Source organism: Streptomyces sp. NPDC091279 (assembly GCF_044757465.1).
Classification (GTDB): domain Bacteria; phylum Actinomycetota; class Actinomycetes; order Streptomycetales; family Streptomycetaceae; genus Streptomyces.
The window spans coordinates 650,497-857,807 of sequence record NZ_JBIVVA010000001.1 but is presented as its reverse complement, the minus strand read 5'-3'; the positions used below and the strand labels follow the sequence as shown (position 1 = coordinate 857,807).

The following is a 207,311-nucleotide window of genomic DNA, read 5'->3' as shown; positions in this document are numbered from 1 at the left end:
GGCCCCCCCCCCCCCCGGGCCGGCCCCCCCCCCCCCCCCGGGCGCCCCCCCCCCCCCCCCCCCCCCCCCGGGCCCCCCCCCCCCCGGGGGGGGGGGGGGGGGCGGCCCCCGGCCCCCCCCCCCCCCCCCCCACCACCCCATCTCCGTTGCGTTAAAAGAAAAGTGACGATCCGTCATATCGCCCCGTACATCACACGGTTGGGTGACTGCGCTCCGTGCCCGGCCCGGGACAAGATCACACCCATGACATCTTCCTTGATCCGCCACGCCTGTGCCGCCGCCCTGGTGCTGGCGGCGACCATTCCCCCGGCGGCAGCCCGGTCGGACGACACCGCCGCACGGTCCGGGAACGAGGCACGGCCGGGGATCGGCGCACCGTCCGGGACCGGGGCGCGGGCCCGGCTGCTGGGCGAGAAGAACGTGCCGCACAAGCTCCCCTTCCAGGGCACGACCGTCGGCGGTCTGTCCGGCATCGACCGTGATCCGTGCACGGGTGAGTACGTGATGATCAGCGACGACCGTTCGGTCATCCAGCCCGTCCGCTTCTACACGGCCAAGATCGACGTGGACGCCGCCGGGGTGCACTCCGTCGGCTTCACCGGCACCCACCCCCTCCTCCAGCCGGACGGCTCGGTCCATCCGCCGGCCAGCGCCGGGGACGGCAAGGCCGTGGACCCGGAGGAGATCCGGGTGGACCCGCAAAACTGCCGGTACTGGTGGGCGCAGGAGGGCGACCGGCCCAAGTCGTCGAACGAGCCGGTGATCCAGCCGTCGATCCAGTTCGCGAGCCGCACCGGCGCCTACCGGGGCCAACTGCGCCTGCCTCCCCACTACGTGATCGGCATGGGCGACCGGGGCATCCGGCGGAACAAGGCGATCGAGGCGATCACCTTCGGGGACGACGGCCGGGTGCTCACCAGCGCGCTCGAAGGCCCGCTGCTCCAGGACGGCCCGGAGCCCGACCTGACCCACGGCGCGCTGGTCCGCGTCACACGGCAGAACCGGAACGGGGCGGTGCTCGGGCAGTTCGCCTACCCCCTGGAGAAGATCTTCACGGCGCCCGACCCGTCCAGCCCGTGGCCCCCGGACACCGGTGTCCCCTCGATCCTCGCCTTCCCCGACGACCCCAGCCGCTACCTCGTGCTCGAACGCACCTGGGTGGCGGGCGCGGGCTACACGATCCGCGTCTTCGACGCCACCACCCGTGGCGCGACCGAGGTACAGCACCTGGACGCGCTGGCCGGGCAGCACGTCGTCCCGATGCGCAAGAAGCTGGTCGCGGACCTCGCCGACCTGGGGCTGTCCACGGTCGACAACATCGAGGGCATGACCTGGGGCCCGGACCTCCGCAACGGCGAACGCACCCTCGTCCTGGTCAGCGACGACAACTTCGCCGAGGACGAGGTCACCCAGATCGTCGCCCTCGCCCTGCGCTGAGCGACCGACAGCGCAACGGCGGCTGCGCACCGGACGTCCGACCGTGCTGTCAGCGATCTGTCGGCGGGGTGTCGGTGGGCGCTGCGACGGTGGGTGCCGAGTGGGACCGATCACCGTCGACAGCAAGGAAGTTGCGCGTCATGCCCTTCGCCTCCGCCGAATCCGCCGTCCGCCCCTGGGATGTCCACCGGTTGCCGCCTGCCGAGGGGCGGGTCTTCCTGGTCACCGGCGGCAACGCGGGCATCGGGTACTTCGTCGCGGAGCAGCTCTCCGCCACCGGCGCCACCGTCGTGCTGGGCAGCCGCAGCCCCGCGAAGGCCGAGGCCGCCGGGGACTCGATCCGGGCGCGGGTGCCGGGCGCCCGGGTCCGGTCCGTGCGGCTCGACCTCGCCGACCTCTCCTCGCTGGCGACGGCGGTGCGTTCCCTGGACGTGGAACGCCTCGACGCGGTGGTGCACAACGCGGGCGTGGCGCTCGACGACCCGCCGCGCCAGGAGACCGGCGACGGCCATGAGGTGATGTTCGGCACGAACCACCTCGGGCACTTCGCGCTCACCCACTGGCTGCTGCCGCTGCTGTCGGCGGCACCGGCGGCCCGGGTGGTGACCGTGGGCAGCTTCGCGGCCAAGTCCGAACGGATCGACCTGGACGATCTCCAGTCCCGGCGGGACTACCGGCCGAAGCGCACCTACGGGCGTTCCAAGCTGGCGCAGATGTACTTCGGCCTCACCCTCGACGAGCGGCTGCGCGCCGTCGGCAGCACGGTGTCCAGCGTGGTCGTCCACCCCGGTGGCGCTCTCGACGGGCTGACCCCGGCCCGCCCGCCGGTCCACGTGCGCACCACGGGTGCCCGGCTGCGGGCCGCCCCCGCCGCTCTCCTCGTCCAGGGCAAGGAGGCGGGTGCGTGGTCCGCGGTGCGGGCGGTGCTCGATCCGGGGGTGCGGGGCGGGCAGGTGTGGGGGCCGCGGGTGTTCGGGCTGCGCGGACGGCCCCGGCGGGAAGCGGTGTGGGAGCAGCTGGCCGACCCGGTCACGGCGGACCGGCTGTGGGAGGCGAGCCGGGAACTGACCGGCGTCGATCCCGTCCCGGTCGCGGGATAGCGACGGGCGGCGGGCGACGGGCGGGTCGCGCGGGGTCAACTCCGGTGTCCTGGACGTCCGTTCATGCCGTTCATGTCGCGCATGCCCCCGATCCATCACATCGGGGGCCAAGTCACCCATATGCGCGTACCGTGGATGTAGATGGGCACGGTGAAGGCCTCTATGTGAAGCAGTGACAGCGGCTGGAACCGGAGACCTTGTGATGTCACCAGGCAGCGAAGCAGACGTATGTCCATTCGACTTCAGCGAGGGCCTGGAGTTCGATCCCACGCTCGCGGCCCTCATGGCACGGGACACGGTCACCCGGATTCGGCTGCCGTACGGCGACGCCGATGCCTGGCTGGTCACCGGGTTCGACGCGGTACGGCATGTGACCACCGATCCCCGGTTCAGCCGGGCGGGCATCATGGGCCGCGACTATCCCCGGCTGACACCGGAACCGATCGTCTCCCCCGAGTCGATCAACGTCATCGACCCGCCGGACAGCAGTCGCCTGCGTCATCTGGCGTCGCAGGCCTTCACCAAGGGCCATGTGCAGCGGATGCGGCACCGGATCACCCGGCTCGCGGACACCCTGCTCGACGAGATGGCCGCGCAGGGCCCACCGGCGGATCTGGTGGACCGGTTGTCCAACCGGCTTCCCCAGCAGACCATCTGCGATGTCCTCGGCATCGTCCAGGACGACTGGCCCCGGATGGAGGAGTACGTGCATCAACTCCTGTCCACCGGCCCGGACAGCCGGCAGAGTGCCGCGACCGCCAAGTCCGAACTGCGCGCGTACTTCGGCCGGTTGGTGGAGGAGCGGCGCCGCTCCCCCGGCGGCGACCTGATCAGCGTGCTGGCCGCCGCCAAGGACGGCGACGACGCCCTCGACGACGAGGAACTGGCCGTCATGGCGCTGACGTTGATGCTCAGCGGGCACGACACGGCGACCTGCCAGATCAGCAACATCGCCTATCTCCTGCTGACCCGGCCGGAGTTGGCGGAGCACGTCAGGAGCAGGCCGGAGGAGCTGACGACCCTGCTGAACGAGTTGCTGCGGCACATCCCCTTCCGCAAAGGCGTCGGTATCCCCCGCGTCGCGCTGCGGGACGTGGAGATGGCCGGTGTCCACATCCGGGCCGGTGACTTCGTCCATGTCTCCTACCTCGCGGCCAACCGCGACCCCGCGCGCTATCCCGACCCCGACGCCATCGACGTGGACCGCCCGCCCAAGCCGCACATGACCTTCGGCTGGGGTGGCCACCGGTGCGTCGCCGTGCCGCTGGCCATGGCGGAACTGGAAGTGGCGGTCGGCCGGTTGTGGGAACGGTTCCCCCGGCTGCGGCTGGCGGTGGAGCCGGGCGAGGTCCGCTGGGACACGGAGACGATCCGCCGTTTCCCGCTCGCGCTGCCCGTCGCCTGGTAGGCCTCCGCCCGGTGGCGGGCTGAACGGTTTCCCTCGGCGGTGATCGATCGGGCCGCAGCGCTGCAAGGGAACGGCCGACCGTGAAAGATCACATCGTGGAACGCCATTGCGTCGCGCCCCTGACCGGGCGTTGTCTCACACGGTGACCATCGATGAACCGATACGGACCAAGCGGCGCGGCGACGACGGCAGCGGAGAGCGTTCCGCGCGGCGCGCCGTCACCGTCTTCCCGATCCTCGTCCTCGCGGCCGGTGCGGTGGGCCTCCTGTTCCCGGGAGGCTTCACGGGCTGGGGCGAGACGATCCCCTATCTGCTGGGCGTGGTGATGTTCTGCATGGGCATCACGATGACCCCGCAGGATTTCCACGGTGTCGTCAGACGGCCCTGGGCGGTGGCGCTCGGCCTGGTGGCGCACTACGTCATCATGCCGGGCCTCGGCTGGGCGACCGCCCACCTGCTCCAGCTCCCGCCGCAGCTGGCGGCCGGGCTCATCCTGGTCGGCTGCGCCCCCAGCGGCGCCTCCTCCAACGTGGTGACCTATCTGGCCCGGGGCGATGTCGCGCTGTCCGTCTCCGTGTCCACCGTCTCCACCCTGATGGCCCCGCTGGTCACCGCCCCGCTGACGCTGCTGCTGGCCGGTGAGTATCTGACGGTCGACGCCGGTTCGATGGTCACCGACATCCTCAAGACGGTGCTGCTGCCGGTGCTCGCGGGGCTCGTCGTGCGGCTGGTGGCGAGCCGTCGGGTGGAGCGTGTCCTGCCGGTGCTGCCGTGGCTGTCCGCGCTGGCCGTCGGTGTGATCGTCGCCGTGGTGGTCGCGGGCAGCGCCGCCGCCATCAAGTCGGCCGCGCTGCTGGTGGTCGTCGCCGTCATGCTGCACAACGGCCTCGGGCTGGCCCTCGGTTACGGCGCGGGGCGGCTCGGCAGGCTGGGGGAGGCGGGGAGCCGGTCGATGGCGTTCGAGGTCGGCATGCAGAACGCCGGGCTGGCGGCCTCGCTGGCCACCGCCCACTTCAGTCCGCTGGCCGCGCTGCCCGCCGCGATCGCCTCCGTCTGGCACAACATCTCCGGCGCGCTGGCCGCCGCCTGGCTGTCCCGTCGGCCCCGTTGACGACGCGCGCACGCCGGCCCCCTCCGGTGAGGTGGGCCGGCGTGTGCGGCGAGGGCGCGGAGCGTGCCGTTCGCGCGGGTGCGGTCAGGGGCCGCTCGGGTGTGCGGAGGGCGTCGGGCTGTCGCCGCCCGGGGAGGAGCCCTTGCCGACGTCGCGGTACAGCTCCTTCGACGCGGTGATCAGTTCCTGCTGTTCCTCGCGTGAACCCACCATGGGCTGCGAGCCGTTGAGGGGGACCTGCGCGGTCTCCGGCAGGAACTTCACCGTCACCAGGCCGATCACCCCGGCCAGCATCAGGTAGTAGGCGGGCATCAGGTCGTCGCCGGTGACATTGACCAGCGCCTCGGTGACCAGCGGGGTGGTGCCGCCGAACGCGGCCACGGCGAGGTTGAAGCCGATGCCCATCGCCGCGTACCGGATGGCGGTCGGGAACAGCGCGGGCAGGGTCGCGGCGCTCGGCGCGGCGAAGCAGGCCAGCAGGGTGGAGAGGATCAGGACACCGCACACCGGCGGCCAGGTGCCGTCCTTCTTGATCAGCTGGAACGACGGCACCGCGAGCACGATCAGCGCCGCCGCCGAGACCCCGTAGACCGGGCGCCGTCCGATCCGGTCGCTGAACCGGCCGATGAACGTGATCAGAACGACGATCCAGACCATGCCGATCAGTACCAGCACGTCCGCCGAGCCGCTGGAGCGGTGCAGGGTCTCCGTCTGATAGGTCGGCAGGAAGCCGGTGACCATGTAGTTGGTGACGTTGTACAGCAGCACCAGGCCCATGCAGATGAGCAGCGGACGCCAGTGCCGGGTGACGATGGTCTTGAACTCGCTGCCCGCAGACCCCTGGGCGAGGCTCTTCTCGTGCTCGTCCAACTGCTGCTGGAACGCCGGTGATTCTTCGAGTTTGAGCCGCATGTACAGGCCGATCACGCCCAGCGGACCGGCGATCAGGAACGGCAGGCGCCAGCCCCAGGAGAGCATCTGGTCGTCGGTGAGCGCCATGTTCAGGATCGTGACCAGGGCGGAGCCGAGCGCGTAGCCGAAGAAGGTGCCGAAATCCAGCCAGCTGGAGAGGAATCCGCGCCGTCGGTCCGGTGAGTACTCGGCCACGAACGTGGTGGCGCCGCCGTACTCGCCCCCGGTGGAGAATCCCTGCACCATACGGGCGACCAGCAGCAGGATCGGGGCGGCGATGCCGATGGTGTGGTAGCTCGGGATCAGGCCGATCGCGAACGTTCCCGCCGCCATCATGATCATGGTGGTGGCGAGCACCTTCTGCCGGCCCAGCCGGTCCCCCAGCGGCCCGAAGACGAGCCCGCCCAACGGGCGCACCACGAACGCGGCCGCGAACGTCGCGAACGACGAGAGGACCTGCGCGCCAGGCGAGGCGCCGGGGAAGAACACCTTGCCGATGGTCGCGGCCAGGTAGCTGTAGACGCCGAAGTCGAACCACTCCATGCAGTTGCCGAGCGCCGAGGCGCCGACCGCCCGCTTCAGCAGCGGCCCTTCGACGACCTGGACGTCGTCGCTGCCGTAGGCGCGTTCTCTGCGGCCCAATCGGCGTGACAGTTCCTCACGCACCTGTCGCGGCAGCTCCGCGACCGCCCTGGACGCCTTCACCGGGCCCGAATGACCGGACATCCCCTCGGGCACCACCTGGTCGACACCTCCACCCTCATCCACACGATCGGCTGAAGCGAATACTGCGGCAGACCCGTACACCTCGCACGCCGTCCGCCGCGTACTCGCACAGTCGTCCGCTGCCCACACGCACGCACCCCACACCCCCCTCCCGCACATCGCACCTGGTGGCCGTGTTCGGCAGCCCCGGGCCCTGACTCGGGAACCCGTCCACAGCACAGATCCGGCCAGGTCACGTCAGACCGGGACTTCACCCGACAGGGTGAACGGCGGTCCGGGTCCGCAGAGGGCGCTGCCGGGCGGGCCCCGGTGGCGTTCGGGGTGGGGGCGCTGGTCACCAGGGGGTGGAGAGGCGGTCGGGTGGGGCGTCGATTCCGGTGGCCAGGTCGGCGCACGTCCTGCCGAAGGCCGGGACGAACTTGAACGCCCACCCCGCCGCCTGGACGACGATGCGCTCCCCGTCGGGGATGCGACCGGCCAACGTGCCCAGGTAGAACTCCCGTTCGGGGTCGGCGGGCAGCGCGGCCAGGCAGGTGCCGGGGTGGGTGGGGCGGGGGATCAGGCCGGGCAGGTGGGCGCGTACCCAGCGGGCGGTGCGGTCGAGCTGTTCGGCGGCCCGCAGAGACAGGGCGGTGTCGGCCTCGGCGCCCGGCTCCACCGGCAGTTCGGCGTCCGGGGCGACGCGGACGAGGTCGTTCCCGGTCCACGGGTCGTGTCCGAAACCGTAGAGCGACTCGTTGGCGCCGGTCTCCGCGGACTCCAGGAAGGCGTACCAGGTCGGCAGGTCGACGTCCGGTCAGCGGCGGGCGAAGTGGGCGGAGGCCATCCGGAAGACGCGCAGGCCGAGGCCGCAGCCCAACGGTGCGAGGAGGGCGTCGGTGAAGGCCCCGCAGGCGACGATCACGCTCTCGGCGCGGAAGTCCCCGCGTGCGGTGCGCACGGTGACTCCCGCCCCGTCGGGCTCCAGCGCGTGCACCGCGAGGTGCTCGACGACACGGACGCCGCTGCGCACGCCGAGTGCGGCGAGCGCCTCCAGGGTGGCCCGGACGTCGATGACCCCGCCGTCGGCCTGATGGAACCCCTCGTGGTCACGGGGCAGCGCGGCGAACCCGAAACGCCGCTCGATCTCCAGGGCCGTCAGCCAGTCGTACGGCACCTCAAGCGCGTCCAACACGGCGGCGGCGAGGGCGAGTTCACCCTCACTGGTGGCGACGCCGACCTGGCCGAACCAGAGGCTGCCACGGGCGTGGACGAGGGGCCGTTCGGCCTCCGCCTCCAGCTGACGCCACAACGGCAGGGTCTCCAGGGCGAGTCGGGCCCAGCGTTCCTGGCTGTACTGGATGCGCCACTGCCGCTCCCACCCCGCCGAGCCGCCCCGTTCGTGCCCCAGCGCGAATCGTTCCAGCACGCACACCGAACGGCCTCGGCGGGCGACTTCGCGGGCGGCGGCGAGGCCGATCGCCCCGCCGCCGACGACGAGCACGTCCGCGTGTCTCTCCGGCACCGGCATCCCGCACCCCCGTCAGACGCTCCGGCCCCGCCCGGGCCGGCGCCGTACGACGCCGGCCCACACCGACAACATGGGCCCGACCGGGTCATTCCCCTCCCCCGCGCCACCGGGAACACGCGGGCCCCGGGCGTGCGGACGTACCCGACGCCCACAGCGCGGGACGCTCACGCCGGGCGCGGACGGCAGCCTGTCGGGGAGCGCGGGGCGTGCGCCGTCGTGGTGGCGTCAGTCTCCGGTGGGCCGGGGCTGTGCGGCCGACCTGCCGTCCTCGGTCAGGGCGGCGAAGGTCCACCGGTTGCCGGCGAGGGCGTCGGAGGGTTCCGGCAGCGGGCCTCGGCCCAGGCGCCGGGTGTGGTCGTAGGGGTCGTGGGTCTCGGTGCGCCAGCCGCGCTCGGTGAGGAGAGCGGCGGAATCCGGCCTCGGGTCCCGGTCGAAGAGGGCGACCAGGTCGATGCCGATGCGTTTCAGCGCCGTCGAGTAGAGCGGCGAGGCGCGGGCGGTGGCGGGTTCGATGCCGAGCTTCACCTCGTAGGCGAGGCTGCTGCCCGGGACGCTGAACCGGTCGATGGTGTCGATCATCCGGCTCTCCACCGCCGCCGGGAGATAGAGCAGGAGCCCCTCCACCACCCACGCGGTCGGCCTCTCCGGGTCGAAACCCGCCCCGCAGAGGGCGTCGATCCAGTCCAGGCGGAGGTCGGCGGCGATCGGAACCCGGCGGGCCCGGGGCGTGGGCGGCGGGGTGTCCGAGCGGACCGGCGCGTCGAGGATGCGTTGCTTGAAGGCCAGCACCGGTTGCCGGTCCAGTTCGTAGACCGTGCAGTCGCGCGGCCAGGGCAGCCGGTGGGCCCGGGTGTCGAGTCCGGCGCCCAGCAGGACCACCTGGCGGATTCCCGCCTCGGCCTGCCGCATCAGATGGTCGTCGAACACCCGGGTGCGCAGGCCGAAGTACCGCCCCAGGTGGCCCCACAGCGGATCTTCCAGGCCGTCGGGCACGTCGTCCGGGTGGAGCGGCCAGTCGTCGCAGCCACCGGAGGCGCGGACGAAGTGCCCCGCGTAGGGGTCGTGGGCCAGCGCGTCCGGACGGCCGCTCTCGATCGCCCGCGCGGCGGCCACCATCAGCGCGGTCCGCGCGACACCGGTGACCACACCGCCGCCCGTGGTCGCGGCAACGGCCTTGTGTGCGGGGGCAGTTGCGGGTTCGGGGGTGCTGCTGTCCCCCGTGCGTTCGTCGGCGGTTACCGCCATCAAGCGTTCCCCTCTTCCGGGTTGGGTGTCCTCGCCCTTACGGGCTCCCCTGACAGGGGCCTCCCCTGCCGGGATCTCCCTGACAGGGCTTCCCTGCCGGGGTTTCCCTGCCGGGGTTTCCCTGACAGGGTTCTCAGGTGTCGGCGTGGCGAATCGTTCCGTCGGAACGGCTCTGTCGGGGCCTTGCGGCAAGCCCGCACCGGCGGTGCCGGGAACGGCCACGCGGGGTTCCCGGGTCCGCCGGTGCGGCCGAGGTGCGGGGCGCCGGGTCAGGCCGCGGCGCCGGGGACCAGGTGGTCGCCGGCGATGCCGACCTTGCCGGGGTCGTAGTACTCCTTGATCCCGTCGGCCCAGACCTGCGCGCGGATGCGGTCCTCGGCGTCGGGCTCGAAGGCGTCGAACAGCGCGTCGATGTTCTCCTGCTGGAATCCGACCGCGTTCATGATGGCGCTGAACAGGGGCCGTTCGATGAGCCCGTCGCCGTCCGGGTCGCCGAGGGCGGCGATCGCGTCGGCGAACTCGGCGTTGGTCGCCTCGAACCGCTCGGGCGTCTGGACGCAGGCGAGGTACTCGTCGAGGCTGACCACCCCGTCGCCGTCGGCGTCCAGCGCGGCCACGGCCGTCCAGAACCCCGCGTAGGCCGCCAGCGCCGCTTGCTTGGCCGTGGGGGTGGCCTCGGCCGCGGCGGCGACGACCCGGTCGCCCATCAGGGTGAAGTCGGCGGCTTCCAGGATGCCGTTGCCGTTCGCGTCCAGCAGCCTGAAGATGAGTTCGGCTCGTCGGTTGGCCTCTGCGCTCATGAGTCCGTCACCTTTCCTGAAGCTCTGTCACACGCCTTCTCCTCGACCGGGGCGCCGGGGCATCCGGGTGACTTCCCGAGAAGCTCGCGCGTATGCGGGCAGGGAGCCCGTTTCACCGGATAGGCGGAAAGACCGCTATTTCACTGCGAGTTCGGACCTGGACGTGCCTCGACAGTCCCGGAGAGTGGATCAACTCGGCTCCCGGGTACGGGAGTTGGTAAAGCGTTCGCATGGTCCAGTCCAAACCGGCCTTTGGACTGGACCAATCTATTGACGTGCTCAAGTCACTCTCCTCACTCTGGGACACCTCCCCCACTGGAGGAACCGAGTGAAACGTCTGTCCACCTGCCTCGCCGCGGCCACCGCGATCGCCGCGACGGCCGCCGCCACGACCACCCTGACGACGGCCAACACCTCCTACGCGACAACGGCGTTGAGCAACCGTTGGTACGCCGCCGCGCCCTATCTGATGCCGCTCGACAACAACCCGCCGGACCCGGGCGCCCTCATGGACTCCACCGGCCTCAAGGCGTTCCAGCTGGCGTTCGTCCTCGCGCCCAACGGCGGTGGCTGCACGCCGACTTGGGACGGTACGGCCGACGTCTCCTCGGACACCGCCGTGCGGTCGGTCATCGACACGATCCGGGCCAAGGGCGGTGATGTGTCGGTCTCCATCGGCGGCTACGGCGGCACCAAGCTCGGCCAGGTCTGCGCGGACCCGAGCGCCACGGCGGCCGCCTACCAGCAGGTCATCACCAAGTACGGCCTGCACGCGATCGACTTCGACCTGGAGGAGCCCGAGTACGAGAACACGGCCGCCGTCCACAACGAGATCGGCGCCGCGAAGATCCTCCAGCAGAACAACCCTGGTCTCTACGTCTCCGTCACCACCGCCGGTACGGCGGACGGCACCGGGTGGTTCGGCAAGCAGATGCTGCTGGAGGCCAAGGCGCAGGGGTTCACGCCGACCGACCCGCCGACCTCGACGCCCACGGTCCCGGGCACCGGGTGCGACGCGGCGTGGAGCGGCGCCTCCGTCTACACCGCGGGCGACGAGGTCTCCTACGACTTCCACCACTGGAAAGCCAAGTGGTGGACCCAGAACGAGACGCCCGGCGCGGCGGAGTGGGGCCCCTGGCAGGACGAGGGCGCCTGCTGACGGGGCCGCCGCCCGCCGTCACCTCGGGCTCCGCGCGGCGTGGGGTCCGAGGTCGAGGAGAACGTCGCCGAGCTGGGCGGGGGTGAGGGGCGCGGCCGGGAGGTGGGTGAGGGGCTCGGTCCGCAGGCCGCCCAGGAGCAGGGCGAGCGGGCGCCGCCAGGCCTCGGCGGCGACGGAGGCCAGGGCGGGAACGGTGCGGCCGAGCGCCGCCAGGAGCAGCAGCAGGTCCTCGGTGGTGACGTCGGCGCGCACCGTGCCCTGTGCCTTCGCGCGGTCGAGCAGCAGGCGGATCGTCTCGCCGTTGTGGGTGTGCAACTCCGCGAGGGACGCGGCCCCTTCAATGCCGGTCGTCATCAGGTCGTTGGCGCCCCGGTCGGCGGCGAGACCCGCGAAGACGCCCTCCAGATAGCCGGTCAGCCCGGCCCACGCGTCCTCGGCCTCCCGGGCCCGCTCGCCCCGGCGCCGGGTGTCCGCCAGCAGGTCGGCGAAGACCTCCTCGACCAGCGCCGCCCGGGTCGGGAAGTGCCGGTACAGCGTGGCGTTGCCGACGCCCGCCCGGCGCGCGATCTCGTCCAGCGAGGCGTCGAGGCCCAGTTGGGCGAACGTCTCGCGCGCCGCGGCGACGAGCGCCTCACGGTTGCGCCGCGCATCACGCCGCAGGGGCGCCTGAGCCTGTTTTCCGGCGGTCATCCGCCACACCCACCTCTCACGTCACAGGGAACCGTGGACTGGTCCCCGGTTTGAATGTTAGTCTCGCAGAGCAAACGGGGAGTGATCCCCGTTTCATCGAGGAGAAGGGTTGTCGCGTGATGGACACGGCAGTTGTGCTGGGCGGGGGCGGCCTGACCGCGTACGCGTGGCAGGTCGGCATGCTGGCAGGGCTGGCCGAGACGGGGGTGGACCTCGGCGACGCCGACCTCTTCGGCGGCACGTCGGCGGGCGCGCTTCTCGCGGCCGAACTGGCCTCGGGGGCGCGGCCCGCCGACCTCTACCGGGTGCAGGTGGGCCGGGAGCGGGCGATGCTGGAGGTGACGTTCACCTGGATGATGACCGCCAAATACCTCTGGGCGGTGCTTGGTTCGCGCGATCGGATGAGCGCGCGCAAGCGGCTGGGGAAGCTGGCGTTGAGCGTGCGGGACGTTCCGGAGTCCGCGGTCTTCGACGCCATCGGTCCTCAACTGCCGGTGCGGGACTGGCCGGAGAAGGAGCTGCGGCTGTTCGCGGTGGACGTGCTCACCGGCGAGGCGACCGGGTTCAGTGCCCACAGCGGGATCTCCCTGGTGCGGGCGATGTCGGCGTCCTGTGCGCTGCCTCCGCTGTTTCCGCCGATCACGGTGGGGCGGAGCCGGTGGATGGACGGTGGGGCCCGGTCCACCACCAACGCGGATCTGGTGGAGGGGTGCCGGACGGTGCTCGTGCTGGCGCCGATTCCGAAGGCGCCGGGGACGGTGCCGGGGAGTGAGGAGGTGGCTTCGCTGCGGGGGGCTGGGGTGCGGGCGTCGTTGCTGGTGCCGGATCGGGCTTCTCGGCGGGCGTTCGGGCGGAATCCTCTCGACGCGTCGCGGATTCCTGATGCTGCTCGGGCGGGGTATCGGCAGGGTGGGGAGTGTGCGGGGGGTGTGCGGGCGTTTTGGGAGGGGTGAGGGGCCCTGTGCCGGGTGGGGGGCCGTGGGGTTCGGGGTTCGGTGCGGCGCCGTGGGGGTTCTCGCGCCGTTCCCCGCGCCCCTTTGCGGCGTTGCCGGGGGCGGGGTTGGGGCCGCTTGACCCGTTGGCCGGGTGTTTGGCCCGTTGGGCCGGGTGTGGGGCGGGTGCGGCGCCGTGGGGGCTTGTCGCGCAGTTCCCCGCGCCCCTTGGCGGCGTTGCTGGGGAGCGGGGCTGGAGTGGCTTGGTCCGTTGCCTCGGTTGTGGGGCGGGTGCGGCGCCGTTGTAGCTTGTCGCGCCGTTCCTCGCGCCCCTTTGCGGCGTTGCCGGGGGCGGGGGCGTGGGGGGTGGGCGTGGCGTTTTCTGTGGTCCTTGGTGGGGGTGGGTTAGAGGGGGGTGAGGGTTAGGGTGAAGGATTTAGGGGTGGGGTCTTGGATGTAGGAGGCGAAGTCTGCTACGTCGTCGAAGGCGAAGCCGTAGGCCTTGCCGTCCTCCGTGGCCGCGTGGATGGCCTTGGCGTAGTGGTTGGTCAGGGCGCCCTGGTAGAAGGCGGCCGGGTCGGTGGCGGGCTGGGCGGGGACGCTGAGCAGCGTCGAGCGGTTGAAGCCCGCGCCGAGGACGGCCGCGACGGGGCCGGTGGTGCCGTCGTTGGGGGCGGCGAGGTTGCCGTCGCAGAACAGGACGTCACGGGTGGTCGGCTTGGCGAAGGACACCGAGGCGGGCCCGGAGAAGGTGAACTGGTCGCCGCGCACCCGGCCGGTGAACGTGCCGGCGTTGGTGGTGACGGTGAGGTCCTTGCCGGTGTAGGCGGACCAGACCTCGTCGATGTAGGGGGCGAAGTAGTCCTGGGCGAACAGACCGGCGTCCAGGCCGTGGCCCGGGGCGATGATGCGGGTGTCGTCGACAACCAGCGGCGCGAACTCCGCGACCTGCTTCACCGCTGCGAACGCGGCGGCCCGGCCACCGGGGCGCAGGGTGCCCGTCGTCTGGTCCTTCTCGCCGGTGAGCCGGATGGCCAGCGGCACGCTGAACATGTCGACCATCGTGGTGTTGCAGAACATGCCGGCCGCGTTGTACGTGAACTCCGCGCAGTCGTGCAGCACCCCGTAGTTGGGGTCCGAGGCGACCCACCCGGCGGGGTACTGGAGAGCGGCGGCGCCGTTGCCGTCGGTCACCGCCTTGAACTTGAGCTTCTGGCCGAGGGACACATAGATACGGCCCGACATGTACGGCAGGGACAACTTGGTCTCGCCGCTGCCCACGAGCGGGATCGCGTAGTCGGTGAAGCCGTCGGCGCCGTTGTCGGAGGCCGCGACGGGGACGACGGTGCCCTCGGGGGTGAGGCGGACCTGCCGGCCGTCGACGTTGCCGACGACGTAGAGGTGCACGGAGGCGTTGTCGAAGGAGCCGCTGCTGTTGACGACGGTCACCGGGAGCGGACCGGCGGCCGCCGTGTTCTGGAGGCCGGGCTGGTCGGCGAGCGCGTACGGGGCGACGGCGGCAGCGGCCGGGATCGCGACAGCAGCGCCACCGAGGGCGAACATCATCGTGCGGCGGGTCAGATTGCGCTGGTGACGGGGCGTCATATCGGAACACACCTTGTCTGTGGGGGACGTTGAGGTCCGGCTCCCGACGGCACGGTCCGCGCAGCCGACGGGTGCCCGACGATACGCACGATGATTGCTCCCGCCAACCGGAACGCGAACCCCCAAACGCCCCTGATCTACGCCTACTTGAGGCAGCGACGGCTCAACGGCCAAGCTTTAAGGCCCGTTTAAACCTCGCTTAAGAGCAACCGGCGCGACAGCCCCCGACGGCCGCGCGGCCGTGGTGCGGGAGGCGGCGTCCGGGTCGGGCGCGCTCGGGCGGGTGGGTGTGCCGACGGGAAGATACTCGCGAGTAGGCTCGGGTGCATGGTTGCGCATCGCATGATCGACGTGAACGGAATCCGGCTGCACATCGCCGAGGAGGGCGAAGGCCCGCTGGTGGTGCTCCTGCACGGATTCCCCGAGTCCTGGCACTCCTGGCACCACCAGTTCGGCCCCCTCGCCGCCGCGGGCTTCCGGGTGGTCGCCCCCGACCAGCGCGGTTACGGCCGCAGCGACCACCCCGAGGACGTCGACGCCTACAGCATCCTGAACCTCGTCGGCGATGTCGTCGGCCTGATCCAGGCGTTGGGCGAGCGGCAGGCGTACGTGGTCGGGCACGACTGGGGGGCGCCGGTCGCCTGGCACACCGCGTTGTTCCGGCCCGACATGGTCCTCGGGGTGGCCGGGCTGAGCGTGCCGCCGCCGTTCCGGGGGAGCCATCCGCCGCTGCGCGCCATGGACGAGATGTTCGGCGGCCGCTTCTACTGGAACTACTTCGAGCAACCCGGCGTCGCGGACGCCGAGTTCGCCCGGGACACCCGTACCGCGCTGCGGAAGTTCTTCTACATGGCCTCCGGTGACGCACCGGGCGCGGGCTCGGGCAAGCAGCCGCTGGTCAGGAGCGGGCACGGCTGGCTTGAGGACATGCCCGACCCCGAGGTGCTGCCCGCGTGGTTCACCGAGAACGATCTCGACACGCTCACCGAGAGCTTCTCCGGTGGCTTCACCGGCGCCCTCAACTGGTACCGCAACCTCGACCGCAACTGGGAGCTGACGGCCCCCTGGCACGGCGCCGTCGTCACGCCGCCGTCCCTCTACATCTACGGCGACCGCGATGTCGTTCCGGCGTTCCCGGGGGCGCCGGAGCTGATCGCGCGCCTTCCCGATCTGATGCCCGGCCTGCGGCGGCCGCCCGTGAAGCTGGCCGGGTGCGGGCACTGGACGCAGCAGGAACGCCCCGAGGAGGTCAACGCGGCGCTCGTCGACTTCCTCGGGGAGCTGGCGGGCACGGCCTGAGCCCCTCCCCCGGGACGATTCCGCTTCAGGTGGTCTGGAAGATGCCGCGCCCCGGGACCAGCAGGGCCTTCGGGTCGTACGTCGCCTTCGCGGCGGCCAACTGCGGCCAGGCGGCGCCGTAATGGTGGCGCCAGTCGGCCCGCGTGAAGGGGAGGGAGCCGACCGGGTACTGGGTCCCACCGGCCGCCGCGACGGTGTCGTACGCCTTCCGGTTCGCCGTCAGGAGGCGGTCGACGGCGGCCGTGTCGGTGGCCGGGACCGCCCGCAGGAGGGCCAGCAGATACGGCATCGGGTCGTCGGGCGTGCGCAGCAGCGGCGTGGTCAGCCGGGCGCCGGTGAGCGGGTAGAGCAGGACGAGGCCCGCGCCGAGGTCGGCCTCCGTCAGGTCGGCGAGAACGGCTCCGGCGGTCGCGGCGACCGAGTCGCCCGGGATCAGCAGGTTGAGCCACGGGTGGGCGTACGCCCAGACGCCGGACTCCTTCAACGCCGCCACGGTCGGGGCGAGCCGGTCGAGGAAGTCGCCGTAGGTGACGTCGGAGATCTGCGCGCCGGACGCGGTGTGCCGCAGGCCGTCGAGCAGGGCGGTGTCGTCGGGCGCCGGTCCTGCCGGTGGGCCGTAGGCGGCGGCCTCCAGGACGGCGGTGCTGAACGCCCCGGACGCGTCGGCGGTCACCTGTCCTTCGAGGTAGGCGAATCTGCGGTCCTCGGCGAGCCGCCGCTGGTCGTCGAGGTAGGTCTCCAGGTCGTCGTAGGGCAGCAGATAGTGGCGGACGGTGTCGGGGGCGGGGACCAGGGTCAGGGTGGCGCCGACGATCACGGAGCACTGGCCGAGTCCGGCGAGGGTCGCCTCGAAGAGGTCGGCGTGGCGGGTGGGTGAGCAGGTCAGCGGCTCGCCCGCGCCGGTGACGACCTGGAGCGCGGTGACGTTGTCGACCTGGGCGCCGTGCTGGTGGGTCTGGCCGCCGAGGCCGCCGACGGCGAGGGTGCCGCCGACGGAGAGTTCGAGGTAGTCGGTGAAGACGGGCGGGGTGAGCCCGTGGGCGAGGGTGGCCTTGGCGAGGGCGCTCCACTTCACGCCGGCGCCGACGGTCACCGTGCGGTCGCGCGTGACGGGGCCGATCCCGGCGAGCGTCGGCGTCTCGATGACCAGGCCGCCGTCGACCTGCGCCTGGCCGAAGGTGCCGTGGCCCTGGCCGCGAGGGGCGATCGGCAGGCCGTGCGTGTTGCAGAAGCGGATCATCGCGACGACGTCGGCGACGGAGCCCGGCCGCAGGACGGCGAGGGGGCGGTGGTGGACGTGGTGGCCGTAGTCGTCGGCGGCGGCATCGAGCGAGGGGGCGTCCGTCGCCAGCGTGCCGTCCAACGGCGGTACGTGGGCCAGTGGCCCGTGTGCTCCCGTGGCGTCGGCCGCCGCCCAGCTCCGGGTGAAGGGGTCGAAGCCGATGACCGCGGCGCCCGTGCCCGCGAGCCCACTCAGGACAGTGCGGCGCGAAGGTATCTGAACCATGCCGTTCCCTTCTGAACCCCCCATGAATGATCAAGTGGGCGCCAGGATAGGTGATATGACACCCCATCAGGATCGACCGGCCAGTTCCGGCCAGCTGGCAACCGATAGCAGCCCATACGGCGACACAGGGGTGCAGATACCAAGATACGGAGATTTTGCGCTCTCGCGGGACTCCCGTGAACCGGCTCTCACCTGCACCTTGTCCCTTTTGTGCGGTTCGGTCGGCGATGAGGTCCGGTGAGTTGGGTCGTGTTTCCCGGCGTGGCGCTCTACGCGCGTGGTGTCATTCCCTCGCTCGCCCGCACGACTCCGCCCTGGCGAGCGGCAACTCGACCAGGAGCCCCCCATGTTGTGGAAGATCGCCCGCCGCGCCGGAGCCGTGCTGACCGTCGGCGCCGCCGTGCTCGCCACCGCCGCCTCCGCCCCGTCCGCCACCCCCACGCACGCCACGCCCGCCACGCCCGCCACGCACGTCACGGACGTCGCGGACGTCGCGGTCTCCGTGAACGCCACGTCCTACTCCGCGTTCGCCTTCTCGCAGAGCGGCGGCCAGCCCGCCATCCACGACTTCATCACCTCGGCCACCAAGTCCCTCGACCTGACCATGTACGAACTGGAGGACACCAGCGCCGTCAACGACCTCATCGCCCTCAAGAACAAGGGCGTCAAGGTGCGGGTGATCCTCGACCGGCAGCACAGGACCGCCGACGACACGGCCTACACCAAGCTCCACACCGCGGGCGTGGGCGTGGTGTGGTCGTCCGCCGCGTTCGTCTACACCCACCAGAAGACCATCACGGTGGACGGCGCCAAGTCCCTGATCATGACCGGAAATCTCACCTCCCGGTACTACCCGACCAGCCGCGACTACGGGGTCTTCGACAACGGCCCCCGGGACGTCGCCGCCATCGAGAAGGTCTTCGCCGCCGACTACGCCGCGAAGTCCGTCACCCCGTCCGACGGTGATCATCTGCTCTGGTCCCCCACCGACTCCCGCAACCGCCTGGTCGCCCTGGTCGACGGCGCCACCAAGACGCTCGACGTGGAGGAACTGGAGCTGAGTGACAGCGCGGTGGTCTCCGCCATCGCGGCCCGCGCGAAGGCCGGCGTCCGGGTCCGGGTGGTCCTGGAGACGCCGGGCCACTACGCGAGCGAGGTCTCCCGGATCAAGGCGGCCGGCGGCACGGTCGTCGGGTACGCCGACCCGAACGGCTTCTACATCCACGCCAAGGCGATGGTCGCCGACTACGGCCGGTCCAGCCAGGCCGTGGAGGTCGGCTCGATGAACGTCAGCAGCAACTCCCTGGGGCGCAACCGGGAGTTGGGGATCATCCTCAACGGCACCGGGGCGGCCGACGCGGTGGCGAAGACCGTCGAGTCGACGTTCGCGCGGGACTACGCGGGCGGCACCGCCGCCTGAGCGACGGGCGGAGAGTCGCGTACCCGGCGCGGGGCGTCTTCCCTACCGTGGGAGGCGCAGCCACCGACCGCCTCCGGGAGGCACACGTGACGGACTCTCCGCCCTTCGTCGACGTCCACACGCACTTCGTGACCGAACGGTATGTCTCGGCCGCGCGGGCCGCCGGCATCGAGCATCCCGACGGCATGCCGGGCTGGCCCTCCTGGAGCCCCGAGGGGGCGTTGGCCCTGATGGACGAGGCGGGGATCGGCCTGTCCGTCCTGTCGGTCTCCTCCCCCGGCACCCACTTCGGTGACGATGCCGCAGCCCGCGCGCTGAGCCGCGAGGTCAACGAGTTCGCCGCCGGGCTCCATCGGGAACGGCCCGACCGGTTCGGGCACTTCGCCTCGGTGCCGTTGCCTGATGTCGACGGGGCGCTGGTGGAGGCGGCGTACGCCCTCGACGCGCTCGGTGCGGACGGGATCGCCGTGGAGACCAACTCGCGGGGCGTGTATCTCGGCGACGCGCGATTCGAGCCGTTCTGGGGGGAGTTGGATCGGCGCGAGGCGGTCGTCTTCGTGCATCCGACGTCGCCGCCCGGTTGGGAGGGGGTGGCTCTCGGGCGGCCCCGGCCGATGCTGGAGTTCCTCTTCGACACAGCTCGGGCTGCGAGTGACGTCGTCCTTGCTGGGGTCACCGTCCGGTATCCGGGCATCCGGTGGGTCTTCACGCACGGGGGTGGGGTGCTGCCGTTGCTCGCGGCTCGGATGGAGCTGTTCGAGGCGCTGATGCCGACCTCGGGGGTGGAGGTGCGTGCGGCGCTCGCCGGGCTCTGGTTCGACCTGGCCGGCACGCCGTTTCCCGATCAACTCCCCGCTCTGGAGCGGGCGTTCGGTCTGGAACGGGTGCTGTACGGCAGTGACTCCTGCTGGACGCCTGCGGCGGGCGTGCTGGCGCAGGTTGCCTCGATCGACGCGGCGCGTCAGCCGGGCGGCTCCAGTTGGCGTTCGTTGACAGGACGCAACGCGCGTCGGCTGTTCGGGAGGTGAGGTTGGCTGGCGCCTCGGGGAGGGGGACTGGGGTCTCGTGGGCGGGTGCGGCGCCGTCGTGGCTGGTCGCGCAGTTCCCCGCGCCCCTTTACGGCGTTGATGCTCGGGAGGGTTGAAGGGCTCGCCCCCTGGCAGCGAGCAGGTGCGGGGTCGTCGTGGCTGGTCGCGCAGTTCCTCGCGCCCCTTTTAGGGCGTTGGTGCTCGGGGGGCTTGGAGGGTCTTCGTCGTCGGGAGCGTAGCGGGATCGTTTACTTCTGTTTGGTTGAACAGGCCAGACTGATAAACCTACTGTTAGTACTTATGGAGGCCGATCGGGAAGTGATCCGTGAGGAGGCCGGGCTCGGGGCCGGGCTTCGGTTGGCGGTGGGCCGGGTGACCCGGCGGTTGCGGCAGGCCCATGCGGTGGGGGACGTGTCCCTGTCGGAGGTGTCGGTGCTGGCGCGGCTGTCCGGTGAGGGGCCCGGTTCGCCGTCCGCGCTGGCGGAGTCGGAGCGGGTGCGCCCGCAGGCGATGGCCACCACTCTCGCGGGGCTGGAACGGCGCGGGCTGGTCCGGCGCACCCGGCACGAGGCCGACGGGCGGCGCAGTGTCGTCTCCGTCACCGAGGAGGGACGCACGGTGCTCGCGGAGCGGCGATCGGCGAGCGTGCGGCGCCTGGACGCCGTTCTGGAGGAGTTCTCCGAGCGGGAGCGGGCCGTGCTGGCCGCGGCGGTGCCCCTGCTCGACCGGCTGGCGGAACGGTTGTGAGCGCGCCCGGCGGCGGGTTCTTCGCGCGGGTCGCCGCCCGCGCGGTGCGCCGGCACGACGTGCCCCCGGGGCCGAACTACAAGTGGGTGGCGCTGTCCAACACCACCCTCGGTGTGCTGATCGCGACCATGGACGCGTCGATCGTGATCATCTCGCTGCCGGCGATCTTCCGGGGCATCGGGCTCGACCCGCTCGCGCCCGGCAACATCGGCTATCTGCTGTGGATGATCCTCGGGTATCTGCTGGTGTCGGCGGTGCTGGTGGTGGTCCTGGGGCGGCTCGGCGACATGTTCGGGCGGGTGCGGATCTACAACCTCGGCTTCCTGGTGTTCGCGTGCGCCTCGGTCGCGCTGTCCCTCGATCCGTTCCGGCAGGGCGCGGGGGCGTTGTGGCTGATCGGCTGGCGGCTCGTGCAGGCGTTCGGCGGGTCCATGCTGACGGCGAACTCGGCGGCGATCCTCACCGACGCGTTCCCCGCCCGGCAGCGGGGCACGGCCCTGGGCATCAACCAGATCACGGCGCTGGCCGGGCAGTTCCTCGGGCTGCTCGCGGGCGGGCTGCTGGCCGTCGTCGACTGGCGTGCGGTGTTCTGGGTGAGCGTGCCGATCAGCATCACCGGCACGATCTGGTCGTATCTGAGCCTGCGGGAGACCTCGCCGGGGCGGCCCGGGCGCATCGACTGGCTGGGCAACGCCACGTTCGCGCTCGGCGCCGGCATCCTGCTGGCCGGTATCACCTACGGCATCCAGCCCTACGGCGGTGACCCCACCGGCTGGGGCAACCCGTGGGTGCTCGGTGCCCTCTTCGGGGGCGGGGCCCTGCTCCTGGCGTTCTGCTACGTGGAGACCCAGGTGGCCGAACCGATGTTCAACCTCGCCCTGTTCAAGATCCGGGCGTTCGCGGCGGGCAACCTGGCGGCGCTGCTGACGGCGATCGCGCGGGGCGGCCTCCAGTTCATGCTGATCATCTGGTTGCAGGGGATCTGGCTGCCGTTGCACGGTTACGCGTTCGAGGACACGCCGCTGTGGGCGGGCGTCTTCATGCTGCCGTTGACCGTCGGGTTCCTGATCGCCGGGCCGGTCTCGGGGTATCTGTCCGACCGGTTCGGGGCGCGGTTCTTCTCCACGGCGGGGCTGCTCGTCGTCGCGGGGTCGTTCCTGGGGCTGCTCGTGCTGCCCGTCGACTTCGACTATCCGTCGTTCGCGGGGCTGCTGCTGCTCAACGGGCTGGGGCAGGGCATGTTCTCGGCCCCCAACACCTCGTCCGTGATGGGCAGCGTCCCGCCGGAGTACCGGGGTGTCGCCTCGGGCATGCGTTCGACGTTCCAGAACTCCGGTACCGCCCTGTCCATCGGGGTGTTCTTCTCGCTGATGGTGTCCGGGCTCGCCTCGACGCTGCCCGGGACGCTGCGGGACGGGCTGACCGCGCACGGTGTCCCGCACGCGGCCGCCGCGCACGCGGCCGGACTGCCGCCGGTGAGCACGTTGTTCGCCACCTTCCTCGGCAACAATCCGATCGCGCATCTGCTCAGCTCGGAGGGGGTCCTCCATCAGCTGACGGCGGCGCAGCGGGCGGTCCTGACCGGGCACACGTTCTTCCCGCAACTGGTCGCGGGGCCCTTCCACCACGGTCTGACGATCGTCTTCGGCGTCGCCGCCGGGATGGCGCTGATCTCGGCCGTCGCCTCGGCGCTGCGCGGCACCCCAGCGCCGCGTCCCACCGAACCCGGTCCGGCGGGGGACGGCCCGGCGAAGCCGCCGGACCCGCACGGTTCCACGCCCGTCGGCGAACGGCCGCTGTAGACGCGCCGGTGGCCGCCCGCTCCCCCTGGGGAAACCGGCGGCCACCTCGACGGACGGGCGGGGGCGGTCAGTTGCCCGCGAGGAGCTCCAGGGTGTCGATCACCCGGTTGGAGAAGCCCCACTCGTTGTCGTACCAGGCGACGACCTTGATGTGGCGGCCCTCGACGCGGGTGAGGGCCGAGTCGAAGATGGCCGAGGCGGGGTTGCCGGTGATGTCGGAGGAGACGAGCGGGTCCTCGGAGTATTCGAGGACTCCGGCGAGGGGGCCCTCGGCCGCGGTGCGGTAGGCGGCGAGCACCTCCTCACGGGTCACGTCGCGGGCGACGGTCGTGTTCAGCTCGACGATCGAGCCGACCGGCACCGGGACCCGGATCGAGTCGCCGGACAGCTTGCCGTCGAGGTTGGGCAGCACCAGGCCGATCGCCTTGGCGGCGCCGGTGGTGGTCGGCACGATGTTGACGCCGGCGGCGCGGGCCCTGCGCGGGTCGCGGTGCGGGCCGTCCTGGAGGTTCTGCTCCTGGGTGTAGGCGTGCACGGTCGTCATGAAGCCGTGTTCGATGCCGGCCAGGTCGTCGAGAACGGCGGCCAGCGGAGCCAGCGCGTTGGTCGTGCAGGACGCGTTCGAGACGACGGTGTGCGTGGCCGGGTCGTAGGCGTCGGTGTTGACGCCGTACGCGAGGGTCACGTCGGCGCCGTCCGAGGGGGCGCTGACCAGGACCTTCTTGGCGCCCGCCGTGAGGTGGACGCGGGCGGCGTCGGCGGCGGTGAAGCGGCCGGTGGCCTCCAGGACCAGGTCGACGTCCAGCTTGGCCCACGGCAACTGGGCCGGGTCGCGCTCGGCGAGAACGGTGATGCGGCGGCCGTCGACCACGAGCGTGTCGCCGTCGACGGTCACGGGGCGGCCGAGCCGTCCGGACGTCGAGTCGAAGGCGAGCAGCCGCGCGAGGGCGGTGGGTTCCGTGAGGTCGTTGACGGCGACGATCTCCAGGGTGCTGTCGCGTTCGAGCAGGGCGCGCAGCACGTTGCGGCCGATGCGACCGAAGCCGTTGATGGCGAGGCGAGTCATGAGAAGTGTCCCTTCATTCTCGTTCCCCACCAGGGTCGGGCGGGTCGGGCGGTACGGACAGTGGCATGATCGCCATGGTTCACAAGGATCACGCCAGGGCCTGGCGGGCCCGTCGGCCGAGGGGTGTCATTCGCCCCGGGCGAAGGTGCGGCGGTACTCGGTCGGGGTGGTGCCGAGGATGCGTTGGAAGTGCAGGCGCAGGTTCGAGCCGGTGCCGAGGCCGACGTCGGCGGCGATCTGCTCGACGCCGCGTTCGGAGCGTTCCAGCAGCTCACGGGCGCGGTCGAGGCGGGCCCGCATCACCCACTGCATCGGCGTGTACCCGGTCTCCTCGACGAACCGGCGCGAGAAGGTGCGTGGTGAAACGGCGGCCTGCCGGGCCAGCGTCTCCAGGGTGAGGGGTTCGTCGAGGTGGCGCAGGGTCCACTCACGGGTCGAGGCGAAGCGTTCGCCGAGCGGCTCGGGCACGCTGCGCGGCACGTACTGGGCCTGGCCCCCGCTGCGGTAGGGGGCGGCGACCAGGCGCCGGGCGGCGTGGTGGGAGGCGGCGACGCCGAGGTCGCCGCGCAGGATGTGCAGGCACAGGTCGATGCCGGAGGCGGCGCCGGCCGAGGTGAGGACGGTGCCCTCGTCGACGAACAGGACGTTCTCGTCGACCTGGACGAGCGGGTGTTTCGCGGCGAGGGCCCGGGTGTAGTGCCAGTGGGTGGTGGCGCGGCGGCCGTCGAGGAGACCGGTGGCGGCGAGCGCGAAGGCGCCCGTGGAGATGGCGGCGAGCCGGGCGCCCCGGGTGTGGGCGGCGATCAGGGCGTCGGTGACGGCGGGCGGCGGGTCGTCGCGGTCGGGGAGGCGGTAGCCGGGGATGAACACGATGTCCGCCCAGGCGAGGGCGTCCAGGCCGTGGGCCACGTGGTAGGAGAGGCCGTCGCCGCCGGTCACCAGGCCGGGGGCGGCGCCGCACAGCCGTACCTCGTAGGGCATGCTCGCGCGGGTCGTGAAGACCTGGGCGGGGATGCCGACGTCCAGCGGTTTGGCGCCTTCCAGGACGAGGACGGCGACGCGGCGGAGGCGGGGCGTGGGCACGGGGACAGCGTACGCAGCACCGCAGGACGGGGCCGCCGAACGGGGTCGGGGGAGCCGAACGGGGTCAGGGCCGCCGGTGGGGATCGCGGGCGCCGATCGGGGTCGGGGCGGCCGGTGGGGATCGGGGCGGTCGTGGGGATCGGGGCGGCCGGTGGGGTTTGGCGGGCGGCTGCGGGGAGACCCGCTGCGAACCGGCGCACAGCGTTGCGCCGTTCACCCGCACACCGATGAGGAAGGCACCACCATGACCGACGGCTCCCTGTGGGGTTACGCCCCCAGCGCAGGTCACACCCCGGACGCGGATCTGACCGGGTACAAGGTCGAGGCTCTCGACGGGCACATCGGCAAGGTCGACAAGCACTCCAACGACGTCGGCGCGCAGTACCTGGTGGTGGACACCGGGCCGTGGATCTTCGGCAAGGAGGTGCTGCTGCCGGCCGGCACGGTCGCCGCCGTCGACCACGAGGACGAGGTGGTGCGGGTGGCCCGGACCAAGGAACAGATCAAGGGCGCCCCGGAGTTCGACAAGGACACGCACCTGGGCGACCCCGGTTACCGGGACCAGCTCAGCGGCCACTACGGGACCGACGGCCCCGGTCACTGACCGTCCGGCTCATTCGTCGTCGGCGTTCGGCGTGGTGAGGGCCACGTCGATCACGCCGTCGTCCTGGAACAGCTCCGACAGCAGTTCGGTCGGGTCCCTGCTGCCTTCCAGTTCCAGCAGGACCCGGGCGGCGTCGTCGGTGCGACCGGGCAGGCGTTCCACCTTCACCTGGAGTATCCGCAGGCCGCGCCGGGTGCAGGTCTGCATCAGGCGGGGCAGCAGCGCCGTTCCGGTGCGGTAGGTCAGCCGGATCTCGAAGGCGGTGGCCGCCGAGGCCGGGACCAGGCGGGCGGCCAGCGGCGGGTAGCCGCGCACCACCAGGAAGTGCAGGGCGGCGGCCGCGAACGCGAGCAGCGGCAGCCCGCCGCCGCAGGCCATGCCGACGGCGCAGGTCAGCCAGATCGTGGCGGCGGTGGTCAGGCCGCGGACGGCGTCGCGGCGGACGAAGATGAGGCCGCCGCCGATGAACCCGATCCCGGAGACGATCTGGGCCGCCACCCGGGACGGGTCGAAGGAGACGTTCTCCAGGCCGAGCACGGCGGTGAACCCGTGCTGGGAGACCTGCATCATCAGCGCGCTGGCGACCCCCACCAGGGTGTGGGTGCGCAGTCCCGCGCTCTTCTGTTTGGCCGCCCGCTCCCAGCCGATGAGGCTCGACAGGAGCAACGCGAGCCCCAGTTCCGCGAGTTGCCGAAGTCCTTGTCCGTTCTGCGGGTCCCACAACGCCGCCGCCACCTCGTTCACGGGTGCGATCCTGCCCCGTTTCCCCTCTCGCACTCCCGTGCGGTCCGCGCACGTCCGGGCCGGAAACCGTTCGTCGAGCGGTCCGCCCGGCACCGGAGCGGGCGCGGTGAGTCACCCCGGCCGTCCACCGGCGGGCGACGGCCCCCGCCGGTGGACGGAACCAAGTCAGGAGCCGATGTCTCAACTTCGGCCGCCTTTATTCCCCGCCGCCCACAAGAACCCCAGGTAACTTCGTATTCGCAAAAGATTCACGAAAGCAGCACACTTTCCGTCCCCCTTTTTTCAAGCCATTTCCCTGAACCGGGCAGGCGCATTCCGGCAAAAACTCCCCCTCTCGGATCGAGTGAACCAGAAAGGAAAACCCGTACCGGAACCACACTCTCCGGATAGGGGTTCTTAGGGGACCTAGGGGGTGAGGCTCCGTCTGCCCGTCGCACACTTTCCACGACGCTCCGCCCGACAGCCGGAACGTACGGAGAAGAGGTCCAGACCACGGAGTTCGCTCAGGTCGAGTCCGCGGGATGGGAGTGGACTACGCCACTTCGACGCATTCCCCTACGGGCGCTTCGAAGTCCGGCCGGGCGGATGACGCCGATCAGCTGTCCCGGACCGTGTGTTGTGTACGACGCGGCGACGGAATACCAGAACCCGAAGTCCGCACAAACGACAATCGGCCCTCCGGCGAATACCCCGCCGTTCCGGACGGCCCCCGGTACTGCTGCGCGGCGAGGCGCCGCCCGCCCAGGCGCCGAGCACCCTCGGCCGCACCGGCCGCCCGTCGCACGTCCGCTGACCGCGCACGGCTACGCCGTCTTCGAACGGCTGGTTCAGGCCGTCTCGTTGCGCGGGCAGTGTTCCAGGGACGGACGCGGCGGGCGACACGATCGTCCGGGGCACACCGGTGCTCGACCGGTACGCGCAGCCCGGATCGGCCTTCCGCGAGCACCAGGTGGAGAACGGCGTCGGCTTCCCGCTCGGCGTGGAGGGGCCGACATCGACCCGCAGTGGGCCTTCGGGCTGTCCGAGGGGGATCGCGGCGGCAGTCCGAGGGGGATCGCACCGAGCAGGGTGGGTGACCGTCAGCGGCCTCAAGCGGATCGCGGGCGTGCCGGGCGGGATCTCCGTCCCGGTGCTGAAGATGGCCGACCGGCAGCTCAAGACCAGGCTCGGCCGCGAGGGGGACGAGATCGCCGACTCCGGCGTCCGGCTGCGGGCTGCGGGCTGCGGGCTGCGGGCTGCGGGCTGCGGGCTGCGGGCTGCGGGCTGCGGGCTGCGGGCTGCGGGCTGCGGGCTGCGGGGCATCTTGCCGGGTGAGATGTTCGTGGGCTGGCTCGTCCTGCTGCGCGGATTCGGCGCCCTCGGCGCGAGGGGGCGCACTGTTCGCGCTCGCTGGGCATCCGGGTGTCGGTCGTGGACACCGACGTGTGGGCGTCGATCGACCGCGGCCGGGCGCGGCTACGGGACGTACGCAAGCGCCAACGAGGCGCCCGCGCGCCGTTCCTGGTCATCGGCAGCACTGGTGAACTGGCGCTCGCCGAGGACGAGGTGCCGCTGCTGCCGGATGGCGTGCACCTGGCTGGGTTCGCCACCTTCGTCATCGGGGACTTCAGCCTGCTCAGCGAGGGCAGAAGCTGCCGGCCCAGGTGGTCCCCTCCGTCGGCGTCTGCTGCACGCTGCCGGTGGGGATCAGCGCGACCCTCCTGGGCTAGGGGCGTTCCCTGGAGCCCTTTGCGTGCGAGGGCATCGTCGATCGCGGTTACGACGCCTACCGGGTGGGCGCCCTGATCGCCGCCCGCCAGTTGTGCCGCGAGGCTGCCGAGCTGAGCGTCGGGCCGCACGTGGCGCCGGTCGAGGAGGCGATGTCGGACGCGGAGCTGTTCGGCGCGCGCTTCGAGGAGCGCCTCGCCTCCGGCACCCGTCGCCCCATTGCCCCGGCACCGACTTGCGGGGCCACGTCGCGACGGCGGCACGGTGAGGGCCCGTCCCGCCGGTCCGTGCGTCGCCGTCATCGTCGTCGGGCACGGCGCGGTCGGCGGGCTGCACGAGGGGTTATTCGGCGATCTGGGCTTCGTGCTCAGCTAGACGCGAGCCTGTTTCGCCGCCAACTACAAGGAGCGCCTCCCCTGCGGCACCCGCCGCCCCGGCGCCGACGTGCGGGAACACGCCGCATCGGCGGCACGGTGACGGCCCACCTCACCCGTCCGCACCTCGCCGTCATCGGGCATGGCTCGGCTGGCGGGCCACACGAGAAGCTCCTCGGTGACCTGGGCTTCGCGCCCAGCCAGACACGAGCCTGTTCGCCGCGCGCTACGAGGCGCATCTCGCCTCCGGCACCCGCCGCCCCGGCACCGACTTGCCGGGACACCCCGCGACGGCGGCCCGCTGACGGCCCACCCCACCCGTCCGCACATCTCCGTCATCGGGCATGGCTCGGCTGGCGGGCCACACGAGGAGCTCCTCGGTGACCTGGACTTCTCCCGCCCAGCAAGACGCGAGCCTGTCGGCGCCCACTACAAGAATCACCTCGCCTCCGGCACCCGCCGCCCCCACACCGACCTGCCGGAACACACCGCGACAGCGACCCCGTGACAGCACACCCCATCGATCCGCACCTCGCCGTTATCAGCCACGGCGCGGGCGTCGAGCCGCACGAGAAGCTCCTCGGCAACCTGGGCTTCACGCCCAGCGAGACGCGAGCCTGTTCACCGCCCACCACGAGGCGCACCTCGCCTCCGGCACCCGCCGCCCCGGCACCGACCTGCCGGGACACCCCGCGACGGCGGCCCGCTGACGGCCCACCCCACCCGTCCGCACATCTCCGTCATCGGGCATGACGCGGCCGGCGAGCCGCACGAGAAGCTCCCCGGCGACCTGGACTTCTCCCGCCCAGCAAGACGCGAGCCTGTCGGCGCCCACTACAAGAATCACCTCGCCTCCGGCATCCCTCACCCCCACGCCGACCTGCCGGAACACACCGCGACAGCAACCCTGTAACGGCCCATCCCGCCGACACGCACCTCGGCGTCGTCAGGCACGGCGCGGGCGTCGAGCCGCACAAGAAACTCCTCAGCGACCTGGGCTTCGCGCTCAACGTCGTCGCCCCTGCCCGCCACCACGACCGGCGCCACCCCGGTCTATGAGCGGATCGAGGCGGCCACGAAGGAAGGGCCCGTGGACGTCTGGTCGGTGTGCGCGGCCGCAGCCCACCTGGACGCCGCCGCCAAGGTGCCGACCGTCGGTCCTGCCGCCCGGCTCTTGATGGAGAACCCCCTGTGCAGGACCCGTGACGTCCTCGCGGTCACCCCTCTGCCGACGCCCACCCCAGGGCGCGACTGGTCGTGATGGGCCGGTACCGGCGCTCCACGGCGACGGTTGTGCTGCGGTCGCTGCTGAGCAAGTTGGCGTCCGAGTGCCCAGTCCGCGCGGTCCGGGTCGGGTGCGGCAAGGACCGGCGGGACGACATCACCGCCAGCCGGTTCGTTGACCGTGGCTACGGCGTGTTCGGCCACGAGTGGCTGCAACAAGCCCGGCGTGCTGCGGGGCGCCCTGCCCCAGCCGTCCTGCGACAGCTTCATGAGCGCCCGGCCGCGCGCCGACCTGCTGCGGGTCGCCCTGGACTCCGAGCTGACCAATACCGCCGCGCGCGAACAGGCCGTGGTGCACGGCGTCGACGTCGAGCTGTACTCCACGGTGGCCGGTGCCGACCCTCCTGGCCAGGTGAGGGTGCCCGCCTGGTCCGACCTGCCCGTGGGCGTCGGCGTGAGCCGTTCAGCGGTGCGTCGAGATCCTCGCCGGGCCCTTCCGGGCGGCCTGGCCCTCGATCCGGTGCCCCTCCCGCAGGGCACCCGGCTCCCGTGTGACACGCATCGGCTGGCCGGGCCCGGGACGGCACGGCACGGCACGGCACGGCACGGCACGCGGACACCTCATCCACGACTCCCCGTTGGGCAACGCCCCGCGCTGATCGGTGACGCCGGCGCTCTCCCCCCGTCGGCCCACCCGATCTGGAGCTGCCCGGCATGACCCACATCAGCCCCCTGGCGAAGGCGGCCGACGCCGTCAGCACTCCGCCGGTCCCGGCACGGCACGCGAACACCCATCTCACCCACGCCCCCCTATTGGACAACGCCCCACGCTGGCCGGTGCTGACGGCGCTCTCCCCGTCGGCCCACCCGATCTGAACCTACGCGGCATGACCCGCATCAGCCCCCTGCCGGAGGCGGCCGACGCCGTCAGCGCTCCGCCAGTTCCGGCCCGGCAGCACGCCGGGCTCACCGACGTACGTCTGTGTGGCCGTCGAGCACGGACCACGCCCCTGCGAGCCTGCGAGCAGCCTCGGACTGTACGTCCGCAACGTCCAGCCCCACGCTCAGCTGCCTGGTCACCCCACTGACCATTTCTTACTTCAGTACCGCTCGACTTCACCGCCGCCGTCGGCCGGTTCCTTGCCGAAGGTCACCAGGGTGTCCGCGTGGGACCAGCGTTGCTGGACTCGCCCCGGCCCCCGTGACGCCCGACCTGATCACACTCTCGACGGCCATCGCCGCCGCGCCCATGGCCACCGGCTGGACGGCGGCCCGGTCCGCGCCGACGCCGACCGGGCCCGGCTCCGCTCCCCCGCCGTCCGCGTCATGGCCGTCGGACCGCACGGCGCCCAGTTACCCGGGGCCCGCCCTGCTCGGACTGGCCGTGGACCACGTCTCGGTGGGCGAGGCCGACTCGGCGACCGTGCAGGGCCTCCGAACTCTCGCCGCCGGGGCCACCGCCCCGGTACGCCGCGCCGACCTGCCCGAGCCCGGCGCCATCGGCCTGACCGTCGGCCACGACGGCCACGACGGCCGAAGCCGTACCCGAACCTCGACCTGGACGAGTGGGAGGTCTCGACCTACGACTTGGTGCCGCTGGAGCGGTACATGGCCGAGGCGATGGTCGACAGGCCGCCGCATCCCAGCCTCTGCGGGACGTACTGGCCTCGCGCGGCTGCACCTACTGGTGCACGTTCTGCCCCTGCCGTTCGTCACCCGGATGCGGACGCAGTCGGTCGGCCCGGTGATCGCGGAGATCGACCTCCAGTACGCCGCTGGGCTGACGTCCCAGGTCTTCGTTCTTCCTGGACCAAGTCTCCGGCATCGACAAGGGGTTCTCCTCGCAGATCCGCGGCCGCCTCAAGGGCCGCAACGTCACCTGGGTGGGGCGGACCCGCGTGGAGGTCGTCCTGAAGACCGACGTCCGGCAGTGGGCCGAGGCGGGCTGCCGGGGCGTGTGGCTGGGCGCCGAGTCGTTGTCGGTGGCCGGCATGGGTGTGCACGAACGGGTCACCGAGCAGCAGATCAAGGACGTTCTCCTCAAGGTCAAGGAGGCGGGCAGCACGCCCTTCACGTTTGTGCTGATCGGGCTCTCCGACGGCGCGGCGTGCTGGGAAGGTCGGCTCGTCGACCGGGCGAGCGAGTTGCCCGGCTGATTCGCCGTCAACCAGCTGTTTCCGCGCCCGGCACCCCGCTGTTCGGCCAACTCGCCGCCAACATCAACGGCGTTGCCACGCCCGCCACCTGGGCGGAGGTGCGGGAGCCCACGCGTAGGTAAGGGGAGCGGAATCCGGCCCACCTGGATGGCCAGGAGCGCCATCCGACCTCGCTGCCCGACCAACCGGGCAACGCCTTGGCTGTGGCCTGGTGAGGTGCGCGTGCTGAGGTTCGCGATAGTCGGGGCCGGGTCGAGCGGCTGCTTCCTGGCCCGGCTGCCCACCCGGGACGGCTCGAACCGACCGGGCGGGCGCGGCTGGTCGCGGTCACCGAGACCGAGGTCGCCTACGCGGCCCGGCTGTCGTCGCTGGCCGACGAGACCCCCGAGGCCGTTCCGTCGTCGCCCTCGCAGGGGGCGGGTCGTCGCCAGCCCGGCGAAGGCGCTGACGTCAGCGACGGCGACGGCGGCCGACGTGGGGAGAGGCGACGCGCTCGACGTGCCGGGGCTGCTGACGCGGCCCGACATGGACGGCATCGTGGTGTGCACGCCGAGCGGAAGGTACGCCGAGTCGGCATCGACAGCGCTGCGCGTGGGCGGGCACGTCCTTGTGGAGAAGCCCACCGAGCTGACACCCGAGAGCCGCGGACGAGCTGATCGCCGTGGCCTGGGCGGCGGGCCGGACCCTGGGAGTGGTCTCCCAGCACCAGTTCGACCCGGCCGCCCGGTTCGCCCACAAAGCGGTGGCGGCGGGCCAGCTCACCTCCATGTTGGCCGAACTGGCCCGGTGGCGCGGTCCCGCACACCACGCCTCCGGGACCTGACACGGCACCCGGGCCGTGGACGACGACGGCGCCCTGACGAACCCGGCGAACCACCCCGTGGACCTGGTTCAGTGGCTGACGAGACCGGCGGCGGAGACGCACCGCGTATCCGGCCCCGCCCCGGCATCGAGGTGGAGGAGGCGGCGACCGCGTCCCTGCACTTCGCCAACGGCGCCTGGCACCCTGCCGGCCACCACCACCGCCGCCCATCCGAGGCGCACGCCCCGCCCTGCGGTGCACGGCGACGGCAGCGCGCTCGGCATCGTCGACGAGAGAGCTGGCCTGGCCCATCTGGCCGAGGAGGGCGAACAGGCGGCCCCCTACGGGGCATTCGGGGCTGGCGACCAGTCGGCCGACCATGCCGCAGCCCTGGTCCGCGACACCGCCCGGAACCGGGGTGGCCTGCTCCACCAGCCGCACCACGACCAGCTGGCGGACTTCTGCGGGGCGGTGGGCCAGGGCCGGGCGCCGCTGGCGGCCGGGTGACCGGCGGGACGACGGACGGCGGGCGGCGGTCGGTGGCCGTGGCCGGGACCGCCCACGCGTCAGCGGCCGACGGACGGCCACCAGCCGGCGCCGACCGGGAACAGCAGGGGCGAGAAAAGGGAAACGTGACAGGCGCAACGACCGACGGGCTCGCGGGCGCGAGCAGCATCGGCACCCCCACCCACACCGGCGCCCCGGACGGGAAGCAGGCCCTCACTGGGCTCTTCGCCCAAAGCGCGCCGCACCACGACCGCGTGGGCATGGAGCACATCGCCGACCTCGGGCGCCGACTGCTCGCCCACACCCACCTCGACGCGGTCCAGGGCGTTCTGGACGTGGGCTGCGGCCCCGGCGCTGCCCTGGTGCCAGCCGCCCGGGCGGTGGGCCCCAACGGCCAGGCCACCGGCGTCGACCTGTCGGCCAGCCTGGTGACCCGGGCACGGGAGACGATCGACCGGCACGGCCTGGCACAGGCCCAGATGGTGCGGGGCGACACGGAATCGACCCCCGAGGCCTTGACCGGCGTCGGGCACAGGTCCCCGAACACCGGGATCGCCGGGATCACCGGGATCGCGGCCAGCCTGGCCAACCCGGGCACGGGAGGCAGTCAACCAGCACGACCTGGCACAGGCCCGAATGGTCCAGGACGACACGGAGTCGCCCCCCGAAGCCGCGACCGGCATAACGCACAGGCCCCCGGACCCCGCACTCACCGAGATCGCGACCGGCCTGGTGACCCGGGCACGGAAGGCAATCAACCGACACAACCTCACGCAGACCCGAACAATCCAGGGCGACACAGAATCAGCCCCCGAGACCGCGACCGGTATCGAGGAGAGGCCCCTGGACGCCGTACTCACCGGGATCTGCCCGTACTTGTTCCCCCATCCCCGCCAGGCCTTCCTCCCGCACCCCCCGACAGCCGCCCTCCCCCTACCTGGAACTGCCGCCCCCCGACAGCCGATTGAGGGTGTCCCCGCGAGGTGCGGGCGCCCCAAGCGGAAGCCGCCACCGTCACAGCGAGCGCCCCCTACGGGACGGCCGCGTCCCACCACACGGTCCCGGACGGCAGCCCGTGCCGTTGTTCCGTCGAGGCGCCGCACGCGCTACTCCTGGACGTCGGGGCGCCGATGTCGAGACGGTCGATGAGAAGTGCGTCACCCGTTTCGAGAAACCCGACCGGCGCCGATGGGTGTGGTCGGCGGCGGGGCGGCAGTTCCGGCAGGGCGTGCCCGAGAGGTAGCCGGGTGGACGCCGAGGCGGGGTGGCCGAGGCGGGGTGAACGCCGAACTCACCACGCCGACCACCTCGAACGGAAGCCTCACCAGCACGGAAGCCGCACGGTTCACCCTCGCCCGACGACACGGTTCACCCTCGCCCGACGACACGGTTCACCCTCGCCCGACCGCCCGAGTCACCCCCCGCCCGTCGGCCCGAGTCGCCCCCGCCCCACGGCCCGAGCACCCTCACCCCACGGCCCGAGCCACCCCCGCCCGACCGCCCGGTCCACCTCACCCGACCGCCCCGCCGACCCTCACGGCGGACCGCGTACGCGCCCGGCGAGTTCTTCCAGGATGAGGCAGGTTTCCCACAGGTTTCTGTCAGTAACCCCGAGCGCCGGAATACATGGTGGCCGCAGTCAAGTAATGCCTGCCGGGAGGTGGCACCGACACTGCCGAGCGCCAGCACCGGACGAATCGAGGAATGAAAAGGATCACCATCGAAGGGGCATTGACGGGATCGAAACACGACCCGTTCCACCTTCGGGATACATAGGATACACTTGATCATCGACGCACGGTGACTACCGTGCGTCGATGAATTCAAGAAACAAATGCACTCCGTCAGCATGTGGATAGGACGGCGCGATGAGTGTCCTTTTGGTTCAAGGTGGACCGGGAACTGGAAAAACCCACATCTTATCGGAGCATAAGCGCCGGGCCGCTAATTCGGGCGCCATCTGCGTGGCTGCCACCGGATTCAGGGTCGAGCAACAGATTCGGTTTGCCACACTGTCCCAACTCGCCCACAGCCCTGGAATTCCCGACGACGTACAGTCGTCCCTCCTGCGCTTCATGAACAGCGTGACGACCAGCGGAAAGCTGGACAAGGTGCCCGCCGGGCCGCTGCGGGCGCTCGTCGCCGAGCTGATCTCCGCCGCCGCCCGCGCCCCCCTGTACTTCGCGGTCGACGACGCGCACCACATGGACCCGGCGTCACACGTCTGCCTTCTCTCGCTGGCCCGGCATGCCCGTGGTCACGCCATCACCCTCGCCCTCGCCTACCCGAGGACTTTTCCCGACATCCGCGTGGACCCGCTCGAATTCATGGCGCTGGACGCCGAGTTGATCGAGACCGGAATTCTGCGCCAGGCCGAGGTCGAGGAGACGCTCGCGACGGCGCTCGGCAGGACCGTCGCCGGCCGGGTGACCGACCAGGTGTACCGCCTCAGCGGCGGCAACCCCGCGCTGGTCGACGCGTTGACACGTGACCTGACCCAGGTGGGTCCCGGCGCGGACGGCCTGAGCCTCCCGATGGGCGACGCCTTCCGCAACGCGTACCTCACCACGCTGCTGCGCCACCCGCATCTCGCGGAGTACATCCAGGCTGTGGCGGTGCTCGGGGAGCATGCGACGGTCGCCCGGGTGGCCCGACTGCGGGCCGGTTGCCCGGAGACGACGCGGCTGCACCACGACGACCTGGAGCGCGCCGGTCTGTTGAAGGACAGCCGCTTCCGCTGCCCCGCGACGGCCGACTTCGTGCTCCAGGGCATGGACCCGTTCCTGCTGCAACGGCTGCACGGCCGGGCCGCCGAACTCCTCTTCGCGGAAGGCGCGCCCGCGCCGGTCATCGCCCGCTTCCTGGTCGCCTCCGACACCGCTCCGGACGCGGCACAGGCACGCGTGCTGTTCCACGCCTCGCACCATCTGATCAGCACCGGTCAGGTGGACGAGGCGCTCACGTGTCTGCGCCAGGCGGAGCGCACCGCCCTCGACGTCCGGCACCGCGACAGCGCCACGGTCGAACTGATCCGTGCCCTGTGGGGGGTCAACCCGGCCGCCGCGGAACCCGAGGTGCGCAAGCTGCTCGACGTCCTGGATCTGCGACCGCGCAGCTGCGAGGATCTGCGGCTGCTGGCCGTGTGGTGCCTCTGGTTCAGCTGGGACGGACCGGCCGAGGACATCCTCGCCCGCCTCGCCCAGATCTGCGGCCCCGGCCACTCGCACCCCGAGAAGCCGACGCAGGACTTCCGGAAGCTGGTGGCCATCCTGCGCCCGGCGCTGCTCGACGCCCCGGCCGTGCGGGAGCGATCCCACCCGAAGGACGACGGCGTCGTCGCGCCGGCTCTCGCCGACTCCATGGAGTCGTTGCGGGCCGTCAGCACGGAGCTGAGCACCATCCGGCCCAGCACCGTCGCCCTGCCGTTGGGCAGCCCGGGGTTCGTCCTGCCGCGCACCGACGGCCTGCACGGGCGCCCGTACTGGATGCACGCCGCGCTGTCGGTGCACGTGATGGTGATGCACGGCGACACCCTGCGCTCGGACCAGTACTGCGCCGAACTGCTGGGCCGGCTCCCGCTCGACGGGCTGCACGCCGGACGCGCCTACCTGACCGGGCTGCACGCACACATCCGGTGGTGTCTCGGAGACCTGCGGGGCGCGCTCGAACGTGCCGAGGCGGCGTTGGAGATGCTCCCCGACCACGGCTGGGGCATCGCCATCGGGCTGCCGCTGTCGGTGGCGATCAACGTGTACACGATCCTGGGCGAGCAGGACAAGGCGGTCGCTCTGCTGAAGCGTCCGGTGCCCATGTCGATGCAGGACTCCGTCTTCGGCTCCCTCTACCAGATGGCCTTCGGCCGTTACCTGTTGAGCACCGATCACGCCCACGCGGCGCTGGAGGCGTTCACCTCCGCCGTCCCCACCGGCGCCCCGCTCTACGGCGAGGCGTTCGATCTGCTCGGCTGGCGCAGCTGGGCCGCGGAGGCGTATCTGGCCCTGGACGCGCCGGGCGAGGCACGCCGGATGGCCACCGCGGAACTGGCGGCGCTGGGCGACGGGCCGAGCGAGGCCCGGGGGCGGGCGCTGGCGATCCTCGCCGTGACGGGCGCCCCGGAGGAGCGCCGGGACCTCCTCCAGCAGGCGGAACTGGCGCTGCGTCCCACCGGCAGCCGTCTGACGCTGGCCCACATCCTGGGGCGGCTCAGCCAGGTCGATCTGACGGAGGGGCGTACCGTCGAGGCCCGTGCGCGGCGCAACGAGGCGGTGGATCTGGCCCGGGAGTGCGGTGTGCCGGATCGGTTCCTCCAGGCGCCGTCCGCGTCGTCGCCGTTGCCCGGGCAGTTGCGGCGGGTGGAGAGCGAGCCGGTCTCCCGGCCGACCCGGACGTCTCCGGCGGCCCGGCTGTCGGAGGCGGAGTGGCGGGTGGCGTCGTTGGCCGCGGAGGGCAATTCGAACCGTCAGATCGCGACGGAGCTGTACATCACGGTGAGCACGGTGGAGCAGCATCTGACCCGCGTCTACCGCAAACTCGACGTCCGCCGCCGTTCGGCGCTGGCCGGTCTGCTGAAGTCGTCCCCCCGTGAACAGGAACCTCCGGACGCGTACGTGTCCTGACCCGCGCGAACGGACCCCAGGGGTGAGCGGACGCGGGAGGCGAGGTCCGGCTCTCGCCTGCTCCCCCTCTGGAACGTCCGTGCGGTGCAACGGTGTTGCAACCCCCGGCGCACGAAGGTGGCCTGGGCCCGGGCGGTTCGCGCCGACCGGGGTGACATCGGGTGGCCCGTGCTGTCGGCGGCACGGGCCAGCCGCATGCCCCCACCGCGCGCCGACCGGGCCGAGCCGGTGCGAACTCGGCTTACTGGCAACGACGTTGCCCTCGGCCGGGCGTTCGCCGGGCGGCAGCAGCGCGAGCGGGCCGAGGATGGCGCCGTTCGGGGAACTGGGGATCGAAGCCGTGCGGCGCGGCCCGCTGGGGAAGGCAACGGCCCTTGCCGATAGCCTCATTGAGACCCGACGGCCTCTTGCCTGCCGTCCCGTTCAGCGTTGCGTCGATGGGAGGGAGCCGCGCATGTGCACTCCTCCCCGTAGGGTCCGTCCGACGGCGTGGACGACCACCACCGTCTCCATGTCCTGGAGTCGCGGGGCGGCGACCCGGCGGGCCCGTACCACTTCAGGTCGGCGCTCGTTCCGCCCCACCACACCGCGGACTTCGCCATCGACCCGAGCGTCTTCACCCACGACGGGCACCTGTATCTGGCCTACAGCGGGATCAACTCCTACCAGCACAACGGCCTCAACATCGCCCCGCTGTCGAATCCGTACACCGTGTCCGGGGCCACGGCGACCTTCTCCTTCACCGGGACGCGGATCGCGCTGCTGTCGGTGCGGGACACCGGCAACGGCGTCGCGGCGATCAGCGTCGACGGGGGTGCCGAGCGGCGCGTCGACCTCTACGGCGCGATCCGCACCGGCGAGACCCTCCAGTACGTCAGCCCTCGGCTCCCGTCCGGTCGGCACACGGTGCGGGTGCGGGTGACCGGTGAGCACGACGACCGGCCCCAGGGTTCGTTCGTGAGCATCGACCAGGCCGAGGTGTACACGCACTGACCGAGGCCAGGCCGAACGTCCCTGCCCGGCAGGCCTGTTGAGGTGTCCCGGGCACGGGCGCAGCGGGGTCAGTACGCCCGGCGTCCTGGGCACATGGTCAGTGTGGAGGCCAACTCCTCGGTGGCGCGGACGAGTTCGGTGTCCCGCTCGGCGAGCAGGCGGGGGATGGCGCCGCCGTGGGCGTGGACGGCGTGGTGGGCCGCGGACTCCCAGGCGAGGTGGTCGTCGTGGTGGCGGCGGACCTTGGGGGACGCGGCGGCCACGGTCTCCCATTCGCGGGCGTCCGCGATGCTCCGCAGCAGACGCAGGATCTGCGCGCGACAGGTGACCTGGGGGCGCTGGGCGAGGTCCCAGAGGAAGGGGACGGTGACGGGGGTCGCCTGGCCGACGACGAAGCCGTACTGGCAGATGCGATGGCGCAGCCGGTCGAGGCCGGCCCGCGCGGCGGCGTCGTCGCCCGAGGCGATGGCGGCGAGCAGGAACGGGATCGCGGCGGCGCATCCGGTGGCGTCCCTGATGTCACGCCAGGGCACCTGCCCGACGTCGCAGAACGCTGCCGGGGGCGTCTTGTCCCGCAGGGGGGCACTCATCACACGTCGGACCTTCGTCGTCCCGTCGCTGTCAGTGGTGGGGCCGCGTGGGCAGCAGGGCCCAGACGGTCTTGCCGGTCGGCCGGTCCCTGGTCCAGCCCCAGTGTGCGGCGAGGGCCTCGACGATGTGCAGCCCGCGCCCGGCGCTCTGGAGGGGGCTTGTGAGCTGCGGGTACCTGGGCAGGTCGGCGCCCTGGTCGGTGACGGCGATCAGCAGGTGGGCGGGGCGGCGGGCGAGCCTCAGCCGGATCGCGGCCCCGGTCGCGTCGACGGGGTGGTGCGCGCGCCCGTGCAGGACGGCGTTGGCGGTCAGTTCGGCTGCGACGGCTCGCGCGTCGTCGCTCAGGTGGGCCAACTCCCAGGCGGCCAGCGTGCGTTCGGTGAGGCGGCGGGCCTCGGCGCAGGCGCGGGGCGCGGCGGGCAGGAACAGGGTCGCTGTCCTGGGCGCGTGGTGCGGCGGGAGTGCGGAGGGTATGACGTGCGCTGCCGGGAGCGGGCCTGGCCATGGTGCCGGGTGCGTCAGTAACGCCACGGAGCCTCCCTGAAAGGGTGTCAAAACCGGGCGCCAGTAAGGAGGTTGACGCCTTAGCTAGTATCCACCTCTAGAGCGGACTCCGTGCAATTTCACGGGAAATTGCGTGCGAGGACGGGAACCCGAGCCGCGCGCGGCCGGTCCGACGGAACGGCAACGATCCGTCGGACCGTCCCGCGGGGCGCGATCCACGCGAGGAGAAGGCGATGTCATCAGTTCCGAACGGCGTGCCGGCCAGCTCACTGGACGTCCGCTGGATCAAGAGCCGCCACAGCAACGCCGAGGGCAACTGTGTCGAGGTGGCGGCGCTCCCCGAGGGCGGCGTCGCGGTGCGCAACTCCCGTGATCCGCACGGGCCCGCGCTGGTGTACACGCCGGCCGAGGTGGCCGCGTTCCTCGCCGGGGCGAAGGAGGGCGAGTTCGACCACCTCGTGTGAGACCACCTCGCACGAACCGACGTTGGCTGCGCTGTGGCGGAATCGGCGGCTCCACTCCGGCGGGGCCAGGGGGTTCCGCCGCGGTGGGCCTGTTCGGCCCCGTACGACATCCGGTGGGCCGGTGCGATAATACGTCCTGTCGCCACCTGCCTACCAGGAGCCACGATGTCCTCCGAGTCACCGCGCGTCTCCCGTCTCGAACCGTATCTGCGACGCGCCGAACCCGCCCCGACGTTACTGAAGATGCTGGTCGGGGTGCAGTTGGCGGGTATCCGCGAGGATGCCGGGCTGGCTCAGGAACAGGCGGCCCGTACCGTCGGGTTCAGCCCGGCGAAGCTGTCGCGGATCGAGGCGGGCAAGGGGCGCCGCCCGCCCACGGAGGCCGATGTCCGTTCCCTCCTGACGTGTTACGGCACGGAGGAGTACGAGGTCTCGGTGCTGCTGGAGCTGTTGCGGCGGGCCGGGGAGCCGGGCTGGTGGCAGCGGTACGACAAGCGGCTGCTGCCGGAGTGGTTCGACCGGCTGGTGGGTCTTCAGGAAGCCGCCGTGGCCATCCGTACCTTCGAGATCCAGTACGTTCCCGGCCTGCTCCAGACCCCGGCCTACACGCGTGCGGTGGTGGAGCGCGGGCTGCCGACGGCGACGTCGCGCGAGGTGGAGCGGCGGGTCGAACTGCGGGTCGGGCGAAGCGCGTTGCTGCGGCGCGGGGACGCCCCGCAGATCTGGGCGATCATCGACGAGTCGGTGCTGCTGCGCGTCCTGGGCAGCCGTGAGGTGATGCGTGAGCAGCTCGCGCACCTGGTGACGCTGGCCGGGCTCGCGCATGTCACCGTGCAGATCGTCCCGCTGGACGTGACGAACGCGTCCGCTCCGGCGATTCCGGTCACGTATCTGCGCTTCGGCGGTCTCGATCTGCCGGACATCGTCTATCTGGAGCACATCAGGAGCGCCACGTTCCTGGAGGACCGGGACGAGACGGAGGAGTACCGGGTGACACTCGACCGGCTGGCCGACGAGGCGCTCGACCCGCGTGCCTCGCTGGCCCTGATCCGCGAGACCCTCGCCCGGCGCTACCCGGCGACGTGAGGCGACCCTGCGCTAGCGGAGTCGGGCCACTCCCCCGAACTCGATCCATTCCTGGGTGAGTTGGCGGGGCGCCACCTCGTTGTCGGGGCGCCAGGTGGAGACCTCGACCAGACCGGGAGCCAGCACGTCCAGGCCCTCGAACCACTCGGCGACGTCCTTCTCCTCGCGCACGCGCCCCCAGTTCCCGTGGGTCACCTCGCCCATGAAGCCGGTGACGAAGTCCCGGACCTTCTCGTCGTCGCTGACCAGTTGGCACATGACCAGACAGCTGCCGGGGGCGAGCCGTTCGCGGACCCGGCGGACGACGGCGGGCGGGCCGTCGGTGTCGCTGTCCGGTATGCAGTGGAACACCGAGTTGAAGAGCACGGCCACCGGTCGCGTGAAGTCGATCAGGCGCTCGGTGTCGGGGTGGGTGAAGATGCCCTCGGTGTCGCGCAGGTCGGCCTGGATGACGGCGGTGCGGTCGTTCTGCTCCAGGAGGGCGCGGCCGTGCACCAGAACCATCGGGTCGTTGTCGACGTACACCACGCGCGCGTCCGGGTCGACGGCCTGCGCCAGCTGGTGGACGTTGTTCTGGGTGGGCAGGCCCGATCCATGGTCGACGAACTGCCGGATGCCGTACTCCCCCGCCAGGGTGGCGACGATCCGTTGCAGGAAGCGGCGGTTGTTCAGCGCCAGCGCCCTGGTGCTGGGCACCACCTTGTCCAGTTCCGCGCAGGCCGCCCGGTCGACGGCGTAGTTGTCCTTGCCGTTCAGGTAGTGGTCGTACATGCGCGCGGCTGTCGGCACCGTGGCGTCGATCCTGGTGGACAGCTTCTTCCCGGACTCCATCGTCTCCCCCATGTCCCAGGCCGGGCAGCTCGGTCGAGGGCTCGGCAGGCAGTCATCCTAGGGACGCGGCGGGCGGACCGGCCACCCCTTGATCAGGCTCCGGTTCCGCTGGCCGGAACTCGCCGCCGAAGGGCCCAAGTACCGTTCCGGTAAAGGGCGTTCACCAGCCTGCTGAATGTGACGACCCGTCAACTCCGGGCCCTGCGCAGCAGTTCGGCCGCTTCGGCGGCCACACCTGGCGCCGCCAGCAGCAACGGCTGGTCGTAGACGGGGAGTTCGGGCAAGGCCACCGCGCCCGCCTCGGTGGCGATCAGCAGCGCGGGGAGTCCGTCGACGTGGTGGAACTCGCCGATCGCCGTAGCCACCGCCCGCCCCGCGGCGACCTGGGCCAGCGACAGGGCCGTGGAGCCCATCACCCGTACCGTGCAGTGCCGTGCGGCGAGTTCGGCGAGGAGGGCGTCCATGCCGGGCCAATGGGCGTGCGCCGCCCACTCGGTGAGGAAGACATGGCCGGTGAGGCTAGTGTGCGCGGCGGCCCGCACCGGCCTGCCGTTGAGCCGGGCCCCTCCCCCGCGTACCGCGCTGAACGTCTCCCCGCGCCACGGGTCGGCGACCACGCCCACCAGCGGTGTCCCGTCGGGCGCGGCGAGGCCGAGGGAGAAGGAGCACCAGCCGATGCCGTGGGCGAAGTTGGTGGTGCCGTCGACGGGGTCGACCACCCAGTGCGGGGCGTTCGCGGCGCCCTCGGTGACGCCGTACTCCTCGCCGACGATGCCGTGGGCCGGGAAGGCCTCGCCGAGCACCTCGCGGACGTGCCGCTCGACGAGTTCGTCGGTGTCGGTGACGATGTCCGCGGGCCCGTCCTTCTCCCGCACCTCGTCGACGGGAGCGCTCGCCCCCGCGCGCCGGATCGTCCGCGCCGCCCAGTCCGCCAGCCCGGTCGCGACCTCCAGGGCCCGTTCCAGAGAGATCTCCGGCTCCACGCTCACGCCACCGCCTCCTCGTCCGTCACACTTCGTCGATCCTGTCACCCACGGTCCACGCCCCGCGCGCCGGGCGGTCCCGACGACGGGTGACGGGGGCGAAACATTTCGAAGTGAAAACCGAATGATGCGAGAGGTATTGACGCTCTCTGTGGTCCTCCTATGATCCGAGGCGTCCGAGAGATCGCCGCGCGTTCGATATCTCGGTGGTCAGGTAGGTCAGCAGTCCGGTGCTTCGGCGTCCGCGAGCGCGCCGCGGCCCCCCACCGCTCACCGGGCACCCCGAACGGACCATTCCCCCCGCACCCGACCGGCCAAGGAGAGACATGCACCCACGAGGACGTCCCGGCTTACGCCCCATCTCCGCGCTGGGCCTGCTGGCCGCCGCCGTACTGACGCTGTCCGGCACCGCGACGGCGGCCCCCGGCGCCGTCCAGGCCACCACCCTCGGCGCCCAGGCGGCACAGTCCGGACGCTACTTCGGCACGGCGGTCGCCACCTACAAGCTCGGTGACGGCACCTATGCGGGCATCCTGGACCGCGAGTTCACCATGGTGACGCCCGAGAACGAGATGAAGTGGGACACCACCGAGCCGTCCCGGGGCTCCTTCAACTTCGCGCCCGCCGACCAGATCGTCAGCCATGCCACCGCGCACAGCGCCCGGATGCGGGGCCACACCCTGGTCTGGCACTCCCAACTGCCCAGCTGGGTCGGCTCGATCACCGACGCGACGACCCTGCGCAGCGTGCTGAACAACCACATCACCACGCAGATGGCCCACTACAAGGGCAAGATCTACGCCTGGGACGTGGTCAACGAGGCCTTCAACGACGGCTCCAGCGGCACCCACCGCGCTTCCGTCTTCCAGAACGTGCTGGGCGACGGCTTCATCGAGTCGGCGTTCCGCACCGCCCGCACCGCCGACCCGGCGGCCAAGCTCTGCTACAACGACTACAACATCGAGGACTGGAACGCCGCCAAGACCCAGGCCGTCTACGCGATGGTCCGCGACTTCACGTCCCGTGGCGTGCCCATCGACTGCGTCGGCTTCCAGGCGCACTTCGGCACCGGCGGCCCGCCCGCGTCCTTCCAGACGACCCTGGCCGCCTTCGCCGCCCTCGGTGTAGACGTGCAGATCACCGAGCTGGACATCGCGTAGGCGTCGACGACCGCGTACGCGAACACGGTCAAGGCCTGCCTGAACGTGGCGCGTTGCACCGGCGTCACCGTGTGGGGCATCCGGGACAGCGACTCGTGGCGCAGCGGCGAGAACCCGCTGCTGTTCGACAGCTCGGGGAACAAGAAGGCCGCCTACAACGCAGTGCTGACCACGATGGGCGGCACGACGACGGCGGCCACGAAGGCCGGGGGCGTCGCGGCGGGCGCCGACCGGAGCACGTCCGCCGCCGCGTTGCCGTCGGCCTTCCGGTGGAGTTCCAGCGGTCCGCTGATCGCGCCCAAGCCGGACGCGACGCACGCGATCGCCGGTATCAAGGACCCGTCCGTCGTCCGCTACAACGGCAAGTACCACGTGTTCGCCAGTGTCGCGAGCGCGTCCGGCTACAACCTGGTGTACCTGAGCTTCACCGACTGGTCGCAGGCGGGTTCGGCGACCCACCACTATCTGGACCGCAGCGCCATCGGCACCGGGTACCGGGCGGCACCACAGGTGTTCTCCTACGCGCCGCAACGCCTGTGGTACCTCGTCTACCAGACCGGCAACGCCTCGTACTCGACCAACAGCGACCTCTCCGACCCGAACGGCTGGAGCGCGCCGCGCGGCTTCTACGCGTCGATGCCGGACGTCATCGCGCAGAATATCGGCGGCGGTTACTGGGTCGACATGTGGGTGATCTGCGACCACGCCACCTGCTACCTGTTCTCCTCCGACGACAACGGCCACCTCTACCGTTCACGGACGAGCGTGGCGCAGTTCCCGAACGGGTTCACCGACACGGTGATCGCGCTCCAGGACTCCGACCGGTACGCGCTGTTCGAGGCGAGCAACGTCTACCAGGTGCAGGGCAGCGACCGGTACCTGTTGCTGGTGGAGGCGATCGGGTCGGACGGCCGGCGCTACTTCCGGTCCTGGACGTCGGCCGCTCTGGGCGGTTCGTGGTCGCCGCTGGCGGCCTCCGAGAGCAGCCCGTTCGCCCGCTCGACCAACGTCGCCTTCCCCGCGGGCTCCTGGACCAGGGACGTCAGTCACGGCGAGATGATCCGCGCGGGCTACGACCAGACGCTCACGATCCCCTCGTGCGGGCTCCAGTACCTGTACCAGGGGCTCGACCCCGCCGCGAGCGGTGACTACAACTCCCTGCCGTGGCGCCTCGGGTTGCTCACCCAGACCGGGGCGGCCTGCTGAACACCCGTGCGGGGCGCGGCCGTTGACCGGCCGGGCCCCGCACGCGTCCGCTCAGTCCTCGTCGTCGCCCTCGAAGAAGTCACCGACCTCGTCGACGACTTCGGCGGCGACCATGCCGCCGACGACACCGACGGCGAGCCCGGCCGCGCCCGCCGCGACGACGGTGCCCATGCCGGGGCCCGACCGCCGGGGCTCCTCGTGGTGCGGGCCGTGGTGGCTGTCGTGGCCGTGGTAGCCGTCGTGGCCGTATCCGGCGTGGCCGCCGTACTGGCCGCCGTAGGAGGCGCGGTGTTCGACCAACTGGCTGATCCAGCCGTCGACTTCGGTGTTCCAGTCCCGGACGTCGTGATGGCCGATGGTGTGCAGGCTGAGCGCGTCGTGGCCCGCGGAGCGGAACCCGCCGCGCTTGTCGGCCTCCAGGACGACGTCGACGCCGCCCGGCCCGGCGAGGAAGGTCACCTCGATCTCGTTGACCTGGTGGGCGTACTGGGGTGACGGCGTCAGCTCCAGCTCCTGGTAGAACGGGAGTTGCTGGTGGGTGCCGCCGATGCGGCCGTACTCCAGGTCGGCGGACCTGAAGCCGAAGCCCAGTTGGCCGAGGGCTTCCAGGACCGCTTCCTGGGCGGGCAGCGGGGCCACGGTCAGCTGGTCGAGGTCGCCCTTGTCCTTGGCGCCGGACACGGCCAGTTCGGTGCGGACCCCGAGGATGATGCCCAGGGGCTGGCCGTACAGCTCGGTGATCGGGGTCTCCCAGGGCAGCATCACGCTGAACGGGACGGTGTGGTCCTGGCCCTTCGCGAGCCGGAAGCCGCCGCCGACGGTGAAGCGCTCGAAGGCGACGACGCCCTCGCGCTCCCCGCCGTCGTGCTCGGCCTCGACCCGCGCCACCAGTTCCAGGGTGATGTGGTCGATGTCGAAGTCGGCTTCGCCGCCTTGCAGGTGGACCCGTCCCGACAGATTGCCGCCCGGCCGGGCGGCCCCCGGGTCGAGGACCGTGTCCACCGTGGGCCCGCCCACACCGAGCGAACCGAGCAGCCGTTTGAACACCATCGCGGCGTCCACTCCCTTGCGTACGTGAGATGAGGTCGTGCCCCCTGAGCCCCTGCGAGCTCTACAGGCGCGTAGAAGCATAGGGCGACGGAAGGGGCGGGGGGCCGTGTCCGGGCACGTGGCGCCGGAAAGTCCGAAAACCGCCCTACAACGACCCGGCGCAGAAGCTTGACCAGGAAGCTTTACTCCCGCATTACCGCACCTCGGACGGGTCGGGATCACCTCGCGTGGGCCCGTGGTAACTTCCGTATACAAGGTGTATGCGATCTCAGGGGGTTGCGGTGCTGTCCGGTCGGGAGAAGGCCTACACGTACCTCAAGGAGACGGTCCTGACCGACCCCGCGATGCAGGGGGCGTATCTGTCCGAGCAGGAGATCGCCGACCGGATCGGCGTCTCCCGCACCCCGATCCGCGAGGCGCTGCTGCTGCTCGCCGCCGAGGACCTCGTCGAGCTGGTGCCCAAGCGGGGCGCCCGGGTGACGCCGCTGACCGGCCGTGAGATCACCGAGCTGATGGAGCTGCGCGGCATCGTGGAGCGGCACGCGGCGCAGCAGTTGGTGACGGGTGACCGGGTGCCGACGGCCGAACTGCGCACGCTTCTGGCCCGGCAGGCGGGGCTCACGGGGCCCGACCAGGCGCGGGAGTTCATCGCCGTCGACCACCAGTTCCACGCGACGCTGGTGTCGGCCCTCGGCAACGCGCTGCTGGACCGGCACTACGAGGGGCTGCGCAGCCGTCAGGTCCGTACCGGGGTGGTCGCCCTCTACAACCGGCAGGGCCGTCAGGACGCGGTGCTGCACGAGCACCGCGCGATCCTGGACGCCCTCGCGGCGGGCGACGCCGAGGCGGCCTGCGCGGCGATCGACAGCCACTTGCAGTCGACGCTCAAGGTGCTGCTCGCGGGATAGCGGAACCGGACGCCGGCCGGTCCGGTGCCCGCGTCCGGCGCGTCACCGAGGCGATGCGCCTCACGACGGTGGGCCTGCCGATGGGCGGTCGCCCCGGGTGCCGAAGGCGGCGTCGCCTCGGGCCCCGGGGGCGGTTCACCTCGGGTGTCGGCCGGTCAACTCCACAGCTCCGGGCGCCGGTTCGCGAGGACCGACGTCCGTTCCCTGACCGAGGTGACCTCGTCCGGGTCCAGGTCCGCGAGGAGCAGTTCGGGTCGGGCTCCGGCGCGGTGGCGGACAGTGCCGTCGGGGCCGACGACGAGGCTGTGCCCGATGCCGGTGGGGGCGGTGCCGGTCGCGGCGTCCGGTTCGGCCTGGTCTACGGCGGCGACCCAGATTGTCGCGTCCAGCGCCCGGGCGCGCACCAGCAGCTCCCACTGGTCGAGCTTGCCGGGCCCGGCGCCCCAGGACGCGGCGAGCAGGGTCGCCACCGCACCCGCGTCCGCGTGGGCCCGGAACAGCTCGGGGAACCGGACGTCGTAGCAGGTGGCGAGGGCGAGGCGGACGCCGTCCACGTCGACGGTGACGATCCGCGCACCGGGCTCGACGGACGCGGACTCGCGGTAGCCGAAGGCGTCGTAGAGGTGGATCTTGTCGTAGGACGCCTCGACGCCCGGGCCGGTGGCCAGCAGCGTGTTGGTGACGCGTCCCCCCGGGGCCGGGGTGAACATGCCCGCGACGACGACGGTCCCGGTGGCGTCAGCGATCTTCCGGACGCCGTCGGCCCAGCGGCCGTCGAGGGGCTCGGCGAGCGGGGCCAGCGGTGTGCCGAAGCAGGCCATGGACGCCTCGGGGAAGACGACCACGCGGGCGCCCGCGTCGGCGGCGCGCCGGGTCCACTCGTCGAGGAGCCGGAGGTTCTGGTCGGGTTCGGAGCCGGTGGTGAGCTGGCTCAGGGCGATGCGCACAGGGGATCACTCCTCGGGGGTGGCGGGGTTCAGGGGGTGCGGGCGGGGTCCGGCGCGGTGGCCGCCGCGAGCCGGTCGTCCTCCTCGACGGCGGCGCCCGCGCCCCGGCCCAGCCGGACGCCGGTGAGGGTGACGGCCGCGGTCACGGCGATGTACACGGCCAGCGGCAGCCAGCTGTCGTAGGCGCTGAGCAGGGCCGTGAACAGGAGCGGGGCGATGGCGCCGCCGATCACCCCGGCCAGCGTGTAGGCGAGCGAGGAGCCCGTGTAGCGCAGCCGGGGCGAGAACTGCTCCGCGATGAACGCGGCCTGCGGGCCGTAGAGGAAGGAGTGGATGGCGAGGCCGACGACCACCCCGACGGCCAGCGTCCACCAGCCGCCACCGGCCACCATCGGGAAGAACACGAACGGCCACACCCCGGCGGCGATCGCGCTGCCGCCGTACAGCAGACGGCGGTCGACGCGGTCGGAGACGGCACCGGCCAGCGGGATCAGGACGACCTGGAGGGACGAGCCGATCAGCACGGCGGCCAGCGCGGAGCCCCGGGACATGCCCAGGTGGCCGGTGGCGTAGGTGAGGACGAAGACGGTGAACATGGCGTAGAGGACGTCGGGGCCGACGCGGCTGAGGATCGCGGCGGTCAGGGCGCGGGGCTGGGTGGTGAACACCTCGCGCACGGGCGCCTCGGGCCGGGTCTTCTCGGCCTCCATCGCCTTGAAGACCGGCGTCTCCTCCAACTGGGCCCGAATCCACAGTCCGAAGCCTACGAGCACGCCCGAGAGCAGGAACGCCACCCGCCACCCCCAGGACTCGAACTGGGCCTCGGTGAGCGTCGCGCCGAGGGCGGCCAGGACGCCGTTGGCCAGCAGGTTGCCCGCGGGTGGGCCGACCTGGGCGGCGGAGGCGTAGAAGCCCCGGCGGCGCGGGTCGCCGAACTCGCTGGACAGCAGCACGGCGCCGCCCCACTCGCCGCCGACGCCGACGCCCTGCGCGAAGCGGAGCAGGACCAGGGCGATGGGCGCGGCCGGGCCGAGCGTGGCGTAGCCGGGCAGCAGGCCGATCAGGAAGGTGGCCGCGCCGATCAGGACCAGCGTGGCGATGAGCACCTTCTTGCGGCCGATCACATCGCCGAGGCGCCCGAAGACGAAGCCGCCGAGCGGGCGGGAGACATAGCCGACGGCGTAGGTCGAGAAGGCCAGGAGGGTGCCGGTGAGGGGGTCGTCGGAGGGGAAGAACTGGTCGCCGAAGACCAGGGCCGCGGCGGCCGAGTAGACGGCGAAGTCGTACCACTCCAGGGCCGTGCCGGTGAGGCTCGCGGCGAAGGCGCGGCGGACTCCGGGGCGGGGCCCGTGGGCCGCCGGGAGGTCCTCCGGGGTGTCGTGCATGGTTCCCATCCTTGCGTCGGAGACATCGACCTTCCGGCATACTTCTTGTATACAGGTCGTATGCGCAAGCCCTGCGCCGGAAGTTAACCCAGGGGAAATCCGGTCCTTTCGCCGGAACCCGATCCCAAGGAGCGCTCTGAATGGCCGTGCTGACCTTCGAACTGCCCGACGGCTCGACGCGTGAGGTCGATGTCGTGCAGGTACTGAACGCCGGGTACGCCGGCCGCAGCCAGGCGGATGTCGCCGCGCATGTCGCGGAGTTGGCGGAGCTGGGCGTGCCGGGCCCGTCGGTGACGCCCGCCCTCTACCCCGTCTCCCCCTACCTCGCCCAGCAGACCGGCCGGGTCGCGGTGCAGCACGCGCGGACCTCCGGCGAGGCCGAGTGGGCGCTGGTGGTGGCGGACGGCGGTGAGCTGCTGCTGACGGCCGCGTGCGACCACACCGACCGCGAGCTTGAGGTGCACGGCGTGGCCTGGAGCAAGAACGCGGGCCCCGATGTCCTCGCGCGCCGCGCCTGGCGCCTGGCCGACGTCGAGCCCCGGCTCGACGAGCTGACCCTGCGCGCCTGGGTCGCCCACGGCGGCGAGGAGACCGAGATCCAGCACGGCACGCTCGCCGAGCTGCTCGCCCCGGCGTACTGGGTCGACGTGCTGAGCGCCCGGGGCGATCTGGTGCCGGGCACGGTGCTGATCTCGGGGACGATCCCGATGGCGCCGGGCGTCGACCAGTTCGCCGACGGCTGGCGGGTGGAGCTGGGCGATCCGGCCACCGGGGACACCATCGGCCTCGCCTACGACGTCCGCCCGATGCCGGAGCCGATCGGCTGACGACGACGCCCGCACGCTCGCCCGTGCCGGTGGGCGCGGATCGGTTCGCAGGAGCCGGTTCGCGCCGGGCGATCGGGCCCGGGCCACCCCTGGAGGGCGGAAGTAAACTTAGGCTAACCTTCCTTCATGGCGAAGATCCATCGGCTGATGCCCCAGCACCCCAGGATGTTCCGCGCCGAGGTCGTGCGGACCGAGCGGGTGTCCCCCTCCATGCACCGTGTGACGGTCACGGGTCCCGAACTGTCGGCGTTCGAGTGGCTGGGATACGACCACTGGTTCCGGCTGTTCTTCCCGCTCCCGCACCAGACGACGCTGCGGCTGCCGGAGATCGACGGCACCCGGTGGTGGCAGCCGTATCTGGCCATACCAGAGGAGGAGCGCCCGCACTGCGCGAACTACACGGTGGCCGAGTTCCGCCCGGAGAGCGCGGAGTTGGACATCGACTTCGTCGTGCACATCGGTCCGTCGGGCGAGTTGGAGGGCGGCGCCGCGATCTGGGCCTGTGCCGCCCAGGCCGGTGACATCCTGGCCCTGCTCGACCAGGGCGTCCTGTTCGACTGCCCGCAGGACGCCTCCGAGGTCCTGGTCGTGGCCGACGAGACCGGGCTGCCGGCCGCCACGGGCATCCTGCGTTCGCTGCCGCCCGGCACCCGGGGCCGCCTCATCCAGGAGGTGCCGACCGAGGCCGACCGGCGTCCGCTCACCGCGCCCGCCGGGGTCAGCGTCACCTGGGTCGTCCGCGAGGACCGGGCCCGGGTGCCGGGCGCCGGGGCGCTCGACGAACTGCTGCGGCACCGGCCCGCCGACACCGCCGGGTACGCCTTCGTGGTCGGGGAGTCGACGCTGGCCACCGAGGGGCGCCGGCATCTGCGGCGGGCCGGGCTGCCGAAGGAACGCATCTTCTTCTCCGGCTTCTGGAAGCACGAGGTGCGCCAGGCCGCGTGACACCGGTCCCCGGCCCCCCTGGTCGACGGGGGCCGGGGTCAGGCCTGTTCGACGGTGGCCGTGACCGGGGTGCCGACCTCCACGGTGCGGCTGACCGTGCAGAGCCGGTCGTGGGAGGACTTCACCGCCCGGGGCAGGATCGCCCGGGCCCGCTCGGCGCCCTCGCCGTCCGGGAACGTGACGTGGAAGGTCACCGCGAGTCCGGTGAGCCGGTTGCCCAGCTCGTCGTCGACCTTGGTGGCGTCGACGTCCACGGTGAACGCGGTCGGTTCGGCGTGCCGACCGGTCGCGACGTCGACGTCCACGGCCGTGCAGCCGCCGATCGCGGCGAGCAGGAGTTCGACGGGGGTGAACTCGGCGCTGCCGTCGCCCGCGGTGCCGAAGGCGAGGGTGCCGCCGCGCACGTTCGTGGCGACGAAGCGGCCGGTGCTGGTGCGCTCGACGGTGACGGAGCGCGCAGAGGTGTCGGTCATGTCCAGGACCCTAACTCCGCGCGCCGCCGGGGCCGTCGAGCACCTTGCCGGGGTTGAGCAGGCCGTGCGGGTCGAGGGCGTCCTTGACGGCCCGGTTCAGGGCCAGCGCCTCGGGGCCCAGTTCGGCCCGCAGGCCCGCGCGCTTGAGGAGGCCCACTCCGTGCTCGCCGGTGACGGTGCCGCCCAGCGCGAGGGCCTCGGCGATGATCTCGTGGAACGCGGCCTGCGCCCGTTCCTTCGCCGCCTCGTCGCCGGGCGGGGTGATGAGCAGCGGGTGGAGGTTGCCGTCGCCCGCGTGCGCGATGTTGGCGATGAGGATGTCGTGCCGGGCGGCGAGGGCGTGGATGCGGCCGAGCATCTCGGGGACGGCGGCCTTCGGTACGCAGATGTCCTCGGTGAGCACCGGGCCGAGCCGTTCCAGCGCCGGGTAGGCCAGGCGGCGGGCCTCGAAGAGGGCGTCCGCCTCCTGCTGGTCGGTGGAGCGGGCGGCCCAGGTGGCGCCCGCCGCCTCGAAGCAGCGCAGGATCTCCTCGGCCTCCGCCTCGCCCGCCGCGCCGGGTGCGTCGGTGCGGCCGAGCAGGACCACGTCGGCGTCGGCCGACAGGCCCATGTGCTTCCACGCGTCGACGGCTGCCAGGCAGTGCCGGTCGATGAGTTCGAGGGCGGAGGGGGTCACCCCGGCCGCGGCCACCCCGGCGACCGCGCGGCCCGCGTCCACGACCGACGCGAAGTGTCCGGCGACGGTGTGCTCCGGCGGACGGCTCGGCCGCAGCCGGAGGGTGACCTCGGTGATGACGCCGAGGGTGCCCTCGGACCCGACCAGCAGGCCGGTCAGGTCGTACCCGGCGACGCCCTTGGCGGTACGGCGTCCGACGCGGACCAGGTCACCGGTGCCGGTGCCGAACTGGAGGCCGAGGACGTAGTCGCGGGTGACGCCGTACTTCACGCAGCACAGGCCGCCCGCGTTGGTGGCGACGTTCCCGCCGATGGTGGACCAGCGGGCGCTGGCCGGGTCCGGCGGGTACCAGAGGTCGTGGGCGGCGCAGGCGGTGCGCAGGTCCTCGTTGACGACGCCGGGTTCGACGACGGCGAGGCGTTCCAGCGGGTCGATGCGCACGATCGCCGTCATGGCCTCGGTGGACAGCACCACCGCTCCCTCGACGGCGTTGGCGCCGCCCGACAGGCCGGTGCCGGCGCCGCGCGTGACCAGCGGCGCGCGGTGGTCGAGGCAGGCGCGGACGACGCGTCGGACCTCCTCGGCGGTGCGGGGCCGCACCACCGCCACGGGCAGGGCGTGCGGCGCCCACTCGGCCTCGTCGTGCGCGTAACCGGCCATGACGGCGGGCTCGGTGACGACGCATCCGTCGGGCAGGTCGCGGTGGAGACGTTCGAGCAGGGCGGGGTCCGGGAGCGCGTGCGGCATGACAGCACCGTAGCCCGCACGGGCCGACGACGATCAGGGCACCGGCGTCACCCGGACCGCTCGGCGCGCGGCCAACTCGTCGTCCAGGACATGCGGTTGTCGCGCACCCTGGCCGGGGTGGCGCTGGGGCTCGCCGGTGCCGCCATCCAGGGCTGACCCGCAATCCGCTCGCCGACCCGGGGCTGCTCGGCGTCGACGCGCCGAGGGCCGGCCCGGCGACATCGTCACCGAGGGCCTGGTCCGCGAGGTCTTCGGGCTGCGTTCACGGATCGTCCCCGATCCGGCGTCCGGGACCCCGATGGTCGTGCCGCTCGGCCGCCATCACACCACCGCCCCGCCGGTCTGACCGGCGAGAACAGAAGGAACCGGCATGTCCCCGCACTCCCCCGCCCGCCCTCGCCGCCGCACCTGGCGCGCGCTGACCGGCGCCCTGCTCCTCACCCTGCTGAGCACCGTCACCGCGTGCGACTCCGCCGCCGCGAAGGCCCACCCCGGGTTCCGGGGGAAGACCGTCACCGTCGGCTCCCGCACCTCGGGCGGCTGGGGCGCCTATGTCCAGGCCCTGGGCTTCCGCAGCAACCCGAAGGTCGACGCGCGGGCCGGCGCCGCGTTCTCGGTGCCGGTCTCCGAGGAGAACCTCCAGCTGCGCGGCGCCGGCCTCGTCGTGATGATGCCGATCGGCATCGAGCCGGCCAAGATCTCCGCCGACCCGCTGTTCGCCTCCCTGCCCGCGGTGGTGTTCGCCGGCGGCGGCGAGGTGAGCCTCGCCTTCGGCACTCGCTCCGTGCTCTCCGTGGGGTACGCGGTCGACCACGTCGTCCCTGTTCGCGAAGGCCCTCACGTAGTCCTGGAACGGGGTCAGTCGGCGGCCAGGGCGGCGAGGAGGCCCTCGGCCAGCCGGAGGATCGCGTGCGGCTCGCCGTCCGGTGCCGTCGTGGCGCGGACGACGGCGCGCAGCTGGGCGCCGGGCCAGGTGTCGGCGTAGGCCCGCTGGTCGTCGTGCGCGTAGGCCACCGCCAGCGCGTCGCCGAGGGCCCGTGCGTGGGCGTCGGCGCAGGCGCGGGCGTTGGTGTCGCTGCTCGACTCGGCATAGGCGCGGGCGTACGTGTCGGCCTCGGCCGGGGAGAAGCCGTTGGCCGTGGCGTAGTCGCGGGCGCCCGTGAACCCCTCGGCGTACGCGCCCGCCCGGTCGTAGGCGGCGTCGTGGACGTACCGCAGCACGGGACCGAGCGCCGCCCGCCAGGTGTCCCGGTCGGCGGTCTCGCCCTGTGCCGCCGCCCGGTGCAACGCGCCCAGCACAGCGAGGGGTTCGGGCTCCGGCGCCTGCCGGGCGAGGAGCGGCAGGACCGTGTCCGCGTGCCACCGGTGCACCGGACGCAGCCCTGTCGGGATCGTCGCCGGGTCGGGCAGGCGGGCCGCCCACGCGTCGGCGGCCGTCGGCGGGAGGTGTGCGTGGACGGCGAGGGCGAGGTGCCAGGGCCAGGGCCCGGCCGTCGCCGTGGGTGCGGCGGCCGGGGTGCGCAGCGCGTCGAGGAACGCACGCGTGGTCATGGGGCGTCTCCGCTTCGTTCGCGGTGGCCGGTCAGGCGTGCAGGGCGGTGCCGTCGATGGCGACCCGGCGGCCTTCGCGGGTGTGCGGGTAGTAGTCCCACACGGCGTGGTGCTGGACGCTGCGGTTGTCCCAGAACACCAGGGTGCGTTCCTGCCAGCGGACCCGGCAGTGCAGCAGCGGGGTGCGGGCGATGTGCGCGTACAGCATCTCCAGCAGGGCGTCGCTCTCGGCGCGGGACAGCTGCGGGATGTGGGAGGTGTAGGGGGCGTTGACGAAGAGCAGAGGACGGCCGTTCTCCGGGTGCCGGACGACGACGGGGTGTTCGGTGCGCGGCACGTCGTACTCGGGCGGCGGGGTCTGTCCTGCGGCGGTCCACGGCAGGGCCCCGTCGTGGACGGCGGTCAGCGTCTCCAGGAAGCCGCGCAGCGCGGGTGAGAGCAGGTCGAGGGCGAGGTGCATGTTGGCGAAGAGGGTGTCGCCGCCGCTGCCGCCCTCGGGGATCGTGGTGAGGTACAGCATCGAGCCGAGGGAGGGTTCGGCGTCGGCGGTGCCGTCGGAGTGCCAGCCGTTGCCGGCGACCTGCTTGGACTCCTTGGTCGCCTTGATGTCCAGGATGTGCGGGTCGGACCCCTCGGGCGCGAGGGCGACGGGGTGCAGGGCGCCGAAGACGCCCGCGAACCGCTTGTGCTCCTCGGGGGTGAGGTCCTGGTCGCGGAAGACCAGGACGTGGTAGGCCCGGAAGGCGTGGGTGAGTTCATTCTCCTGCTGGGGCGTCAGCTCCTGGGACAGGTCGAGGCCGGTGATCTCGGCGCCGAGGACCGGGGTGATGGGGGTGAGGGTGAAGGTGTCGTAGGGCTCGGCGGGGCGGGTGGTGAGCTGTTCGACGGCCTTGAGGGCGTAGTCCTCCATGGGGGACCTCCGTGGCTTCCGTTGAGGGGTGGTGGTCGGTCAGAGACCGCGGTCGAGGAGTTCGGCGACGACGAGGCGGCCGAAGGCGAGGTTGCCGTGGATGGTGTCGTCCACCTGGCAGAAGGCGGGGCGCTGGTGTCCGGCGGCGTCGGTGACACGGGCCCGCAGGTCGATCAACTCCACGCCGCGCGCGGTGAGTTCGGCGGCGATGACGTCCTGTGCGGCGTGGAAGACGCGGGGGTCGGACATGCCGGGGACCCGCTGCGGGGGCAGCGGGGCGAGGACGCGCAGGCCGAGGGCGGCGGTGTGGTCGTAGAAGGCGAGGGCGCCCCGGACGGTCGCCCGCACCAGCGCCGCGAACAGGGCGCTGTGCAGAAAGGTGTCCGGGAGGGTGCCGTGCCGGTCGCGGTGGAGGTCCCAGTTCTGCCGGGTGGCGACGGTGTGGGCGCTCAGGCCGAACGTGCACACCAGCGGCACCGGCAGCCCGGCGAGCCCGGCCACCTCCAGCGTGTCGAGGAACCCCCGGTACAGCCGGCCGGCCTCCGGGTCCCGGAAACCGACATCGGTGCCGTCGCCGCCATCGCCGCCGTCGCCGCCGCCGTCAACGTCGAAGAAGGGCGTGAGGAAGTCACGGCCCGACCCGATCGGGCCGCCCACGAAGGGCAGGTCGGCGGCGCGGGCGGCCCGGCCTACGCACCCGGCGTGGGAGTCACCGAGCAGCAGGAAGCGGGCGCGGGTTGTAGTAGTCGAGCACGGCGTCGTCACACCAGTGGTCCTCTCCGCCGGAGCCGGGGTGGGTCGTTGTGGACGCGGGCGGCGTCGGGTCGGTGGGGGCCGCGAGGGCCGGGGTGGTGGGCGGTGTCTGGAGGGCGGTGAAGAAGTGCCGCATCACGAAGGCCACGCCGTCGGGGGTGACGGTGCGCAGGTTGGGTGCGTAGGCCGCCGCCCGGTAGGGGAAGCCGGTGACGATCTCGTAGGACGGGAAGTAGTCGACGTCGTCGCGTTCGTCGGCGAGTTGCCCGGCCGCCGCGCGCAGCACGGACTTGGAGTGGGTGGTGGCGACGAGGGCGTGGCGGCCGGTGGCGGTCGCGGTGAGCGGCACCGGGGAGACCGTGAGGACCGTGCGCAGCCGGGAGTTGACGCCGTGGGCGAGGGCGAGCAGGTCGGTGAGGTCGCGGTGGACGCGGGCCACGGTGTGGTTGCGCAGGACGTGGCGGTCCGGGTCGTAGGTGCCGCGCACGGTGCCGGGGCACATCGGGAGCACGGTGTCGGTGCCGAGGTCGTGCCAGGCCTCGGTGAGGCCGAGGGTGAAGACGAGGACGTCGGCCCGGGTGAGGGCGGTGCGGACGGCGGCGAGGGTGTGGGCGCGGGAGCGCAGCACGTCCTCGGGCGAGGCGAACCCGTCCGGCTCCAGCGCGGGCCGGTAGGGGTCGTGGAAGCGGCCGTTGTCCTCCCACACCTCCTCGGGCGGCTGCTCGGCGCCGAGCGCCCAGGCGGTCCACTGGCGCAGGGCGGCGGCGGTATAGATGTTCCCGGTGCGGAAGGAGAACCGGCGGTAGCCGCGGGCCGCCCGCTCGTCCGGGGTGAGGCCGGGCGGTGGCGGTTCGGCGTCGTACCAGTGCAGGCCCTGGTCGAGGAGGGCGCGGCCGATGTGCGCGGCGAAGCAGGACCCGGCGGTGACGACGGGATCGTCCGGCCCGATCGGGAACTTCGGTGTCCACAGGTCGGTGATGTCGGCGGGGTCGGGTTCGGCGACGGCGGTGCGCCAGAAGGACCGTGTGGGCAGGCTGGTGTAGGGATGCTGCACGGGTGACCTCTCAGGACCGTCCGGCCGGGTGCGGCAGGGCTGCGGGAGGGGCGGCCGCGAGGGCGGCGGCGATCTCCAGGACGTGCGGCGGGGCGACGAGTTGGTAGTGGTCGGCGTCGACGTGGTGGACGCGCGGGTGGGGCAGGTGGTCGTCCCAGGCGCCGGGTGCGGTCGGGTCGGGGGCGAGGAGCCCTTCGGTGACGGGGCGTCCGGCGAGCCAGACGGTGGCCGGGGTGGTCGCGAGGTGCGGCACCCGGTGGTCGGCCATGGCGGCGAGGTTGGCGCGGCAGCAGCGGGCGAGGCGTTCGGCGTAGGCGCGGCCGGAGTCGGTGAGTGCTGCGGTGCCGCTCAGCTCCCGGGCGAAGACGGCGTCGATCTGGTCCTCGTCGTAGGCGCCGAGGCGGCGGCCCGCGTGCGGCGGGGGTGGGTCCAGGAGGTGCAGGGCGGTCGCGGGGCGGCCCTCGGACTCGGCGAGCGCGGCCATGGACAGGGCGGTCCAGGCGCCGAACGACCAGCCCGCGAGCCGCAGTCGGCGGTCCGGTTCGGGGAACTCGGCGCGGACGGCGGCGAGATAGTGTCCGGCGCGGTCGGTGATCGAGCGGGCGGGGAGTTCGGGGTCGCGCAGGGCCGGGTCGGCGATCAGGCAGACGGTGAGGTCGTCGGGCAGGGCCGCCGCCAGGGGGCGGTAGGCCTGGATGTCGCCGCCGACCGGATGGACCAGGCAGAGCACGTCCGGGCCCGGGCCGCGCTGCCACACCTCGACGTCCACCGCGTCCGGCGGGCGGGTGGCGGCGCCGAGGTGGCCGAGGAGTTCGGTGAGGCTGACCCGGTGGCTGAGCCGGGACAGGTCGAGGTCGACGCCGAACCGCCGCTTCACCTCGTCGAGGAGGTCCAGGAGGGTCAGGGAGTCGGCGCCGAGGTCGTAGAGCGGTGTCCCGGGGTCGACAGCGGTGACGCCGAGGAGGGCGCGGAGCAGCTCGGTGAGTTCCTCGGTGGGGTCACCGACGAGGTCCTCGACGGAGTGGCCGCTCGGGTCGGTGGTGGGGGTCGGTTCGTAGAAGGCGGGGGCGGCGGCGAGGTCCGTGGTGTTGACCATGAGGTGGGGAAGTTGCAGGTGCAGGGCGCGTTCGAACACCGTCGCGCCCTCCTCGGGGGTGAGGGCCACCGTCAGGTGTTCCTGGTGACGGGCGTCGGTGTGCAGGGCGTCCTGGGCCATGCCGACGCCTCGCCAGGCGTCCCAGCCGATGCTCATGCGGACCGTGGCGTCGTCGCCGCCGGGGGGTGTGTGGTGGGCGTAGGCGTCCAGGCAGGCGTTGGCCGCCGCGTAGTCGAACTGTCCGACGCCGCCGAAGCGGGCCGCCATCGACGAGCAGGACAGCGCGTAGTCGGGGTCGTGGGCGGCGATGAGGAGTTCGACGAGGAGGGCGCCGCGGAGTTTGGCCGCCGTGGTGCGCCGGGCAGCGGCGGGCGTGCGGCGGGCGAGGAGTCCGCCGGCGGCGGTTCCGGCGGCGTGCACGATCCCGGCGAGGTCGTCGAGGTGCGGGGCGAGCCGGTCGGCGATCGCGGCCGGTTCCTCCGTGGCGAGGTCGGCCGCCACCCGTGTGACACGGTCGGTGAACGGCCTGAGCGCGTCCGGGAGTTCCGTGCTGCGGGCGACCAGGACGACCCGGTTGCCGGGGTGGGCGAGCAGGCGGGCGGCGAGGGTGGCGCCGATGCCGCCGGTGCCGCCGAGCACCAGATGGGTGCCGGGGGCGGCCTCGCGAATCACGGCGGGCGGGGTCTCGGGCACCGGGACGGGGTGCAGGGAGCGGTGCCACCAGTAGCCGTCGCGCAGGGCCGTGGCCGGTGCGGCGAGGGCGTCGTCGAGGAGCAGGTCGGGCAGGTGGGCGGCCCAGTCGGCGAGGCGCGGTCCCGGCAGGTCGGCCCAGCGCGGGGTGACGCCCACCTCCTGCCGGGGGACGTCGAGGGCGGCGGCGAGGAGGCCGGCCTCGGGGCTGCGGACGGCGCCGGTGACGGGCTGCGCCTGCTGGGAGAGCAGCCAGACCCGGGGCCGTGTCCCGTCCGGGAGGTCCGCGACGGCCAGCGCGAGGGCGGCGACCGTGTCGAGGCAGGCCCACTGGGCCGTCTCCAGGGTGGCGGTGTCGAGGCCGCCGTCGAGGGCGAGGGGCAGCGTGTGCAGCCAGTCCACGGGGGCGGGGGCGAGGTCGGGTCCGGTGACGCGGGCCAGCAGGGCGGCGAGGTGGCCGGGGTCTGCGGGGTCGGCTTCGTAGCGGTCGCTGTCGAGGCGCGTGAAGGTGTCACCGGCGCGGACGGTCACGACGCGTGTGTAGTGCCGTTCGAGGAACCGCCAGGCCTCGGTGTCCGTGTCGGGCGGGGTGACGACGACGGCGGTGCGGGGCGTGGTGCGGGTGCCGGTGCGGGCGCGCCGCAGCCGGGTCCAGTGCGGCTGGTGCAGCCACCGGGTGGCGGGCAGCCGGGATATGCGGGTGCCGTCGGGTGCGTCCGGCGCGGTCGTCTCGGGTGCGCGCGGGAAGTCGTAGGGGGCGGTGTCGAAGGCGGGCGGCGGGAAGTCCCAGGGGGCGGGGGCCGGGCCTGTGGGCCAGGTGACGGTGTGTCCGGAGGTCCACAGTGCGGCGAGGGCGTGCGGGTCGAGGGGGGCGGCGGGCAGCGCGGGGCGGGGTGCGGGCGCGGTGACGGGGGTCGGGTCGCGCAGCCAGTCGACGGCGCTGCGGGCGTCGGGGCAGGCCCGGGCGGCGCGGTGGGCGAGGGCGGGACGGCCTACCTGGAGGTGGCGCAGCACCTGCGGGTAGGCGTCGGGGTGGGCCTGGAGGTAGTCGGCGATGCGGCGTCCGTCGGCGCGCAAGGCGGCGGCGGAGGCGCCGGACAGCACCAGGCACGGCACCGTCGGCGCCGTTGCCGGGTCCGGCGTGGGCGGGGCGTTCTCCAGCAGGAGGTGGGCGTTGGTGCCGCCGATGCCGAAGCTGCTGACGGCGGCGATCCGGGGGCCGTCGGTCGGCCAGGGTTCGGCCGTGACGGGGATGCGGAACGGGCCGTCGGCGATCTCCGGGTTGAGCCGGTCGAAGTCGGCGGTGGGCGGGACGATCCCGTGGTGCACGGCGAGCGCGGCCCGTACCAGGCCGACGACTCCGGCGGCCGCGCCGAGGTGCCCGATCTGGCTCTTGACCGAGGACAGCGCCAGCCGTGCGTCGTCCGCGAGCCCGTACGCCTGGCGCAGCGCGGCGGCCTCCACCGGGTCGCCGAGCCGGGTGCCGGTGCCGTGCGCCTCGACGTAGCCGAGGTCCGGGCCGCGACGGCCGCTGCGGGCGAGGGCGGTGCGCAGGGCGGTGCGCTGTCCGGCGAGGGCGGGGGCGCTGTAACTCATCTTGTCGGCGCCGTCGTTGGTGAGGGCGGAGCCGGTGACGACGGCGTACACGGTGTCGCCGTCGCGGCGGGCGGCCGCGAGCGGTTTGAGGACGATCACGCCGGTGCCGCTGCCGCCGACGGTGCCCTCGGCGTCCGCGCTGAAGGGGCGGCAGTGGCCGTCCGGGGAGAAGATGTGCTGCGGCTTGTAGGTGTAGCCGTCGGTCAGTTCGGTGTCGACGAGGACGCCGCCGACGAGCATGATCTCGGCGTCGCCCTGCCGGAGCATCCCGGCGGCGATGTGCACGCCGGCGAGCGAGCTGGAGCAGGCGGACTGGAGGGTGAACGCCGGTCCGGTGAGCCCGAGATGGTAGGCGGCCTTGGTGGCGAGGTAGTCCTTCTCGTGGTGCAGGGAGAGCCGGAAGGCGTCGGGCAGCGCGGCGGGGTCGGCCTCGCGCAGCAGGCGCTGGAAGTAGGTGTTCTCGCCGCAGGACGCGACGAGCCCGACCCGCCCCGCCGCCGGGTCGCCGAGCCCGGCGTGGGCGAGGGCCTCGGCGCAGGTCATCAGCAGCTGGCGTTGCTGGGGGTCCATCACGCGGGCCTCGCCGGGGCTGATGGTGAACCGGCCCGGGTCGAAGTCGAGCGGGCCCGCGAGCTGGCTGCGGGCGCCGACCCGGCCGTCGGCCGCGGTGAAGTGTTCGATGCCCCGGCGTCCGCTGGTGACCAGGTCCCAGAAGGCGGCCAGGTCGGAGGCGCCGGGCAGCCGAACGGCCATGCCGATCACGGCGATCGGTTCATCGGCCCCGCCCGCTCCCGCCGGTGCGGCGGCCGCGTCGGCCGTGGAGGTCCCGTCGGTGAGGAGCCGGGCCAGGGCGCGCAGGGTGACGTGCTCGAACAAGTCCGGTACGGAGAACGGGAGATCGCCCTCGCCCGCGCATCTGAGCTGGAAGCGCATCAGGTCGAGGCTGGTGGCCCCGGCGTCGAAGAACCGCTGGTCCACGGCGACGGCCTTGCCGGTGACGGTCTCGAAGAGGTCCGTCAGCCGTTGTTCGAGCGGCGAGCGGGCGCCGTTGCCGGGGCGGCCGGTGCCGAGGTCGCGGCCGGGCGCGGTGTGGGCGGCCCGGCGGTCCAGCTTGCCGCTCGGTGTGCGGGGCAGGTCCGCCAGCAGCCGGAAGCGGGCGATCCGGACGTAGGCCGGCAGCAGCCCGGCGAGGTGGGCGGCGAGGTCGGCCGGGTCGGGGTCGGCGCCCCGGCACTGGAGGGCGGCGACCAGGCGTCCTTCGTCCACCGTGACGACCGCGTTGGCCACCTCCGGGTGCTGCAACAGGGCGGCCTCGATCTGCCCCAGCTCCAGCCGGAATCCGCCGATTTTGACCTGCGAGTCGGCGCGGCCCGCGTAGTGCAGCAGACCGTCGCTGTCGAAGCGGGCGAGGTCGCCGGTGCGGTAGAGGGTGCCGAGGTCGAGGTCGTCGACGAACCGGTCCTGGTGGGCGGCGCCGTCGCCGAGGTAGCAGCGGCCGGCCATCGGGCCGCCGATGAGCAGGTCGCCGGTGACGCCGGGCGGGACGGGCAGTCCGGCCTCGTCGACCACCCGCAGCACCGCGCCCGCCACCGGGCGGCCGATCGCGGGCCGGGGCGGCCAGGCGGCCGGGTCCCCGTGAAGGCACAGGGCGCTGACGACATGGGTCTCGGTCGGACCGTAGTGGTTGAACAGCCGGGCGCCCGGCAGTCCCGCGAACCAGCGCCTGATGGCGTCGGTGCACACCAACTGCTCGCCCGCGGTGACCACTTCACGCAGCCGGGACGGGAACAGCCCGCTGTGCGCGCCGTGTTCGGCGAGGAGCTGGAGCGCGACGTACGGCAGGAAGATCCGCTCCGCTCCCCCGCGCTCCAACTCCCTGAGCAGGGTGGGGACATCCTGTCGCCAGGCCGGTCGCACCAGGCGCAGTTCGCCGCCGGAGCACAGGGTGGTGAGGATCTCCTGGAAGGAGACGTCGAAGGACAGCATGGAGAACTGCTGGGTGACGGCGGGCCGTTCGAGTCCGCCCTCGACGCGCTGCCAGGTCAGCAGGTTGCACAGGGTCAGGTCGGGGACCTGGACGCCCTTCGGGGTGCCGGTGGAGCCGGATGTGAACAGCGTGTACAGCGGGCGCAGCCCGTGGTGCCGGGGGGAGACCGGGGCGGCGTCGGGCGTGTCGGGGAGGACCAGGACATGGCGGGGCAGGGTGGCCGGGGCGAGGGCGTCGAGGGCGGCGGCGTCCTCGGGGGCGACCAGGACGCACAGCGGGTCGGCCTGGTCGAGGACGTGCCGCAGCAGCGCCGGTGGGTAGGCGGGGTCGAGGGGGACGACGGTCAGGTTGAGGCGGGCCGCCGCCAGGACGGCCACGATGTGCGCGGCGGAGGGCTGGAGGTAGAGGGCGACGGCGGCGGGGGCGGCCGGGTCGGCGGGTGCCAGTTCAGCCAGCGTCGACGCCAACGCGCCTGCCTGGGCGTCGAGTTGGGCGTAGGTGAGGGTCGTGTCGTCGGCGGTGACGGCGGGGGCGTGGGGGGTGCGGGCCACCTGGCGGGCGAAGCCGTCGGCGACGGTCGTGAAGTCGGGCTCCAGCGGGGTGCCGTGGCCCGGTTCGGGCAGGGCGTGGCGGTAGGGGGCGACGAGGTCGCGCAGGGTGCGGGCGGGGTCGGCGGTCAGCTGGTCGAGGGCCTCGCGGAAGAGCCGGGCGGCGGCTTCGGCGCGCTCGGTGCCGAGGTCGTCGCGGTACTCCCACAGGCAGTCGAAGCCGGCCTCGTGCTCGACGACGGACAGGGTGAGGGCGCACTTCGCCCCGAGCGGCTCGGTCCAGTACGGGCGTACTGTGCAGCCGTCCAGGCGCAGCGCCTGGAACTCGGTGTTCTCCAGCACGAACAGGAAGTCGAAGAGCGGGGCCCGTTCACCGAACGCCCGGTCCGCGAGCACATCGGCGAGGGCGACCTCCTGCCCTTCCAGGACGGTGCGTACGGCGTCGGCGTGGGCGGTGAGGTGGGCGCCGAGGGTGGTGTCGGGGCGGGCGTCGAGGCCGAGCAGGACGGTGTTGGCGAACATGCCGACGGCGTCGGCGAATTCGGGGCGCGGCCGGTTGGCCACCGGGGCGGCGACCAGTGGGTGGGTCTGCCCGGTGACGCCGTACAGGGCGGCGGTGAAGGCGGAGACGAGGAACTGGAAGCGGGTCAGGCCGAGTTCGGCGGCGCGCCGGTCCAGGGCGGTGCGGCGGACCAGGTCGAGGGAGGTGCGCAGCAGCCGCGCCCGGGGCCGGTCGGGCACCGGGAGGGCGGGGGACGGTTCGGGGGCGTCGGCGTAGTGGGCGAGCAGGCGGGTGCGGCGGCGGGCGTAGCCGGGGGTGGCGTGCCAACTCCGTTGCCAGCGGGCGAAGTCGAGCGGGGTGGTGGCCGGTGCCGGGCCGGGGGCGCTTTCGGTGTAGGCGGCGCTGAGGTCGTGGAAGAGGAGGTTGAGCGACCAGCCGTCGACGGCGACGTGATGCAGGTGGAGGAGCAACAGGCTTGCTCCGTCCGGGAGTTCGGCCAGGGTGACGCGGAGCATCCGGGGTTCGGCGAGGTCGAAGCGGTGGGTGAAGAAACGGTCGGCGCTCTCCTGCCACCCCTCCCCCGCCCGGCTCTCGAACGGCTGCCAGGGGTCGTAGGGTTCCTCGGTGCGCTGGAACAGGCCGTCGGGGGTGGGCACCAGGCGGGTGCGCAGCGCCGGGTGCCGGGCCACCAGCGTGCGCGCCGCGCGCCGCAGGGCCGCCCCGTCGACGGCGCCGTCGACGCGCAGGGCGAGCGGTACGTCGTAGGAGCGGTCGTCCGGTTCGCGTCGGTGCAGCAGCCAGAGGCGTTCCTGTTCGCTGGTGGCCGGCGCGACGGGCTCGTCCGGGCCCGCCGGGAGTGGGGGATGGTCGCCGGCGTCGGCGTCGGGGGCGTGGACGGCGTCGGCGATGGCGGCGAAGTCGCCGCGCAGCACCAGTTCTTGAGGCAGGTCGACGGCGAACCGGGTGAGGATCTCGAAGCGGAAGCGCAGCGCCTTGAGGGAGTCGCCGCCGCTCACGATCCACCGGTCGTCGGGGCGCAGTCCGTCGACGGCGAGGATCTCCTCGGCGAGGTCGAGGACCGGCCGCTGGGCGGCGGTGATGTGTGCGGCGCCCTCCCGGGTGCCGCGCCAGGGGGTGCCCGCGTCCCGCAGCAGGGCGGCGAGGTCGGCCTTGCCGTTGGCGGTCAGGGGGAGTTCGGCGATCAGGTGGGTGTGGTGCGGGCGCATATAGGCGGGCAGGGCGGTGGCGAGGTGCCGTTCGTAGGCGTCGAAGGTGAGGTCGTCGCCGGGGACGAGGAAGGCCAGCAGTTCGTTGCGGCCCGCCGCGTCGCGCCGGGTGCCCACCCAGACGTGGCGGACGGCGGGCAGGGTGAGGATCTGCCGTTCCACCTCGCCGGGTTCGATGCGGAAGCCGCGCACCTTGACCTGCCGGTCGGCCCGGCCGACATAGGTCACGCGCCCGTCCGGGTCCTGGCGGACGAGGTCGCCGGTGCGGTACCAGCGGACCACGGTGCCGTGCTCGCCGGGGAGTTGGATGAAGGCGCCCGCGGTCTGCTCGGGCAGGTTGCGGTAGCCGTGGGCCAACGCCGGTCCGGACAGCAGGAGTTCGGCGACCTCGCCCGGCTCTGCGGGGTGGCCGTCCTCGGTGCGCAGCAGCAGTCGGGTGCCGGGCATCGCGGTGCCGATGGGGATGTCGTCGCCGTCGAAGTCCCGGGGGATGGGGTGCCAGAGGGCGAAGGTCGTCGCCTCGGTCGGCCCGTAGGCGTTGTGCAGGACGGCGCCGGAGTCGGGGTTGGCGTCGTACCAGCGGCGGATCATCGGGGAGTTGAGGTGTTCGCCGCCGATGAGGACCTGGCGGGCCTCGGCGAAGCAGTCGGGCACCTTCTCGACGACCGTGTTGAAGAGGGCGACCGTGATGAACAGGGTCTCCACGCGCCGCTCGCGCAGTACCGCCGCGAGCCGGTGCGGGCTCTGCACCTGGGTGTCGTCGAGCACGACGCAGACGCCGCCGGTGAGCAGCGGGGCCCACACCTCGAAACTCAGGGCGTCGAACGCCGGGTTGGACAGGCAGCCGTACCGGGCGCCGGGCGGCAGGTCGATCCAGCCGGGCCGGGCCAAGCGCAGCACACCCGCGTCGGTGACCTCGACGCCCTTGGGCCGTCCGGTGCTGCCGGAGGTGTAGAGGAGGAACCCCGTCGCCGCGTCGCCGGGTAGGTCCGGGGCGTCGTCGGTCGCGTCGTGCGGTGCGAGCAGCAGGCCGGCGTCGACGCCCTGGGCGTGCGCGGTGGTGGTGTCGTGGACGACGGTGACGGCGGCGGAGTCGTCGAGGATGTGCCGTTGCCGGTCGGGCGGGCTGAGGCGGTCCAGGGGGACGACGGTGGCGCCGGCCCGGCGGATGCCGAGCATCACGCAGACCAGTTGCCAGGAGCGGGGCAGGCAGACGGCGACGGCCTGCCCGGGCAGCACTCCGCGTTTCCGCAGGCGGGCGGCGACGCGGGCGCTCAGCCGGTCGAGTTCCGCGTAGTCGACGGTCCGTGTGCCGTCCTCGACGGCGACGGCCGAGGGCGTGCGACGGGCCTGCGCGAGAACGGCCTCGGCGAGCACGGAGGCAGGGGCCTCGGCGAGGACGGGGGTACGGGTTTCGGCGGGGGCGGGGTGAGGGGTGTGCATCACGCCTCCCCCACGGACGCGGCGCCGACGGCGGCGCGCGAGGCCGACTGGTGCTCGTGGTGGGCGAGTTCGGCGGCGAGGAGGTCGCCGACCCGGGCGGTCTCGGCGCCCTCCAGGATCTCCCAGTGGTCGCACTTCATCGTCTCGACCCGGAACGCGCCCTGCGCGCGCCCCTGCCAGAAGGCGCGGACCTCGGCGTGGAAGGGGGTGTCGGTGCCGTCCTGCACGGCCTGCGCGAGGACCGTCCGGGCCGGGGAGGCGGCCGGGAGATGCTCCCGCGCGGTGAGCCGGTTGTGGTTGTAGAGGTGGAAGTAGCGGTCCACCTGGGCGTCGTCGATGCCGGGATACATCCCGTTGAACCTCACGAGTTTGTCGCGGAACTCGGCCGCGTCGACGGCGGTGATCGCCTCCCGGGCCGAGGCGTCGTCGGTCGCCTGGGTGTCGAGGAGGACGACGCTGACGTCCTCGCGCCCGGCGCGGTGCGCTTGGCGTCCCATCTCGTGGGCGACGAGGCCGCCGTAGGACAGGCCGGTCAGGACGAGCGGGCCGGGGCCGAGGGGCTCAAGGAGGTGCAGATACTCCTCGGCCATGGCCTCCACGGTGGGCAGCAGCTCCTCGCCGGGGTTCACGCCCGGGGACTGGATGCCGTACAGGCCGGCGTGGTCGGGCAGGAACGCGGCGAGCGGGAGGTAGCAGAAGGCGGTGCCGCCGGCCGGGTGGACGCACACCACCCGGGGTCCGGTGCCCCGGCGGAATTCGATGAGGCTGCCCGGCGCCTGGTCCGTGGCGTCCTCGCGCAGCAGCGCGCCGAGCGCCTCGATCGTCGGGCGCACCATGACCTCGGCGACGGGCAGGTGCCGCCCGAAGGTCTCGCCGACGTCGTGGGCCATCCTGATCGCGGACAGTGAGGTGCCGCCGATGTCGAAGAAGTTGTCGCTCACGCCGATGTCGGGGTGGAGCAGGATGCCCTGCCAGATGCGGTACAGGGCGTGTTCGATGTGGTCGCGCGGGCTGGCGGTGTTGACCTGGTCGGACGTCTGCTCGTGGGCGAGGCGCAGCAGGGCGGCGCGGTCGAGTTTGCCGCTGCGGTTGAGCGGCAGGGACTCCAGGTCGAGGACGAGCGCGGGGATCATGTAGTCGGGCAGGCTGCGGGCGAGCGCGGTGCGCCAGTCTCCGCTGTCGCGGGCCGGTGCGGCGCCCCGGCCGACGCCGGCCACCAGGCGGGGCTGGCCTGCCTGGTCGCGGTCGACGAGGACGACGGCCTCGCGGACGCCGGGCAACCGGGTCAACGCCGCCTCGATCTCGCCGGGTTCGATGCGGAAGCCGCGCAGCTTGACCTGGTCGTCGGCGCGCCCGGCGTAGTGGGCCTGGCCGTCCTGGTCCCAGCGGGCGAGGTCGCCGGTGCGGTAGACGCGGGCGCCGGGCACGAACGGGTCCGGCAGGAAGCGTTCCTCGGTGAGGTCGGGCCGTCCCAGGTAGCCCCGGGCGAGGGACGCGCCGCCGAGGTACACCTCCCCGACGACGCCGGGCGGCACCGGCTGCATGCGGGCGTCCAGCAGATAGAGGCGGGTGCCGGGCAGCGGCCGCCCGATCGGGCAGGGGCGGTCCAGCGGGCCGGGGTCGTAGTAGGCGGTGCTGTAGAGGGTCGCCTCGGTGGGGCCGTAGCCGAAGCAGACGCGCAGGCCCGGGAGGTGACCGGCCATACGGTGCAGCGCGGCCTCGGTCAGCGACTCGACGCCGGTCAGCAGTGTGCGCAACGGCAGGTCGCGCAGCCGTTCGGCGGGGTCCTCGTCGATCCAGCGGACGTAGGCGGGCGGCAGGAACGACTGCGTCACCCGGTGCTCACGCAGCCACGCCAGCAGGGCGGCCGGGTCGCCGCGCACCTCCTCGGGGACGATGTGGAGTTCGCCGCCGGTGGTCAGGGGCAGCAGCAGTTCGTGGAGGGAGGCGTCGAAGCCGATGCTGGACCAGGCCGAGCCGACCTCGCCCGGTGCGGTGCCCATCCGGTCGTGCCAGGTGGTGAACAGGTTGAGGAGGCTGCGGTGTTCGACGCCGACGCCCTTGGGCCGTCCCGTGGACCCGGAGGTGAAGATCACGTAGGCCAGCTGGTCGCGGGCGCGTGCGATCTCGGCGGGCCCATGTTCCCCGGTCGCGCCTTCGGCTTCGACGGCGGTGAGGTCGAGCCAGTCCGCGGGGCGCTCGACGGTGGCGTGGTCGCTGAGGACGACGGGGCAGGCGGCGTCCTCGACCATGGCGGCGAGGCGTTCGCGGGGCTGGCCGGGGTCGAGCGGGAGGTAGGCGGCGCCCGCCTTGAGGATGCCCAGGATGCCGACGGTCAGATCGCGGGTGCGGCGCGCGTGCAGGCCCACGACATCGCCGGGGCGGACGCGGCGGGCGACCAGCGCGTGGGCGAGCCGGTTGGCACGCCGGTCGAGGCTCGCGTAGTCGAGGGCGCCGTCCCGGTCCACGACAGCGGTGCGGAACGGGTGTTGGCGGGCGCGGGCCTCGAAGAGCGCGGTGAGGCTGGTGGCCGCGCGCAGCTCCGTCGCCATCGGGTCGGACGGCTGGGGCGCGTCCCCGGCCCGGCTCGCGTCACCGGCGCTGATGAGCCGCAGGCGCTCCGCCGGTTCCATGAGGTCCAGGGTGCGGATGTCGCGGTCGGGGTGGCGGGCCATGCCGGTGAGCAGGTGGCGCAGGTGTCCGGCCCAGCGTTCGGCGGTGGCCTCGTCGAACAGGGCGGTCGCGTAGTCGAGGTGTCCGGTGACGCGTCCTGCGGCCTCGGTGGCCGACAGGGCGAGGTCGAACTTGGCCGGGGCGTGCGCGATCGGCAGCGGCGCGACCTCGACGCCGGGCAGGTCCGCCAGGTCGTGCCGGTCCAGGACCCACGCCAGCATGGTCTGGAACAGCGGGGTGTGGGAGGCGCTGCGCGGTGGGTTCACCAGCTCGACGATGCGCTCGAACGGCAGGTCCTGGTGGGCGAGGGCCTGGCGGACGACGGCGCGGGTGCGGGCGAGGGCCTCGCTGGTGGTGAGGGGGCCGGAGAGGTCGATGCGCAGGGGGAGGGAGTTGACGAGGAAGCCGATGAGTCCGGCGGCTCCGGGTCCGCGCCGGCCGGAGACCGGGCTTCCGACAACGATGTCTTCCTGGCCCGAGAGGCGGGACAGCAGGATGGCCCAGCCGGTGAGGACGGCGACGAAGAGCGTGCCCCGTTCTTTCCGTGCCAGTGCGCGCAGCGCGTCCGTCACGTCGGCGTCGAGGGCGAACTCCACCCGCCCGCCTTCGTATCGCTGTTCCGGTGGACGCGGACGGGTCGTGGGCAGTTCCAGCACGGGCGCCACATCGGCCAACGCGCCTTTCCAGTACTGCTCCTGTGCGGTGAGAGCGCCGCCGAGAACCGCTTCGTGCTGCACTTCCGCGTGATCGGCGAACTGTATCTCCAGTTCCGGCAACAGCGCCGGGTCACCGGATATGAACTCCCTGTAGAGAACGGAGACTTCCGCCATCATCACGTTCAGCGACACACCGTCGTAAATACTGTGATGGAACGTCAGCAGCAGAACGTGGTGTGCGGCGTCCAGTGCCGCCAGTCGCCCGCGCGCGAGTGGCCCGGCCTCCAGGTCGAACGGCTCTTCCGCGTCCGCCTGCTGGAGTGCGGCCACGCGCGGGTCGGGGTCGGTCGAGCCGGTGAGGTCCTCAAGGGTGAGGGCGAAACCGGCGCCCGGCGGGTCGATGTGCTGGCTGACCGCGCCGCCCTCGGCGACCAGTCGGGTCCGCAGGACCTCATGCCGTCCGGTGACCGCGCCGAAGGCTCTGACCAGGGCGTCTCGGTCGAGGGGGCCGGTGAGGTCGAGGGCGACGACTTCGTTGTACGCGGCGTTCGCGCCGGGGAGTTGGGCCAGGAACCACAGGCGCTGCTGGGCGAAGGAGGCGGGCCGGACCCGGACGGACGGAACTGCGGGGGCGGAGTGAGGGGTGTGCGGCACCGGCGAGGCCTGGCCTTCCTGACGGGGCGGGGGAGACAGGGGGAACAGGAGCGAACAGGGGGGGACAAAGGCGCGTCGAAGAGCGGCGGCACCGCTCGGTGTGCCGTCGACAGGGAATTGCGGTTCGGGGGTGGGGGAAATCAGCGGGGGAATGTAAGCGATTTACATCGTCGAACTGACGGGTCGGCCAGGTGGAGTTCCTCGGGAGACCCCGTGACACAGCTGTGATCCTTGGTCACACCTGAAGACATGTCAATACTTGACTTTCACGCAGAACTTCCCGTAGACGCACCCTCCGGGAACATACGGTCCGGCCGGACGCGCTTACACCCCGGAATCTCATGCCATGACGGTCGGGGTAAAGAGAGTTCCATATCTGACCGCGCCACCGAATGCAATGTTTCAAGAGCCTTACGCCCATTCCGAAAAAACCCACACCCACCCGCCCGACGGCGCGGGCGAGCGCGTTGTGCGCGCAGGGTCACCGCCGCCCGCAGGCCGGTGAGGTCTCGGTTCGGAGAATGCGTGACCTCACACGGAGGCAGCGTGAAGGAAATGTGTTTAACTTGCGATCAAGTCAGCCAAGTGGCTTGAACCTAGCCGCAGTTCGCGTCTCCTGCCGTCGCCCCGGGGACCCTCGTGCGGGCCCCGGCCCGCCCGTCGGGCCGCCCCGGGTGGCGCCGCTGCGTCTGTCGTCCCGCTCCCAGGAGGGCACCCTCGTGAACGCCACCGTCTCCAACTTCTACTACGGCGCCGTGACCCCGGTCGCCGCCTATCTGATGGCCTGTCTCGGAGCCGCCCTGGGACTGAGATGCACGGTCCGTTCCCTGCGCACCTCCCGAAGACGCGGCGGGTGGTTGGCGCTCGGCGCCATCTCGATCGGCTGCGGCATCTGGACCATGCACTTCATCGCGATGATCGGCTTCAGCGTCGAGGGCGCCCTGGTCGGTTATGACGCGGCTCTCACCCTGCTCAGTCTGCTTGTCGCCATCGCCGTCGTCGCCCTCGGTGTCTTCCTCGTCGGCTACCGGGGCACCTCTCCCCTCAACCTGGGCGTGGCCGGCACGATCACCGGCCTCGGTGTGGCCGCCATGCACTACCTCGGCATGTCCGCGATGCGGGCGCACGGGGACGTGCGCTACGACGCGGTGGCCGTGGGCCTGTCCGTCCTGATCGCCGTGGTCGCGGCGACGGCGGCGCTGTGGGCGGCGGTCTCGGTACGCGGCCTGCGCTCAAGCCTCGCGGCGAGCCTGGTGATGGGGATCGCGGTCACCGGCATGCACTACACGGGAATGGCCGGAGTCTCCGTGCACCTCACCGACGGCAACGCCGGGACGCAGTCGTCCACCAGCCTGATGGCGTTCCTGCTGTCGATGCTCGCCGGGCCGCTCGCGGTCCTGCTGGTCGCCGCCGTCATCGTCATGTTCGACCCCGAGATGATGCTCGGCACCGAGAACACCGAACACCCCGACGGCGACGCCACCGCCCAGTGGGACTCCCGGTCCCCGGTCCCGGCCCAGCAGTCCGGGCAGCCCTCACCGTCCTCCACCTCCTGGTGAACGACCTGCGCACCGTCACTCCCGGCGCGCGCCCGTCCCCTTGCTCAGCTCGGCGGTGAACTGTGCACCCGCCAGCAGCGCCAGGTTCGACAGCCACAGCCAGATCAGGAAGACGACGACCCCGGCGAGCGAGCCGTACAACCTGCTGTAGGTGCTCAACGCGGACGCGTACACGGCGAACCCGGCCGAGACCACGAGCCACAACCCTGCCGCCAACGCCCCGCCGGGCAGGCTGCGGCTGCGGCGCCGGGCCGCCGGTGGGCCGGTGTGGAACAGGACCACCACCAGCAGCGCCACCAGACACATCAACACCGGCCAGCGCAAGAGGTTCCAGCCCCAGGTGGCGATCGCGTCGAGCCCGACGAAACGTCCCACGGACTCCGCGATGGGCCCGGTCAGCAGCAGCACCAGCGCGCTGACGAAGAGCAGCCCGAGCAGTGCGACCGCCGTGAGGACGATCCGGTGCGCCTTGCGCAACGGCGAACGCCGGTCGGCCACATGGTGCATCCGGTGCAGGGCCCGCCGGAACACCGCGAGATAGCTGGACGCCGACCACAGCGCGCTCGCCGTGCCGACACACAGCAGGGTCCACGCGGCCGAGTTGTCCCGCAGGGTGCGGGCCAGCACATCGTGCAGTTCGGTGCCCGACTGGCCGGGGGCGTAGGCGCCGACGTGGGTGATGAAGTCTGCGGCCGTCTCGGGGCTGATCAGGCTGAACGCGATGACCGTCACCAGGAGCGCGGGCAGCACCGCCAGGATCGAGTAGTAGGTGAGGGCGGCGGCGCAGTCGGAGAGGTCGTCGCGCCACATCGCCACCGGGGTGCGGCGCAGCGCGGGTCCCCAGGCCGCGGGGCTCCAGGAACCTCCGCGCCCTCGTGTGAAGGAACGGCTGCCGGCGGGGGCCGAGGGCTGGTCAGCGGACATGTGTCCTTCGGTGCGGGACGGTGGAGAAGCGGACTTGGGTACGGACGTCGTAGGGCGTGACGGCTCGCCCGGTCTGCGCGTCGAGCGCGGTGAGGGCGGGGAGAACGGCGCCGGGTGTGACGTCCGGTCGGAGCCAGACACGCATCCTGACCCGCAGGTGCTTGCGTCGGCCGAGGACGCGGGTGCGGCAGCGGGCGACACCGTCGATGGTGACCGCCTGCCGGGTCAGGGCATCCTCCAGGGCCCGCGTCCGCAGGGTGCTGCCCGGCGCGGCCAACGGGACGAACGGCCGGAACCCGCCGTGCAGTTGACGGGCTGACCACAGCGCGAGGAGCACGGTGGCCGCGAGCGAGGCCGCCATGACCGTGGGCGTCCACCAGCCCTCCGTGCGGAGGCCCGCGAGGCCCGCACGATCCAGGAAGACAGCGTGCGGGCCAGGTTCCCACCACCAGCCTGGCAGCCGCGCGGCCAGCGACGTCCGGGGCACGGTCACCCAGAAGGCACCGACCAGACAAGCAAGCCCGGCAAGCCCGAGAACGGCCCGATTGAGCACGGAACGCAGCGATGACATCAGAGGGTTCCTCCTTCCGAGGCCGGGGGGTTCGTCTGCCGGCGGGCGGGCGTGGGGTCGGCGTCGGGGGCGGGATCAGAACCTGGAGTGGAGCGGGGCGCAAGGTCGGGGGCGGTGCCTGGGGTGGGACGGGGCGCGGGGCTGGGGGTGGAGCCCGGGGTGGGACGAGGCGCGGGGTTAGAGGTGAGAGTGGGCGTCGGGCCGGGGGTGGGACCGGCGTCGGGGGCGGTGTCGGGGCCCGGGGCGGGGCGGGGCTTGGGGTCGGGGGTGAGAGTGGGCGTGGGATCGGGGGTGGAGCCCGGGGTGGAAGGGGGCGTCGGGTCGGGGGTGGGACCGGCATCGGTAGCGGTGTCGGGACCCAGGGTGAGGCGGGGCTTGGGATCAGGGGCGGGAGCCCTGCGCTGGGTGAGTTCGGTGGGCTGCTTGGTGAGGTCCGGTTCCTTCTTGTCGGGGGCGGTCGTGGGTGGCTGTCCGCTCGGTGGGGTTCCGTCGTCCCAGACCGGCTCGGGCCGGACCGTGATGCGCAGGCGCGGTGCGCGCCGCAGACCGCATCCTTCCAGCACCCGGAGTGCTGCGTCGTGCACCGCGCGCCGGGCTCGCTGTCGGTCGCCGAACGTCAGTCCGGCCCGAACGGTGACCCGACGCCGGCCGACCCGGACCCGTACCGGGCCGATTCCGGCCGTGTCGCGCACGGCGTCCTCGACGAGAGCGGCAATCGCGGCGCGGTCGACGGCCACCCGGAGTCTCGGTGCCGAGGAGGTGACGGTGAGCAGGCCGCGACGGCCGGGGGTGACGGCCAGGACGATCAGCAGCACGCCGAGGGCGGCGACGGCCACGGCGCCCGCCACGGCCGCCCCGCTCGAAGGGCCGTGCTGGGAGAGCCAGTTCAGGCCGGCCATGCGCCAGGTACCGGCCGGGCGGTGCCCGGTGTGCACGAGGATCAGGTCGAAGGCGAGGGCTCCGCAGCCGACGGCGGCCACCAGGGTGAGCAGGGCCATCGGCACCCGCCTCTGCGACCACCAGCGCAAGGGGGTGCGCCCTGCTGTCGCCGACAGGGTGTCCGTGGACGTGGTGCCCGTGGACGGGGTGCCCTCAAGGGAGGTGTCGGTGAGTGGGGCCCCGGCGAGCGAGGCGCCGCTGGATGGAGACTTGGCTCGCAGCGCGCCGCGTGCGGAGGGCAGCGTGAGCGCCGTGACGCCGACCCGGGGTGTGCTGAGGTCGAGGCCCGTCAACTCCGCGGTACGGCGGGCCACATGGTCCTGGACCCGACGGGCCGTGTCGGACAGGGGCTCGGGGTAGGGCAGGGGCACCTCGACGGCGACCTCGGCCCGACGCCCGCGCACAGTCGCCGCGCCCTTCGTCGCCCTGGCCGCGCCGCCCGGCAGCACCTCGGTCGCCGCGCGCTCGGCGATCTTACGGACGGCCTTGTCGGAGACGGTGGTTGTCCCTCGCTGAGCCGCCGTGGCCGCCGGGCGGTGCTGCTCGGCGGCTGTGGTCGCCGTGCCCCGCCGGGCGGTCGTGGTGGTCGCGGCCTGTTGGGCGGTCACGGTCGCCGCGCCCGGCTCAGCCGCTGTCGTCACCGCGCCGGGCTGGACGGCGGTGGTGGTCGTGCCCTGCTGGGCGGCCGTGGTCATCGACGGCTCCGCTCATAGACGTCCCGCAGGTCCTGGACCCGGCCGCCGCCGTCCAGCCAGTGCCCGGCCGCCCAGCCCAGTCCGCCCAGGGCGGCCACGAGCAGGAACGCACCGAACCCCCCGAAGTAACCGGCGAAGGCCAACGCCATCCCCACGATCATCCCGACCAACGACCTGCTCACTGCGTGCTCCTCATGCCAAGGGCTACCGGTCTGGTGTCAACGGCTACCGATCCGAGCGACGGACGCTCACTCCACGCGGGAGTCCGGGCCGGACGGCTCACCGTCTTCCTCCGGCAGGTGCACGTCGTTCACCGTCACATTGACCTCGACGACCTCCAGGCCGGTGACGCGTTCCACCGCCGAGATCACGTTCTCCCGGACGTCACGGGCGACGTCGGTGATCGGGACGCCGTACTCCACCACCAGGTCGAGGTCGATGGCCGTCTGTCGCTCGCCGACCTCGACCTTCACTCCACGTCCCACGTTCGGACGGCCGCCGGGCACGCGGTCGCGGACCGCTCCGATGGTGCGCGAGAGGCCGCCGCCCATGTCGTACACACCCGGGATCTCCCGGGCCGCGATGCCCGCCACCTTCACCACGACGACGTCGGCGATCGATGTCCGGCCCCGGTTCGCGGCCGGCTGGTCCGATCCCGCGACGCCGGTGGACACGGCCGTGGTGGTCTGTGTGCCCCGTCCCGCCTGCGGGAGGGAGAGGTCCTTGGCCGTGGGCACGGTCTGCGTGGTCATGACGCGTCCTTCTTTCTTTCTGTGCTGCCGGAACTTGCTCTCACAACGTCAGACCCACGCCGCCGGCTTCTGTGACGCACCTACCCGAAAAATCTTCGATCAGTTCTCGCCACCCACGGAATGGAGGAGCCGGTGGGCGGAATCGGCGGAGGTGAGAGGGGAGGGGCGCTGGGGCGCTCGGGGTTGGGCGATGGGGTTCGGGTTCCAACTGGGCGGAGCGGTGAGGCCTTGGCAAGCGGAGCGGTCGTGGGTGCAGCGGCAGCGGCGGTGCTCGGGGTTGGTCGGGCGGAGCGGCTTGGTTGTGGTGGTCGAAGCGGTCGGGCCTCGGCGGGCCGCCGGGCGACAGGGTCGGACTTCGGCGGTTGCAGCGGTCGCGGGTGTCACGGTCCGGTTTGAACTCGTTCTCCATCTGTCCGAGCCGAGTCACCTTTCGCCCGGGCCGAGCCGCCCTTCGCCCCCGAGCTGAGCCACCCGAGGCTGAGTAACCCTCCAGCCGGAGCCACGCCGACCCCGAGCCGAGCCGTCCCCGTCTGCTCAAGCCGGCCCCTTGCCCGCCTGGACTCGGCCCGCCGGAAGTGGTGCGTCACAAGCCCGGCACGGCCGTGTCTAATCTGCTGAGACCGGATGACACCGGATGAAAGGAGCCACCCAGTGGCGGGGGCCCGCAGAGAGAACGCACCACCTGACATGCGGGACGATGCCGTCGACGCCAGCGCCAGCGCCGTCGGCGGCGATGCCGAAGGCGGCGATGTCGATGATTCGCTGCTCGCGGTCCGGGCCGCGGAAGGGGACGAGGACGCGTTCGCCGTGCTCGTGCAGCGCCACGCCCCGGCATTGCTCCGGCTCGCCACCCGGCTGATCGGCGAGCGGTCCGAAGCGGAGGATGCCGTGCAGGACGCGTTCATCAGCGCTTGGCGGCGGCTGCCGGAGTTCCACGGCCGCTCGGCGTTCAGTACCTGGATGTACCGGATCGTGACCAACCGCTGTCTGAACATACTGCGGTCTCGCCGACCCTCCTCTCCCCTGGAGGCCGCCGGAGAGATCCACGCACCCGAATACACCGCCTCACCGGCCCGGATCGCCGAGGCACGGGGCGCGGTCCGCGAGCTGCGCGCGGCACTCGACGACCTGTCGCCGGAGCAGCGCGCCTGCTGGGTGTTGAGAGAATGGGACGGCCAGTCCTACGAATTCATCGCGGACGCGGTCGGCATCAGCCAGGAGGCTGTCCGAGCCCGTGTCTTCCGTGCACGACGCAGCCTGACTCAAGCACTGGGGGCCTGGCGATGACCGCCCACACCGACCCGCCCGACCGCACCCTGGACGACGACGAACAGCTCGCCTGCGGACGGCTGCTCTCTCAGGTCTGGGACTCCTGGGAGCAGCAGACCGACGACCCGCATCTGCGTTCCTGCCTGCACTGTAGGCAGGCCGCAGACGAGCTGGAAGGGCTGGAGTCCGTCGTACGCGGCCTGCCCGAGGAGACCACGGACACGTACACCGACGAGCTGACGTCGTTGACCCGACGGGTCATGGACGTCGTCCGGCTCGAACTGCGCCCCGGCCGTCCGCTGCCCCTGGGCGAGCCCACCGAGGATCTCTGGATCATGGAGGCGGTGGCTGCACGGGCGCTGCGCTCGGCGGCCGAGAGCGTGCCCGGCGTGCGGGCCGGGTCGTGCCGACTCGTCCCCCACACGGTCGAGGACCGCAGCTCCACCGGCTCGGACCCTGCCGCCACCGGCGCGGACCACACCTCCACCGGTGGGGACTTCACCGACATCGGTCCGGTGGATGTGCGCCTCGAAGTCCACGCGCCCTCGGACGCCTACCTCCCGGACCTCGCCGAACAGGTGCGGCTGCGGGTGCTGGAAGCCGCGGGCCACGAGCTGGGCATGGACATAGCTGCCGTGGACATCCGTGTCACCGACCTCGTCGACCCGCCGGCCGACAGCCAGGAAGGCCGTACCCGATGACCCAGTACACCGCACACACGACGCTCACCGAGGAGATCGCCCGGGCCGTGGTGGAGGTACCGGGGGTGGCCTTCCTCAAGCCAGGGCTCAGCGGCCTGGTCCGGGTGCGCTCCGCACTGGCCAAGGGCGACCGGGGTGCGGGTGCCGCGCCCACCGCCGGGGTACGGCTGAGCCGGGCCGAGGGCACCGAGCCGTGGCGCGTCGAGATCCATCTCGTCGCCCTGCGGCACGCGCGGACCGTGGAGGTGGCGCGGGCTGCCCGACGGGCCGTGGAGGCACGGATGGCGGCATTGTTTCCGGCGGAGGCGAGTGGGGCGCGGGTGAGTGTGACGGTGACAGGGCTGGTCTGAGCCGGGAGGTTGAGGGTTGGTCCGCCCCTCGGGGGGGGAGGTTGGTCCACCGTCGGGGGGGGCTCCGCTGCCGGGAGCGAGCGGGACGTTGGTCCGCTCCCGGGGGCCAGGCGGGGCGGCCTGTCTTGGCGGTCCGGGAGCTACGGGGGCTAGGGGCGGGAGCCTGGCCTGTCCTGGCCGGGGGAGGCCAGGAAGTTGGCCTGCCCGGCAGTCCGGAAACTGGGGGTGGAGGGCGGGGGGGGAGGGGGGAGGGGGCGGAGCGTCCAGGGAAACAGGGCCTTGAAGTCCAAGGCTAGGGCCCCAGGCTCCTACCCCCACCGAGCCAGAGCCGCTAAGTACGGGGACACCCACGCCGGACATCCCCCGATCACCCACCCGCCCTCGCCCGCTGCCCCTCCCCCCAGCGCCCCGCCCTACCCACTCCCTCCAGGCATCAGCCAAGCCGCTCAAGTGTCCCGCGCGAAGCGCAGAGCCGCCCTCCACACCCCCGGGCCAGCCCAGTGCTGCCCCGTCACCGCACCCTGCGCTCCCCCTCTCCCACTGCCTCCACTCCCGCCTCCCCCTCCCCACTGCCTCCACTCCCACCTCCCGCCACCGCTAAATCCACCCACACCCCGAACCCACCCCCTGCCTCGGCCGAAACCAGGCCAGCCCAGACCAGGCCTCCCCTCCCTTCCCTTCTCTCCCCTCCCTTCTCTCCCCTGCCCTGCCCCGCCCTCCCTTCCACGAAGATCCAGCCTCGGCCAATCCGTTCCCCCCGTCGGCTTCGGATTACGGGTGAGTCAGGGGGCTGTGGCAGGAGGAGAAAGCGATGTCGGACAGGTCACCAGGTGCGGCGGATAGTCGGCGGCGGACGGCTGTCGTGGGTAGTGGGGTGGCGGGGCTGACGGCGGCGTACGTTCTTGGTCGCAGGCACCGCGTCACCCTGTACGAAGCCGATGACCGGCTCGGGGGTCACGCGCACACGCACACCCTGACGTCCCGCGACGGCACCGTCCACCGTGTCGACTCGGGTTTCATCGTGCACAACCGCCGCACCTACCCCCACCTGCTGCGTCTCTTCGACGAACTCGGCGTCGTGACGCAGGAGTCGGAGATGAGCATGTCGGTGCGGTGCGAAGGGTGTGGCCTGGAGTACGCCGGTGCCCGGGGCCTCGCCGGGTTGTTCGCCCGTCCCCGTGCTGTGGTGCGCGGCGCTTATCTGCGGATGCTCGTCGAGGTGCCCGCGTTCCATCGTGCGGCCCGTCGGGTGCTGGCGCGGGAGGCCGAAGAGGGCGGCACCCTGGGTGAGTTCATGGATCGGGAAGGCTTCTCGGCCTATTTCCGTACCCACTTCATGACCCCGCTGGTGTCCGCGGTCTGGTCCTGCGATGCCGAGACCGCTCAACGTTACCCGGCGGCCTATCTGTTCCGGTTCCTGGATCATCACGGCCTGCTCTCCGTGACCGGGGCGCCGACCTGGCGGACCGTCACCGGCGGTTCGCGCACGTACGTCGACCGGGTGGCCGAACGGCTCGACTCCGTGCGCCTCGGCTCGCCGGTGCGTGCGCTGCGTCGGCATCCGGACGGCGTCGAGATCACCGCGCACGACGGCATCACCCGCGCGTACGACTCGGTGGTCGTCGCCGTCCATCCCGATCAGGCGCTGGCACTGCTGGCCGACGCCACCCCTCGGGAGAAGGAGGTGCTCGGCGCGTTCCGTTACGCGCGGAACACCACGCTGCTGCACACCGACACGGCGCTCCTCCCCCGCGCCCGTGGCGCCCGCGCCTCCTGGAACTATCTGATGCCGTCCTGCGCGACCGGCGCCGATCAGGTGCGGGTCAGCTATGACATGAACCGGCTCCAGCGCATCGAAGCACCGGAGACGTTCGTCGTCACGCTGGGCGGCGCCGACCGGGTCGATCCGACCCGGGTGTTGGCCCGGATGGTGTACGAACACCCCCTCTACACGCCGGAGTCGGTGGCCGCGCAGGCTCGGCTTCCCGAGTTGAACACCGGCGTCACGGCCTACGCGGGGGCCTACCACGGCTGGGGTTTCCACGAGGACGGCTGTCGGTCGGGGGCGGCGGCCGCCGCTGTCCTGGGGGTGCGCTGGTGAACTCCCGCCCCGCTCTCTACCGTTGCGCGATCGGTCATGTACGCACCGCGCCCGTCCGCCACGCGCTGCGCCACCGCACCTACATGTGGCTGATCGACCCCGACCGTCCGCCCCGACTCCCTTGGCCGATACGGCCGTTGGCCCGGTTCGACGCACGTGACCACTTCGACGGGGGTCACCCGACCGTGCGTGCCGGGCTGGACGCCTTCCTCGCCTCGCACGGCGTGGACCTGGCCGGTGGGGAGGTCGTGATGCTCGCCCACGCGCGGGTCTTCGGGTACGTCTTCAATCCGCTGACCCTCTACTGGTGCCACGCCCCCGACGGCACCGTGCGCTGTGTGGTCGCCGAGGTGCACAACACCTATGGCGAGCGGCATTCCTATCTGCTGCGTCCGGACGCGGCGGGCAGGGCGTGCGTGGACAAGGAGTTCTACGTCTCGCCGTTCTTCCCCGTCGACGGCCGCTACCGGATGCGGCTGCCGGAACCCGGTGAACGGCTCGATGTCACCGTGCAGTTGGAGCGGGCCGGTGGCAGGCCGTTCACCGCGACCGTGCGGGGCGTTCGCCGGGAGGCTTCACCGGGTGCGCTGGTGCAGCTGGCCCTGCGTCATCCGTGGTCGACCCTCGCCGTGTCCGTCGCGATCCGGCTGCACGGCATCCGCCTGTTCCTGCGCCGACTGCCCATCCAGCCCCGTCCCACCTCTCGCACCCCTCGCACCCCTCGCACCCCTCGCACCCCGGAGAACGTCTCATGAGGACCGCCGAACCCCGCCCCGTCACCCGGCAGTCGGCCCCGCTCCCCCGCACCTCGCCCGTGGACCCCGGCCGTTGGCCGGATGTGGCGGCGGCACCGACGTCGTCGTTCGCGCGGACCGCCGTCACCGCGTCCGTTCTGCGCCGCACTCTTGAACGGCTGCCCCTGGATGTGCGGTTCGCCGACGGCGGGTCTGCCGGGCTGGGCGGGCCGGTGCTGGACATCCACGATCCCCGGGCGTTCTTCGGGCGGATCGGCGGCCAGGGGCTGGTCGGGTTCGGCGAGTCGTACATGGCCGGTGAGTGGGACGCGCCCGATCTGGTGGGTGTGCTCACGGTGTTCGCCGGGAACGCGGCACGGTTGATCCCCGCTCCGCTCCAACGGCTGCGCGGGCTCTGGGCGTTGCGGAAGCCGGATGCCCAGCTCAACACGCCGGACGGCGCCCGCGACAACGTCAGCAGTCATTACGACCTGTCCAACGAGCTGTTCGCCCTCTTCCTCGATGACACCCTCTCCTACTCCTCCGCCGTCTTCCGTGGTTTTCCGGCCGGTTGGGATCTGCTGGCCGCCGCTCAGCACCGCAAGATCGACCGGCTCCTCGATCTCGCCGAGGTCGGGGAGGGCTCCGAGGTCCTGGAGATAGGGACCGGTTGGGGTGAGTTGGCCGTCCGTGCCGCCGCGCGCGGTGCCCGGGTCACCTCGCTCACGCTCTCCCGTGAGCAGCGGGCGCTGGCCCTGGAGCGGGTCGCGGCGGCGGGTTTCGCCGACCGGGTCGACGTCGAACTGTGCGACTACCGTGATTCCAGGGGACGTTACGACGCCGTCGTGAGCGTGGAGATGGTCGAGGCGGTGGGGCGCGAGTTCTGGCCGGAGTACTTCCGCACGATCGACGCGCGGCTGGTCCCGGGCGGGCGGGCCGTGTTGCAGGCGATCACGATGCCGCACGACCGGATGCTGGCCATGCGGAACACGTACACGTGGATTCAGAAGTACATCTTCCCCGGCGGTCTGCTGCCGTCCGTGGAGGCGGTCGCCGAGACGGTGCGGGACCACACCGGGCTGCGGACGGTTCGGCGGGACGGCTACGGCGGGCATTACGCCGAGACGTTGCGGCTGTGGCGCGAGCGCTTCACGGAGCGGGCCGAGGAGGTCGAGGCCCTCGGTTTCGACGAGACGTTCCGCCGGATGTGGACCCTCTATCTCGCCTATTCGGAGGCCGGGTTCCGGTCCGGTTACCTCGATGTGCAGCAGTATCTGTTCACCAAGGAGGACGCGTGAGCGCGCGACCCGGTGAGCGTCGTCGGGGCGTGTCTCGTGCCCGGCGGGTGCGGTACGTCGTGGGGGTGCGGTCGTGAACGGCTTCGGGTGGGCGGGGTTCGGGGTGAATCTCGGGTGGGCCGCCGTCGCGGCGTTCGCCGTGATGCTGGGGACGTTCGCCGTCGCCGTGCGGCTGGGGGTGCATCGGGTCGTCGACGTCGCGTGGGGGCTGGCGTTCGCGGCGGTCGCGGTGGCGAGTTGTGTGGCGTCGGCCGGTGGCGGGGACCCGGTGCGCCGGTGTCTGGTGGCCGGTCTGACGGTGGTGTGGGGGCTGAGGCTGGCCGTGCACATCGCGCGGCGCGGCGCCGGGCACGGCGAAGACCCGCGCTACGAGCGGATGTTGGCGAGGGCGCGGGGCAGCCGGAATCTGTACGCGCTGCGGGTGGTGTACCTCGTGCAGGGTGCTCTGGTGTGGCTGGTGTCGCTGCCGGTGCAGGCCGCGCCGTACGTGAGCGGACCGGTGACGGCGTCGGCCTGGGCCGGAACGGCGCTGGTGACGGTCGGTGTGGCCTTCGAGGCGGTCGGGGACGCGCAGTTGGCGCGTTTCAAGGCGGACCCGGCCCATCGGGGGCAGGTGATGGACCGCGGGCTGTGGCGCTACACCCGGCACCCGAACTACTTCGGTGACTTCTGCGTCTGGTGGGGGCTCTATCTCCTCGTGTGCGACTCCGGTGCCGCCGCCGCGCTGACGGTGGTGTCGCCGTTGGTGATGAGTGGGCTGCTCATCTGGGGCAGCGGAAAGCGGCTGCTGGAACGGCACTTGGCGGACCGTCCCGGATACGCCGAGTACGCGGCCCGCACCAGCGGCTTCTTCCCCTGGCCACCGAGGTGAGATGACTCCTCGTCATATGGGTGGGGGCGCGGTCCAGTTGGACCGCGCCCCCCTCCACCTATCCCCCAACGCGCCCTTCACGCAGGGAGGTTCATCAAGGCGATCGGTGTGCTGGTCGGCTGCTGAGAGCCACCGGCGGGCTCGACGGTGATGCCCATGGCCGATGCCTTGTCGACGGCGCCCTTCAGCAGAACCGTCTGGTCACCGGAGGCCGGGTTCATCAGGCCGGCCGACCGCATGGCCTTGGCGTCGGCGAACCAGAGTTGGTAGACCTTCCCGGAGGGGGGCCGTCGCATTCCGGAGACGACGAACACCGCCTTGTTCTGCGTGGGCGAGACGACGACGGCGCCGGTGGCCCCGCCCGCCAGCCGGGCGGTCCGGGTTCGGGCGTCCGGTGCGGAGAGCACGGCGGTGATGCGGTCGGCGGCCTGTTCGGCGCGGTGGGCCCGGCCGAGGGCGTCCTCGGCGCGCTGGTGCTGCCACACCGCCGTTCCCCCGAAGCCGGTGGCCGCGGCGAGGCAGGCGGCCAGTGCCCAGCGGGACAGCCGTCGGGTGCGTGCGACCGTGCGGCCGGTGCGGGTGGCGACCGGGCCGCCGGGTGATTCCTGGCGGACGTCGGTGATCCCGGCCAGTACCCGCTCGCGCAGGGCGGGGCGCGGGGTCTCGGTGACGGCGAGGCCCAACCGGGCGGCGGTGGCGGTCAGTTCGGCGGTCTCCTGGGCGCATGGTTCGCAGTCCCCGAGGTGTCGTTCGAACGCGTCGCGCTCCTCGTCGGACAGGGCGTCCAGGGCGTAGGCGCCGGTCAGTCGGTGCAGGTCCGCGGTGATCACGCGGTCACCCCCAGGCAGTCGCGGAGCCGGATGAGGCCGTCGCGCAGGCGTGTCTTGACGGTGCCGAGCGGGAGCGCGAGCGCCTCGGCGACCTGGCTGTAGGTGAGCCCCCGGTAGTAGGCGAGGGTGACGGCCTGGCGCTGGATCTCGGTGAGGGTGCGCAGACAGCGGCGTACCTGTTCGCGTTCGAGGCGGGCCTCCACCTGTTCGATCACCTCGTCGAACTCGGGGGTCCGCGCGAGCAGCGCGGCCTTGTGGTCGCGGGCGGCCGCCGCCTCCACCGAGCGCACCCGGTCGATGGCGCGGCGGTGGGCGAGGGTGAGAATCCAGTTCACGGCGCTTCCGCGGTCGGCCCGGTAGCGCGGGGCGGTGCGCCAGACCTCGACCAGGACCTCCTGGGTGACCTCCTCCGACTGGGCCCGGTCGCGCAGGACGGCGCGGGCGACGCCGAGGACCGGTCCGGCCACGATGTCGTACACCGAGGCGAACGCGCCCTCGTCGCCGAGTGCGACGCGGCCCACCAACTCCTCCAGGTCCGGCTCCGTCGAGGGATTTCTGCCGATATGAACGGCTTCTTTCACGGTTCCTCCGTGGTCAGGACAGTTCCGGACGTAATCCGATCCTGTTCGGTCCTTCGGATTGGTCGGCGGCCGGGTTGATCCCGGGTGACACTCGACGGCAGGCTTCAGCGGCATGGACGCGTACACAGAGGAGCACGTATGACGGGGCACACCGCGCTGGTGACACGCCGGTCGGCGGCACCGGCCCGGGCGGCGGTGCTGTTCCTGCACGGCGGCGCGGAGGTCGACGGCGGCGTCTCGCGTCCGTGGCAGCTGGCCGCCGTGCGGATGCGGCCGTTCGTCCGTTCCGTGGCGACGGCGACGGCGGACGGGGGCGTCTTCCTCGGCGAGGTCCGCTACCGGTTGCGGGGCTGGAACGGCGAGAACGCCGACCCCCTGCGGGACGCGCTGGCCGCGCTCGACGAACTGGCCCGGCTCGCCGGTGACATCCCGGTCGTCCTGGTCGGCCACTCGATGGGAGGGCGGGCGGCGCTGCGGGCCGCGTCCGCGCCCCAGGTCAGCGGGGTGCTGGCGCTCGCGCCCTGGTGTCCGGACGGCGAGCCGGTGGAGCAGTTGCGGGGCAAGGACGTCGTCGTGCTGCACGGCGACCGGGACCGGATCACCGACCCGCGGGCCTCGGCGGCGTTGGTGGAACGGGCTCGAACGGCGGGCGCGCGGGCCGAGATGACGTGGGTGCCGGGCGGCGATCACGCGATGCTCCGCCGGAGTGGGCGGTGGCACCGTGCGGCGGCGTCGGTGGTGGCCGGGCTGCTGTCGTCGAGCCCGGGCGCCGCGTGACCGACCCCGACCCTGCGCGGGGGCCGGTACCGGGTCGAGTCCTCTCTCGACCATCACGCGGGGAAGGTGACGCGCCGTTTCGACGCGGGGAGTTATGTCGTGCTGTCGGAGGCGATGAACGCCCATGACGTGGGCCGGGGCGGTGTCCGGGCCGCGCTGCGCCGGGTGCGGGCGCGGGCGCTGGTGGCCGGGGTGGATTGCGACTGGCTCTATCCGCTGTACCAGCAGGGCGAGTTGGCGGCGCTGATCCCGTCGGCGGACGGGCTGCGGGTGATCGATTCGCCGTACGGGCACGACGGGTTCCTCATCGAGACGGGCCAAGTGGCGCCGTTGGTGAGGGAGTTGCCCGGAGACTGAGGCCGGGTCGGTCCGCGCCCGTGGCGGGGATGCGTTCGAGGACGCCGCCCGCGAAGACGTCGTACAGGGGCAGGGTCTCCAGGTGGACGTAGCCGATGTGGCAGTCGCAGGTGGCCAGGGGGCAGGCGCGCGGGGCGAGGGCGGCGCGGTAGCTGTCGTCGTAGAGGTTGCCGAGCGGGGCGGGGACGAAGTGGCAGCGGCGTACGGTGCCTTCGCCGTCCACGGAGATCACGGACTCGCCGGTGCGGCAGGGCAGTCCGGCGCTGGCGTGCGGGTGGCGGCTGTAGGGGAACAGCGGGTCGAGGTCGGTCCATTGGTCGGCCTCGGCGTCCTGGTAGGTGTGGCCCTCGGCGGCGTTGATCCACAGGTAGACGTGGTCGGGCAGGTCGGCGCGGAGGCGGCGGGCGTGGTCGAGGTGGGCGGGCAGTCCGACGACGCCGACGCTGAAGCGGATACCGCGCTCGCCCAGGTCACGGCATTTGCTGAGGAACCGGTCGTAGGGGGTCTGGCCCGGGTGGTAGGTGCACCACAGCGCGAGGGTGTCGGGGTCGGCGTGGGCCAGCCAGTCGGTGCGGCAGCTGAGGTTGGTCTGGATGGCGACGCGGCGGATGTGCGGGAGGTGGGACAGTTCGGTGAGGGTGCGCCGGTACCAGGAGCGGACCAGGCCCTCACCCCAGGGGGTGAACAGGAGGGACAGGTGGTCGTCGCTCTGGTGGGCGGCCCAGGTCGCGAAGCGTTCCAGGGCGGCGCGGTCGGCGCGGAGTTGGGCGCCGGTGTCGCGTCTTTTCGCGAACGGGCAGTACGGGCAGTCGTAGTCGCAGGAGGCGAGGGGGCCTCGGTAGAGGAGGGTCAGGTCCATGGCGGGCCGGTCACTTCCTCTCGTAGGCGGCCATCGCGGCCCGTACGGCCGGTGAGAACAGGTCGGGGCCGATCGCGTCGGAGTGGGCGAGGCCCTCGGGGGTGAGCCGTAGGACGTGTCCGTCGTCGTCGAGCCAGCCCCGGTCGCCGAACCGGGCGAGTGCGGTCCCGAAGTGTTCGGCGGGGGCGGCGCCGAACCGGGCCCGGTACTCCGCGTGCGGCAGCCCGTCGGCTTGCAGGAGCGACTGGAGGAGATGGCGCCGGCGCGCTTCGTCGACGTCGATCGGGTGGCCGATCCCGGTGTGTGCGAAGTCGGCGGCCGGGCGGGAGACGTAGTCGTCGATGATGCCGCGTATCTCGGGCATGTGCACGGCGTAGTCGAAGGAGTAGTGCAGCCCGGAGGTGTAGGAGCGGGCGCCGCAGCCGAGGCCGATCATGCCGTCGGACTGGCACGCGTAGTCGTCGGCGCCCTGCGGCGGGGCGTCGGCGCGCCGGAACATGCGCATGGACTGCTGGACGTAGCCGTGGGCGAGGAGGTGGTCGCGGCCCGCGCGGTACAGGCGCAGGCGTTGTGCGTCCCAGGCCGGGTCGGGGTCGGTCGGGGTGCGGCGGCCGAGTCCGGTGCCGGGGCGGACGTAGAGGGGGTAGAGGTACAGCTCCTCGGGTCGCCAGGCGAGGGCCGCGTCGAGGGAGTGGCGCCAGGTCCGCTCGGTCTGGCCGTCGATGCCGTAGATGAGGTCGATGTTGAGGACCGGGATGCGCGCGTCCCTGATGCGGGCGAGGGCGTTCTCCACGTCCGCGCGGCGCTGGGGCCGGACGGCGGCTCTGGCCTCGGCGTCGACGAAGCTCTGGATGCCGAGGCTGAGGCGGGTGGTGCCGCGTTCGGCGAGGACGGTGAGGCGGTCGGCGGTGGCGGTGGCCGGGGACGCCTCGACGGAGAGGGGAACGGCGGTGAGGTCGGCGCCCATGCGGTGTTCGGCGAGGTCGCACAGGCGGGTCAGTTCGGCGGCGGTGAGGAAGGTGGGGGTGCCGCCGCCGAAGGCCGCCGTGGCGAACCGGGCGTCGTCCCCGAGCGCGTCGCGCACCGCGTCCGCCTGCCGCTCCAGCGCGTCGAGGTAGGCGGTGGTGAGGCCGTCGGGGGCGCCGATGCGGGTGAAGAGGTTGCAGAAGCCGCAGCGGACCTCGCAGAACGGGATGTGCAGGTAGAGGGAGAGGGCGTCCTTCGGTTCAGTGGCCCACAGGGAACGCAGGGCGCGCCGCTCGGGCAGGGGCCGGTAGGCGGTTTTGTGCGGGTAGGCGTAGACGTAGCTCTGGTAGGGGCTCGTGGTGGTCGGTGGGGCGAGGGTCATCGGGCGGCCTCCGCCGGGTCCAGGAAGAAGTGGGCGTAGGGGACGGTCCATACGGCCGGGTGGCCGAGGCGGTGTCCGGTGTAGCCGTCGTCGCCGTAGGCGGTGCCGTGGTCGGAGCAGACGATCGCGAAACAGGGCCGTCGGCTGCTCATCGTGGTGAAGAGGCGTCCGATGTGCCGGTCGACGTACTCCAGGGCGGCGGCGTGGGTGGCGCGGGTGTCTCCGGCCTCGCGGGTGGCGCCGGGCAGGTGGAACCAGTTCGGCTGGTGCAGGGCGGAGACGTTGACGAAGAGGAACAGGCGCTGTTCGGGCGGGAGTTCACGCACGACGTGTTCGGCGCGGGCCACCTGGTTCTCGAACGAGGTGGGTGAGGTGACGCCGAACTCCGGTGTCCAGTGGGCCTCCTGGAACAGTCCGGGCAGCACCGAGCCCAGCGGGCCCCGCTGGTTGAAGAAGCCGACTCCTCCGATGCAGACGGTGCGGTAGCCGGCCTCGGCCAGGCCGGAGACGAGGTCGGGCGTGTCGTAGACGAAGGTGCCGTCGGCGGTGGTCTCGCTGCCCGCGAAGCGCGCCGCGAACAGCCGGGGGTGCGGTCCCGGGGTGGCCGGGGTCGGCAGGAAGCCCGCGAAGATCGCCTGGTGGGAGGCGTAGGTGAAGCTGCCCGGGGCGTGCCGTTGCTCCCAGCGGCCGCCGGGGAGATGGCGGGTGAGGTGGGGCAGGCGGCCCTCGGCGGCGAGTTCGGCGGCGACGTCGTGGCGGAGGGTGTCCAGGGTGACGAGGAGCAGGTCGTGGCTGCCGACGACCTCGCTCATGTCCGGCTCGGACGTCGGTGCGGGCGGCGGCTCAGTCGTCGGTGCGGGCGGCGGCATGCGGGGTTCCTTCGGTGGGCGGGTGGTGCGGCTGGTGCGGGTGGGGTGCGGGGGCGTGGCGGTGCAGGGCGGCCGCCACTTGGGTGGCGTAGGTGTCGAGGCCTTCCGCGCCGCTGCCGGGGAGGCCGGTGAGGCGGGGGAGGAGGTCTCCGAAGGCGTTCACCTCACCGACGGCGGCGCGGCCCCAGCCGACGGCGGGCAGCAGATCGACGCCGACACAGAGGGTGCGGGGGAAGCAGGCGGCGGCCTGTTCACAGACGCCGAGGAGGTCGGCCCAGCGGGCACCGGCGGCTTCCACGGCGTGCCGGGCGGCGTCGAGGTCGCCCCGCTTCCCGCCGAGGTGGAGGTTGGTGAGGGGGGTGCGGCTGGTGCGGACGACGGCGTGGGTGGCCCGTCCGGCGACCACGACGACCCGCAGATCGGCGGCCCGCCCCTGCTGGGAGGCTTTCGGCAGCCAGCGTTCCAGGTGCAGTCCGTCGGGCGCGAGCGCGTCGACGATCGCCGCGATGTCCGCCTCGCGTTCGTAGCGGCGCACCTTGAGGGAGTTGTGGAGGGCGCCGTCGGCGGTGCGTTCCACGGAGGTGGTCGCCCTGATCAGGCCGCCGCCCGCCGACTCCACGGCCAGTACGCCGGACGCGGACGAGCCGTGCGCGGGCTTGACGAACAGGCGCGGCATCCGGTGCTCCCGCATCAGCGCGCGGACGTCGTCCCAGCCCCGCACCGGGGCCGCCGAAGGGCCCGAGGTGGGTGAGGCGGGCACCGGCACACCGGCCGCGTCGAGCACGGTGTGGCAGCGCCGTTTGTCGAAGAGGACGGCGAGGTCGTCCGGGTCGTCGAGCCGGTGTCCGCCGCGCAGCCCGCCCAGCGCGGCGGTCAGCCCGGCGTACCAGCGGGCCGAGCCCTCGACCCGGGTGGGTTCGCGGTCGCCGCGCAGCCACCGGTCGACCTCGTCGTTCTCGCCCGGTGAGTCGACGCGCACGATCTCCTCGGGCCCGAACTCGGCCCCGCCGCCGCGCAGGACGTCGATCCAGGCGACGACGCGCGGGGCGGGGAGTCCGGCGGCCCGGACCGCGTCCGCGAACAGACCGACCCGCCGGTTCTCGGGGTTGCCGACGACCGCGAAACGCGGCGCCCGTTCACTCACCGACGACGACATGACGTGCCTCGCAGGGGTACGGGCGGCGGCAGTTCGGGGTGCGGCCGACCGCGACGCAGTGCGGTTCCGGATGGCGTCGGAGCAGAGCCGCAGCGGGCGCGGGCCGAGCCCCGGTGCGGCCCTGCTCCGACGGCCCGCCGCACGCGTGCACCGTCAGGCCGTGGAACCGTTCGCGGTGCGCGGGGTGGGAGCGCGCGGGCATCGAGGTCACTCCCCCACGGCCACGTACCGCCAGACCGTGCCGTCGTCCCGCTCGTCCTCGTCGGCGTCGTCACGGTCGAGGTCGACCTCCACGCCGGCGGTCTCCAGGGTCTGGCGGACGCGCTCCTGGAGCGGCTCGCTGAGGTAGTGGTGGTGCAGGTCGAGCTTCTTGAGGTGGGTGAGCGGCTGCCCGGCGAGGAGGGCTGCGGCGCCGTCGTCGGTCAGGACGCCCATGGACAGGTCCAGGACGTCGAGGCGGGCGACGACGGGGGCGGCGGCCACGGCGGCGGCGACCGCGTCCTGCATCTCGCTGTTGCGCAGGGCCAGTTCACGCAGGTTCGGCAGCCGGGCGCCGGAGAGGATGCCCGCCAGGTCGGCCACCTCGCTGTTGCCGTGGTAGTCGGGGGTGCCGAGCCACAGGTCGAGCCGCTCCAGCGCGGGCAGGTCACTGGCGCTCAATCCGCGCACCACCTCGGCGGGCAGCCCGCCGCTCTCCATGGTGAGCCTGCGCAGCGCGGCATGGCTGACGGCGGGGAACCGCAGATCCTTTCCGCCGCGCACGCCGAACTCCTCCAGCCTCGGGAACGCGGCGAGGAGCGGGGTGACGTCGGTCTGGCGAATCCAGGAGATCTCGCACTCCTCCATCACCATGTCCCCGACGAACAGGGCACGCAGCGCCGGAAACCGGTCCTTGGCCGCGATCAACGCCTCGATCACCGCGGACGGATCGGTGTCGTACGCGTCCTGCCAGGCGCCGATGATCAGGGCCCGGACCCGGGTGGTGTCGACGTCCTCGCAGAACCGGGCGAAGGCCGCCACGCAGTCCTCGTTGACGTCGTAGATGTCGCTGGTGATCCGCCAGGCATAGCCGTCGGGGTCGGGAAGGTCGTCCGGGTCCTCCTCCGGGCCCGGGAAGGTGTAGTCGGGCAGCCCGTACAGAGACTGCAAGTGATCACCGATGGTCATGCGGCTGCTCCTGTGGCGAGATCCGACGTGTTCTGTGGTGATCGCAGTTGTACCAACCGGCACTGACAACGCGGTGCCGAGGGTGGACGAACGGCCCGTTGTCAGTGGTGCCTCGTACTGTCGGTGGCATGAGTTCGACGCGAGGTGCGTCGGCGGACGGAGGTGTGCCGTGTACCGGCAGGGAGACGTGCTGATCGTGCCCGTGACGGAGGAAGCGGTGCCGTTCCACGTGGCGGCGGCGCCGAGGGAACCCCGTGACGGGCGGGGGCGGTTGGTGCTGGCGCTGGGCGAGGTGACCGGCCACGCCCACGCCGTCGTCGGCCCGGGCGAACTGGTCCGCGAGCCAGGCCCGTTCGGACCGTTCCTGCTCCATCTCCCGCAGGGCGGCCGGGTGGTCCACGAGGAGCACGCGGCCATCGCCCTGCCGACGGGATGGTTCAGGGTCATACGCCAACGCGAGTACGTCCCGGGATCGATACGGATCGTGGCGGACTGAGGGGGCGGGAGGGGCGCTGGGCGTCTGGGGGTGGGGACGTGAGGGGGCGGCGCGGGTCGCGGGCCGGTGAAGCGCCGGGGGCGGTATGGGGCTTGGGGAGCTGGCCAGTTGGGGGGTGTGCGTGGCGGGGCGGTTGAAGTGGCGTGATCGGCAGGGGGCTTGGCGGGGGGCTTGGCGGGCTGATCGGCCGGGGTCGTGCGTGTTGCGGACCGTTGAGGTGCCGTCATCCGTAAGGGACTTGGCGGGGCTGACCAGCCACGTCGGCATGCGTTGCACGTGATTGAAACGCCGGGAACGGGACGGGTCCTGGCCAGCCGGCCAGTCGGGTTCGTGAGCGTGGCGGGTGCGTGAAACGCCGTGCTTGGTAAGGGGCTTGACGGTCTGTTCGCTCGGGACAGTGCGCGTTGCGGACAACGGCGTTGCAGGTGAACGGAGATCGGACGAGCGGGGTCTGCGGCCAGCAGCCGTGGGTGCCCTGAGCGGGGGCGATGAAGGTGAACGGGAACTCGATGAGCGTGATCGACGGGGTGGACGACATGACGGATGGGCAAACGACGACGGTGGCCGAGCGGTCCGTGGCTGACCAACTCACCTATGCGGCCGGGCCGTCCGAGGCGACAGCCCGCTGGCGTGGGTACGCGGCGACGACGTCACCCGCCGACCGGGTCGCCGCCGAGAACGGAGTCCGGTCGGCCTACCGCCGCGCCGGGCTCACCGAACCGGAACGGGTGGTGTGGGCGGACTCGCCGCGCGAGGCGGTCACGTTGATCCAGGGGATGGCGGACACCGGGCCCAGCGTCCGGGACGCGGTGCGAACGGCGCCGTGGGCGGCGGAACGGGCGCGACTGCATGCCGAGTTGGGGGCGGCGGGCTGGTCGGCGCACTGGGGCGCGACCGGCGGCGCGCTCTGGGAGACCACCCAGGCACTGGTGGACCGCATACGACAGGGGGTCCTGGACGATCTCACCGGACCGGAACCGGGCGCACCGGGCACACCGGGCACACCGGGCGCCGACAATCCCGACACCGCAGACCCCACCGACCGGGTGGCCCGCTCCCGCGCGCGGGCGGAGATCCGGCTGCTCCTCCTGGACGCCGTGCTGGGCCAGCACGACGCGCCGTGGCTCGCCGCCTTCCCCGGCGACCGGGCGCCCCTCGACGGGTTGGGCGCGGTGTGCCGCAACGCCGGCTGGTGGTGGCCGTTCGCGAAAGTCGCGGTGGTGTGCGAACGTCCGGTCGCCCTGCATCGTGACGAGGCGGGGCGGCTCGACAACGGGGGCGGCCCCGCGCTCGCCTATCCGGACGGTTTCGCGTTGTACGCCTGGCGGGGCATGCCGGTCCCAGCGGCGTTCCTCGCCGAGTTGGCGACGTTGACGCCGGAGCGCATCCGGGCCGAGGAGAACGCCGAACTGCGCCGGGTGATGCTGGAGCACTACGGCTACGACCGCTACCTCGCGGACTCCGGCGCCCGCCCGATCGACCACGACGAGACGGGCACCCTGTGGCGGATCGACCTGGTCGGAGACGAGCCGGTGGTCATGGTCGAGGTCCTCAACTCCACACCGGAACCGGACGGCACGGTCCGCACGTACTGGCTCCGCGTCCCGCCACGCACCCGCACCGCCCGAGCGGGCGTCGCCTGGACCTTCGGATTGCCGGAGGAGGCGTACCGACCACTTCGGGAGACGTGAGGCGGCGGGGGCCGGGAGGCCGGGCGGGAGACGTGAGCCGACGGGGCCGAGAGGCCAGGCGGGAGACGTGAGCCGGCGAAGGCCGGGAGGAGGGAGGGGAGATGTGAGTCGGCGGGGGCCGGGAGGGGGACGGGAGATGTGCGGGGCGGCGCCGAGTAGGCGGGAGGGAGAGAGGGGGCGAGGGTCATCGGTTGGGCGCGCGCAGTCGGTCGGGGTGGTCGGAAGCGTCCGGGGGTGGCTCCCACTTGGTCACGGGTGCCCGCCGACCTCATCGGGAACGGCGCCGCGGTGTCCGGCCCCAGAAGCGGAACCGGTGCCGGAACTATGCGGGACGCGGAAACGGCTGCCAGTGCCGACGCCACCGGGACAGGCAGCGGACCACCGGACCACCGGACCACCGGACCACCGGACCACCGGACCACCGGACCACCGGGATGATCGGGCCACCGCGCCACCGCGCCACCGCGCCACCGCGCCACCGCGCCACCGCGCCACCGCGCCACCGCGCCACCAGGATGATCGGCCCAAGTGCCACCCGAGCCGCCGCCTCCCAGTCACTCCGTCTCCACCACAGCCGCCCTCCCAAACACCCCGCCCCCACCACAGCCGCCCCCTCCCAGGCGCCCCTCCCCCACCGCCACAGCCACCCCGCAGTTGCCCGCGCCACAACCCCCCACCCGACTCACGCACCCCTCACCACCCCTCCGTCAAGACGGTCGCCCCGCACTTTCCGACTCGTCCTCCGCCTCTCCCCCGCTGGACCAAGCCGCCCACAGGTTTGCGTACACGCCTCCCGTCGAGCGGAGTTCGTCGCCGTTGCCCCGTTCGACCACGTGGCCTTGGTCCATGACCAGGACGGTGTCCGCGGTGGCCGTCTGGGACAGCCGGTGGGCGACGACGACGGCCGTGCGGCCCTCGGTGACGGTGCGGGCGGCGCGGTCGAGGGTGCGGGCGGCGTCGCTGCCGCCCTCGGCGGTGGCCTCGTCGAGGACGACGACCTCGGGGTCGAGGAGGAGAACGCGGGCGAGGGCGAGTTGCTGGACCTGGCCGACGGTCAGGTCGGTGCCGCCGGTGCCGACGACGGTGTCGGCGCCGTCGGGCAGCGCGGCGATCCAGTCGGCGGCGCCGACGGCGGCGAGCGCGGCGGCGAGGTCCTGCTCGGAGGCGTCCCGGCACGCGAGCCGGAGATTGTCCGTCACGGTTCCCCGGAAGAGGTGGTGTTCCTGCGTCACCAGCACGATCCGACGGCGGCCGTCGGCCGCGGGGTCCGCGAGGTCGGCGGTGGGAACGCCGTCGAGGGTGACGGACCCGGCGTGCGGCGGACGCAGGCCCGCGATCAGCGTGGCCAGCGTCGACTTGCCGGAGCCGGTCGCGCCGACGACGGCGAGGCGGTGTCCGGCGGGGAGTTCGAGGTCGATGCCGTGCAGGACGTCGGGCCCGCCGCGATAACGGTGGTGGACGCCCTTCACGCAGAGCACGGCTGCGGAACGGTCGGCCGGAGTCGTCGCCGTGTCGCCGGGCATGCCGTCGGGCAGGTCGTGAGGGCGTCGCTGCGGGCCCTTCCTGTTGGCGTTGCCCTCGACGCCGCCGCTACCACCGTCGCTGCTGCCACCGCTGCCGTTGCCGTTGCCGTCCGGTGTGTCGAGGGTGGCCACGCCGACGATTCTGGCGAGACCGGCGCCCGCCTGCTGGACGCTGTCGAAGGTGCCGAGCATCGTGTTGACGGGGTCGAAGAGGCCGACGAAGAACAGGGCGGCCGTGGTGGCGGCGCCGATGTCCGCCGTTCCCGAACGCACCAGGACGAACGCCACGAGCAGGATGGCGGCGAGGCCGATGAACTCGGCGACGTTCAGGCGCCCGTAGAAACGGGTGGCCGCTCTGGTCGCCCAGAACTCGTAGGTCATGGCCTGCGTCGACGCCTCCTCCACGCGCGCGTACCGGTTCGCACCGAGGCGCAGGGCCCGCAGGGTCGGCAGGGCGGTGAAGGCGCTGAGCAGGGCCGAGGCACGGCGGCCGTCGGCAGTGCGGCCGTCGGCGTAGAGGGGTCGGGAGGTGCGCAGATACCAGCGCAGGGTGTGGACCTGGATCGGCACGGCGAGGAGTCCGGCGAGGGCGAACCGCCAGTCCAGGGCGGCGAGTCCGACCAGCGTGGCGGCGATGGCGAGGGCGGCGGAGACGAAGTCGCCGAGGGCACCGGAGGCGGCCGTCGTGACCCGGTCCGCGTCGCCGGACACCCGGGAGACGAGGTCACCGGTGCCACCGGCCTCGACGACGTCGACGGGCAGGGCGAGGGCGCAGGCGACGGCGTCCTCGCGCAGCCGTCCGGTCACCGGGAGGACCAGCCGGGCGAGCAGAACGGCCGCCGCCCAACCGGTCAGGGCAGCCGCGACGGCCGCACCGGCCAGCAGCAGCACGGGCCCGATCAGCGCGCTCGGGGAACGGCCGTCGGCGATGGCCTGCGTGATCCGCCCGGTGGCGACGGGCCCGGCGAGGGTCAGCGCGCTGTCCACGACGAACGCCCCGACAACGGCGGCCACCAGCGGCCGACGGCCGTGCAGCACACGTCGGAGATGGGCCCGGGTCTGCCGCCCGGTGGCGACGGGAAGCAGGGCAGGACCGGGAGTGGTGGTCATGGGGTCACCGTCGGGTAGTCGGCAGGGGAGGTCATCAGGTCACCGTGGGCTGGTCGGAGGGAGCAGGGGCAGTAGCGGGGGGGGCAGCCAGTACCGCGGTCGGCAAGCGTGGGCATCGGGCGATCGGTCCGGCGGCGGCCAAGCAGCACCGTCGTGCCACCGAACCGAAGGCGACCGCCCCCGTCGACACGCGACCCGCGCCACCGCACCGCCCACCACGGCCGCCCACCACGGCCCCACCCGGCCACCGGCCCACCCGACCCCGTCACCGTGTCACCGTCCGTCGGTAAGCCGCGCTCGTCGCCAGCAGGGCCGCATGGGTGCCGGTGTCGCAGCGGGCCGAGCCGCCCTCCCCGTGCGCGTGGACGATCTGCGTGCAACGGGCCAGCCAGGCAGGGCTGTTGGTGATGACCAGGGTCGTCAGGTCCGCCCTGGCCCGGCGTACCCGGGCGGCGATGGTGTGTTCCGTGGCCGCGTCGACGGCGGTGGTGGGGTCGTGCAGGACGAGGATCGTCGAGCGGGCGGCGAGGGCGCGGGCCAGGGCGACGCGTTGGCGCTGCCCGCCGGAGAGGGTCTCACCCCGGTCACCGACCGAGGTGTCCGTGCCGTGCGGTGTCGCGTCGACGACCTGGTCGGCGAGGGCGGCACGCGCGCCCTCGGCGGTGGCGTCGGCGCCGTCGGACAGGGCGCCGAGGTTGTCGCCGAGGGTGCCGGGCAGCAGCGCGGGTTCGTGCGGGCAGACCAGGGCGGTCGCCCGCAGCGCGTCCAGCGGGAACGCGGCGAGATCGACGCCGTCGAGCAGCACGCGGCCCTCGGCCGGGTCGAACTCCCGGGCCAGCAACGCCGTCACGGCCTCCGCGGCGGCGGGCCCGTCACACACCAGCCCCGTCATGGACCCACCCGGCACCCGGGCGTCCAGAACAGCCCCGCCGGGCAACGGAACCCCCCGGAACTCCAGCCCGCTCCAGGGCTCGACCCCGATCCCCCCGGCGAGTTCAGCGCCGACCGCCGCAGCCGCCGTTCCCCCGACAACCGCACCGCCCCCGACCACCCTCGCGACTCCCCCGGCGGCCACGTCACCCTCCACCGCACCCGGTGCTCCCCCTCCGGCTCCGGCCGGACCCCCCTCCATCGCGCCCGGTGCTCCCCCAGCCGTCCGGTCCGCCGCTCCCCCGTCCCCCGCAGCCGCCCTCGTCGCCTCGCCCCGCGTCCCGGCATCCGGCACCGCGGGCGGTGTGTTGAGTACCTCGTGGATGCGGGTCGTGGAGGCGATGGCTCGGGCGTGGCCCGCTCGGGCTGCGGCCACCACGCGCATCGGGCCGATCACGAACTGGGCGAGGCCCAGGGCGGCGATGAACTCGCCCAGGTTCAGGTGGCCGTCGAGGGCGAGCCAGCCGCCGGTGAGGGCGACGGCGGTGAGGTAGAGGCCGGTGAAGGCCGTGCCCAGGGAGAGCAGCGCGGCCTCGGCGGAGGCGGCGCGGCGGGCGGCCCGGACGGCGTCCTGGCTGACGCGGGCGTAGTCGGCGGCGACCGCGCGGGCGGCGCCGATGCCCTTCAGGACGCGCAGGCCGCGGACGAGGTCCTCGGCGAGGGCGGCGGCGTCGGCCTGGCGGGCCTGCTCGGTGGTGCTGGTGCGGCGCAGGGTGGCGGAGAGGCGGTGCTGCGCGGCGAGCAACCCGGCCGTGCCCGCCACGACCAGCGCGCCCAGCGGCGGTGAGATCCGCACGAGCAGCAGCGTCGAGGCGAGCAGAACGACCACGGCGGCGACGGTCGAGGCGACCGTGCGGGCGAAGACGCCGACGCGGGCGGCGTCACCGGCGGCGCGGCTGAGCAGTTCGCCGGGCAGCATCCTGACCCCGCCGGTCGGCCGCAGCACCGCCGCTGTCAGCCGGCCCCGGGCGAGGTGCTCGGTGTGCTGGGCGGCGCGTTTGGCGGCGCGGGCACCGAACCGGAACGACAGCGAGAGGAGCAGGAAGTCGGCGGCCAACAGACCGAGCCAGCCCGCGAGTTGGTGTGGAGTGCCGTTCTGGACGGCGTTGCCGACGGCGGCGCCGACGATGACCGGCACCAGTGCCTCGCCGAGCTGGTGGCTGCTGAAGAACAGGGAGGCGAGGGTCAGGTCCCGGCGCCTGGTGCGCAACGCCTCCCACAGCAGCGCGCGGGGCGTCGGGGAGGGTGTCGGCAGGGAGGGGCCGGTCGGGGGGCCGGTCAGCGATGGCGCGGTCACCTCGCCACGTTAGGGTTGGCCCACAAGTGGCGTAAACAGCGTAGTGCGCCACCGTATGTCGCACATCAGCCACGTGTCCGCAGGGGCGGAGCGCGGGGCCAACGAGGCCGGGGCCAGCACGTATGACGCAGGACAACTCCATTGATTTCGCGCGGTTCGAGATGTTCAGGGGGCAGTCCTTCGGTCATCACGTGCACGACGAGCATCAGCTCGCCTGGGCCAGTTCCGGGGTGGTGATGGTCGGCATAGCGGACCGCTGCTGGGTGCTGCCGCCGCATCTGGCGCTGTGGATTCCGGGGGGCCTCGGGCACACCACGGCCGCGTTGCGGGAGACGGTGCTCCAGGGGCTGTATCTCGATCCGGCGGGCTGCCCGTTCACCTGGACGGCGCCGACCGTGCTGGCCGTGCCGCCGCTGGCCCGCCATCTGATCGAGTATCTGGCGAGCGAACCGAGCCCCGCGGCGCGGGTGCACGCGGAGGCCGTCCTGGTGGAGGTGTTGCGCCCGGCGGACGGCGCGGTGTTCGAGTTGCCGTTGCCGGTGGACGCGCGGGCGCGGGAGGTGGCGGGGCTGCTGCTGGACGAACCGGCCGACCCGCGCGGCCTGGACGACTTCGCGCACGCGATCGGTTCCAGTGCGCGGACGCTGCTGCGGCTGTTCCTGGCGGAGACGGGGATGACGTTCAACCGGTGGCGGGTGCACGCGCGGCTCCAGGCGGCGCTGGTGCATCTCGCGGAGGGCGAGCCGGTCGGGCGGGTCGCGGAGCGGGTCGGTTATGCGACGCCGAGCGCGTTCGTGGCCGCGTTCCGGCGGGTCACCGGCCACACCCCGGCCGCCTATTTCGCCGACGCGCGGAATGGCGGGGGCGTGCCGGAGGCGAGGAACGGCACGGGCGGGACCCAGGTGCGGAACGGCCCGGTCCGCACGCCCTGACCTGCAACCCGACAGCCCGCCCCTGACCTGCGGCCCGACAGCCCGCACCCGACCCGCGACCAGACAGCCCGCCCCCGACCCGCCCCCGACCCGCCGCCCGCGCCCCGACAGCCCGCTCTCCGGGCCCGCCTGGCGGTTTGACGACATGACATGGCGATCCAGCGGCTTGCCAGCCCCGCCCACATCTCCCTAATCTACTTAGGCAAGGCTTAGCTTATTGACCGCCGCTTCATCGCTGCCCTACTCCACCGCCGCACTGATCCACCACCGCATCACCCCACCACTGCACCGCTGTATCGCTGTATCGCTGTATCGCTGTATCGCTGCACCAGTTCATCGGTTCCTTGCGTCGATGTCCGCGTCGGTATCCGCGTCGATACCCACGTCGGTATCCACCACGTCGTCCACGTCGTCGAGGAGCACGATGACCACCCCCAGCGTGAGCGCGCCCGAGGTGACGGGCGGGCGCACCGCCCCGCCCCCGCCCGCCCGGCGCGGCGCGACGGCCCTGCGGCTGGCCGGACTGTTCGCCGCCGGTGGGCTGTTGCTGCTGCTCGCCGTCCTGAGCGTGGCCATCGGCGCCAAGCAGATCCCGCCCGCCGACGTCGTCCACGCGCTGCTGCACGGCAGCGATTCCGTCGACGCGTCGGTCGTCCTGGACCTGCGGCTGCCGCGCACCCTGCTCGGCATCGCGGTCGGCGCGGCCCTCTCGGCGGCCGGGGTGCTGATGCAGGCGCTGACCCGCAATCCGCTCGCCGACCCGGGCCTGCTCGGCGTCAACATGGGCGCCTCGACGGCCGTGGTCGTCACCCTCGCCCTGTGGCACGGCGCCGGTACGTCGACGTACGTCTGGTCCGCGCTGCTGGGTGCCGGGGCCGCCGCCGCTGCCGTGCACGTGCTCGGCGCGCGGGGTCGTACGGGACCGCCGCCGGTGCGGATGGCGTTGGCCGGTACCGCGGTCAGTGCCGTGCTGAGCGCGCTGATCTCGGTGGTGACGTTGCTGCGGGCGGATGTGTTCGACCAGTTCCGGTTCTGGGCGGTCGGCTCGCTGGCCGGGGTGCCGCTCACCGTGTTCTGGCAGGTCCTGCCGTTCCTCGCGGCCGGTGCGCTGCTCGCCCTCGGTCTGTCCGGTTCGCTGAACGCCCTCGCGCTCGGCGACGACACCGCCCGCGCCCTCGGTGACCACGTCGCCCGCACCCGGCTGCTCGGCGCCCTCGCCGTGACCCTGCTGTGCGGGGCGGCGACGGCGGCCGTCGGTCCGATCGCCTTCGTCGGTCTGGCCGTTCCGCATCTGGCGCGGGCGGTCACCGGGCCCGATCACCGCTGGCTGCTGCCGTACTCGCTGCTGCTCGGGCCGAGTCTGCTGCTCGGTTCGGATCTCCTCGGGCGGGTCGTGGGCCGGCCGGGGGAGATCCAGGCGGGGATCGTGACCGCGTTCGCCGGAGCCCCCGTCTTCATCGCCCTCGTCCGCCGCCGCAGGATCGCCGAACTGTGAACGTCCCCACCGCCACCCCGCCCGCCACGGTGCCAGGGCGCGTCCTGCGCCTGCGCGGCGAACGTCTGTCCGTGCGCTGGCGGCCGCGCACCCTGACCGTCTGTCTCTTGCTCGCCGCCTGCTGTCTGGCGCTCGGCGCGCTCGCCCTCACCACCGGCGCGTTCCGTCTCCCGTTGCCCCGGGTGCTGGCCACCCTGCTCGGACAGGGCACCGGCGCCGAGGACTTCATCGTCCTTGACCTGCGGCTGCCCCGGCTGCTGTGCGGGGTGCTGGCCGGGGGCGCGCTGGGCATGAGCGGGGCGGTGTTCCAGAGCCTGTCGGGCAATCCGCTGGGCAGCCCGGACATCATCGGCTTCACCAGCGGGGCCGCGACCGGGGCCGTCGTCGAGATCGTCGTCCTGCACGGCGGCGCGTCCGCTGTCGCCGTCGCGGCGCTGGCGGGCGGTCTGGTCACGGCGCTGCTCGTGGGCGCCCTCGCCGCCGGTCGCGGCCGGGCCCTCGGGTACCGCGTCGTGCTGGTCGGGATCGGGGTCAGCGCGATGGTGACGTCCCTCACCGCGTACCTGCTGACCCGGGCGAGTCTCTACGAGGCGCAGGACGCGCAGCTGTGGCTGATCGGCAGCCTCAACTCCGTGACCTGGTCCGTGGTCACGCCGCTCGCGCTGGCCCTGGCCGTCCTCACGCCGGTGACGGTGTGGGCGGCGCGGGCGCTGGGCTGGCTGGAGCTGGGGGAGGACACGGCGCGGGGTCTGGGCGTGCCGGTGGGGCGGACCCGGGTGATCCTGGCGCTGGCCGCGACCGCCCTGGCCGCCGCGTCCACGGCCGCCGTCGGCCCGATCACGTTCGTCGCGCTGGCCGCCCCACAACTGTGCCGTCGGCTGGTCCGCTCCCCCGGCGCGCTGGTGGTGCCCGCCGGTTTCATGGGCGCCCTGCTGCTGTCGGCGAGCGATTTCGCCGCCCAACGGGTGCTGCCGTCCACGGAGTTGCCGGTCGGCGCGATGACGGGCGTCCTCGGCGGCCTGTACCTGTGCCGGTTGCTGGTCGCCCGCCGCAGGTCGGGCACCTCATGACCCCGGCCGGGGTCGCACGGGAACGTCCATCCGCGTCCACCACGCGACTCCCCGGCATCAGAACGCCGTTTCCCCCTGTCTCCTCCCCCTCCCGGGTGAACCTCAAGGACCAACCATGACAAGCCCCACCCTCCTACGCCCCGACTGCCTACGTGCCGCCCTCCCGCACCCGGGCCTTCCGCGTCTCGCGCTCCCCCGCCCCTCCGAAGTGCGGGGCGGGGGAAGGGTTGGACCGTCGCGCTGGCAGCCGAGTCGGCGTGGGCTGCTCGCGGGTGGGGGCGCGCTCGCCGCCACGGCCGGGCTCGCCGCGTGCGGTTCCGGCGGCTCGGCGGCGGCCGGCGGGGCGAGCGGCAGCGGCGCGTGGTCCTTCACCGACGACCGGGGCAAGACCGTCCGGTTGGCGAAGCGGCCCCGGCGGATCGCGGTCCTCACCGACACCGTGGGCGCCGCGCTGTGGGCGGCCGGGCTGCGGCCGGTCGCCGCGACCGACTCGGGGCAGGGCATCGTCACGGCCGTCGGCCTGACGTGGGACGGGGTCGCGAAGATCTACTCGGCGGACCAGGGCGTGGAGTTGGAGGCGCTCGCGCAGGCCCGGCCGGACCTGCTGATCGACGCGCTCCAGCCGGACGGAACCCTCCAGGTCTCCTCCCGGCTCGCCGCGATCGGCAAGATCGCCCCGGTGGTGGGGCTGAGCATGTACCGGCCGATCGAGGAGATCGCGCGGACCGCCGACCGTCTGACCCGTTCCATCGGCACCGACCTCACCGACACCGCCGCGAAGGCGGGTTACGAGCGGGCGAGCGGCGCGCTCAAGAAGGCCGTCGCCGCCAACCCCGACCTGCGGGTCGGTTTCGTCTTCGACATCGACAAGAACACCGTCGGTGTCATGAACGCCAAGACCTGGGGCGTGCTGCGGACCGTGGACGCCCTCGGAATGCGCCTGGTGCAGGTGCCCGGCGGCTCCGCCCACACCTACAGCCAGGCGGTGAGCTGGGAGAACGTCCCGTCCATCCCGGCCGACCTGCTGGTGTGGGCCGTCGCGTCCCCGCTGCCGACCAACCCGCTGTGGAAGCGGACGCCCGCGGTCCGCGCCGGTCAGGTCTGGCAGCCGAAGCTCGCGTCCTGGTACGCCTACAGCTGGGCGAACTTCAGCGTCCTCCTCGACGGCCTCGCCACCCACGTCCACGCCGCGAGGCCGGGCGTGGGTCCCCGCGCCTGATCACACCCCGGAGCCCGTGCTCACCAGGGCACGGGCGTGCCGTCCCAGGAGAAGAAGGCACCGGTCGGCCCGTCGTCCGGCAACAGAGCCAGGCGAACGGCGCCTGCCGCGCCCTCGGCCGGATCGCCCCCGGCCGCGGCCGCCCGTGCGTTGAGGTCGGTGGCCCGCAGGCCGGGGGCGAGGGCGTTCACCTTGAAGCCCTCCTCGGCGAGGGACAGTCCGTAGAACACGGTGAGGGCGTTGAGCGCGGCCTTCGACGACCGGTAGGCGGCGAGTGCGCCGCTGCCCGGCGCGAACTGCGGGTTGGGCCCGGTGCTCCAGGTCAGCGACGCCGTGCCGCTGGAGACGTTGACGACGCGCGGGTGCGGTGAGCGACGCAGGGCGGGCAGGAAGGCGTTGGTCACCTCCAGGACCGCGAAGACGTTCGTCTCGTAGGTGCGGCGGAAGTCGTCGACGTCGGCCTCGGCGGGCGGGGCGACCGACGGGGAGATGCCGGCGTTGTTGACCAGGACGTCGAGGTGGTCCACCTGGGCGGCGGCCCGGGCGACGCTGTCGGGGTCGGTGACGTCGAGGACGAGGAGGCGGGCCCGGTCTCCGAGCTGGGCCACGGCCCGCTCCCCGCGCTCCGGGTCCCGCGCTCCGACGTGGACGGTGAAGCCCTCTGCGGCGAGCAGCCGGGCGATGTGCAGTCCGATGCCCTTGTTGGCACCGGTGACGAGTGCTGTGCGATCGTTGGTCACACCGTCCACGGTCTCCCGGCGCCGCCCGGCCCGCCAGGGACGACCTGTACCAGGCAGGGGTGGTGACGCCGATGGCCCGCACCGAACTGGCCCGTTTCCTGCGGGAGCGCCGCGCGGAGCTACGGCCCCGGCAGTACGGCCTTCCGGAGGACACCCCGCGCCGCACCCCGGGTCTGCGCCGCGAGGAGATCGCGGAGCTGGCGCATCTGTCGGTCGACTCCTACACGCGCCTCGAACAGGCCCGCGGTCCCCGTCCCTCGCCGCGCATCCTGGACGGCCTCGCCCACGCCCGGCGTCTCACCCCGCCCGAGCGCAGCCATCTGTTCCGCCTGGCCTGGACGGACGCGCCGCCCGGCACCGCAGCGGTCCGCCGGGTCCGCCCGCACGTGGCGGCGATGCTGGACCGCCTCCCGGAGACCGCCGCGATCGTCACGGACGCGTCCTACGACGTCGTGGCCCGCACCCCCCTGGCCCGCGCGCTGCTCGGCCACGACGACGGCCCCGCGTCGACCAACCTGGCCCGCCGCCGGTTCCTCGACGGGGGCCGGGCGTACGGGAGTTCGTCGGCCGAGGAGTTCGGGCACCTCGTGGTGGCCCGGCTGCGCCGCTCGGCGCAGCGCTATCCGCACGATCCCCACCTCGCCGCGCTGCTCACCGAACTGCGCTCCGGCAGCGCGGAGTTCCGCCGCATCGGGGAGTCCCACCCGGTCCACGCCCCCGGCCACCGCACCAAGACCCTCGACCACCCCACAGCCGGCCGACTACACCTGAACTGCGACGTCCTCCTCGTCCCCGAGGACGACCACGAGGTCGTCCTGATCACCGCCGCCGCGAACTCCACATCGGCAGAAACACTAAGGAAGTTGGCAACCGAGGCAAGCAAAACCCCGACACCCGCCGACCAATCCCGCCCGCCCAAGGCCAACAGGGCGCCACGATAACGACGTTCGACGCGCCCCTCTGTCCACCGGATACGGGAGCCCCGCTCCACCCGGACACATGCCCGGCGACTTCGGCGCGGACTCAGGGGCGTTCAGGCCAACGCCGCCGAACACCGTTTTAGTGTCAACCGGTTCACCGCCAACACGGGCTCCGCATCGGCACGGACGCCACGCGAGCTGGCGACCGGGGCACGCAAAACCCCGGCACCCACAGGCCGATCCCACCCATGCCCGACCAACAGGGCCCCACCGTAACGACGCCCGACGCACCCATCTGCCCACCGGGCACGGGAACCCCGCTCCACCCAGGCACCTGCACGGCGAACTCGGCCCGGATTCAGGGGCGTTCAGGACCACGCCGCCGAACTCTGCTCCGACGTCGACCTGTTCACCGCCAACGCGGGCTCCGCATCGGCACGGACGCCACGCGAGCTGGCGACCGGGGCACGCGAAACCCCGGCACCCACAGGCCGATCCCGCCCGCGCCCGACCAACAAGGCCCCACCGTAACGACGTTCGACGCGCTCTTCCGTCCGCCGGGTGCGGGAGCCCTGTTCCGCCCCGACGCCTAAACAGCACACCCGGCCGCGGACTCAAGGGCGTTCAGGCCGACGCCCTCGAACTCCGGTCCGGGGTCGGCCTGTTCACGCCGCCAGGGTGGCCCGGCCCCAAGACGCGGGGTCGTGTCGCGTCCGGGCGGGGTGGGGGCCGGCGCGCTCTCGCCGTGCACCCCACCCCGCCGGACGCGTCCGGTACGGCGGGCCCGTTCGCTCAGGCCGTGTGGAGGGTCAGCCCGTAGCGGTTGAGGATCTCGTTGATCGGCTGGAACCAGGTCTCGCCGCCGCTGGCGCAGTTGCCCCAGCCGCCCGAGGTGACGCCCTGGGCCTGGTCGCCGGAGAGGAACGAGCCGCCGGAGTCGCCGGGTTCGGCGCAGACGTTCGTCTTGGTCATCTGGTACACCGCGCCCTGGCTGTAGTTGACGGTCTCGTTCAGGGCGAGGACCGTGCCGCAGTGCCAGTGCGAGGTGGACCCGGAGCGGCAGATCGAGGAGCCGACCGGCGCCACGTTCGAGCCGCGCACGAGCTGGTCGGAGACGGTGCCCCAGCCGAGCACGACCGGCACGGTCCACCAGCCGCTGCCCACGCTCACCCACGCGTAGTCGTCACCGGGGAACGAGGAGCCCTGGAAGGTGCCGATGAAGGAGCCGTCCCAGCCGCTCACCCCGGCGCCCGCCTGCCCGCAGTGCCCGGCCGTGACGAAGCCGCCGTGCACCGAGAAGCCGATGGAACAGCGGACGTTGCCCGTGTAGTAGGGGTCACCGCCGACCGTGCCCGCGGCGAAGGTGCTCGGCGCGGCGGCGACCGTCTCGACGGTGACCGGGCCGGTTGCGCGGGCCTCGGCGAGGAAGCGCCGGACATCGTGGTCGGCCGCCTTCGCCTCGACCACCGTCACGACCACGGTGTTGGCCCGGGGGTCGACGTGCCAGCCGGCCACGGCGGCGGGGGCGTCGAGGCGGTCGATGCGGGTCTTGGCGGCGTCGAGGCTGCGGGCGCTGCGCCGGACCGTGCGCAGGTCGGCGCCGGAGGCCTCGACGGCCGCCCGGGACGTCGCCGACGCGTTCTCGGTGACGGCCACCGTGAGGCGGCCCGTGGACGCGTCGAACCAGGAACCCGCGTAGGCGCTGCCGGCCGCTCGCTGCGCCTTCGGGGCGGTCTTCATCGCCGTCCGCTCGGCTTCGAGGCGCTCGACGGCCTCGGCCTTCGTCAGGCCGAACTGTTTCTGCATCGCGGTCAGGAGGCCGTCGGAGGCGGGTGCGCCGGAGGCGGTGGTGGCATCGGCCGCGCTGGCCGACGCGGGCAGGGTGCCGGCCGCGCCGAAGGTGCCGAGCACCAGGAGGGCGGCCAGGCCGACGTGCTTCAGTCTCATGCGTCTCATGGGGGTGCCCTTCGTCGTTCCAGGGGTGAGGGGGGCGGAACCGGAGCAGGCGGATGGGACAGCCGAGCTGTGAGAGCGCTCTCATGCGGCAGCGGGGCCGAGCCTAGCCAGCCCAGGCCGTCAGGTCCATGCCAATCACGGACATGGTCCGTACCTTCTTCCCGCCCCCTGGCGGAGGAACGCCCGGAGGAACGCGAACGGCCCCGGCCGACCTGTCCGGTCGGCCGGGGCCGGGTCCTGCGTCAGGGCCGGGGCCCCGGAACTACGCGCCGACGACGCCGGAGGCCGCGACCTCGATCTTGGCGGCGGTGGAGCCCGAGCGGGAGCCGAGCGCCTCTATCTTCTTCACCAGCTCCGAGCCCTCGACGACCTCGCCGAAGACGACGTGCTTGCCGTCCAGCCACGAGGTGACGACGGTGGTGATGAAGAACTGCGAGCCGTTGGTGTTCGGGCCGGCGTTGGCCATCGACAGCAGGAACGGGCGGTCGTGGCTCAGCTTGAAGTTCTCGTCGGCGAACTTCTCGCCGTAGATGCTCTTGCCGCCGGTGCCGTTGCCGTTGGTGAAGTCGCCGCCCTGGAGCATGAAGTCGGGGATGACCCGGTGGAAGGGCGAACCGGCGTAGCCGAAGCCGTGCTGGCCGGTGGCCAGCTCGCGGAAGTTCTGCGCCGTCTTGGGCACGACCTCGTCGAAGAGGGTGAAGACGATGCGGCCGGCGGCTTCGCCGTTGATATTGATGTCGAAGTAGACGTTACTCATACGGACCATCCTTACACTTCCGTCCCCCGCGACCGACCGGGAGGGTCCAGAAGTCCGCCCATATACCCCCAAGGGGTATATCCACGGGCCGCGCGCCGAGGCCACCGGATCACCGCCGCCCGGGACCGCCCGGCGCTCCGGGCCGGCCGCCCGAACGGCCTCGCGCATCCGCCCCGGCAGGCCCGTCCCGTGCCCGGAAACCTCTTCCGTATCGCAACTCTCTCCAGCCCCGGCGCACTTGACGTCTCATCATATAGTTGCTCGCACGGCGCGCCCGGACGACCTCCTGCCCGCGCCCGCGCCCGGCCCCACCCGGAAAGGCACGGCCCTGCCCCACGAACCGCTCGAACGACCCGACGGCGTCGCCTCCCCCACCCCCGCGCGCCGCCGCTCGTTGTTCTCCCCGGCCGCCGATGTCATCGGCTCCGAGCTGGACCTGCATCTCACCGGCAGCCATGTCGTGCACGCGCTCTCCCCTTCCTTCTGCGACGCCGCCTCCGTGTACCTCCTGGAGCGCTGGCTGCTGGACGAGAACGCCTACGCCGAAGCCGACCCGCCGCAGGTCGAGGCGCGCCGGCTGGCCCTGCGGGTGGGCGCGCAGGACCTCCAGGACTGGGAACGGCTGCTGCCGCTCGACCGGGTGGAATCCTTCCCCCGCGAGTCCCCGCACGCGCGGGCCCTCGCCGAGCGCCGCACCCAGCGCCTGGACTGCCTGGACCCGCACACCTTCGCGCGGCTGAGCGCGTCGGGGCCGCAGGACCCCCGCATCCAGGAGCTGCTGCGCTCGGCGTCCTTCCTGATCGTGCCGTTGCGCCTGCGGGACGTGGCGGTGGGGTTCGTCGCCTGCACCCGGGGTCCCGAGCGCCCGGTGTTCGGGCCGGGCGACGCCGTCGCGGTCGAGCGGCTGGCGGCGCGGGCCTGCGTGGCGCTGGACAACGCCCGCCGTTACGAGCGGGAACGGCGCACCGCGCGCGCCCTGCGCAACAGCCTGCCGTCCGGAACCGACCGCACCTTCAAGGGCTGCCGGTTCGCACACGGCTACCTGCCGTCGGGCAACGGCAATCTGGTGGGCGGCGACTGGTTCGACGCGCTGGAACGGCCGGACGGGCGCGTCGGTCTGATCGTCGGGGACGCGGTGGGGCACGGGCCCGAGGCGGCCGTCGCCATGATCCAGCTGAGCACCGCCGTGCGCACCCTCGCCCAGCTCGACCTGGCCCCCGTCGATCTGATGCGCCGCCTCGACGCGCTCGCCGCCACCCTCCCCGGCGCGGCCCTGGCCACCTGCATGTACGCGGAGTGGGACCCGGGGCGCCAGGTGTGCACGCTGGTCGGCGCCGGTCATCCGCCGCCGCTGCTGCGCCCGCTCCTCGGGCCCACCGCCCCGGTCGTGCTGACCGGCGCGGGGCTGCCCCTCGGGCTCGGCACCGGCGGCCACGAGGTCACGGTCGTCCAGGTGGAGGAGCCGTTACTGCTCGGGCTCTACACGGACGGGCTCGTCGAGTCCCGGCAGCGCGACATCGAGCAGGGCATCACCCGGCTCGCGCGGGCCCTGGACACGGCCGTCGAGCGGATTCCGCGTACCACCGACGACACCTGGCTGCCGTCCCTGTGCCGGGAGTTGCTCTCCTCGCCGCACGCCCCGGCGGCCGCCGACGACCGGACGCTGCTGCTGGTCGAGCTGACGCCGGGCTGAACGTTCCCTCGCGTGGTCAGGCGGAGGCGCGCAGGGTCGCCCAGACGGCGTTGCCCGGGGTGCGGACCGATCGCTCGACCCCCCACGCACAGGCGAGTTGCTCCACGATGAGCAGGCCCCGGCCGGTCTCGTCGTCGACCCCCGGCAGGGGCCGGTCGCGGCCGACGGTGGCGCAGTCGTGCCGGTAGTCGTAGTCGTGGACCTCGATGCGCAGACAGTTCTCGGTCAGCAGGCGCACCCCGCACAGCATCCGGCCGCTGATCGTGTGCAGCACCGCGTTGGTGACCATCTCGGAGACCAGCAGGACGGCGTCGTCGCACAGCGGGTCCGGCAGCCCCCAGGCGGAGATACGTTCATGCACACCGTGCCGGGCGGCTCTGACGCTGTCGCGGCGGGCCGGGAGTTCGAGCCAGTGGGCACGGGCGGAGCCGTCGGTCACCAGCAGCGAGGACGAGGACGTCGTGTGGGGGGACACGGAGTTCGCCTTCCGGTCGTGGACGGTCGGAGCGGGCGACAGGGGAAAGGGAGGCCGGTCCCGCGCGAGAAGGGGTGTGCGCGCGTCGCACGTACCGCCGAACACCGGTGCTCGCCAACCTCGCACGGTGGGGCTGAGGCTGCCGGGGCGACAGGGGTGGTCGGTCTGATCGCTCACGCAATCCATCATGGTGGTACGGCAGTTCAATCTGCAACCGACTCCCTGATAATTTCACGGAGCTATGTTCGCTCTGGCCACATCATCAAGTCGCTGTCAGACTGGTGGTGGTGACTGTCTCTCAGGAGGTTTTGGCGTGAGCGAGGCTCGTTCGGGCGCCGGCACCGGTGCCCCGACCGTTCTGCGGATGATCCTCGGGCGACGGTTGCAGGAGCGACGACAGCACGCGGGCGCCACGTTGGAAGAGGCCGCGGCGGCCCTGCGGGTGACCACCCTGACCGTCCGCCGTCTGGAGAAGGCGGAGGTCGCCCTCAAACCGCTCTATGTGGAGAAGCTGCTGGCGACCTACGGGGCCGACCAGCAGGAGATCGACGAGTTCGTCGCCCTCGCCGACAAGGCCAACGAACCCGGCTGGTGGTACGACTACCGCGATGTGCTGCCGTCCTGGTTCTCCGCGTACGTCAGCCTGGAGACCAGCGCGAAGACCCTGCGCACCTATGAGCCGCACTATGTGACCGGCCTGCTCCAGACCCCGGGATACGCCCGGGGTGTGCTGCGCGGCGGCTTCCCCAACGAGGACGAGGAGGAGCTGCGCCGCCGGATCGGCCTGCGGCTGCGCCGCCAGAGCCTGTTGGAGCGAGCGGACTGCCCCACGCTGTGGGTGGTGATGGAAGAGGCCGTGCTGCACCGCGTCGTCGGCAGTGCCGAGGTGATGCGGGAGCAGATCGACCGGCTGCTGGAAGTCTCGGAGATGGACCACGTCAGCGTCGACGTCATTCCGTTCTCCGCGGGGGCGCACGTCGGTGCGTGCGCTCCGTTCACCTATTTCCGGTTCGAGGAACCCGAGCTGCCGGACATCGTGTACAGCGAGATCCTGTCCGCCTCCATGTATCTGGACCAGCGTTCCGACGTCGTGTCCCATCTGGAGGCGCACAACCGGATGTCGCTGCTGACCTCGTCCGCGGACAGCAGGGCCCTCCTTGAGCACATGCGTAAGGAGTACTCATGACCAGCATCGACGGCACCCCCGACGCCGTGTACAACGGAATGCCCGCGCTGGACCTGGGCGAGCAGGGCTGGGAGCGGCCCTGGAGCGGCCCCAACGGAGGCCAGTGCGTGGAGACCAAGCGGCTCGCCGACGGCCGGGTCGCCGTCCGCCAGTCCACCCACCCCGCGGGCCCCGCCCTCATCTACACCGTCGAGGAGATGCGGGCGTTCGTCCAGGGCGTCAAGAACGGCATGGCCGACCATCTGACGGTCGGCTGAGCAGCCCCCCCCCCGGCAGAAACACCAGTGAGAGGCACAGGATGAGCACGCCCCACGCAGCTCGGACTCGGGACATCGACACCAGCAAGCCGCACTCCGCGCGCATGTACGACTACTACCTCGGCGGCAAGGACCATTTCGACGTCGACAAGCGGGCGGCGGAGGCGGTCGCGGAGGTCTACCCGGGCATCTTCACCTGCGCCCGCGAGAACCGCGCGTTCATGCACCGCGCGACCCGGGTGCTGGCCAGGGACCACGGCATCCGCCAGTGGCTGGACATCGGCACCGGGATACCCACCGAGCCCAACCTCCACCAGGTCGCCCAGTCGGTCGTGCCGGAGGCCCGGGTGGTCTACGCGGACAACGACCCGCTGGTCCTCAAGTACGCCGAGCGGCTGATGCGCAGCACGCCGCAGGGGCGCACGACGTACATCGAGGCCGACATCAACGACGCCACGGCGCTGGTGGAATCCCCCGAGCTGGCGCGGGTCCTGGACCTGAGCCAACCGGTGGCGCTGTCCCTGAACGCGCTGATGCACTTCGTGACCGACGCGCAGCAGCCGTACGCGATCGTCGCCCGGCTGCTGGAGAAGCTCCCCTCGGGCAGTGCGCTGGCCCTGAGCCACTGCACGCCCGACTTCGATCCGGAGACCTGGCAGAAGGTCACGGACATCTACCACACGGCCGGAACGCCGGTGCAGTTCCGCTCCCACGACGCGGTCGCCCGGTTCTTCGACGGCCTCGATCTGCTGGAGCCGGGGGTGACCGTGGGCCACCGCTGGCGCCCCGACATCACCCCGGAGTTCTCGCACGCCGAGGTCAGCCTGTGGACGGGCGTGGGCATCAAGCCCTGAGTCCGTCGCAGGACGCGGACAGCGCCCAGGGGCCCGACGGTCCGTGGGCGCGTCCCCTTTTACTCTTGCGAGGTGGCGACCGCTCCGGGCGGGAATCGGCCGGTTGGTGACGGGTTGTTGGGCGATGGTTCACCGGTGGGAAACCTGCGGACTCTTGGCCTGGCCGGAAAGATCCGGAATCCTGAACTCCCCACCCCCCAGTGCCGGAGGACGCAGTGACGTCACCGAAGACCACGACCCACCGCAGGAGATGGCTGACCGGACTGGTCGGCGCCGCGACGCTCGTCGTCGCCGTCCCCGGAGTCGCGATGGCAGCGCCGCCCACCGCGCTGCCCGCCAACGCCGAGGCCGCCGAGTTCACTTACCAGCCGGCCTTCGACTACGACACCGACGGCTGCTACTCCTCCGTCGCGATCGGCGCCGACGGCACGGTCAACGGTGGTCTGAACCCGACCGGTGCCCTCAACGGCGACTGCCACGACGCCTCCGACCTCGACAACACCAACACCTACTCGCGCTCCCTGTGCAACAACGGCTGGTGCGCGTACATGTACGGCCTGTACTTCGAGAAGGACCAGGCCGTCGCGGGCAGCAGCCTCGGCGGGCACCGCCACGACTGGGAGCACGTCGTGGTGTGGGTGCAGAACGGCCAGGTCCAGTACGTGTCGACGTCCAACCACGGTTCGTTCACCGTGCACGCGGCGTCCGAGGTCCGTTTCGACGGCACCCACGCGAAGATCGTGTACCACAAGGACGGCATCAGCACCCACTGCTTCCGGCTGGCCAACGCGGGCGACGAGCCGCCGGAGAACGCCAAGGGCACCTGGCAGTACCCGCCGCTGGTCGGCTGGAACGGCTACCCCGCGGGCCTGCGCGACAAGCTCTCCGCGTACGACTTCGGCAGCGCCAACTTCGGTCTGAAGGACGCGAATTTCGCCGCCCACCTCACCAAGGCACTGCCGTCCGGCATACCGTTCGACCCGAACGCCTGACGCCACGGCACATCCTCGTACCGCCCGTCCGCTCCCCGGTGAGCGGGCGGGCGGTGTGCCGTCCGGGCACCGGTGACGGGTGTGCCGGGTGCGATCCTGCTCACGATCGGGACGCAGGGGCCCCTGAACGGACCACCGTGGCCCGGGAAGCCCCCGGGAACGCACTATCGTGTCCGCATGTCCGTGCCCGAACTGATCCGCATCGTCTCCCGCGACTCGCCCATGGCGCTCGCCCAAGTGGAGCGAGTCCGCGCCGAGTTGGCGGTCCTTCACCCCTCGGTACGCACCGAGGTGGTGCCGGTGAAGACCACCGGTGACAAGTGGCTGGGCGACCTGTCCCTGGTGGAGGGCAAGGGGGCGTTCACCAAGGAGGTGGACGCCGCGCTGCTCGCCGGGGCGGCCGACCTCGCCGTGCACTGCGTCAAGGACGTGCCCGCCGACCGTCCGCTGCCCGCCGGGACGACGTTCGCCGCGTTCCTCCGGCGTGACGACATCCGGGACGCGCTGATCCACCCCGGCGGCCTCACCCTCGACGAGCTGCCCGCCGGTACCCGCGTCGGCACCTCGTCGGTGCGCCGGGTCGCCCAACTCGCCGCCAGCCACCCGCATCTGGAGTGCGTGCCGTTCCGGGGCAACGCCAACCGGCGGCTCGCGAAGCTCGCGGCGGGCGAGGCGGACGCGCTGCTGCTCGCGGCGGCCGGTCTGGAACGCATCGGCCGCGAGGACGTCATCACCGAGGTGCTGGAGCCGGAGACGATGATGCCGCCGATCGGCGCGGGCATCCTGGCGCTCCAGTGCCGCGAGGGCGACAGCGACCTGATCGACGCGGTCAGCGGCCTCGGCGACCCGGACACCTACCGGGAGGCCACCGCCGAGCGGATGTTCCTGCACGTCCTGCAAGGCCACTGCAACAGCCCCATCGCCGGGTACGCGCGCGTCGACCACTCCGGCGAACTCTCGCTGCGGGCCTGCGTGTTCACCGCCGACGGCAAGACCCGGCTGAACGCCCACGAGTGGGCGGGACGCCTCGACCCGGCCACGCTCGGCACGTCGGTGGCGGTGGCGCTGCTGCGTCAGGGTGCCCGCGAGCTGATCGACGGCATCCCGCACTGAGGCCGGCGGCCGGGCGGGGCACAGGGGTCAGGCGGTGCCCTCCTCGGCCTGGTCGCGCAGGAAGGTGCTGATCTGGCAGGTGAGTTCGTCCCGGTCGGCGCCCGGGTGGGGGCCCGCCGGGTGCTCCCGCAGACCGATGCCGCCCGCCCACAGCCGCCGTCCGACCCACTCCTCGTCGACGCGGACATGGATCTGCACGGCGATCTGGCCGAGGCTGTCCTCGGGTGCCGCCGCGTAGAGCACGGCCGTCGCGCGGCGCAGCGGATAGACGTCGAAGCCCTCGATGAACTGGGAATTGCGCCAGTCCAGGAACGCGGACTCGCCGTCGGGGCCGACCCGGACGTCGATCTGGCCGTCCTCCAGGTGGATGCCGACGCTCTCCAGGGAGCGGTTCTCGACGGTCACACGGAGGCTGAAGTAGGTCAGCCCGGCCGCCGCGTCGTCCCGGCCGCGCGGCGGCTCGGCGGTCTCCAGGCGGTGCACCCGGACCCGCAGACCGTCCTGCTCGTCGTACTCCTGCCAGTCCCCGACCACGTTCGGCTCGTACACAACGCACCCTCTCGACCCCGGAGAGTGCTTCCTATCCGGGGTCCGCGCGCACTGTCAAATGAGCGGAATGCGCTGTGGCCTGCCGGTTCCGGCCGGTTGATCGGTGATCAAGCCGTGCCCAGCGGGAATCGGCCCATGGGCGCCGGGCGCGGGTGGGCGCGCGTGCCGCACATCACGTCACCGGCCATGATCAGCGGGCCAGTCGGCCCAGCAGCGAGGAGGCGGCGGTGATGCCGACGGCGCCGGCCACCAGCAGGATGCCGAAGTCCAGCGGCAGATGGGAGGGGGTGCCCAGCAGCAGGCCGCGCAGGGCGTCCACTTCGTAGCTGAGCGGGTTGACCTTGCTGACCGCCTGAATCCAGCCGGGCATCACGGAGACCGGGTACAGGGCGTTGGAGGCGAAGAACAGCGGCATGGTGATGGCCTGTCCGAATCCCATCAGCCGGTCGCGGCTCAGGACGATCCCGGCGATGGTCATCGACAGGCAGGAGAAGAAGACCGAGCCGAGGACCACGATCGCGGCGACGCCGAGCAGCCGCAGCGGGTTCCAGGTGAGCGCCACCCCGAGCAGGGCCGCGATGACGATGACGACGACGGCCTGGATCAGCGACTTCACGCCGGCCGCGAAGGACTTGCCGGTGATGAGCGCGGCCCGTGGAGTCGGCGTCACCAGCAGCTTGTTGAGGATGCCGGCGTCGCGCTCCCAGATGATCTGGATGCCGTAGAAGATGGCGATGAACATCGCGGACTGGGCGATGATGCCGGGCGCGAGGTAGTCGATGTAGGGGATGCCGCCGGTGGGGATCGCCTTGATGTGGGTGAACGTCTGACCGAAGATCAGCAGCCAGAGCGCGGGCTGCACCGCGCGGGTGTACAGCTCGGTGCGGTCGTGGCTGAGCTTCTGTAGTTCGACGGCGCACATCGCGATCACGCGGGCGGGGATCAGCCGCCAGCCGGACCGGGGTTGGGGTGGGCGGACGAGCAGGCCGATGCCGCTCGCGGTGGCGCGGTCAGCCGACACGTCCTGCGGTGCGACGGGTGCTTCGGACATCGCGGAACCCTCCTTGCCTGTCGTCGAGACCGTGTCCTGCGATGTCCCGGAAGACGTCCTCCAGCGTGGGCAGCGGGGCCGAGGCCGGGCCGCCTTCGGCGCGGCGGCGTTCCCCGAGCCCCTCCCTGAGCTGGGCCGGGGTGCCGAGGGCGCGGATACGGCCGCGGTGCATGAGGCCCACCCGGTCGCAGTACTGGTCGGCCTCGTCCATGTAGTGGGTGGTGACCAGCACAGTCATGCCGGTGACCTCGCGGACGACGTTGATGTGCTCCCACACGTCGGTGCGGGCGATCGGGTCGAGGCCGATGGTCGGCTCGTCGAGGATCAGCAGCCGGGGCGCGCTGACCAGGGCCTGCGCGAGTTCGAGGCGGCGGATCATGCCGCCGGAGTAGGTACTGGCGAGGCGTTCGGCGGCGTCGGTGAGGCCGACGGCGCTGAGGGCCTGGTCGACGCGGGGGCCGCGTTCGCGGCGGGCGACGTCGAAGACGCGGGCGAACAGGGCGACGTTCTCCCGGCCGGTGAGTCCGGCGTCGGCGGACAGTTGCTGCGGGACGTAGCCGAGCAGGCGGCGTACGGCCATGCGGTCGCGGGCGGCGTCGTGGCCGAAGACCCGGACCATGCCGGTCGGGACCGGCAGGAGGGTGGTGATGCAGCGGATGGCGGTGGTCTTGCCGGCGCCGTTCGGGCCGAGCAGTCCGAAGACCTCGCCCGGTGCGACGGACAGGTCGAGTCCGTCCACCGCCCTGGTGTCGCCGAAGGCGTACACCAGGCCGGTGCAGCTGACGGCCTCGGCCGGGCCGTCGGGGGTGTCCCGTGTCATCAGTCCTCCGTCTCCTCGCGCAGTTGGTCGGCCAGGTGCCGCAGGGCCGGGATGGCCGCGCGCAGCGCCTCCCGGTCGCTCTCGTCGAGCCGGGACACGGTGCCGCGCACCAGTGCGGTGCGGCGCCCGCGCCATTCGGTGAGCCGGGCCTCGGCGGCGGGGGTGGGCAGCAGTCGTGCGGCCCGCCGGTCGGCGGGGTCGGTCTCGCGGCTCAGGTAGCCCTGCCGGGAGAGCTGGTTGACGAGCGTGGAGACCGAGTTGCCCGCCAGGTGCATGTCCTTCGCGGCGTCCGAGATGCCGATGCCGGGCCGGGCCACGACCAGGCGCAGCAATTCGATCTCGGCGCCGCGCAGTCGGGGCGCCACCTGGGGGCGCAGGCGTCGGCGCAGGAGCCGTTGGACACCCATGAGGGCGTCGATCAGCTCGTCCGGGAAGGTTTCAGGTTCCACGTATGTCAGATTAACTCTTTAGCAGAGGTAACGACCCCAAGGTTTGGTCAAGCCGGTCGAGAGCCGTTCCTTTCCGGCGGAAATGCATTGAGCAACAATCGGCAATCGATTCATCACCACCCGTCATCACATTCCGGGAATTGTTTTGTGCCCGCATTTCGAGGGAATTGTTCCTTTAGTGCTTCGGACCGGAGGCACGTCCGTGGGAGCCGATGCGCGGCTCCGGGCGTCGCCCGCCGGTCCGCGCCTCGTCTCCTGCGGTGACCGTCCACCCGGCACCGGCCGAGGGAGGTGCGCGATGCGTACCACCGGCAGAGCGAAACCCCATCCCCACGACGACGCCCCCGACACCGCCGCCGCCTTCGAACGGCTCGCGGCGCTCCCCCAGGGGCCGCAGCGCACCGCCCTGCGCGACGAGCTGGTGCGGGCCTGGCTGCCCATGGCCGAGCGGATCGCGGGCCGGTTCCGGGGCCGGGGCGAGGCGTACGAGGACCTCTGCCAGGTCGCCGCCCTCGGTCTGGTGAAGGCCGTCGACGGCTACGACCCGGTGCGCGGCCACGCCTTCGAGGCGTACGCGGTGCCGACCGTCACCGGCGAGATCAAACGGCACTTCCGCGACCACCTCTGGACCCTGCACGTCCCCCGCCGCGTCCAGGACCTGCGCAACCGGGTCCGCCGGGCCACCAAGGAACTGGCGCAGACGACACCGGGGCGCTCCCCCACCGTCGCCGAGATCGCCGCGTGGGCGCAGCTCACCGAGAGCGAGGTGCGTACCGGCATGGAGGCGCTGGACTGTTTCTCCGCGCTGTCGCTGGACGCGGAGGTGACCGGCTCCGACGGTTTCCGGCTCGGCGACGGCCTCGGCGGCCCCGACCCGGGCTACGACGTCGTCGTCGACCGGGTGACCGTCATGCCGTGTCTGCACCGGCTGCCCGAACGCGAGCAGACCATCCTCTACCTGCGCTTCTTCCACGGCATGACGCAACAGGGCATCGCCGACCGGCTCGGGGTCTCGCAGATGCATGTGTCGCGGCTGCTCACCCGCTGCTGCGCCCAGCTGCGCGAGGAGGTCCTCACCCCCGAGGAGACGGCCACCCGCGAGGAGACGGCCACCCGCGAGGACGTGCTCACCCGGGCCCGCTGAGCGCGTCAGCGTTCGGGGGCGGAACCCGGGATCTGCGGGGGCCCGTGGCGCTCCAGGGCCCTTTCCAGTTCCGCGCCGATCTCCGGGGGCATCGCTCGGCTGCGCCCCCAGACGAGGATCATCTCGGCGACTCTGCGCACTTTGATGTTCGTGTGCTGGGAGATCTCCCGGAGAATGTCCCAGCCCTGTTCGGGCGTGACCCGGCCGAGCGCGACGACCATGCCGATCGCCTGGTCGACCACGGCGTGCGAGGCGACGGCCGCCTGGAGCCGGCCGACCTCCGCCTCCAGCTCGACGATGCGGTCCGCTGCCTCGTCGCTGGGCATGACCATCTCCCCGTGCTCCCCGTGCGGCCGGCCGGGGCGCCGGCGCACGCGTCCATGGTGGCACTCGACGGGCCGCCCGGCGCTTTCGGCCGGACACTGGTGGCAGGCCGGTGGCCACCGGCCGACCAGATCAGGACGGGACTGCCATGAACCACGACACGACCCGCCCCTCGCCCCGGGCCAAGGCGAACGTCGTCTCCACCCGCTCCGTCTTCGGCGCGCCCTGCTGGGTCAGCCTCACCAGCCGCGACCTGGACACCACCCAGGCGTTCTACTCGGCGGTGCTGGGCTGGCGCTGGCAGCCGGTGTCGCTCGGCGAGCGGTTCCAGGTGGCGCTGGTGGACGGCACGCCGGTGGCCGGGGTCGCGGCGGTCGCCGCCATGTGGCAGATGGCGGTGGCGTGGACGCCGTACTTCGCGGTGACGAGCGCGGACCAGTCGGTGGCGCGGGCCCAGGAGCGCGGCGGGACGACGGCGGTCGGGCCGCTCTCCTTCCCGCCCGGGCGGGCGGCGCTGCTCGCCGACCGGGACGGCGCGACGTTCGGGATCTGGGAGGGGGAACTCGTCGGCGGCTGGGAGACCTGGCGCCGCGCGGCCCCCACGTTCATCCGGCTGCACACCCGGGACGCCTTCGCCGCGGCCATCTTCTACGGCGAGGTGCTGGAGTGGGCGTCGGACCGCCCCGGCTCCTGCGAGGTCCACTACGAGGGCGGCGAGGTCGTGCTGCGCAGCGGCGGCGACATCGTGGCCCGCATCGAGTCGGGAGCCCTGGGCGCGGCCCCCGATCCGACCATCCGGCCGCACTGGCAGGTCCACTTCGCCGTCACCGACGTCGCGGCCTGTGTGCGGGACGCGGAGCGCAACGGCGGGAGCGTGCTGTCGAAGGGCGACGCCGAGGCCGTGCTGCGTGACCCCGACGGCGCCCAGTTCACGGTGACCTCACACCGCGCGCACTGAGCCCCCACGGGCGGGCCGGGTCAGCAGGACCAGGCTGCGGGCGTCGACGGTGAGGGTGCCGGCCGCCTTGTGCTCGCTCTCGTCCGGCGCGTTCCGTTCCTCGGCGGTGTCGACGAGGGTGGTCCAGCGCTCCCCGTACCGGGCGTCGGGCAACGTGAACTCCACCGGTTCCCAGTAGCTGTTGAGCAGCAGCAGGAACGAGTCGTCGACGACCGGCCGGCCCTGCGGATCGGGTTCGGCGATGGCGTCGCCGTTGAGGAAGACGCCGACGGAGTGCGCGTCGGGGCGCTCCCAGTCGTCCTCGGTCATCTCGCGGGCGTCCGGCGCCAGCCACACCAGGTCGGGCAGCGGCTGACCGGCGTGGGTGGGGGTCTCCCCGCGGAAGTAACGGCGGCGGCGCAGCACGGGGTGGGCGGCGCGCAGGCCGATCAGGTGGGCGGTGAAGTCGGTGAGGGCGCGGTGGTCACCGGCGGCGGACCAGTCGATCCAGGAGACCTCGTTGTCCTGGCAGTAGGCGTTGTTGTTGCCGCCCTGGGTGCGGCCGAGTTCGTCGCCGTGGCAGAGCATCGGGATGCCCTGGGAGAGCAACAGGGTGGCCAGCAGGTTGCGTTGCTGGCGGCCGCGCAGGGCGAGGATGTCCGGGTCGTCGGTGTCGCCCTCGGTGCCGCAGTTCCAGGAACGGTTGTCGCGCTCGCCGTCCCGGTCGTCCTCGCCGTTGGCCCTGTTGTGCTTGTCGTCGTAGGAGACGAGGTCGCGCAGGGTGAAACCGTCGTGCGCGGTCACGAAGTTGACGCTGGCGCGGGGGCGGCGCCTGCTGCGCTGGTAGAGGTCGGAGGAGCCGGTGAGCCGGGAGGCGAAGTCGCCGAGGGTGTGCTCGGTGGCGCGCCAGAAGTCCCGTACGGTGTCGCGGTACTTGCCGTTCCACTCCGACCACAGCGGCGGGAAGTTGCCGACCTGGTAGCCGCCCTCGCCGAGGTCCCAGGGTTCCGCGATGAGCTTGACGCGGCTGATGACCGGGTCCTGCTGGATCAGGTCGAAGAACGCGGAGAGCCGGTCCACCTCGTTCAACTGCCGGGCCAGCGTGGCCGCGAGGTCGAAGCGGAACCCGTCGACGTGCATCTCGGTGACCCAGTAGCGCAGCGAGTCCATGATCAGCTGGAGGACGTGCGGATGGCGCATGAGCAGGCTGTTGCCGGTGCCGGTGGTGTCGTAGTAGTGCGCGGGGTCCCCGTCGACCAGGCGGTAGTAGGAGGCGTTGTCGATGCCCCTGAAGGAGAGCGTGGGCCCCTTCTCGTTGCCCTCGGCGGTGTGGTTGTAGACGACGTCGAGGATCACTTCGAGCCCGGCCGCGTGCAGCGCCTTCACCATCGACTTGAACTCGGCGACCTGCCCGCCCCGGCTGCCGTGCGCGGCGTAGGCGTGGTGCGGGGCGAAGAAGCCGATGGTGTTGTAGCCCCAGTAGTTCGACAGGCCCCGGCCCTGCAACACCCCGTCCTGCGCGTACTGGTGGACCGGCATCAGCTCGACGGCGGTGACGCCGAGGGCGGTGAGGTGGCCGGTGACGGCGGGGTGGGCGAGCCCGGCGTAGGTGCCGCGGAGTTCCTCGGGGACGTCGGGGTGGGTGCGGGTGAGGCCGCGCACATGGGCCTCGTAGATGACGGTCTCGGCGTACGGGCGCCGGGGCGGGCGGTCGGCGCCCCAGTCGAAGTACGGGTCGGTGACGACGCCGAGCAGGGTGTGCCCGGCGCTGTCGGCGGGGGACGGGCCGTCCGGCGTGCGCTCGAACAGGGAGGCATGGTGGTCGGCCTGCCCGTCGACGGCCGTGGCGTACGGGTCGAGGAGCAGCTTGGCCGGGTTGCAGCGGTGGCCGCGCTCCGGCTGCCAGGGCCCGTGCACCCGGTAGCCGTAGCGCTGTCCCGGTCCGACGCCGGGCAGCCGGCAGTGCCAGACGAAGCCGTCGGACTCGGTGACCGGGACCCGGCGCTCGCTGCCGTCGTCGTCGACGAGGATCAGCTCGACGGCCTGGGCGACCTCGCTGAACAGCGCGAAGTTGGTGCCCTCGCCGTCAAAGGCGGCGCCCAACGGGTAGGGGTGCCCGCTCCACACGGGCACCCCTGCCTTGCTGCGGTGTGACGCGGTCACCCGGTGGGCTCCAGCACGACGTCCACCCGGTCGGCCACGCCCAACGACGCGACCGGCACCGGGAGTCGGCACCCCTCGCGCAGGGTGGGCACCGGTGTTCTGGGCACCCGGGGCACGCGTTCGCCGGCCCGGGCGCGCTGGGAGAACCAGATGACCTTGCCGCCGTTCGCGGTGGCGCAGCAGCCCCACCCGTCGCTCATGGCGGCGATGCGCTCCAGACAGCCGCGCAGTTCGTCGTCGGGGCGCAGGTCGCGGTCGTCGTCCCCGACGGCCGTGATCAGATGCTGGCCGTTCCACCACATCTCGATGGACGTGTGCCGGTCGGCCGCGTGTTCGTCGATGGCCTTCAACAGCAGCTCGGTGCCGTGGCAGACGGGCTGCACCAGTGTCTCCAGGTCCCACAGGCGCAGATGCGCGGCCAGGATGCGGCCGACCTGTCCGGCCCGCTCGGGGCCGGCCTCCACATCGAGGTGGTAGTAGCAGGGGACTGCGGTCTTCATCGTGGTTGGCTCCTCACCGGCGAGGGTCCCGCTCACCGTCTCCGAGAGACGGGCTTCGATCGCGAAGCGTGAGCGTCGTTCGCTCCTGAGTGATCTCCAGGGTGCGAGCGCTACTCCATTCGCGCAACACGAGCGCGGGGCGCCCCGACAGGTGGTTGAAGCTCTAACAAGACGCTGGGTCGCCGTCCGTGCACCATGTGTGCAGGCCTCGCTGTCGATGACGCGGCCGTGCCTCTTCACGCACGGCCGCCGTCCGGCGGTCGGGTCCCCCACCATCGAGCCCGGAAGGTGATCGACGCATGCTGCTACCGGCCAGAGCCGAAGTCGCCCGGCACGTGCGGCGGTACCGGGCCTGGGAGCGCCTGACGCTGGCGTCTCCCGGGGATCTCACGGTGCGTTCCGCGTTCGAGGACGCGGGGTACACGCTGTGCGTGCTGATGGGCGAGCGCTGCGCGCGCGAGGCGGCCGACGCCGCCGACCGCTATCTGCGGTCCACCCCGACGGCCTACCTCCAGGAGCGGGCCGGGTTGCGCCGAACGGGCGTTCCTGTCGGGCACGGGCCGCCGGTCGCGCTGGGGCACTCCCCCGCGGGCGCGTAGCCCCGTCCGGCGCAGCAGCAAGACACCGTCCGGGCCGGCCGCCCGGGGCCCAGCACGGCGAAGGCGACACCCTCATGAACGCGCACGCGGTTTCGGCCATCGGCCGCATCCCGGTCCGGGACGTCCGGCCGGCCGTCGAGCACGGCCGACGCCCGGCGAAGGCGGTCGAGGGAGAGACGTTCGAGGTCACGGCGACGGTGTTCCGCGAGGGGCACGACGCGGTGGCCGCCGACGTCGTCCTGACCGATCCGGCGGGGCGAACGGCGGTGCGGGCGCCGATGCGCGAACTGGCGCCCGGCACCGATCGCTGGGGCGCGGAGGTCACCCCGGGCCGGGTCGGGGACTGGACGTTCCGGGTGGAGGCGTGGAGCGACCCGCTCGCCACCTGGCACCGGCACGCGAGCGTCAAGATCCCGGCCGGCATCGATGTCGGCCTGGTCCTGGAGGAGGGCGCCGACCTGCACGAGCGGGCCGCGGCCGACGTCCCCGACAGCGCCGGACGCGCCTCGGTGCTGGCCGCCGCGGCCGCCCTGCGCGACGACACGACCCCGGTCGCGGCCAGGTGGGCGGCGGCCCGCGCGCCGGAGCTGACGGCGGTGCTCGCCCGGTATCCGCTGCGTGAACTGGTCACCGCCTCCGAGGAGTTGCCGCTCCTGGTCGAGCGGGAGCGGGCGCTGTACGGGGCCTGGTACGAGTTCTTCCCGCGCTCCGAGGGCACCCTCAACCAGCCGCACGGCACGTTCCGGACGGCGGCCCGGCGGCTCGCGGCGATCGCGGACATGGGCTTCGACGTCGTCTACCTCCCGCCGATCCACCCGATCGGCACGACCCATCGCAAGGGCCGCAACAACGCGCTGTCGGCGGGCCCGGACGATGTGGGGGTGCCGTGGGCGATCGGTTCGCCGGAGGGCGGGCACGACGCGGTGCACCCGCGCCTGGGGACGGTCGAGGACTTCGCGTGGTTCGTGGCGCAGGCCCGCGCCCATGACCTGGAGGTCGCACTGGACTTCGCGTTGCAGTGCTCGCCGGACCACCCGTGGGTGGAGAAGCACCCGGAGTGGTTCCATCACCGCTCGGACGGGAGCATCGCGTACGCGGAGAACCCGCCGAAGAAGTACCAGGACATCTACCCGATCGCGTTCGACGCGGACCTCGACGGCCTGGTCACGGAGACGCTGCGCGTCCTCCGTCTGTGGATGGGCCACGGCGTGCGGATCTTCCGCGTCGACAACCCGCACACCAAGCCGGTGCTGTTCTGGGAGCGCGTGATCGGTGAGATCAACGCCTCCGACCCCGACGTGATCTTCCTGGCCGAGGCCTTCACCCGCCCCGCGATGATGCGCACCCTCGGTGAGATCGGCTTCCAGCAGTCCTACACCTACTTCACCTGGCGCACCGGCAAAGGGGAGTTGACCGAGTACCTCACCGAACTCGCCGGTGAGACCGCCGCGTCGATGCGGCCGAACCTCTTCGTCAACACCCCCGACATCCTGCACGCATTCCTCCAGCACGGCGGACGGCCCGCCTTCGAACTCCGGGCCGTCCTCGCCGCCACCCTCTCCCCCACCTGGGGCATCTACAGCGGCTACGAACTCTGCGAGAACACCCCCGTGCGGGCCGGCAGCGAGGAGTACCTCGACTCCGAGAAGTACCAGCTCAAGCCCCGTGACTGGGAGGCCGCCGCACGCCAGGGGCGGACCATCGCTCCGCTGATCGGCCGCCTCAACGCGATCCGCCGCGCCCACCCGGCGCTGCGACGGCTGCGCAATCTGCGCTTCCACCCGACCGACAACGACGCGGTCATCGCCTACAGCAAGACGACCGGCGACGACACCGTCCTGGTCGTCGCCAACCTCGACCCGCACCACACCCAGGAAGCGACGGTCTCGTTGGACATGCCGCAACTCGGCCTGGAGTGGGGCGCATTCACGTCGATGCGTGACGAACTCACGGGGCAGACCTACGACTGGGGCAGGAGCAACTATGTGCGCCTGGAACCCGGGCGGTCGCCGGCCCACGTGTTCCACGTCCAGCGGTAGTCCGCACCCACCCGCCACCGACAGGAGGGCCAGAGCCCCATGACAGTCAACCAGCCCGTCCCGGACACCTTCGAGGACACCCCCGCCAAGGACCGGGACCCGGATTGGTTCAAGCGCGCGGTCTTCTATGAGGTCCTCGTCCGCTCCTTCCAGGACAGCAACGGCGACGGCGTCGGCGACCTCAAGGGCCTCACCGCCAAGCTCGACTACCTCCAGTGGCTGGGCATCGACTGCATCTGGCTCCCGCCCTTCTTCAAGTCCCCACTGCGCGACGGCGGTTACGACGTCTCCGACTACACCGCCGTCCTGCCCGAGTTCGGTGACCTCGCGGACTTCGTCGAGTTCGTCGACGCCGCCCACCACCGCGGCATGCGCGTCATCATCGACTTCGTCATGAACCACACCAGCGATCAGCACCCGTGGTTCCAGGAGTCCAGGAAGAACCCCGAAGGCCCCTACGGGGACTACTACATGTGGGCCGACGACGACCAGCAGTTCCCGGAGGCACGGGTCATCTTCGTCGACACCGAGGCCTCCAACTGGACGTTCGACCCGGTCCGCAAGCAGTACTTCTTCCACCGCTTCTTCTCCCACCAGCCAGACCTCAACTACGAGAACCCGGCCGTCCAGGAGGAGATCCTGGCCGCCCTGCGGTTCTGGCTCGACCTCGGCATCGACGGCTTCCGGCTCGACGCCGTGCCGTATCTGTACGCGGCCGAGGGCACCACCTGCGAGAACCTGCCCGCCAGTCACGGGTTCCTCAAGCGGGTCCGCCGTGAGATCGACGCGATGTACCCGGACACGGTGCTGCTGGCCGAGGCGAACCAGTGGCCCGAGGACGTCGTCGACTACTTCGGCGACTACCAGAGCGGCGGCGACGAATGCCACATGGCGTTCCACTTCCCCGTCATGCCCCGCATCTTCATGGCCGTGCGCCGCGAGTCCCGCCACCCGGTCTCCGAGATCCTGGCCAAGACCCCCGCGATCCCCGCCCGTTGCCAGTGGGGCATCTTCCTGCGCAACCACGACGAGCTGACGTTGGAGATGGTCACCGACGAGGAACGCGACTACATGTGGGCGGAGTACGCGAAAGACCCCCGCATGCGGGCCAACATCGGCATCCGCCGCCGCCTCGCCCCCCTCCTCGACAACGACCGCAACCAGATCGAACTCTTCACCGCCCTCCTCCTCTCCCTGCCCGGCTCGCCGATCCTCTACTACGGCGACGAGATCGGCATGGGCGACAACATCTGGCTCGGGGACCGCGACGCCGTCCGCACCCCCATGCAGTGGACCCCCGACCGCAACGCCGGGTTCTCCTCCTGCGACCCGGGGCGCCTCTCCCTGCCGACGATCATGGACCCCGTCTACGGCTACCAGGTCACCAACGTCGAGGCGTCGATGTCGTCGCCGTCGTCGCTGCTGCACTGGACGCGGCGCATGATCGAGATCCGCAAGCAGAACCCGGCGTTCGGGCTCGGCACCTACACCGAACTCCCCTCCTCCAACCCGGCCGTCCTGGCGTTCCTGCGCGAGTACGGGGACGACCTCGTGCTGTGCGTGCACAACTTCTCCCGCTTCCCGCAGCCCACCGAACTCGATCTGCGCGCCTTCGACGGACGGCATCCCGTCGAGCTGATCGGCGGAGTCCGCTTCCCGGCCATCGGCGAACTGCCCTATCTGCTGACCCTCGGCGGTCACGGCTTCTACTGGTTCAGGCTCTCCCGGAGCGGCCGACGCCCCTGAAGGCGCCGGCGAAAGGACGCGTCATGCCGAAGACCGCAACCCTCCCCAGACACCCCGCCACGGCCGCGCCGCCGGCCTGCCTCGCCGGGCTGCTGCGCGCGTGGCTGCCCCGGCAGCGCTGGTTCGCGGGCAAGGACCGGCCGCTCACCGAGCTGACCCTGCTGTCGATGACGGAGCTGTTCCCGGGCTGCCTGCATGTGCTGGTCGAGGCCGGCGACTGCTACCAGCTCCTGCTGGGCACCCGGGCGACGCCCGCACCGCGCCTGCGCCACGCCCTGATCGGCCGGGCCGAGGCGGGTGCGCTCGCCGGACTCACGGTCTACGACGCCCTCCAGGACCCCCGTGCCGCGCGGTTCCTCCTGGAACGGCTGCGGCACCCCGGCAGCGCCGGGCCGCTGCGCTTCGAGGCCGACCCGGCCGTGCGGGTACCGGCCGGGCTCGCGCCCCGGGTGCTGGACGCCGAGCAGTCCAACTCCTCGCTGGTGTACGGGAACGCGTTCATCCTCAAGGTCTTCCGGCGGGTGCAGGCCGGGGTGAACCCCGACCTGGAGGTGCCGGGGGCGCTGGCCGCGCAGGGCTGCGGGCGGGTGCCGGCGCCGGTGGCGTGGCTGCGGACGACGTTTCCGCTGGAGGCGACGCTCGGCGTGCTCCAGCCGTTTCTGCCCGACGCCCGCGACGGCTGGGAGCTGGCCCTGCGGGCGCTCGCCTCCGGTGACGCGTTCACCGACGCGTCACGGGAGTTGGGGCAGGCGATGGCGGAGGTGCATGTCGCGCTGGCGTCGGCGTTCCCGCGCGGCGCGCATGCCGACCGGGCGCGCACGGCGGCCGCGATGACCGAACGGCTGACGGCCGCCGCACGGGCCGTGCCGTCGCTGCGCCCGCATGTGCCGGGGCTGCGGACCGCGTTCGACGCGCTCGCCGCCTGCGATCCCGGCCCGCCCGCCCAGCGGGTCCACGGCGATCTGCATCTGGGGCAGGTGCTGCGGACCGGCGGGGACTGGTTCGTCATCGACTTCGAGGGCGAGCCGTCGCGTCCGCTGGCGGAGCGGCGCGGGGTCCAGTCCCCGGTGCGTGACATCGCCGGGATGCTCCGCTCCTTCGACTACGCCGCCCGCCAGCGTCTGCCCTGGCGTCCGGAGTGGGCCCGCCGGTGCCGCGAGGCGTTCTGCGCGGGCTACGCCGACCGGGCAGGCTGGGACCCCCGCACCACCCACGCCCTGCTGCGTGCCCATGAGACCGACCGGGCCGTGTACGAGGTCCTCTACGAGGCCCGGCACCGACCCGACTGGCTCCCCGTCCCGATGGCGGCGATCGAACGTCTCGCCGTAAGAGGAGGCTGAACCCCGTGGCCCTGCGTGACACGTCGCTCCCCGAGCCGTCAGGACCGCCCGTCCGGGCGCCCCGGGTGTGCCCGGCCGCGCCCCCGCTCGCACCCGACGAACGCGAACGGCTGCTCACCGGCCGCCATCACGATCCCCATGCCCTGCTCGGCGCCCACCCGGTGCCGGGCGGCGTGGCGTTCCGGGCGCTGCGCCCGTACGCGCGGTCGGTGAGCGTGGTCGTCGACGGTGTCCGGCGGCCGCTGGTGTCGGAGGGCGACGGTTTCTTCTCCGGGGTGCTGGCGCTCACCGCGATCCCCGCGTACACGCTGCGGGTGGCGTACGCGGACGGCGAGCAGGAGACGGAGGACCCCTACCGGTTCCTGCCGGCGCTCGGCGAGGTCGACCTGCATCTCGTCCGGGAGGGCCGGCACGAGCAGCTGTGGAAGGCGCTCGGTGCCGAGCCGATGGCCCACCAGGGCGTCGCGGGCACCCGGTTCACGGTGTGGGCGCCCAACGCCCAGGGGGTGCGGGTCGCCGGGGACTTCACGTGCTGGGACGGGACGGCGCTGCCGATGCGGTCGCTGGGCGCGGCCGGGGTGTGGGAGCTGTTCGTGCCGGGCATCGGGGAGGGCGCCCACTACAAGTTCGAGATCACCTCGCGGTACGGGAGCCGGTTCCTGAAGTCGGACCCGATGGCCCGCGCCACCGAGGTGCCGCCCGCGACGGCGTCCGTGGTGACGGCCTCGCACCACGAGTGGACGGACGCGGAGTGGCTCGCCCGGCGCGGCGAGGTGCCGGTGCACGAGGCGCCGTTCTCGGTCTACGAGGTCCATCTCCCGTCCTGGCGGCCGGGGTTGACCTACCGTCAGCTGGCCGAGGTGCTGCCGGCGTATGTGCGGGATCTTGGGTTCACGCATGTCGAGTTGATGCCGGTGGCGGAGCATCCCTTCGGCGGCTCGTGGGGCTACCAGGTCACCGGGTTCTACGCGCCGACCTCGCGGCTCGGCAGCCCGGACGACTTCCGGTTCCTCGTCGACGCGCTGCACCGGGCCGGGGTCGGGGTGATCCTCGACTGGGTGCCCGCCCATTTCCCCAAGGACGACTGGGCGTTGGCGCGGTTCGACGGGGACCCGCTGTACGAGCCCGGGGACACCCGGCGGGCCGAGCATCCGGACTGGGGGACCTATGAGTTCGACCTCGGGCGGACCGAGGTGCGCAACTTCCTGGTCGCCAACGCCGTGTACTGGTGCGAGGAGTTCCACATCGACGGGCTGCGGGTGGACGCCGTCGCCTCGATGCTCTACCTCGACTACTCGCGGGACTCGGGGCAGTGGACGCCGAATGTGCACGGCGGGCGGGAGGACCTCGACGCCGTGGCGTTCCTCCAGGAGATGAACGCGACCGTGTACCGGCGGGTGCCGGGGGTGGTGACCATGGCGGAGGAGTCGACGGCCTGGGACGGGGTGACCCGGCCCACCGACTCGGGCGGTCTGGGTTTCGGCCTGAAGTGGAACATGGGCTGGATGCACGACTCCCTGGTGTACATGGCGCACGAGCCGGTGCACCGCAAGTACCACCACAACGAGATGACGTTCTCGATGGTGTACGCGTACAGCGAGAACTACGTGCTGCCCCTGTCCCACGACGAGGTCGTGCACGGCAAGGGCTCCCTCGTCTCCAAGATGCCCGGCGACTGGTGGCAGCAGCGCGCCAACCTGCGCGCCTACCTGGCCCAGATGTGGGCGCATCCGGGCAAGCAACTCCTGTTCATGGGGCAGGAGTTCGCGCAGGGCGCGGAGTGGTCCGAGGCGCACGGGCCCGACTGGTGGCTCCTGGACCCCGCCTACGGCGCCGAGGCCGACCACCGGGGCGTGCGGGACCTGGTGCGCGACCTGAACACGCTCTACGCGGCGACTCCCGCCCTGTGGCAGCGCGACACCGACCCGGGCGGCTTCCAGTGGATCGTCGGGGACGCCGCCGACGACAACGTCTTCGCCCACCTGCGGCTGGACGCCCGGGGCACCCCGCTGCTGTCGCTCACCCACCTCTCCCCCGCCGTCCGCCACGACTACCGGATCGGCGTCCCGGACTCCGTCCCCGGCTGGCGCGAGGTCCTCAACACGGACGCGGCCCGCTACGGCGGCGGCGACGTCACCAACCCGGGCGTGCTCCGGCCCGAGCCGCACGGCTTCCACGACCGCCCCGCGAGCATCCGGCTCACCCTGCCGCCGCTCGCGACGGTCTGGCTACGGCCCGCCGAGTGACCGTCCGCCGGAGTGGGCGGCGAGGTCGCGTTCGAGGGCGTCGAGGGCGCTGCGGGCCTCGGTGATGCGGTTGCGCAGCAGGTCGGTGGGGTGGTCGGCCGGTGCCGGCTGCTCCCGTTCGGTCTCGCGGGCCTCGTCGAGGGAGGTGATGACCACGCCGATCAGGACGTTGACGAGGACGAAGGAGGCGAGCAGCACGTAGGAGGCGTAGTAGAGGATGCTCCAGCGGGAGACCTCCAGGCCCGCGTGCACGGCGTCGCCGATGCCGTCCAGGGTCATCAGCAGGAACAGGGTGAGCACGGCGCGGCCGATGGAGCCGTAGTGCTGGGGGTCGGCGCTGCCGAAGAAGACCCAGCCGACCATCGCGTACAGATACAGCAGCAGGGCGCCCACCAGCAGGAAGCTGAGCGTTCCTGGCAGGCTGCGGACCACCGCCGAGAGCACGATGCGCAGTTGGGGCAGGAAACGGGCGGTGCGCAGCACCCGCGCGAGGCGCAGCAGCCGCAGCACCGTGGTGTTCTCCCGCACCAGCGGCAGGAAGGCGCACAGGACCACGGCGAGGTCGAAGAGGTTCCAGGGGTCCTTGAAGAAGTCGCGCGGCCGGTCGGCGTGGGCAGCGATCCGGATCAGGATCTCGGCGCTGAAGGCCGCCAGACAGGTGTGTTCGGCCAGCCGCAGCGGGCGGTGCCACTCCTCGGCGAGCCCGGAGTAGGTCTCCAGGCCCAGCAGTGCGGCGTTGAGGAGGATCACGACCAGGACGCCGCACGCGAACCAGCGCGTCTCGGTGAGCGTGCGGCACCGCAGTGCCAGATCGTGACGGGTCGACCGTAACGGAAACTCGGTCAACTGGGCTTGCTGGTCCGGCATGTCGGGGGATCGCCTTCCACGAAAAATTTCTACAGCACTGTAGATGCCGGGCGCCCGAGTCGATCACGCGGGCCGCCACGTCGGCCTGGACGCAGGCCAATTGTCGGATCAGGGCACCGACCGGTCCCACCTGGACTAGATTCGGGCACCGCCGAGCACGGTTCTGATCGGCAACGTCACACCCCGTACACGTCAGGAGCAGCGCATGTGCGCCTACGCCCTCGCTCCCCCCACCGTCGCGCCGCTGACCGGCGGGCTCGCCGACAGCGTCTTCGAGACGGCGGTCAAGGCTCCCGCCCGGCCCGTGCTGGCGCGCAGGCCGGTGCCCGGCTCCAGCGTCTGGGAGGAGGTGTCGGCGGCCGAACTCCGTGATCAGGTCGTGGAGTTGGCGAAGGGGATGATCGCCTCGGGGATCTCCCCCGGGCACCGGGTGGCCATCATGGCCAGGACCCGGTACGAGTGGACGGTCCTGAGCTACGCGCTGTGGGCGGTGGGCGCGGAGGTCGTGCCGATCTACCCGACGTCCTCGCGCGAACAGGTGGAGTGGATTCTGCGGGACGCCGGGTGCGCGGCCGTGGTGGTGGAGGACGAGCAGGCCGTGATGACGGTCGGGTCGGTGTGCGGGACGCTGCCGTCGCTGCGGCACGTCTGGCAGCTGGACGCCGGGGCGCTGGACGAACTGGTGCGCGCGGGCGCGTCGGTGGCGACGACGACCGTCGACTCGTTGCGCCGGATCGTGCTGCCGGACTCCACCGCCGTCATCGCCTACACCTCGGGCACGACCGGGCGGCCCCTGGGGTGCGCGCTCAGCCACCTCAACCTGGTCAGCTCCTGCGACACCCTGCTGGCGGGCTGGGGCCGGACCGCCGCCCCGCCCGGCGAACAGGGCTCCGTGCTCGCCTTCCTGCCGTTCTCCCATGTGTACGGGCTGATGATCCAGAGCCTGTGCCTGCGCGGCGGCCTGCTGATGGGCCACGAACCGGAGTTGAGCGGCGAGGCGCTGGCCGGTGCCCTGCGGTCGTTCAGGCCCACGTACTTCTACGCCGTGCCGTCGGTGTTCGAGAAGATCTACAAGACGTATCTGCGCACCGCGCAACAGGACGGGCGCGGGGCCCTGTTCGAGCGGGCGGCGGCCACGGCACGGGAGTTCGCGGCGGCGACGGAACGCCGGCGGCTCGGCGAGGGCACCGGACCCGGGCTCGAACTGCGGTTGCAGCACGCCCTGTTCGAGCGGACCGTGTACCGGCGGCTGCGGTCGGTGCTGGGCGGCCGGGTGGTGCGGGCCTCCTCCGGCGGGTCGGCGCTCGGCCGGGAACTCTCCCATTTCTACGAGGGCATCGGCATCTACGTGAACGACGGCTACGGCCTGACCGAGACCGGCGGCGGGGTCACCATGCAGCCGCTCGGGCGGGAGAAGTCCGGGACGGTCGGACAGGCGCTGCCTGGCGTCGACCTGATGCTCGCGGACGACGGCGAGGTGCTGCTGCGCGGCGCGTCGGTGTTCCAGGGCTACCTGGGCGACCGGGCGGCGACCCTGGACGCGCTCCGGGGCGGCTGGCTGGCCACCGGGGACCTCGGCTGGCTGGACGCCGAGGGGTATCTCACGATCACCGGGCGCACCAAGGACGTCGTCGTCACCAGCAGCGGCAAGAGCGTCGCCCCGGCCGCGCTGGAACAGCGGCTGCGGATGCACCCGTTGATCCATCAGGCGGTCGTGGTGGGCGACAACCGGCCCTGCGTCGGCGCGTTGCTCACCCTGGACCCGGAGTTCCTCGCCTTCTGGCGGGGGTCGCTCACCTCGCAGGGTGAGGCGCCGAGCCGGCAGACCCGGGAGGAGAACGCGCTGCGGGAGGAGATCGGGCGGGCGGTCGCCGCCGCCAACAGCACGGTCTCGCACGCCGAGTCGATCCGCGTGTTCCGGATACTGGCCCGGCCCTTCGACCAGACGAACGGGCTGCTGACGCCGTCGATGAAGCTGCGCAGGGACGCGATCGTCGAGCACTGCGCGGCGGAGATCGACGCGATGTACCTGGCGCGCTCCCGGCCCCCGCGCCCGAGCGTGCCGCAGCCGCAGGCCGAGTGGGACGACGCGGACGACGTCTTCCGCTGACCGGTCTCCCCCGCGGGTCTCCGCCGCCGGGTCAGCCGCGCGCGGGGCCGTCCGACGCGGCGGTCAGCGGCATCAGCGCGCTGATCGTCTTGCCGCCCCCGGCGCGCCGGTCGACGGCGACCTCCCGGGCCAGCCGCAGCACGAGCGGCCAGCCGTAGCCGCTGACCCGGTGGCCGGGCGGCGCGGCGCCGGCCGCGCTGCGCGGTACGGCGTCGCTGTGGTCGTGCACGAGCAGCCGGACGCCGTCGTCGGTGACCGCGACCTCGAATCCGGCGAGCCCGTCGCCGTGCCGGATGGCGTTGGTGACCAGTTCCGACACGACGAGCAGGAGGTCGATGACGTCCTCGTCGCGGGCGGTGCGCGAGCGCGTGTCCCACTGTTCGCGGACCACCGCCCGGGCGTGCGCGCGGGCGTGTGCCGCCGTCGCCACGCCCGGGTCGGTCGGCGCGCCCTCGGACAGCGGGGTGGACATCGCGGCCGGACGTACGGTGTCGCTCACCGGTCCGTCACCGCCCGCGGCGCCTCCATGGCCGTTGCGATGTCGTCGGTGAGGGCGAAGTACCCCGTGGTGCCAGTCACCTCAAACAGCCTTTCGATGCTCTCGTGGAACGGTCCCGCCACCACCATGGGCCGGGCGGCCCGTCGGTGGGCCTCCTTCTCCTCCAGCAGCACGTGCAGGATCGAGGAGTCGGCGAACTCCGTTGCGGACAGGTCGACGACGGTGCGTGCCGACCGTGCGCGGCGAGCGGTGTGCAGCGCCGCCTGGAGCAGCGGTGCGCTCTCCGCGTCGATGTCGCCCCGCACGCGCACGACGACGCCGTCGCGTTCGGGGTCGCAGGTGACGATTGCCTCCCGCTCCTGGGCCATCGCTCGTGTCCCCTCGTTCAGGAGGTCAGGGGCTGCTGCCCGCTCAGGTCCCGGTAGTACGCGGCGACGCTCGCCAGGTAGGCCGGGTCGAGGGTCTCGCTGTCGGTCTCGAAGCGGGGTGCCCCCTTCACCTCCGCCCGGGTGCACGCCACGCTGATCGTGCGGTTCTCGTCGTCGACGGCGGTGACGGCGCCGGCCGGCACCAGGACGCTGCGGCCGAACGCCCAGACGGCGGTGTCGACCACGAGGTGCAGCATCCCTGCGGGGTCCGCCTCGCGCTCCGCGACGCCGATGGTGCCGTCCCGCGCGTCGACGGAGAAACCTGTCAGGTCCTGCCCTGTCACATGGCCGGATGCCGGGGCGTACGACCAGATGCTGTCGGCGCTCACGCCGCTCCCTTCCCTCAAGTCCCTCAAGTCCCTCAAGGACGGTTGGTGAGCCGCCGTTGCGGGCGGCTCCACAGCACCGCCTACCCGCGTCCTTCCCGCACATTCGGGCCGCCTCGGATCTCCCACGTGCGGGGGAGGCGGCCGTCGAACTTCTCTGCGGGTGCGGCGAGCGGGTCGAACACGCGGGCCGTCATGCCGTGTACCGGCCGCGGGTGTGCCCGTCGACGGCGCTGAGGTGGGCGTGGCGCGGGGCGGTGACGGCCACCAGGGCCATGTCGTCGTGGCGGCCGCCGCCGACCCACTGTTCGGCGAGGGTGCGCACCTGGGCGACGACCGCCCGGGCGGTCCTGCCCGCGCAGTCGGCGAGGGCCTCCTCGACGCGTTCCTGCCCGAACATCTCGTCGCCGAGCGGGCCGCCGCGCGCCTCGGTGATGCCGTCGGTGAACAGCAGGCAGGTCTCACCGGGGGAGAGTTCGACCCGGGCGGTGGTGGAGGTGATGGTGGGGAAGACCCCGACCAGGGAGCCCCGGGTGGGGGTGGTCTCGACGGTGCCGTCGGCGCGGACGATCAGCGGAGGCGGGTGGCCCGCGCTGGTGACCCGCAGCTGGACGGTGCGGCCGCGCCGGGCCACGGACGTCAGCAGCAGGGTCGCGAACCTCGTGTGGTGGGAGCCGATCAGGGCGCCGTTGAGGAGGGCGAGGAGGCGTTGGTGGTCGGCGGCCAGCGGCAGCAGGGCGTGCAGGGTGTTGCGGATCTTGCCGGTGAGGACGGCGGCCTCCAGGCCCTTGCCGCACACGTCGCCGAGGACCACCAGGGTCTCCTGTCCGGCGTCGGTGCCGGGGTGGACGTCGTAGAAGTCGCCGCCGACGTGCTCGCCCTCGCCGGAGGGCCGGTAGGAGCCCGCGAACTCGACGCCGTGGACGTCGTGCAGGCGCGGCGGCAGCAGTTCCCGCATCAGGGTGGTGGTGATGGCGGCCTGCTCCGCGTACATGCGGGCGACGGAGAGGGCGGCTCCGGCGCGGGCGGCGAAGAGCCGGGCGAAGAGTTCCTCACTCTCCGAGAACGGCGGCTGCCCCGCGCCGCGCAGCAGCACCAGCGCCCCGGCCGGAACGCCGTGTCCGGGCAGCGGGGTGACCAGGACCGCGCCGACCGGCCGTGCGAACCCCTCGGGGACCAGCCAGTCGGGTACTTCGGCCGGGTCCGGCCGCCGGGAGGGCACGGGCGGGAAGACGTGCAGCGCCTCGTACAGGCCGGCGACGTCGGCCGGTTCGCCGTGCGCGATGCGGTGGACGGGGCTCCCGTCGGCGACGCAGGAGGTGAGGGGGAAACGGTGGCCGCGGCCCGGGGCGACGACCACGGCGGCGTCGGCGAGCTGACCGGCGGCCAGCGTGGCGGTGACGTCCGTGCAGTGGGCGAGGTCGAGCGAGCCGAGGAGGGCGCTGGAGGCGCGGGCGAGGAAGGCGGTGCGGCGGCGTTCGCCGTCGAGGGCGGCCTCGGCGCGGCGGCGGGCGGTGTCGTCGACGAGCCACCAGACGACGTCGCCGTCGGCGGTGCGGCCGGGGTGGGCCTCGTAGGTGCGGTCACCGAGGCTGCCGTGCTCGGCGTGTCCGGTGCCCTGGCGGGGGACGGCGGGCACGAACCGGTCGTGGGCGTCGGCGATCCAGGCCGGGGCGACGTCCCGCAGGCGGGTGCCGCGGGCGGCGTCGGGCAGCAGCGCGGCGGCCGCCGGGTTCAGGTCGATGAGATCGCCCTGCGGGTCCGCGACCAGTACCGGGTACGGCGCGGCGGTCCAGGCCGCGCCCGAGGGGGCGCCACGCGGGGCGTGGGGTGAGTACGGGGGTGTCGTCAAGAGCAAGGCACGCGCGGACGCGCGCCCACCACCTTCCGGAAGACGGCGAATGCCGGTGAATGTTTCCTTACGGCAACTCTCTCGCGGGGGCGAGGGGCCCGGCAAGGGCCACCGGGCGCCACGACGGCCTCCAGCGGCGGGCTCACCCCCTGTCACCTGGGGTGCGGTCGCGGCACGTTCACCCGAACGGGCGGCTTGCGCGGGACCCTCCCCGGCCGCGTGGGCAGGCGTCGGACCATGGGCTACGGAGGGCCCGTGTGCATGGCGTGTGGGTTCGGGGGTAATCGCGCTGGCGCCCGGCCAACACATGACGACTGCGAGAGAGGTACCCGTGTCCATCGCCCAGAATCCCCTGTCCGTCGAGGTCACCCTGCCGCGTGAGGATGTCGCCCTCCTCGTGGTGGAGGGGTACCTGGACATCGACACCGCGACCGAGTTCCGGCACCACCTGGCCAACCAGCTGCACCACGGCCGCAAGCACTTCCTGATCGACCTGTCGGGGGTGCCGTTCATGGACTCGTCCGGCATGAACATCGTGCTGCGGATCTACCAGGAGGCCCGGGAGATCTCCGGCAGCGTCCACATCATCGCGCCGGCGCCCGCCGTGCGCAGGGTGCTGGATCTGACCGGCGTCAGCATCACGGTGCCGGTGTCGGAGACCGTCGACGCCGCGCTCGGACGGATCGACGCGGCATGAGGCGACACCCGAGGTACCGGACGTACCCGGCGAGATAGACCGGCGCCGGCCGGGGACGGTGTGCCCCGGCGGCGTGGGAGGGGCGGCGAGCTGCCGCTCCTCCCCGGCGCCGGTCAGGCGGTGCGGGCGGGCGGCTGCCCGCTCTCGCCGTGGATCTGTGCCGAGGCGGCGTCGCAGAAGGCTTCGAGGCCGCTCAGCAGCGCGGACCGCTGCGCCAGTGGCATCTGCTCCAGGACCGCCGTCAGGGCGCTCTCCCGGCGCAGCCGCAGGTCGGTCAGGAAGGTCCGGCCGCGGTGGCTCAGATACAGCCGCAGTTCGCGCCGGCTGGTGGCGGCCGCCCGGCGCTCCACGAACCCGACGGCCTGGAGCCGGTCGCAGAGCCGGCTCGTCGACGGCGGGGTGGAACCCAGGGCGTCCGCGAGCGTGCGCAGGTTGATTCCCTCGTTGTGCTCCAGGATGAAGAGCACACGCAGTTGGGAGGCGGAGACCGGCGCCGTGGAGGCGCGGCCCCACAGCACTTCGAGCAGTTCCGCCGCCTGTGAGGTGACACGCGCCACCTCATCGGGTTGCGGGCGCTGGTACGAGGACGTCACGCAGCCACTCTGGCAGGGTTCCGGACCGCTGTCAGGTCACCGGCGCCCACGCCCCGGCCCACGGGGCGCAGATCACAATCCACGGGCGGGACATCCACGGGCCGAACGGCACGTCGGACCCGCCCCACGACGAAATGGTGTGACCGAGAACGTGAACAGATCCGAGGCCGTCGCCCGAGCCCTGCGCTCGGCCGCTCCGCACCTGCTCCCGGAGGTCCTGCGGGACGAACTGCGCGCCCGGTACGGCGTGCTGGACGCGGAGTTGCTGCTGGCGGACTACGCGCTCGCCGTGCTCCTGCCGGTGCCGGACGCGCCGGGGCCGACCGAGCCGGTGGCCCTGCACGGGAGTCCCCCGGGCCGCGCCTTCGGCTCCCAGGAGCCCGTCGTGGAGCGGGCGGGCGACGGCCGGGCCCACGCCCATCTCCCGGTCACCGTGCGCGGCGACCGGCTCGGCGTGCTGGACGTCACCCTGGCCTCCGTCGAGCAGGCGCGGGCCGACCTGGACGAACTCGCCGAGCTGGCGCGGGTCCTGGGCCACGAGGTGACGGTCGCCCAGCGGGACACCGACGTCTACCACCGCGCCCGGCGCCGCGACCGGCTGACGCTGGCCGCCGAGATGCAGTGGCAGTTGCTGCCCGCGCGCTCCAGCAGCCGGGCCGAGTACGCGCTCGGGGCCCAACTGGAGCCCGCGTACGCCATCTTCGGCGACAACTTCGACTGGTCCACCTCGGCGGACCGGCTGTTGCTGTACCTCACCAACGGCATGGGCGAGGGCATCGACGCCTCGCTGCTGACCAACCTCGGCATCAACGCGCTGCGCAACGCCCGGCGGGCCGGTGTCCCCATCGCCGACCAGGCCGCCCTGGCCGACCAGGCGGTGCACGCCCACTACCGGGGGGAGGCGTATCTGTCGGTGCTCCTCATCGACCTGGACCTGGCCAGTGGGCGGATGCTGGTGGTGGACGCCGGTTCACCGCGGATGCTGCGGCTGCGCGAGGGGAGCGTGACGGCCGTCGACTTCGAGGAGCAGCTGCCGCTGGGCATGTTCGAGGAGACCGACTACACCGCGCAGGAGTTCCAGCTGGTCCCCGGCGACCGGCTGGTGTTCGTCAGCGACGGCGTCGACGGCGTCACCGGGCCCGGCGGCGAACGGTACGGGGAACGGGCGCTGGCCCGCGCCATCACCGCGACCCGGCTGCTGCCCGCCTCCGACGTACCGGGCGCGGTGCTGCGGGAGTTGGCGGGCCACCGGGGCGGACCGGACCTCGCCGACGACGCCCTCGTGGCGTGCCTCGACTGGTTCGGCCCCCAGGACGCCGGGTAGGGGCGCCGGGCGCTGCGGGCGGCCTCCGGCCCCCGGTCCGGGGCGGAATCGGTCGGTGACGACCCGGTGCGTTTCGGCCGAGGGGCGGGCATGGTGGTGAGCGGCGCGTTCGTCTGCCTGCCCCGTCCGGCTGGCGCGAGCGAGCGCCACGCGGTGGGATCGAGTGGTGCGGGACGGCGGTCCAGGGGCAGACGAAGAGCGTCCGGTGCGGGCCGCCTGGAGTCGCAGAAAAGGAGACACCGTGACACGACCCAGGATTCTGGTGGTCGGCGCAGGCTTCGCCGGCGTGGGCTGTCTGCGCCGTCTGGAGCGCAGGCTCGCCGTCGACGAGGCCGACGTCACCCTGGTGACGCCGTTCTCCTACCAGCTGTACATGCCGCTGCTGCCCCAGGTCGCCTCCGGGGTGCTGACGCCCCAGTCGATCGCCGTGTCGCTGCGGCGCAGCAAGAAGTACCGCACCCGGATCATCCCGGGCGGTGCGATCGGCGTGGACCTGAAGGCCAAGGTCTGTGTCGTGCGCACCATCACCGGGCAGCTCGTCGACGAGCCGTACGACTACATCGTGCTCGCCCCCGGCAGCGTCACCCGCACCTTCGACATCCCGGGCCTGCTCGACCACGCGTACGGGATGAAGACCCTCGCGGAGGCCGCCTACATCCGCGACCACGTCATCTCGCAGCTCGACCTGGCCGACGCCAGCAACGACCCGGCGGAGCGGGCCTCGCGGCTCCAGTTCGTGGTGGTGGGCGGCGGATACGCCGGCACCGAGACGGCGGCCTGTCTGCAACGGCTCACCCACGCGGCCGTCCGGCGCTACCCGCGGCTGGACCCGGCGCTGATCAAGTGGCATCTGATCGACATCGCGCCGAAGCTGATGCCCGAGCTGGGCGACAAGCTGGGCAGCAGCGCGCAGGAGATCCTGCGCCGGCGCGGCATCGACATCTCGCTGGGCGTGTCCATCGCGAAGGCGGGCCCGGAGGAGGTCACCTTCACCGATGGCCGGGTGCTGCCCACCCGCACCCTGATCTGGACCGCCGGGGTCGTCGCCAGTCCGCTCATCGCCACCCTCGGCGTGGAGACCGTCCGGGGCCGCCTCCCGGTCAACGCCGAGCTGACGCTGCCGGGCCAGGACGGTGTCTTCGCGCTCGGGGACGCGGCGGCCGTGCCCGACCAGGCCAAGGACGACGGGAGCGCCGTCTGCCCGCCGACCGCGCAGCACGCGATGCGGCAGGGCAAGCGGGTCGCGGACAACGTCATCGCCGCCCTGCGCGGCCAGACGATGTACCCGTACGTGCACCGGGACCTCGGTCTGGTCGTCGACCTCGGCGGCAAGGACGCCGTCTCCAAGCCGCTCGGCGTCGAACTGCGCGGGCTGCCCGCCCAGGCCGTCGCCCGCGGCTACCACTGGTCGGCGCTGCGCACCAACGTCGCCAAGACCCGGGTGATGACCAACTGGGTGCTGAACGCGCTGGCGGGCGACGACTTCGTCCGCACCGGTTTCCAGGCCCGCAAGGAGGCCAAGCTCCGGGACTTCGAGTTCACCGACGCGTATCTGTCGCCGGAGCAGGTGCGGGCGCGGGTGGCGGGTTCGGGGCGCGGGACGGTGTGACGCGGTGGAGACGGTTTCGGGCAGGCGTGCGATGCTGGGAGAAGGATCATGAGCTGAGGCGGGAGTGAGTACGGCACCGTGATGACAGCGGGTGGGTCGGGACGGGCCAGGCTGCGGGATCTCGTCGCCGCGTCCGACCCCGGGCTGCTGCGGCTGGCCGCGGGGCTGCGGACGGCGGGCGCGATCGCCCTCACGCTGGCCGTGCTCACCCTCCTCGGGTTCGACGTGCGGCATCTGGTCGGGGGCGCCATCGCGGCGATGGTCGCGACCTTCGCCATCCGGGAGAAGCAGCGCGGACAGCAGGCCGTCACCCTCGCCCTCGGTTTCCCGGTGGCGTGCGCGTCGCTGACGGTGGCGGCGGTGCTGCACCAGCTGGTGGTGACCGGTGACGTCTTCTTCGTGGCGCTCATCTTCTGCGCCGTGTACGGGCGCCGGTTCGGTGACCGGGGCACCGCGCTCGGTCTGATCGGCTTCCAGGTCTACTTCCTGTCCCTGTTCGTCGGCGCCACCCTCGCGACCCTGCCCGAGCTGTACGGGGTCGTCGCGGTGGCGTTCGCCTCCAGCGCGGTGCTGCGGTTCGCGCTGGTGCCCCAGACGCCGACCGGCATCCTGAACCGGATGCGGGAGGCGTTCCGGGCCCGACTCGCGCAGTTGGTGGCCGCGCAGCTCGATCTGCTCGACGCGGGGCCCGACGACATCGACAAGGCGCTCGCGGCAGCCCGCGCGGGCACCGCCCGGCTGCACGAGACGGCCATGATGATCCAGGGCCACCTGGAGGAGGGCACCGCCGACGCGTCCGGGGCACGGCTGGTGCAACGGCGTATCGCGGACGCGGAGATCACCGCCGAGCGGCTCGGCCTGCTGCTGCTGTCCGCGCGCAGCGCCGAACGCGCGGACACCCTGACCCTGCATCTGCCGGGCGCCCTGGTCCCCGGCGGTCAGCGTCCGCTGCGCGACGAGACCCTCGCGACGCTGCGCCGGGACCTTGAGGCGCTGCGGCTGCTGGTGCTGCGGCCGACGTCGGCGGAGATGGGCACGGGTCTGGCGCATGTCCGCAACCGGCTGCTCGGTTACCGGGACGAGGAGAACCTCCCGAAGGCCTCCCCCGCCGTGCAGGACGTCTTCCGCGGCATCGGTGAGGCGGCCCGCGCGGTGCTCGGGCTGCGGCTGGCGCTCGACGGTCCGCAGGACGACTCCGACGACACCCCCTCCACCGCCAGGTCCCGGGAGGAGCTGGACGCCGAGGACCTCGCGATCGACGCGGGCGAGGAGCCGGCCGAGGAGGAGAAGACCGGGCTGCGGCGGCCCACCACCCGGGCGGCGGTGCAGGTCGCGGTGGGGTCGTCGCTGGCGATCGTGGGCGGCGAGTTCCTCTCCAGCCAGCGCTGGTACTGGGCGGTGCTGACCTGCTGGATCGTCTTCATCAACACCGCGTCCACCGGCGAGATCCTGGTGAAGGGCTACCGGCGGCTGCTGGGCACCGTGCTCGGGGTGGTCGCGGGTCTGCTGCTCGCGGGACTGGTCGGACACCACACCTGGACGGCGTTCGCGCTGGTGCTGCTGTTCGTGTTCGCGATGTTCTACACCGCGCCCCTGTCGTACACGCTGATGTCGTTCTTCGTGACGGCGGCGCTCGGGCTGCTGTACACGCTGCTGCACACCTACAGCCTGGCGGTGCTGGTGCTGCGGGTGGAGGAGACGGCGCTCGGCGCGGCCTGCGGGATCATCGCGGCGGCGTTCGTGCTGCCGGTGCACACCGACCGGCGGACCAACGATCTGCTGGTGACCGCCCTGGACCGGCTGGGCGAGGTCACCGAGGCCGCCGTCGACCAGCTCAGTGGCGGTCCGGCCGCCGAACTGCTCGACAAGGCGCGGGACTTGGACCAGGCGCTGGCGGACCTGCGGGCCGCGGTGCAGCCGCTCACCCACCCGGTGACGCCGATGCGGGCCCGGCGTGACACGGCCCGCTATGTCGTCGCGCTGCTGGAGACGTGCGCGTATCACGCGCGGTCGCTGGCGGCGACGGCCGAGCTGCTGCCGACGCATCCGTCGATCGCCGCCGATCCCCGGCTGCGGCGGGCCTGTCGGCGCACGCTGCGCAACATCGCCACCGTCGCCGCCCGGGTCGCCGACGAGAACGCGGCCGTCGCGGTGGAGACCGGCCCGAGCATCGCCTCGCTGCTGGAGCCGGAGACCGGGAGCCTGGCGCGCTACGGGCGGATCACCGACCGGGTCCTGCGCCACCTCCAGCGGCTCGACGAGGCCGTGATGGGCCTGGCCAGGCCGCTGAAGGTGCCCGTGGAGGAGCCCACGCCCTGAGAGCCCGGACGGTTCTCAGGCGTGGTCGGCGAGCCAGGCCGCGCTCTGCCGGGCGACCAGCTGGACCAGGTCGCCCTGGGCGACGTTGAAGTCGGCGACGTGCAGGCCGAGTCCGGAGGTGCGGGCGCTGTCCGGGAAGAGCGACTGGCCGGTGCCGATCTGGAGCCAGTCGGCGGTTCCGGCCGCGTCACGCGCCGAGGCGCAGCCGCCGCTGACGGTACCGGGGTAGCGGGCGTAGCCGGTGGGGTCGTCGGTGAGGGTGTACCCGGGCATGAGCAGCCCGAAGTGGCCGTTGGGGAAGAGGGCGTCGCCCTGGAGGAGGTACCGGGTGGGGAGGTAGGTGTCGAGGGGTTCGACGGTGTCGGGGGCGTCGCCGCGCAGCAGGGCGGCCGGGTTGACGCACAGGATGTGGTGGCCGGGGCTGGTGGAACGGCCGAACACCGCGTCGGCGGCCGGGGGTTGGCCGTCGGGCTGGTCGAAGGTGGAGTAGGCGACGACACAGCCGGTCGGGAGCGGGGCGGCGGCCGAGGCGCGTGCGCAGGCGGGCACATGCTGGAAGGTGGCGTCGGGGTCGCTGCCGCCCCCGGCCGGGGCGGCGTCGGGGACCTGGATGTTGCCGCCGAGCAGCAGGGCGGAGACGAGGTGGTCGCGGACGTCCGGGGCGTTGTCGACGCGCTGCTGGATGAGGTTCACCAGGGCGGCGGTGCCCTGGGAGTGGCCGAGCAGGACGACGCCCCGGTGGCGTCCGGTGGCGGGGTCGATGTTGTCGTGCGCCCAGTAGTCGTCCCAGGCGTCGAGAACGTCCGCGGCGCCGGTGGCGGTGTCGGGGGTGAGGCCGACGAAGCCGAGGGCGACCTCGATGAGGGAGGCCTGCCGGTAGACGGGCACGAACAGGCGGCAGTGCTGGGCGAGTCGGGAGACCTGGGCGAGGGTGACCGCCATCTCGACGTCCTGCGGGGTGGGCGGCAGTGAGCCGACCCGCAGCGGCGGGTTGGAGGTGGTGTCGACGGTCGGGTAGGCGTAGAAGCAGTCGACGTCGGAGGCGGCCGGGGCCGCGTACGGCTCGGTCGTGGTGGTGGTGTCGGGGGCGTGCGCGGTGGCGTCGAGGGTGCGGTCCGTGCCGTTGACGTAGTGCTGGGTGTAGGCCCCGGTGGTGGTCTGGGCGGAGCCGTCGGTGTTCTGGTCGCAGGGGTTGTCGGGCAGGCCCGGGCGGCAGAGCCAGACCGTCCGGGCGAGGGGCTGGGTGAGGCCGGTCGCGGCGGCCTCGGGGACGGTGGTGGCGAGGAGCAGGGCGGTGGTGGCGAGGGCGAGGGCGGCGAGGCGGGTGGTGGGTTTCATCCGTGGGCGTCCCGTTGCTGCTCGTGGCCGGGGGCTCCGGCCGGGGTCAGGTGGTGGGCAGGACGTGCTGTCCCGGCGCGAGGTGGTGGCGACGTCCGTCGGCGCTCACGTGTTCGACGGGGACGGGTGGGTCGACGCGGGTGCGGTGGGTGCCGGCGTGCACCTCGACGGGCCCGTGCGGGGTGGGGACGGCGCCGCGCGCCCACTCCAGGGAGCCCAGGCGCGGGGCGACGCGGACCCGGTCGTAGCGGGGCTCGGCGGGGGTGCTGCCGAGGGGGTGGACGAGGAGATCGCGGGCCCCGGTGGCGGACCAGCCGTGGCCGTGGCTGCCGCCCTCCCAGGTCTCCCGGAACGCGGTCGGGCCGGTGGCGGGCAGGGCGCTCCAGTCCCGGCACAGGCCGGCGATCCGGTCGGCCGCGCCGAGCAGCGCCGGCGCGTCGTGGACGACGTAGCGGAAGAACGGCTGGGCTCCGACGACCTGGTGGTGGACGTCCCCGTCCCGTCGTCGAGGTCGACGGTGACGGGGAACGCGGCCGCCCGGGTGGGCAGTGGGGCGACGCGGGCGTGGGACAGGTCGCCGGGCCCGGCGTCGGTGGCGCCGACCGCGGTGTGCTCGGCCCAGATCCACTGACCGCGCCAGGGCGACGGGCCGGTCACGGTGCCGGGGCGGGCCGTGGGCATCAGGTCTCCTCGAACGGGTGCGGGGGCGAGGGGAGTTGGATGGCGGCCGCGTCGGCGGCGAGGGGGCGGACGGGTCGGCCCTGCTGCGGTTCGGTGGGTGAAGCGCCATTATTTACCTAGTGGTTAGTAAAGAGTAAACGTCCGGGATGCCGCAAGACTCCCCACCACGGATTCCTCGCCGGGCCCGGCAGCCGAGGGGCGGGACGACCGCGCGGGGCGCCAAGCGGCGGGCCGAACTGATCGCCGTGGCCGCGCTGTTGTTCGCGGACCGGGGCTATCGGGGCGTCGGGGTGGGCGAGGTGGCTCAGCGGGCCGGGATCACCGAGCCGGGGCTGCTGTATCACTTCGGCACCAAGGAGGGGCTGTTGCACGCGGTGATCGACCAACGGGACGCTGCGAGCCGTGAGTTCGCCGCCGAGCTGGCCCGGATCGGCGGGGTCGACGCGATCCGGCAGCTGCCCGCGTTCGCCCGCCGCAACCAGGCCGCACCGCACCTCGTCCGGCTCTTCGCCGTGCTCCTGGCCGAGAACCTGGACCCCGCCGCCCCGGCCCACGACCACTTCGTGACCCGGTACCGGCAGCTGCGCGCCGACATCGCCGGCATCCTCGGTACCGGCCGGGACCGGGGCGAGTTCCGGGCCGACCTCGACCCCGGGGTGAAGGCGCTGGAGATCCTCGCGTTCATCGACGGGCTGCACACGCAGTGGCTCCTGGACCCCGAGGCCATCGATCTCACCGGGGCCGTGGAGTCGTACGCGGTGGCGCTGGTGCGGGATCTCACGGACGGGGCGGGCGGCTAGGTCGGCCGGTTCGTGCCCGGCTCTCGTGCCATGAAGAGGTCGACGGGGTCCTCGGAGGTGACGGTGAAGCCGTGGCGTGCGTAGAGGCGGCGGGCGGCGCTGCCCCGCAGGACGTTCAGGCGGACCGGCACGCCGTCGGCGTCGGTGCCGCGCAGCAGGGTGCGCGGCACGGCCGAGCCCAGGCCCCGGCCCTGGAGGTGCGGGGCGAGGGAGAAGTGCTCCAGCCAGTGGCCGTCGGCGGCGGGGCGCAGGGCGACACGGCCCGCGAAGGCGCCGTAGGCCTCGACGACCGAGGTGTGCGCCGGGGTGAACCCGTCCCGCAGCCGTTGCCGGACGCGCTGGTCGTCGTAGCGGCCCAGGCGCTCCAGGTCGGCGCGCAGGACCGTCGCCCGCGGCTCCGCCACCGCCTCGACGTCGGCCGCCGGGGCGGGCCGCGGGGTCCAGTCGGCCGTCGTGCTCGTGGTCACGCCGGGAGTGTCGCGGGTCCCGCCGCGCCGGGAGGCGTCAGGGCAGGGTGACGACGGCGGTGATGCACTTGCCGCCCGACGGCAACCCGCTGACCTGCACGTCCCGGGCGAGCCGGCAGACGATGGGCCAGCCCCGGCCGCCCAGGCCGCTGCGGCGCAGCGGGTCGACCAGGTCCGAGGCGACCGGCAGTTCGTCACTGCGGTCGCACACCGAGACCCGGATGCCGGGCCCGACGACATCGACCCGGAAGTCGGTGATGCCGCCGCCGTGCAGGATGGCGTTGGTGGTCAGTTCGGTGGCGACGAGCAGCGCGTCGGAGACGGCGACGGTGTCGGTGGCACGGCTGCGGGCCGCGACCGCGCGCTCGACCTCCCGGCGCGCCTCGGACGGCAGGCAGGCGGAGGCGTGCCCGAACCGTGCCTTCGGCGTTCCCGCGAGGGACTGGACCCCGAGTTCCTTGTGCATCGTTTCGTCTCCCTGATCGGTGACGAACCGGCCTCCGCGACGACCTGCGTCGGGGGACCGGACCCTTGCCACGGCCGCGGCGGCGAGGTGCGCGCCGTCGGCTCTTCCCTTCGGCTGACCGCCGTACGCCCGGACAAACCTCCCGTGCCGGAGTTGCCCGGCGGGCACCGGAATCGAACACCTGCCGAGGGAGAACCGAGTGAAACAGGTCACGTGACCTGATTCGGACTCCCGGAACCCTGGTCATGGGTTTACCGTTCTTGTGGATGAGGTGCCCCGGTGGACCGGTTCCGTCCGGTGCGCACCCCCTTTGACGGCCCTGGCTGGCTTCCCCCGTCCAGCCAGGGCTTTTTCATACCTTCCGCCGAGGTGCCCGGCGCACCGGCAGCGGCTGAAATGGGCGTAGGGAAAACACCGCATCCGACCTCGTCGGCGAGGAGCCCCGCGTCATGACCAAAGCGACGAAACTGCTGACCGTCCTCGCCCCGGACCAGCGCCGGCATCTGATGACGCTCGCGCGGGAGGTCTCCTTCCCGGAGGACGCGCCGATCTTCGAGGCGGGCGGGCAGGCCGACCGGTTCTGGGTGATCCGCTCGGGCGCCGTCTCCCTGACCCAGCGCGTCAACCACCTCCAGAAGGTGACCGTCGCCAGTCTCGGCTCGGGCGATCTGCTGGGCTGGTCCTGGCTGTTCCCGCCGCACACCTGGGACTTCGGGGCGGAGGCGTTCAGCCAGGTGCGGGCCCATGAGTTCGACGCGGCCGAGGTGCTGCGCCTGTGCGAGGAGGACACCCAGCTGGGGATGGCGCTGGTGCGCGGGGTCGCCGAGATCCTCGCCCACCGCCTGGAGCTGACCCGGGGGCGGCTCATGGAGTACGCCGCCCATCACCATCGTTCGCTGTAGGGCGGCCGAGGTCAGATGCGGTAGCGGCGCAGGGCCGGGACGGCGGCGGCCAGGGTGAGCATCACGACGACGACCAGGAGGCCGCCGCCCGCGACCGCCGCGCGCGGGCCGAAGGCGGAGCCCGCGGTGCCGTGCAGCACGTCGGCCAGGCGGGGGCCGCCCGCGACGACGACGGTGAAGACGCCCTGCATCCGGCCGCGCATCTCGTCGGTGGCCGCCGACAGCAGGATCGCCCCGCGGAACACCATCGAGACCATGTCGGCGACCCCGGCGACGGCCAGGAAGCCGGCGGCGAGCCACAGGTTGCCGCTCAGTCCGAACCCGGTGATCGCGGCGCCCCAGGTGACGACCGCGCCGATCACCATCCAGCCGTGCCGCTCGGCCCGCGAGAAGGTGCCCGACAGCAGCCCGCCGAGCACCGCCCCGATCGGGATCGCCGCGAAGAGCAGCCCGAGCGCGAGGCCTTCGCCAAAGGAGCCGTAGGTGGTGTCGGCGAGCTGCGGGAACAGGGCCCGGGGCATGCCGAGGACCATCGCGATGATGTCCGCGAGGAAGGACAGCAGCAGCACCTTGCGCGCCGCGATGTAGCGGAACCCGGCGGCGATCTCCCGCACCCCGGCCCGCCGCTTCCCGGCGCCCTCCAGCGGGGGCAGTGCGGGCAGCTGGTACACGGCCCAGACCGTGACGCACAGGGCGAGGGCGTCGATCAGATACAGCTCGGGCAGTCCGATCACCGGGATCAGAACGCCGGCCAGGAGCGGTCCGACGACCTGTCCGGTCTGCATGACGGTGGAGCCGAGGGCGTTGGCGGCGGGCAGGTGTTCGGGGGGCACCAGGCGGGCGATGGAGGCGTTGCGGGCCGGGGCGTTCAGACCCCAGAACGCCTGTTGCAGCGCGAGCAGCACCATGAGCACGGCCACCGAGCGCATCCCGGTGGCGGCCTGCACCCAGAACAGCAGCGAGGTGACGGCGATGCCGGTGTTGGTGACCAGGAGCAGGGTGCGGCGGTCCACGCTGTCGGCGACGGCGCCGCCCCAGAGCGCGAACACGATCAGGGGCAGCAGTCCGGCGAGGCTCGCGGCCCCGACCCAGGCCGAGGAGCCGGTGATGTCGTAGATCTGCTTGGGCACGGCGACCGCGGTGAGCTGGCTGCCGACGGCCGTGACGATCGTCGACGACCACAGCCTGCGGTAGGCCGGGACGCGCAGCGGGCGGGTGTCCATCGCCCAGCGTCGCCAGCCGCGCCGGGGCGGCGGTTCGGGGGCGGGGGTGGCTATCTCGGGGTCGGTGCCGCTGCTCTCGCTGGTGTCCACGGGTGTCCTGGGTGCTCGTTACATCTTTCCGGCCGGGGTTCACTATGGCAGCCCCGGCCAGGAGTTGGGACCGTGCGTCCCGGATGTCGGACTCAGGCGTCGAGGACGAGGAGCAGGCCGAGGCCGATCATGGTCACGGCGACCAGGCCGTCCAGGACCCGCCAGGCACCCGGTTTGGTGAGGAACCGGCCGAGCCATCGGGCGCCGAGCCCGAGCGCGGCGAACCAGCAGCAGCTGGCGACGACGGCGCCGAGTCCGAACGTCCAGCGCAGCGGGCCCCGGTCGGCGGCGAGGGAGCCGAGCAGGAACACGGTGTCGAGGTAGACGTGCGGGTTGAGCCAGGTCAGCGCGAGCGCGGTGAGCACCGCCCGGCGCCGGGACCCGCTCGCCTCGCCCTCGGTGTGCAGCGCGTCGCCGCCCGGCCGCAGGGCCCGCCGGGCGGCGAGGGCGCCGTAGCCGAGCAGGAAGGCGCCGCCGATCCAGCTCACCGCGGTCAGCACCCCGGGCCAGGCCACCACCAGGGCGCCGATGCCGCCGACGCCGAGGGTGATGAGGAGGAGGTCGGACAGGGCGCAGATGCCGACGACGGCGAGGACCGCGTCCCGGCGGATGCCCTGGCGCAGGACGAAGGCGTTCTGGGCGCCGATGGCGACGATGAGCGAGAGACCGGTGCCGAAGCCTGCGGCAGCGGCGGACAGTGCGGGGTACATGGCCCTGACGTTAGGAAACACCCCCGGCATACGTACAGCTAAAGATTCTTACGTATCCTTAGCGCTCGTGAAGACGGAGCTGACGGAACTGCCGCTGGACCAGGTGCGGACGCTGCTCGCCGTGGTGGACGAGGGCACCTTCGACGCCGCGGCGGCGGCGCTGCATGTGACGCCGTCGGCGGTGAGCCAGCGGGTGAAGGCGCTGGAGCAGCGGACCGGGCGGGTGCTGCTCCAGCGTGTCAAGCCGGTGCGGGCGACGGAGTCGGGCGAGGTGATCGTGCGGTTCGCCCGGCAGCTGGCCCGGCTGGAGCGGGACGCGCGGGCCGAGCTGGGCATGAGCGCGGCCGGTGAGCCGACCCGGGTGTCGGTCGCGGTGAACGCGGACTCGCTGGCCACCTGGTTCCTGCCCGTACTGGCCCGGGTCGGGAAGGAGCCCCGGCTCTGCTTCGAACTGCGCAGCGACGACGAGACCCGCACGGCGGCGCTGCTGCGCGAGGGCCTGGTGATGGCGGCGGTGACCTCCTCCCCTGAGCCGGTGGCGGGGTGTTCGGTACGGCCACTGGGCCGGATGCGGTACCTGGCGACGGCGAGCCCCGCGTTCGCGCGCGAGCATCTCGGCGGCCCGCTGCGGGAGACGCTCGCGGTGGCGCCCACGCTGGCCTTCGGCCGGGACGACGACCTCCAGGACGGGTTCGTGCGCCGGTTGGGCGGCGGGGACGGGGCGAGCTCCGAGCGGCACCAGATCCCCGCCTCGGAGGGGTTCCTGCGGGCCGTGGTGATGGGGCTTGGCTGGGGCCTGTTGCCCGTGACACAGGCCCAACCCCTCGTACGGTCAGGGCAGTTGGTGTCCCTGGCGCCGGACCGCCCCTACGACGTTCCCCTCTATTGGCAGCAGTGGAAGCTGGACTCCCCCGCCCTGGCCGCCGTCGCCCGGGCGGTGCTGGCGACGGCTGCCGAGGCGCTCGAAACCCGGTGAGGCGTCAGGGAGTGATCTGAGTCACCTCGCGGTTCGGGTTGTTTCGCGGGCGCTCGGACCGGTGACCCGTAGGCGGAGCGGCCATCCACACGGCCCACGGACGACTTCAGGTACAGGTGACTTTGATGGACGACTGGCGAGACGACGCCGCGTGCCGCGGTGAGGACCCCGAACTGTTCTTCCCGATCGGCACCTCGGGACCGGCCCTGCTCCAGGCGGAACAGGCGAAGGCGGTGTGCACCGGCTGCCCGGTCCAACAGCAGTGCCTGCGCTGGGCCTTGGAGGCCGGCGACTGCCTCGGCGTATGGGGCGGCACGGACGAGGACGAACGACGCGCCCTGCGCACCCGCCAACGCCGACAGGCGCGGGCGGCGCGGGGTTAGGCCTCGGGGCCCTCGGTGGCGGGGAGGTGCAGGGTGAAGGTGGCGCCCTGGCCCGGGGCGCTGTCCGCGGCGACGGTTCCTTCGTGGGCCGCGATCAGGTGACGGACGATCGACAGGCCGAGCCCGCTGCCCCCGGTGCGGCGGCTGCGGGACTTCTCGGCCCGCCAGAACCGCTCGAAGACGTGCGGGAGATCGGCGGGATCGATGCCCGTGCCGGTGTCGGTGACGGTGAGCCGGGCCCACGCGCCCTCCCGGCGGGCGGTCAGCGTGACCGTGCCGTCGGCGGGGGTGTGCCGCACCGCGTTGGAGACCAGGTTGCCCAGCGCCTGCCGCATCCGCACCGGGTCGGCGTCCAGCCAGAGGGCGGCGTCGGACTCGGTGCGCAGGGCGACCCCGGCGGTGTCGGCGGCGATGCCGTGGGCGGCGGCCACCTGCTGGAGGAGTTCGTCGACCCGCACCGGCTCCCGGTGCAGCCGCAGGGTGCCGGCGTCGGCGGCGGCGAGGTCCTGGAGGTCGTCGATGATGCGCTGGAGGACCAGGGCCTCGTCGTGCAGGGAGGACAGCAGCGCGGGATCGGCGTCGACGACCCCGTCCCGGGTGACCTCAAGCCAGCCACGGATGTTGGTGAGCGGGGTGCGCAGTTCATGGGCGATGTCGCTGACCATGGCCTTGCGCTGGTCCTCCAGACGCTCCCGGCGTTCGGTGAGGTCGTTGAAGGCCTCGGCGAGGATGCCGGTCTCGTCGCGGGTGGTCACCGGCACCCGGACATGGTGCTGGGGCGGCTGCTGGGCCGCCTCGGTGAGCGCCCGCAGCGGGCGGACCAGGCGGGTGGCGACGACGGCGGTGACGGCGACCGTGAAGGCGAGGACCAGACCGGCCGCGCCCGCCACCTTGGCCTTGTTGACCGGCGACATGTCGAAGCGCGGCGCGGCCCGGTCGCCGATGCCGAGGAACAGTTCGGCCACCGGGGCGACGTACGGGGCGAGTTGGGCCCGGCGGGCGCTCGCCACACAGGCCTCGACGGTGTCCAGGTCGCCGCGCCCGACGGTCTTCACGTACGACAGCAGGAACCGGTCGTCGTCGCCGTCGCCCGTCGTGTTCAGGGCCAGCGAGAGCGGGGGCTGCAACGTCAGCCGCCGCTTCGTCAGGCAGGCCCTGACGCCCCGGGTCAGGTCGGCCACCGCCCGCTGTTCGGTCGGGGTGGGCTCGCCCAGCGCGCTGCCGCACCGCGCCTGGAAGCGGGCCGTCATGTTGGAGCCGTCGGCGGCCCTGAGCACCGGACGGCCACCGGGCCGCGTCTCGATCCTGGCGTCCTCACCCAGGCTGGTGGCGCAGGACAGCACGTTCCGCGCCGCCGCCCGCAGATGCGCGCGCTCGCTCGCGGTCAGCCGGTAGGGGCCCACCGCGCGCGGGTCGACGCCGCTGAGCTGCGCGCCGGTCTCCGTGTAGGTGTCGATGCGCAGGGGGTCGACGGAGGCGGCGGGCGCCGGTGGCAGCGCGGTGGGCGTGGTCGCGGAGTCGGCGATGAGTGTGCGGTCGGCGCTGGTCAGGGCGATGCGCCGGCCGGTCTTCGCGGCGAGGGCGCGCAGGGTGCCCTGGACGCCCTTCCAGTCGGGGTGGGTCGCGGCGTAGCCGCTGAGTTCGGCGAGGATCTGGTTGCCGGCGGCGAGGTCCTGTCCCTGTTCCTGCTTCAGGGCCCTGGTCGTCGTCGCCACCGCGATCCAGGCGGTGGCCCCGACCGAGCACAGGGCGATGAGCGCGGAGGCGAGCAGCAGCCGCGCCGACAGCCGTTTGCGCAGCGGTATCCGGTCGCTCATCCCCGGCCGCCGCGGAGCTTGTAGCCGAACCCGAAGACGGTGAGCAGCCGTACCGGGTGGCGCGGGTCGGCCTCGATCTTCTTGCGCAGGTTCATGATGTGGACGTCCACGGCCCGTTCGGTGGACGCCCGGTCCAGACCCCTGGTGCACTGGAGCAACTGCCGCCGGGTGAAGACCCGGTCGGGCTCCCCCGCCATCGCCAGCAGGATCTGGTACTCGGCCGGGGTGCACTCCACGGGCTCGTCGTCGCAGCGCACCTCGTGCCGTACCGGGTCGACGGCGATCCCGGCCGCCCGCAGCACCGGCGCCTCCCGCTCCCCGGACGCCCGTCCGCTGCGCCGCAGCACGGTGCGGATGCGGGCCATCAACTCCCGTGGGCTGTACGGCTTGGTCATGTAGTCGTCGGCGCCCAGCTCCAGGCCGCGCAGCACGTCGTCCTCGTCGGAGCGGGCGGTGAGCATCAGCACCGGGATCTGGGCGTCGTCGCCGCGCAGCACCCGGCACACGCCGAAGCCGTCGATCCCGGGGAGCATCAGGTCGAGGACGACGAGGTCGGGCCGGAGCCTGCGGGCGGCGTCCAGGGCCGCCGGTCCGTCATGGACGACGGTGATGGTGTGGCCCTCCGCGAGCAGGGACCGGCGGATCAGTTCGGCCTGCATCGCGTCGTCCTCGGCGACCAGCACATGTGCGCACACCGCGGGAATCCTACGGGGCTCAGTTCGCGAGGGACGCGGCGTCCCCCATGACGACGACCGGGTGCAGGGCCGGGTCGAGGGTGCGCAGGAGCTGCTTCATGTGGGCCTCGGAGACGCTGACGCAGCCGTGGGTGGGGCCGCCGTGGTCGACGTGGAGCCAGATGCCGCCGCCCCGTTCGGCGCCGAGCGGGCGGGTCCAGTCGAGGGGTGAGGTGCCGGGCTTGCGGTTGTAGTTGATGGCGACGACGTAGTCGAAGGACCCGGCGAGCGCCTCGCCCTCGAAGCCCTTGCCGGGTGCGACGAAGCTCCCCGACTGGTGGTAGGGGAGCTTGGAGCCGGGGTCCTTCAGCAGGCCGCCCGCGTCGGTGAGGGTGAAGACGCCGATCGGTGACTGGAGGTCGCCGACCATGTGGTGGTCGCTCCAGCCCTTGTACGCGTTGTGCGCGGGCCATGCGGCGCCGGCCGTCCAGCCGTCGGCGGTGCGCCGGTACAGGACGACCTCGGACGTGGAGGAGCGGCGGGCCTTGCCGGTGACGACGACGGCCTGCCGGCTGTCGGCGGGTATCTCGGCCAGCGTCTCGGGGCCGAGGTCCGGTATCTGGTCCGGCGCGCTCTGGGCGGAGGGCTGGGACGACGCGGCGGACGCAGAGGGGACGGGCGCACCGGCCGCGTTGTCGGCGGACCGGTCCGCCGTCGCCACGGCCCCGCTGCCGCATCCGGTCAGGACGAAGGACGCGGCGAGCAGGGCGACTTGGGTGCTACGGAGGTTCATGTGTCGATCTTGGCAAAGAAGTTTAAGGAACCTGTCAGGTACTTGCTGCGGTTCCGCTTTGAGTTCTAGGAGTGGGGGAGGGGGGCGGGTTTGCCTTCGGTGTACAGCCAGGTCCGGAAGAGGGTGCCCAGATTCCTGCCGGACTCCCGTTCGGCGAGCCGGATGAACTGGGCGGTCGTGCCGTGCCCGGCGCGCCGTTCGGTGGCCCAGGCGCGCAGGACGCGGAAGAAGACGGGGTCGCCGACGCGCTCGCGCAGGGCGTGCAGGGTCATGGCGCCACGGGAGTAGACGGAGTCCGCGAAGATGTGCGCGCCGCTGCCGGGGTTGCCGGGCGGGATCGTCCACAGGTCGTCGCTCGCGGGTTCGGCGTAGAGCGCGTCGAACGTCCGCCGGGCGCTGTCGCCGCCGTGCTGTTCGGTGTAGAGCCAGGTGGCGTAGGTGGCGAAGCCCTCGTTGAGCCAGATGTCCTTCCAGGTGGTGACGGAGACCGAGTCGCCGAACCACTGGTGGGCGCTCTCGTGGACGAGGGAGGTGAGCCGCAGCGCGCGCTGGTACACCGGCCGGGTCTGGGTCTCCAGGGCGTAGCCGACCTCGGGGGCCCGGTCGACGATGGCGCCGGCGGCGCGGAACGGGTAGGGGCCGAAGAGACCGCTCCCCCACTCCAGCACGGCGGGCAGCTGCGTGAGGACGGGTGCGGTGGCGGCGGCCTCACGCGGGTCGACGGCGTTGTAGACGCGGATGCCGTCGGGGGTGGTGTACTGCTCGACCTCGAATTTTCCGACGGTGGCGGTGGCCAGGTAGGAGGCCATGGGTTCGGCCTGCCGCCAGTGGAAGGTGCTGTGCCCGGCCGTGGTGTCCTGGCCGACCAGGACGCCGTTGGAGACGGCGGTGTGGCCCTCGGGCACGGTGACGGTGATGTCGTAGGACGCCTTGTCGAGGGGGTGGTTGTTCGCCGGGAACCAGGTCATCGCGCCCTGCGGTTCCCCGACGACGAAGGCGCCGTCGTCGGTGGGCACCCAGCCCTCCGGCGAGCCGTCGGGGTCGGTGATCTGCTCGGGGGTGCCCTGGTAGGAGACGGTGACGCGGAACTTCTGTCCCTTGCTCAGGGGGTGGCGCGGGGTGACGACGAGTTCCTGGCCGTCGCGGGTGTGGGCGGAGGGGGCCGCGTCGACGGTGAGGCCGGTGACGTCGAGGCCCTGGAGGTCGAGGTGGAAGCGGGTGAGGTCCTGGGTGGCGCGGGCGGTGAGGACGGCGGTGCCGTCGAGGTGGCGGGAGTCCGGGTCGTAACGGAGCGTCAGGCCGTAGTGCCGGACGTGGTAGCCGCCGTTGCCCAGGAGCGGGAAGTACGGGTCGCCGACGCCGGACGCGCCGGTGGTGCGCGCCACCGAGGGTCCGGCGGCGGCTATCAGGGCGGCGACGGCGAGGGGGACGGTGGCGACCACGGTGGAGCGGCGAAGGACGCCGGGGCGTCTGGTGGTCGGTCGGCAGGGCTGCGTCACGAGAACTCCTGCGAGGTGGGGGGATGATCAACCGTCAGCGAGCCTAGGCGACCCTCCCCCGGAATTCACCATGTACAGATCAAATTCGGCCATATCGTTCCCGTGTCGCCCGCGTGCGTGGCCGTAGGCTCGCGCCGTCGCCGTCCGAGGGAGTCCCGCCATGACCGTGCGCGTGCGTCGCGTCTATGAACCGCCCGGCCCGCAGGACGGGACGCGGGTGCTGGTCGACCGGCTGTGGCCGCGCGGTCTGTCCAAGGACGCGGCCCGCGTCGACCGCTGGCCGAAGGCCCTCACCCCGTCGCCCGAGCTGCGCCGCTGGTACCACGCGGGCGAGGGCTCCTACGCCGACTTCAGCAGCCGCTACGAGGCGGAACTCGCCGTACCGGAGCTGGCCCAACCCCTCGACGAGCTGCGGGAGTTGGTCCGCGAGGGACCGGTGACCCTGCTGACGGCCGTCAGGTCCCCCGAGGAGAGTCACGCCTCGGTGCTGGCCCGCCTCCTGGACTGCTGAGGAGACGGGCCCGGCCGCCCGGTCAGCCGGTCTGCGCGGCCGCCGCCCGCCCGGCCGCGCGGCCCGAGAAGAGGCAGCCGCCGAGGAAGGTGCCCTCCAGGGCGTTGTAGCCGTGCACCCCGCCGCCGCCGAAGCCGGCCACCTCACCGGCCGCGTACAGCCCCTCGATCGGCGTGCCGTCGGCGCCCAGGGCGCGTGAGTCCAGGTCGGTCTGGATGCCGCCGAGGGTCTTGCGGGTGAGGACGTGCAGCTTGACGCCGATCAGCGGGCCCGCCTCGGGGTCGAGGATGCGGTGCGGGGTGGCGACGCGGCCGAGGCGGTCACCGAGGTAGCGGCGGGCGTTGCGCATGCCCTGCACCTGGGAGTCCTTGCTGAAGGGGTTGGCCAGTTGGAGGTCGCGGGCCTCGATCTGGCGGCGCAGCCCGGCCGCGTCGAGGAGCGGCTCCGTTGTCAGGCCGTTCATGCGGTCGACGAGTTGTTCCAGGGTGGGGGCGGTCACGAAGTCGGCACCCTTGCGCAGGAACGCCTCGACGGGACCCGGGGCGCCCTTGCCGAGCAGCCGGTCACGCAGGACCGCGGCCTTGTCCTTGGCGGTGATGTCGGGGTTCTGCTCGGAGCCGGAGAGCGCGAACTCCTTCTCGATGATCCGCTGGGTGAGGACGAACCAGGAGTGGTCGTGCCCGGCGAGAGCGGGGTCGGTGCGCAGGTGCTTGAGGGTGCCGAGGGTGTCGTAGCCGGGCAGGCAGGGGTCGGGCAGGCGGCGGCCGAGGGCGTCGAACCAGAGGGAGGACGGACCGGGCAGGATGCGGATGCCGTGGCCCGGCCAGATCGGGTCCCAGTTCTGGAGGCCCTCGGTGTAGTGCCACATGCGGTCGCGGTTGACGAGGCGGACACCGGCCTCGGCGCTGATGTCGAGCATCCGGCCGTCGACGTAGGCGGGCACGCCGGTGACCATGTGGGCGGGCGGGGTGCCGAGCCGCTCGGGCCAGTACCGGCGGACGATGTCGTGGTCGGCGCCGATGCCGCCGGAGGTGACGACGACGGCCTGGGCGGTGAGGGTGAAGTCGCCGGCCTCGTCGCGGTTGGAGGGGACGCCGCGCGCCGACCGGTCGTCGGCGAGGACCGTGCCGCGCACCCCGCGCGCGTGCCCGCCCTCGACGACCAGTCCGTCGACCCGGTGGCGGTGGTAGAACGTCAGCAGGCCGTCGCCGCGCGCCCGCCTGGCGGACTCGACGAACGGTTCGACGACGCCGGTGCCGGTTCCCCAGGCGACGTGGAAGCGGGGTACGGAGTTGCCGTGGCCGTCGGCGCGCAGGTCGCCGCGTTCGGCCCAGCCGACCGTGGGCAGCAGGGTGATGCCGTGCCCCTCCAGCCAGGAGCGCTTCTCCCCCGCCGCGAACTCGACGTACGCGCGTGCCCAGCGCACCGCCCAGGAGTCCTCGTCGTCGGTCCGGTCGAACTGGGCGCTGCCCTGCCAGTCGTTCCAGGCGAGGTCGAAGGAGTCCTTGATGCCGAGCCGGCGCTGCTGCGGCGAGTCGACGAGGAAGAGCCCGCCGAAGGACCAGAAGGCCTGCCCGCCGAGGTTGGCCGCGTTCTCCTGGTCGACCAGGGCGACCCGCCTGCCCCGGCTGGTGAGTTCATGTGCCGCGACCAGACCGGCGAGGCCCGCTCCGACGACGATGACGTCCGCGTCCATGGCGACGTTGCCTTTCTCAAGGTGAGTGAGGGTGGCGTGCGCGGACCTCCTCGACGGAGACGCGCCCGCACCCTTGGGCGGCGCACACGGAGAACACAGCGCACCCGGCGCCCACGGCGTCCAGCAGGTCGGCCCCGGTCCGCACCCGGCGCCCGGTCACCCGCCCGGCCGCCCCGGCCGTTCCTTCCGGCACGCCGCACCTCCGTTCGATGAGCGAATGTATCGGATACGGCGAGGCGTCCCCGGGCTGGGGGCGAGGATCTCCGCCCCACCCCCGAAAAGGAACGCGTGTTCGATTAAGGGGTACGCTGGAGCACATGACCACGCACCTCCAGGGCTCGCTGTTCGACCAGGACGAGGGGCCGCGCCTCGGCCCGCTCGACGCCATGCGGCGCACCGTGCTCGGCGACGGCGCCTGGATCGACGTGCTGCCGGGCTGGCTGACCGGCTCGGACGCCCTGTACGCCGAACTGGCCGCCGAGGTCCCCTGGCGCGCGGAACGCCGCACCCTGTACGAGCGGGTCGTCGACGTTCCCCGGCTGCTCGCGTTCTACGGCCCCGGCGAGCCGCTGCCGCATCCGGTGCTGGCCGAGGCCCGGGACGCGCTCGGCGCGCACTACGCCCACGAGCTGCGTGAGCCGTTCACCACGGCGGGGCTGTGCCACTACCGGGACGGCCGGGACAGCGTGGCCTGGCACGGCGACCGGTCCGGGCGGGGCGCGCGCGAGGACACCATGGTCGCGATCCTCTCGGTGGGCGCGCCCCGGGATCTGCTGCTGCGTCCGGCCGGGGGCGGCGACACGGTCCGCCGGTCGCTGGGGCACGGCGACCTGATCGTGATGGGCGGCTCCTGCCAGCGGACCTGGGAGCACCGCGTGCCCAAGAGCGCCCGGGCGGTGGGGCCGAGGGTGAGCGTGCAGTTCCGGCCGCGTGGCGTGCGCTGAGACCGGTGCCGTCTGCTTTGCTGGTCGCGTCGGACAGGCGGGAACCCTTCGGGACGCGGGGTCATCATGCGGGCAGAGGTGCGGCAGGTCGCCGACGGCATCCATCTGGTGCGCGGCGCTGACACGAACTGGGTGATCCTCACGGAGGGCGATCAGCTCACGCTCGTCGACACCGGGTACCCGGGCGACCGGGAGCGGCTGCTCGCCTCGCTCACGGCGGTGGGCGGGGCACCGGAGGCGGTCGCCGCGGTGCTGCTCACCCACGCGCACACCGACCACCTGGGCTCCGCCGAGTATCTGCGCCATGTCTACGGCACGCCGGTGTATCTGCACTGGGCCGAAGTGCCGCACGCCCGGCGGGAGTTCCGCCAGCAGGTGACGGCACGGCAGGTGCTGCGGGAGAGCTGGCGTCCGGGGGTGCTGCCGTGGGCGGTGCGCGCGCTGCGCTCCGGGGGCACGGCCGAGGTCCCGGTCGCGAGCCCCGAGGCGTTCCCCTGCTGCGGGGCGCTGGATCTGCCCGGGCGTCCGGTGCCGGTGGCGACGCCGGGGCACACCGACGGGCACGCCGCCTTCCACCTGCCGGGCGCCGGGGTGGTGGTCAGCGGCGACGCGCTGGTCACCGGGCATCCGACGTCCCGGGTGCGGGGGCCGCAGCTGCTGCCGGCGATGTTCCACCACGAGCGGGACCGCGCGGTGGCCTCACTGGACGTGCTGGCCGCGCTGGACGGCGAGCTGGTCCTGCCGGGGCATGGGCCCGCGCACCGCGGTCCGGTCCGTGAAGCGGCCCTTCTGGCCAGGGAACGCGCCCTTTAAAGTGAGCTGACTTTCACCGAAGTGAGCTGACTTCTCCCGCGAGACGAGGACACCCGACCCATGGCCCTTCAGATCAGCGCGACGAACCCGGAGCACCCCGCGCTCCTGCTGGAGCTGCCCTGGCATCTGCCCCTGGAGGAGTGGCCCGAGGCGTACCTCGTGCCGCTGCCGCGCGGCATATCGCGCCACGTCGTGCGCTACGCGCGGGCCGGCGACGAGGTCATCGCCGTCAAGGAACTCGCCGAGCGCCCGGCGCTGCGCGAGTACGAACTCCTGCGCGACCTGGACCGGCTCGGCATCCCTGCCGTCGACCCGCTGGCCGTGCTGACCGGACGCGCCGACGACTCCGGCGCCCCGCTGGAATCCGTGCTGGTCACCCGGCATCTGCGCGGGTCGCAGCCGTACCGGTCGATGTTCGAGACGACGATGCGTCCGGCCACCATGCACCGGCTGATGGACGCCCTGGCCGTGCTCCTGGTCCGGCTGCACCTGGCCGGGTTCGCGTGGGGCGACTGCTCGCTGTCCAACACCCTCTTCCGGCGCGACGCGGGCGCCTACGCGGCCTATCTCGTCGACGCCGAGACCGGCGACCTGCACGCCCGGCTGAGCGACGGGCAGCGCGAGTACGACCTCGACCTCGCGCGCGTGAACATCAGCGGGGAACTCCTCGACCTGGAGGCCGCCGGGGCGCTGCACCCGTCCGTCGACCCGATCGAGTTCGGCATGGAGATCTGTGCCCGCTACCGGGGTCTGTGGGACGAACTGACGCGCACCTCGGTGTATCCGGCCGGCAAGTACCACTACATCGAACGCCGCATCCGCCGCCTCAACGACCTCGGCTTCGACGTCGCCGAGATGCAGATCCAGCACTCCTCCAACGGCGACACCGTCACGTTCGTCCCCAAGGTCGTCGACGCCGGGCACCACCAGCGCCAGCTGCTGCGGCTGACCGGCCTGGACACCGAGGAGAACCAGGCGCGGCGGCTGCTGAGCGACCTGGAGAGCTGGATGGCCACCCAGGACGACTACGCCCCCGGTGATCCCCTCACCGCCCGCCCCGAGGTGCTTGCCCACCGCTGGGTGCGGGACGTGTTCCGGCCGACGGTGCGGGAGGTGCCGTTGGAGCTGCGCGGGGCGATGGACGCGGCGGAGATCTACCACGAGCTGCTCGAACACCGCTGGTACCTGTCCGAGCACGCACAGCACGACATCGGCCTGGAGACGGCCGTCGCCGACTACATCCGCAACATCCTGCCCACCGCGCGCGAGACGCTCCAGCCCACGACCGCGGAGTGAGGCGGGCGGTCGTCCGGGTTCCCGGCCGAGGCGGGCGCGGGCGATCGAACATACGATGGGCGTGAGCCGGCGCGGTGGCCGCCCCTCGGTTCCAGGGCTCGCCCGGACGCCGGTCGGAGCACTCGGGGTGGAGACGTATGGCAGAGGTGTCCGACGCCACGCGGACCGTCATCATGACCGTGGACGACGATCCGGGGGTCTCCCGCGCCGTCGCCCGTGACCTGCGGCGGCGTTACGGCGAGTCCTACCGGATCGTGCGGGCCGAGTCCGGCGCGTCCGCGCTGGAGGCGCTGCGGGAGCTGAAGCTCCGCGGTGACCTGGTGGCCGTGATCCTGGCCGACTACCGGATGCCGCAGATGAACGGCATCGAGTTCCTCGAACAGGCCCTGGACGTGTATCCGGGCGCCCGGCGGGTGCTGCTGACCGCGTACGCGGACACCGAGGCGGCGATCGACGCGATCAACGTCGTCGACGTCGACCACTATCTCCTCAAGCCGTGGGACCCGCCCGAGGAGAAGCTCTATCCGGTGCTCGACGATCTGCTCCAGGCGTGGCGGTGCAGCGACTTCCGGCCGGTGCCCGCCACCAAGGTGGTCGGTCACCGCTGGTCGGCGCGGTCCTCCGAGGTGCGGGAGTTCCTGGCCCGCAACCAGGTGCCCTACCGCTGGTACTCGGCCGACGAGCCGGAGGGCCGGCGGCTGCTCACGGCGGCCGGGCAGGACGGGCAGCGGCTGCCGCTGGTGGTCACGCCGGACGGCACGCCGCTGATCGAGCCGGAGGCGCCCGAACTGGCCGCGCGGGTGGGCCTGGCGACGACACCGGAGGCCGACTTCTACGACCTGGTCGTCATCGGCGGCGGCCCGGCCGGGCTCGGGGCCGCCGTGTACGGGGCGTCGGAAGGGCTGCGCACGGTCCTGGTGGAGCGGTCGGCGACCGGGGGGCAGGCCGGGCAGAGCTCCCGCATCGAGAACTACCTCGGCTTCCCCGACGGCGTCTCCGGCGCCCAGCTCACCGACCGGGCCCGGCGGCAGGCCGCGAAGTTCGGCGCGGAGATCCTCACCGCCCGCGAGGTGACCGGCCTTGAGGTCAACGGCGCCGCCCGCACCGTGCGCTTCTCCGACGGCTCCGAGGTCGCCGCGCACAGCGTGATCCTGGCGACCGGCGTCTCCTACCGTCAGCTGGACGCCCCGGGCACGGCCGATCTGACCGGCTGCGGGGTGTTCTACGGGTCGGCGCTGACCGAGGCGGCCTCCTGCCAGGGCCACGACGTGTACATCGTGGGCGGCGCCAACTCGGCCGGGCAGGCGGCGATGTATCTGTCCCGGGGCGCCAAGTCGGTGACGCTGCTGGTGCGCGGCGCCGACCTGACCGCGTCGATGTCGTACTACCTGGTCCAGCAGATCAACGAGGCGCCGAACATCTCGGTCCGCACCCGTACCGTCGTCGAGTCCGTGCACGGCGACGGTCATCTGGAGCGGCTCACCCTGCGCGACGTGGACAGCGGGGGCAGTGAACTGGTCGACGCGCAGTGGATGTTCGTCTTCATCGGCGCGGCTCCGCTCACCCAGTGGCTGGACGGGACGGTGCTGCGGGACGCGCACGGGTTCATCCTGACCGGGCCCGACCTGACCGCCGACGGGCGCCCGCCGGCCAACTGGGAGCTGGACCGGCCGCCGTACCACCTGGAGACCAACGTGCCCGGGGTGTTCGTGGCGGGCGACGCCCGCGCGGAGTCCGCCAAGCGGGTCGCGTCCGCCGTCGGAGAGGGAGCCATGGCCGTCATGCTCGTCCACCGGTATCTGGAGCAGTCATGAGCGGGCAGGTGATGCCGTGCAGCCCCCGGGAGATCGGGGCGCTGTTCCTGTTCGAGAAGCTCACCCCCGAGCAGCTCGGCAGGCTGTGCGCGGAGGGGCGGGTGGAGCGGTTCGCGCCGGGCCCGGTGTACGCCGAGGGCGACCCCGCGACCTGCTTCTACGTGCTGATCGAGGGCACGGTGGTGCTCTCCCGCCGGGTCGGCGGCGACGATGTCGAGGTGACCCGCACCTCGCAGCCCGGGGTGTATTCGGGGGCGATGCAGGCCTACATCGGAGACCGGGTCCGGCAGGTCTACAACAACTCGATGCGGGTGACGGAGCCGACGCGGTTCTTCGTGCTGCCCGCGGACACGTTCGCGGACATCATGCACGCGTGGTTCCCGATGGCGGTGCATCTGCTGGAAGGGGTGTTCTTCGGTTCCAAGAGCGCCCAGCGCACCATCGGGCAGCGGGAACGGCTGCTGGCGCTCGGTTCGTTGTCGGCCGGGCTCACGCACGAGCTGAACAACCCGGCGGCGGCCGCCGTCCGCGCCACCGCCACCCTGCGCGAGCGCGTCGCGAAGATGCGGCACAAGCTGGGCGTGATCTCGGCGGGACCGTTCCCGCGCGAGGCGCTCGTCAAGCTGATCGAGGTGCAGGAGCGCACCGCCGAACAGGTCGCCAAGGCGCCGACGTTGAGCCCGCTGGAGGCGTCCGACCGGGAGGACGCGCTCGGCGACTGGCTCGACGACCACGGCATCCCGGACGGCTGGCGGCTCGCGCCGACCTTCGTGCAGGCCGGTCTCGACGTGGACTGGCTGGAGCAGGTCGCGGCGGCGGTCGATGCGACGATCCTGCCCGGTGCGATCGGCTGGCTCAACTACACGGTGGAGACCGAGCTGTTGATGGACGAGATCGAGGACTCCACCACCCGGATCTCGCAGCTCGTCGGCGCCGCCAAGCAGTACGCGCAGCTGGACCGCGCCCCCTTCCAGCACGCGGACGTCCACGAACTCCTCGACAGCACGCTGCTGATGCTGTCCGGGAAGATCGGCAAGCGCATCGAGGTCGTCAAGGACTACGACCGGAGCCTGCCGCGCATCCCCGCCCACCCGGCCGAGCTGAACCAGGTGTGGACCAACCTCGTCGACAACGCGGTCTCCGCCATCAACAGCACCGGTGGGGACGGCACGTTGACGGTACGCACGGCCCGGGAGCACGACCGTCTGCTGGTGGAGTTCCGGGACACCGGGCCCGGGGTGCCGCAGGAGATCCGGGGCCGGATCTTCGACCCGTTCTTCACCACCAAGCCGGTCGGTGAGGGCACCGGGCTCGGCCTCGACATCTCCTGGCGGATCGTGGTCAACAAGCATCACGGCACCCTCCAGGTGGAGTCGGCGCCGGGCGACACCCGTTTCCAGGTCCTGCTGCCGCTCACCGACCCGTCCGACGAGACCCCCGAGGAGCCCTCATGACCAGCGGCAACGGCATCGACACCAGCGTCCCGCCGAGCGGCGCCGGGTGCGTCGAGTGCGACGCGAGCGGCGGGTGGTGGTTCCATCTGCGGCGCTGCGCGCAGTGCGGTCACATCGGCTGCTGCGACGACTCGCCCGGCCGGCACGCCACCGCCCACCATCAGGAGAGCGGCCATCCCGTGATCCGCAGCTTCGAGCCGGGCGAGGAGTGGTTCTGGGACTTCACCACGAACGAACTCTACGAGAAGGGCCCGGAGTTGGCCCCGCCCGCCAGCCACCCGGCCGACCAGCCGACGCCGGGACCCGCGGGCCGTGTCCCGGCCGACTGGGCCAACACCCTGCGCTGAACGGCGGGTTGCGGGCCGGTCGGCGTCGGCCGAGCCGGGCGCCCTGTCGTCCAGGTCGCCCGGCTCGCCGTTCCCCGCGTCCGAGCCGTGCCGTATCGGGCGTTGCCCTGCCGTGGCCGTCAGTGGCGGGCGGTCGAGGCGTTGGCCTGGGTGACGTTGACGTCCGCCCAGGCCCGGTCGACGGTCCGGTATTCGGTGCTGGTGGCGCCGTAGAGGTCCTTGGCCGCCTTCAGGGTCGCGGTGCGCGCGCCGTGGAAGTCGGTGGTGGAGACCATGTAGCGGGTCAGGGCCCGGTAGAAGATCGCGGTGGCCTTGGTGCGGCCGATGCCCTTGAGCGTGGACCCGTCGTAGGTGGGCGAGTCGTAGGTGGTGGCGCCGATCTTCTTGCGGCCGCTGCCCTCGGCGAGCAGGTAGTACGCGTGCGAGGAGACACCGGACCCGGCGTGCACCTCGGCGGCATAGGTCGCGGGCGACCAGTAGTCGACGGTGCCTTCGAGCTTGTCGAGGGAGGGGTGGTCCAGGCGGCGCAGGAATGTCTGGGCGAGGCCGAGCTTCTCGCCGATCAGGTAGTTCGGCGGGTTCTTGGCGTTGTTGGCGGAGAACTCGACGTTGGAGCCGAAGATATCGGCGAGGGATTCGTTCAGCGCCCCGGGTTCGCCGTACTGGTTGCCGGCGACGTCGGTGAAGGTCGGTTCCAGCTTCGCGGTCGCGTCCACCACACCGTGGGTGAGTTCATGGCCGGTGACGTCGAGGACGACGAGCGGCTTCTTGAACGTGCCGCCGTCCCCGTCGCCGTACAGCATGCAGCCGCAGGTCGGGTCCCAGAACGCGTTGCCGACCTTGTTGCCCCAGTGGACCATGGCCTGCGCGGGCTTGCTGGTGTTCGCGATGCCCTTGCGCCCGAAGGTCTTCTTGTAGAAGTCCAGGGTCTTCGTGATGCCGAACTGCGCGTCGGCGGCGGCGCTGGCCCGGTTGCCGGTGGCGCCGTTGCCGAAGGTGCTGGTGGTGCTGGTGATCTTCTTGCCGGTGGCGAAGTTCTCGGTGGAGCTGCCCTTGGCGTCGCGGGTCTCGGTGCCGTACCGGGTGGGGTCCTTGAGCAGGAAGCTGGTGCGGGCCGTCTGGCTGACGGTCAGTCCGACCGTGCCGAGGAAGAGGGACCTGCCGCTGCCGGTCACCGTCTTCGGGTAGCGCACGGCAGCGGCGGCGGGCGCGGCGCTCAGTGCGGCGGGGGCGCCGGCGGGGGCGGTGCCGGTGGCCGGGTCCATCGTCTCGCCGCGTTCGCGCAGGGTGTCGAGGAGCTTCGGCGACAGGAACCCGTCGGCGTCGGGCATGCTGCTGAGGATCGTGCCGGTGCGGGCGTCGACGACGACGGTCCGGGAGCCGGTGCCCTCGGAGGTAGCGCTGTCGGCGACGGTGACCTGGTAGGCCAGGGTCGCGGTGGTGGAGCGGGCGTCGACGACGAGGTGGGCGGTGCCCGCGTCGCCGTGCGCGGCCAAGGCGGCCTTCCGCTCGGCCTGCGCGGGGGTGAGCGTGGCGGTGGTGGTGGCCGGGGCCACGGTGTGGTCGGCGGCGCGGGTGACGCCGGTGTACGTCAGCCGACGGGAGAGGTGGACGACCAGGTCGCCACCGAGGACCGCGAGACCGGCGTGGGTGCGGGCGAAGCGGACGTGCCGGGCGCCCTCCGGGTCGATCATGACGTCCCGCGCCTGGAGCCGGTCGTCCGGGGAGACGCCGGTCGCGGCGGCGTGGGCGAAGGCGGCGGCGCGGGCGGCGGTGACGATGGACGCGGTGTCGGCCGCCGGGCTCGTGTGGGCCTTCCCCGTGGCGGGCTGCGCGAGGGCGGTGCCCGCGAGGCCCGTGGCGGCCGTCGTCACGGCGACGGCGACCGCCATGCTGCGTATGTGTGCTCTCCGCACTGCTGAGGGTCCCTCCGTGGCAAGGCGGGCCCGGACCGGCAACCGCCTTGGGACAGGGCGCCGTTGAGCGCCAAGGGGGCTGGTCGGGCCCCAGGCGAAACCCTTTCGAGTGAGTCATGCTCATGTAAAGCCGAAATGATCGGTTCCGGTGTGATGTATGGCAATACTTTGCCAATCCACTCCCGTCGGTGATCACCGGGTGACCCATCGTGCGTCGACTGGGGAGAGGTGACGAGACGGAAGAAAGGTTCCCTGGCTTGAATGTGATCCATCTCCTACCTGGATTCGGCGGCTCCCCGCGGCCGGGACGGGCCGGGCGCGGGGCGGCCGTCCTCGCGACGGCGCTGCTGCTCTGTCTCCTCTCCCTCCCCGCGCACGCGGCGCCCCCGGCTCCGGCCGGGACGCTGCCGAGGCCCGATCTCACAGGGCTGCGCGGGGTGTTGCGCACGGCGGTCGCCCAGGGCGCGCCGGGTGCCATGGCCCGGATCGACGACCACGGGACGGTCCGGCGGGTGGCGGTGGGCGTCGCGGACCGGCGCACCGGACGGGCGTTGAGCGACGGTGACCGGTTCCGGATCGGGAGTGTCACCAAGACCTTCTCGGCGGTGGTGCTGATGCAGTTGGCGGCCGAGGGGCGGCTGCGGCTCGACGCCCCGGTGAACCGTTATCTCCCCGGCCTGCTGCCGGACCGCCGGATCACGGTGCGGCACGTGCTGGGCCACCGCAGCGGCCTGTACGACTACGCGAACGACCTGTTCGCCCGGACGGTCCCCGGCTTCGAGTCGGTCCGCCGCGAGGTCTTCACCTACCGCCGGCTGGTGGGCCGTTCGCTCCGCCACCCGCGCACCAACCGGCCGGGCGCCGCCTACTCCTACTCGAACACCAACTTCGTCGTCGTCGGCATGCTCATCGAGAAACTGACCGGGCACACCGTACGGACCGAGTTCCAGAACCGCGTTTTCAAGCCACTGGGCCTGCGCGACACGTTCTACGTCCATCCCCGCACCCGTATCCCCGGGCGGCACGCGCGCGGCTATCTCACCCCGGACCGGGTGGGGGCGCCGCTCGTCGACGCGACCGACCAGACCGCGTCCTGGGCGCAGAGCGCGGGCGCGATCATCTCCAGCACCCGCGATGTCGACCGGTTCCTGTCCGCGCTGCTCTCCGGCCGGCTCACCTCGCCCGCGTCGCTGCGCGAGATGCGGCACATGATCCGCGTCGACGACAGCCAGGCGTACGGGCTCGGCCTGCGGCGCCGGGAGCTGTCCTGCGGGGTCCGGGTGTACGGGCACACGGGCGCGGTCCAGGGCTACTACACGTACGCGTTCGCGACGAAGGACGGCCGCCGCAGCCTCACGGCACTCGCCACCACGTCCAACAACGGCCGGGTCCTCGACACCATGCTGGCCACCCTGGAGTCGGCGTTCTGCGGGAAACGGCCGCACTGAACCGGCCCGCCCGAGAGCGCACCTTGGCTGAGCGACCGGCCCGGCCGGGAGGTCGCCCCGGCCGGGAACCCGGTCCGCCCCGCCGGACGTTGTCCTGACGACCCCACCGGGGCCCGGACGTCGAGACAGCAGGGCGGCACCATGAGCGAGTTGGTCCCCGGCGGCACCATGCCGCTCCCGGACGGCGCCGTGAGCGTCCGGGTGCCCGGCCCCTTCGACGTGTCGGCGCTCATCACCGACGACAGCGGAAAGGTCGGCGGCGACGGCGACTTCGTGTTCTACAACCAGCCCACCGCGCCCGGCGCCCGGCTCGACGGCGACACCCTGACCGTCGATCCGACCGGGCTGCGCGCCGGGGCGAGCAGGGTCACGGTCGTCGTCAGCCCGGCCGAACCCGGCACGCCGCTGGGCGGCCTCCCCTCCCCCACCCTCCACCTCAGCGCCCGGGGCGGTCACCCGCTGGCCCGGTTCGCCCCACCGCGCCCCCGGCGGGAGACGGTGCTGCTGCTCGCCGAGATCTACCGGCGCGGCGGCGCCTGGAAGCTGCGCGCGCTGGGCCAGGGGTACGCCGACGGACTCGCCGGAATAGCCCGGGACTTCGGCGTGGACATCACGGACGAGCCACCCGCGCCGTCAGGACACCCGGCCGCACCCGGCGCTCCGGCCGCCCTGTCCGCCCCCTCCCCCGGCCCCGACGGCTTCCTGGGTCTGGTCAACCCGGCCCGGGCGGGCGCCGGTTCGCCTCCCGTCTCGCTCGACGCGCGGCTCACGGCCGCCGCCCGCGCGCACGCCGCCGCCATGGCCGCCGGGGGCGGTCTCGGCGTCGAGACCGGGGACGGCACCTCCGTCTTCCGGCGGGTCACCGACGCCGGGTACGCGTACCTGGTGATCGGCGAGCACCTGGTGTCGGGGCCGCGCGCACCGGCCGAGTTCGTCGACCACTGCCTCGCCGACGGACGGGCCCGACGAACGCTTCTCACCAGGGAGTTCACCCACGCCGGGATCGGGTACGTCCGGGACGGCCGTACCGGTGACACCTTCTGGACCGCGCTGTGGGCGAGCCCCCTCACGCCCGGGGGGCTGACCCGGACGGCCGCCGAGGTCCTCGATCTGACCAACCGGGAGCGGACCCGGGCCGGTCTGCGTCCGCTGGCCGCCGACCCGCCGCTCACCGTGGCCGCGCAGGCGCACAGCGCCGACATGGTGGCGCGGGCGTTCTACGCGCACACCGCGCCGGACGGCGGCGAGCCCTGGGACCGGGCGGCAGCGGCGGGCGCCCGGCGCCGTTCCATCGGCGAGAACATCGCCTGCGGCCAGCGCTCCCCCGCCGAGGTCGTCGAGGGCTGGATGAACAGCCCGGGGCACCGCGCCAACATCCTGGGGCCGGACTTCACCCACCTCGGCGTCGGCTTCGCGGGCGGCGGCGCGGCGGGCACCTACTGGACCCAACTCTTCGGCGGCTGAGGCGATCGACACGGCCGACACGATCGACACGATCGATACGGTCCGGATCTTGGCGGAACGCCCTCGTCCGGGCCAGGATGCCCCGCATGAAGGGTGACCTGTTTTCCAGCCAGCACATGGTCCAGCCTGCCACCGCGCCGGGCATGACCATCGAGAACTCGAAGTGCGTCAAGTACGCGGTGAACGGCGAGATGTTCGCCCGGCAGGGCGCGATGGTCGCCTATCGCGGCAACCTCACGTTCGAACGCAAGGGCCAGGGCGTGGGCGGCATGCTCAAGCGCGCGGTCACCGGGGAGGGGCTCCCGCTGATGGTGGTGCGCGGCCAGGGCGAGGCCTGGTTCGCGCACGAGGCGCAGAACTGTTTCATCGTCGACGTCGACCCCGGTGACGAGTTCACGGTCAACGGCCGCAACGTCCTGTGTTTCGACGCCTCGTTGTCGTACCGGATCGGCACCGTGAAGGGCGCGGGCATGACCGGCGGCGGTCTGTTCAACAGCGTCTTCAGCGGGCAGGGCAGGCTCGGCCTGGTCTGTGAGGGCACCCCGCTGGTCATACCGGTCGCGCCGCAGTACCCGGTGTACGTCGACACGGACGCGGTCGTCGGCTGGACGGCGGGCCTGGGGACCTCGCTGCACCGCTCGCAGTCGATCGGCTCGATGCTGCGCGGCGGTTCGGGCGAGGCCGTGCAGCTGATGCTCCAGGGCGACGGTGTGGTCGTCGTCCGGCCCAGCGAGGTGACACCGGAGAAGGCGCAGCAGCGCTGACCTCCGGTGAGGTGATCTACGCCTCCTAGGCAACCTCGTTCGCATCCGCGACGTCTTGTCCGTCAGCAAGGCGATGCCCCGGTCCCGTGGCCGGGGTATTTTTCCAGCCGACTATACCCACCCTGTATACACAGCGCGTATACACGGTGGGTGCAGCGCTCCCGGGCATCCGGCGAGCGACCGGACGAAAGGACCCCATGTACGGCAAGGCATTCGCCCCGGAGTATCAGGGCGCCCTCACCCACCTCTCGGTGAACTCCTCGCTGACGGACGTACTGGCCCTGGCGACACGGGAGTTGAGGCAGGCCGAGCGGGACGGCGCGCCCGCGGAGGCGGCCCGCTGCGGGCTCGCGGTCGCCGAGGCGCACCGCCGGCTCGGGCGGATCGAGGACGCCGACCGTGCCTGGAAGGCGAGCTACCGCTCCGCGCGCGCGACCGGCGACCTCGCGGCCATGGCATGGGCGCTGTGGAGCGGCGGCACCCTCGCCCGGCAGCGGGGTTCGTTCGCTTGGGCACGGCGTCTGCTCGCGGTCGCCGCCGACTTCGGTGAGCGCGGCGGCGACATCCTCGTCCGCAGCTACGCGCTCGCCGGGCTCGCCGAGACCGGCCGTATCCAGGGGGACTACGAGGGGGTGCGCCGGCTGCACGAACAGCTGCTGGCGGAGGCCAGGGGGCGCGGTGAGGCACGGCACGCGGTGTGGGCGCTGGAGGGCATCGCGCAGATCCACCGCAACACCGGGGCGTACGACACGGCGTTCGCGCTGTTCGAGGAGGCGGCGGAGACAGCCGAGCGGGGTGCGGACCGGCGCGGTCACGCCTGGGCGCTGCGCGGGCTCGCGGACGTCGTGTCGGTGCGGGACGGCGACACCGAGCGGGCGCTCGCGCTGCTGACCCGGGCGGAGACCACGTGCCGGGCGATGAATCTGGCCAGCGCGCTGGCCTACAACCACAAGATGCGCGGCAACGTCCTCTACCGGGCCGGGCGTTGGAGCGAGGCCCGGGACCTGTACGCGCTGGCGCTCGGGGAGTTCGACGCGATGAGCGAGCCGCGCGGGACGGCGCTGTCCCGGCTCGGCCTCGCCAAGTCGCTGGCCCGCCTCGGCCGCGACCGCACCGAGACGGCCGCCGAACTGGCCGCGCTGGCCACGGAGTTGGACCGGCTCGGGCTGCGGCACGCGCAGGAGTCGGTGGCGCGGGCGCAGGAGGAGTTCGGCGTCGTGGCGGCGGCCGTGGCGTGACGCCGGACCCGGTCCCGGCGCCTCAGCCTCGGTCCGCACCGGGGTTCCTGGCCCACCGGAACGGGTGAAGCCGCCCCCGGCCCGATTGACCGGCGGTGACTTCCGGGTGAGGGTGCCTGATGGCGCGGACCGTCACCCCGCGCCGGAGAGGTGACCGCCGTGATCGGGATGCCGGAGATCGAAGCCGCCGCCGAACGGATCGCCGGGCATGTGGTGCGCACGCCGACCCTCGCGAGCCCCGGCCTGTCGACGCTGCTCGGGGTGCCCGTCACCGTCAAGCTCGAACTCCTCCAGCGCACCGGCTCGTTCAAGGCGCGCGGCGCGACCGCCAGGCTGCTGTCGCTGAGCGAGCGGGAACGGGCCGCCGGGGTGGTCGCGGTCAGCGGCGGCAACCACGGCATCGCGGTCGCGGTGATGGCCGCCGCCCTGGACGTGAAGGCCACGGTCGTCATGCCGCGTTCGGCGTCCGGGTACGCCCGGGGGCAGGTCGAGGCGGCCGGGGCGGCGCTGCGGCTGACCGACGGTATGGACGAGGCGTTCGCGATGATGACGCGGCTCCAGGACGAGGGGCTGACGCTGGTGCACCCCTTCGACGACCCGGTGGTGATCGCCGCCCAGGGCACCGTCGGTCTCGAACTGGCCGAGGACGCCGGGGAGTTGACGGACGTCGTCGTCAGTGTCGGGGGCGGCGGGCTGATCGCGGGGGTGGCGGCGGCGCTGCGGGAGCTGCGGCCGGGGGTGCGGATCTGGGGCGTGGAGACCGAGGGCGCCGAGGCGATGTCCCGGGCGCTGGCGGCGGGCGGTCCGCTGACGGTGCCGTTGTCGTCCGTGGTGACGACGCTCAGCGCGCCCTCGGTGTCCCGGCTCACCCACGATCTGGTGGCGGAGCTGGTCGACGAGGTCCTCGTGGTGCCGGACCGGGACGCCGTCCAGGGCACCCTCGATCTCGCCGAGCACGCCAAGGTGTGGACCGAACTCGCCGCCGGCTGCTCACTGGCGGCGGCCCGCCGGATCGTCGAGCGGGTCGGCGCCGGGGCCCGGATCGGGCTGGTGGTCTGCGGGGGCAACACGACGCTCGACGAGGTGACGGCGTGGGCGGAACGCTTCCAACTCCGGTGATGTCACAGGTGTGTTGACCCTACGTCAAGGAAAAAGAGGCGTTCCGGCCACTCCGGTCGCGGCTTCTTTGAACACATCCCGTCACGCTCCGCGTACCTGTGGGAAAGGCGAGAACCAGGGGTTCGACGAGGGATGACCATGGTCAAGGCGCATGTCTTCACGCAGGAGTTGGTCGCCGGAAGGTACCGACTCGTCGATGTGGTCCACCGCGAGACGAATCGGGTCTGCTGGTACGGCAAGGACACCGAGGACCAACGCCCCTTCCTGCTCACGGAGATGCTGCTGCCGCTCGATCCCGAAGGGGACGCCGATCACCGGGTGGCCGGGCGGGCCCTGCGGATGTCCGACACGATGGCCGTGCTGTGCCCCGGCGAGGTGGCGACGGTCGTCGACGCCGTGGCCGAGGGCGGCACGCTGTGGATCGTCACCGAGTGGATCGACGGCGAACCGCTGGCCGAACTCCTCACCCGGCAGGGGACGTTCACTCCCGCGCGGGCGGCCCGGATCGCGCTGCGGCTGCTCGACGTGCTGGAGGTGGCGCACGGACAGGGCATCACCCACGGGGAGTTGAGCCCGGGCCAGGTGTACGTACGGGACGACGGCTCGGTCGTCGTCACCGGGTTCGGCCTCGCGGGGGCGACGCTGGCGCCCCGGCTCACCGCACCCTCGTACGCCTCGCCCGAGCAGGCGCGGGACGAGCGGATCGGGCCGGCCGCGGACCTGTGGGCGCTGGGCGCGATCCTGTACACGCTGCTGGAGGGGCGGGCGCCGTTCCGGGAGCGGGAGCGGCCCGAGGCGACGTTGAAGGGCGTGGACCGGCTGCCGTTGCGGGCGCCGGTGCGGGCGGGGCCGCTCGGCCGGACCGTGCAGGGGCTGCTGCGCAAGAACTCCCGGGAGCGGCTGACCCGGCCGGTGGTCCGCGACGCCCTCACCCGCGCCCTGTCCGAGGACCCGGCAGCCGCCCCGGACCCGGTGCGGGAGCCGCGCGCGCCGGGCGGCCCCGGCCGCAGCAGGCGCACCCTGTTCGGCGGCACCGCGCTGGCCACGGCGACGGTCGTGGTGGCCGTCCTCGCCGCGACCCGGGAGATGCCGGGCCACGACGAGTCCGCCACCGGCGCCGCCACCCGCCCCTCCGCCGCCGCCTCCGGTTCGGGCACCCGCACCGAGGGCACCGGGAGCCCCGCTCCGGCCCCGCCCGCCGCGACGCCGACCACGTCACCGTCCGCCGAGCCGACCCCGACCACGTCACCGTCGGCCACCCCGCTCCCGGCCGGATTCCGCACCTACACGTCGCCGGAGGGCTTCGCCGTCGCGCTCCCGGAGGGCTGGACGGCGCTGGACACCTCGCGGACGGGCGGCCTCTCCTCCCGGGTGACGTTCGGCGCGCCCGGCGACCCGCGCACCCTCGCCGTGACGTTCAGCACGCGCGTCGGTGACGACCCCGTCGCCGTCTGGCGGGACGACGTCGAACCCGGCCTGGCCCGGGAGGCCGGGTTCCGGCGGCTCGGCACCATCAGGGCGACGACGTACCAGGGGCACCCGGCCGCCGACATGGAGTGGCTGTCGACGGTCGACGGGGAGCGGGTGCGCACCCTCGGGCGGGGTTTCCTGCTCGGCGGCGGCCGGGGTTTCTCGCTGCGCTGGACCACCCCGGCCGCCGACTGGGACGAGCCGGCCAACCAGCAGGCGCTGAACGCCTTCTTCCGGACGTTCAGGACCTCAGTCTGAGGAGCGGGGTGCCCGCAGTGTGTGCAGCGGGGCGCCGCTGAGCGGGGCGGTGTGCCACCGCGCGGTGAACGTGCGCTCCGGCAGCGAGCAGGTCACCTCCAGCCGGTGCGGGGTCTCCAGGAACGACACCGCCACCGCGAGGGTGTCCGGTCCTGTCCATCCGCCGCTCACCGCGGCGGGCACCTTCCCCTCCGTGACCTGCCAGCCCGCCCCCGGCATCCGCAGCTCCACCCGGTGTTCCCCCTCGGCCAGCGTCAGCGCCCAGCCGTCCGCGTCCGGGGTCACCGCGAGTGACGTGAGCGTCGGCTGGTCGGCGCAGACACCGTCCTGCGGGGTGAACTCGGCGCCGGACCAGTCGTGTTGACGTTCCGGCGGGGTGGGCTTGCCGTCGGCCGGGGGCAGCGCGAGGCGGGCGAGGCGCTGGGCGAGGGCCGTGTCCTGTTCCTCGCGCCCTGCCAGCGGGCCGGGTCCGAAGGCGGGCAGCAGGTGCTGCCAGACCAGGTCGAGGAGGAGCCCCGCGTCCTGGCTCGCCGACGTCAGCGCCACCACGGCGTCCTGCTCGGGCAGCACCAGGCAGTACTGGCCGTACGCGCCGTCGCCCCGGTACCCGTGCGGGGACCGCCAGAACTGGTAGCCGTAGCCGAACATGCTGTCCCGGCCCAGCCAGTCCACCGGGGCGTCGTGGGTGGTGATGTGGACCCGGCTGGCGTCGGCCACCCACCCCTCGGGCAGCAGCCGTCGCCCCTCCCAGATCCCGTCGCGCAGATACAGCTCACCGAGGCGGGCGACGGCGTCGGTGGGGGCGTGCAGTCCGCTGAAGCCGATCTCGCGCCCGGACCGGTCCCGCTGCCAGGCCACCTCACCGATGCCGAGCGGGTCGAGGAGCCGGGGGCGCAGATAGTCCACCAGTGACTGGCCGCTGACCCGCTGCACGAGCGCGGCGAGGGTGAAGGTGGCGGGCTGGTTGTAGGCGAAGACCGTGCCGGGGTCGCGCTCCGGCGGCACCAGCAGGAAACCCCGGACCAGTTCCTCGGCGTCGAGCGCGCGGGCCCGGTCGAAGGTCTCCGCCTCGTGGCCGCTGGCCATGGCCGCCACGTGCCGCACCCGCATCGCGCGGCTGCGCGGGTCGGTGATGTCGGCGGCGAACTCCGGGAAGGAGGAGATCACCGGGTCGTCGAAGTTCAACAGCCCCTCACCGGCGGCGATCCCGGCGGCCGTCGCGGTGAAGCTCTTGCTGAGCGAGTACAGCAGGTGCGGGCGCTGCGGCGTGAACGGCGCCCACCAGCCGGACGCGACGAGCCGTCCGTGGCGCAGGATCATGAGGCTGTGCGGTTCGATGCTGGGGGCCGCTTCGACGGCGTCGAGGAAGGCCTGGACTCCGGCGGCGTCGACGCCCTGGTCGGCAGGGGCTGCGCTGGGCAGCGGGCGAGCACTCATACGGGCATCCTGCCCGACCACCCGCGTCGCGCCCAGCCCTTCTCCCGCCGGGGGTTAGGCTTCCGAACCGCAGGTGCACCCCCGACCATCGTGCTTCAGGAGAGTCATCCGTGACCGTTGCGATCGATCCGTCCGAGACGTCCACCGTGCCGACGTCCCCCGCGCCGTTGTCCGACCTCGTCGCGCGGGACGCGCGGGAGTTCGGCGGGTACGCGCGGACCGGAGGGTGGGCCTTCGGTCTGATGGTGGCGCGCAGTGTCCGGCCCGGCGGCCAGGGCGCGGACGAGACACCGAAGGTGTCCGCGAAGGAGTTCGCGGAGCTCGCCGGGTGCTCCGCCGATCGCGTCATGCGCTACTACAAGGCCTGGGACCGGGCCGCCGACGACGGTCTCGTCCCGCTCTTCGAGGCCCTCGCGCCCGGCCAGGACGTCGAACTCCCGGACGCCGACGTCTGGTTGGACTACTACGTCTCCCGCAACAGCGCCACCTCCGAACGCGGCACCGCCATCACCGAGGCCGCCGAGGCCGAGGGCATCCGCCCGACCAAGGCCCTGGAGGTCGCCGAGAACCCGACCGCGCTGCGGGCCGCGATCCTCGCCGACCCCTCCACCGCCCGGGCCGCCCGGCAGGCCCTGCTGGACCGGGTGCGCGAGGACCCGGAGCTGCAAGCCGAGTGGGCGCGGGACGTGGTGCGCACCGACGACCTGAAGAAGGCCGTCGCGAGCGAGAGCCGGGCGGCCGACCGGATCGGGTACGTGCGTCAGATCGCCGAGTCCGGACAGTTCAAGTCCCCGGCCGGGCAGACCCTGGACGCCCCCGCCGACCTGCGCCAGGAGGCCGAGCGGCACCTGTCGCTGCTCGACGAGCTGGACGACGACGAGGACACCGGCGAGTGGGCGACCGAGGCCTACGACACCATGAAGTCGCTGGTCGTCGAGACGGTCGAGACCGACCCCGAACTCCGTGTCCAGGAGAAGCGCACCAGGTTCTACAGCAGCCTCCAGAAGGCGACCAAGGCGTTCGAGGAGCTGACCTTCGACGACGCCCAGGACTTCTACGAGGACGACATGGTGCAGCGTCTGGAGGATCTCCAGGAGGCCATCGGCAGCTGCCTCAGCGCCCTGCGCGGCGCCCGGGGCGGCGACGAGCCCCGCGCCTGAGCGGGCTGAACGAGCGGCGGGGCGGGCCGGCGCCGTGAGGTCCGGGTCCGTCCGCCGTACCCCGGGGGGCGCCCGGGTTCAGGGGGTGTCCTGCCGGGGCCCGTTCCGCCGGGGCGTCCTGGGGCGACGGGAGCTGTAGCGGTGCCTGGCCCACAGGGGCAGCACCAGCCAGCACAGGGCGTACCAGAGGGCCACGGCGCCGACCACCCACGGCACGAACGCGTCGCGCGTGGCCACCCGCAGGACCAGCAGCAACGCCGAGGTCATCGTCGCGAACAGCAGGACCAGGCCCACCAGCGTGAGCCGGGCCGCCCAGCGCACCGCGTCCGTCTTCACCCGGCGCCCGGAGACCAGCCGGTGCAGGGCGACCGGGCCGATGAGGGCGCCCGTCGCGCTCGCGCCCAGCACCACGGTGACGAGGTAGATGACCCGGTCGGCCTCGTCAAGACCCGGGTAGCGCGGCGTGAAGACGACCGTGAGCAGGAAGCCGAAGAGGATCTGCACGCCCGTCTGGGCGACGCGGACCTCCTGGATCAGCTCGCCCCACATGCGGTCGGCGCGCTGCTCCCCGGTCTCGTCGCGCCCTTCGTCAGGACCGAGGTCGTCGTGCAGGGCGCTCACCCGTCCTCCCGGTGCGGTCCGTCGCGGTGCGACCGCCCGGGGACGTGCTGGAGGGCAGGCGCACCCGGGCGGGTCGCCTCCAGCTTCTACCAGCGGGCCTCGACCCGCTCCTTGATGCGCCGGTCGTAGAGGTCGCCGATCGCGGTGAGCGTCTGCTCGTCCGGTGCGGGGAGGGCCGCCGCCGCCGCGTTGGCGCGGGCCTGCTCGGGGGTGCGGGCGCCGGGGATGACGGTGGTGACACCGGGCTGCCCGATGATCCAGCGCAGGGCGAGCTGGGCCGGGGTGTATCCCTCGGGGGCGAGTGCGGCGAACTCGGCGGCGGCCTCGACGCCGGTCGCGTAGTCGACGCCGGAGAAGGTCTCGCCCACGTCGAAGGCCTCGCCGTGCCGGTTGTAGGTGCGGTGGTCGTCGGCGGCGAAGACGGTGTCCTTGGTGTACGTGCCGGACAGCAGGCCGGAGGCGAGGGGGACGCGGGCGATGATGCCGACGCCGGCCTCGGCGGCGGCCGGGAGCACCTCGGTGAGGGGCTTCATGCGGAACGGGTTGAGGATGATCTGCACGCTGGCCACGTTCGGGCGGGCGATCGCGGTGAGGGCTTCGGCGCAGGTCTCCACGCTGACGCCGTAGTGGGCGACGCGCTCCTGGGCGACCAGGGTGTCGAGCGCGTCGAACACCGCGTCCGTGGCGTAGACGGAGGTCGGCGGGCAGTGCAGCTGGACCAGGTCGATGCGGTCGACGCCGAGGTTGCGCCGCGAACGGTCGTTCCAGGCGCGGAAGTTGTCCAGGACGTAGTTCTCGGGGAGCTGGTCGACGCGGCGGCCCATCTTGGTGGCGACGGTGAGGTCCAGGTCGGGGCGGCCGCGCAGGAAGGTCGCGATGGTCTGCTCGCTGCGGCCGTCGCCGTAGACGTCGGCGGTGTCGAAGAAGGTCACCCCCGACTCGGCCGCCGCCTCCAGCACCGCGAGGGCGTCCTTCTCGTCGACGTCGCCCCAGTCGGCGCCCAGCTGCCACGTACCGAGTCCGACGACGGAGGCCCGCTGGCCCGTCCTACCGAAAATGCGCTCGTCCATGGCGTCAGTCTGTCACCCGCCCGAACCTGTGCGGAACCTCGATTTCCCAGGTCCCAGCTATGAATATGCCACCCATATGGGTGAATGTGGTGTACACGGCGGCGATCTCCGTCAAGGCCTGCTTAGCGTGTCCGCGTGACTGATCGTTCAACAAACAACCTTTCGTCCGCCAGCGCGGAAACTCCCCTCGGCAGCGCGGAATCCGCCCTCGTGACGGACCCGGCCTGGACCCGCCGCGGCTTCCTCATGAGCTCCGCCGCACTGGCCGCCGTTCCCGTGCTCGTCGCCGCCGATCCGGCCGTCGCCGCCGAGGAGTTGCCGGGCTTCCCGGCCGGCGTCGACCTGTACCGGTCGGCCTACCGGAACTGGGTGGGTGACATCACCGCCCACGGCCTGTGGGCCTGCGCCCCCACCTCCCCCGATCAGGTGGTCGACGTCGTCAACTGGGCCTGGCGCAACGGCTGGACGGCCCGGGCGCGCGGCGCGTCCCACGGCTGGGCGCCGCTGACCATCACCGAGGGCACCCCGTCCGACGCCCGCGTGATCCTGGTCGACACCACCCCGCATCTCACCGGCGCCTCCCTCGACGCGACGAACGCCGTGCGGGCCGGCACCGGCATCACCCTGGAGGCCCTGCTCACCTTCCTGGAGGGACACGGGCTCGGCGTCACTCACACGCCCGCGCCCGGCGACATCACCCTGGGCGGCGCCCTGGCGATCGACGCGCACGGCACCGCCGTTCCCGCCGTGGGTGAGGAGCGGCTGCCCGGGCACACGTACGGCTCGCTCAGCAATCTCGTGCTGTCGCTGACGGCGGTGGTGTGGGACGAGGCGGCGGGCCGGTACGCGCTGCGGACGTTCACCCGCGACGAGGCCGACTGCGCCGCCCTGTTGACCCACCTGGGCCGGTCCCTGGTGACCGAGGTGGTGCTGCGGGTGGGCGCCAACGTCCAGCTGCGGTGCGTGAGTCGGACGGACATCCCGGCCAAGGAGCTGTTCGCGGCGCCCGGTTCGAGCGGGCGGACCCTGGAGCACTATCTGAACGAGTCGGGGCGTGTGGAGGCGATCTGGTTCGCCTTCACCGAGCACCCGTGGCTGAAGGTGTGGAGCATAGCGCCGACCAAGCCGGCTTCCTCGCGGCAGGTCGACTCCCCGTACAACTACCCGTTCTCCGACCACCTCCCGACCGTGGTGTCGGACATCGGCGTGCGGCTGGCCACGAAGACGGCCTGGTATCTGGCGCCGGTGTTCGGCAACGCCCAACTCGCCGCCGTCAGGGCGGGGTTGCTCGCCACGGGCAGCAAGGACATCTGGGGTCCGTCGAAGAACGCGCTGCTGTACTTGAGGCCGACCACCCTGCGGCTCACCGCCAACGGCTACGCCCTGCACACCAGCCGGGCCCAGGTCCAGCGCGTGGTCTCGGAGTTCACGTCCTTCTACCGTGAACTCCTCGACGCGTACGCCGCGAAGGGCCGCTTCCCGGTCAACGGCACGGTGGAGCTCCGGGTGACCGGGCTCGACGACGCGGCCGACGTCGAACTGGACGGCGCCCGCACGCCGTTGATCTCGGCCGCCCGCCCGTTCGAGGAGCACCCGGAGTGGGACACGGCCGTCTGGCTGGACATCCTCACCATGCCCGGCACGCCCCACGCGGAGGCGTTCCTGCGGGACTTGGAGCAGTTCCTGCTGGCGACCTTCGACGGGCGGTACGCGCGCACCCGCGTCGAGTGGTCGAAGGGCTGGGGCTACACCAGGGACGCGGCCTGGGCCGACGAGGAGGTGCTCGACACGGTGATCCCCGCGTCGTTCGGGCAGGACGTCTGGCGTGAGGCCTCCGACACCCTGACCCGTCTCGACCCGCACCAGGTGTACGGAAACGCGTTCCTGGACCGCCTGTTCAGCTGACAGGAACGTTTCGCCAAGCCGGGGGCCGGGTGGGGAGAACGCCTCTCCCCACCCGGCCCCCGGCTACGCCGCTCACGCCCCCGGCGTCACATGGGCCTGCACGGCCGGGGCGTAGCGGTCGACCAGGGCATCCAGGTCCGCCGCGCGGATCTCGGTGCCGCGGGCGATGCCGTACATCACGCCGAGCCCGAGCAGTCCCGCGACGGCGAACTCGGCGCGCAGGCCCGCGTCGGGGCCGGTCAGGCGGGCGGTGAGGCGGTCGACGACCTGGGTGCGGAAGTTGGCGCGCAGGATGTCGCCCTGTTCCCGGTGCAGGGGCGCGAACACGATCCGCAGCAGCGGGTCGGCGCCCTGGGACTGGCTGACCAGCACGAGCCGGACCATGTGGCGGCCGAGGGCGTCCAGGGGCGCGTCCAGCAGGGCGTCGGCGTCGGTCTCGAAGGACATCACGCGGGCGAACAGGGCGTCCTTGTTGCCGAAGTACTTCAGGACGAGGGGCGCGCTGACCCCGGCCCGCTCGGCGACCGCCTTCAGGGTGATGTCGGCGTGCGAGCGCCGGGCCAGCAGATGGCGGGCCGCCTTGAGGATGGCGGCCTTGGTGGACTCGGCGTCCCGTCGGACGGGGGCGGGGGCGGGGGTGCTCACGGCACTCATGCTCCCTCCCACGCCTCGTCCCTGCTGCTCCGGGGCCCTTCTTCCACCGGCGCGGTGCGGGCGGGCGGCGGGTCGCCGGGGATGGACAGGGCGGCGCCGCAGGCCAGCAGGGCGACCGCGCCGGCGAGGGTGAACGCCAGCAGATAGCCGTGCAGGGTGGGCACGGGGGCGCCGGCGACGAGGCTGGTGTGGTGCACGAGAACGGCGGCCACGGCGGCGCTGGAGGCGGCCTGGCCGATGGTGCGCATCAGGACGTTGACGCCGTTGGCGGAGGCGGTCTGCTCGGCCGGGACGGCACGGAGGATGAGGGTGGGCAGCGCCGAGTAGGCGAGGGTGGTGCCGGTGGCCACGACGGTCGCGCCGAGGATGATCATCCACAGGTCGCGGCTGTCGGCGATGCGGACCGCGTAGCCGCAGGCGATGACGGCGGCCCCGAGGGCGAGGGTGATGCGCGGGCCCCGGGTGGCGGAGATGCGGGCGGAGAGCGGGGAGAACACGAGCATCGTGATGCCGCCGGGCAGCAGGCACAGGCCGGTGGCGACGATGGACAGGCCGAGCCCGTAGCCGGTGGCCTTCGGCGCCTGCACGAGCTGGGCGGTGACCAGGGAGTTGGCGTAGAAGGCGAACCCGGTGAGCAGGGCCGCCACGTGCGAGAGGCCGACCCGGGGCCGGGTCACCAACCGCAGGTCCACCAGCGGGCGTTCGGTGTGCAGCTGGTGCGTCCACCACAGGGCGAGGACCACCACGGCGGCGGCGAACAGGCCGAGGACCGGGAGGCTGCCCCACCCCCACTGCCCGCCCTGCGAGACGCCGAGCAGCAGACAGACCAGGCCCGCGGCGAGCCCCAGGGTGCCGACGACGTCGAACCGGCCCGGCTCCCGCACCGGTGACTCCCGGACCGCCCCGCACACGGCGGCCACGCCGATCGCACCCAGCGCGCTGGTCAGCCAGAACATGGTGTGCCAGTCGGCGTACTGCACGACCAGGGCGGCCAGCGGCAGCCCGAGGGCGGCGCCGATGCCTACGGTGGAACTCATCAACGCGACCGCGCCGCCCCGCCGTTCGGGCGGGAGTTCGTCGCGCAGGATGCTGATGGAGAGCGGCACGACCGCGGCGGCGGCGCCCTGGAGGGCGCGGGCGGCGATGAGGACGGCGATGTCGGAGGAGAGGGCGCACAGCACCGAGCCGACGGTCATCAGGGCCAGCGCCGAGGCCAGCACCCGGCGTTTGCCGTACATGTCACCGGCCCGGCCGAGGACCGGGGTGAGGACGGCGCCGGCGAGCAGGGTCGCGGTGACCATCCAGGAGACGGCGGCCGCCGAGGACCCGGTGAGCCGGGGCAGGTCGGGGAGCATCGGGACGACGACGGTCTGCATGACGGCCATGAGGATGCCGCCGTAGGCCAGCACGGGGACGGTGAGCCGGTCGGCCCGCTTCCGGGTGGGGAGGGATATCGGGCCTGGCTGGTCCATGGGGGCTCCCGTCGCGGCGTTCCACCGGGGGTGAATGACCATTCACCTTAACCGGTGAATGGTCATTCACCCCCGCGCGGGTGGTCAGTCCCGGGTGGCCAGCTCCCGGGCGTGCACGGTGCGCGCGATCCTCGGTCCGAGCCAGCGCTTGAACCGGCGCAGGCTGTCGAGCTGCCCCGCCGCCCGGTCGAGCCGGTAGTAGAGCTGGGGCGGCACATGGGGCAGCAGCGGGGAGTGGCGTTGCCCGAGGAGCGCGAACATCCGGTCCGGGGGCAGGTCGATGTAGCGGGTGAGGTTCTCGTACCACTGGGCGCTGTAGCGGGCCGCGCTCTGCACGGACAGGAGGGCGGCCTTGCGTTCGCGCTCGTAGCGGGCGAGGGCGGCGGGCAGTTCGGCCTCCGCGCCGAGGGCGTCGGCGAGCGCGATGGCGTCCTCCAGGGCGAGGGTGGTGCCGGCGCCGATGGAGTAGTGGGTGGTGTGGGCGGCGTCGCCGAGCAGGACCAGGTTGCCGCGGTGCCAGGTGCGGTTGGTGATCGTGCGGAAGGTCAGCCACGGGGAGGCGCCGTCGCGCGCGGGGCGGCCGAGGAGGGGGTGGCCGTCGAGGACGTCGTCGAAGAGCCGTTCCAGGAGGGCGAGGCCGTCGGCGTCGGGCAGCCGGTCGAGGCCGAGGCCGGTCCAGGTCTCCGGCGCGCACTCGACGACGCAGGTGCTGCGGTCGGGTCCGAAGGGGTAGCCGTAGCACCAGATCCAGCCGTGCCCGCTCGCCACGAACGCGAAGGTGAAGGAGTCGAAGACTCTGGTAGTGCCGAGCCACAGGTAGGGGTTGCGGCCGCTGGTGGCCACCGTGGCGAAGTCCTCGGCGTGCCGGGTGCGCAGCGCGCTGTGCACGCCGTCGGCCGCGACGACGAGGTCGGCCTCGGGGAGGGTGTCGCCGGTGATCTCGCGCTCGGTCTCCAGGCGGACGCCGAGGGAGCGGGCGCGGTCGGCGAGGATCTCCAGGAGGCGGTGTCTGCCGATGCCGAAGCCCTCGTCGCTGGGGCTGCGGGTGACCAGGTCGCGGACCTTGGCGGTGCCCTCGTTCCAGCGCACGGAGTGGGCGTCGAGGGCGTCGGCGGAGACCGGGTCGCAGCTGTGGAGCCGGTCGAGCAGGGCCCGCCAGTAGGTCACGCCCCAGCCGTAGGTCGACCCCTCGGGGTCGCGTTCGTGGACGGTGATCTCGTGGGACGGGTCCCGCAGTTTCAGCAGGATCGAGAGGTACAGGCCGGCGGGCCCGCCGCCGACACAGGCGACCTTCACACACACCCCTAGTGGCTACCGAGAGCGTTCAATTGGCAACGCAGAGTAGCAACATGGGGGTGGGGTCACCGGCCGTACGACGCTCCGTACGTATGTCCGAGCGGGGGGCCGGTCAGGCGTCGGCGGTGCGGCACTCCGGGTGGCCCCAGCCCTGGTCGTTCTTGGCGATGGTCTCCCCCGCCGCGTACGAGCGTCCGCACAGGCAGCGGCCCGGGAACTTCGCCTTCAGGGTGCGGGAGGAGGCACCGGCGCCGCGGGCGGTGGCGCCGCCGCGCGGCTTGGCCGCGGCGGACGAACGGCGGGCGGAACCAGCCGACTTGGGGGTGTCGGGGGAGGGCGGCGGCACCGGCGAACCGAGTGCGCTGCCCGCCGGTTCCTGGACGACGGCGGCCTGGCTGGCGGCGCGGTCGGCGAAGTCGTTCAGCGGGTCGCCGTCGACCTGGTGGGCGGGGACGTAGCGGAACTCCACCGAGCGTCCGGCGAGGAGTCGGTCGATGCTGACGACCAGCTCCTGGTTGGCGACGGGCTTTCCGCCGGAGGTCTTCCAGCCGTTGCGCTTCCAGCCGGGCAGCCAGGTGGTGACGGCCTTCATCGCGTACTGGGAGTCCATCCGGACCTCCAGCGGAACGTCCGGGTCGGTCGCCGTCAACAGCCGCTCCAGGGCGGTGAGTTCAGCGACGTTGTTGGTGGCCCTGCCGAGCGGGCCGGCCTCCCATCGCGTCGGGCTCTCGCCCTCGTCGGCCACGACCCACGCCCAGGCCGCCGGTCCCGGGTTTCCCTTCGAAGCCCCGTCGCACGCGGCCACCATTCGTTCACGCATGCGCCCGATCATGCCATGACCGGGTCGGCGCTCACTCCACGGCGGTGGTCGTCGGCCGCTGTCCCGAGGCGGTGGTGACGTCGATCAGCGAGACATGGGCGCCCTGCGGGTCACCGATCGCGGCGAACCGGCCGAACGGGCTGTCCATCGGCCCGAACCGCACGGTCCCGCCGAGCTTGACGGCCTTGGCGACGGCGACGTCACAGTCGTCGACGGCGAAGTAGACGTTGACGAAGGAGGGGACCTCGGGCGGGAAGTCGTCGGGCATCCGCATCCGGCCGAGGACCGGGTCGCCGCCGAGGTCGAAGACCCGGAAGTCGATGGCGTCGTCCTGGAGCTGCCGGGCCCGGTAGGGGAAGACGGCGGTGAGGAAGGCGTCGGTCCTCTCGGGCTCGCGGGTGACGACCTCGGCCCAGCAGAACGCGCCGGGTACGGCCGTCACCCCGAACCCTTCGTGGCGGTCGGCCTGCCAGATGCCGAAGAGGGCGCCGCTGGGTTCCTGGGCGAGGCACAGGGTGCCGAGGTCGCCGATCCGCATCGGCTCCATCAGGACGGTGCCGCCGTGGTCGCGCACCGTGACGGCGGTGGCCTCGGCGTCCGGGGAGGCGAAGTAGAGGCACCAGCGCGCGTGGGCCTCCTGGCCCGGCATCGGCGGGACGACGGCGGCGACCGCCTTGCCGTTCACATAGGCCTGGGTGACGCTGTCGAACTCCGTCGCCGACTCGGCGAAGGTCCAGCCGAGGACGTCGGCGTAGAAGCGCTCGGCGCCCTCGACGTCGTCGAACATCGCGTCGGCCCAGCAGGGTGTTCCTTCAGGTTGAGCGGCCATGGCTGCGGCCTTCTTCCGGAGGGGCACGGGTGTGGTCCGTTCTCCCACGCTAGTCACCTCGCCGCCCGGCCGCGCGGCGAGGCCCGGCCCGCCGCGCCGGCCGACCGGGACCCCGGGGTTCCGGGCCGGGGTGTCAGCCGCCGGCGTGGGCCCGCTCCAGGGTGGCGATGTCGAACTTGCCCGCGGTGGCCAGCATGGCCTCCATGGCGCGGGCGGCCTTCTTCGGGTCGGGGTCGGTCAGCAGGCCGACCAGCATCTCGGGGACGATCTGCCAGCACAGGCCGTAGCGGTCCTTGACCCAGCCGCACGCGAGGGGCCGGCCGCCGTCGGCCATCAGGCGGTCCCAGTGGTGGTCGATCTCGGCCTGGTCCGCGCAGGGCACCTGGAAGGAGATCGCCTCGTCGAACGTGAACTGCGGGCCGCCGTTCAGCCCGACGAACCGCTGCCCGAACAGCGTGAACTCCACCGTCAGCACCGAGCCCACCGGACCTGGTCCGGACTCGGTGGAGTGGGTGATGCGGGTGATGCGGGAGTCCTTGAAGATCGAGACGTAGAACTCGGCGGCCTCCTCGGCCTGCCCGTCGTACCAGAGACATGTGGTGAAGCCGTGGGTGGCCATGGGTACCTCCTGGTCGGAACGTTCCGTCAGCAGTGTCGACCGCCCCCGGCCCCCGAACTCATCGCCCGACCACCGGCCGATCAGGCCGATCAGCACGGCCCGGCCGACTGAGGGCTCCGAGGATCTCGTCCGGTGACCCACCCTAGGCTCCGGCCAGGACGTCCGCACCGGCGTCCGCACCGGACGCCCGCCCCGGACACCGGTGACCGCTCTGCCGTCGGCGAATCTGCCAGGGGCCGAGAAATCCCCGGGAGCGGTGGGCAGGCGCCGAGAGTGGAGGAGGCGGCGACCTCCGCCGCCCCGCTCGATGCGACAGGGAGTGCCCATGACCTCGTTCACCGCCGGTTTCCCCCCGGACCTCTCACCCCGCGCCCAGGACGGCGCGGCGGACTCGACCCGGTTCGACGACCAGCTGGCCGCCCAACTCCTCGGCCAACGGATCGTGTTCCTCGGCACCGAGGTCAACGAGGCCTCGGCGAACCGGATCTGCGCGCAGTTGCTGCTGCTGTCCTCCGAGGACCCGCGCACCGACATCGGCCTGTACATCAACAGCCCGGGCGGCTCGGTGCACGCGGGCCTCGCCGTCTACGACACGATGCGGATGATCCCGAACGACGTGACGACGCTCGCGATGGGGTTCGCGGCGAGCATGGGGCAGTTCCTGCTGAGCGTCGGCGCGGCCGGGAAGCGGTTCGCGCTGCCGAACGCGCGGATCATGATGCACCAGCCGTCGGCGGGCATCGGCGGCACCACCGCCGACATCGAGATCCAGGCCGAGAACCTGGACCACACCAAGCGGACCATCGAGCGGATCACCGCCGAACACACCGGTCAGAGCAGGGAGACCATCTCCCGGGACGGTGACCGCGACCGCTGGTTCACGGCGGAGGAGGCCAGGGAGTACGGCATGGTGGACCGGGTGGTGGAGTCCCTCGCGGACGTCCGCCCGGCCGCCGCGCGACGACGGACGGGGCTGTGACATGGGGACCTACACGATTCCGAACGTCGTCGAGCGCACCCCGCAGGGCGAGCGGTCCTCGGACGTCTTCAGCCGCCTCCTCGCGGAGCGGATCATCTTCATCGGCACCGAGATCGACGACGGCGTGGCCAACGTCGTCATCGCGCAGCTCCTGCATCTGGAGTCGGCGTCGCCCGACGCGGAGATCGCGCTGTACCTCAACTCCCCCGGCGGCTCGTTCACTTCGCTCATGGCGATCTACGACACGATGACGTACGTGCGGGCGCCGGTCTCCACGTTCTGTGTGGGGCAGGCGGCGAGTACGGCGGCCGTGCTGCTGGCGGGCGGCGATCCCGGGCGGCGGTTCGTCCTGGAGCACGCGCGGGTGCTGCTCGGGCAGCCGGCCAGCGGGGGCCGCCAGGGCACGGTGTCCGACCTGGCGTTGCAGGCGAAGGAGATGGTGCGCATCCGGGCGCAGGCCGAGGAGGTGCTGTCCCGGCACACCGGCCATGACGTCGCGACGCTGCGCGCGGACATGGACCGCGACAAGGTGTTCACCGCCCCGGAGGCGGTCGCGTACGGGCTGGCCGACGAGGTGGTGAGCCGACGCCTGATGACGGCCTAGGCGCCGGCTCGGCCCGTGCTCTCAGGCGACCAGGCAGAGACCGCCGTAGGGCGTGGTGGCGGGGCCGCGCCCGGGGCGCCGGTGGTCGCAGACGCTCCGGGTCAGCTCGCCGTGCGCGAGCGACAGCAGGTCGCCGAGGGTGAGGCCGAGGGCGTGGGCGGCGGCCGCGAGCACCTCCGAGGAGGCTTCCTTGCGGCCCCGTTCCACCTCGGAGAGGTAGGGCATGGAGATCCGGGCCGTGTCCGCCACGTCCTTCAACGTCCGCTCCTGCGCGAGCCGTTCGCGGCGCAGCACCTCACCGACCAGGTCGCGCCAGAGGGGCTCGCGGCGGGGCGGTGCGGCGGGTGCGGGCCGGTCGGCGGGCGGGCGGCGCAGGGGGATGACCCGGGCTTCGTTCGGCGCTTGGCTGCTCACCCCTCCAGCGTAAATTCCCTCGCGGCCGGGGCAAGGGGTCGGCATTCTGCCCTGGGTGGAATCGCCGGGGGCTGAGCATCGGGAGGCTGTGGTGGCACAGCTGGCCCGGGTGACGGGGCTCGGCCCGGACAGCCGGGTCCTGGAGATCGGCCCGGGCACCGGGCGCTTCAACCCGCCGTGCGTGAGGGGCTGTTGGGATGTGTCCGGGGGGTGATCGACGGGTCGTACGGCGGGTGGGTGACCAAGCGCTCTCGGCATGAGCTGATCGTCGCGCGGCGCGCACAGGCGTGAACTTCCGTGCAGGAACGCTCAATTTCTGTCGTCGGACAAGGAAAGGGGAATGGGTTCCGCCGCTCCGGGTACGCGAGCCCCCGAAGAACCCGAGGCAGACAAGATGTCTGACCGAGACTTCGTGGGAGAGGTAATGAACACCGCCGTGAACCGGTCGCAAGCAGGGGTCATGACGAGGACCGCCCGGGCCAGCACGGACGTCGGAGCGCTGCCGGGCATCGAGCAGCCCCGTGCCGTGGCCCCGCGGGACGCGCGCGAGCTGTCCCGCCGGTTCTTCCAGCGTCTCGCGGAGCTGGAGGAGGGCACCCACGAGTACCAGTACGCGCGCAACACGCTCATCGAGATGAACATCTCGCTGGTGCGGTTCGCCGCGGGCCGGTTCCGCAATCGCGGCGACGACATGGAGGACATCGTCCAGACCGGGATGATCGGTCTGATCAAGGCGATCGACCGGTTCGACCTGTCGCGCGAGGTGGAGTTCACGTCGTTCGCGCTGCCGTACATCGTCGGCGAGATCAAGCGGTTCTTCCGTGACACCACCTGGGCCGTGCACGTCCCCCGGCGGCTTCAGGAACTGCGCGTCGAACTCGCCAAGGCCCGCGAGGAGTTGGCCAGCAGGCTGGACCGGGAGCCGTCGGTCGGGGAGCTGGCCACGCTGATGAACATCTCCGAGAACGAGGTCGTCGAGGCCCAGATAGCCGCCAACGGCTACAACTCCTCGTCCCTGGACGCCGCACTCACCGGGGACGGCCCGGAGAGCGGCGAGGCGGTGCTCGCCGACTTCATCGGCGTGGAGGAGGACGGGCTGCGGCTCGTGGAGGACTTCCACTCGCTGGCGCCGCTGATGGCGGAACTCGGCGAGCGGGACCGGCAGATCATCCACATGCGGTTCGTGGAGGAGGCCACCCAGGCGGAGATCGGCGAGCGGCTCGGCTGCTCCCAGATGCATGTCTCCCGGCTGATCAAGCGGATCATCACCCGCCTGCGCAAGGGCATGCTGGGCGAGCTGGGCTGCGCCTGAGCACCGGTACCGGTTCACCGACCGGGGTCGCCCACGGGCGGCCCCGGTTTCCTGCGTCTGTGCCCTGCCTGCCCTGACGCGGCGCCGGTCACACGATGGCGTCGAGGCGCACCATGGCGACCACGCGCTTGCCGACCGGAATCCGTTCGACGGTGACCCGCCCGGCCAGTGCGTGCACGATCTCCAGACCGTGCCGCCCGATCCGCTCGGGGTCCTTGGGGAACCGGCGCGGCAGGGCCTCGCTGCTGTCGTAGACGCCCACGGTCACGAACGCGTCCGTGCCCTCCAGCTCCAGGATGTACGGCCCGTTGCTGTGCCGGTCCGCGTTGGTGACCAGCTCGCTCACCACGAGCAGCACCTCGTTCTCGGCGCGGGCGTCGATGACGGCGCACCACTCGGTCCTGAGCTGCTCGACGAAGAGCGACGCGAAGGAACGCGCCTCCGCGATGCAGCCCGGTTCGCCGGTGTAGTGGGCCGCTCGTCGCAGCGGTTCCACGGGTACGTCGAAGCCAGCGGTTATCACTGCCCCGCCCACATGTTCGGTCATGCGTTTCTCTCTCGGAAGCCGGACTGGCCGGACGCTGTTGCACCGTGCTCGTACCCCGACTCGGGGATCACAGTCCTGTAGGGGCCGATGTGTCCCGTTCGACTCGGAGCGACGGCGCCACGGCGGACAGCTCGGGAGCACTGTACGTCCCCCCGGACGGCCCCGTCCGCCCCGTCGCCGTCGTGTCCGAAACCGGTCGTTCGCGGGTCCCGGCGCCGGGCCGCTCGGCGTCGCGCCGGACGGGGCTAGCCGACGGAGAAGACCAGGGCCGGGAGGGTGCGCTGCATGCGCAGGGCGTCGACGGACTCGGCGAGCAGTTCGTACTCGGTGGTGTCGTCGCGGGTGGCGATCCGCACCAGCCGCCCGGCCGCCAACTCGTCGGCCACCCGCTCCTGTTGGGCGTCGTCGGTGCACCAGGAACGCAGCACGGCGGGCACGTCGGGGACCGTCACGGCGACCGGGACGAGGGCGCCGGGCGGGATGTGGCCCACCGCGGGGAGCGGGTCGAGGCGGTCGGCCATCCAGTGGGCGCGGTCGCGCAGCCACCACAGGGCGAGGGAGAGGGTGGGGGCGCGGTAGGTGCCGAGGGGGACTCCGACGCGTCGGCCCCCGCAGGTGCCGTACGCGGTGACATGACACAGGAATTCGTCGTGCACGCTCGCTCCCCCGTCGCGCCCTCGCCTCGCGGCCGGCCTCGCTCTCGGTGCGCCTCATGTGCTGTGCGTGATCGGTCCTTCGCTCGTCGTGAAGTCCCTCGCAGTTGAGTATGTTCACTACCGAAACAGTGTCACCACGGTTTTCCGGCCAGTCTGTTGGCATATTCCCCCTGCCGGTGCGCCGGAATTGACCGGCATGGCCATGACACGACCGGGGAACGGTGATCGCGCGCGTCCGGGAGCGGAGCGGCGCGGGCCGGCCGGGCCGGGGCCCGCACCCGCACGCTGACCGGCGGCGACGGCCGCGCCGTCGGCACGCTCCGCTGCCCGTGGCCACCGAGCGTGACGAGGAGGGGAACGTCGGTTGCCGGACGGCCGAAAACGATCGGCATACCGGAGGGCGCGGGGGCGCGTGCGCCGGGAGTGCCGGCGCACGCCGTCGGCCCGGAGGCGCCGGTGCGCTTCCGGGCCGGGGCTGACGGAGGGGCTAGCCCTTGACGATGGCGTCGATGCGGGCCAGTTCCTCGGCGTCGAAGTCCAGGTTGCGGGTGGCCGCGACGCTGTCCTCGATCTGCCGCGCGCTGCTCGCGCCGACCAGTGCGGAGGTGACCCGGCCGCCGCGCAGCACCCAGGCGAGCGCCAGCTGCGCCAGCGACTGGCCACGGGAGCGGGCGATCTCGTCGAGGGCGCGCAACCGGCCGACCAGGTCCTCGGTGACCGCGTCCGAGTTCAGGAACGGGCTGTCGCTCGCCGCCCGGGAACCCTCCGGGATGCCGTCGAGGTAGCGGGAGCTGAGCAGCCCCTGCTCCAGCGGGGAGAAGACGATGGAGCCGACCTGAAGCTCGTCCAGGGCGTCGAGCACACCCTCGTCCTCGGGGCGGCGGTCCAGCATCGAGTAGCGCGGCTGGTGGATCAGCAGCGGGGTGCCCAGCTCGCCGAGGATGCGGGCGGCCTCCCGGGTCTGCTCCGCGTCGTAGTTCGAGATGCCGACGTAGAGCGCCTTGCCCTGCTGGACCGCGGAGTGCAGGGCGCCCATCGTCTCCTCAAGAGGAGTCTCCGGATCGGGGCGGTGCGAGTAGAAGATGTCGACGTACTCCAGGCCCATCCGGCGCAGGCTCTGGTCCAGCGAGGACAGCAGGTACTTGCGGGAGCCCCACTCGCCGTACGGTCCCGGCCACATCAGATAGCCGGCCTTGGTGGAGATCACCAGCTCGTCCCGCAGGCCCGCGAAGTCCGCCTTCAGGGCGTCGCCGAGCGCGGACTCGGCGGAGCCGGGCGGCGGGCCGTAGTTGTTGGCCAGGTCGAAGTGGGTGACCCCGAGGTCGAAGGCGCGGCGCAGGATGGCCCGCTGGGTCTCGACGGGGCGGTCGGGTCCGAAGTTGTGCCACAGGCCGAGCGAGAGCGCGGGAAGCCTGAGCCCGCTGCGGCCGGTGCGCCGGTAGGGCATGTCCGCGTAGCGGTCGGGGTGTGCGGTGTACAACGCGACTCCAGAAGGGCCAGAGGGGTCAGGAACACGAGGAACGGCTCCGGGGAACCGCCCCCCTTACCGGCCACTCTGTCGTGACCTGGGGGCAGTGGTCCAACAGGAGAATCCGATGGAACTCAGCGGATAAACTTCTCAATCATGGAACTGCGCCATCTCCAGCACTTCGTCGCGGTCGCCGAGGACCAGCACTTCACCCGGGCCGCCGAGCGGCTGATGGTGTCCCAGTCGGGCCTGTCGGCCTCGATCAGGGCGCTGGAACGGGAGCTGCGGGCGCCGTTGTTCGTGCGGACCACCCGGCGGGTGACGCTGACGGAGGCGGGGCGGGCGCTGCTGAGCGAGGCCGAGCGGATTCTCGCCCAGGTGCGGTCGGCGCAGGAGGCGGTGGCCGCGGTGCAGGGCGTGCTGCGCGGGACGCTCTCGCTGGGCGCCGAGCAGTGCATCGCCGGGGTGGATGTCCCCGGGCTCCTCGCGGCGTTCCGGCGACGTCACCCGGACGTGGAGATCCGGTTGCGGCAGACGGGTTCCGGCGCGCTGGCCGAGGGGGTCGCGGCCGGGCGCCTGGATCTGGCGTTCGCCTATCGGACGCAGGACGACACGGACCAGCTGCGGTCGGTGTCGCTGGCCGGGGAGGCGATGACCGTGCTGTGCCATCCCAGCCACCGGTTCGCCGCGGCCGGTGCGCCGTTGGTGCCGGGTGAGCTGGCCGGTGAGGTGTTCGTCGACTTCCATCCGGACTGGGGTCCGCGGCGCACCACCGACGCCGCGTTCGCCGCCGTCGGGGTGGCGCGCACGGTGGCCCTGGAGGTGAACGACGTGCACAGCCTGCTGGACCTGGTCGACCAGAACCTCGGCATCGCGGTGGTGCCCTGCCACTTCCGGGAGAAGCGGCCCGCGCTCGCCGCGCTGGCGCTCAAGGACACCGACGACGTCGTCTACGAGACGGTCGCCCTGCTGCCGCCCGAGTCGGCCACCAGTCCGGCGGCCCGCGCCCTGATGACCCTGCTCGCGACCGGCGACCTGGAACCGTCCGCCTGACGGCCAACCTCCGCGCGACCGGGGTGCGTGACCCGACCGGCCGAGCCCCCCGGACGCCCCACGCGGGCGGGAACGTTCCCCGACGAGGCGCCCCCGACCTGCTGATCCCGGCCGCCCGGCAGGTCAGCGGCGAGCCGCTCGCGCGCCGTCAACTGCCGTGGGCCTCCTGCGGAAGCCGCGTTCCGGACGCGTGAACGGCGTCGATGCGCGATGGTGGACGGTATGCATGCACGGGACATCCTCATCGACGGCTTCGGCCGGGTCCGGGAAGAGGTCCACGCCACCGTCGGCGGCCTCGACGCGCACGTCCTCAACGCCCGGCCGTCCCCCGACGCCAACTCCGTGGCCTGGCTGGTCTGGCATCTGACCCGGGTCCAGGACGACCATGTGGCCGACGCCTTCGGGCTCGACCAGGTGTGGCCGACGCAGGGCTGGCAGAAGCGGTTCAAGCTCGACCTGCCCCCGCTGGACACCGGGTACGGGCACAGCGCGGCCCGGGTGGCCAAGGTGCGCGTCGGCTCCGGTGAGCTGCTGACCGGGTACTACGACGCCGTCCACGAGCAGACCCTCGGGGCGCTGCGCGAGCTGCCCGCGACGGAGCTGGGGCGGATCGTGGACGAGCGCTGGGACCCGCCGGTGACGCTGGGGGTGCGGCTGGTGAGCGTCCTGTCCGACGACCTCCAGCACATCGGACAGGCCGCCTATCTGCGGGGGCTCGTTCAGAGCGCGGCGGCGTAACCGGGCAGCACGACGTCCTCGATGAGGGCCTTGCGCTCGTCGTAGGGGAGGAAGGCGCTCTTGAGGGCGTTCACCGTGACCGTGCGCAGATCGGCCGCGTTCCAGCCGGCCTGCTCGACCAGCAGGGACATCTCGCGGGTCATCGTGGTGCCGGAGACCAGCCGGTTGTCGGTGTTGAGGGTGACCCGGAAGCCGAGGTCCTTCAGCGCGGTGATGGGGTGCTCGGCGATGGAGGTGGCGGCGCCGGTCTGGAGGTTGGAGGTCGGGCACATCTCCAGCGCGATGCGCCGGTCCAGGACCCATCCGGCGAGGCGGCCGAGCTTGCCGTCGACGATGTCGTCGGTGATCCGCACGCCGTGGCCGATGCGCTGGGCGCCGCACACCTGGAGCGCCTGGTGGATGCTGGGCAGGCCGTGGGCCTCACCGGCGTGGATGGTGAACGGCACGTTCTCGCGGCGCAGGTGGGCGAAGGCGTCGAGGTGGTCGGCGGGCGGGAAGCCGTCCTCGGCTCCGGCGATGTCGAAGCCGACGACTCCGGCGTCCCGGAACGTGACGGCGAGGTCGGCGGCCTCGCGGACCCGGTCGAACATCCGCATCCCGCACAGCAGGGTGCCGACCCGCACCGGGGTACCGGCCGCGGCGGCCTTGGCCATACCGGCCGCGAGTCCCTCCTGGACGGTCTCGACGACCTCGGGCAGGGTCAGCCCGCCGGTCAGCATCAGCTCGGGGGCGTAGCGGACCTCCGCGTAGACGACGCCGTCGGCGGCGAGGTCGAGGACGTACTCCTCGGCGGTGCGCAGCAGGCCCGCGCGGGTCTGCATCACGGCGAGGGTGTGCTCGAAGGTGGCTATGTAGCGGACCAGGTCGCCGGAGTCGGCGGCCGCGACGTACCAGGCGGCCAGCTCGTCGGGGTCGGTGGTGGGCAGCCGGTGGCCGACCTCGGCGGAGAGTTCGACGACGGTGGCGGGGCGCAGGGCGCCGTCGAGGTGGTCGTGGAGGACGGCCTTGGGCAGGAGGCGCAGGGCGGAGTCGGTGAGCGGCGCGGTCATCGGCGTTCTTTCTGTGTCGTACGGGTGGGTGGGCGGCGGGGCTACGGCCGGGCGGGCTGGAGGAGGTCCCAGCGGTTTCCGTACAGGTCCTGGAAGACGGCGACAAAACCGTAGGGCTCGTGCCGGGGTTCCTCCAGGAAGGTCACTCCGGCGGCGGTCATGCGGGCGTGGTCGCGGGCGAAGTCCTCGGTGTGCAGGAAGAAGCCGACGCGGCCGCCGGTCTGGTCGCCGATCCGGGCGCGCTGTGCCGCGTCCTTGGCGCGGGCCAGCAGCAGCCCGGTGCCGTGTCCTTCGGGGTCGGGGGTGACGACGACCCAGCGGGAGCCGTCCGGGCGCGGGGCGTCCTCGACGAGCCGGAAGCCGAGGGCGTCGACGTAGAAGCGGATCGCCGTGTCGTAGTCGTCGATGACGAGGGTGACCAGGGCGATGTGGCTCATGTGTCGGCCTTTCGGTGGGCGCGGGGGCAGCGGCGCGGCGGCGGCCGGTCGAGGGGCGGATCGGCTGGTTGACGGGTGAGGTTATACGTAAAACTCACGGGGCGCCAGTCCGTTGTGCCGGAGTGCTCGCCCCCAGCTCAGCGGCTGGTCTACGCGGGTAGCCGTAGGGCGCCGGTGCCGTTACTCCCCGGTGATCGTGCGGACGGCGTCGAGGCGGCGCAGTTCGTCGGCGGTGAGGCTGAGGGCGGCGGCCGCGACGTTCTCGGCGAGGTGGTCGGGGTTGCCGGTGCCGGGGATGGCGAGGACGTGCGGGCCGCGGCTCAGCGTCCAGGCGATCCTGACCTGGGCGGCGCTGACGCCGTGGGCGTGGGCGACGGCGCGGACCTCGTCGTGGTCGGCGCCGGTGACGGCGTTCTCGCCGCGCTGTCCGGCGACCGCGTAGTAGGGCACGAACGCGATGCCCTGGTCGCCGCAGAGCCGCAGCACCTCGTCGGGGTCGGCGGCGGCCCGGTCGAGGGCGTAGCGGTTCTGTACGGCGACCACCGGCGCGATGGCCTGGGCCTCGGCGAGGTGGCTGGGTTCGATCTCGGAGACGCCGAGGTGGCGGATGAGTCCGGCGGTGCGGAGGTCGGCGAGGGCGCCGAAGTGGTCGGCGATGGAGTCCTGGCGCATCCGGCGCAGATAGACGAGGTCGAGGTGGTCGCGGCCGAGCTGGCGCAGGTTCTCCTCGACGTGGCCGCGCAGTTCGTCGGGGCGGGCCGAGGTGGCCCAGTCCCCTCGGAGGTCGCGGTGCGGGCCGACCTTGGTGGCGATGAGGAGGTCGTCCGGGTAGGGGGCGAGCGCGCGGTTGATCAGTTCGTTGGCGGAGCGCAGCCGGGAGAAGTAGAAGGCGGCGGTGTCGATGTGGTCGACGCCCCGCTCGATCGCCGTGCGCAGGACGGCGAGGGAGCGGTGGCGGTCGCTCGGGGTGCCGAGGTGGAAGGCGGCGCTGCCGGTGAGCCGCATCGCGCCGAGGCCGAGGCGGCGCACGGTGAGGTCGCCGATGGTCCAGGTGCCCGCGGCGGCCGCGGTGGTCGTCTGCGAGGTCATCGGCGGAGTGTCGCACACGCCCCGCGCCCGCCCGGGGCTCAGCCCGTGCCCCCGAGATCGGCGCTCTCCGGCACCGGCCGGGCCGTGCCCCGGGCGGCGACGGCCAGCACGGCGAGCCCGGCCAGCACGATGGCGGCGCCGACGTAGAGCGGCGCGGTGTAGCCGAGTCCCGCGCTGAGGGCGAGGCCGCCGAGCCAGGCGCCCAGGGCGTTGCCGACGTTGGAGGCGGACACGTTGGCCCCGGCGGCGAGGGGGACGCCGTGGGCGTGGTCGGTGACGCGGGTGATCATTCCGGGCACGGTGGCGAACCCGAACAGTCCGGTGAGGAAGACCAGCACCACGGAGGCGACGGGGCTGGCGGCGAGGAGTCCGAACAGGGCGAGGGTGACGGCGAGACCGGCCAGCGACACCAGCAGGGTGCGGTCCCGGTCCCGGTCGGCGCCCCGGCCGCCGACCACGTTGCCGATCACCAGTCCGGTGCCGTAGACGACGAGCAGCCAGGCGACGTCCGTGCTGGAGAACCCGGTGACCTCGGTGAAGGTGTAGGCGAGGTAGCTGAACGCGCCGAACATCCCGCCGTAGCCGAGCGCGGTGGCGGCGAGGGTCAGCCAGACCTGGCCCGACCGGAAGGCCCGCAGCTGAGCCCGCAGCCCGTCCGCCGAACTGCCGTTGCCGTCAGCCTGGTCGATGGTTCCGGCCCAGCTCGGGATCAGGGCGGCGAGGGCGATCCCGGCGACGACGCCGATCGCGGTGATCGCCCAGAACGTGGCGCGCCAGCCCCAGCGTTCGCCGACCAGGGCGCCGAACGGCACGCCCAGCACATTGGCCACGGTCAGCCCGGCGAACATCACCGCGACCGCCCGGGACGCCCGTTCGGGGGCGACCAGGCGGCGGGCGACGAGTGAGCCGATGCCGAAGAACGTGCCGTGGCACAGCGCGGCGACGATCCGGCCGAGCAGCATCAGACGGTAGTCGGGGGCGACGGCGGACAGCAGGTTGCCGGCGACGAACAGGGCGACCAGGCCGATGAGGACCGCCTTGCGGGGCAGCGCGGCGGTGGCGGCCGTCACCACGAGGGCGCCGACCACGACCGTCAGCGCGTACCCGGAGATCAGCCACCCGGCGGCGGCCTCGGACACCGTGAGGCTCCGGGCCACCTGCGGGAGCAGCCCCGCGATGACGAACTCGGTCAGACCGATCCCGAAGCCGCCGAGGGCGAGCGCGATCAGCCCGGCGGGCAACTGCCGTGCGGTGACGGCCGGTCGAGGGTCCATCCCGCCATTCTCGGCCGGTGCCAGAGCGCCTGCCGAGCGAATTCCCGACCCTTCACAAAGAACGGGTCAGCTCAGCGGCTTGTGCAGGACGGCCTTGCGGTGGCTGAACGTCTCGATGGAGTACCGGCCGTGGTAGCTGCCCATGCCGCTCTCCCCCACGCCGCCGAACGGCAGGTCGGAGACGGTGAGATGGGCGAGCGGCAGACCATGTCCGAGGCCGCCGGAGGACGTCTCGGCGCCGATCCGCTCCCGCGTCGCCTCGGACTCCGCGAACACGTACAGGGCGAGGGGCTTGTCGCGGTCGTTGATGAAGTCGATCGCGGCGTCGAGGCCGGGCACGGTGACGATCGGCAGGATCGGCCCGAAGATCTCCTCCGCCATGACGGGCGAGGCCGGGTCGACGTCGGCCAGGACGGTCGGCGCGATGTACTTCACCGCCCGGTCGGTGTCGCCGCCGACGACCACCCGGCCGGAGTCCAGCAGCCCCGAGAGCCGGTCGAAATGACGCTCGTTGACGATCCGCCCGAACGCGCCGGACGCCTTCGGGTCGGCGCCGAACAGCTCCTCGACGGCCTGGACGAGGGCCGGTTCCAGGGCGGCGGCGGTCTCCGGGTCGGTCAGCACGTAGTCGGGGGCGACGCAGGTCTGTCCCGCGTTGAGGAACTTGCCGCGCGCCAGCCGCTCGGCGACGACGTCGAGGTCGACGTCCCGGTCGATGAACGCCGGTGATTTGCCGCCGAGTTCGAGGGCGACCGGGGTGAGGTGTTCGGCGGCCGCCCGCAGGACGATCCGGCCGACGGCGCCGTTGCCGGTGTAGAAGATGTGGTCGAACCGCTCGGCGAGCAGCGCGGTCGTCTCGGGGATCGCGCCCTCCACGACGGCGAAGGCGTCGGTGTCGAGGTAGGCGGGCAGCAGCCGGGCCAGCGTGGCCGAGGTGGCGGGGGCCAGTTCGCTGGGCTTGACGACCACCGCGTCGCCCGAGGCGAGCGCGCCGACCACCGGGGCCAGCAGCAGCTGGACGGGGTAGTTCCAGGGGGCGATGACGAGGACCACGCCCAGCGGGTCGAACCGTGTCCAGGCGCGGGCGTCGGTGCCGAGGCGGGCCGGGACGGGGGCGGGCTGGGGGCGCAGCCAGTCGGCGAGGTGGTCGAGGGTGTGGTCGATCTCCCGGACGACGAAGTCGATCTCCGTGCGGCGGGCCTCGGCGTCGCTCTTGCCGAGGTCGGCGTGGAGGGCTGCGGCCAGCTCGGCGGCGTTCTCGGTGAGCAGGTCGCGCAGCCGGAGCAGCTGGCTGGTGCGCCACGCGACGGGCTGGGTGCGGCCGGTGCGGAAGGTGGCGCGCAGCCGGGCCACGATGTCGGCGGGCTGCTCGGGGGCGGGGTGGTTCACGGTGCCTCACTGCTGCTGTGCGGCCTTGCGGCGCGCGGGCGGGATTCCCGGAGGGCCGGGAAGGGTGACGGGCTCGGACACCTGCTTCCGGATGCCTCCCATCTACCGGGCCTCCGCAATCAGGTGTATAGAGCAACCTTTCCGCGTGCCCGTATATTCCACCGCCGCCCGGAGATCTCTCTCCCGTTCATCCCTCTCCCGCCAGTTCGGCCCGTCGGCGTTCCAGCAGGGCGCGTTCCGCCGGGTTCTCGGTGCGGGCGGCGGCGGCCGCGTACTCCCAGGCGGCCTCCGGGGTGCGGCCGAGGCGGCGCAGCAGGTCGGCGCGGACGGCGTGCAGGACGTGGTACCGGTCCAGGTCGAGGGCGTCGACGAGGGCGAGGGCGGCGGCCGGGCCCTGGGTCTCGGCCACGGCGACCGCCCGGTTGAGGGTCACGACCGGGCTCGGGGCAACGGCCATGAGGTGGTCGTAGAGGCGCAGGATCTGCCCCCAGTCGGTGTCCTCGGCGCGGGGCGCGTCGCTGTGGACGGCCTGGATGGCGGCCTGGATCTGGTAGGGCCCGGGCCGGTCGCGGCGCAGGCAGCGCCGGACCAGTTCCTGTCCCTCCTCGATGGCCGCGCGGTCCCAGTCGGCGCGGTCCTGCTCGGGCAACGGGACGAGTGCGCCGTCGGCGTCCCGGCGGGCGGCGCCGCGGGCGTCGATCAGGAGCATGAGCGCGAGCAGTCCCGTCGCCTCGGGCTCGTCCGGCATGAGCGCGACGAGCAGTCTGCCCAGCCGGACGGCCTCGGCGCACAGGTCGGGGCTGCCGGTGTAGCCCTCGTTGAAGATCAGGTAGAGCACGGCCAGGACGCCCCCCAGGCGGTCGGGGAGGTCGGCGTCGCGGGGGACGCGGTAGGGGATGCGGGCGTCGCGGATCTTGGCCTTGGCGCGGGTGAGGCGGGCCGCCATGGTCGGTTCGGGGACCAGGAAGGCGCGGGCGATCTGGTGGGTGGTGAGCCCGCCCAGCAGGCGCAGGGTGAGGGCGACGCGGGCGTGCGGGGCGAGGGCGGGGTGGCAGCAGGTGAAGATCAGGCGCAGGCGTTCGTCGCGCACGGGGCCCTCCTGGTCCGATGGCCCTGCCACGGTCAGCAGGGCGGCCTGGGCGTGCCGGGCGTCGCGGGTGGCCTCGCGGCGCAGCCGGTCGACGGCCCGGTTGCGGGCGGTGGTGATGATCCAGCCGGCCGGGCTCGGCGGCGGGCCGGTCTCGGGCCAGCGGCGCAGGGCGGTGGTGAAGGCGTCCTGGACCGCTTCCTCGGCGAGGTCGATGTCGCCGAGGAAGCGGACCAGAACGGCGACCGCGCGGCCGTACTCCGCGCGGAACACGGCCTCGATGTCGAGGGCGTCCGGCATCGTCAGTGGGTGTCCACGAACGGCCGCACCTCGATGGGCAACGTGGTCGCGAGGGCGGCCTTGCGCCCCCATTCCAGGGCCTCGTCCAGGTCGGCCGCCTGGATGAGGCTCAGCCCGCCGAGGTACTCCTTGCCCTCAGCGTAGGGTCCGTCGCTGATCAGGACCTCGCCGTCGGCGGGGCGCAGCAGGGTGGCGGTCTCCGGGGCGTGCAGGCCACCGGCGAAGACCCAGGCACCGGCCGCGCGGAGTTCCTCGTTGTAGGCGTGGACATCGCGCATGATCGCGGCGAGCGCCTCGGGCTCGGGCCGCTCACCGTCCGCGGGCTGGACCACGCTGAGCAGGTAGTACGTCATGACGGCCTCCTCGGCCTCGGTGTGTTCTCTTCTCACCTCCTACACGAACGGCCGGGCCCCCGATCGACACCTCGCGCGAGCCGATCGGGAGAATCTTCTTCCATGACCCACCGAGACCATCCCCTCGTCCGCACCGCCCAGGCCCTCGCCGACGGCCTCCTCGCCCCGCACGCGGCCCGCGTCGACGAGGAGGGGGTGCCGGTCAGCCACCTCGACGCGATCCGGGCGTCGGGGCTGCTCGGGGTGAGCGCGCCGGTGGAGTACGGCGGCGCCGGGGCGCCCGACGGGGTGGCTCGGGAGGTCGCCGAGATCCTCGCCGGGGCGTGCTGCTCGACGTGGTTCGTGCAGACCCAGCACCACACGCCGGTGCGGATGCTCGCCAGGTCCGAACTGCCGGTGCGGGAGCGTCTGTTGGGTCCATTGGCCACCGGTGAGCTGCTCTCCGGGGTCGCGTACGCGCACGTGCGGGCGTTTCCCCGGGTGCCGGTGCGGGTCACGCGGGCGGGGGACGGCTGGCGGTTCGACGGAACGGTGCCGTGGTGCACGGGGTGGGGGCTGAACGACCTGCTGCTCCTCGCGGGGGTCAGCGACTTCGGCGAGGTGGTGTTCGCGTTCACCGAGGCGCGTGAGCAGCCGGGGCTCAGTCCGTCGGCGCCGATGCGGCTCGCGGCCCTCAGCGCGGCCCGGACGGTGTCGCTGAGCCTGGACGGGCTGTGGCTGCCCGACACGTCGGTGGTGCGGCGCACGCCCCGCGCGACGTTCGCCCCGGCGGACCTGGCCCGCGCCGCCAACACCTCCCCGGCCGTCTTCGGCGTGACCCGAGCGGCCCTGAACCTCCTGGCGGACGCGGGGGAACCGGAGTCGGCCCGCGTCCTATGGGAACGCCTCGACGCGCTGAGGACATCGGCCTACACGCTGGCCGAACACCCTGCCCCCGAGGCACACGTCCCGGAACGCCTGGCCGTCAAGACCCAGGCCTTCACCCTCCTCCGCACGGCCACCACAGCGGCCCTCGTCGCCCGGGGAGGCCGCTCCATGTCCCTCCAGGACCCCACCCAACGCCTGGCCCGAGCAGCCCTGTTCCTACACATCCAGGCCCAAACCCCAGCCTCCCGCACCACCCACCTCAAGGCCCTGACCGAAGAGCAGTAAGGGCCAGCCTGTAGACCGACGGCCCAGCAACGCCGGTAGAGGGGGCCAGCCTGTCAGCGGACGGCCCGGCAACGCCGATAAGGGGCGCGGGGCTGTATCCGATATGCGGCTCCGCCGCGTGGACGCGACCAGCGGGCCAACCTGCCAGCCGACAGCCCGGCAACGCCCTCCAGGGGCGCGGGACTGTATCCGATATGCGGCTCCGCCGCGCGGGCGCGACCAGCAGGGGCCAACCTGCCAGCCGACAGCCCGGCAACGCCGACAAGGGGCGCGGGGCTGTATCCGATATGCGGCTCCGCCGCGCGGGCGCGACCAGCAGGGGCCAACCTGCCAGCCGACAGCCCGGCAACGCCGACAAGGGGCGCGGGGCTGTATCCGATATGCGGCTCCGCCGCGCGGGCGCGACCAGCAGGGGCCAACCTGCCAGCCGACAGCCCGGCAACGCCGACAAGGGGCGCGGGGAACTGCGCGACCAGCCACGACGGCGCCGCACCCGACAGACGACCCGCCCTGGCCCGGCACGGGCTGGCCCGGTACGGCCGACGTACCGCCCCTCAGCCGACGTCAGCCGGCGAACGGCACCTGTGCCGACGGGGCGGAACGCGGACCCGCAGGGTGCTGCCACAACCCCTGCGCGGCGAGGCGAGGCAAGACCCCCTCACCGAACCAGTACGCCTCCTCCAGGTGCGGATACCCGGACAGCACGAACTCATCGATCCCGAGCGCGTGATACTCCTTGATCCGCTCGACGACCTCGTCATGACTGCCGACCAGCGCGGTCCCCGCACCCCCACGGACGAGTCCGATCCCGGCCCAGAGGTTGGGATGGATCTCCAGCCCGTCCCGCCCACCCCCACCGTGCAGCGCGAGCATCCGCTGCTGCCCCTCCGACTCACTGCGCGCCAACCCCGCCTGCACCGACGTGATGGTCTCGGGGTCGAACCCGTCGAGGAGCCGGTTGGCCTCGGCCCAGGCCTGCTCGGAGGTGTCCCGGGTGATGACGTGCAGCCGGATGCCGAACCGCAGCGTGCGCCCCTGCTGGGCGGCGAGTGACCTGATCCAGGCGATCTTCTCGGCGACCTGCGCGGGCGGCTCGCCCCAGGTGAGGTAGACGTCGACGTACTTGGCGGCGATCTCCCCGGCGATCGGCGAGGACCCGCCGAAGTACACCTCGGGCACCGGATCGGGCACCCGCGCCAGCTTGGCGTCGGCGACCTGGAGGTGCTCACCGTGCAGGTCGACGGTCTTGCCCTCCCACAACCCCCGCACGACGTCGAGGAATTCACCGGTGCGGCGGTAGCGGTCGTCCTTGTCGAGGAAGTCGCCGTAGGCCCGCTGCTCGTGGCTCTCGCCGCCGGTGACGACGTTCAGGAGGAGCCGTCCGCCGCTCTGCCGCTGGAAGGTGGACGCCATCTGCGCGGCGAGCGTCGGGGAGACGAAGCCGGGGCGGAAGGCGACCAGGAATTTCAGGCGGTCACTGTTCTGGCTGACCATGGCCGTGGTCAGCCACGCGTCCTCGCACCACGCGCCGGTCGGGGTGAGCGCGCCCACGAAGCCCAACTCCTCGGCGGCGCGGGCGATCTGGCTCAGATAGGCGACCGTCGGCGGCCGGTCCTGTCCGGAGACGGTGGCCGGGGTGCCGTGGCCGCCGCCGACGACATGGCGGCTGTCGCCGTTGGTGGGCAGGAACCAGTGGAAGGTGAGGGACACGGGAGGGTCTCCGTTCGGGAAGGTCGCTAGAGCAGGCCGTGGCGGGGCGGCCGGGTGCCACTGAGCACGTGCCGTCCGATGTGCTGGATCTTCCAGCGGGCCGGGTCGTGCAGGGTGTGGGTGCGGGCGTCGCGCCAATGCCGGTTCAGGTTCAGGGAGTTGAGGGCGGAGCGGGTGCCGGCGAGTTCGAAGAGGGCGTTCGCGACGTCGACGGCGGTGCGGGCGGCGTGGGCCTTGGCGGCGGCGACGGCGAGGGAGGCCTCGGCGGCCGAGTCGTCGGTGAGGTCGGCCTTCGCGTCCTCGACGGCCCGGGCGGCCTCGCGCAGCAGCGCCTGGGACGCCCGTGTCTCGACGCCGAGTTCACCGAACCGCTGAATGATCAGCGGGTCCTCCGCGGCCGTGTCGACGCCGCTCTCGAACCATGGGCGGCTCGTGGTCCTGACGAACTCGGCGGCCTGCGCGAGGGCGCCCGCGGCGAGCCCGGCGTCGATGGCGGCGTGCAGCAACTGGGCGACGGCGCCGTGCAGTTGGGGCCCCTGGAAGGTGAGGTGGTGGGGCAGGACCCGGTCGGCGGGGACCTCGACGTCCGTCAGCCGGACGGTGCCACTGGCGGTCGTGCGCTGGCCCATGCCGTCCCAGTCGTCGACGACGGTGACGCCGGGGGCGTCGCGCGGCACGTACGCGACGTGCAGGTCGTCGCTCTCGGCGCGGGCCAGCACGCCGATCCAGTCGGCGAAGAGGGCGCCGGTGGAGTAGTGCTTCACTCCGGTCAGCAGGTAGGAGCCGTCGGGCCTCAAGGTGAGCCGGGTGCGGATGTCCTGGACGTGCCGGGTGCCGGCCTCCGACTGGGCGTTGCCGAAACGGCGTCCGGCGAGCAGCTCCGCGAAGAAGAACTTCCGTTGCTGCTCGGTGCCCTGACGGCGGATCACATTGACGTAGACGAAGTGGCTCTGCGGGATCTGGGCGAGGCTGCCGTCGGCGGCGGCCAGCAGCCGGAAGATCTCCGCGAGGGTGGCCGCGCCGACGTCCGCTCCGCCGTGCTCGGCGGGGACGGTGACGGCGAGCAGCCCGGACGCCGAGAGCCGGTCCAACTCCGCGCGCGGCAGCCGCCGTTCGCGATCCCGTTCGTCGGCTCCGGGGCGGAACTCGTCGGCCAGGGCGCGCGCGACGGCGAGGGCCTCCGCGTCGTCGGCGATGACATGGGCGCTCACGGCGGTCAGCTCGCCGCGGCCAGCAGCGGGGTGCGGCCGAGCGCCGTCGAGAACTGGTCGACGACCTGGGTGAGCGCGTCGACGGCGGTCGGTGCGACGGCCAGCGAGCCGTCCTCGTGCACGGTGATGTCCTTGTCGAGGGTGAACCAGCCCTGCACGATGTGCGCGGCGCCCATGGAGTTGAGCACCGGGCGCAGCGCGTAGTCGATGGCGAGGACGTGGGCGGTGGAGCCGCCGGTGGCCAGCGGCAGCACGGTCTTGCCGGTGAGGGCGTACTGCGGCAGCAGGTCCAGGAGCGCCTTGAGGACCCCGGAGTAGGACGCCTTGTAGACGGGGGTGGCGACGACGACGCCGTCGGCGCGCGCGAACAGTTCGGTGGCCTCGACGATCGCGGGGTGGCGGAAGTCGGCGCCGAGCAGGGCCTCGGCGGGAATGGTGCGGACGTCGAGCGGGACGACCTCGTGGCCCTGGGCGATCAGGCGGCGGTCGAGGTGGCGCAGCAGGCGGTTGGTGCGGGAGGAGGCGGAGGGGCTGCCGGAGACGGACAGGACGGTGGCCATGGGTCCTCTTTCGGGGAGGCGGGGCGCCCGCGTGCGGCGGGCGCCCCGGGCGAGAACGGTCAGGAGTACCAGGTGGGTTCGGGCAGTTCGCCGTCCAGGACCCAGCGGCCGACCTCGCGCCGCTTGTAGGCGACGGGGTCGTGCAGGGTGTGGGTGCGGACGTTGCGCCAGAACCGGTCGAGGCCCTCGGCGGTGGTGGTGGCGCGGGCGCCGGTCACCTCGAAGATCCGGTGCGCGATCTCCAGGGCGACGTCGGTGGCGCGGGCCTTGACGGCGGCCACCCGGACCTCGAACTCGCCCCGGCTGCGGGCGGTGACCGCGTCGGGGTCGTCGTGCAGGGTCTGCCCCTCGGCGGCGACGGCGTCGGCGAGGGCCTCGACGGCCCAGAGTTTGGCGGTGAGGTCGCCGTAGGCGTCGATGACGTAGGGCTCGTCGACGGCGCGCTCTAGGCCGCCGTGCAGCCAGGGGCGGGACTTCTCGCGGGTGTAGGTGGCGGCGGTCTCCAGGGCGCCGGCCGCGATGCCGAGGTAGAAGTTGACGAACACCAGTTGGATGGTGGGGACGTTGAGGGTGTTGTAGACGCGGGGCTGGAAGACCTTGTCGACGTATCCGGCGGCCGAGGCCCACGGGGTGCGCACCCCGTCGAGGATGACGCCGCCGCTCTCGGTGAGGCGCTGGCCGATGTTGTCCCAGTCGTCGAGGAAGGTCAGGCCCGCGCTGTCGGAGGGCACGATGGCGAAGATGTGCTGGTCGGTGCCGTCCAGGACGCCTTCGAGGACGGTGACGTCGGAGACCTTGCTGCCGGTGGAGAAGGATTTGCGGCCGGTGAAGACGAGGTCGTCGCCGTCCTCGGTGACGACGACGTCCTGGTCGCGGGGGTTGACGGCGCCGCCGAAGAACCAGCGGTTCCTGGCGGCCTCGGCCTCGACGTGCTCCCACTGCTCGCGGGTGCCGACCAGGCGGGCGGCCCAGAACCAGAGGTAGTGGTAGCCGAGGAGCTGGCCGAGGGAGCCGTCGGCCTTGGCGATCTCGCGGACCACCTGGTAGGCGGTGGGCCAGTCCTGGCCGCCGCCTCCGTGTTCGGTGGGCCCGAGGAGGGTCACCAGGCCCGCGTCCTTGAGGAGTTGGACCTCGGCGTAGGGGGTGGCGCCGGCCCGGTCGCGGGCGGCGGCGTCGGTGGCGAGGACGGCTGCGGCCTCGGCGGCGCGGGCGATCCACTCCCCGGCGGTGCGCGGGGCGGGGCGGGTGGTGAAGTCGGTGGGGGTCACGGTGCTCATGTGCGGTGGCCTCTTTCGCTGTCGCCGTGCGGTGCGGTGCGCAAGGGTGGGAAAGGCGGGAGGGACAGGAGGGGCGTCAGGCGTGGACGGGGGCGGTGTCGTCCGCCGTGTCCGGGAGCCCGGCCTCCAGTTCCCGTACCAGCGGGAGCACCCGCTTGCCGAAGTACTCGACCTCCTCGTGGTAGTGGAGGAAGCCGAGGAGGAGCAGGTCGACGCCGAGTTTCCGGTAGGCGACGATCCGTTCGGCGATCTGCTCCGGCGTGCCGATCAGACCGGTGCGGAACCCGTCGTTGTACTGCACGAGGTCCTCGAAGCTGGAGTCCTGCCACATGCCCTTGCCGTCGGCGGCGGACCGGCCGGCCTGCTTGACGGCGGCGCCGAAGCCCTCGACGGCCTCGGTGTCGGCCTTCGCGACGATCTCGCGCAGGGTGTCGCGGGCCTCGGCCTCGGTGTCCCGGGCGATGAGGAAGCCGTTGAGCCCGAACTTCGGCGGGGTGCGCCCGACGTCGGCCGCCGCCTTGCGCACGTCGGCGATCTGCTCGGTGACGCCGTCGAAGTCCTTGCCGTTGGAGAGGTACCAGTCGGAGACGCGGCCGCCCATGGCGCGGGCGGCGGTGGAGTTGCCGCCCTGGAAGATCTCGGGGTGCGGGCGCTCGGGGGTGTTGAGGGGCTTGGGCTTGAGGGAGAAGTCCCGCAACCGGTAGAAGTCGCCGCCGAGTTCGGCGTGGTCCTCGGTCCAGATCGTGCGCAGGGCGGTGATGAACTCCTCGGTGCGCCGGTAGCGTTCGTCGTGTTCGAGCCACGGTTCGCCGAGGGCGGTGAACTCGCCCTTGAACCAGCCGGAGACGACGTTGACGGCGAAGCGGCCCTTCGAGAGGTGGTCGGCGGTGGCGCCGAGTTTGGCGAGGACGCCGGGGTGCCACAGGCCGGGGTGGACGGCGGCGATGACCTTGAGGCGTTCGGTGGCGAGCAGCAGGGCGAGGCTGAAGCTGGTCGACTCGTGCTGGAACTCGGCGC

Annotated in this window: 183 protein-coding genes and 4 pseudogenes (1 of these 187 running past the window's edge); 90 read left to right on the top strand and 97 right to left on the bottom strand. The window is 72.7% G+C overall.

Annotated features, from left to right (window positions below; genetic code table 11):
- Positions 1-243 precede the first annotated feature (243 nt).
- The 4 genes from ACIQOU_RS03650 (at position 244) to ACIQOU_RS03635 (ending at position 5,056) form a co-directional block, all read left to right on the top strand.
- Positions 244-1,437 carry an esterase-like activity of phytase family protein gene (locus tag ACIQOU_RS03650; protein WP_401533510.1) on the top strand — a complete coding sequence of 398 codons (1,194 nt, stop codon included), beginning with the start codon at positions 244-246 and terminating at the stop codon, positions 1,435-1,437.
- A gap of 140 nt (positions 1,438-1,577) precedes the next feature.
- Positions 1,578-2,537 carry an SDR family NAD(P)-dependent oxidoreductase gene (locus ACIQOU_RS03645; RefSeq protein WP_401533509.1) on the top strand — a complete coding sequence of 320 codons (960 nt, stop codon included), beginning with the start codon at positions 1,578-1,580 and terminating at the stop codon, positions 2,535-2,537.
- Between the two features lie 202 nt (positions 2,538-2,739).
- On the top strand, positions 2,740-3,945 hold the full coding sequence (locus ACIQOU_RS03640; RefSeq protein ID WP_401533508.1) for a cytochrome P450: 1,206 nt from the start codon (positions 2,740-2,742) through the stop codon (positions 3,943-3,945).
- Between the two features lie 142 nt (positions 3,946-4,087).
- A complete protein-coding gene (locus tag ACIQOU_RS03635; protein ID WP_401533507.1) occupies positions 4,088-5,056 on the top strand; it encodes a bile acid:sodium symporter family protein in 969 nt (322 codons plus the stop codon).
- A gap of 84 nt (positions 5,057-5,140) precedes the next feature.
- Here the strand turns inward: ACIQOU_RS03635 and ACIQOU_RS03630 are convergent, their stop codons facing one another.
- The 5 genes from ACIQOU_RS03630 to ACIQOU_RS03610 form a co-directional block, all read right to left on the bottom strand.
- On the bottom strand, positions 5,141-6,694 hold the full coding sequence (locus ACIQOU_RS03630) for an MFS transporter (RefSeq protein ID WP_401533506.1): 1,554 nt from the start codon (positions 6,692-6,694) through the stop codon (positions 5,141-5,143).
- A gap of 334 nt (positions 6,695-7,028) precedes the next feature.
- Positions 7,029-7,352 carry a hypothetical protein gene (locus tag ACIQOU_RS03625; protein ID WP_401533505.1) on the bottom strand — a complete coding sequence of 108 codons (324 nt, stop codon included), beginning with the start codon at positions 7,350-7,352 and terminating at the stop codon, positions 7,029-7,031.
- 138 nt (positions 7,353-7,490) lie between these two features.
- On the bottom strand, positions 7,491-8,198 hold the full coding sequence (locus ACIQOU_RS03620; protein ID WP_401533504.1) for an NAD(P)/FAD-dependent oxidoreductase: 708 nt from the start codon (positions 8,196-8,198) through the stop codon (positions 7,491-7,493).
- A 231-nt stretch (positions 8,199-8,429) separates the two neighbouring features.
- Positions 8,430-9,449 carry an SAM-dependent methyltransferase gene (locus ACIQOU_RS03615; protein WP_401533503.1) on the bottom strand — a complete coding sequence of 340 codons (1,020 nt, stop codon included), beginning with the start codon at positions 9,447-9,449 and terminating at the stop codon, positions 8,430-8,432.
- 269 nt (positions 9,450-9,718) lie between these two features.
- On the bottom strand, positions 9,719-10,249 hold the full coding sequence (locus ACIQOU_RS03610) for an EF-hand domain-containing protein (protein ID WP_401533502.1): 531 nt from the start codon (positions 10,247-10,249) through the stop codon (positions 9,719-9,721).
- Positions 10,250-10,577: 328 nt separating this feature from the next.
- On the opposite strand from ACIQOU_RS03610, the gene ACIQOU_RS03605 reads away from it, so the two are divergent.
- Positions 10,578-11,408, top strand: coding sequence for a carbohydrate-binding protein (locus tag ACIQOU_RS03605; RefSeq protein ID WP_401533501.1), 831 nt, complete (start codon positions 10,578-10,580; stop codon positions 11,406-11,408).
- 18 nt (positions 11,409-11,426) lie between these two features.
- Here ACIQOU_RS03605 and ACIQOU_RS03600 read toward each other — a convergent pair whose 3' ends face one another.
- Entirely contained in the window at positions 11,427-12,098 is a 672-nt protein-coding gene (locus tag ACIQOU_RS03600; RefSeq protein ID WP_401533499.1) for a TetR/AcrR family transcriptional regulator, read from the bottom strand.
- 119 nt (positions 12,099-12,217) lie between these two features.
- Here ACIQOU_RS03600 and ACIQOU_RS03595 point away from each other — a divergent pair, with 119 nt between their 5' ends.
- On the top strand, positions 12,218-13,051 hold the full coding sequence (locus ACIQOU_RS03595; protein WP_401533497.1) for a patatin-like phospholipase family protein: 834 nt from the start codon (positions 12,218-12,220) through the stop codon (positions 13,049-13,051).
- A gap of 384 nt (positions 13,052-13,435) precedes the next feature.
- Here the strand turns inward: ACIQOU_RS03595 and ACIQOU_RS03590 are convergent, their stop codons facing one another.
- Complete coding sequence (locus ACIQOU_RS03590) at positions 13,436-14,635, bottom strand: glycoside hydrolase family 64 protein (protein WP_401533495.1); 1,200 nt, start codon at positions 14,633-14,635, stop codon at positions 13,436-13,438.
- Between the two features lie 327 nt (positions 14,636-14,962).
- On the opposite strand from ACIQOU_RS03590, the gene ACIQOU_RS03585 reads away from it, so the two are divergent.
- Positions 14,963-15,934: an alpha/beta fold hydrolase gene (locus ACIQOU_RS03585; protein ID WP_401533494.1), complete on the top strand. Its 972-nt coding sequence runs from the start codon at positions 14,963-14,965 to the stop codon at positions 15,932-15,934.
- Positions 15,935-15,959: 25 nt separating this feature from the next.
- Here ACIQOU_RS03585 and ACIQOU_RS03580 read toward each other — a convergent pair whose 3' ends face one another.
- Positions 15,960-17,441, bottom strand: coding sequence for an FAD-binding protein (locus tag ACIQOU_RS03580; protein ID WP_401533493.1), 1,482 nt, complete (start codon positions 17,439-17,441; stop codon positions 15,960-15,962).
- A gap of 346 nt (positions 17,442-17,787) precedes the next feature.
- Between ACIQOU_RS03580 and ACIQOU_RS03575 the strand changes: the two genes are divergently transcribed.
- From ACIQOU_RS03575 to ACIQOU_RS03560, 4 genes are all read left to right on the top strand, one after another.
- Positions 17,788-18,861, top strand: coding sequence for a phospholipase D-like domain-containing protein (locus ACIQOU_RS03575; RefSeq protein WP_401533492.1), 1,074 nt, complete (start codon positions 17,788-17,790; stop codon positions 18,859-18,861).
- A gap of 86 nt (positions 18,862-18,947) precedes the next feature.
- Positions 18,948-19,889, top strand: a complete 942-nt coding sequence (locus ACIQOU_RS03570) for an amidohydrolase family protein (protein ID WP_401533491.1) — start codon at positions 18,948-18,950, stop codon at positions 19,887-19,889.
- 318 nt (positions 19,890-20,207) lie between these two features.
- Entirely contained in the window at positions 20,208-20,636 is a 429-nt protein-coding gene (locus tag ACIQOU_RS03565; RefSeq protein ID WP_401533490.1) for a MarR family winged helix-turn-helix transcriptional regulator, read from the top strand.
- 128 nt (positions 20,637-20,764) lie between these two features.
- Positions 20,765-22,438: an MFS transporter gene (locus ACIQOU_RS03560; RefSeq protein ID WP_401533644.1), complete on the top strand. Its 1,674-nt coding sequence runs from the start codon at positions 20,765-20,767 to the stop codon at positions 22,436-22,438.
- 67 nt (positions 22,439-22,505) lie between these two features.
- Here the strand turns inward: ACIQOU_RS03560 and gap are convergent, their stop codons facing one another.
- Together gap and ACIQOU_RS03550 are read right to left on the bottom strand one after the other, a co-directional pair.
- A complete protein-coding gene (gap, locus tag ACIQOU_RS03555; RefSeq protein ID WP_401533489.1) occupies positions 22,506-23,504 on the bottom strand; it encodes a type I glyceraldehyde-3-phosphate dehydrogenase in 999 nt (332 codons plus the stop codon).
- A gap of 126 nt (positions 23,505-23,630) precedes the next feature.
- Positions 23,631-24,587, bottom strand: coding sequence for a GlxA family transcriptional regulator (locus tag ACIQOU_RS03550; protein ID WP_401533488.1), 957 nt, complete (start codon positions 24,585-24,587; stop codon positions 23,631-23,633).
- 244 nt (positions 24,588-24,831) lie between these two features.
- Here ACIQOU_RS03550 and ACIQOU_RS03545 point away from each other — a divergent pair, with 244 nt between their 5' ends.
- Positions 24,832-25,191, top strand: a complete 360-nt coding sequence (locus ACIQOU_RS03545; RefSeq protein WP_401533487.1) for a PRC-barrel domain-containing protein — start codon at positions 24,832-24,834, stop codon at positions 25,189-25,191.
- Positions 25,192-25,200: 9 nt separating this feature from the next.
- Here ACIQOU_RS03545 and ACIQOU_RS03540 read toward each other — a convergent pair whose 3' ends face one another.
- Positions 25,201-25,935, bottom strand: a complete 735-nt coding sequence (locus ACIQOU_RS03540) for an MgtC/SapB family protein (protein WP_401533486.1) — start codon at positions 25,933-25,935, stop codon at positions 25,201-25,203.
- 3,171 nt (positions 25,936-29,106) lie between these two features.
- On the opposite strand from ACIQOU_RS03540, the gene ACIQOU_RS03535 reads away from it, so the two are divergent.
- The 3 genes from ACIQOU_RS03535 to ACIQOU_RS03525 all read left to right on the top strand — a co-directional run bounded on the left by ACIQOU_RS03535 (position 29,107) and on the right by ACIQOU_RS03525 (position 30,116).
- Positions 29,107-29,277, top strand: a complete 171-nt coding sequence (locus tag ACIQOU_RS03535; protein ID WP_401533485.1) for a hypothetical protein — start codon at positions 29,107-29,109, stop codon at positions 29,275-29,277.
- Positions 29,278-29,421: 144 nt separating this feature from the next.
- Positions 29,422-29,958: a hypothetical protein gene (locus ACIQOU_RS03530; protein ID WP_401533484.1), complete on the top strand. Its 537-nt coding sequence runs from the start codon at positions 29,422-29,424 to the stop codon at positions 29,956-29,958.
- The gene (locus tag ACIQOU_RS03525; RefSeq protein WP_401533483.1) at positions 29,955-30,116 is read left to right on the top strand and encodes a hypothetical protein; all 162 of its coding nucleotides are present in this window, start codon (positions 29,955-29,957) and stop codon (positions 30,114-30,116) included. Before ACIQOU_RS03530 ends, ACIQOU_RS03525 begins: the two co-directional genes overlap by 4 nt.
- 805 nt (positions 30,117-30,921) lie before the next feature.
- Here the strand turns inward: ACIQOU_RS03525 and ACIQOU_RS03520 are convergent.
- Positions 30,922-31,065, bottom strand: a complete 144-nt coding sequence (locus ACIQOU_RS03520; protein WP_401533481.1) for a hypothetical protein — start codon at positions 31,063-31,065, stop codon at positions 30,922-30,924.
- Positions 31,066-31,123: 58 nt separating this feature from the next.
- Between ACIQOU_RS03520 and ACIQOU_RS03515 the strand changes: the two genes are divergently transcribed.
- The 7 genes and pseudogenes from ACIQOU_RS03515 to ACIQOU_RS03485 all read left to right on the top strand — a co-directional run.
- A complete protein-coding gene (locus ACIQOU_RS03515) occupies positions 31,124-31,396 on the top strand; it encodes a hypothetical protein (protein WP_401533480.1) in 273 nt (90 codons plus the stop codon).
- A 147-nt stretch (positions 31,397-31,543) separates the two neighbouring features.
- Positions 31,544-32,023, top strand: a pseudogene (locus ACIQOU_RS03510) (Gfo/Idh/MocA family oxidoreductase); the annotation flags it as partial.
- Positions 32,024-32,057: 34 nt separating this feature from the next.
- Positions 32,058-32,219 (top strand): hypothetical protein, encoded by a 162-nt coding sequence (locus ACIQOU_RS03505; protein ID WP_401533478.1) that lies wholly within the window; start codon positions 32,058-32,060, stop codon positions 32,217-32,219.
- A 234-nt stretch (positions 32,220-32,453) separates the two neighbouring features.
- The gene (locus ACIQOU_RS03500; protein ID WP_401533477.1) at positions 32,454-32,705 is read left to right on the top strand and encodes a hypothetical protein; all 252 of its coding nucleotides are present in this window, start codon (positions 32,454-32,456) and stop codon (positions 32,703-32,705) included.
- 260 nt (positions 32,706-32,965) lie between these two features.
- A complete protein-coding gene (locus ACIQOU_RS03495; protein ID WP_401533642.1) occupies positions 32,966-33,673 on the top strand; it encodes a methyltransferase domain-containing protein in 708 nt (235 codons plus the stop codon).
- 900 nt (positions 33,674-34,573) lie between these two features.
- Positions 34,574-37,321 carry a LuxR C-terminal-related transcriptional regulator gene (locus ACIQOU_RS03490; RefSeq protein ID WP_401533475.1) on the top strand — a complete coding sequence of 916 codons (2,748 nt, stop codon included), beginning with the start codon at positions 34,574-34,576 and terminating at the stop codon, positions 37,319-37,321.
- 483 nt (positions 37,322-37,804) lie between these two features.
- A pseudogene (locus ACIQOU_RS03485) lies at positions 37,805-38,314 on the top strand (family 43 glycosylhydrolase); the annotation flags it as partial.
- A 68-nt stretch (positions 38,315-38,382) separates the two neighbouring features.
- Here the strand turns inward: ACIQOU_RS03485 and ACIQOU_RS03480 are convergent.
- Both ACIQOU_RS03480 and ACIQOU_RS03475 read right to left on the bottom strand, forming a co-directional pair.
- Positions 38,383-38,904 (bottom strand): hypothetical protein, encoded by a 522-nt coding sequence (locus tag ACIQOU_RS03480; protein ID WP_401533474.1) that lies wholly within the window; start codon positions 38,902-38,904, stop codon positions 38,383-38,385.
- A 31-nt stretch (positions 38,905-38,935) separates the two neighbouring features.
- Positions 38,936-39,436 (bottom strand): ATP-binding protein, encoded by a 501-nt coding sequence (locus ACIQOU_RS03475; protein WP_401533472.1) that lies wholly within the window; start codon positions 39,434-39,436, stop codon positions 38,936-38,938.
- A gap of 206 nt (positions 39,437-39,642) precedes the next feature.
- On the opposite strand from ACIQOU_RS03475, the gene ACIQOU_RS03470 reads away from it, so the two are divergent.
- Together ACIQOU_RS03470 and ACIQOU_RS03465 are read left to right on the top strand one after the other, a co-directional pair.
- Entirely contained in the window at positions 39,643-39,873 is a 231-nt protein-coding gene (locus ACIQOU_RS03470) for a DUF397 domain-containing protein (RefSeq protein WP_401533471.1), read from the top strand.
- A 165-nt stretch (positions 39,874-40,038) separates the two neighbouring features.
- Positions 40,039-40,959 (top strand): helix-turn-helix domain-containing protein, encoded by a 921-nt coding sequence (locus tag ACIQOU_RS03465; protein ID WP_401533469.1) that lies wholly within the window; start codon positions 40,039-40,041, stop codon positions 40,957-40,959.
- A gap of 12 nt (positions 40,960-40,971) precedes the next feature.
- On the opposite strand, the gene ACIQOU_RS03460 is transcribed toward ACIQOU_RS03465, so the two are convergent.
- Positions 40,972-41,790 (bottom strand): SAM-dependent methyltransferase, encoded by an 819-nt coding sequence (locus tag ACIQOU_RS03460; protein WP_401533468.1) that lies wholly within the window; start codon positions 41,788-41,790, stop codon positions 40,972-40,974.
- Positions 41,791-41,978: 188 nt separating this feature from the next.
- Positions 41,979-42,779 carry an inositol monophosphatase family protein gene (locus ACIQOU_RS03455; RefSeq protein ID WP_401533466.1) on the bottom strand — a complete coding sequence of 267 codons (801 nt, stop codon included), beginning with the start codon at positions 42,777-42,779 and terminating at the stop codon, positions 41,979-41,981.
- 320 nt (positions 42,780-43,099) lie between these two features.
- Between ACIQOU_RS03455 and ACIQOU_RS03450 the strand changes: the two are divergent.
- A pseudogene (locus ACIQOU_RS03450) lies at positions 43,100-45,139 on the top strand (non-reducing end alpha-L-arabinofuranosidase family hydrolase).
- Positions 45,140-45,190: 51 nt separating this feature from the next.
- On the opposite strand, the gene ACIQOU_RS03445 reads toward ACIQOU_RS03450, so the two are convergent.
- On the bottom strand, positions 45,191-46,189 hold the full coding sequence (locus ACIQOU_RS03445) for a sporulation protein (RefSeq protein ID WP_401533464.1): 999 nt from the start codon (positions 46,187-46,189) through the stop codon (positions 45,191-45,193).
- Positions 46,190-46,470: 281 nt separating this feature from the next.
- On the opposite strand from ACIQOU_RS03445, the gene ACIQOU_RS03440 reads away from it, so the two are divergent.
- Positions 46,471-47,097, top strand: a complete 627-nt coding sequence (locus ACIQOU_RS03440; RefSeq protein ID WP_401533640.1) for a GntR family transcriptional regulator — start codon at positions 46,471-46,473, stop codon at positions 47,095-47,097.
- A 155-nt stretch (positions 47,098-47,252) separates the two neighbouring features.
- On the opposite strand, the gene ACIQOU_RS03435 is transcribed toward ACIQOU_RS03440, so the two are convergent.
- Positions 47,253-48,044 carry a carbon-nitrogen hydrolase family protein gene (locus ACIQOU_RS03435; protein ID WP_401533462.1) on the bottom strand — a complete coding sequence of 264 codons (792 nt, stop codon included), beginning with the start codon at positions 48,042-48,044 and terminating at the stop codon, positions 47,253-47,255.
- Between the two features lie 29 nt (positions 48,045-48,073).
- Positions 48,074-49,429 (bottom strand): MFS transporter, encoded by a 1,356-nt coding sequence (locus tag ACIQOU_RS03430; RefSeq protein WP_401533460.1) that lies wholly within the window; start codon positions 49,427-49,429, stop codon positions 48,074-48,076.
- Between the two features lie 140 nt (positions 49,430-49,569).
- Here ACIQOU_RS03430 and ACIQOU_RS03425 point away from each other — a divergent pair, with 140 nt between their 5' ends.
- Entirely contained in the window at positions 49,570-50,256 is a 687-nt protein-coding gene (locus tag ACIQOU_RS03425) for a DUF2848 domain-containing protein (protein WP_401533459.1), read from the top strand.
- Positions 50,257-50,382: 126 nt separating this feature from the next.
- Positions 50,383-51,201 (top strand): siderophore-interacting protein, encoded by an 819-nt coding sequence (locus tag ACIQOU_RS03420; RefSeq protein WP_401533457.1) that lies wholly within the window; start codon positions 50,383-50,385, stop codon positions 51,199-51,201.
- 38 nt (positions 51,202-51,239) lie between these two features.
- On the opposite strand, the gene ACIQOU_RS03415 is transcribed toward ACIQOU_RS03420, so the two are convergent.
- On the bottom strand, positions 51,240-51,674 hold the full coding sequence (locus tag ACIQOU_RS03415) for an OsmC family protein (protein WP_401533456.1): 435 nt from the start codon (positions 51,672-51,674) through the stop codon (positions 51,240-51,242).
- A gap of 10 nt (positions 51,675-51,684) precedes the next feature.
- A complete protein-coding gene (locus ACIQOU_RS03410; protein ID WP_401533454.1) occupies positions 51,685-53,097 on the bottom strand; it encodes an FAD-binding oxidoreductase in 1,413 nt (470 codons plus the stop codon).
- Between ACIQOU_RS03410 and ACIQOU_RS03405 the strand changes: the two genes are divergently transcribed.
- Together ACIQOU_RS03405 and ACIQOU_RS03400 are read left to right on the top strand one after the other, a co-directional pair.
- Positions 53,089-53,253 carry a hypothetical protein gene (locus ACIQOU_RS03405; protein ID WP_401533452.1) on the top strand — a complete coding sequence of 55 codons (165 nt, stop codon included), beginning with the start codon at positions 53,089-53,091 and terminating at the stop codon, positions 53,251-53,253. The genes ACIQOU_RS03410 and ACIQOU_RS03405 overlap by 9 nt on opposite strands.
- A gap of 43 nt (positions 53,254-53,296) precedes the next feature.
- A pseudogene (locus ACIQOU_RS03400) lies at positions 53,297-53,443 on the top strand (ABC transporter ATP-binding protein); the annotation flags it as partial.
- A 512-nt stretch (positions 53,444-53,955) separates the two neighbouring features.
- Here the strand turns inward: ACIQOU_RS03400 and ACIQOU_RS03395 are convergent.
- The 6 genes from ACIQOU_RS03395 to ACIQOU_RS03370 are packed head-to-tail and all read right to left on the bottom strand — an operon-like array spanning position 53,956 to position 70,436.
- Positions 53,956-54,648 carry a hypothetical protein gene (locus tag ACIQOU_RS03395; protein WP_401533450.1) on the bottom strand — a complete coding sequence of 231 codons (693 nt, stop codon included), beginning with the start codon at positions 54,646-54,648 and terminating at the stop codon, positions 53,956-53,958.
- Between the two features lie 31 nt (positions 54,649-54,679).
- A complete protein-coding gene (locus tag ACIQOU_RS03390; protein WP_401533449.1) occupies positions 54,680-55,558 on the bottom strand; it encodes a TauD/TfdA dioxygenase family protein in 879 nt (292 codons plus the stop codon).
- Positions 55,559-55,597: 39 nt separating this feature from the next.
- Complete coding sequence (locus ACIQOU_RS03385) at positions 55,598-56,323, bottom strand: hypothetical protein (protein ID WP_401533448.1); 726 nt, start codon at positions 56,321-56,323, stop codon at positions 55,598-55,600.
- Entirely contained in the window at positions 56,268-57,365 is a 1,098-nt protein-coding gene (locus tag ACIQOU_RS03380) for a GSCFA domain-containing protein (RefSeq protein ID WP_401533446.1), read from the bottom strand. The genes ACIQOU_RS03385 and ACIQOU_RS03380 overlap by 56 nt, the downstream gene beginning before the upstream one ends.
- Before the next feature lie 10 nt (positions 57,366-57,375).
- A complete protein-coding gene (locus ACIQOU_RS03375) occupies positions 57,376-66,453 on the bottom strand; it encodes an amino acid adenylation domain-containing protein (RefSeq protein WP_401533444.1) in 9,078 nt (3,025 codons plus the stop codon).
- On the bottom strand, positions 66,453-70,436 hold the full coding sequence (locus ACIQOU_RS03370) for an amino acid adenylation domain-containing protein (protein ID WP_401533443.1): 3,984 nt from the start codon (positions 70,434-70,436) through the stop codon (positions 66,453-66,455). Before ACIQOU_RS03370 ends, ACIQOU_RS03375 begins: the two co-directional genes overlap by 1 nt.
- Before the next feature lie 719 nt (positions 70,437-71,155).
- On the opposite strand from ACIQOU_RS03370, the gene ACIQOU_RS03365 reads away from it, so the two are divergent.
- The gene (locus ACIQOU_RS03365; protein WP_401533442.1) at positions 71,156-71,995 is read left to right on the top strand and encodes an MHYT domain-containing protein; all 840 of its coding nucleotides are present in this window, start codon (positions 71,156-71,158) and stop codon (positions 71,993-71,995) included.
- Positions 71,996-72,010: 15 nt separating this feature from the next.
- Here the strand turns inward: ACIQOU_RS03365 and ACIQOU_RS03360 are convergent, their stop codons facing one another.
- The 5 genes from ACIQOU_RS03360 to ACIQOU_RS03340 form a co-directional block, all read right to left on the bottom strand.
- Positions 72,011-72,919, bottom strand: coding sequence for a YihY/virulence factor BrkB family protein (locus ACIQOU_RS03360; protein WP_401533441.1), 909 nt, complete (start codon positions 72,917-72,919; stop codon positions 72,011-72,013).
- Positions 72,909-73,490, bottom strand: coding sequence for a hypothetical protein (locus ACIQOU_RS03355; RefSeq protein ID WP_401533440.1), 582 nt, complete (start codon positions 73,488-73,490; stop codon positions 72,909-72,911). The genes ACIQOU_RS03360 and ACIQOU_RS03355 overlap by 11 nt, the downstream gene beginning before the upstream one ends.
- Positions 73,490-75,124: a DUF6286 domain-containing protein gene (locus ACIQOU_RS03350; RefSeq protein WP_401533439.1), complete on the bottom strand. Its 1,635-nt coding sequence runs from the start codon at positions 75,122-75,124 to the stop codon at positions 73,490-73,492. Before ACIQOU_RS03350 ends, ACIQOU_RS03355 begins: the two co-directional genes overlap by 1 nt.
- Positions 75,121-75,306, bottom strand: a complete 186-nt coding sequence (locus ACIQOU_RS03345; RefSeq protein ID WP_401533658.1) for a hypothetical protein — start codon at positions 75,304-75,306, stop codon at positions 75,121-75,123. Before ACIQOU_RS03345 ends, ACIQOU_RS03350 begins: the two co-directional genes overlap by 4 nt.
- A gap of 66 nt (positions 75,307-75,372) precedes the next feature.
- Positions 75,373-75,876, bottom strand: coding sequence for an Asp23/Gls24 family envelope stress response protein (locus ACIQOU_RS03340; protein WP_401533438.1), 504 nt, complete (start codon positions 75,874-75,876; stop codon positions 75,373-75,375).
- A gap of 687 nt (positions 75,877-76,563) precedes the next feature.
- Here ACIQOU_RS03340 and ACIQOU_RS03335 point away from each other — a divergent pair.
- The 7 genes from ACIQOU_RS03335 to ACIQOU_RS03305 all read left to right on the top strand — a co-directional run bounded on the left by ACIQOU_RS03335 (position 76,564) and on the right by ACIQOU_RS03305 (position 83,200).
- Positions 76,564-77,163, top strand: coding sequence for an RNA polymerase sigma factor (locus ACIQOU_RS03335; RefSeq protein WP_401533437.1), 600 nt, complete (start codon positions 76,564-76,566; stop codon positions 77,161-77,163).
- Positions 77,160-77,846 carry an Asp23/Gls24 family envelope stress response protein gene (locus ACIQOU_RS03330; RefSeq protein WP_401533436.1) on the top strand — a complete coding sequence of 229 codons (687 nt, stop codon included), beginning with the start codon at positions 77,160-77,162 and terminating at the stop codon, positions 77,844-77,846. The genes ACIQOU_RS03335 and ACIQOU_RS03330 overlap by 4 nt, the downstream gene beginning before the upstream one ends.
- Positions 77,843-78,196, top strand: a complete 354-nt coding sequence (locus tag ACIQOU_RS03325; protein ID WP_401533435.1) for a hypothetical protein — start codon at positions 77,843-77,845, stop codon at positions 78,194-78,196. Before ACIQOU_RS03330 ends, ACIQOU_RS03325 begins: the two co-directional genes overlap by 4 nt.
- 811 nt (positions 78,197-79,007) lie before the next feature.
- Complete coding sequence (locus ACIQOU_RS03320) at positions 79,008-80,297, top strand: NAD(P)/FAD-dependent oxidoreductase (RefSeq protein ID WP_401533433.1); 1,290 nt, start codon at positions 79,008-79,010, stop codon at positions 80,295-80,297.
- A complete protein-coding gene (locus ACIQOU_RS03315) occupies positions 80,291-81,052 on the top strand; it encodes a DUF1365 domain-containing protein (RefSeq protein ID WP_401533637.1) in 762 nt (253 codons plus the stop codon). Before ACIQOU_RS03320 ends, ACIQOU_RS03315 begins: the two co-directional genes overlap by 7 nt.
- The gene (locus ACIQOU_RS03310; RefSeq protein WP_401533431.1) at positions 81,049-82,329 is read left to right on the top strand and encodes a class I SAM-dependent methyltransferase; all 1,281 of its coding nucleotides are present in this window, start codon (positions 81,049-81,051) and stop codon (positions 82,327-82,329) included. The genes ACIQOU_RS03315 and ACIQOU_RS03310 overlap by 4 nt, the downstream gene beginning before the upstream one ends.
- A 73-nt stretch (positions 82,330-82,402) precedes the next feature.
- The gene (locus tag ACIQOU_RS03305; protein WP_401533430.1) at positions 82,403-83,200 is read left to right on the top strand and encodes a DUF1295 domain-containing protein; all 798 of its coding nucleotides are present in this window, start codon (positions 82,403-82,405) and stop codon (positions 83,198-83,200) included.
- Positions 83,201-83,277: 77 nt separating this feature from the next.
- Here ACIQOU_RS03305 and ACIQOU_RS03300 read toward each other — a convergent pair whose 3' ends face one another.
- Together ACIQOU_RS03300 and ACIQOU_RS03295 are read right to left on the bottom strand one after the other, a co-directional pair.
- Entirely contained in the window at positions 83,278-84,030 is a 753-nt protein-coding gene (locus ACIQOU_RS03300; protein WP_401533427.1) for an anti-sigma factor domain-containing protein, read from the bottom strand.
- A complete protein-coding gene (locus ACIQOU_RS03295; RefSeq protein WP_401533425.1) occupies positions 84,027-84,611 on the bottom strand; it encodes a sigma-70 family RNA polymerase sigma factor in 585 nt (194 codons plus the stop codon). The genes ACIQOU_RS03300 and ACIQOU_RS03295 overlap by 4 nt, the downstream gene beginning before the upstream one ends.
- Positions 84,612-84,749: 138 nt before the next feature.
- Here ACIQOU_RS03295 and ACIQOU_RS03290 point away from each other — a divergent pair, with 138 nt between their 5' ends.
- On the top strand, positions 84,750-85,388 hold the full coding sequence (locus ACIQOU_RS03290) for an alpha/beta fold hydrolase (RefSeq protein ID WP_401533424.1): 639 nt from the start codon (positions 84,750-84,752) through the stop codon (positions 85,386-85,388).
- A 66-nt stretch (positions 85,389-85,454) separates the two neighbouring features.
- Positions 85,455-85,745: a hypothetical protein gene (locus tag ACIQOU_RS03285; RefSeq protein ID WP_401533423.1), complete on the top strand. Its 291-nt coding sequence runs from the start codon at positions 85,455-85,457 to the stop codon at positions 85,743-85,745.
- On the opposite strand, the gene ACIQOU_RS03280 is transcribed toward ACIQOU_RS03285, so the two are convergent.
- The 6 genes from ACIQOU_RS03280 to ACIQOU_RS03255 are packed head-to-tail and all read right to left on the bottom strand — an operon-like array spanning position 85,693 to position 91,144.
- Complete coding sequence (locus tag ACIQOU_RS03280; protein WP_401533422.1) at positions 85,693-86,604, bottom strand: STM4011 family radical SAM protein; 912 nt, start codon at positions 86,602-86,604, stop codon at positions 85,693-85,695. The genes ACIQOU_RS03285 and ACIQOU_RS03280 overlap by 53 nt on opposite strands.
- 10 nt (positions 86,605-86,614) lie before the next feature.
- Entirely contained in the window at positions 86,615-87,952 is a 1,338-nt protein-coding gene (locus ACIQOU_RS03275; protein ID WP_401533420.1) for an STM4012 family radical SAM protein, read from the bottom strand.
- The gene (locus ACIQOU_RS03270; protein ID WP_401533634.1) at positions 87,949-88,764 is read right to left on the bottom strand and encodes an STM4013/SEN3800 family hydrolase; all 816 of its coding nucleotides are present in this window, start codon (positions 88,762-88,764) and stop codon (positions 87,949-87,951) included. Before ACIQOU_RS03270 ends, ACIQOU_RS03275 begins: the two co-directional genes overlap by 4 nt.
- Before the next feature lie 31 nt (positions 88,765-88,795).
- Positions 88,796-89,977 carry an STM4014 family protein gene (locus ACIQOU_RS03265; protein WP_401533419.1) on the bottom strand — a complete coding sequence of 394 codons (1,182 nt, stop codon included), beginning with the start codon at positions 89,975-89,977 and terminating at the stop codon, positions 88,796-88,798.
- Positions 89,958-90,179, bottom strand: a complete 222-nt coding sequence (locus ACIQOU_RS03260; protein ID WP_401533417.1) for a hypothetical protein — start codon at positions 90,177-90,179, stop codon at positions 89,958-89,960. The genes ACIQOU_RS03265 and ACIQOU_RS03260 overlap by 20 nt, the downstream gene beginning before the upstream one ends.
- Positions 90,180-90,184: 5 nt before the next feature.
- Positions 90,185-91,144, bottom strand: a complete 960-nt coding sequence (locus tag ACIQOU_RS03255; RefSeq protein WP_401533416.1) for an STM4015 family protein — start codon at positions 91,142-91,144, stop codon at positions 90,185-90,187.
- A 169-nt stretch (positions 91,145-91,313) separates the two neighbouring features.
- Between ACIQOU_RS03255 and ACIQOU_RS03250 the strand changes: the two genes are divergently transcribed.
- Both ACIQOU_RS03250 and ACIQOU_RS03245 read left to right on the top strand, forming a co-directional pair.
- Complete coding sequence (locus ACIQOU_RS03250; protein WP_401533415.1) at positions 91,314-91,640, top strand: hypothetical protein; 327 nt, start codon at positions 91,314-91,316, stop codon at positions 91,638-91,640.
- Positions 91,641-92,158: 518 nt separating this feature from the next.
- Positions 92,159-93,331: a DUF6745 domain-containing protein gene (locus ACIQOU_RS03245; RefSeq protein ID WP_401533633.1), complete on the top strand. Its 1,173-nt coding sequence runs from the start codon at positions 92,159-92,161 to the stop codon at positions 93,329-93,331.
- 707 nt (positions 93,332-94,038) lie between these two features.
- On the opposite strand, the gene ACIQOU_RS03240 is transcribed toward ACIQOU_RS03245, so the two are convergent.
- Positions 94,039-95,964, bottom strand: coding sequence for an ABC transporter ATP-binding protein (locus ACIQOU_RS03240; protein ID WP_401533413.1), 1,926 nt, complete (start codon positions 95,962-95,964; stop codon positions 94,039-94,041).
- Positions 95,965-96,229: 265 nt separating this feature from the next.
- Positions 96,230-98,191 (bottom strand): ABC transporter transmembrane domain-containing protein, encoded by a 1,962-nt coding sequence (locus tag ACIQOU_RS03235; protein ID WP_401533412.1) that lies wholly within the window; start codon positions 98,189-98,191, stop codon positions 96,230-96,232.
- A 122-nt stretch (positions 98,192-98,313) separates the two neighbouring features.
- Here ACIQOU_RS03235 and ACIQOU_RS03230 point away from each other — a divergent pair, with 122 nt between their 5' ends.
- The 4 genes from ACIQOU_RS03230 (at position 98,314) to ACIQOU_RS03215 (ending at position 102,907) form a co-directional block, all read left to right on the top strand.
- A complete protein-coding gene (locus tag ACIQOU_RS03230; RefSeq protein WP_401533411.1) occupies positions 98,314-99,123 on the top strand; it encodes a helix-turn-helix domain-containing protein in 810 nt (269 codons plus the stop codon).
- A gap of 424 nt (positions 99,124-99,547) precedes the next feature.
- Positions 99,548-100,618, top strand: a complete 1,071-nt coding sequence (locus ACIQOU_RS03225) for a FecCD family ABC transporter permease (protein WP_401533409.1) — start codon at positions 99,548-99,550, stop codon at positions 100,616-100,618.
- Complete coding sequence (locus tag ACIQOU_RS03220; protein ID WP_401533407.1) at positions 100,615-101,688, top strand: FecCD family ABC transporter permease; 1,074 nt, start codon at positions 100,615-100,617, stop codon at positions 101,686-101,688. Before ACIQOU_RS03225 ends, ACIQOU_RS03220 begins: the two co-directional genes overlap by 4 nt.
- Before the next feature lie 115 nt (positions 101,689-101,803).
- On the top strand, positions 101,804-102,907 hold the full coding sequence (locus ACIQOU_RS03215; RefSeq protein ID WP_401533406.1) for an ABC transporter substrate-binding protein: 1,104 nt from the start codon (positions 101,804-101,806) through the stop codon (positions 102,905-102,907).
- A gap of 20 nt (positions 102,908-102,927) precedes the next feature.
- Here ACIQOU_RS03215 and ACIQOU_RS03210 read toward each other — a convergent pair whose 3' ends face one another.
- Positions 102,928-103,647, bottom strand: coding sequence for an SDR family oxidoreductase (locus ACIQOU_RS03210; RefSeq protein WP_401533405.1), 720 nt, complete (start codon positions 103,645-103,647; stop codon positions 102,928-102,930).
- A gap of 71 nt (positions 103,648-103,718) precedes the next feature.
- Between ACIQOU_RS03210 and ACIQOU_RS03205 the strand changes: the two genes are divergently transcribed.
- Positions 103,719-104,588 (top strand): helix-turn-helix transcriptional regulator, encoded by an 870-nt coding sequence (locus ACIQOU_RS03205; protein ID WP_401533403.1) that lies wholly within the window; start codon positions 103,719-103,721, stop codon positions 104,586-104,588.
- A 771-nt stretch (positions 104,589-105,359) separates the two neighbouring features.
- Here the strand turns inward: ACIQOU_RS03205 and ACIQOU_RS03200 are convergent.
- A complete protein-coding gene (locus ACIQOU_RS03200; RefSeq protein WP_401533401.1) occupies positions 105,360-106,523 on the bottom strand; it encodes a S1 family peptidase in 1,164 nt (387 codons plus the stop codon).
- Positions 106,524-106,785: 262 nt separating this feature from the next.
- Positions 106,786-107,280, bottom strand: a complete 495-nt coding sequence (locus tag ACIQOU_RS03195; RefSeq protein ID WP_401533400.1) for a peptidylprolyl isomerase — start codon at positions 107,278-107,280, stop codon at positions 106,786-106,788.
- 238 nt (positions 107,281-107,518) lie between these two features.
- Between ACIQOU_RS03195 and ACIQOU_RS03190 the strand changes: the two genes are divergently transcribed.
- Entirely contained in the window at positions 107,519-108,973 is a 1,455-nt protein-coding gene (locus ACIQOU_RS03190) for a PP2C family protein-serine/threonine phosphatase (protein ID WP_401533398.1), read from the top strand.
- A gap of 16 nt (positions 108,974-108,989) precedes the next feature.
- Here the strand turns inward: ACIQOU_RS03190 and ACIQOU_RS03185 are convergent, their stop codons facing one another.
- Positions 108,990-109,448, bottom strand: coding sequence for an ATP-binding protein (locus ACIQOU_RS03185; RefSeq protein WP_401533395.1), 459 nt, complete (start codon positions 109,446-109,448; stop codon positions 108,990-108,992).
- 313 nt (positions 109,449-109,761) lie between these two features.
- Between ACIQOU_RS03185 and ACIQOU_RS03180 the strand changes: the two genes are divergently transcribed.
- The 5 genes from ACIQOU_RS03180 (at position 109,762) to hemC (ending at position 113,850) form a co-directional block, all read left to right on the top strand.
- A complete protein-coding gene (locus ACIQOU_RS03180) occupies positions 109,762-110,634 on the top strand; it encodes a DUF5753 domain-containing protein (protein WP_401533393.1) in 873 nt (290 codons plus the stop codon).
- Positions 110,631-110,891: a DUF397 domain-containing protein gene (locus ACIQOU_RS03175; protein WP_401533391.1), complete on the top strand. Its 261-nt coding sequence runs from the start codon at positions 110,631-110,633 to the stop codon at positions 110,889-110,891. The genes ACIQOU_RS03180 and ACIQOU_RS03175 overlap by 4 nt, the downstream gene beginning before the upstream one ends.
- Before the next feature lie 41 nt (positions 110,892-110,932).
- Positions 110,933-111,745 carry an SAM-dependent methyltransferase gene (locus tag ACIQOU_RS03170; protein ID WP_401533389.1) on the top strand — a complete coding sequence of 271 codons (813 nt, stop codon included), beginning with the start codon at positions 110,933-110,935 and terminating at the stop codon, positions 111,743-111,745.
- 254 nt (positions 111,746-111,999) lie between these two features.
- Positions 112,000-112,737, top strand: coding sequence for an NPP1 family protein (locus tag ACIQOU_RS03165; protein ID WP_401533631.1), 738 nt, complete (start codon positions 112,000-112,002; stop codon positions 112,735-112,737).
- Between the two features lie 177 nt (positions 112,738-112,914).
- Positions 112,915-113,850, top strand: coding sequence for a hydroxymethylbilane synthase (gene hemC, locus ACIQOU_RS03160; protein ID WP_401533387.1), 936 nt, complete (start codon positions 112,915-112,917; stop codon positions 113,848-113,850).
- Between the two features lie 27 nt (positions 113,851-113,877).
- Here the strand turns inward: hemC and ACIQOU_RS03155 are convergent, their stop codons facing one another.
- From ACIQOU_RS03155 to ACIQOU_RS03140, 4 genes are all read right to left on the bottom strand, one after another.
- Positions 113,878-114,399 (bottom strand): hypothetical protein, encoded by a 522-nt coding sequence (locus tag ACIQOU_RS03155; RefSeq protein WP_401533384.1) that lies wholly within the window; start codon positions 114,397-114,399, stop codon positions 113,878-113,880.
- Between the two features lie 190 nt (positions 114,400-114,589).
- Positions 114,590-115,450, bottom strand: coding sequence for an ABC transporter permease (locus tag ACIQOU_RS03150; protein WP_401533382.1), 861 nt, complete (start codon positions 115,448-115,450; stop codon positions 114,590-114,592).
- The gene (locus ACIQOU_RS03145; RefSeq protein ID WP_401533380.1) at positions 115,410-116,270 is read right to left on the bottom strand and encodes an ABC transporter ATP-binding protein; all 861 of its coding nucleotides are present in this window, start codon (positions 116,268-116,270) and stop codon (positions 115,410-115,412) included. The genes ACIQOU_RS03150 and ACIQOU_RS03145 overlap by 41 nt, the downstream gene beginning before the upstream one ends.
- Positions 116,270-116,719 (bottom strand): MarR family winged helix-turn-helix transcriptional regulator, encoded by a 450-nt coding sequence (locus tag ACIQOU_RS03140; RefSeq protein ID WP_401533378.1) that lies wholly within the window; start codon positions 116,717-116,719, stop codon positions 116,270-116,272. The genes ACIQOU_RS03145 and ACIQOU_RS03140 overlap by 1 nt, the downstream gene beginning before the upstream one ends.
- A gap of 298 nt (positions 116,720-117,017) precedes the next feature.
- Here ACIQOU_RS03140 and ACIQOU_RS03135 point away from each other — a divergent pair, with 298 nt between their 5' ends.
- Entirely contained in the window at positions 117,018-117,863 is an 846-nt protein-coding gene (locus ACIQOU_RS03135; RefSeq protein WP_401533376.1) for a SigB/SigF/SigG family RNA polymerase sigma factor, read from the top strand.
- Positions 117,864-117,868: 5 nt separating this feature from the next.
- Here the strand turns inward: ACIQOU_RS03135 and ACIQOU_RS03130 are convergent, their stop codons facing one another.
- Positions 117,869-118,195 (bottom strand): ANTAR domain-containing protein, encoded by a 327-nt coding sequence (locus tag ACIQOU_RS03130; RefSeq protein ID WP_401533630.1) that lies wholly within the window; start codon positions 118,193-118,195, stop codon positions 117,869-117,871.
- 140 nt (positions 118,196-118,335) lie between these two features.
- Here ACIQOU_RS03130 and ACIQOU_RS03125 point away from each other — a divergent pair, with 140 nt between their 5' ends.
- Positions 118,336-119,145 (top strand): VOC family protein, encoded by an 810-nt coding sequence (locus tag ACIQOU_RS03125; protein ID WP_401533374.1) that lies wholly within the window; start codon positions 118,336-118,338, stop codon positions 119,143-119,145.
- Here ACIQOU_RS03125 and glgX read toward each other — a convergent pair.
- On the bottom strand, positions 119,128-121,287 hold the full coding sequence (gene glgX, locus ACIQOU_RS03120) for a glycogen debranching protein GlgX (protein ID WP_401533372.1): 2,160 nt from the start codon (positions 121,285-121,287) through the stop codon (positions 119,128-119,130). The two genes, ACIQOU_RS03125 and glgX, sit on opposite strands and share 18 nt — an antisense overlap.
- A complete protein-coding gene (locus tag ACIQOU_RS03115) occupies positions 121,284-121,787 on the bottom strand; it encodes a pep a2 (protein WP_401533370.1) in 504 nt (167 codons plus the stop codon). Before ACIQOU_RS03115 ends, glgX begins: the two co-directional genes overlap by 4 nt.
- Before the next feature lie 299 nt (positions 121,788-122,086).
- Here ACIQOU_RS03115 and ACIQOU_RS03110 point away from each other — a divergent pair, with 299 nt between their 5' ends.
- The 5 genes from ACIQOU_RS03110 (at position 122,087) to glgB (ending at position 129,757) form a co-directional block, all read left to right on the top strand.
- On the top strand, positions 122,087-122,386 hold the full coding sequence (locus tag ACIQOU_RS03110) for a DUF5133 domain-containing protein (RefSeq protein WP_401533368.1): 300 nt from the start codon (positions 122,087-122,089) through the stop codon (positions 122,384-122,386).
- Positions 122,387-122,460: 74 nt separating this feature from the next.
- On the top strand, positions 122,461-124,425 hold the full coding sequence (locus ACIQOU_RS03105) for an alpha-1,4-glucan--maltose-1-phosphate maltosyltransferase (protein WP_401533366.1): 1,965 nt from the start codon (positions 122,461-122,463) through the stop codon (positions 124,423-124,425).
- Positions 124,426-124,464: 39 nt separating this feature from the next.
- Positions 124,465-126,171: a maltose alpha-D-glucosyltransferase gene (treS, locus tag ACIQOU_RS03100; RefSeq protein ID WP_401533363.1), complete on the top strand. Its 1,707-nt coding sequence runs from the start codon at positions 124,465-124,467 to the stop codon at positions 126,169-126,171.
- A 23-nt stretch (positions 126,172-126,194) separates the two neighbouring features.
- Positions 126,195-127,511: a maltokinase gene (locus tag ACIQOU_RS03095; protein WP_401533360.1), complete on the top strand. Its 1,317-nt coding sequence runs from the start codon at positions 126,195-126,197 to the stop codon at positions 127,509-127,511.
- Between the two features lie 5 nt (positions 127,512-127,516).
- Positions 127,517-129,757, top strand: coding sequence for a 1,4-alpha-glucan branching enzyme (gene glgB, locus ACIQOU_RS03090; RefSeq protein WP_401533358.1), 2,241 nt, complete (start codon positions 127,517-127,519; stop codon positions 129,755-129,757).
- Here glgB and ACIQOU_RS03085 read toward each other — a convergent pair.
- Positions 129,740-130,624 (bottom strand): ion transporter, encoded by an 885-nt coding sequence (locus ACIQOU_RS03085; RefSeq protein WP_401533355.1) that lies wholly within the window; start codon positions 130,622-130,624, stop codon positions 129,740-129,742. The genes glgB and ACIQOU_RS03085 overlap by 18 nt on opposite strands.
- Positions 130,625-130,829: 205 nt before the next feature.
- Between ACIQOU_RS03085 and ACIQOU_RS03080 the strand changes: the two genes are divergently transcribed.
- A complete protein-coding gene (locus tag ACIQOU_RS03080; protein WP_401533354.1) occupies positions 130,830-132,734 on the top strand; it encodes an AMP-dependent synthetase/ligase in 1,905 nt (634 codons plus the stop codon).
- A 31-nt stretch (positions 132,735-132,765) separates the two neighbouring features.
- On the opposite strand, the gene ACIQOU_RS03075 is transcribed toward ACIQOU_RS03080, so the two are convergent.
- The 4 genes from ACIQOU_RS03075 to ACIQOU_RS03060 form a co-directional block, all read right to left on the bottom strand.
- Entirely contained in the window at positions 132,766-133,233 is a 468-nt protein-coding gene (locus tag ACIQOU_RS03075) for an ATP-binding protein (RefSeq protein ID WP_401533351.1), read from the bottom strand.
- Complete coding sequence (locus ACIQOU_RS03070) at positions 133,230-133,601, bottom strand: STAS domain-containing protein (RefSeq protein WP_401533349.1); 372 nt, start codon at positions 133,599-133,601, stop codon at positions 133,230-133,232. Before ACIQOU_RS03070 ends, ACIQOU_RS03075 begins: the two co-directional genes overlap by 4 nt.
- Positions 133,602-133,618: 17 nt before the next feature.
- Entirely contained in the window at positions 133,619-133,990 is a 372-nt protein-coding gene (locus tag ACIQOU_RS03065; RefSeq protein WP_401533347.1) for a PRC-barrel domain containing protein, read from the bottom strand.
- Between the two features lie 190 nt (positions 133,991-134,180).
- Positions 134,181-135,839 (bottom strand): PP2C family protein-serine/threonine phosphatase, encoded by a 1,659-nt coding sequence (locus tag ACIQOU_RS03060; RefSeq protein ID WP_401533345.1) that lies wholly within the window; start codon positions 135,837-135,839, stop codon positions 134,181-134,183.
- Positions 135,840-136,170: 331 nt separating this feature from the next.
- On the opposite strand from ACIQOU_RS03060, the gene ACIQOU_RS03055 reads away from it, so the two are divergent.
- Positions 136,171-136,536, top strand: coding sequence for an STAS domain-containing protein (locus ACIQOU_RS03055; protein WP_401533343.1), 366 nt, complete (start codon positions 136,171-136,173; stop codon positions 136,534-136,536).
- Positions 136,537-136,649: 113 nt separating this feature from the next.
- On the opposite strand, the gene ACIQOU_RS03050 is transcribed toward ACIQOU_RS03055, so the two are convergent.
- Positions 136,650-137,129, bottom strand: a complete 480-nt coding sequence (locus tag ACIQOU_RS03050; RefSeq protein WP_401533340.1) for a MarR family winged helix-turn-helix transcriptional regulator — start codon at positions 137,127-137,129, stop codon at positions 136,650-136,652.
- A gap of 151 nt (positions 137,130-137,280) precedes the next feature.
- On the opposite strand from ACIQOU_RS03050, the gene ACIQOU_RS03045 reads away from it, so the two are divergent.
- From ACIQOU_RS03045 to ACIQOU_RS03035, 3 genes are all read left to right on the top strand, one after another.
- On the top strand, positions 137,281-138,453 hold the full coding sequence (locus ACIQOU_RS03045; RefSeq protein ID WP_401533338.1) for a PP2C family protein-serine/threonine phosphatase: 1,173 nt from the start codon (positions 137,281-137,283) through the stop codon (positions 138,451-138,453).
- Between the two features lie 241 nt (positions 138,454-138,694).
- Positions 138,695-140,062, top strand: coding sequence for an NAD(P)/FAD-dependent oxidoreductase (locus ACIQOU_RS03040; RefSeq protein ID WP_401533337.1), 1,368 nt, complete (start codon positions 138,695-138,697; stop codon positions 140,060-140,062).
- Between the two features lie 81 nt (positions 140,063-140,143).
- Positions 140,144-142,381 (top strand): FUSC family protein, encoded by a 2,238-nt coding sequence (locus ACIQOU_RS03035; protein ID WP_401533335.1) that lies wholly within the window; start codon positions 140,144-140,146, stop codon positions 142,379-142,381.
- Between the two features lie 15 nt (positions 142,382-142,396).
- Here the strand turns inward: ACIQOU_RS03035 and ACIQOU_RS03030 are convergent, their stop codons facing one another.
- Both ACIQOU_RS03030 and ACIQOU_RS03025 read right to left on the bottom strand, forming a co-directional pair.
- Positions 142,397-143,719: a DUF3089 domain-containing protein gene (locus tag ACIQOU_RS03030; protein WP_401533334.1), complete on the bottom strand. Its 1,323-nt coding sequence runs from the start codon at positions 143,717-143,719 to the stop codon at positions 142,397-142,399.
- A 46-nt stretch (positions 143,720-143,765) separates the two neighbouring features.
- A complete protein-coding gene (locus tag ACIQOU_RS03025) occupies positions 143,766-144,347 on the bottom strand; it encodes a hypothetical protein (RefSeq protein ID WP_401533333.1) in 582 nt (193 codons plus the stop codon).
- 199 nt (positions 144,348-144,546) lie between these two features.
- On the opposite strand from ACIQOU_RS03025, the gene ACIQOU_RS03020 reads away from it, so the two are divergent.
- Positions 144,547-145,200, top strand: a complete 654-nt coding sequence (locus ACIQOU_RS03020; RefSeq protein ID WP_401533332.1) for a TetR/AcrR family transcriptional regulator — start codon at positions 144,547-144,549, stop codon at positions 145,198-145,200.
- Here the strand turns inward: ACIQOU_RS03020 and ACIQOU_RS03015 are convergent.
- Positions 145,197-145,667, bottom strand: coding sequence for a GNAT family N-acetyltransferase (locus ACIQOU_RS03015; RefSeq protein ID WP_401533331.1), 471 nt, complete (start codon positions 145,665-145,667; stop codon positions 145,197-145,199). The genes ACIQOU_RS03020 and ACIQOU_RS03015 overlap by 4 nt on opposite strands.
- A 37-nt stretch (positions 145,668-145,704) precedes the next feature.
- The gene (locus ACIQOU_RS03010) at positions 145,705-146,133 is read right to left on the bottom strand and encodes an ATP-binding protein (protein ID WP_401533330.1); all 429 of its coding nucleotides are present in this window, start codon (positions 146,131-146,133) and stop codon (positions 145,705-145,707) included.
- A 449-nt stretch (positions 146,134-146,582) separates the two neighbouring features.
- On the opposite strand from ACIQOU_RS03010, the gene ACIQOU_RS03005 reads away from it, so the two are divergent.
- Entirely contained in the window at positions 146,583-147,035 is a 453-nt protein-coding gene (locus ACIQOU_RS03005) for a cyclic nucleotide-binding domain-containing protein (protein WP_401533328.1), read from the top strand.
- Between the two features lie 11 nt (positions 147,036-147,046).
- On the opposite strand, the gene ACIQOU_RS03000 is transcribed toward ACIQOU_RS03005, so the two are convergent.
- Complete coding sequence (locus ACIQOU_RS03000) at positions 147,047-148,348, bottom strand: MFS transporter (RefSeq protein WP_401533327.1); 1,302 nt, start codon at positions 148,346-148,348, stop codon at positions 147,047-147,049.
- Between the two features lie 92 nt (positions 148,349-148,440).
- Entirely contained in the window at positions 148,441-149,058 is a 618-nt protein-coding gene (locus tag ACIQOU_RS02995; RefSeq protein ID WP_401533326.1) for a LysE/ArgO family amino acid transporter, read from the bottom strand.
- A gap of 67 nt (positions 149,059-149,125) precedes the next feature.
- Between ACIQOU_RS02995 and ACIQOU_RS02990 the strand changes: the two genes are divergently transcribed.
- Both ACIQOU_RS02990 and ACIQOU_RS02985 read left to right on the top strand, forming a co-directional pair.
- Entirely contained in the window at positions 149,126-150,034 is a 909-nt protein-coding gene (locus ACIQOU_RS02990; RefSeq protein ID WP_401533325.1) for a LysR family transcriptional regulator ArgP, read from the top strand.
- Positions 150,035-150,159: 125 nt separating this feature from the next.
- The gene (locus ACIQOU_RS02985; RefSeq protein WP_401533324.1) at positions 150,160-150,417 is read left to right on the top strand and encodes a WhiB family transcriptional regulator; all 258 of its coding nucleotides are present in this window, start codon (positions 150,160-150,162) and stop codon (positions 150,415-150,417) included.
- Here the strand turns inward: ACIQOU_RS02985 and ACIQOU_RS02980 are convergent.
- From ACIQOU_RS02980 to ACIQOU_RS02965, 4 genes are all read right to left on the bottom strand, one after another.
- On the bottom strand, positions 150,414-152,234 hold the full coding sequence (locus tag ACIQOU_RS02980) for a sensor histidine kinase (RefSeq protein ID WP_401533323.1): 1,821 nt from the start codon (positions 152,232-152,234) through the stop codon (positions 150,414-150,416). The genes ACIQOU_RS02985 and ACIQOU_RS02980 overlap by 4 nt on opposite strands.
- Positions 152,231-152,929 (bottom strand): response regulator transcription factor, encoded by a 699-nt coding sequence (locus tag ACIQOU_RS02975; RefSeq protein WP_401533321.1) that lies wholly within the window; start codon positions 152,927-152,929, stop codon positions 152,231-152,233. The genes ACIQOU_RS02980 and ACIQOU_RS02975 overlap by 4 nt, the downstream gene beginning before the upstream one ends.
- 19 nt (positions 152,930-152,948) lie before the next feature.
- Positions 152,949-153,701, bottom strand: a complete 753-nt coding sequence (locus tag ACIQOU_RS02970; RefSeq protein WP_401533319.1) for a L,D-transpeptidase family protein — start codon at positions 153,699-153,701, stop codon at positions 152,949-152,951.
- Between the two features lie 65 nt (positions 153,702-153,766).
- A complete protein-coding gene (locus ACIQOU_RS02965) occupies positions 153,767-155,200 on the bottom strand; it encodes a M1 family metallopeptidase (protein WP_401533318.1) in 1,434 nt (477 codons plus the stop codon).
- Positions 155,201-155,360: 160 nt separating this feature from the next.
- Here ACIQOU_RS02965 and ACIQOU_RS02960 point away from each other — a divergent pair, with 160 nt between their 5' ends.
- Entirely contained in the window at positions 155,361-155,711 is a 351-nt protein-coding gene (locus ACIQOU_RS02960; protein WP_401533316.1) for a DUF488 domain-containing protein, read from the top strand.
- 22 nt (positions 155,712-155,733) lie between these two features.
- On the opposite strand, the gene ACIQOU_RS02955 is transcribed toward ACIQOU_RS02960, so the two are convergent.
- Entirely contained in the window at positions 155,734-157,407 is a 1,674-nt protein-coding gene (locus ACIQOU_RS02955; protein WP_401533315.1) for an FAD-binding dehydrogenase, read from the bottom strand.
- A gap of 16 nt (positions 157,408-157,423) precedes the next feature.
- Positions 157,424-157,600: a hypothetical protein gene (locus ACIQOU_RS02950; RefSeq protein WP_401533314.1), complete on the bottom strand. Its 177-nt coding sequence runs from the start codon at positions 157,598-157,600 to the stop codon at positions 157,424-157,426.
- 124 nt (positions 157,601-157,724) lie between these two features.
- On the opposite strand from ACIQOU_RS02950, the gene ACIQOU_RS02945 reads away from it, so the two are divergent.
- The 6 genes from ACIQOU_RS02945 (at position 157,725) to ACIQOU_RS02920 (ending at position 164,075) form a co-directional block, all read left to right on the top strand.
- Complete coding sequence (locus ACIQOU_RS02945; protein ID WP_401533313.1) at positions 157,725-158,351, top strand: alpha-ketoglutarate-dependent dioxygenase AlkB; 627 nt, start codon at positions 157,725-157,727, stop codon at positions 158,349-158,351.
- A 66-nt stretch (positions 158,352-158,417) separates the two neighbouring features.
- On the top strand, positions 158,418-159,164 hold the full coding sequence (locus ACIQOU_RS02940; RefSeq protein WP_401533312.1) for an MBL fold metallo-hydrolase: 747 nt from the start codon (positions 158,418-158,420) through the stop codon (positions 159,162-159,164).
- Between the two features lie 60 nt (positions 159,165-159,224).
- Positions 159,225-160,460: a DUF4032 domain-containing protein gene (locus ACIQOU_RS02935; protein WP_401533311.1), complete on the top strand. Its 1,236-nt coding sequence runs from the start codon at positions 159,225-159,227 to the stop codon at positions 160,458-160,460.
- 137 nt (positions 160,461-160,597) lie between these two features.
- Complete coding sequence (locus tag ACIQOU_RS02930) at positions 160,598-162,274, top strand: FAD-dependent oxidoreductase (protein ID WP_401533310.1); 1,677 nt, start codon at positions 160,598-160,600, stop codon at positions 162,272-162,274.
- On the top strand, positions 162,271-163,728 hold the full coding sequence (locus ACIQOU_RS02925; protein WP_401533308.1) for an ATP-binding protein: 1,458 nt from the start codon (positions 162,271-162,273) through the stop codon (positions 163,726-163,728). Before ACIQOU_RS02930 ends, ACIQOU_RS02925 begins: the two co-directional genes overlap by 4 nt.
- The gene (locus ACIQOU_RS02920) at positions 163,725-164,075 is read left to right on the top strand and encodes a UBP-type zinc finger domain-containing protein (protein WP_401533307.1); all 351 of its coding nucleotides are present in this window, start codon (positions 163,725-163,727) and stop codon (positions 164,073-164,075) included. The genes ACIQOU_RS02925 and ACIQOU_RS02920 overlap by 4 nt, the downstream gene beginning before the upstream one ends.
- Before the next feature lie 119 nt (positions 164,076-164,194).
- Here ACIQOU_RS02920 and ACIQOU_RS02915 read toward each other — a convergent pair whose 3' ends face one another.
- On the bottom strand, positions 164,195-165,967 hold the full coding sequence (locus ACIQOU_RS02915) for a M4 family metallopeptidase (RefSeq protein WP_401533305.1): 1,773 nt from the start codon (positions 165,965-165,967) through the stop codon (positions 164,195-164,197).
- 368 nt (positions 165,968-166,335) lie between these two features.
- Between ACIQOU_RS02915 and ACIQOU_RS02910 the strand changes: the two genes are divergently transcribed.
- From ACIQOU_RS02910 to ACIQOU_RS02885, 6 genes are all read left to right on the top strand, one after another.
- Complete coding sequence (locus tag ACIQOU_RS02910) at positions 166,336-167,439, top strand: serine hydrolase domain-containing protein (RefSeq protein ID WP_401533629.1); 1,104 nt, start codon at positions 166,336-166,338, stop codon at positions 167,437-167,439.
- Positions 167,440-167,580: 141 nt separating this feature from the next.
- The gene (locus ACIQOU_RS02905; protein ID WP_401533303.1) at positions 167,581-168,903 is read left to right on the top strand and encodes a CAP domain-containing protein; all 1,323 of its coding nucleotides are present in this window, start codon (positions 167,581-167,583) and stop codon (positions 168,901-168,903) included.
- Positions 168,904-168,989: 86 nt separating this feature from the next.
- Positions 168,990-169,667 (top strand): AIM24 family protein, encoded by a 678-nt coding sequence (locus ACIQOU_RS02900; RefSeq protein ID WP_401533301.1) that lies wholly within the window; start codon positions 168,990-168,992, stop codon positions 169,665-169,667.
- Between the two features lie 197 nt (positions 169,668-169,864).
- Entirely contained in the window at positions 169,865-170,905 is a 1,041-nt protein-coding gene (locus ACIQOU_RS02895) for a tetratricopeptide repeat protein (RefSeq protein ID WP_401533300.1), read from the top strand.
- 159 nt (positions 170,906-171,064) lie between these two features.
- Positions 171,065-172,024 (top strand): threonine/serine dehydratase, encoded by a 960-nt coding sequence (locus ACIQOU_RS02890; RefSeq protein WP_401533298.1) that lies wholly within the window; start codon positions 171,065-171,067, stop codon positions 172,022-172,024.
- Positions 172,025-172,156: 132 nt separating this feature from the next.
- On the top strand, positions 172,157-173,752 hold the full coding sequence (locus ACIQOU_RS02885) for a serine/threonine protein kinase (protein ID WP_401533297.1): 1,596 nt from the start codon (positions 172,157-172,159) through the stop codon (positions 173,750-173,752).
- Here ACIQOU_RS02885 and ACIQOU_RS02880 read toward each other — a convergent pair.
- Positions 173,744-175,189, bottom strand: coding sequence for a serine hydrolase domain-containing protein (locus tag ACIQOU_RS02880; protein WP_401533295.1), 1,446 nt, complete (start codon positions 175,187-175,189; stop codon positions 173,744-173,746). The two genes, ACIQOU_RS02885 and ACIQOU_RS02880, sit on opposite strands and share 9 nt — an antisense overlap.
- Positions 175,190-175,299: 110 nt before the next feature.
- Between ACIQOU_RS02880 and ACIQOU_RS02875 the strand changes: the two genes are divergently transcribed.
- A complete protein-coding gene (locus ACIQOU_RS02875) occupies positions 175,300-176,349 on the top strand; it encodes a hypothetical protein (protein WP_401533294.1) in 1,050 nt (349 codons plus the stop codon).
- 78 nt (positions 176,350-176,427) lie between these two features.
- Here ACIQOU_RS02875 and ACIQOU_RS02870 read toward each other — a convergent pair whose 3' ends face one another.
- Positions 176,428-176,970: a DUF6328 family protein gene (locus ACIQOU_RS02870; RefSeq protein WP_401533293.1), complete on the bottom strand. Its 543-nt coding sequence runs from the start codon at positions 176,968-176,970 to the stop codon at positions 176,428-176,430.
- A gap of 86 nt (positions 176,971-177,056) precedes the next feature.
- Entirely contained in the window at positions 177,057-178,040 is a 984-nt protein-coding gene (locus tag ACIQOU_RS02865; RefSeq protein ID WP_401533292.1) for an aldo/keto reductase, read from the bottom strand.
- A 246-nt stretch (positions 178,041-178,286) separates the two neighbouring features.
- Between ACIQOU_RS02865 and ACIQOU_RS02860 the strand changes: the two genes are divergently transcribed.
- Positions 178,287-179,945 carry a cholesterol oxidase substrate-binding domain-containing protein gene (locus tag ACIQOU_RS02860; protein WP_401533291.1) on the top strand — a complete coding sequence of 553 codons (1,659 nt, stop codon included), beginning with the start codon at positions 178,287-178,289 and terminating at the stop codon, positions 179,943-179,945.
- Positions 179,946-180,017: 72 nt separating this feature from the next.
- Here the strand turns inward: ACIQOU_RS02860 and ACIQOU_RS02855 are convergent, their stop codons facing one another.
- The 6 genes from ACIQOU_RS02855 to ACIQOU_RS02830 all read right to left on the bottom strand — a co-directional run bounded on the left by ACIQOU_RS02855 (position 180,018) and on the right by ACIQOU_RS02830 (position 185,635).
- Positions 180,018-180,599 (bottom strand): TetR family transcriptional regulator, encoded by a 582-nt coding sequence (locus tag ACIQOU_RS02855; RefSeq protein ID WP_401533290.1) that lies wholly within the window; start codon positions 180,597-180,599, stop codon positions 180,018-180,020.
- Complete coding sequence (locus ACIQOU_RS02850; RefSeq protein WP_401533289.1) at positions 180,596-182,071, bottom strand: MFS transporter; 1,476 nt, start codon at positions 182,069-182,071, stop codon at positions 180,596-180,598. The genes ACIQOU_RS02855 and ACIQOU_RS02850 overlap by 4 nt, the downstream gene beginning before the upstream one ends.
- Positions 182,072-182,155: 84 nt before the next feature.
- Positions 182,156-183,367, bottom strand: a complete 1,212-nt coding sequence (locus ACIQOU_RS02845) for an FAD-dependent monooxygenase (RefSeq protein ID WP_401533288.1) — start codon at positions 183,365-183,367, stop codon at positions 182,156-182,158.
- Between the two features lie 112 nt (positions 183,368-183,479).
- On the bottom strand, positions 183,480-184,199 hold the full coding sequence (locus ACIQOU_RS02840; RefSeq protein WP_401533287.1) for a ribonuclease H: 720 nt from the start codon (positions 184,197-184,199) through the stop codon (positions 183,480-183,482).
- Positions 184,200-184,218: 19 nt separating this feature from the next.
- Positions 184,219-185,016 (bottom strand): VOC family protein, encoded by a 798-nt coding sequence (locus ACIQOU_RS02835; protein ID WP_401533286.1) that lies wholly within the window; start codon positions 185,014-185,016, stop codon positions 184,219-184,221.
- Positions 185,017-185,149: 133 nt separating this feature from the next.
- Positions 185,150-185,635: a VOC family protein gene (locus tag ACIQOU_RS02830; RefSeq protein ID WP_401533285.1), complete on the bottom strand. Its 486-nt coding sequence runs from the start codon at positions 185,633-185,635 to the stop codon at positions 185,150-185,152.
- 325 nt (positions 185,636-185,960) lie between these two features.
- On the opposite strand from ACIQOU_RS02830, the gene ACIQOU_RS02825 reads away from it, so the two are divergent.
- A complete protein-coding gene (locus ACIQOU_RS02825; protein WP_401533283.1) occupies positions 185,961-186,614 on the top strand; it encodes an ATP-dependent Clp protease proteolytic subunit in 654 nt (217 codons plus the stop codon).
- A 1-nt stretch (position 186,615) separates the two neighbouring features.
- On the top strand, positions 186,616-187,218 hold the full coding sequence (locus tag ACIQOU_RS02820; protein ID WP_401533282.1) for a ClpP family protease: 603 nt from the start codon (positions 186,616-186,618) through the stop codon (positions 187,216-187,218).
- A 21-nt stretch (positions 187,219-187,239) separates the two neighbouring features.
- Here the strand turns inward: ACIQOU_RS02820 and ACIQOU_RS02815 are convergent, their stop codons facing one another.
- Entirely contained in the window at positions 187,240-187,632 is a 393-nt protein-coding gene (locus tag ACIQOU_RS02815) for a helix-turn-helix domain-containing protein (protein ID WP_401533280.1), read from the bottom strand.
- A gap of 424 nt (positions 187,633-188,056) precedes the next feature.
- Between ACIQOU_RS02815 and ACIQOU_RS02810 the strand changes: the two genes are divergently transcribed.
- Positions 188,057-188,944, top strand: coding sequence for an RNA polymerase sigma factor SigF (locus ACIQOU_RS02810; RefSeq protein WP_401533279.1), 888 nt, complete (start codon positions 188,057-188,059; stop codon positions 188,942-188,944).
- Between the two features lie 88 nt (positions 188,945-189,032).
- On the opposite strand, the gene ACIQOU_RS02805 is transcribed toward ACIQOU_RS02810, so the two are convergent.
- From ACIQOU_RS02805 to mgrA, 3 genes are all read right to left on the bottom strand, one after another.
- A complete protein-coding gene (locus ACIQOU_RS02805) occupies positions 189,033-189,491 on the bottom strand; it encodes an ATP-binding protein (RefSeq protein WP_401533277.1) in 459 nt (152 codons plus the stop codon).
- Positions 189,492-189,736: 245 nt separating this feature from the next.
- Positions 189,737-190,147: a hypothetical protein gene (locus ACIQOU_RS02800; RefSeq protein WP_401533276.1), complete on the bottom strand. Its 411-nt coding sequence runs from the start codon at positions 190,145-190,147 to the stop codon at positions 189,737-189,739.
- 487 nt (positions 190,148-190,634) lie between these two features.
- Positions 190,635-191,627: an L-glyceraldehyde 3-phosphate reductase gene (mgrA, locus tag ACIQOU_RS02795; protein WP_401533275.1), complete on the bottom strand. Its 993-nt coding sequence runs from the start codon at positions 191,625-191,627 to the stop codon at positions 190,635-190,637.
- Between the two features lie 144 nt (positions 191,628-191,771).
- Here mgrA and ACIQOU_RS02790 point away from each other — a divergent pair, with 144 nt between their 5' ends.
- Positions 191,772-192,668 carry a LysR family transcriptional regulator gene (locus ACIQOU_RS02790; RefSeq protein ID WP_401533274.1) on the top strand — a complete coding sequence of 299 codons (897 nt, stop codon included), beginning with the start codon at positions 191,772-191,774 and terminating at the stop codon, positions 192,666-192,668.
- A 222-nt stretch (positions 192,669-192,890) separates the two neighbouring features.
- Positions 192,891-193,406, top strand: coding sequence for a DinB family protein (locus tag ACIQOU_RS02785; RefSeq protein WP_401533272.1), 516 nt, complete (start codon positions 192,891-192,893; stop codon positions 193,404-193,406).
- Here the strand turns inward: ACIQOU_RS02785 and ACIQOU_RS02780 are convergent.
- The 7 genes from ACIQOU_RS02780 to ACIQOU_RS02750 form a co-directional block, all read right to left on the bottom strand.
- Positions 193,388-194,455, bottom strand: coding sequence for an adenosine deaminase (locus ACIQOU_RS02780; RefSeq protein ID WP_401533271.1), 1,068 nt, complete (start codon positions 194,453-194,455; stop codon positions 193,388-193,390). The genes ACIQOU_RS02785 and ACIQOU_RS02780 overlap by 19 nt on opposite strands.
- Positions 194,456-194,496: 41 nt before the next feature.
- On the bottom strand, positions 194,497-194,892 hold the full coding sequence (locus ACIQOU_RS02775) for a VOC family protein (RefSeq protein WP_401533269.1): 396 nt from the start codon (positions 194,890-194,892) through the stop codon (positions 194,497-194,499).
- Between the two features lie 180 nt (positions 194,893-195,072).
- Positions 195,073-195,981 carry an aldo/keto reductase gene (locus ACIQOU_RS02770; protein ID WP_401533267.1) on the bottom strand — a complete coding sequence of 303 codons (909 nt, stop codon included), beginning with the start codon at positions 195,979-195,981 and terminating at the stop codon, positions 195,073-195,075.
- 38 nt (positions 195,982-196,019) lie between these two features.
- Positions 196,020-197,222 (bottom strand): MFS transporter, encoded by a 1,203-nt coding sequence (locus ACIQOU_RS02765; protein ID WP_401533626.1) that lies wholly within the window; start codon positions 197,220-197,222, stop codon positions 196,020-196,022.
- Positions 197,223-197,321: 99 nt separating this feature from the next.
- A complete protein-coding gene (locus tag ACIQOU_RS02760) occupies positions 197,322-198,644 on the bottom strand; it encodes an aldehyde dehydrogenase family protein (RefSeq protein ID WP_401533265.1) in 1,323 nt (440 codons plus the stop codon).
- 187 nt (positions 198,645-198,831) lie between these two features.
- On the bottom strand, positions 198,832-200,031 hold the full coding sequence (locus ACIQOU_RS02755; protein WP_401533262.1) for an RNA polymerase sigma factor: 1,200 nt from the start codon (positions 200,029-200,031) through the stop codon (positions 198,832-198,834).
- A 2-nt stretch (positions 200,032-200,033) separates the two neighbouring features.
- Positions 200,034-200,384 carry a YciI family protein gene (locus tag ACIQOU_RS02750; protein ID WP_401533625.1) on the bottom strand — a complete coding sequence of 117 codons (351 nt, stop codon included), beginning with the start codon at positions 200,382-200,384 and terminating at the stop codon, positions 200,034-200,036.
- Positions 200,385-200,486: 102 nt separating this feature from the next.
- On the opposite strand from ACIQOU_RS02750, the gene ACIQOU_RS02745 reads away from it, so the two are divergent.
- A complete protein-coding gene (locus tag ACIQOU_RS02745; RefSeq protein ID WP_401533261.1) occupies positions 200,487-201,536 on the top strand; it encodes an acyl-CoA dehydrogenase family protein in 1,050 nt (349 codons plus the stop codon).
- Positions 201,537-202,100: 564 nt separating this feature from the next.
- On the opposite strand, the gene ACIQOU_RS02740 is transcribed toward ACIQOU_RS02745, so the two are convergent.
- The 5 genes from ACIQOU_RS02740 to sfnG all read right to left on the bottom strand — a co-directional run.
- Complete coding sequence (locus ACIQOU_RS02740; RefSeq protein WP_401533260.1) at positions 202,101-203,246, bottom strand: LLM class flavin-dependent oxidoreductase; 1,146 nt, start codon at positions 203,244-203,246, stop codon at positions 202,101-202,103.
- A gap of 26 nt (positions 203,247-203,272) precedes the next feature.
- Positions 203,273-204,457 (bottom strand): SfnB family sulfur acquisition oxidoreductase, encoded by a 1,185-nt coding sequence (locus ACIQOU_RS02735; RefSeq protein ID WP_401533258.1) that lies wholly within the window; start codon positions 204,455-204,457, stop codon positions 203,273-203,275.
- Positions 204,458-204,462: 5 nt separating this feature from the next.
- Positions 204,463-205,017 carry an NADPH-dependent FMN reductase gene (gene ssuE, locus ACIQOU_RS02730; protein WP_401533257.1) on the bottom strand — a complete coding sequence of 185 codons (555 nt, stop codon included), beginning with the start codon at positions 205,015-205,017 and terminating at the stop codon, positions 204,463-204,465.
- A gap of 59 nt (positions 205,018-205,076) precedes the next feature.
- Positions 205,077-206,294: an acyl-CoA dehydrogenase family protein gene (locus tag ACIQOU_RS02725; RefSeq protein WP_401533255.1), complete on the bottom strand. Its 1,218-nt coding sequence runs from the start codon at positions 206,292-206,294 to the stop codon at positions 205,077-205,079.
- Between the two features lie 76 nt (positions 206,295-206,370).
- Positions 206,371-207,311, bottom strand: the 3' portion of a protein-coding gene (gene sfnG / locus ACIQOU_RS02720) for a dimethylsulfone monooxygenase SfnG (protein ID WP_401533253.1). Its footprint extends 178 nt past the window's final position; 941 of the gene's 1,119 nt are visible here — the last part of the coding sequence; the start codon falls outside the window, past its right edge; the stop codon is at positions 206,371-206,373.

Excerpts from the sequence above, each read along its gene's own strand:
- ACIQOU_RS03650 (WP_401533510.1), top strand. The coding sequence starts at position 244 with ATGACATCTTCCTTGATCCGCCACGCCTGTGCCGCCGCCCTGGTGCTG.
- ACIQOU_RS03645 (WP_401533509.1), top strand. The coding sequence starts at position 1,578 with ATGCCCTTCGCCTCCGCCGAATCCGCCGTCCGCCCCTGGGATGTCCAC.
- ACIQOU_RS03640 (WP_401533508.1), top strand. The coding sequence starts at position 2,740 with ATGTCACCAGGCAGCGAAGCAGACGTATGTCCATTCGACTTCAGCGAG.
- ACIQOU_RS03630 (WP_401533506.1), bottom strand. The coding sequence starts at position 6,694 with ATGTCCGGTCATTCGGGCCCGGTGAAGGCGTCCAGGGCGGTCGCGGAG.
- ACIQOU_RS03615 (WP_401533503.1), bottom strand. The coding sequence starts at position 9,449 with ATGGCGGTAACCGCCGACGAACGCACGGGGGACAGCAGCACCCCCGAA.
- ACIQOU_RS03610 (WP_401533502.1), bottom strand. The coding sequence starts at position 10,249 with ATGAGCGCAGAGGCCAACCGACGAGCCGAACTCATCTTCAGGCTGCTG.
- ACIQOU_RS03600 (WP_401533499.1), bottom strand. The coding sequence starts at position 12,098 with ATGACCGCCGGAAAACAGGCTCAGGCGCCCCTGCGGCGTGATGCGCGG.
- ACIQOU_RS03595 (WP_401533497.1), top strand. The coding sequence starts at position 12,218 with ATGGACACGGCAGTTGTGCTGGGCGGGGGCGGCCTGACCGCGTACGCG.
- ACIQOU_RS03590 (WP_401533495.1), bottom strand. The coding sequence starts at position 14,635 with ATGACGCCCCGTCACCAGCGCAATCTGACCCGCCGCACGATGATGTTC.
- ACIQOU_RS03585 (WP_401533494.1), top strand. The coding sequence starts at position 14,963 with ATGGTTGCGCATCGCATGATCGACGTGAACGGAATCCGGCTGCACATC.
- ACIQOU_RS03580 (WP_401533493.1), bottom strand. The coding sequence starts at position 17,441 with ATGGTTCAGATACCTTCGCGCCGCACTGTCCTGAGTGGGCTCGCGGGC.
- ACIQOU_RS03575 (WP_401533492.1), top strand. The coding sequence starts at position 17,788 with ATGTTGTGGAAGATCGCCCGCCGCGCCGGAGCCGTGCTGACCGTCGGC.
- ACIQOU_RS03560 (WP_401533644.1), top strand. The coding sequence starts at position 20,765 with ATGGACGCGTCGATCGTGATCATCTCGCTGCCGGCGATCTTCCGGGGC.
- gap (WP_401533489.1), bottom strand. The coding sequence starts at position 23,504 with ATGACTCGCCTCGCCATCAACGGCTTCGGTCGCATCGGCCGCAACGTG.
- ACIQOU_RS03545 (WP_401533487.1), top strand. The coding sequence starts at position 24,832 with ATGACCGACGGCTCCCTGTGGGGTTACGCCCCCAGCGCAGGTCACACC.
- ACIQOU_RS03525 (WP_401533483.1), top strand. The coding sequence starts at position 29,955 with ATGACCCACATCAGCCCCCTGGCGAAGGCGGCCGACGCCGTCAGCACT.
- ACIQOU_RS03520 (WP_401533481.1), bottom strand. The coding sequence starts at position 31,065 with ATGCCGGAGACTTGGTCCAGGAAGAACGAAGACCTGGGACGTCAGCCC.
- ACIQOU_RS03495 (WP_401533642.1), top strand. The coding sequence starts at position 32,966 with ATGGAGCACATCGCCGACCTCGGGCGCCGACTGCTCGCCCACACCCAC.
- ACIQOU_RS03490 (WP_401533475.1), top strand. The coding sequence starts at position 34,574 with ATGAGTGTCCTTTTGGTTCAAGGTGGACCGGGAACTGGAAAAACCCAC.
- ACIQOU_RS03480 (WP_401533474.1), bottom strand. The coding sequence starts at position 38,904 with ATGAGTGCCCCCCTGCGGGACAAGACGCCCCCGGCAGCGTTCTGCGAC.
- ACIQOU_RS03470 (WP_401533471.1), top strand. The coding sequence starts at position 39,643 with ATGTCATCAGTTCCGAACGGCGTGCCGGCCAGCTCACTGGACGTCCGC.
- ACIQOU_RS03465 (WP_401533469.1), top strand. The coding sequence starts at position 40,039 with ATGTCCTCCGAGTCACCGCGCGTCTCCCGTCTCGAACCGTATCTGCGA.
- ACIQOU_RS03460 (WP_401533468.1), bottom strand. The coding sequence starts at position 41,790 with ATGGAGTCCGGGAAGAAGCTGTCCACCAGGATCGACGCCACGGTGCCG.
- ACIQOU_RS03445 (WP_401533464.1), bottom strand. The coding sequence starts at position 46,189 with ATGGTGTTCAAACGGCTGCTCGGTTCGCTCGGTGTGGGCGGGCCCACG.
- ACIQOU_RS03430 (WP_401533460.1), bottom strand. The coding sequence starts at position 49,429 with ATGCACGACACCCCGGAGGACCTCCCGGCGGCCCACGGGCCCCGCCCC.
- ACIQOU_RS03425 (WP_401533459.1), top strand. The coding sequence starts at position 49,570 with ATGGCCGTGCTGACCTTCGAACTGCCCGACGGCTCGACGCGTGAGGTC.
- ACIQOU_RS03420 (WP_401533457.1), top strand. The coding sequence starts at position 50,383 with ATGGCGAAGATCCATCGGCTGATGCCCCAGCACCCCAGGATGTTCCGC.
- ACIQOU_RS03415 (WP_401533456.1), bottom strand. The coding sequence starts at position 51,674 with ATGACCGACACCTCTGCGCGCTCCGTCACCGTCGAGCGCACCAGCACC.
- ACIQOU_RS03410 (WP_401533454.1), bottom strand. The coding sequence starts at position 53,097 with ATGCCGCACGCGCTCCCGGACCCCGCCCTGCTCGAACGTCTCCACCGC.
- ACIQOU_RS03395 (WP_401533450.1), bottom strand. The coding sequence starts at position 54,648 with ATGACCACGCGTGCGTTCCTCGACGCGCTGCGCACCCCGGCCGCCGCA.
- ACIQOU_RS03390 (WP_401533449.1), bottom strand. The coding sequence starts at position 55,558 with ATGGAGGACTACGCCCTCAAGGCCGTCGAACAGCTCACCACCCGCCCC.
- ACIQOU_RS03375 (WP_401533444.1), bottom strand. The coding sequence starts at position 66,453 with ATGCACACCCCTCACCCCGCCCCCGCCGAAACCCGTACCCCCGTCCTC.
- ACIQOU_RS03360 (WP_401533441.1), bottom strand. The coding sequence starts at position 72,919 with ATGTCCGCTGACCAGCCCTCGGCCCCCGCCGGCAGCCGTTCCTTCACA.
- ACIQOU_RS03355 (WP_401533440.1), bottom strand. The coding sequence starts at position 73,490 with ATGTCATCGCTGCGTTCCGTGCTCAATCGGGCCGTTCTCGGGCTTGCC.
- ACIQOU_RS03350 (WP_401533439.1), bottom strand. The coding sequence starts at position 75,124 with ATGACCACGGCCGCCCAGCAGGGCACGACCACCACCGCCGTCCAGCCC.
- ACIQOU_RS03340 (WP_401533438.1), bottom strand. The coding sequence starts at position 75,876 with ATGACCACGCAGACCGTGCCCACGGCCAAGGACCTCTCCCTCCCGCAG.
- ACIQOU_RS03335 (WP_401533437.1), top strand. The coding sequence starts at position 76,564 with ATGCGGGACGATGCCGTCGACGCCAGCGCCAGCGCCGTCGGCGGCGAT.
- ACIQOU_RS03330 (WP_401533436.1), top strand. The coding sequence starts at position 77,160 with ATGACCGCCCACACCGACCCGCCCGACCGCACCCTGGACGACGACGAA.
- ACIQOU_RS03325 (WP_401533435.1), top strand. The coding sequence starts at position 77,843 with ATGACCCAGTACACCGCACACACGACGCTCACCGAGGAGATCGCCCGG.
- ACIQOU_RS03320 (WP_401533433.1), top strand. The coding sequence starts at position 79,008 with ATGTCGGACAGGTCACCAGGTGCGGCGGATAGTCGGCGGCGGACGGCT.
- ACIQOU_RS03310 (WP_401533431.1), top strand. The coding sequence starts at position 81,049 with ATGAGGACCGCCGAACCCCGCCCCGTCACCCGGCAGTCGGCCCCGCTC.
- ACIQOU_RS03290 (WP_401533424.1), top strand. The coding sequence starts at position 84,750 with ATGACGGGGCACACCGCGCTGGTGACACGCCGGTCGGCGGCACCGGCC.
- ACIQOU_RS03280 (WP_401533422.1), bottom strand. The coding sequence starts at position 86,604 with ATGGACCTGACCCTCCTCTACCGAGGCCCCCTCGCCTCCTGCGACTAC.
- ACIQOU_RS03275 (WP_401533420.1), bottom strand. The coding sequence starts at position 87,952 with ATGACCCTCGCCCCACCGACCACCACGAGCCCCTACCAGAGCTACGTC.
- ACIQOU_RS03270 (WP_401533634.1), bottom strand. The coding sequence starts at position 88,764 with ATGAGCGAGGTCGTCGGCAGCCACGACCTGCTCCTCGTCACCCTGGAC.
- ACIQOU_RS03265 (WP_401533419.1), bottom strand. The coding sequence starts at position 89,977 with ATGTCGTCGTCGGTGAGTGAACGGGCGCCGCGTTTCGCGGTCGTCGGC.
- ACIQOU_RS03260 (WP_401533417.1), bottom strand. The coding sequence starts at position 90,179 with ATGCCCGCGCGCTCCCACCCCGCGCACCGCGAACGGTTCCACGGCCTG.
- ACIQOU_RS03255 (WP_401533416.1), bottom strand. The coding sequence starts at position 91,144 with ATGACCATCGGTGATCACTTGCAGTCTCTGTACGGGCTGCCCGACTAC.
- ACIQOU_RS03240 (WP_401533413.1), bottom strand. The coding sequence starts at position 95,964 with ATGACCACCACTCCCGGTCCTGCCCTGCTTCCCGTCGCCACCGGGCGG.
- ACIQOU_RS03230 (WP_401533411.1), top strand. The coding sequence starts at position 98,314 with ATGACGCAGGACAACTCCATTGATTTCGCGCGGTTCGAGATGTTCAGG.
- ACIQOU_RS03225 (WP_401533409.1), top strand. The coding sequence starts at position 99,548 with ATGACCACCCCCAGCGTGAGCGCGCCCGAGGTGACGGGCGGGCGCACC.
- ACIQOU_RS03215 (WP_401533406.1), top strand. The coding sequence starts at position 101,804 with ATGACAAGCCCCACCCTCCTACGCCCCGACTGCCTACGTGCCGCCCTC.
- ACIQOU_RS03205 (WP_401533403.1), top strand. The coding sequence starts at position 103,719 with ATGGCCCGCACCGAACTGGCCCGTTTCCTGCGGGAGCGCCGCGCGGAG.
- ACIQOU_RS03200 (WP_401533401.1), bottom strand. The coding sequence starts at position 106,523 with ATGAGACGCATGAGACTGAAGCACGTCGGCCTGGCCGCCCTCCTGGTG.
- ACIQOU_RS03195 (WP_401533400.1), bottom strand. The coding sequence starts at position 107,280 with ATGAGTAACGTCTACTTCGACATCAATATCAACGGCGAAGCCGCCGGC.
- ACIQOU_RS03175 (WP_401533391.1), top strand. The coding sequence starts at position 110,631 with ATGACCAGCATCGACGGCACCCCCGACGCCGTGTACAACGGAATGCCC.
- ACIQOU_RS03170 (WP_401533389.1), top strand. The coding sequence starts at position 110,933 with ATGAGCACGCCCCACGCAGCTCGGACTCGGGACATCGACACCAGCAAG.
- hemC (WP_401533387.1), top strand. The coding sequence starts at position 112,915 with ATGTCCGTGCCCGAACTGATCCGCATCGTCTCCCGCGACTCGCCCATG.
- ACIQOU_RS03150 (WP_401533382.1), bottom strand. The coding sequence starts at position 115,450 with ATGTCCGAAGCACCCGTCGCACCGCAGGACGTGTCGGCTGACCGCGCC.
- ACIQOU_RS03145 (WP_401533380.1), bottom strand. The coding sequence starts at position 116,270 with ATGACACGGGACACCCCCGACGGCCCGGCCGAGGCCGTCAGCTGCACC.
- ACIQOU_RS03135 (WP_401533376.1), top strand. The coding sequence starts at position 117,018 with ATGCGTACCACCGGCAGAGCGAAACCCCATCCCCACGACGACGCCCCC.
- ACIQOU_RS03130 (WP_401533630.1), bottom strand. The coding sequence starts at position 118,195 with ATGGTCATGCCCAGCGACGAGGCAGCGGACCGCATCGTCGAGCTGGAG.
- ACIQOU_RS03125 (WP_401533374.1), top strand. The coding sequence starts at position 118,336 with ATGAACCACGACACGACCCGCCCCTCGCCCCGGGCCAAGGCGAACGTC.
- ACIQOU_RS03115 (WP_401533370.1), bottom strand. The coding sequence starts at position 121,787 with ATGAAGACCGCAGTCCCCTGCTACTACCACCTCGATGTGGAGGCCGGC.
- ACIQOU_RS03110 (WP_401533368.1), top strand. The coding sequence starts at position 122,087 with ATGCTGCTACCGGCCAGAGCCGAAGTCGCCCGGCACGTGCGGCGGTAC.
- ACIQOU_RS03105 (WP_401533366.1), top strand. The coding sequence starts at position 122,461 with ATGAACGCGCACGCGGTTTCGGCCATCGGCCGCATCCCGGTCCGGGAC.
- treS (WP_401533363.1), top strand. The coding sequence starts at position 124,465 with ATGACAGTCAACCAGCCCGTCCCGGACACCTTCGAGGACACCCCCGCC.
- ACIQOU_RS03095 (WP_401533360.1), top strand. The coding sequence starts at position 126,195 with ATGCCGAAGACCGCAACCCTCCCCAGACACCCCGCCACGGCCGCGCCG.
- ACIQOU_RS03085 (WP_401533355.1), bottom strand. The coding sequence starts at position 130,624 with ATGCCGGACCAGCAAGCCCAGTTGACCGAGTTTCCGTTACGGTCGACC.
- ACIQOU_RS03080 (WP_401533354.1), top strand. The coding sequence starts at position 130,830 with ATGTGCGCCTACGCCCTCGCTCCCCCCACCGTCGCGCCGCTGACCGGC.
- ACIQOU_RS03070 (WP_401533349.1), bottom strand. The coding sequence starts at position 133,601 with ATGGCCCAGGAGCGGGAGGCAATCGTCACCTGCGACCCCGAACGCGAC.
- ACIQOU_RS03035 (WP_401533335.1), top strand. The coding sequence starts at position 140,144 with ATGACAGCGGGTGGGTCGGGACGGGCCAGGCTGCGGGATCTCGTCGCC.
- ACIQOU_RS03030 (WP_401533334.1), bottom strand. The coding sequence starts at position 143,719 with ATGAAACCCACCACCCGCCTCGCCGCCCTCGCCCTCGCCACCACCGCC.
- ACIQOU_RS03020 (WP_401533332.1), top strand. The coding sequence starts at position 144,547 with ATGCCGCAAGACTCCCCACCACGGATTCCTCGCCGGGCCCGGCAGCCG.
- ACIQOU_RS03010 (WP_401533330.1), bottom strand. The coding sequence starts at position 146,133 with ATGCACAAGGAACTCGGGGTCCAGTCCCTCGCGGGAACGCCGAAGGCA.
- ACIQOU_RS03005 (WP_401533328.1), top strand. The coding sequence starts at position 146,583 with ATGACCAAAGCGACGAAACTGCTGACCGTCCTCGCCCCGGACCAGCGC.
- ACIQOU_RS02995 (WP_401533326.1), bottom strand. The coding sequence starts at position 149,058 with ATGTACCCCGCACTGTCCGCCGCTGCCGCAGGCTTCGGCACCGGTCTC.
- ACIQOU_RS02985 (WP_401533324.1), top strand. The coding sequence starts at position 150,160 with ATGGACGACTGGCGAGACGACGCCGCGTGCCGCGGTGAGGACCCCGAA.
- ACIQOU_RS02980 (WP_401533323.1), bottom strand. The coding sequence starts at position 152,234 with ATGAGCGACCGGATACCGCTGCGCAAACGGCTGTCGGCGCGGCTGCTG.
- ACIQOU_RS02970 (WP_401533319.1), bottom strand. The coding sequence starts at position 153,701 with ATGAACCTCCGTAGCACCCAAGTCGCCCTGCTCGCCGCGTCCTTCGTC.
- ACIQOU_RS02960 (WP_401533316.1), top strand. The coding sequence starts at position 155,361 with ATGACCGTGCGCGTGCGTCGCGTCTATGAACCGCCCGGCCCGCAGGAC.
- ACIQOU_RS02955 (WP_401533315.1), bottom strand. The coding sequence starts at position 157,407 with ATGGACGCGGACGTCATCGTCGTCGGAGCGGGCCTCGCCGGTCTGGTC.
- ACIQOU_RS02945 (WP_401533313.1), top strand. The coding sequence starts at position 157,725 with ATGACCACGCACCTCCAGGGCTCGCTGTTCGACCAGGACGAGGGGCCG.
- ACIQOU_RS02940 (WP_401533312.1), top strand. The coding sequence starts at position 158,418 with ATGCGGGCAGAGGTGCGGCAGGTCGCCGACGGCATCCATCTGGTGCGC.
- ACIQOU_RS02935 (WP_401533311.1), top strand. The coding sequence starts at position 159,225 with ATGGCCCTTCAGATCAGCGCGACGAACCCGGAGCACCCCGCGCTCCTG.
- ACIQOU_RS02930 (WP_401533310.1), top strand. The coding sequence starts at position 160,598 with ATGGCAGAGGTGTCCGACGCCACGCGGACCGTCATCATGACCGTGGAC.
- ACIQOU_RS02925 (WP_401533308.1), top strand. The coding sequence starts at position 162,271 with ATGAGCGGGCAGGTGATGCCGTGCAGCCCCCGGGAGATCGGGGCGCTG.
- ACIQOU_RS02920 (WP_401533307.1), top strand. The coding sequence starts at position 163,725 with ATGACCAGCGGCAACGGCATCGACACCAGCGTCCCGCCGAGCGGCGCC.
- ACIQOU_RS02915 (WP_401533305.1), bottom strand. The coding sequence starts at position 165,967 with ATGGCGGTCGCCGTCGCCGTGACGACGGCCGCCACGGGCCTCGCGGGC.
- ACIQOU_RS02905 (WP_401533303.1), top strand. The coding sequence starts at position 167,581 with ATGAGCGAGTTGGTCCCCGGCGGCACCATGCCGCTCCCGGACGGCGCC.
- ACIQOU_RS02900 (WP_401533301.1), top strand. The coding sequence starts at position 168,990 with ATGAAGGGTGACCTGTTTTCCAGCCAGCACATGGTCCAGCCTGCCACC.
- ACIQOU_RS02895 (WP_401533300.1), top strand. The coding sequence starts at position 169,865 with ATGTACGGCAAGGCATTCGCCCCGGAGTATCAGGGCGCCCTCACCCAC.
- ACIQOU_RS02885 (WP_401533297.1), top strand. The coding sequence starts at position 172,157 with ATGACCATGGTCAAGGCGCATGTCTTCACGCAGGAGTTGGTCGCCGGA.
- ACIQOU_RS02880 (WP_401533295.1), bottom strand. The coding sequence starts at position 175,189 with ATGAGTGCTCGCCCGCTGCCCAGCGCAGCCCCTGCCGACCAGGGCGTC.
- ACIQOU_RS02865 (WP_401533292.1), bottom strand. The coding sequence starts at position 178,040 with ATGGACGAGCGCATTTTCGGTAGGACGGGCCAGCGGGCCTCCGTCGTC.
- ACIQOU_RS02860 (WP_401533291.1), top strand. The coding sequence starts at position 178,287 with ATGAGCTCCGCCGCACTGGCCGCCGTTCCCGTGCTCGTCGCCGCCGAT.
- ACIQOU_RS02855 (WP_401533290.1), bottom strand. The coding sequence starts at position 180,599 with ATGAGTGCCGTGAGCACCCCCGCCCCCGCCCCCGTCCGACGGGACGCC.
- ACIQOU_RS02850 (WP_401533289.1), bottom strand. The coding sequence starts at position 182,071 with ATGGACCAGCCAGGCCCGATATCCCTCCCCACCCGGAAGCGGGCCGAC.
- ACIQOU_RS02840 (WP_401533287.1), bottom strand. The coding sequence starts at position 184,199 with ATGATCGGGCGCATGCGTGAACGAATGGTGGCCGCGTGCGACGGGGCT.
- ACIQOU_RS02835 (WP_401533286.1), bottom strand. The coding sequence starts at position 185,016 with ATGGCCGCTCAACCTGAAGGAACACCCTGCTGGGCCGACGCGATGTTC.
- ACIQOU_RS02830 (WP_401533285.1), bottom strand. The coding sequence starts at position 185,635 with ATGGCCACCCACGGCTTCACCACATGTCTCTGGTACGACGGGCAGGCC.
- ACIQOU_RS02825 (WP_401533283.1), top strand. The coding sequence starts at position 185,961 with ATGACCTCGTTCACCGCCGGTTTCCCCCCGGACCTCTCACCCCGCGCC.
- ACIQOU_RS02820 (WP_401533282.1), top strand. The coding sequence starts at position 186,616 with ATGGGGACCTACACGATTCCGAACGTCGTCGAGCGCACCCCGCAGGGC.
- ACIQOU_RS02810 (WP_401533279.1), top strand. The coding sequence starts at position 188,057 with ATGAACACCGCCGTGAACCGGTCGCAAGCAGGGGTCATGACGAGGACC.
- ACIQOU_RS02805 (WP_401533277.1), bottom strand. The coding sequence starts at position 189,491 with ATGACCGAACATGTGGGCGGGGCAGTGATAACCGCTGGCTTCGACGTA.
- ACIQOU_RS02790 (WP_401533274.1), top strand. The coding sequence starts at position 191,772 with ATGGAACTGCGCCATCTCCAGCACTTCGTCGCGGTCGCCGAGGACCAG.
- ACIQOU_RS02785 (WP_401533272.1), top strand. The coding sequence starts at position 192,891 with ATGCATGCACGGGACATCCTCATCGACGGCTTCGGCCGGGTCCGGGAA.
- ACIQOU_RS02780 (WP_401533271.1), bottom strand. The coding sequence starts at position 194,455 with ATGACCGCGCCGCTCACCGACTCCGCCCTGCGCCTCCTGCCCAAGGCC.
- ACIQOU_RS02775 (WP_401533269.1), bottom strand. The coding sequence starts at position 194,892 with ATGAGCCACATCGCCCTGGTCACCCTCGTCATCGACGACTACGACACG.
- ACIQOU_RS02770 (WP_401533267.1), bottom strand. The coding sequence starts at position 195,981 with ATGACCTCGCAGACGACCACCGCGGCCGCCGCGGGCACCTGGACCATC.
- ACIQOU_RS02755 (WP_401533262.1), bottom strand. The coding sequence starts at position 200,031 with ATGCCGGACGCCCTCGACATCGAGGCCGTGTTCCGCGCGGAGTACGGC.
- ACIQOU_RS02750 (WP_401533625.1), bottom strand. The coding sequence starts at position 200,384 with ATGACGTACTACCTGCTCAGCGTGGTCCAGCCCGCGGACGGTGAGCGG.
- ACIQOU_RS02745 (WP_401533261.1), top strand. The coding sequence starts at position 200,487 with ATGACCCACCGAGACCATCCCCTCGTCCGCACCGCCCAGGCCCTCGCC.
- ssuE (WP_401533257.1), bottom strand. The coding sequence starts at position 205,017 with ATGGCCACCGTCCTGTCCGTCTCCGGCAGCCCCTCCGCCTCCTCCCGC.
- ACIQOU_RS02725 (WP_401533255.1), bottom strand. The coding sequence starts at position 206,294 with ATGAGCACCGTGACCCCCACCGACTTCACCACCCGCCCCGCCCCGCGC.